The sequence below is a fragment of the Candidatus Tenderia electrophaga genome (assembly GCA_001447805.1).
GTDB classification, from domain to species: Bacteria; Pseudomonadota; Gammaproteobacteria; order Tenderiales; family Tenderiaceae; genus Tenderia; species Tenderia electrophaga.
Genome location: CP013099.1, coordinates 3,224,373 through 3,451,946 on the forward strand (window position 1 = coordinate 3,224,373; position 227,574 = coordinate 3,451,946).

Annotated in this window: 226 protein-coding genes, 4 tRNA genes and 5 pseudogenes (2 of these 235 running past the window's edge); 139 read left to right on the top strand and 96 right to left on the bottom strand. The window is 60.8% G+C overall.

Translation table 11 applies throughout. The features are described from left to right. A protein-coding gene (locus Tel_14625; GenBank protein ID ALP54279.1) for a hypothetical protein crosses the window boundary here: on the top strand, positions 1 to 913 show its 3' portion. 35 nt of this gene lie to the left of the window's left edge; the window shows 913 of its 948 coding nt (coding positions 36-948); the start codon falls outside the window, past its left edge; it ends in the stop codon at positions 911 to 913. 33 nt (positions 914 to 946) lie between these two features. Here the strand turns inward: Tel_14625 and Tel_14630 are convergent, their stop codons facing one another. Beyond that, positions 947 to 1,873 (bottom strand): hypothetical protein, encoded by a 927-nt coding sequence (locus Tel_14630; GenBank protein ALP54280.1) that lies wholly within the window; start codon positions 1,871 to 1,873, stop codon positions 947 to 949. A gap of 119 nt (positions 1,874 to 1,992) precedes the next feature. Here Tel_14630 and Tel_14635 point away from each other — a divergent pair, with 119 nt between their 5' ends. Next, the gene (locus Tel_14635; protein ALP54281.1) at positions 1,993 to 2,442 is read left to right on the top strand and encodes a hypothetical protein; all 450 of its coding nucleotides are present in this window, start codon (positions 1,993 to 1,995) and stop codon (positions 2,440 to 2,442) included. Between the two features lie 70 nt (positions 2,443 to 2,512). Continuing rightward, positions 2,513 to 3,016, top strand: a complete 504-nt coding sequence (locus tag Tel_14640; GenBank protein ALP54282.1) for a transcription elongation factor GreB — start codon at positions 2,513 to 2,515, stop codon at positions 3,014 to 3,016. On the opposite strand, the gene Tel_14645 is transcribed toward Tel_14640, so the two are convergent. Next, positions 3,002 to 5,182 carry a hypothetical protein gene (locus Tel_14645; protein ALP54283.1) on the bottom strand — a complete coding sequence of 727 codons (2,181 nt, stop codon included), beginning with the start codon at positions 5,180 to 5,182 and terminating at the stop codon, positions 3,002 to 3,004. The genes Tel_14640 and Tel_14645 overlap by 15 nt on opposite strands. A 54-nt stretch (positions 5,183 to 5,236) precedes the next feature. Here Tel_14645 and Tel_14650 point away from each other — a divergent pair, with 54 nt between their 5' ends. The 4 genes from Tel_14650 (at position 5,237) to Tel_14665 (ending at position 10,994) form a co-directional block, all read left to right on the top strand. Continuing rightward, complete coding sequence (locus Tel_14650) at positions 5,237 to 6,736, top strand: radical SAM protein (GenBank protein ID ALP54888.1); 1,500 nt, start codon at positions 5,237 to 5,239, stop codon at positions 6,734 to 6,736. A 161-nt stretch (positions 6,737 to 6,897) separates the two neighbouring features. Continuing rightward, positions 6,898 to 7,134, top strand: a complete 237-nt coding sequence (locus Tel_14655; GenBank protein ALP54284.1) for a hypothetical protein — start codon at positions 6,898 to 6,900, stop codon at positions 7,132 to 7,134. Positions 7,135 to 7,266: 132 nt separating this feature from the next. Further along, on the top strand, positions 7,267 to 7,806 hold the full coding sequence (locus Tel_14660) for a hypothetical protein (protein ID ALP54285.1): 540 nt from the start codon (positions 7,267 to 7,269) through the stop codon (positions 7,804 to 7,806). Between the two features lie 308 nt (positions 7,807 to 8,114). Beyond that, the gene (locus Tel_14665) at positions 8,115 to 10,994 is read left to right on the top strand and encodes a hypothetical protein (protein ALP54286.1); all 2,880 of its coding nucleotides are present in this window, start codon (positions 8,115 to 8,117) and stop codon (positions 10,992 to 10,994) included. 195 nt (positions 10,995 to 11,189) lie between these two features. On the opposite strand, the gene Tel_14670 is transcribed toward Tel_14665, so the two are convergent. Then, complete coding sequence (locus Tel_14670; GenBank protein ID ALP54287.1) at positions 11,190 to 14,978, bottom strand: hypothetical protein; 3,789 nt, start codon at positions 14,976 to 14,978, stop codon at positions 11,190 to 11,192. Between the two features lie 156 nt (positions 14,979 to 15,134). Here Tel_14670 and Tel_14675 point away from each other — a divergent pair, with 156 nt between their 5' ends. Together Tel_14675 and Tel_14680 are read left to right on the top strand one after the other, a co-directional pair. After that, entirely contained in the window at positions 15,135 to 16,226 is a 1,092-nt protein-coding gene (locus Tel_14675) for a transcriptional regulator (GenBank protein ID ALP54288.1), read from the top strand. 33 nt (positions 16,227 to 16,259) lie between these two features. Next, on the top strand, positions 16,260 to 17,642 hold the full coding sequence (locus tag Tel_14680) for a hypothetical protein (GenBank protein ID ALP54289.1): 1,383 nt from the start codon (positions 16,260 to 16,262) through the stop codon (positions 17,640 to 17,642). On the opposite strand, the gene Tel_14685 is transcribed toward Tel_14680, so the two are convergent. Together Tel_14685 and Tel_14690 are read right to left on the bottom strand one after the other, a co-directional pair. Then, a complete protein-coding gene (locus tag Tel_14685) occupies positions 17,639 to 19,186 on the bottom strand; it encodes a glutamate synthase (protein ALP54290.1) in 1,548 nt (515 codons plus the stop codon). The genes Tel_14680 and Tel_14685 overlap by 4 nt on opposite strands. Before the next feature lie 116 nt (positions 19,187 to 19,302). After that, entirely contained in the window at positions 19,303 to 20,472 is a 1,170-nt protein-coding gene (locus Tel_14690; protein ID ALP54291.1) for a hypothetical protein, read from the bottom strand. A gap of 68 nt (positions 20,473 to 20,540) precedes the next feature. Here Tel_14690 and Tel_14695 point away from each other — a divergent pair, with 68 nt between their 5' ends. Then, positions 20,541 to 21,239, top strand: coding sequence for a hypothetical protein (locus Tel_14695; GenBank protein ALP54292.1), 699 nt, complete (start codon positions 20,541 to 20,543; stop codon positions 21,237 to 21,239). 515 nt (positions 21,240 to 21,754) lie between these two features. On the opposite strand, the gene Tel_14700 is transcribed toward Tel_14695, so the two are convergent. The 3 genes from Tel_14700 to Tel_14710 all read right to left on the bottom strand — a co-directional run bounded on the left by Tel_14700 (position 21,755) and on the right by Tel_14710 (position 24,829). Continuing rightward, on the bottom strand, positions 21,755 to 22,492 hold the full coding sequence (locus Tel_14700) for an endonuclease (GenBank protein ID ALP54889.1): 738 nt from the start codon (positions 22,490 to 22,492) through the stop codon (positions 21,755 to 21,757). A 73-nt stretch (positions 22,493 to 22,565) separates the two neighbouring features. Then, entirely contained in the window at positions 22,566 to 24,197 is a 1,632-nt protein-coding gene (locus Tel_14705) for an acetolactate synthase (protein ID ALP54293.1), read from the bottom strand. An 8-nt stretch (positions 24,198 to 24,205) separates the two neighbouring features. Then, positions 24,206 to 24,829: a hypothetical protein gene (locus Tel_14710; GenBank protein ID ALP54294.1), complete on the bottom strand. Its 624-nt coding sequence runs from the start codon at positions 24,827 to 24,829 to the stop codon at positions 24,206 to 24,208. Between the two features lie 197 nt (positions 24,830 to 25,026). Here Tel_14710 and Tel_14715 point away from each other — a divergent pair, with 197 nt between their 5' ends. Further along, positions 25,027 to 25,515 (top strand): cyclic nucleotide-binding protein, encoded by a 489-nt coding sequence (locus Tel_14715; protein ID ALP54295.1) that lies wholly within the window; start codon positions 25,027 to 25,029, stop codon positions 25,513 to 25,515. 5 nt (positions 25,516 to 25,520) lie between these two features. Then, positions 25,521 to 26,162: a GTP-binding protein gene (locus tag Tel_14720; protein ID ALP54296.1), complete on the top strand. Its 642-nt coding sequence runs from the start codon at positions 25,521 to 25,523 to the stop codon at positions 26,160 to 26,162. Between the two features lie 529 nt (positions 26,163 to 26,691). On the opposite strand, the gene Tel_14725 is transcribed toward Tel_14720, so the two are convergent. Next, on the bottom strand, positions 26,692 to 29,400 hold the full coding sequence (locus tag Tel_14725) for a DNA polymerase I (GenBank protein ALP54297.1): 2,709 nt from the start codon (positions 29,398 to 29,400) through the stop codon (positions 26,692 to 26,694). A gap of 108 nt (positions 29,401 to 29,508) precedes the next feature. Between Tel_14725 and Tel_14730 the strand changes: the two genes are divergently transcribed. From Tel_14730 to Tel_14805, 16 genes and pseudogenes are all read left to right on the top strand, one after another. After that, positions 29,509 to 30,234, top strand: a complete 726-nt coding sequence (locus tag Tel_14730; GenBank protein ID ALP54298.1) for a decarboxylase — start codon at positions 29,509 to 29,511, stop codon at positions 30,232 to 30,234. 19 nt (positions 30,235 to 30,253) lie between these two features. Beyond that, on the top strand, positions 30,254 to 30,562 hold the full coding sequence (locus Tel_14735; protein ID ALP54299.1) for a hypothetical protein: 309 nt from the start codon (positions 30,254 to 30,256) through the stop codon (positions 30,560 to 30,562). Positions 30,563 to 31,006: 444 nt separating this feature from the next. Beyond that, a complete protein-coding gene (locus Tel_14740; GenBank protein ID ALP54300.1) occupies positions 31,007 to 31,909 on the top strand; it encodes a hypothetical protein in 903 nt (300 codons plus the stop codon). A gap of 428 nt (positions 31,910 to 32,337) precedes the next feature. Continuing rightward, positions 32,338 to 33,879 (top strand): annotated as a pseudogene (locus tag Tel_14745) (type II secretion system protein GspD). A 64-nt stretch (positions 33,880 to 33,943) separates the two neighbouring features. Beyond that, entirely contained in the window at positions 33,944 to 35,464 is a 1,521-nt protein-coding gene (locus tag Tel_14750; protein ID ALP54301.1) for a type II secretion system protein GspE, read from the top strand. Between the two features lie 17 nt (positions 35,465 to 35,481). Next, positions 35,482 to 36,699 (top strand): type II secretion system protein GspF, encoded by a 1,218-nt coding sequence (locus tag Tel_14755; protein ID ALP54302.1) that lies wholly within the window; start codon positions 35,482 to 35,484, stop codon positions 36,697 to 36,699. Between the two features lie 8 nt (positions 36,700 to 36,707). Beyond that, positions 36,708 to 37,142, top strand: coding sequence for a type II secretion system protein GspG (locus Tel_14760; protein ID ALP54303.1), 435 nt, complete (start codon positions 36,708 to 36,710; stop codon positions 37,140 to 37,142). A 6-nt stretch (positions 37,143 to 37,148) separates the two neighbouring features. Then, positions 37,149 to 37,670 (top strand): hypothetical protein, encoded by a 522-nt coding sequence (locus Tel_14765; GenBank protein ALP54304.1) that lies wholly within the window; start codon positions 37,149 to 37,151, stop codon positions 37,668 to 37,670. Then, on the top strand, positions 37,667 to 38,032 hold the full coding sequence (locus Tel_14770; GenBank protein ALP54305.1) for a hypothetical protein: 366 nt from the start codon (positions 37,667 to 37,669) through the stop codon (positions 38,030 to 38,032). The genes Tel_14765 and Tel_14770 overlap by 4 nt, the downstream gene beginning before the upstream one ends. Further along, positions 38,029 to 38,643, top strand: coding sequence for a hypothetical protein (locus Tel_14775; protein ID ALP54306.1), 615 nt, complete (start codon positions 38,029 to 38,031; stop codon positions 38,641 to 38,643). The genes Tel_14770 and Tel_14775 overlap by 4 nt, the downstream gene beginning before the upstream one ends. Further along, positions 38,643 to 39,578 carry a hypothetical protein gene (locus Tel_14780; protein ALP54307.1) on the top strand — a complete coding sequence of 312 codons (936 nt, stop codon included), beginning with the start codon at positions 38,643 to 38,645 and terminating at the stop codon, positions 39,576 to 39,578. The genes Tel_14775 and Tel_14780 overlap by 1 nt, the downstream gene beginning before the upstream one ends. After that, positions 39,578 to 40,798, top strand: a complete 1,221-nt coding sequence (locus Tel_14785) for a hypothetical protein (GenBank protein ALP54308.1) — start codon at positions 39,578 to 39,580, stop codon at positions 40,796 to 40,798. The genes Tel_14780 and Tel_14785 overlap by 1 nt, the downstream gene beginning before the upstream one ends. After that, positions 40,795 to 41,289: a hypothetical protein gene (locus Tel_14790; GenBank protein ALP54309.1), complete on the top strand. Its 495-nt coding sequence runs from the start codon at positions 40,795 to 40,797 to the stop codon at positions 41,287 to 41,289. Before Tel_14785 ends, Tel_14790 begins: the two co-directional genes overlap by 4 nt. After that, positions 41,286 to 42,032, top strand: a complete 747-nt coding sequence (locus Tel_14795) for a hypothetical protein (protein ID ALP54310.1) — start codon at positions 41,286 to 41,288, stop codon at positions 42,030 to 42,032. The genes Tel_14790 and Tel_14795 overlap by 4 nt, the downstream gene beginning before the upstream one ends. 236 nt (positions 42,033 to 42,268) lie before the next feature. After that, positions 42,269 to 42,817, top strand: coding sequence for a C4-dicarboxylate ABC transporter permease (locus Tel_14800; GenBank protein ID ALP54890.1), 549 nt, complete (start codon positions 42,269 to 42,271; stop codon positions 42,815 to 42,817). A 5-nt stretch (positions 42,818 to 42,822) separates the two neighbouring features. Next, entirely contained in the window at positions 42,823 to 44,139 is a 1,317-nt protein-coding gene (locus tag Tel_14805; protein ID ALP54891.1) for a C4-dicarboxylate ABC transporter, read from the top strand. Here the strand turns inward: Tel_14805 and Tel_14810 are convergent. Both Tel_14810 and Tel_14815 read right to left on the bottom strand, forming a co-directional pair. Beyond that, positions 44,133 to 44,642, bottom strand: coding sequence for a hypothetical protein (locus Tel_14810; protein ID ALP54311.1), 510 nt, complete (start codon positions 44,640 to 44,642; stop codon positions 44,133 to 44,135). The two genes, Tel_14805 and Tel_14810, sit on opposite strands and share 7 nt — an antisense overlap. 228 nt (positions 44,643 to 44,870) lie before the next feature. Further along, positions 44,871 to 45,953 carry an ABC transporter substrate-binding protein gene (locus Tel_14815; protein ID ALP54312.1) on the bottom strand — a complete coding sequence of 361 codons (1,083 nt, stop codon included), beginning with the start codon at positions 45,951 to 45,953 and terminating at the stop codon, positions 44,871 to 44,873. Positions 45,954 to 46,288: 335 nt separating this feature from the next. Between Tel_14815 and Tel_14820 the strand changes: the two genes are divergently transcribed. The 4 genes from Tel_14820 (at position 46,289) to Tel_14835 (ending at position 50,802) form a co-directional block, all read left to right on the top strand. After that, on the top strand, positions 46,289 to 46,672 hold the full coding sequence (locus Tel_14820; protein ID ALP54313.1) for a hypothetical protein: 384 nt from the start codon (positions 46,289 to 46,291) through the stop codon (positions 46,670 to 46,672). Positions 46,673 to 46,840: 168 nt separating this feature from the next. Next, positions 46,841 to 47,386, top strand: a complete 546-nt coding sequence (locus tag Tel_14825) for a hypothetical protein (GenBank protein ID ALP54314.1) — start codon at positions 46,841 to 46,843, stop codon at positions 47,384 to 47,386. Between the two features lie 28 nt (positions 47,387 to 47,414). After that, positions 47,415 to 49,538, top strand: coding sequence for a hypothetical protein (locus Tel_14830; protein ALP54315.1), 2,124 nt, complete (start codon positions 47,415 to 47,417; stop codon positions 49,536 to 49,538). Between the two features lie 22 nt (positions 49,539 to 49,560). Continuing rightward, positions 49,561 to 50,802 carry a hypothetical protein gene (locus Tel_14835; protein ID ALP54316.1) on the top strand — a complete coding sequence of 414 codons (1,242 nt, stop codon included), beginning with the start codon at positions 49,561 to 49,563 and terminating at the stop codon, positions 50,800 to 50,802. A gap of 9 nt (positions 50,803 to 50,811) precedes the next feature. On the opposite strand, the gene uvrD is transcribed toward Tel_14835, so the two are convergent. From uvrD to Tel_14850, 3 genes are all read right to left on the bottom strand, one after another. Then, positions 50,812 to 52,983 (bottom strand): DNA helicase II, encoded by a 2,172-nt coding sequence (uvrD, locus tag Tel_14840; GenBank protein ID ALP54317.1) that lies wholly within the window; start codon positions 52,981 to 52,983, stop codon positions 50,812 to 50,814. A gap of 154 nt (positions 52,984 to 53,137) precedes the next feature. Further along, positions 53,138 to 53,371: a hypothetical protein gene (locus Tel_14845; GenBank protein ALP54318.1), complete on the bottom strand. Its 234-nt coding sequence runs from the start codon at positions 53,369 to 53,371 to the stop codon at positions 53,138 to 53,140. A 495-nt stretch (positions 53,372 to 53,866) separates the two neighbouring features. After that, positions 53,867 to 54,088 carry a hypothetical protein gene (locus Tel_14850; protein ID ALP54319.1) on the bottom strand — a complete coding sequence of 74 codons (222 nt, stop codon included), beginning with the start codon at positions 54,086 to 54,088 and terminating at the stop codon, positions 53,867 to 53,869. Between the two features lie 145 nt (positions 54,089 to 54,233). Between Tel_14850 and Tel_14855 the strand changes: the two genes are divergently transcribed. Then, positions 54,234 to 54,728, top strand: a complete 495-nt coding sequence (locus Tel_14855; protein ALP54320.1) for a hypothetical protein — start codon at positions 54,234 to 54,236, stop codon at positions 54,726 to 54,728. On the opposite strand, the gene Tel_14860 is transcribed toward Tel_14855, so the two are convergent. Next, entirely contained in the window at positions 54,725 to 55,504 is a 780-nt protein-coding gene (locus tag Tel_14860; protein ID ALP54321.1) for a hypothetical protein, read from the bottom strand. The two genes, Tel_14855 and Tel_14860, sit on opposite strands and share 4 nt — an antisense overlap. 134 nt (positions 55,505 to 55,638) lie before the next feature. On the opposite strand from Tel_14860, the gene cysB reads away from it, so the two are divergent. Further along, entirely contained in the window at positions 55,639 to 56,586 is a 948-nt protein-coding gene (gene cysB, locus Tel_14865) for a LysR family transcriptional regulator (protein ALP54322.1), read from the top strand. A gap of 7 nt (positions 56,587 to 56,593) precedes the next feature. On the opposite strand, the gene Tel_14870 is transcribed toward cysB, so the two are convergent. The 4 genes from Tel_14870 to Tel_14885 form a co-directional block, all read right to left on the bottom strand. Continuing rightward, complete coding sequence (locus Tel_14870) at positions 56,594 to 58,897, bottom strand: DNA topoisomerase I (GenBank protein ALP54323.1); 2,304 nt, start codon at positions 58,895 to 58,897, stop codon at positions 56,594 to 56,596. Positions 58,898 to 59,013: 116 nt separating this feature from the next. Beyond that, a complete protein-coding gene (locus tag Tel_14875; GenBank protein ALP54324.1) occupies positions 59,014 to 59,490 on the bottom strand; it encodes a hypothetical protein in 477 nt (158 codons plus the stop codon). Beyond that, entirely contained in the window at positions 59,487 to 60,644 is a 1,158-nt protein-coding gene (locus tag Tel_14880; protein ALP54325.1) for a hypothetical protein, read from the bottom strand. Before Tel_14880 ends, Tel_14875 begins: the two co-directional genes overlap by 4 nt. A gap of 21 nt (positions 60,645 to 60,665) precedes the next feature. Continuing rightward, positions 60,666 to 61,706, bottom strand: a complete 1,041-nt coding sequence (locus Tel_14885; protein ALP54326.1) for a hypothetical protein — start codon at positions 61,704 to 61,706, stop codon at positions 60,666 to 60,668. Positions 61,707 to 61,863: 157 nt separating this feature from the next. On the opposite strand from Tel_14885, the gene Tel_14890 reads away from it, so the two are divergent. Genes Tel_14890 through Tel_14930 form a run of 9 tightly spaced genes read left to right on the top strand, consistent with a single transcriptional unit; the run spans position 61,864 to position 72,329 of the window. After that, on the top strand, positions 61,864 to 62,367 hold the full coding sequence (locus tag Tel_14890) for a peptide deformylase (protein ID ALP54327.1): 504 nt from the start codon (positions 61,864 to 61,866) through the stop codon (positions 62,365 to 62,367). A 23-nt stretch (positions 62,368 to 62,390) separates the two neighbouring features. Then, positions 62,391 to 63,350 (top strand): methionyl-tRNA formyltransferase, encoded by a 960-nt coding sequence (gene fmt / locus Tel_14895; GenBank protein ALP54328.1) that lies wholly within the window; start codon positions 62,391 to 62,393, stop codon positions 63,348 to 63,350. A 10-nt stretch (positions 63,351 to 63,360) separates the two neighbouring features. Beyond that, positions 63,361 to 64,668 (top strand): 16S rRNA methyltransferase, encoded by a 1,308-nt coding sequence (locus tag Tel_14900; GenBank protein ID ALP54329.1) that lies wholly within the window; start codon positions 63,361 to 63,363, stop codon positions 64,666 to 64,668. A gap of 6 nt (positions 64,669 to 64,674) precedes the next feature. After that, on the top strand, positions 64,675 to 65,259 hold the full coding sequence (locus Tel_14905) for a hypothetical protein (protein ALP54330.1): 585 nt from the start codon (positions 64,675 to 64,677) through the stop codon (positions 65,257 to 65,259). Further along, positions 65,241 to 67,463, top strand: a complete 2,223-nt coding sequence (locus tag Tel_14910) for a hypothetical protein (GenBank protein ALP54331.1) — start codon at positions 65,241 to 65,243, stop codon at positions 67,461 to 67,463. The genes Tel_14905 and Tel_14910 overlap by 19 nt, the downstream gene beginning before the upstream one ends. Next, positions 67,460 to 68,827, top strand: coding sequence for a transcriptional regulator (locus tag Tel_14915; GenBank protein ALP54332.1), 1,368 nt, complete (start codon positions 67,460 to 67,462; stop codon positions 68,825 to 68,827). The genes Tel_14910 and Tel_14915 overlap by 4 nt, the downstream gene beginning before the upstream one ends. 41 nt (positions 68,828 to 68,868) lie before the next feature. Beyond that, entirely contained in the window at positions 68,869 to 70,242 is a 1,374-nt protein-coding gene (gene trkA, locus Tel_14920) for a potassium transporter peripheral membrane component (protein ALP54333.1), read from the top strand. A 27-nt stretch (positions 70,243 to 70,269) separates the two neighbouring features. Continuing rightward, positions 70,270 to 71,727: a potassium transporter gene (locus Tel_14925; GenBank protein ID ALP54334.1), complete on the top strand. Its 1,458-nt coding sequence runs from the start codon at positions 70,270 to 70,272 to the stop codon at positions 71,725 to 71,727. Between the two features lie 17 nt (positions 71,728 to 71,744). Then, complete coding sequence (locus Tel_14930; protein ALP54335.1) at positions 71,745 to 72,329, top strand: hypothetical protein; 585 nt, start codon at positions 71,745 to 71,747, stop codon at positions 72,327 to 72,329. A 45-nt stretch (positions 72,330 to 72,374) separates the two neighbouring features. On the opposite strand, the gene Tel_14935 is transcribed toward Tel_14930, so the two are convergent. Continuing rightward, positions 72,375 to 73,259: a hypothetical protein gene (locus Tel_14935; protein ID ALP54336.1), complete on the bottom strand. Its 885-nt coding sequence runs from the start codon at positions 73,257 to 73,259 to the stop codon at positions 72,375 to 72,377. Between the two features lie 11 nt (positions 73,260 to 73,270). Continuing rightward, a complete protein-coding gene (locus Tel_14940; protein ID ALP54337.1) occupies positions 73,271 to 73,504 on the bottom strand; it encodes a hypothetical protein in 234 nt (77 codons plus the stop codon). A gap of 83 nt (positions 73,505 to 73,587) precedes the next feature. Here Tel_14940 and Tel_14945 point away from each other — a divergent pair, with 83 nt between their 5' ends. After that, the gene (locus Tel_14945; protein ALP54338.1) at positions 73,588 to 74,037 is read left to right on the top strand and encodes a hypothetical protein; all 450 of its coding nucleotides are present in this window, start codon (positions 73,588 to 73,590) and stop codon (positions 74,035 to 74,037) included. A gap of 10 nt (positions 74,038 to 74,047) precedes the next feature. Here Tel_14945 and Tel_14950 read toward each other — a convergent pair whose 3' ends face one another. Further along, on the bottom strand, positions 74,048 to 74,632 hold the full coding sequence (locus Tel_14950) for an acyl-phosphate glycerol 3-phosphate acyltransferase (protein ID ALP54339.1): 585 nt from the start codon (positions 74,630 to 74,632) through the stop codon (positions 74,048 to 74,050). 93 nt (positions 74,633 to 74,725) lie between these two features. Here Tel_14950 and Tel_14955 point away from each other — a divergent pair, with 93 nt between their 5' ends. Beyond that, positions 74,726 to 75,082, top strand: a complete 357-nt coding sequence (locus tag Tel_14955) for a dihydroneopterin aldolase (GenBank protein ID ALP54340.1) — start codon at positions 74,726 to 74,728, stop codon at positions 75,080 to 75,082. A gap of 2 nt (positions 75,083 to 75,084) precedes the next feature. Next, positions 75,085 to 75,576: a 2-amino-4-hydroxy-6-hydroxymethyldihydropteridine pyrophosphokinase gene (locus tag Tel_14960; GenBank protein ALP54341.1), complete on the top strand. Its 492-nt coding sequence runs from the start codon at positions 75,085 to 75,087 to the stop codon at positions 75,574 to 75,576. A 6-nt stretch (positions 75,577 to 75,582) separates the two neighbouring features. Here the strand turns inward: Tel_14960 and Tel_14965 are convergent, their stop codons facing one another. Beyond that, the gene (locus Tel_14965) at positions 75,583 to 76,335 is read right to left on the bottom strand and encodes a pteridine reductase (GenBank protein ALP54342.1); all 753 of its coding nucleotides are present in this window, start codon (positions 76,333 to 76,335) and stop codon (positions 75,583 to 75,585) included. Positions 76,336 to 76,402: 67 nt separating this feature from the next. On the opposite strand from Tel_14965, the gene Tel_14970 reads away from it, so the two are divergent. Together Tel_14970 and Tel_14975 are read left to right on the top strand one after the other, a co-directional pair. Then, positions 76,403 to 77,590, top strand: a complete 1,188-nt coding sequence (locus Tel_14970) for a hypothetical protein (protein ID ALP54343.1) — start codon at positions 76,403 to 76,405, stop codon at positions 77,588 to 77,590. Between the two features lie 106 nt (positions 77,591 to 77,696). Further along, a complete protein-coding gene (locus tag Tel_14975) occupies positions 77,697 to 79,865 on the top strand; it encodes a hypothetical protein (protein ALP54344.1) in 2,169 nt (722 codons plus the stop codon). Positions 79,866 to 79,940: 75 nt separating this feature from the next. Here Tel_14975 and Tel_14980 read toward each other — a convergent pair whose 3' ends face one another. Next, on the bottom strand, positions 79,941 to 81,104 hold the full coding sequence (locus tag Tel_14980; protein ALP54345.1) for a hypothetical protein: 1,164 nt from the start codon (positions 81,102 to 81,104) through the stop codon (positions 79,941 to 79,943). A gap of 117 nt (positions 81,105 to 81,221) precedes the next feature. Then, a complete protein-coding gene (locus tag Tel_14985) occupies positions 81,222 to 82,196 on the bottom strand; it encodes a hypothetical protein (protein ID ALP54346.1) in 975 nt (324 codons plus the stop codon). Between the two features lie 229 nt (positions 82,197 to 82,425). Between Tel_14985 and Tel_14990 the strand changes: the two genes are divergently transcribed. The 3 genes from Tel_14990 (at position 82,426) to Tel_15000 (ending at position 84,629) form a co-directional block, all read left to right on the top strand. Continuing rightward, the gene (locus tag Tel_14990) at positions 82,426 to 82,917 is read left to right on the top strand and encodes a hypothetical protein (GenBank protein ALP54347.1); all 492 of its coding nucleotides are present in this window, start codon (positions 82,426 to 82,428) and stop codon (positions 82,915 to 82,917) included. A 148-nt stretch (positions 82,918 to 83,065) separates the two neighbouring features. Then, positions 83,066 to 83,749: a hypothetical protein gene (locus tag Tel_14995; GenBank protein ID ALP54348.1), complete on the top strand. Its 684-nt coding sequence runs from the start codon at positions 83,066 to 83,068 to the stop codon at positions 83,747 to 83,749. Between the two features lie 514 nt (positions 83,750 to 84,263). After that, a complete protein-coding gene (locus tag Tel_15000; GenBank protein ID ALP54349.1) occupies positions 84,264 to 84,629 on the top strand; it encodes a hypothetical protein in 366 nt (121 codons plus the stop codon). Positions 84,630 to 84,747: 118 nt separating this feature from the next. Here Tel_15000 and Tel_15005 read toward each other — a convergent pair whose 3' ends face one another. Together Tel_15005 and Tel_15010 are read right to left on the bottom strand one after the other, a co-directional pair. Further along, positions 84,748 to 85,008: an RNA-binding protein gene (locus Tel_15005; GenBank protein ALP54350.1), complete on the bottom strand. Its 261-nt coding sequence runs from the start codon at positions 85,006 to 85,008 to the stop codon at positions 84,748 to 84,750. A 109-nt stretch (positions 85,009 to 85,117) separates the two neighbouring features. Next, positions 85,118 to 85,324 (bottom strand): cold-shock protein, encoded by a 207-nt coding sequence (locus Tel_15010; protein ID ALP54351.1) that lies wholly within the window; start codon positions 85,322 to 85,324, stop codon positions 85,118 to 85,120. 527 nt (positions 85,325 to 85,851) lie between these two features. On the opposite strand from Tel_15010, the gene Tel_15015 reads away from it, so the two are divergent. Further along, positions 85,852 to 86,190, top strand: a complete 339-nt coding sequence (locus Tel_15015) for a hypothetical protein (GenBank protein ID ALP54352.1) — start codon at positions 85,852 to 85,854, stop codon at positions 86,188 to 86,190. 103 nt (positions 86,191 to 86,293) lie between these two features. On the opposite strand, the gene Tel_15020 is transcribed toward Tel_15015, so the two are convergent. After that, positions 86,294 to 87,370, bottom strand: a complete 1,077-nt coding sequence (locus Tel_15020; protein ALP54353.1) for a hypothetical protein — start codon at positions 87,368 to 87,370, stop codon at positions 86,294 to 86,296. Positions 87,371 to 87,812: 442 nt separating this feature from the next. Between Tel_15020 and Tel_15025 the strand changes: the two genes are divergently transcribed. Next, positions 87,813 to 88,289: a hypothetical protein gene (locus Tel_15025; GenBank protein ID ALP54354.1), complete on the top strand. Its 477-nt coding sequence runs from the start codon at positions 87,813 to 87,815 to the stop codon at positions 88,287 to 88,289. Between the two features lie 4 nt (positions 88,290 to 88,293). On the opposite strand, the gene Tel_15030 is transcribed toward Tel_15025, so the two are convergent. Then, positions 88,294 to 88,827 (bottom strand): hypothetical protein, encoded by a 534-nt coding sequence (locus Tel_15030; GenBank protein ID ALP54355.1) that lies wholly within the window; start codon positions 88,825 to 88,827, stop codon positions 88,294 to 88,296. Between the two features lie 75 nt (positions 88,828 to 88,902). After that, positions 88,903 to 89,838: a hypothetical protein gene (locus Tel_15035; protein ID ALP54356.1), complete on the bottom strand. Its 936-nt coding sequence runs from the start codon at positions 89,836 to 89,838 to the stop codon at positions 88,903 to 88,905. A 184-nt stretch (positions 89,839 to 90,022) separates the two neighbouring features. Between Tel_15035 and Tel_15040 the strand changes: the two genes are divergently transcribed. After that, positions 90,023 to 90,436, top strand: coding sequence for a hypothetical protein (locus Tel_15040; GenBank protein ALP54892.1), 414 nt, complete (start codon positions 90,023 to 90,025; stop codon positions 90,434 to 90,436). 202 nt (positions 90,437 to 90,638) lie between these two features. Here the strand turns inward: Tel_15040 and Tel_15045 are convergent, their stop codons facing one another. Together Tel_15045 and Tel_15050 are read right to left on the bottom strand one after the other, a co-directional pair. After that, positions 90,639 to 91,025, bottom strand: coding sequence for a hypothetical protein (locus tag Tel_15045; GenBank protein ALP54357.1), 387 nt, complete (start codon positions 91,023 to 91,025; stop codon positions 90,639 to 90,641). 110 nt (positions 91,026 to 91,135) lie between these two features. Beyond that, complete coding sequence (locus Tel_15050) at positions 91,136 to 93,448, bottom strand: RNA-binding transcriptional accessory protein (GenBank protein ALP54358.1); 2,313 nt, start codon at positions 93,446 to 93,448, stop codon at positions 91,136 to 91,138. 137 nt (positions 93,449 to 93,585) lie between these two features. Here Tel_15050 and Tel_15055 point away from each other — a divergent pair, with 137 nt between their 5' ends. From Tel_15055 to Tel_15070, 4 genes and pseudogenes are all read left to right on the top strand, one after another. Then, the gene (locus Tel_15055) at positions 93,586 to 94,383 is read left to right on the top strand and encodes a UDP pyrophosphate phosphatase (GenBank protein ID ALP54359.1); all 798 of its coding nucleotides are present in this window, start codon (positions 93,586 to 93,588) and stop codon (positions 94,381 to 94,383) included. Between the two features lie 274 nt (positions 94,384 to 94,657). After that, a complete protein-coding gene (locus tag Tel_15060; protein ID ALP54360.1) occupies positions 94,658 to 95,170 on the top strand; it encodes a ubiquinol-cytochrome c reductase iron-sulfur subunit in 513 nt (170 codons plus the stop codon). 12 nt (positions 95,171 to 95,182) lie between these two features. Next, a pseudogene (locus Tel_15065) lies at positions 95,183 to 96,334 on the top strand (ubiquinol cytochrome C oxidoreductase). Positions 96,335 to 96,486: 152 nt separating this feature from the next. Then, complete coding sequence (locus tag Tel_15070; protein ID ALP54361.1) at positions 96,487 to 97,152, top strand: hypothetical protein; 666 nt, start codon at positions 96,487 to 96,489, stop codon at positions 97,150 to 97,152. 364 nt (positions 97,153 to 97,516) lie between these two features. Here Tel_15070 and Tel_15075 read toward each other — a convergent pair whose 3' ends face one another. The 12 genes from Tel_15075 to Tel_15130 form a co-directional block, all read right to left on the bottom strand. After that, complete coding sequence (locus tag Tel_15075) at positions 97,517 to 98,485, bottom strand: lipoyl synthase (GenBank protein ALP54362.1); 969 nt, start codon at positions 98,483 to 98,485, stop codon at positions 97,517 to 97,519. Positions 98,486 to 98,492: 7 nt separating this feature from the next. Next, positions 98,493 to 99,125 (bottom strand): hypothetical protein, encoded by a 633-nt coding sequence (locus Tel_15080; protein ID ALP54363.1) that lies wholly within the window; start codon positions 99,123 to 99,125, stop codon positions 98,493 to 98,495. Next, complete coding sequence (locus Tel_15085) at positions 99,125 to 99,394, bottom strand: transcriptional regulator (protein ALP54364.1); 270 nt, start codon at positions 99,392 to 99,394, stop codon at positions 99,125 to 99,127. The genes Tel_15080 and Tel_15085 overlap by 1 nt, the downstream gene beginning before the upstream one ends. Then, a complete protein-coding gene (locus Tel_15090; protein ALP54365.1) occupies positions 99,391 to 100,260 on the bottom strand; it encodes a cytochrome C in 870 nt (289 codons plus the stop codon). The genes Tel_15085 and Tel_15090 overlap by 4 nt, the downstream gene beginning before the upstream one ends. A 7-nt stretch (positions 100,261 to 100,267) precedes the next feature. Next, positions 100,268 to 101,440, bottom strand: coding sequence for a D-alanyl-D-alanine carboxypeptidase (locus Tel_15095; GenBank protein ALP54366.1), 1,173 nt, complete (start codon positions 101,438 to 101,440; stop codon positions 100,268 to 100,270). 103 nt (positions 101,441 to 101,543) lie between these two features. Next, positions 101,544 to 102,398: a hypothetical protein gene (locus Tel_15100; GenBank protein ID ALP54367.1), complete on the bottom strand. Its 855-nt coding sequence runs from the start codon at positions 102,396 to 102,398 to the stop codon at positions 101,544 to 101,546. Next, entirely contained in the window at positions 102,395 to 103,381 is a 987-nt protein-coding gene (locus Tel_15105) for a hypothetical protein (protein ALP54893.1), read from the bottom strand. Before Tel_15105 ends, Tel_15100 begins: the two co-directional genes overlap by 4 nt. A gap of 29 nt (positions 103,382 to 103,410) precedes the next feature. Then, entirely contained in the window at positions 103,411 to 104,475 is a 1,065-nt protein-coding gene (locus tag Tel_15110) for a rod shape-determining protein RodA (protein ALP54894.1), read from the bottom strand. A 71-nt stretch (positions 104,476 to 104,546) separates the two neighbouring features. Then, positions 104,547 to 106,394 carry a penicillin-binding protein 2 gene (locus Tel_15115; protein ID ALP54368.1) on the bottom strand — a complete coding sequence of 616 codons (1,848 nt, stop codon included), beginning with the start codon at positions 106,392 to 106,394 and terminating at the stop codon, positions 104,547 to 104,549. Between the two features lie 9 nt (positions 106,395 to 106,403). Then, positions 106,404 to 106,895 carry a rod shape-determining protein MreD gene (locus Tel_15120; protein ID ALP54369.1) on the bottom strand — a complete coding sequence of 164 codons (492 nt, stop codon included), beginning with the start codon at positions 106,893 to 106,895 and terminating at the stop codon, positions 106,404 to 106,406. Further along, positions 106,895 to 107,758 (bottom strand): rod shape-determining protein MreC, encoded by an 864-nt coding sequence (locus Tel_15125; protein ALP54370.1) that lies wholly within the window; start codon positions 107,756 to 107,758, stop codon positions 106,895 to 106,897. The genes Tel_15120 and Tel_15125 overlap by 1 nt, the downstream gene beginning before the upstream one ends. A gap of 73 nt (positions 107,759 to 107,831) precedes the next feature. Further along, a complete protein-coding gene (locus tag Tel_15130; protein ID ALP54371.1) occupies positions 107,832 to 108,881 on the bottom strand; it encodes a rod shape-determining protein MreB in 1,050 nt (349 codons plus the stop codon). Positions 108,882 to 109,052: 171 nt separating this feature from the next. Here Tel_15130 and Tel_15135 point away from each other — a divergent pair, with 171 nt between their 5' ends. From Tel_15135 to Tel_15150, 4 genes are all read left to right on the top strand, one after another. Further along, entirely contained in the window at positions 109,053 to 109,340 is a 288-nt protein-coding gene (locus Tel_15135) for a hypothetical protein (protein ID ALP54372.1), read from the top strand. Positions 109,341 to 109,379: 39 nt separating this feature from the next. Then, positions 109,380 to 110,834: a glutamyl-tRNA amidotransferase gene (locus Tel_15140; GenBank protein ALP54373.1), complete on the top strand. Its 1,455-nt coding sequence runs from the start codon at positions 109,380 to 109,382 to the stop codon at positions 110,832 to 110,834. Between the two features lie 107 nt (positions 110,835 to 110,941). After that, positions 110,942 to 112,390: a glutamyl-tRNA amidotransferase gene (gene gatB, locus Tel_15145; GenBank protein ID ALP54374.1), complete on the top strand. Its 1,449-nt coding sequence runs from the start codon at positions 110,942 to 110,944 to the stop codon at positions 112,388 to 112,390. A gap of 153 nt (positions 112,391 to 112,543) precedes the next feature. Further along, complete coding sequence (locus Tel_15150; GenBank protein ID ALP54375.1) at positions 112,544 to 112,948, top strand: hypothetical protein; 405 nt, start codon at positions 112,544 to 112,546, stop codon at positions 112,946 to 112,948. An 18-nt stretch (positions 112,949 to 112,966) separates the two neighbouring features. Here Tel_15150 and Tel_15155 read toward each other — a convergent pair whose 3' ends face one another. Genes Tel_15155 through Tel_15175 form a run of 5 tightly spaced genes read right to left on the bottom strand, consistent with a single transcriptional unit; the run spans position 112,967 to position 117,339 of the window. After that, positions 112,967 to 113,719 (bottom strand): hypothetical protein, encoded by a 753-nt coding sequence (locus Tel_15155; protein ID ALP54376.1) that lies wholly within the window; start codon positions 113,717 to 113,719, stop codon positions 112,967 to 112,969. Between the two features lie 13 nt (positions 113,720 to 113,732). Further along, positions 113,733 to 114,140, bottom strand: coding sequence for a hypothetical protein (locus Tel_15160; protein ID ALP54377.1), 408 nt, complete (start codon positions 114,138 to 114,140; stop codon positions 113,733 to 113,735). Positions 114,141 to 114,160: 20 nt separating this feature from the next. Next, complete coding sequence (locus Tel_15165; protein ID ALP54378.1) at positions 114,161 to 114,988, bottom strand: hypothetical protein; 828 nt, start codon at positions 114,986 to 114,988, stop codon at positions 114,161 to 114,163. Between the two features lie 4 nt (positions 114,989 to 114,992). Further along, positions 114,993 to 116,072 (bottom strand): peptide chain release factor 1, encoded by a 1,080-nt coding sequence (gene prfA / locus Tel_15170; protein ID ALP54379.1) that lies wholly within the window; start codon positions 116,070 to 116,072, stop codon positions 114,993 to 114,995. A 4-nt stretch (positions 116,073 to 116,076) separates the two neighbouring features. After that, a complete protein-coding gene (locus tag Tel_15175; protein ALP54380.1) occupies positions 116,077 to 117,339 on the bottom strand; it encodes a glutamyl-tRNA reductase in 1,263 nt (420 codons plus the stop codon). 272 nt (positions 117,340 to 117,611) lie between these two features. On the opposite strand from Tel_15175, the gene Tel_15180 reads away from it, so the two are divergent. The 13 genes from Tel_15180 to Tel_15240 all read left to right on the top strand — a co-directional run bounded on the left by Tel_15180 (position 117,612) and on the right by Tel_15240 (position 128,382). Then, the gene (locus Tel_15180; GenBank protein ALP54381.1) at positions 117,612 to 119,225 is read left to right on the top strand and encodes a hypothetical protein; all 1,614 of its coding nucleotides are present in this window, start codon (positions 117,612 to 117,614) and stop codon (positions 119,223 to 119,225) included. Further along, entirely contained in the window at positions 119,225 to 119,893 is a 669-nt protein-coding gene (locus tag Tel_15185) for a hypothetical protein (protein ID ALP54382.1), read from the top strand. Before Tel_15180 ends, Tel_15185 begins: the two co-directional genes overlap by 1 nt. Continuing rightward, positions 119,883 to 120,749: a 4-(cytidine 5'-diphospho)-2-C-methyl-D-erythritol kinase gene (locus tag Tel_15190; GenBank protein ID ALP54383.1), complete on the top strand. Its 867-nt coding sequence runs from the start codon at positions 119,883 to 119,885 to the stop codon at positions 120,747 to 120,749. The genes Tel_15185 and Tel_15190 overlap by 11 nt, the downstream gene beginning before the upstream one ends. A 4-nt stretch (positions 120,750 to 120,753) precedes the next feature. Continuing rightward, positions 120,754 to 120,828: transfer RNA gene (locus tag Tel_15195), tRNA-Gln, on the top strand. Positions 120,829 to 120,885: 57 nt separating this feature from the next. Further along, positions 120,886 to 121,827 carry a ribose-phosphate pyrophosphokinase gene (locus Tel_15200; GenBank protein ID ALP54384.1) on the top strand — a complete coding sequence of 314 codons (942 nt, stop codon included), beginning with the start codon at positions 120,886 to 120,888 and terminating at the stop codon, positions 121,825 to 121,827. Between the two features lie 173 nt (positions 121,828 to 122,000). Continuing rightward, complete coding sequence (locus Tel_15205; protein ID ALP54385.1) at positions 122,001 to 122,648, top strand: 50S ribosomal protein L25; 648 nt, start codon at positions 122,001 to 122,003, stop codon at positions 122,646 to 122,648. A gap of 34 nt (positions 122,649 to 122,682) precedes the next feature. After that, on the top strand, positions 122,683 to 123,264 hold the full coding sequence (locus Tel_15210; protein ALP54386.1) for a peptidyl-tRNA hydrolase: 582 nt from the start codon (positions 122,683 to 122,685) through the stop codon (positions 123,262 to 123,264). 14 nt (positions 123,265 to 123,278) lie between these two features. After that, positions 123,279 to 124,370 (top strand): GTP-binding protein, encoded by a 1,092-nt coding sequence (ychF, locus tag Tel_15215; protein ALP54387.1) that lies wholly within the window; start codon positions 123,279 to 123,281, stop codon positions 124,368 to 124,370. An 85-nt stretch (positions 124,371 to 124,455) separates the two neighbouring features. Then, a tRNA-Met gene (locus tag Tel_15220) sits at positions 124,456 to 124,532 on the top strand. A gap of 187 nt (positions 124,533 to 124,719) precedes the next feature. Continuing rightward, positions 124,720 to 124,977 (top strand): hypothetical protein, encoded by a 258-nt coding sequence (locus Tel_15225; GenBank protein ALP54388.1) that lies wholly within the window; start codon positions 124,720 to 124,722, stop codon positions 124,975 to 124,977. Positions 124,978 to 125,117: 140 nt separating this feature from the next. Next, entirely contained in the window at positions 125,118 to 125,423 is a 306-nt protein-coding gene (locus tag Tel_15230; GenBank protein ID ALP54389.1) for a hypothetical protein, read from the top strand. Positions 125,424 to 125,585: 162 nt separating this feature from the next. Then, a complete protein-coding gene (locus Tel_15235) occupies positions 125,586 to 126,014 on the top strand; it encodes a hypothetical protein (protein ID ALP54390.1) in 429 nt (142 codons plus the stop codon). A 37-nt stretch (positions 126,015 to 126,051) separates the two neighbouring features. Continuing rightward, entirely contained in the window at positions 126,052 to 128,382 is a 2,331-nt protein-coding gene (locus Tel_15240) for a hypothetical protein (protein ID ALP54391.1), read from the top strand. Positions 128,383 to 128,385: 3 nt separating this feature from the next. Here the strand turns inward: Tel_15240 and Tel_15245 are convergent, their stop codons facing one another. Together Tel_15245 and Tel_15250 are read right to left on the bottom strand one after the other, a co-directional pair. Next, on the bottom strand, positions 128,386 to 129,897 hold the full coding sequence (locus Tel_15245; protein ALP54392.1) for an ATP-dependent protease: 1,512 nt from the start codon (positions 129,895 to 129,897) through the stop codon (positions 128,386 to 128,388). 74 nt (positions 129,898 to 129,971) lie between these two features. Then, a complete protein-coding gene (locus Tel_15250; protein ID ALP54393.1) occupies positions 129,972 to 130,238 on the bottom strand; it encodes a hypothetical protein in 267 nt (88 codons plus the stop codon). A gap of 283 nt (positions 130,239 to 130,521) precedes the next feature. Here Tel_15250 and Tel_15255 point away from each other — a divergent pair, with 283 nt between their 5' ends. The 7 genes from Tel_15255 to Tel_15285 all read left to right on the top strand — a co-directional run bounded on the left by Tel_15255 (position 130,522) and on the right by Tel_15285 (position 136,325). Continuing rightward, positions 130,522 to 130,860: a transcriptional regulator gene (locus Tel_15255; protein ALP54394.1), complete on the top strand. Its 339-nt coding sequence runs from the start codon at positions 130,522 to 130,524 to the stop codon at positions 130,858 to 130,860. A gap of 25 nt (positions 130,861 to 130,885) precedes the next feature. Next, positions 130,886 to 132,154, top strand: coding sequence for an ammonium transporter (locus Tel_15260; GenBank protein ID ALP54395.1), 1,269 nt, complete (start codon positions 130,886 to 130,888; stop codon positions 132,152 to 132,154). A 94-nt stretch (positions 132,155 to 132,248) separates the two neighbouring features. Continuing rightward, the gene (locus tag Tel_15265) at positions 132,249 to 132,854 is read left to right on the top strand and encodes a hypothetical protein (GenBank protein ALP54396.1); all 606 of its coding nucleotides are present in this window, start codon (positions 132,249 to 132,251) and stop codon (positions 132,852 to 132,854) included. Then, complete coding sequence (locus tag Tel_15270; GenBank protein ID ALP54397.1) at positions 132,851 to 133,651, top strand: ABC transporter permease; 801 nt, start codon at positions 132,851 to 132,853, stop codon at positions 133,649 to 133,651. The genes Tel_15265 and Tel_15270 overlap by 4 nt, the downstream gene beginning before the upstream one ends. 61 nt (positions 133,652 to 133,712) lie before the next feature. Further along, entirely contained in the window at positions 133,713 to 134,696 is a 984-nt protein-coding gene (locus tag Tel_15275) for a hypothetical protein (protein ID ALP54398.1), read from the top strand. Between the two features lie 57 nt (positions 134,697 to 134,753). Beyond that, positions 134,754 to 135,107 carry a hypothetical protein gene (locus tag Tel_15280; GenBank protein ID ALP54399.1) on the top strand — a complete coding sequence of 118 codons (354 nt, stop codon included), beginning with the start codon at positions 134,754 to 134,756 and terminating at the stop codon, positions 135,105 to 135,107. Between the two features lie 21 nt (positions 135,108 to 135,128). Then, complete coding sequence (locus Tel_15285; protein ALP54400.1) at positions 135,129 to 136,325, top strand: NnrS family protein; 1,197 nt, start codon at positions 135,129 to 135,131, stop codon at positions 136,323 to 136,325. Positions 136,326 to 136,331: 6 nt separating this feature from the next. Here the strand turns inward: Tel_15285 and Tel_15290 are convergent, their stop codons facing one another. The 3 genes from Tel_15290 to Tel_15300 form a co-directional block, all read right to left on the bottom strand. Continuing rightward, a complete protein-coding gene (locus Tel_15290; GenBank protein ID ALP54401.1) occupies positions 136,332 to 136,625 on the bottom strand; it encodes an endonuclease in 294 nt (97 codons plus the stop codon). A gap of 13 nt (positions 136,626 to 136,638) precedes the next feature. After that, positions 136,639 to 137,343: a hypothetical protein gene (locus Tel_15295; GenBank protein ID ALP54402.1), complete on the bottom strand. Its 705-nt coding sequence runs from the start codon at positions 137,341 to 137,343 to the stop codon at positions 136,639 to 136,641. 167 nt (positions 137,344 to 137,510) lie between these two features. Continuing rightward, positions 137,511 to 138,167, bottom strand: a complete 657-nt coding sequence (locus Tel_15300; GenBank protein ID ALP54403.1) for a hypothetical protein — start codon at positions 138,165 to 138,167, stop codon at positions 137,511 to 137,513. A 120-nt stretch (positions 138,168 to 138,287) separates the two neighbouring features. On the opposite strand from Tel_15300, the pseudogene Tel_15305 reads away from it, so the two are divergent. From Tel_15305 to Tel_15315, 3 genes and pseudogenes are all read left to right on the top strand, one after another. Further along, a pseudogene (locus Tel_15305) lies at positions 138,288 to 141,164 on the top strand (RNA polymerase-associated protein RapA). 15 nt (positions 141,165 to 141,179) lie between these two features. After that, the gene (locus tag Tel_15310) at positions 141,180 to 141,467 is read left to right on the top strand and encodes a hypothetical protein (GenBank protein ALP54404.1); all 288 of its coding nucleotides are present in this window, start codon (positions 141,180 to 141,182) and stop codon (positions 141,465 to 141,467) included. Positions 141,468 to 141,533: 66 nt separating this feature from the next. Then, positions 141,534 to 142,595 (top strand): hypothetical protein, encoded by a 1,062-nt coding sequence (locus Tel_15315; GenBank protein ALP54405.1) that lies wholly within the window; start codon positions 141,534 to 141,536, stop codon positions 142,593 to 142,595. 24 nt (positions 142,596 to 142,619) lie between these two features. Here the strand turns inward: Tel_15315 and Tel_15320 are convergent, their stop codons facing one another. Together Tel_15320 and Tel_15325 are read right to left on the bottom strand one after the other, a co-directional pair. After that, positions 142,620 to 142,928 (bottom strand): hypothetical protein, encoded by a 309-nt coding sequence (locus tag Tel_15320; protein ALP54406.1) that lies wholly within the window; start codon positions 142,926 to 142,928, stop codon positions 142,620 to 142,622. A 71-nt stretch (positions 142,929 to 142,999) separates the two neighbouring features. Then, positions 143,000 to 143,431, bottom strand: a complete 432-nt coding sequence (locus Tel_15325) for a hypothetical protein (protein ID ALP54895.1) — start codon at positions 143,429 to 143,431, stop codon at positions 143,000 to 143,002. 335 nt (positions 143,432 to 143,766) lie between these two features. Between Tel_15325 and Tel_15330 the strand changes: the two genes are divergently transcribed. Then, positions 143,767 to 144,501, top strand: coding sequence for a hypothetical protein (locus Tel_15330; protein ALP54407.1), 735 nt, complete (start codon positions 143,767 to 143,769; stop codon positions 144,499 to 144,501). Between the two features lie 74 nt (positions 144,502 to 144,575). Here Tel_15330 and Tel_15335 read toward each other — a convergent pair whose 3' ends face one another. Further along, positions 144,576 to 144,983, bottom strand: coding sequence for a hypothetical protein (locus Tel_15335; protein ALP54408.1), 408 nt, complete (start codon positions 144,981 to 144,983; stop codon positions 144,576 to 144,578). A 60-nt stretch (positions 144,984 to 145,043) separates the two neighbouring features. Then, a complete protein-coding gene (locus Tel_15340) occupies positions 145,044 to 146,543 on the bottom strand; it encodes a phosphomannomutase (protein ALP54409.1) in 1,500 nt (499 codons plus the stop codon). Between the two features lie 102 nt (positions 146,544 to 146,645). Here Tel_15340 and Tel_15345 point away from each other — a divergent pair, with 102 nt between their 5' ends. Continuing rightward, positions 146,646 to 147,353, top strand: a complete 708-nt coding sequence (locus tag Tel_15345) for a hypothetical protein (GenBank protein ALP54410.1) — start codon at positions 146,646 to 146,648, stop codon at positions 147,351 to 147,353. Between the two features lie 2 nt (positions 147,354 to 147,355). Here the strand turns inward: Tel_15345 and Tel_15350 are convergent, their stop codons facing one another. After that, positions 147,356 to 147,880, bottom strand: a complete 525-nt coding sequence (locus tag Tel_15350) for a hypothetical protein (GenBank protein ALP54411.1) — start codon at positions 147,878 to 147,880, stop codon at positions 147,356 to 147,358. Between the two features lie 120 nt (positions 147,881 to 148,000). Between Tel_15350 and Tel_15355 the strand changes: the two genes are divergently transcribed. After that, positions 148,001 to 149,476, top strand: a complete 1,476-nt coding sequence (locus Tel_15355) for a hypothetical protein (GenBank protein ALP54412.1) — start codon at positions 148,001 to 148,003, stop codon at positions 149,474 to 149,476. Between the two features lie 14 nt (positions 149,477 to 149,490). Here Tel_15355 and Tel_15360 read toward each other — a convergent pair whose 3' ends face one another. Together Tel_15360 and Tel_15365 are read right to left on the bottom strand one after the other, a co-directional pair. Continuing rightward, entirely contained in the window at positions 149,491 to 149,880 is a 390-nt protein-coding gene (locus Tel_15360) for a hypothetical protein (protein ID ALP54413.1), read from the bottom strand. Positions 149,881 to 149,883: 3 nt separating this feature from the next. Further along, positions 149,884 to 150,483: a methylase gene (locus tag Tel_15365; protein ID ALP54896.1), complete on the bottom strand. Its 600-nt coding sequence runs from the start codon at positions 150,481 to 150,483 to the stop codon at positions 149,884 to 149,886. A 45-nt stretch (positions 150,484 to 150,528) separates the two neighbouring features. On the opposite strand from Tel_15365, the gene Tel_15370 reads away from it, so the two are divergent. Beyond that, entirely contained in the window at positions 150,529 to 150,780 is a 252-nt protein-coding gene (locus Tel_15370) for a hypothetical protein (GenBank protein ID ALP54414.1), read from the top strand. Here Tel_15370 and Tel_15375 read toward each other — a convergent pair. Together Tel_15375 and Tel_15380 are read right to left on the bottom strand one after the other, a co-directional pair. After that, entirely contained in the window at positions 150,752 to 151,453 is a 702-nt protein-coding gene (locus Tel_15375) for a hypothetical protein (GenBank protein ALP54415.1), read from the bottom strand. The two genes, Tel_15370 and Tel_15375, sit on opposite strands and share 29 nt — an antisense overlap. Continuing rightward, positions 151,450 to 152,268 carry a hypothetical protein gene (locus Tel_15380; protein ALP54416.1) on the bottom strand — a complete coding sequence of 273 codons (819 nt, stop codon included), beginning with the start codon at positions 152,266 to 152,268 and terminating at the stop codon, positions 151,450 to 151,452. Before Tel_15380 ends, Tel_15375 begins: the two co-directional genes overlap by 4 nt. Positions 152,269 to 152,429: 161 nt before the next feature. Here Tel_15380 and Tel_15385 point away from each other — a divergent pair. Both Tel_15385 and Tel_15390 read left to right on the top strand, forming a co-directional pair. Continuing rightward, positions 152,430 to 152,506, top strand: a tRNA-Asp gene (locus Tel_15385). 52 nt (positions 152,507 to 152,558) lie between these two features. Then, positions 152,559 to 153,011 carry a hypothetical protein gene (locus tag Tel_15390; protein ALP54417.1) on the top strand — a complete coding sequence of 151 codons (453 nt, stop codon included), beginning with the start codon at positions 152,559 to 152,561 and terminating at the stop codon, positions 153,009 to 153,011. Here the strand turns inward: Tel_15390 and Tel_15395 are convergent. The 4 genes from Tel_15395 to Tel_15410 all read right to left on the bottom strand — a co-directional run bounded on the left by Tel_15395 (position 153,008) and on the right by Tel_15410 (position 155,641). Further along, positions 153,008 to 153,427 carry a hypothetical protein gene (locus Tel_15395; GenBank protein ALP54418.1) on the bottom strand — a complete coding sequence of 140 codons (420 nt, stop codon included), beginning with the start codon at positions 153,425 to 153,427 and terminating at the stop codon, positions 153,008 to 153,010. The genes Tel_15390 and Tel_15395 overlap by 4 nt on opposite strands. Before the next feature lie 6 nt (positions 153,428 to 153,433). Next, entirely contained in the window at positions 153,434 to 154,309 is an 876-nt protein-coding gene (locus Tel_15400; protein ID ALP54419.1) for a hypothetical protein, read from the bottom strand. 63 nt (positions 154,310 to 154,372) lie between these two features. Next, a complete protein-coding gene (locus Tel_15405) occupies positions 154,373 to 154,672 on the bottom strand; it encodes a hypothetical protein (protein ID ALP54420.1) in 300 nt (99 codons plus the stop codon). 120 nt (positions 154,673 to 154,792) lie between these two features. Further along, the gene (locus Tel_15410) at positions 154,793 to 155,641 is read right to left on the bottom strand and encodes a hypothetical protein (protein ALP54421.1); all 849 of its coding nucleotides are present in this window, start codon (positions 155,639 to 155,641) and stop codon (positions 154,793 to 154,795) included. A 359-nt stretch (positions 155,642 to 156,000) separates the two neighbouring features. On the opposite strand from Tel_15410, the gene Tel_15415 reads away from it, so the two are divergent. Beyond that, entirely contained in the window at positions 156,001 to 156,390 is a 390-nt protein-coding gene (locus Tel_15415) for a hypothetical protein (GenBank protein ID ALP54422.1), read from the top strand. Positions 156,391 to 156,455: 65 nt separating this feature from the next. Here Tel_15415 and Tel_15420 read toward each other — a convergent pair whose 3' ends face one another. Together Tel_15420 and Tel_15425 are read right to left on the bottom strand one after the other, a co-directional pair. Beyond that, positions 156,456 to 157,943 carry a hypothetical protein gene (locus Tel_15420; GenBank protein ID ALP54423.1) on the bottom strand — a complete coding sequence of 496 codons (1,488 nt, stop codon included), beginning with the start codon at positions 157,941 to 157,943 and terminating at the stop codon, positions 156,456 to 156,458. Positions 157,944 to 158,690: 747 nt separating this feature from the next. After that, a tRNA-Arg gene (locus Tel_15425) sits at positions 158,691 to 158,767 on the bottom strand. 880 nt (positions 158,768 to 159,647) lie between these two features. Here Tel_15425 and Tel_15430 point away from each other — a divergent pair. Next, a complete protein-coding gene (locus Tel_15430) occupies positions 159,648 to 160,553 on the top strand; it encodes a hypothetical protein (GenBank protein ALP54424.1) in 906 nt (301 codons plus the stop codon). 26 nt (positions 160,554 to 160,579) lie between these two features. On the opposite strand, the gene Tel_15435 is transcribed toward Tel_15430, so the two are convergent. Further along, positions 160,580 to 162,697: a hypothetical protein gene (locus Tel_15435; GenBank protein ID ALP54425.1), complete on the bottom strand. Its 2,118-nt coding sequence runs from the start codon at positions 162,695 to 162,697 to the stop codon at positions 160,580 to 160,582. 175 nt (positions 162,698 to 162,872) lie between these two features. Between Tel_15435 and Tel_15440 the strand changes: the two genes are divergently transcribed. The 9 genes from Tel_15440 to Tel_15480 all read left to right on the top strand — a co-directional run bounded on the left by Tel_15440 (position 162,873) and on the right by Tel_15480 (position 168,974). After that, a complete protein-coding gene (locus tag Tel_15440) occupies positions 162,873 to 163,487 on the top strand; it encodes a hypothetical protein (GenBank protein ALP54426.1) in 615 nt (204 codons plus the stop codon). A 112-nt stretch (positions 163,488 to 163,599) separates the two neighbouring features. Then, on the top strand, positions 163,600 to 163,794 hold the full coding sequence (locus Tel_15445; GenBank protein ALP54427.1) for a hypothetical protein: 195 nt from the start codon (positions 163,600 to 163,602) through the stop codon (positions 163,792 to 163,794). A gap of 395 nt (positions 163,795 to 164,189) precedes the next feature. Then, entirely contained in the window at positions 164,190 to 165,200 is a 1,011-nt protein-coding gene (locus tag Tel_15450) for a copper oxidase (GenBank protein ALP54428.1), read from the top strand. Between the two features lie 2 nt (positions 165,201 to 165,202). Further along, positions 165,203 to 165,919: a hypothetical protein gene (locus Tel_15455; GenBank protein ID ALP54429.1), complete on the top strand. Its 717-nt coding sequence runs from the start codon at positions 165,203 to 165,205 to the stop codon at positions 165,917 to 165,919. Then, complete coding sequence (locus Tel_15460; GenBank protein ID ALP54430.1) at positions 165,916 to 166,263, top strand: hypothetical protein; 348 nt, start codon at positions 165,916 to 165,918, stop codon at positions 166,261 to 166,263. The genes Tel_15455 and Tel_15460 overlap by 4 nt, the downstream gene beginning before the upstream one ends. A gap of 87 nt (positions 166,264 to 166,350) precedes the next feature. Next, positions 166,351 to 167,313: a nitrite reductase gene (locus Tel_15465; GenBank protein ID ALP54431.1), complete on the top strand. Its 963-nt coding sequence runs from the start codon at positions 166,351 to 166,353 to the stop codon at positions 167,311 to 167,313. A gap of 379 nt (positions 167,314 to 167,692) precedes the next feature. Further along, on the top strand, positions 167,693 to 168,100 hold the full coding sequence (locus Tel_15470) for a hypothetical protein (protein ALP54432.1): 408 nt from the start codon (positions 167,693 to 167,695) through the stop codon (positions 168,098 to 168,100). A gap of 77 nt (positions 168,101 to 168,177) precedes the next feature. Further along, on the top strand, positions 168,178 to 168,399 hold the full coding sequence (locus Tel_15475; GenBank protein ID ALP54433.1) for a hypothetical protein: 222 nt from the start codon (positions 168,178 to 168,180) through the stop codon (positions 168,397 to 168,399). Between the two features lie 140 nt (positions 168,400 to 168,539). After that, a complete protein-coding gene (locus tag Tel_15480; protein ALP54434.1) occupies positions 168,540 to 168,974 on the top strand; it encodes a magnesium transporter MgtC in 435 nt (144 codons plus the stop codon). Positions 168,975 to 169,189: 215 nt separating this feature from the next. Here Tel_15480 and Tel_15485 read toward each other — a convergent pair whose 3' ends face one another. After that, positions 169,190 to 170,047: a spermidine synthase gene (locus tag Tel_15485; protein ID ALP54435.1), complete on the bottom strand. Its 858-nt coding sequence runs from the start codon at positions 170,045 to 170,047 to the stop codon at positions 169,190 to 169,192. Between the two features lie 95 nt (positions 170,048 to 170,142). Here Tel_15485 and Tel_15490 point away from each other — a divergent pair, with 95 nt between their 5' ends. The 3 genes from Tel_15490 to Tel_15500 all read left to right on the top strand — a co-directional run bounded on the left by Tel_15490 (position 170,143) and on the right by Tel_15500 (position 173,062). Further along, positions 170,143 to 172,023: an arginine decarboxylase gene (locus Tel_15490; protein ID ALP54436.1), complete on the top strand. Its 1,881-nt coding sequence runs from the start codon at positions 170,143 to 170,145 to the stop codon at positions 172,021 to 172,023. Positions 172,024 to 172,097: 74 nt separating this feature from the next. Further along, positions 172,098 to 172,718 carry a hypothetical protein gene (locus Tel_15495; protein ALP54437.1) on the top strand — a complete coding sequence of 207 codons (621 nt, stop codon included), beginning with the start codon at positions 172,098 to 172,100 and terminating at the stop codon, positions 172,716 to 172,718. Positions 172,719 to 172,789: 71 nt separating this feature from the next. Beyond that, on the top strand, positions 172,790 to 173,062 hold the full coding sequence (locus Tel_15500; GenBank protein ALP54438.1) for a cupin: 273 nt from the start codon (positions 172,790 to 172,792) through the stop codon (positions 173,060 to 173,062). Between the two features lie 259 nt (positions 173,063 to 173,321). Here the strand turns inward: Tel_15500 and Tel_15505 are convergent, their stop codons facing one another. Continuing rightward, entirely contained in the window at positions 173,322 to 173,744 is a 423-nt protein-coding gene (locus Tel_15505) for a hypothetical protein (GenBank protein ALP54439.1), read from the bottom strand. Further along, positions 173,701 to 174,768 carry a hypothetical protein gene (locus Tel_15510; protein ID ALP54440.1) on the bottom strand — a complete coding sequence of 356 codons (1,068 nt, stop codon included), beginning with the start codon at positions 174,766 to 174,768 and terminating at the stop codon, positions 173,701 to 173,703. Before Tel_15510 ends, Tel_15505 begins: the two co-directional genes overlap by 44 nt. A gap of 216 nt (positions 174,769 to 174,984) precedes the next feature. Between Tel_15510 and Tel_15515 the strand changes: the two genes are divergently transcribed. The 5 genes from Tel_15515 to Tel_15535 all read left to right on the top strand — a co-directional run bounded on the left by Tel_15515 (position 174,985) and on the right by Tel_15535 (position 179,030). Next, a complete protein-coding gene (locus Tel_15515) occupies positions 174,985 to 176,361 on the top strand; it encodes a serine dehydratase (GenBank protein ALP54441.1) in 1,377 nt (458 codons plus the stop codon). Between the two features lie 116 nt (positions 176,362 to 176,477). After that, the gene (locus Tel_15520) at positions 176,478 to 177,113 is read left to right on the top strand and encodes a hypothetical protein (protein ALP54442.1); all 636 of its coding nucleotides are present in this window, start codon (positions 176,478 to 176,480) and stop codon (positions 177,111 to 177,113) included. Positions 177,114 to 177,362: 249 nt separating this feature from the next. Next, positions 177,363 to 177,650 (top strand): pterin-4-alpha-carbinolamine dehydratase, encoded by a 288-nt coding sequence (locus Tel_15525; protein ALP54443.1) that lies wholly within the window; start codon positions 177,363 to 177,365, stop codon positions 177,648 to 177,650. A 94-nt stretch (positions 177,651 to 177,744) separates the two neighbouring features. Next, a complete protein-coding gene (locus Tel_15530; GenBank protein ALP54444.1) occupies positions 177,745 to 177,984 on the top strand; it encodes a hypothetical protein in 240 nt (79 codons plus the stop codon). Beyond that, positions 177,981 to 179,030: an MBL fold metallo-hydrolase gene (locus Tel_15535; protein ALP54445.1), complete on the top strand. Its 1,050-nt coding sequence runs from the start codon at positions 177,981 to 177,983 to the stop codon at positions 179,028 to 179,030. Before Tel_15530 ends, Tel_15535 begins: the two co-directional genes overlap by 4 nt. On the opposite strand, the gene Tel_15540 is transcribed toward Tel_15535, so the two are convergent. Further along, positions 179,027 to 181,045 (bottom strand): hypothetical protein, encoded by a 2,019-nt coding sequence (locus tag Tel_15540; GenBank protein ALP54446.1) that lies wholly within the window; start codon positions 181,043 to 181,045, stop codon positions 179,027 to 179,029. The two genes, Tel_15535 and Tel_15540, sit on opposite strands and share 4 nt — an antisense overlap. Before the next feature lie 59 nt (positions 181,046 to 181,104). After that, positions 181,105 to 182,082 carry a hypothetical protein gene (locus tag Tel_15545; GenBank protein ID ALP54447.1) on the bottom strand — a complete coding sequence of 326 codons (978 nt, stop codon included), beginning with the start codon at positions 182,080 to 182,082 and terminating at the stop codon, positions 181,105 to 181,107. Between the two features lie 316 nt (positions 182,083 to 182,398). Here Tel_15545 and Tel_15550 point away from each other — a divergent pair, with 316 nt between their 5' ends. Then, on the top strand, positions 182,399 to 183,529 hold the full coding sequence (locus Tel_15550) for a hypothetical protein (protein ALP54448.1): 1,131 nt from the start codon (positions 182,399 to 182,401) through the stop codon (positions 183,527 to 183,529). On the opposite strand, the gene Tel_15555 is transcribed toward Tel_15550, so the two are convergent. From Tel_15555 to Tel_15565, 3 genes are read right to left on the bottom strand one after another with little or no spacing between them, the layout of a single operon-like run. Continuing rightward, entirely contained in the window at positions 183,516 to 183,887 is a 372-nt protein-coding gene (locus Tel_15555; protein ALP54449.1) for a hypothetical protein, read from the bottom strand. The genes Tel_15550 and Tel_15555 overlap by 14 nt on opposite strands. Continuing rightward, the gene (locus tag Tel_15560) at positions 183,884 to 184,762 is read right to left on the bottom strand and encodes a hypothetical protein (protein ALP54450.1); all 879 of its coding nucleotides are present in this window, start codon (positions 184,760 to 184,762) and stop codon (positions 183,884 to 183,886) included. The genes Tel_15555 and Tel_15560 overlap by 4 nt, the downstream gene beginning before the upstream one ends. Before the next feature lie 6 nt (positions 184,763 to 184,768). Next, positions 184,769 to 185,068, bottom strand: coding sequence for a hypothetical protein (locus tag Tel_15565; protein ID ALP54451.1), 300 nt, complete (start codon positions 185,066 to 185,068; stop codon positions 184,769 to 184,771). Positions 185,069 to 185,185: 117 nt separating this feature from the next. Between Tel_15565 and Tel_15570 the strand changes: the two genes are divergently transcribed. Together Tel_15570 and Tel_15575 are read left to right on the top strand one after the other, a co-directional pair. Continuing rightward, positions 185,186 to 185,722: a hypothetical protein gene (locus Tel_15570; GenBank protein ID ALP54452.1), complete on the top strand. Its 537-nt coding sequence runs from the start codon at positions 185,186 to 185,188 to the stop codon at positions 185,720 to 185,722. A gap of 5 nt (positions 185,723 to 185,727) precedes the next feature. Continuing rightward, positions 185,728 to 186,150 (top strand): hypothetical protein, encoded by a 423-nt coding sequence (locus Tel_15575; GenBank protein ID ALP54453.1) that lies wholly within the window; start codon positions 185,728 to 185,730, stop codon positions 186,148 to 186,150. Positions 186,151 to 186,173: 23 nt separating this feature from the next. Here Tel_15575 and Tel_15580 read toward each other — a convergent pair whose 3' ends face one another. Next, complete coding sequence (locus tag Tel_15580; protein ID ALP54454.1) at positions 186,174 to 186,581, bottom strand: hypothetical protein; 408 nt, start codon at positions 186,579 to 186,581, stop codon at positions 186,174 to 186,176. Continuing rightward, on the bottom strand, positions 186,578 to 186,931 hold the full coding sequence (locus tag Tel_15585) for a hypothetical protein (GenBank protein ALP54455.1): 354 nt from the start codon (positions 186,929 to 186,931) through the stop codon (positions 186,578 to 186,580). The genes Tel_15580 and Tel_15585 overlap by 4 nt, the downstream gene beginning before the upstream one ends. Positions 186,932 to 186,978: 47 nt before the next feature. On the opposite strand from Tel_15585, the gene Tel_15590 reads away from it, so the two are divergent. The 3 genes from Tel_15590 to Tel_15600 all read left to right on the top strand — a co-directional run bounded on the left by Tel_15590 (position 186,979) and on the right by Tel_15600 (position 190,964). Continuing rightward, on the top strand, positions 186,979 to 187,932 hold the full coding sequence (locus Tel_15590; protein ALP54456.1) for a hypothetical protein: 954 nt from the start codon (positions 186,979 to 186,981) through the stop codon (positions 187,930 to 187,932). 69 nt (positions 187,933 to 188,001) lie between these two features. Beyond that, on the top strand, positions 188,002 to 189,174 hold the full coding sequence (locus tag Tel_15595) for a molybdopterin biosynthesis protein MoeB (GenBank protein ID ALP54457.1): 1,173 nt from the start codon (positions 188,002 to 188,004) through the stop codon (positions 189,172 to 189,174). Positions 189,175 to 189,575: 401 nt separating this feature from the next. Beyond that, a complete protein-coding gene (locus tag Tel_15600) occupies positions 189,576 to 190,964 on the top strand; it encodes a hypothetical protein (GenBank protein ID ALP54458.1) in 1,389 nt (462 codons plus the stop codon). Here Tel_15600 and Tel_15605 read toward each other — a convergent pair whose 3' ends face one another. Continuing rightward, positions 190,965 to 191,606: a hypothetical protein gene (locus Tel_15605; protein ALP54459.1), complete on the bottom strand. Its 642-nt coding sequence runs from the start codon at positions 191,604 to 191,606 to the stop codon at positions 190,965 to 190,967. 150 nt (positions 191,607 to 191,756) lie between these two features. On the opposite strand from Tel_15605, the gene Tel_15610 reads away from it, so the two are divergent. The 4 genes from Tel_15610 to Tel_15625 all read left to right on the top strand — a co-directional run bounded on the left by Tel_15610 (position 191,757) and on the right by Tel_15625 (position 195,673). After that, on the top strand, positions 191,757 to 192,614 hold the full coding sequence (locus Tel_15610) for a hypothetical protein (GenBank protein ALP54460.1): 858 nt from the start codon (positions 191,757 to 191,759) through the stop codon (positions 192,612 to 192,614). Continuing rightward, positions 192,592 to 193,794 (top strand): ornithine--oxo-acid aminotransferase, encoded by a 1,203-nt coding sequence (gene rocD / locus Tel_15615; GenBank protein ID ALP54461.1) that lies wholly within the window; start codon positions 192,592 to 192,594, stop codon positions 193,792 to 193,794. Before Tel_15610 ends, rocD begins: the two co-directional genes overlap by 23 nt. A 236-nt stretch (positions 193,795 to 194,030) precedes the next feature. Beyond that, a complete protein-coding gene (locus Tel_15620) occupies positions 194,031 to 194,360 on the top strand; it encodes a hypothetical protein (protein ID ALP54462.1) in 330 nt (109 codons plus the stop codon). A 146-nt stretch (positions 194,361 to 194,506) separates the two neighbouring features. Then, on the top strand, positions 194,507 to 195,673 hold the full coding sequence (locus Tel_15625; GenBank protein ALP54463.1) for a Patatin: 1,167 nt from the start codon (positions 194,507 to 194,509) through the stop codon (positions 195,671 to 195,673). A gap of 10 nt (positions 195,674 to 195,683) precedes the next feature. Here Tel_15625 and Tel_15630 read toward each other — a convergent pair whose 3' ends face one another. Then, positions 195,684 to 196,064 carry a hypothetical protein gene (locus tag Tel_15630; GenBank protein ALP54464.1) on the bottom strand — a complete coding sequence of 127 codons (381 nt, stop codon included), beginning with the start codon at positions 196,062 to 196,064 and terminating at the stop codon, positions 195,684 to 195,686. Positions 196,065 to 196,174: 110 nt separating this feature from the next. Next, positions 196,175 to 197,647, bottom strand: coding sequence for a hypothetical protein (locus Tel_15635; GenBank protein ALP54465.1), 1,473 nt, complete (start codon positions 197,645 to 197,647; stop codon positions 196,175 to 196,177). A gap of 152 nt (positions 197,648 to 197,799) precedes the next feature. Here Tel_15635 and Tel_15640 point away from each other — a divergent pair, with 152 nt between their 5' ends. The 11 genes and pseudogenes from Tel_15640 (at position 197,800) to Tel_15690 (ending at position 212,471) form a co-directional block, all read left to right on the top strand. Next, positions 197,800 to 198,654, top strand: a complete 855-nt coding sequence (locus Tel_15640; protein ALP54466.1) for a flagellar motor stator protein MotA — start codon at positions 197,800 to 197,802, stop codon at positions 198,652 to 198,654. Then, positions 198,651 to 199,535 (top strand): annotated as a pseudogene (locus Tel_15645) (hypothetical protein). The gene Tel_15640 and the pseudogene Tel_15645 overlap by 4 nt, the downstream one beginning before the upstream one ends. A 301-nt stretch (positions 199,536 to 199,836) precedes the next feature. Beyond that, a pseudogene (locus tag Tel_15650) lies at positions 199,837 to 200,613 on the top strand (hypothetical protein). A gap of 115 nt (positions 200,614 to 200,728) precedes the next feature. Further along, positions 200,729 to 203,155, top strand: coding sequence for an acyl-CoA dehydrogenase (fadE, locus tag Tel_15655; GenBank protein ALP54467.1), 2,427 nt, complete (start codon positions 200,729 to 200,731; stop codon positions 203,153 to 203,155). 1 nt (position 203,156) lies between these two features. Then, the gene (locus Tel_15660) at positions 203,157 to 204,452 is read left to right on the top strand and encodes an acetyl-CoA acetyltransferase (protein ALP54468.1); all 1,296 of its coding nucleotides are present in this window, start codon (positions 203,157 to 203,159) and stop codon (positions 204,450 to 204,452) included. A 4-nt stretch (positions 204,453 to 204,456) separates the two neighbouring features. After that, a complete protein-coding gene (locus Tel_15665; GenBank protein ALP54469.1) occupies positions 204,457 to 206,496 on the top strand; it encodes a hypothetical protein in 2,040 nt (679 codons plus the stop codon). Continuing rightward, the gene (locus tag Tel_15670; protein ID ALP54470.1) at positions 206,497 to 208,242 is read left to right on the top strand and encodes an AMP-dependent synthetase; all 1,746 of its coding nucleotides are present in this window, start codon (positions 206,497 to 206,499) and stop codon (positions 208,240 to 208,242) included. Then, entirely contained in the window at positions 208,239 to 208,625 is a 387-nt protein-coding gene (locus Tel_15675) for an acyl-CoA thioesterase (protein ALP54471.1), read from the top strand. Before Tel_15670 ends, Tel_15675 begins: the two co-directional genes overlap by 4 nt. Positions 208,626 to 208,631: 6 nt before the next feature. Further along, entirely contained in the window at positions 208,632 to 210,431 is a 1,800-nt protein-coding gene (locus tag Tel_15680; GenBank protein ID ALP54472.1) for a hypothetical protein, read from the top strand. After that, on the top strand, positions 210,418 to 210,852 hold the full coding sequence (locus Tel_15685) for a hypothetical protein (GenBank protein ID ALP54473.1): 435 nt from the start codon (positions 210,418 to 210,420) through the stop codon (positions 210,850 to 210,852). The genes Tel_15680 and Tel_15685 overlap by 14 nt, the downstream gene beginning before the upstream one ends. A gap of 404 nt (positions 210,853 to 211,256) precedes the next feature. Continuing rightward, a complete protein-coding gene (locus tag Tel_15690; GenBank protein ID ALP54897.1) occupies positions 211,257 to 212,471 on the top strand; it encodes a conjugal transfer protein TraB in 1,215 nt (404 codons plus the stop codon). Positions 212,472 to 212,501: 30 nt separating this feature from the next. Here Tel_15690 and Tel_15695 read toward each other — a convergent pair whose 3' ends face one another. The 4 genes from Tel_15695 to Tel_15710 all read right to left on the bottom strand — a co-directional run bounded on the left by Tel_15695 (position 212,502) and on the right by Tel_15710 (position 214,983). Beyond that, the gene (locus Tel_15695) at positions 212,502 to 213,227 is read right to left on the bottom strand and encodes a hypothetical protein (GenBank protein ID ALP54474.1); all 726 of its coding nucleotides are present in this window, start codon (positions 213,225 to 213,227) and stop codon (positions 212,502 to 212,504) included. 33 nt (positions 213,228 to 213,260) lie between these two features. Beyond that, the gene (locus Tel_15700; protein ID ALP54475.1) at positions 213,261 to 213,497 is read right to left on the bottom strand and encodes a hypothetical protein; all 237 of its coding nucleotides are present in this window, start codon (positions 213,495 to 213,497) and stop codon (positions 213,261 to 213,263) included. Further along, positions 213,494 to 214,498 (bottom strand): glutathionyl-hydroquinone reductase YqjG, encoded by a 1,005-nt coding sequence (locus Tel_15705; protein ALP54476.1) that lies wholly within the window; start codon positions 214,496 to 214,498, stop codon positions 213,494 to 213,496. The genes Tel_15700 and Tel_15705 overlap by 4 nt, the downstream gene beginning before the upstream one ends. A 68-nt stretch (positions 214,499 to 214,566) precedes the next feature. Next, entirely contained in the window at positions 214,567 to 214,983 is a 417-nt protein-coding gene (locus tag Tel_15710) for a DoxX family protein (GenBank protein ID ALP54477.1), read from the bottom strand. A gap of 113 nt (positions 214,984 to 215,096) precedes the next feature. Between Tel_15710 and Tel_15715 the strand changes: the two genes are divergently transcribed. The 5 genes from Tel_15715 to Tel_15735 all read left to right on the top strand — a co-directional run bounded on the left by Tel_15715 (position 215,097) and on the right by Tel_15735 (position 217,645). Further along, positions 215,097 to 215,987 carry a LysR family transcriptional regulator gene (locus Tel_15715; GenBank protein ALP54478.1) on the top strand — a complete coding sequence of 297 codons (891 nt, stop codon included), beginning with the start codon at positions 215,097 to 215,099 and terminating at the stop codon, positions 215,985 to 215,987. Further along, positions 215,980 to 216,450 (top strand): hypothetical protein, encoded by a 471-nt coding sequence (locus Tel_15720; protein ALP54479.1) that lies wholly within the window; start codon positions 215,980 to 215,982, stop codon positions 216,448 to 216,450. The genes Tel_15715 and Tel_15720 overlap by 8 nt, the downstream gene beginning before the upstream one ends. A 27-nt stretch (positions 216,451 to 216,477) precedes the next feature. Then, positions 216,478 to 216,690, top strand: coding sequence for a hypothetical protein (locus Tel_15725; GenBank protein ID ALP54480.1), 213 nt, complete (start codon positions 216,478 to 216,480; stop codon positions 216,688 to 216,690). 13 nt (positions 216,691 to 216,703) lie between these two features. Next, positions 216,704 to 217,102: a hypothetical protein gene (locus Tel_15730; protein ID ALP54481.1), complete on the top strand. Its 399-nt coding sequence runs from the start codon at positions 216,704 to 216,706 to the stop codon at positions 217,100 to 217,102. Positions 217,103 to 217,312: 210 nt separating this feature from the next. Further along, the gene (locus Tel_15735) at positions 217,313 to 217,645 is read left to right on the top strand and encodes a hypothetical protein (protein ID ALP54898.1); all 333 of its coding nucleotides are present in this window, start codon (positions 217,313 to 217,315) and stop codon (positions 217,643 to 217,645) included. A gap of 1 nt (position 217,646) precedes the next feature. On the opposite strand, the gene Tel_15740 is transcribed toward Tel_15735, so the two are convergent. Both Tel_15740 and Tel_15745 read right to left on the bottom strand, forming a co-directional pair. Further along, positions 217,647 to 218,339: a hypothetical protein gene (locus Tel_15740; protein ALP54482.1), complete on the bottom strand. Its 693-nt coding sequence runs from the start codon at positions 218,337 to 218,339 to the stop codon at positions 217,647 to 217,649. Continuing rightward, positions 218,336 to 219,139 (bottom strand): chemotaxis protein MotA, encoded by an 804-nt coding sequence (locus Tel_15745; GenBank protein ID ALP54483.1) that lies wholly within the window; start codon positions 219,137 to 219,139, stop codon positions 218,336 to 218,338. Before Tel_15745 ends, Tel_15740 begins: the two co-directional genes overlap by 4 nt. Positions 219,140 to 219,408: 269 nt before the next feature. Here Tel_15745 and Tel_15750 point away from each other — a divergent pair, with 269 nt between their 5' ends. Then, entirely contained in the window at positions 219,409 to 220,590 is a 1,182-nt protein-coding gene (locus Tel_15750; GenBank protein ID ALP54484.1) for a hypothetical protein, read from the top strand. Positions 220,591 to 220,615: 25 nt separating this feature from the next. Next, positions 220,616 to 221,029: a hypothetical protein gene (locus Tel_15755; protein ALP54485.1), complete on the top strand. Its 414-nt coding sequence runs from the start codon at positions 220,616 to 220,618 to the stop codon at positions 221,027 to 221,029. A gap of 17 nt (positions 221,030 to 221,046) precedes the next feature. On the opposite strand, the gene Tel_15760 is transcribed toward Tel_15755, so the two are convergent. From Tel_15760 to Tel_15775, 4 genes are all read right to left on the bottom strand, one after another. Next, the gene (locus Tel_15760) at positions 221,047 to 222,120 is read right to left on the bottom strand and encodes a DNA repair photolyase (protein ALP54486.1); all 1,074 of its coding nucleotides are present in this window, start codon (positions 222,118 to 222,120) and stop codon (positions 221,047 to 221,049) included. A 68-nt stretch (positions 222,121 to 222,188) separates the two neighbouring features. Continuing rightward, entirely contained in the window at positions 222,189 to 222,884 is a 696-nt protein-coding gene (locus tag Tel_15765; GenBank protein ID ALP54487.1) for a hypothetical protein, read from the bottom strand. An 85-nt stretch (positions 222,885 to 222,969) separates the two neighbouring features. Next, a complete protein-coding gene (locus Tel_15770) occupies positions 222,970 to 223,944 on the bottom strand; it encodes a tRNA (mo5U34)-methyltransferase (GenBank protein ID ALP54488.1) in 975 nt (324 codons plus the stop codon). Beyond that, positions 223,941 to 224,678: a tRNA (cmo5U34)-methyltransferase gene (locus Tel_15775; protein ID ALP54489.1), complete on the bottom strand. Its 738-nt coding sequence runs from the start codon at positions 224,676 to 224,678 to the stop codon at positions 223,941 to 223,943. The genes Tel_15770 and Tel_15775 overlap by 4 nt, the downstream gene beginning before the upstream one ends. 84 nt (positions 224,679 to 224,762) lie before the next feature. On the opposite strand from Tel_15775, the gene Tel_15780 reads away from it, so the two are divergent. Beyond that, positions 224,763 to 225,536: a hypothetical protein gene (locus Tel_15780; GenBank protein ID ALP54490.1), complete on the top strand. Its 774-nt coding sequence runs from the start codon at positions 224,763 to 224,765 to the stop codon at positions 225,534 to 225,536. A 53-nt stretch (positions 225,537 to 225,589) separates the two neighbouring features. On the opposite strand, the gene Tel_15785 is transcribed toward Tel_15780, so the two are convergent. The 3 genes from Tel_15785 to Tel_15795 form a co-directional block, all read right to left on the bottom strand. Then, on the bottom strand, positions 225,590 to 226,378 hold the full coding sequence (locus tag Tel_15785; protein ID ALP54491.1) for a methyltransferase type 11: 789 nt from the start codon (positions 226,376 to 226,378) through the stop codon (positions 225,590 to 225,592). A gap of 19 nt (positions 226,379 to 226,397) precedes the next feature. Beyond that, positions 226,398 to 227,171 carry a hypothetical protein gene (locus Tel_15790; GenBank protein ID ALP54492.1) on the bottom strand — a complete coding sequence of 258 codons (774 nt, stop codon included), beginning with the start codon at positions 227,169 to 227,171 and terminating at the stop codon, positions 226,398 to 226,400. A 115-nt stretch (positions 227,172 to 227,286) separates the two neighbouring features. Next, positions 227,287 to 227,574, bottom strand: partial view of a hypothetical protein gene (locus tag Tel_15795; GenBank protein ALP54493.1) — the 3' end only. The gene runs 2,178 nt beyond the window's last position; the window shows 288 of its 2,466 coding nt (coding positions 2,179-2,466); its start codon lies off the right edge, out of view — the gene reads right to left on this strand; the stop codon is at positions 227,287 to 227,289.

Consider the following 227,574-nt stretch of genomic DNA (forward strand, 5'->3'; position numbering starts at 1 on the left):
CGGCCTTATCGCCCTGGTGGCCTTCGTGCTGCTGATGATCGCCGGCTTCAAGCGCAGCCTGTGGTGGGGATTGGCCCTCCTGTTTCTGCCCTTTACCACGCTCATCTACGCCATCAAATATTGGCAGGAAGTGAAGAAGCCATTCCTCGTCTATGTCGGCAGCAATACACTCAGCATTGCCATCGTTGGCTTTGTATTCACGCAGCTGGGCGGGATGCAGGCCGTGCAAATGGCGCAGGACCTGAATGCGGGCAGCTTGACCGATGCGCAAGCCGCCCAGTTTATGCTGGCCAATATGGAAGGTATGGAACGCCTGGGTGTCGGCGGCAAGGACGAGATGCTGGCCGAAGTGCGCGCCGATCCCCATCTGACTGATGATGATGTTAAGCAGGTCGAGCAGATGCTGGGCCAGATCGATGCGCTTGCCCAGGGTGACAAGGCGTCATTCCAGGACGGGGGGCAGGAACAAGGCAGCGCTATCCCGCTGCAGCCGGCCATGGCCGCGGAGATACCTGAGGCAGTGGATGACATCGAGGATAAGATCGCCAGCATGGAGGCCCAGATGGCCGAGCTGGACACCACGGAAAACACATCGGCCGATAACACCACCATCGACCAAGACACCTCCGCACACGTCAGCGCCCTGGGCGTGCCGTTGCCCGAGTATGTGGAGTCGCCTGTCGCAGAAACCCCGCAAGCTGTTGAGCGAAAGCAATCAGGCCCCGTGAGCTTGGCCGAGGCCGATCGCTACTTGGGCGACATATTCATTGTCACGACCCAAGAAGGGGTCACGCGCCGCGCCACCTTAAAAGACGTGCACGGCACCAACCTGGAATTTCAGCGCCGTGCCTTCGGCGGTTCCATCACGTATACCATCGCCAAGGCCGAGATAAAGTCGCTGGTGCTGGACTAAAAGCGGTGTTGATTCCCCATCCCCGCTAGAATACTACCCCTCGACTTGCTGAATACCGTCCAGCAACCAGCTTGTTTGACGCGTATTGGCTTTGACGAAGTGCCATACCTCGTCCACCGCTTGGCGTTTGTCACCCTCTTTCAGCTCGGCGTGGAACAGCACAATGACTTCCTGCTTGGACCCCGAGTCAGTCGCGCTCAGCAATTCCGCCTCCAAAGAGACGATCTCGGTACGTTCCTGGCTGCCGCTGGCGCGGTATTGTTCCTGGATCTCGCCAAACACATGATCAGTGGTGAACTGGCGGATATCGCTCAAGTCACCTTCATCCCAGGCCTGCTGCAGGCGGGCGAAACAGCTGCGTGCCCCGGCGACGAAAGCCGATCGGTCAAAGTCGCGCGGGGCACCGTTGCGCAACATGTCCAGCGAGTCGCTGCCGCCGTTGTCATTCAGCGCCGCTTCGTAATGCTGATAGCCGTCATCCCGCCCGAAGGGGGTATTCCCGTAAGCGGTGGCTGTTTGCTCACGGCGCGTCATAAGTTTGAACAATAGAAAAATAATCATCCCGAATATGACTGCGTCCATGAAGTTGACGCCCTCGAAGGCGCCGCCGAAAAACAGCGCGCCCAACAGGCCGCCCACGGCCAGGGCCCCCAGCACGCCCATGAAGCCGCCACGCTGGGCCAGCTGCTGCTTGCGTTCGGCATTGCGTTGCTGCGCCGGCGAGGCCTTTTGAGCCGGTGCGGCATTACCTTTCTTTAAAGACTGGTTGTGGCTAAACTTGCCGCCGAAGGACTGACCCCCGCCGAAGCGTTTCGCCTCGGCAACGCCCATGTCGGTGACCAGCAGCGCGCCGCCGGCCAATAGGATTGCGAATAAATTGAATACGATCTTCATGATGCTCCCCAACGAATAAATCAATTGCGCCGCGTATTCTACCCAAAAGCACCCGACAATGCCCAATTGAAAAGCGGATATTCATAGTGGCTAATCTGATAAAGGTGGGAATTGACCCCGCAACAAAGGGTTGCGATAGTAAATAAACCGTTTCCAGGAAAAGGGCACGATTCGATATGACAACAATGCAAACCGTGATGTTGGCAATCGGGCTGTTGCTGCTGAGCCTGATGGTGGCGTTGTTGACATTTGTCTGGGTCAGACAGCGCAGCCGCCGTCTGCAACGGCGCATGCTGGAAAATTGCCGCGCCGCGGATGAGCGTATCGTCCTCGGGCCGCAGGCCGCCCTCTACCGCGGCGCGGATCGAGGCGTGAGCAATAATAAAGGCAACGGCGTGATGTGTTTGACCGAAAAGCGGCTCATCTTCGAAAAGCTGACCGGGCCGCGCATCGTCGTCGACCGCGCCGAACTCAAGGATGCGTCCTTGGAGCGCGGCTTTAAGGGCGAGACCGTGCTGGGCACGGGCATTCAGCAGCATCTGCTAGTACATACCAAAGACGGCAACCGCATCGGGTTTTTGATAAACCAGCCGCAACGCTGGCACGATGCCATCAAGCGCGTTGTTGCGAAATAATCTTCCGCGCGTCTTTGACAAGGAATATTTGATTCTTTCATGCCTGAATCCTAGTCACTGAATTATTATCATGGCCCGCTATCACCCACCCCAACCGAAGTCATCGCCTTATATCACCGTAGACGGTTACCAGGCGCTGCAGGATGAACTGGAGGCTTTATGGAGGCGCCGCCACCACGTCACCCAGGCGCTGGCCGCGGCGGCGGCCGAGGGCGATCGCTCGGAAAACGCCGAATACATTTATCGTAAGAAGGAACTGCGCGAAATTGATCGGCGTCTGCGTTATTTACAAAAGCGCTTACCGGACCTGAACGTGGTCCGTCAGTTGCCCGGCGATCAGGCGGCGGTGTTTTTCGGCGCCTGGGTGCGGCTCGAGGACGCGGCGGGTAAGGAATCCGTGTATCGCATTGTCGGTCCCGATGAGTTTGATGTCGGCAAAGGCTATATCAGTATGGATGCGCCCATGGCCCGGGCGCTGATGAAAAGGCGTGTCGATGACGCGGTGACGGTGCACACGCCCAAGGGCGACAAAGTCTATTGCATTGTGGAAATCGCCTATTCAAAGATCGAGTGACTGACGTATCGACTCACGCAAGGCTTGGGGACAGTCGCGCGCCACAAAAAGCTGTGCGATGTGCCGTAAGGCTTGCAACGCCGCCGCGCGCCCTGACACACCGCTTTGCTTGACCGCCTCGGGCCAAGACCGTTTCTGCATTACCTTACCGATCAACAAGGCGCGTTGTTGCGCGTCCAGCTGGGCCATAAAGGCCGGATCGGTGGCCGCCGGAACGAGCGCCTTGAACAAGGCGGTCATGCACGATTCATAGCCACGGTTGCCGTAGGCAAAGCTGAAAATGTCCTGCCAGTCTGAGGCGTCGAGTTCCGCGTCGACGGGCTTGCACGCTTGCATCAAGCGCCGCGCCAGCTCGGCATCGAAATCGCGCAACGGATCGGACAGCAGATCGGGCAGTTGCGCCTGCATGCGCCCATGGGCCTGCGCGCTGATGCGTGTCCCCTTCGGCGAGAGCGGTCGCAGCATGATCAATGAATGGCAGCCGCTGCTGTGCTCCCGGGTCAACCCCAGGCGCGCCGGAACAAAGCCCAGGCGCTGCCAAAAGCCTAACAACTCGGTGCTCAAGCCGAAGCTGGTCCCTACGCAGTCATAGTCTTGATGCGCCAGCCCGGTGATGATTTCGTTCACCAAGTGTGTGCCCAGGCCGCGCCCCTGCAACGCGGGATGCACGGCGATGCGCATCAGGCGCAGATAGCGCAATTGCGGCGCATCAAGCAGGCCGGCGTGAAACGCCAGCGATTGCGGCAGCAAATGGCCTGACGGACGCCGCCGGCCGAGATAGATCTGTTTGGCGAGCGCCGCATCCAAGTCGCCCTCTTGCAGCAGCAATGCCACGGCGACTACGTGTTGGGCATGGCGCAGCACATACACCTGCAGGCCGGGGCTGTCGAGCAATTGACGCAGATCGTTGGGCCGGGTGCGATAGTGGGCCAGTACCAGTAGCCCGAATGTCTGCGACAGGAGCTGTTCGTCGCGTAACAATTGGTCGCGATGAATGCGTTCGACGCGGCAATCCTCGGGCGCAAGCGCGCCAAGTTGCGTTTCGTCGGCAATAACTGCATCGAGCAACAAGGCATCGAAGACAAAGCTTTCCAGCGGATCATTGTCGGCCCAGCGAATCGCCTGGTGCAGGCGCACCTGTTGCCAGCCTGGTGTGCGCCTATCCAACACCTTGTTAAAGCGTAAGGAAAAACCGCGCCCGGTGCCCTCGTAGCCATGCACCGTAGTGGCAAAGGCGATACGGGCGTATCGGCTCAGCAGTTCACTCAACATGGGGGTGGGGATGGCGGCGGCCTCGTCCACCAGCAGCAGCTCGGTCTCGGGACCGTGCGCGATCAATTCATCCGGCGGCATGAAAACCAGTCTGCCGGTGTCCGTTTCGAACAGGCCGCGCGTCGCTTTGCCCTCGGGCAGCAGGCGATGGGCGTGCTCAAATACCGGCGCCACCGCATCCAAGCGGGGCCCGGTTACGGTGATGTGCTTGATGCCTTGTTGCAGTAACTGTGCGGCGGCGATGCCGAGGGCGGAGGATTTGCCGCGGCCGCGATCGGCGATCAGCACCGCCGGACGGCGGCGGTGGCCGCGCGCGACCTTAATAATCGCGGCGACCGCCTCAGCCTGATCCGCGCTGCCGAAGGAATCGGTGCTCGCGGCGGCTGAGACAGGCGGCACGGTCTCCACTGTCGCCGGCGCAACGTCATCGCCCTCATTCACAATCACCACGCCGTGCGCCTGTTGGGCGATCGCTATAAAGCGGCGGATAAATCGACTGGCACCGCCGTCGCCGGAAAAAAAACGCTCCGCCGCCGGGTCGCGCAGCTCGGGCCACTGCGTTAAGGGGGGGGTCAGTAACACCATTAACCCCCCTCCTCGCACAACTCCGCTGACGGCGCCGAAGGCGTCTGCGTCGAAGCCGTCATGGGCATCGTAAATCAGCAGGTCTTTCTCGCCGCCGAGATATTTACGCGCATGGGTTTCAGCGTTCAGCCAGAGACTTTGTGCTTGGGCGAGCTGCGCCGTGATGCCGACGGCTCGCGCCCGGCACCATGACGCGCTGCCGCTCAACAGCAAGGCGCGGCGCTGGCGACTCGCCAAGGCCGACTGGCGCAGTGACATGGCCAAGGCCGAAATGCAATCGGATTGTGCGGCGCGTGTGGGCATAACCATAGTTTATTGGATTGCGGCCATGCTGGACAGGCGCCAATGCAGTAGAATATGGCCATGGCTGCCATCGTTCTCACCACCCTGAATGCCCGCTATATCCACGCCGCGTTCGGCCTGCGCTACCTCAAGGCCAATCTGGATGAGCTGGAACGTGATTGCACGATTATCGAGTTCACCATTCACGAACGGCCCATCGATATCGCCGAGCGTTTGCTGCACGGCAAGCCGAGGATTATCGGCTTTGGTGTTTACATCTGGAACGTGGAGGAAATCACTAAAACCATCGCCCTGATCAAGCAGGTCAGTCCGGCGACAACTATCGTGGTCGGTGGCCCGGAGGTCAGCTACGAGCAGGAACAGCAGGCCGTGTGCAGGCTTAGTGACTATGTCATCGCCGGTCCGGCCGACCTCGCATTTCGCGACCTGTGCCGGCAATTATTCGCCGGGCCGACACCACCGGGTAAATTTCTCCCGCAGCACATACCCCAGCCCGAGGAGCTGAAATTTCCGTATAGCCTATATAGTGACGAGGACGTGGCCCATCGCGTGATCTATGTGGAGGCATCGCGCGGCTGCCCCTTTAAATGTGAATTCTGTCTGTCGGCCTTGGATAGAAGCGCGTCGCCCTTCGAGCTTGATCGATTTCTTGCGGAACTGGATCGGCTCTATCGTCGCGGCGTGCGTCATTTCAAATTCGTCGATCGCACCTTCAATCTTAAAATCGATAATAGCATTCGCATTCTCGAGTTTTTTCTGGCGCGCATGGATGACGGCCTGTTCCTTCATTTTGAATTGATCCCGGACCACCTGCCCGAACGTCTAAAGCAAGTCATCAAGCGTTTTCCAGCCAAGAGCCTGCAATTTGAAATCGGTATCCAAACGTTCAATCCGGACACGCAGCGATTGATCAGTCGCAGACAGGACGCGCAAAAAACGGAAGCCAACCTGGTGTGGATAAGAAACGAAACGCATGCCCATATCCACGCCGATCTGATCATCGGGCTGCCGGGCGAAAGCGTGGCAAGTTTCGCCGCGGGCTTAAACCGCCTCGTGCAGCTGGATCCTCACGAGATCCAGGTGGGTATTCTCAAACGCTTACGCGGCGCGCCATTGGTGCGCCATGTGGATGAACACGAAATGCGTTTTAATCCCCTACCGCCTTACAACATTCTCAGCAATAACTTGATCGACTTTGGCGTCATGCAGCGCCTGAATCGTTTCGCCCGTTATTGGGATATGATTATCAATTCCGGACGTTTCAAACACAGCAAGTCGATCATCCTGGCGGACGACCCGTTTCATCGTTTTATGCGCTTGAGTGATTGGTTGTATGAGGTGACGGGTCAAACACATCGAATTGCGCTGAAGCGTTTGTTTGAACTGGTGCATCAAGGTCTGGTGCGGCAATTGGATGGCGATCTAAATGAAACGTCCAGGCATGTGGCGCTCGATTACCGCGCCTCCGGCCTCAAGGGAATACCCTCGTTTGATCAGGGTAATTGTACGCCGCCGGCGTCTGTCAAGCACGCCTCCAAGCGGCGGCAGCTACGCCACTGAATATTTATTTTGGGTCAATATTTCGCGCTAACTTATTGAAGGTTCAGGAGCGCTGAGCGCGTCTCAAGACCATCGATTAAATCATATTCTGTAATTTGGGTTTGCTGCTATAGTTAACAAGCTTGATATATCCGCAACAATGCTCTTGTCGGCCGTTGAGCATGCACGAGGATGGCAACCGCTTGATAGCTCTGGAGAGAACCGCTATGAAAGATTCGTTTAACTACGCCGGCTTTGCGAATACCCTGGTTGTCCGCAAGGGGGGGCGTAAACTGAAGCAGAAGCGCAGTGTAATTATCGAAGCTGACGAGTTAAGTTTGTCTCAGGAATATCAGATCAGACATTATCCGCCTTATCTATGGCAGGACATGGTTGGTAAAAGCCATTGTAAGAAATAACCTGTTCTATATTCATGTTAATGCGCCGCGTTCTCGCGGCTTTTTTTTGCTTGTTATCCGAGCGCGGCGCGCGGCTGCACGGAGCCGCGAAGCACTTTATAATGACCATTGGCCCATCATCAATAAGTAGTTATGAATCAAACACGTCACCCCCATGTCATTATCAGCCAATCGGTCGCTATTCTGGTAGACGGCAACAACATAGAGCGGAGTATCCATAGCGAAACCGGCGATACCCAAACCATGCTCAACTTCGATACGCTGGTGCCGCGCCTGCTGGATAATCGCGGCCTGAACCGCTTGGTTTATTTTCGCGAAGGTCACACCATTTCCGCCAAGCTGCAGGAGCGGCTGCATACAAATTTTCACGGTTCGGTGCGCCCCTGTCACAAGTCGGCCGATATTCCCATTACCATCAAGGCCACCCAGCTGGCCAGCAAGGTCGACACCATCATCATTATTTCGGGTGATTCGGATTATGTCGAGTTGGTGCGTTATCTCAGATCGGAAGGTGTGCGCGTCGAGATTGCCGCGGTACCCGCGACTACTTCCCAGCTGTTGCGTGAAGAGGCCGACTACTATCACGAGATCACCGCAGTGGACTGGTTTACATTGCAGCCTAAAAAACCGTTAAGTCGTAGTGTCAACAACCACGACAGGCCGCTTGTTTGAAGCGGGGACGGGCAGTAACTGGCTTATGCTGTATACGACAACGTTCTGTTTTAGTGTCCTGGCCGCCGCGTGTCCATTGCTGCAAACGGCACAAGCGTCTAGATCTCGATGTTGATCCAGGCAGTAGTGTTATCTCGGCCTTGTGACGGGATCGGCAGGCACGCCCATGGGTGATACACTGGCAAGCTAAGTCTGCCTGTTTGTGGGTGCCCGAAAACCGAGAGCCAGGCTGCAACAGTGGCACAGCCGTCTGATAAGAGATGGGCATCGCCAAAGGCAAGAATACGACATGCTTAGCAACATATTCCATGAAACATTCAGACTATCCTGCCGGTAAGCTCCGCCCCCTGGTTTCTTCCTCGGCGGTAGAGACGATCGCCGACCAACAGTATTTTCAACGCATCGTGCGCATTGCCGCACAGCATTTCGATGTGCCGTTTGCCTGGATCGGGCTGCTGGACACGGACGGTTTTTCGCTCGCGGCCGCGCAAGGTGTGGCCCTGCGGCGTGTCGACACAGACCAATCCCTGTGTCGCCGAATCATCGAGTCAAGCGAAGACATTGATATCGCCGATACCCACAAAGATCCGCGTTGGGCGCAGCATCCGATGGTGATCGGTGCCCCCTATGTGCGTAGCTTCGCCGCTGCGCGGTTGCGTTCACCCGAGGGCATTGTGATCGGCGCCTTGATCGTGGCCGACAAGCGGCCGCACGGATTTTCGCCGCGGCGTTTGGACATGCTGCGCGACTTGGCCGATTGTGTTGAGCCGCAGTTTGTCAACCTGGGTCGGGCGCGGATGACGCCGGCTATTGATGAGGCCACCCAGGCCGAACTGCGCAAGCTGGCCTTGGTTGCCAGTCGTACCGAGGATGCGGTTATTATTACCGACGCCGACGGCGTGATTGAATGGGTCAACAAGGGCTTTACGCGTATCAGTGGGTTCCAGCTGGGTGAAGTCGTCGGTAAAAAACCGGGCGAAATACTGCAAGGTCCGGAGACGGATCCTGCCACGGTGCAGTTCATGCGCGAACGGCTACGTGCCGGCGAGGGCTTCCGCACCGAGATCATCAACTACGGCAAACAGGGCGAGAAATACTGGCTCGCCTTGGAAGTGCAGCCGGTGCGCGACAACAGCGGGCGGATCATCAACTTTATCGCCATCGAACGGGATATCACCCAGCGCAAACGCGCCACTGAGGAATTGCGCCGCGTCAACTACACCCTCGATAACACCCACGATATGATCTTCATGTTCGAGGCCGAAAGCCTGCGTTTTGTCTATCTCAACAAGGGCGCCGTGGCGTCCATGGGCTACAGTCGGGAAGAGCTTTTGCAGATGACGCCCTATCAGATCAAGCCGCACATTCCCGAATCGCGCTTTCGCGAGATGATCGAGCCGCTATTAAATGGTGAAAAGGACGCGCTTCATTTTGAAACAGTTCATCGCCATAAAAACGGTCACGACTTTGCGGTCGAGGTCTTTTTGCAGTTGGTGCGCGATGAAGAAAGCGGCGAGGCCCGCTTCGTCGCCATTGTTCGCAATATCAGCGAGCGCAAGCGCGCCGAGCAGGAGATGCGGCAGTACACGGCGTCGTTGGAAAAACTGCATGCCATTACCACCGATCCCAAGCTCGATCTGGATGGCAAGATTCAGGCGCTGTTGGCGCTGGGACGTGAGGTATTTGGTCTACCACTGGCCATCGTCAGTCATATAGTGGAAGACCGCTATTGTGTCGAATATAGCGCCGGTCCTCCGCAAGCGCCGCCACCCGGCGCCCAGTTTCCGCTGGATGAGACGTATTGTAGTCATACACTGCATGCCAATCATCCCATCGGCTTTCATCATGTCGGCAATAGTAAAATCAGAAACCATCCCTGTTATCGCCAGTTTGGGTTGGAGTCCTACATCGGTACCCCCCTGTTGGTGGGGCACGAGCGTTACGGCACGCTCAATTTTTCAGGCCCCGAGCGGCGGCCCACGCCCTTTAGCCATTTTCATTATTCATTGATACGCCTGTTTGCCCAGTGGGTGGGCAGTCAATTGGAACAACACATCACCACTCAAGCCCTGTATCGGGAGACGGCCCTGCGCCAGGCCATCCTCGATAGTGCCAATCTGTCCATCATCTCCACCGAGGTGGATGGCACCATTACCAGCTTCAATAAAGGCGCCGAGCGCCTGCTCGGTTATGCCGCCGATGAAGTCATTGGCAAGATGACCCCGGGGGTCATTCATGACAAGGACGAGATAAGCAGACGGGCCGACGTATTGACGCACGAACTGGGCAGGTCCGTCGCTCCCGGTTTCGAGGTCTTCGTCGCCAAGGCGAAGCAGGGACAGATCGATGAGCGGGAGTGGACCTATATCCGCAAGGATGGCAGCCGGTTTCCAGTGCTGTTGTCTATCACCGCCGTGTATGACAGCGACGGCAAAGTCAACGGCTTTCTCGGCATTGCCAGCGACATTACCGAACGCAAGAAGATCGAGCAAATGAAGCGCGAATTCGTCTCCACTGTGAGTCACGAACTGCGCACGCCGTTGACGTCTATTCGCGGCGCGCTGGGCTTGCTGCTCGGCGGTGCCGCCGGTCCGATGCGCGATGAAGGCCGCGCCATGCTTGATGTGGCGCAGCGCAACTCTAAGCGTCTGACGTTATTGATCAATGATCTGCTGGATTTGGAAAAGATTGAATCCGGACGCCTGGAATTCAATGTTAAGCCGTTGGACCTGGTCGCGTTGGCGCACAGTGCGCTTGAGGCCAACGAGGCTTATGCCCGCCAGCATAACGTCTCACTGCGACTGACGTGCGCGCCTGAGCAGGCCATGGTGCAGGGCGATGAAAACCGCCTGTTGCAGGTCTTCGCCAATCTCATCTCCAATGCGGTGAAATATTCGCCTGAAAGGGAAACGGTGCGATTGACCATCGAGCGCAAGGCGGAGTTCTACCGGGTCGCGGTGATCGACCAGGGCCCGGGCATTCCCGAGGAATTTCGTGCCCGCATCTTCGAGCGTTTTGCCCAGGCCGACAGTTCGGACACCCGTGAAAAAGGCGGTACCGGTTTGGGTTTGAGCATCAGTAAAGTCATTGTCGAGCGCCATGGCGGGCGCATCGGTTTTGACAGCGAAGTCGGTAAGGGTGCCTGCTTCTATTTCGATTTACCCCCGTATCAACATTTTGGATCATAGCCAGCGTATTCCACGCCGCACAGCCGGGCCTTGGACTGATGCGCTGGTGTCAAGGTAAGTCATGACTCATGAGGGTTATCACAGACTCAAGCAGCGTTTGGCGCCGCGCCAACCGGATCTCACCGTATTGCTGAAAGGGTGCCAAACCCCATAACCTGACCGCCGTCATGCGCCGCTGCGATGCGCTGGACGTGCTCATCCCGGGTCGGTTTCCATCTCCTGGGCCAAGCCGGCCAGAACGGCGTCGACATGGTGGATACCATGGCGGTGATAGCGTTCTGCCAGTGCGTCGACGCTGAACGCCTGGGCGTCGGCGTGCCCCCGGCTTGCCGCCAGTCGGCCCAGCGTCATAATCAGCTCGGCCCAAGGCAGGGGCTCGGCCGCGGTGTAGTGCCCCAAGGCCTCGGCATAGCGGCCTGCCTGGTCCCAGTCCTGCTGTTGAATACAGCTGTAGATCGCATTTTCGTAAAAGTGGATGTGATTGTGACCCACGGCGCCGGCCGACAGGATGCGCTGGGCCTCCGCCAAGGCCCAACGGCGCTTATCCCCATCCGGGGTATAGCGGGCCATCTGGCCCAGAAACCAGGCCCCCATGTAGGCCAGGTCGTCACCGCTGAGACGCAGGGCCCGTTGGATCAGCCGCAAGGCATGATCCGGACGCCCCTGGGCCGCGGCGATGTCCGCCAGAACACCGAAGCAATCCGCCTCGAAGCGGCGCGCGCCCAGCTGTTGGGCCAGGGCCAGGCCACGTTCTAGTTGGTCTTGGGCCGCCGCCAGCGCCCCCTGGAAATAGAGCATCATGCCGAGGATCTCGCGGGCGCTGAGCTCGGCGCGACGATTGCCGATCTGCTGCGCCAGCTCGATACAGCGGCGATTGTCCTCCATACCCTGTTCCAGGCGATTGAGATACATGGCCGTCAGGCCGCGCATGGAGAGGTTGTTCACCTCGATCTGCTTAAGATCGTGTTGGCGGGCGAGATCGACACAGCGACGGAACAGCTCATGGGCGGTCTGCATGCGCCCGCGCAGGTAGTGGGCGTCGGCCAAGCCGCTCAGGGCGTGGGCCTCCAACGCCAGTGAGCCGCACTGCCGGGCGCCGTCCAAGGCCTGCTGGTGGGAGGCCATGCACTCATCCAGGCGTCCCAGGGGGAACAGCACATTGCCGCGTAAATAGGCGATGCGCGCGCGCTCGGCGACGGCGTCCTGGCGGCGGGTCAAAGCCTCGGCCTGGGCCAGGGTGGTCAAGGCTGCTTGATATTCGTCGTGCAGATGCAGACAGGCGGCCCTGCCCATCAGGGCGCGGCAGCGTTGCAGGGGGTGCTGGGCGGCGGCCTCGGCGCGCGCAAAGGCGGCGATGGCGGCATCGATATGGCCGGTCTCGCGTGACAGCTCGCCCAGCAGCAGGGCCAGCTCGAAGCCGTCATCCCCGGTGCGGGACAGCCCGCGCCGTAACAGCTGGCGGGCGTGGGGCAGGCGATACTGGGCCGCCAAGCGCCGGGCCGCCGCCAGCAGGGCCGCGGCCGCGGCGGGATGATCGGCCCGATCCAGGTGTTCGGCATGCAGGACCGCGTCGCGCTGCGCATACCACTGGGCGGCGCGCTGATGCAGGGCCGCCGCCTCGCGCCCGAGCATTGAGGTATAGACACTCTCCTGGATCAGGGCATGGTGGAAGATCAGCACCTCGCCCTGGGGTCGCAGCATACCCGCCTGCGCCAGTGCAGCGCCGTCATAGGCGTCGTCCGCCAGCAGATGGCGCAGCGCGGCCAGGGGGCTGTGCTGACCCAGTACCGCCGCGGCCTGGGCCGCCTGTCTGTCGCGCGCTGCCAGGCGGTCCAGTTGGGCCTGGACCAGGACCTGAATCGAGTCGGGAAGGCGGGCGTCCGTGTCACCGACCCCTTGCAACAGCTGCAGCAGGAAGAAGGGATTGCCGGCGGCTCGTTCGATGCAACGCTGGGCCAGGCCCGAGTCGGCTTCCTGGGTCCGGGCCAAGGCCTGCATCTCCTCCGGCGCTAGTACGCCCAGGTCCAGGGTGGTCAGGCTGGCCCCCAGCATGGCCCCGCGCCAGGCGGGATCCAAGGGCTCTCCCGCCACCCGTGAGGTCATCGCCAGCAGCAGCGGCAGACGACTGGCACTTTGCACCAGGGCGGCCAGATGGGACAGGGTGTCGGCATCGGCCCAGTGGATATCCTCCACCAGCAGCAGCAACGGTCGCTGCGCCGCCGCGGCCTGCAGTAACCGTGTCAGGACAGCCTGCCGGCCCTGCTGGCGCGCCGCGTCCTCCATGGCGGCGAACATGCTCGCCGCGTCCGGCGCCTGGCCCAACAGGTCGTGCAGCAGGGGGCGTTGACCGGATTCGATGACACCGCGCTTGACCAAGGCCTCCACCTGGCCCTGGGCCAGCCGACCTACCAGGCCCTGGACCAGGGTCTGTATGACGCTGGGGGCGGAGTCGCCGACGTCCCGGCATTGCATCACCTGGGCCTCGAATCCTTGGGCGCAGGCCCGTTCGACCCAGGCCTCCATGAGGCGGCTCTTGCCGATACCCGCCGCGCCGCGCACGTAAAATGCCTCGCCGCGTTCGTTGGACCGGCACTCCTGCAGGGCTGCACTCAACAGGCGCATCTCCCGCTGGCGCCCGATAAACCCGGGTCTGTGGATGGCCTGGGGATGCAAGGCATGGATCTGCCAGCCTTGGACCGAGGTCAGCGGGCGCGCCTCCAGCTGTTGGGCATGTTGGCGATAACAGGCCTCGCTGACCAACACTTGACCGCCCGCCGCGGCCCGTGCCAGCCGCTCCGCGCTGCTCAGGGGGCTGCCCACCACGCCGTATTCCTGGAACTGGGGGCTGCCCAGGTCGCCGGCCAGCAGCTGGCCGCTGGCCAGCCCCAGCTGGGCTGTCAGCCCCTCGCGTCTGAAGGCCGCGCCCACCGCTCGACGCAGCGCAACGGCGGCCTGCAGGGCCCGCCAGCTGTCATCGTCATGGGTCAGTGGCACCCCGAACAGGACCATCACCAGATCGTCCAGCCGTTTGACGACGTTGCCGCCGCGCCGGCCTACTTCGGCATCGACCAAGGCGTAATAGCGGCTCAGGTGTCGATGCAGGGCCTCCGCCCCGAGGGTCTCCGCCCACGTGGCAAAGCCCTCGAGACGCAGGCACAGTACCGTGGCTTGGCGCAGTTGCGCGCGGGCTGCCGTCGTCGGGGCGGGGGGCGGTGCCTCGTCCTGGGCGGCATCGCCGGGACGGCGGCGTCGGGCCAGGATCTGTTGCTGTAGTTGTTCGGTCTCGGCCTCGGGGGCGACCCCGAGCTCGCGCTGCAATAGGCGTCGGCACTGGTCATACTGCTTCAGGGCCGCGGTGAAATGGCCGCGCCGAGCATGAAGCTGCATGATCACGCGATGGGTGGCCTCGCGCAGGGGGTCCAGGGACAACAGCCTCAAGGCCAGGTCGAGGGCCTGTCCCGGGTGTTCGTCTTCCAGATGGCGCGTCAGTAAACGCTCCATCAGCACCAAGGCCTGGTGCTGCAGCTGGGCGCGTTCGCTCAACAGCCACTCCTCAAATACCTCGGCGCGTGGATTGAGTCCCTCCAGCAATTCCCCCTGGTACAGGTCCAGCGCGCGCACCAGGTTCTCGCTGGAGCCCGCCTCCCCCAGGCGCCGAAACTCGTTGACGTCGCAGCTCAGCCGGGCCGCGTCGATCCACAGCTGGTCGTCGACGGCACCGATGACGTTGGCGGGCAGGGCCTTGCGCAGCCCGGCCAGGGCCTGGCGCAGGCTTTGGCGCGCCTGTTCATCGCTCCCTTCCCCCCATAGCAGGGCGGCCAGTTTTTCGCGCGTCTGGGCCTGGCCGGGCTGCAGGGCGAGATAGGCCAGCAGTGCCTTCGCCTTTTTCGCTGCGACGATGCGCTCCGTGCCGGCGGCGTCGCGCAGCTGGAAGCCACCCAACAGGGTGAGCCTTGCCGCGGGGGAGGTGGGATGCGCGTTCATGATCAGCGATTGTGGTCCCGGCGCGGGCAGGATGCAAAAAAATTATGTTTTGACGCACTTTTCACGCCGCGCTTGACGCCGGCTTGACGGCGGCGGGCTAGCTTGATTGGGGAAGGGAGAGGTATTTCATTTATCGCAACCGAGGAGGAGATTGCCATGTGTCTGAATCATCAACTTGCCCAGTTTTCCAGCGCCAAGGCCGACGCCTTTGCCGAGCGTCTGGTGGACAGCCTCAACCAGGGGGCCGTCTGTTTGATGACCTCGATCGGTCACCGCACCGGCCTGTTCGATCGCCTGGCCGAGATCGGTCCCGCCGACAGCGCCCGGCTGGCCCGCAGCGCCGGGCTTAACGAACGCTATGTGCGCGAATGGCTCAATGCCCTGACTGTCGCCGCTGTGGTGGAGTACGACCCGCACAACGGGGTATATACCCTGCCCGCCGAGCACGCGGCCTATTTGACCCGCGCCGCGGCGGCGGACAACATCGCCGTGTTTGCCCAATACATCCCCGTGTTGGCCACGGTGGAGGACGCCATTATCGATTGTTTCCATGAGGGGGGCGGTGTGCCCTATGAAAGGTTCGACCGCTTCCATGAGGTGATGGCCGAAGACAGCGGCCAGTCCGTGTTGTCTTCCCTGTTCGATCATATCCTGCCGCTGGTCCCCGGGCTTAAGGAACGCCTGGCGGCGGGTATCGAGGTCTTGGATCTGGGCTGTGGCCGGGGCCGGGCCCTGCAGCTATTGGCTCAGCACTATCCGCGCAGTCAGTTCGTCGGTATTGATTTGTCCCAAGAGGCCATCGACTATGCCCGTGCACAGGCTGAGCAGAGCGGACTGGACAACCTCCATTTCCTGCAACAGGACCTGACCCACTTCGATGAGGATGCGCTGGCCGATCAGTTTGATCTGATCACCACTTTTGATGCCATTCACGACCAGGCCAAACCCCGGGCGGTGTTGAAAGGGATCCACACGGCACTCAGGGATGACGGTGTCTATTTGATGCAGGACATCCATGGCTCCAGTCGGGTGGAGAACAATCTCGATCACCCCATCGGGCCCCTGCTTTACACCCTCTCCACCATGCACTGCATGACGGTGTCCTTGGCCCAGGGGGGTGATGGCCTGGGCACCCTGTGGGGCCGCGAGACGGCCAGCGCACTGCTCCGGGAGGCTGGTTTCCGCGACATCGACATCCACCGGCTGGCGCATGACTTTCAGAACGACTATTATATCATCCGCAAGTAGGCTAAGGGGGCGGCCGCACCGCCCCCTGCTTCCATGCAAGCTCAACGCACACCGTCAGAGACCCTGCCCCTGCTCCGCATCGCCTGGCCCCTGGTCATGGCGTCCCTGCTCAGTATGGGAATCTCCATCACCGATGTGGTCATGAGCGCTTGGCTGGGCCCGCTGCAACTGGCCGCGGGGGCGGCCATGAGTGATTTCTATTCCGTGGTCTATTACCTGGCCCTGGGGGTGATTGCCGCCTTGTCGCCCATCATCGGCCAGGCCCTGGGGGCGGGCGATCGGCGCACCGTGCGCCGTGCCACCCAACAGGCCTTCTGGGTGGTGGCGCTGTTGTGTCTGCCGGGTGTCCTGATCATCGGGCACAGCGCCTGGTTCCTGTCCCTGTTGCAGGTCAAGGCGGAGATCATCCAGGCCGGTATTCCCTACGCACGCATGATGGCGCTCTATTTCTGTTTCATGTTGCTGGCCATGGTGTGGCACTACTTTCTCTCGGCGCATAAGCAGACAGCGGTCATCTTCCGCGCCATGCTCGCCATCCTGCCCCTCAATGCCCTGTGCAATTACCTGTTCATGTATGGCTTCTGGGGCGTGCCGGCCTTGGGCCTGGCCGGGATAGGGTTCGCCTCGGTGGTCTGCGCCACCACCTTGTTTGCGGCCTTGACTGTCTATGTGCTCAGGCACAGGCAATATCATCGTTATCGCCTCGACAAGGGCCTGTTGCGCTTCGACGGCACGCAGTTCGCTGCCCTGTTCCGCATCGGCCTGCCCATCGGCATGATCAATCTGGCCGAGCTGGGGGTATTTCTGCTCGCCACGGTGATCATGGGGGCCATCAGTGTGGAGGTGCTGGCGGCCCACACCATTGCCATCCGCATGGCCGGGGTGATCTATGCATTGCCGCTGGGGCTGGCCCAGGCGGCGGCGGTGCGGGTGGCTTGGTCGGTGGGGGCCAAGGATGCCCCGGCCGTGTGGGCGGCGGGGCGCAGCGCCTGTGCTCTAGCCTTGGGGCTGGGACTGGCGTATCTGATCCTGTTGACGCTGTTCAGCGAGGCCATCGCGGGTCTGTTTCTCCAGGGCCAAGGGGGCATGGATGAGACGCTGGCCCTGGCCCAGCGTTTTCTCATTTTGCTGGCCCTGGCCCAGCCCTTGGCCTGTCTCGGGACGGTCGCCGGCGGCCTCCTGCGCGGCTGCAAGGATACCCGCGTCCCCATGGTCATCACCCTGGTCTGTTATTGGGGCTTGGGCTTCGCCACGGCCATGGTGCTGGCCTTCGGCCTGGGCTATGGCGGCACCGGCATCTGGATCGGCCTGGCGCTGGGCGACGCCCTGGTGGGGATCATGCTGAGCCTGCGACTGAATCGCTACCGGCGCCAACTCAAGCTGCCGGATGCCGGCGCGCTGGTCTTGAAGGGCTAACGCTTCAGGTCATAGCCGCCATATTCCACCCCGGTGAGCTGGGCCATGTCCGTCTTAAAGGTGGTCAGGTCGTCCTTGTTGAACTGGTGCAGATGATCATGACCGCAGGCGCGCGCCATCACCTGCATCAGGGAGACCGAGGCATTGAGGAAATTGGCCAGGCGCCGGGCACTTTCATCGACCTTGATGCGTTGGCGTAGCGTTGGGTCCTGGGTGGCCACCCCCGAGGGGCAGTTATTGGTGTGGCAGATGCGCGCTGCCACACAGCCCACCGCCTGGATGGCGCTGTTGGCCAAAGCGATGCCGTCGGCGCCCAGGGCCAGGGCTTTAATGAAGTCGCTGGGCAGGCGCAGCCCGCCGGTGACCATGAGCGTGACCTTGCCGCTGGCGCCCTGGTTGTCCAGGTAATGGCGTGCCCGCGCCAGGGCCGGAATGGTGGGCACGCCGATGTGATCACGGAATAACAAGGGGGCGGCCCCGGTGCCGCCGCCGCGGCCGTCCAGAATGATGTAATCGGCCCCGGCCTGCAGGGCGAACTCGAGGTCGCGCTCGATATGATTGGCGCTCATCTTGAAGCCCACCGGGATACCGCCCGTGATCTCGCGCACCCGGTCGGCGAATTGTTTGAATTCCTTGGGCGTGGTGAGATCCGCGAAGGCGGCCGGGGAGAGCGCCGGGGTGCCCGCCTTCAGGCCCCGGATCTGGGCGATCTTGCCCACATTCTTGGCGCCGGGCAGGTGGCCGCCGGCGCCGGTCTTGGCCGCCTGGCCCACCTTGAAATGAAAGGCCTGGACCTTGCTCAGGAGCGCCTCCGTGTAGCCGAAGCGGGCACTGGCCAGTTCATACAGATAGCGGCGGTTGGCCTGCTGCTCCTCCGGCAGCATGCCGCCCTCGCCGGAGCAGATACCGGTGCCGGCCAGTTCGGCCCCCTGGGCCAGGGCCAGCTTGGCCTCTTCGGACAGGGCGCCGAAACTCATGTCCGACACCAACAGGGGTATCTTGAGCTCCAGGGGCTTTTTGCTCTGCGGACCGATGACCAACTCGGTGCCCACCGCCACGTCCTCCATCAGCGGTTTGGTATCCAGTTGGGCGACCATGAGTTGCAGATCGTCCCAGTCGGGCAGTTTATAGCGCGGTACCCCCATGGCGGCCATGGGCCCATGCGGGCCCAGTTGATCCAGACCCTCCTGGGCCAGCTGATGGATCAGCTCGACGCTGGGTTCCTCGGCGGTCGCCTTGGGGCTGGGCGCACCCGCCGTGTCCACAGCGTCATCCGCCGGGGCCGCTTTACCCACCTGCTCGTCACTGAACTGCTGATGGGTGCCGTCGCAATAGGGGGCATTACGTGTCTGTTTACAGCGACACAGCCAGGCATCGGTGTCTTCTTCCACCTGAAACGGCAAGGGCTCGATGCCGGTGCCCTGGTGGGAGCCGTCGCAAAAGGGCTGATTATCGGAGCGGCCGCAGCGACAAAAATAGTACTCCTGGCCTTCCTTGAGCTGGACATTGATGGGTTGATTGTTCGCGATGATGGGTCTGTTCAAGCCGTGTTCTCCCTGGCGTCGGGCCTAAGCCGCGTGATCTTGTTACCCGACTTATCTTAGAAAAGATCCGTCGGGAATGACACAGCCGCCCTCGGCGGCTGTGTCAACGGGGCCGCTCAAGCGGTGGACCGGACCGCGAAGGAGAGCGACTCCCCCGGGAAATCGTCCAGGCAGAACACCGTATGCCAGGCGCAGGCGTTCAGGTCCTGTTGCGGCAGCAGGATGATATCGCCGGGGTGGAGGATATAGCCATAGCCCTTGTCCATGAGTTGGCGACAGAACTCGGGGCAGCGGTTGAGCAGTAATTCCAGGGCTTCGTGGTCCCGTTCGTCCAGCCCGCGATTCAACTGTTCGCGGTGGTTGGCCGTGTCGTTGAGTTGTCGCCGCACGGCGTCATCCGGCAACAGCCTGTCCAAAACGGCCTGGTGGCGCGGCTGGTTGATAAAGGCCTGGATCTCGTCCATCAATTGGGTCTTGGCGCAGGCCAGCCAGGCGGTGCGGCCATGCAGCTGGGCGAAGACCACGCCCAGGTGACCGCGCTCTATATCCTGATGAAATTGGGCGCCGCCGTTGGGGGCGTTGAAATAGATGATGCGTTCCACATAGGCCAGCTGCGTTGTGCCCAGCACCCTGCCCATAAACGCCTCCAGGGCCGGGTTGGCGCTGATGATCGCCGACTCTGGGAACAGGGCCTCGGTTAGGCGCGCGGCATAGTCTTGTCTGACCGGATCGGCGGCCACGTCTTCATAGCCCACCATGCCGAAGGAGAAGCGAAAGCGCAGCGAGGCGTCATCCTCTTCGAAGGACAGCCAGGAGGCCTTGCACCAGAGGTTTTCAGCCACCACCTCGTCGCCCGCGACGGCGTCGTATTCGATGGTTTCGATTTCCTGGTCGTCGCCCTCGTCCTGACAGGCGGCGAGCATTTCGAATTGCGCCGCGGTGCGTTCGCGGTAGGGGGGCTGTTCGAATAGCTCGGCCACCTCTGCGCCGGCCGCCACCCGCTCAAACAAACGCAGCGAGGCCTCAATGTGGCCCTGTTGTGAGTCGAGCTGCGCGCGCACGAAACCCGGCAGCACATAGGCGCCTGCGTCGGCCCAGGCGGCGGCGGCCTCATGGGCGTCGATCGCGGGTGCCGCGTGACCTGCGGCAATCCAACCTAGCGCGGTGCCGCGTCGTTTAAGCAGCATGGGCGGGTTGAGTCCCTGTTGCTGTGCCATGAGAGTGGCCTGGTCTGCGCTGGTGCCAGGGCCGGCGAGATAGGTGACATGTGACTGCTGCATGCGCATTCCGTAATCCGATTCAAGTGGGCCAATACTGATAGTTTACATTGAGTTGCAGCGCGGATTTGGTCACAATGGCGCCCATGTCCACGCCGCCTTATTCTATCCGCGTCAGCACGCGCGCCAAACGCCTGCAGCTCAAGGTGCTGCCGCCGGGCAAGGTGGAGGTGGTGGTGCCCAAGCGGGTCAGCTTGAAACACGTGCCGGGTTTCGTCGCCGAACACCAACACTGGCTGCGCGCGCAAGTGCAGCGCATGACGACCATTTACGCCGCCGAGCCGCTATTGCCCGATATCATCCGCTTACCCGCTGTCGCCGAACAGTGGCAGGTCGATCATACGCGCGCCGAGCGCAATCGGCTGCGGCAATCGGGCGAGTGCCGGCTGCAGCTCAGCTGCGCGGACCAGCATCATGCCTGTGGGTTACTGCAGCAGTGGCTGCAACACCATGCCCGCCGGCTGTTGCCGCCGCGCCTGGCGCAGCTCAGCGACGCGCTGGGCCTGCCCTTCAATCGCGTTACGGTGCGGGCGCAGAAAAGCCGGTGGGGCAGCTGCTCGGCGCGCAACAACATCAATCTCAATCGCGCCCTGCTGTTCGTCTCGCCGGGGGCGCTGCGTTACCTCATGCTTCATGAGCTGTGTCATACCGTGCATCTGAACCATTCGCCACGCTATTGGAATCTGGTGGCGAGCCTGATGCCGGATTACCGGACCTATGAAGCCGAATTGCGTCAGGCCATGCGGGTGGTCCCGCGCTGGGCTTTGCCCGGCTAGAGGCCGTTTCGTTATACTGGCGCGTCCAACTCACCTATCGAAAATGCCGGTCCAGTGCGACGGCCGGGGCCTGGGAGACATAATGAAGTGGATCATTCTGGAAATCACCCTGCTGGTGCTGGCGGTGGCGTTTGTGGTGTTTCTGGCGCTGGACGATCGCAAGAATCGCCGCCTGCGCGCCGAAGAGGATCGGCACAAGGAGCAACAGCAAGACCGTGAAAAGAGCGACTAGCCCGCATTTCTCACCACTGTTCGTTGCGAGAGCGCCAAGGCGCTGATTTGACGGGGTGCTCGGAGCGGAAGACGGTGCAGGCGTAGTCGACACTACGTCAAGCTGGCTGGAGTGAGAACGCCCTGTCAAATCAGATGGATTGGTGTTCGCAGTAGGAGAGTGGTGAGAAATGCGGGCTAGCGCGCCTGTCTCACCATTGTGCGTAGGGACACGGTTCAAGGCGGCGGTAGGGCGTGCCATTGGATTGGGCCTGCCCCGGTAGCAGGGGGCTGAGACAGGCGGATTAGTCGGCCCCAGGTGCTTGCGGCAGGCAGATCTCCATGGCGATGGGCAAGTGGTCTGACAGCGCCTGATTCACTACTTTGACCTCGTTGACCTGCACCGCCGACGTCGTCAGGATGTGGTCAATATTGCGCGCCGGGCGCCAGCTGGGAAAGGTCAGGTGGGTCTCTTCCGGTGCGCACAAATCGGTGTTGGCGAACAGCCTGCGCATCTCTTCACTGTCCAAACTGCAGTTGAAATCCCCCATGACACAGGCATGTGAGTAGTCGCTCACCAGTTCGCCGACGAAGTCCAGTTGATATTGGCGTGCCCGTTTGCCCAGTGCCAGGTGTACCAGGAATAGGGTCAGGCTGTGATCGTGGGAGCCGAAGCGCGCCATCAGGGCGCCGCGCCCCGGCATCATGCCGGGCAGCTTGTATTCGGTGACCTCGGAGGGCTTGAAGCGGCTCAGGATGCCATTGCTGTGCTGGGCGAACTTGCCCAGGTTGCGGTTGGTCTGGTTGTACCAGAACGGGAAACTGCCGTGCTGGGCCAGATATTCCACCTGGTTGATGAAATGGCTGCGCAGGCTGCCGCCGTCCACCTCCTGCAGGCCGACGATGTCGTAATCGCCCACCACCTGGGCGATGCGGTCGAGATTGTCCAGGCACTGGGAGTGCGGCAGGATGTGCTTCCAGCTGTGCGTCAGGTAATGGCGCGTGCGGGTGGAGGCGATGGCCACCTGGATATTGAAGCTCATCAGCCGGATCTTGCGGCCGCCGTCGGCGGCGTCGGCGGGCGCGTTGTTGACGCAGTCGGCGGTTTGCATTGTGTTATAGATGTATGATGGTCTCACCCAGTTTGGCGGTCAGTTTCAGGTTTTCTGAATAGTCCACCGGGCAGTCGATAATGCTGACCGTGTCGTCGGCCAAGGCCTGCTTCAGGGTCGGCAGCAGATCTTCGGTCTTGTCAATGCGATAGCCCTTGGCGCCGAAGGCCTCGGCGTATTTGACGAAATCCGGGTTGTCAAAATCCACGTGGCTCTTGCGGCCGTAATGGCTCATCTGTTTCCACTCGATCAGGCCGTAGCCGCTGTCATTCCATATCAGGATCACAATCGGCGTCTTGAGGCGCATGGCGGTTTCGATCTCCTGGCTGTTCATGAGAAAGCCGGCATCGCCGGTGACGGCGACGATCTTTTTATCAGGATAGGCCAGTTTGGCGGCGATGGCGCCCGGTACTGCGATGCCCATGCTGGCGAAGCCGTTGGAGATGAGACAGGTATTGGGCCGCTCGCAGCGGAACATGCGCGCCATCCACATCTTGTGGGCGCCGACGTCGCAGATGGCGATGTCGGACAGCTTCATGGCGGTGCGCAGGTCCCAGATCAGCTTTTGCGGTTGCACTGGGAAGGCGCGGCTTTCGGCGTGTTCGTTCATGTCCTTGATCAGCGCTTGGCGCAGCGCGCGCATGGGTTCCCCCTGGTGCGGGGTGGCCCGTTCGGCGATGCGTTGCAGACTGAGCTTGATGTCCCCCACCACGCCCATGCTGACACCGTAATGGGCGTCCACCTCGGCCGGTTCCACGTCGATGTGGATGATGCTGCGGTCCTTGGTGGGGTGCCAGAGGTAGGGGTGGTATTCCACCAGGTCGTAACCGACGCAAATGATGACATCGGCCTTGTCGAAGCCGATGCCCACATAGTCCTTGGCCTGCAGCCCGGCGCTGCCCAGGTTCATGGGGTGCTTGAAGGGCACCACGCCCTTGGCCATGAAGGTATTGCAGACCGGAATGTTGAGCCGGTCGGCGAAGTCGGCCAATTCCTTCGCGGCCCCGGCGCGTATGACGCCGTGACCGGCCAGGATAATGGGGTGCTTGGCCGCCGAGATGGCTTGGGCGGCCGACTCCACCCGTAGTTCGGAAGGCGCGGGCATGACCGGTTGCTTCGACCACAGCGGCTCATCCTCGATTGCCATGTCGGCGATGTTTTCCGGGAACTCGATAAAGCAGGCGCCGCTCTTTTCGGCCTGGGCCAGCTTGAAGGCCTTGCGCACCACCTCGGTGATGATGTTGGGGCTGAGCAATCGCGCCGAATATTTGGTGATGGGGCGGAACATCTCTTCCAGATCGAGCACCTGGTGCGATTCCTTGTGCAGCCGGTTGGTGCCGGCCTGACCGGCGATGGCCACCAGCGGGGCGTGGTCCATGTTGGCATCGGCCACGCCGGTAATCAGATTGGTGGCGCCGGGACCCAGGGTGGAGAGACACACCCCGGCGCGGCCGGTGAGGCGGCCGTAGACATCGGCCATGAAGGCGGCGCCCTGCTCGTGGCGCACGGTGACGAAGCGGATGCTGGAGTCCAGCAAGGCGTCCATCACCGCCAGGTTCTCCTCGCCCGGGATGCCGAAGATGTACTCGACACCTTCGTTCTCCAGGCAGCGAACGAACAGTTCAGCCGCGTTCATAAGGTGATTTAACCCTCTTTTTCGACCAGGGCGTTGACCGTCTCGATCATGCCGCGAAAGCCGTTGGTCTTGCCCGGATCGGTGATGTACTTGCCGTTCACCACCATGGACGGGGTGGCGCGCACGCCGTAGCGCTTGCCCAGTTCGGCGGCGCGGCGCACCTTGGCCTCCACCGCGAAGGAGCGGAAGGCCTTGTCGAATTTGTCGCGGTCGACACCGTGCTCGACGAATAACTGAGCGATTTCCTCTTCGCTATTCATGCGCCGTTTCTGCAGGTGGATGGCCTCGAAGAAGGGTTGGTGGATCTGATCCAGCACACCCAGGGCCTCGGCGGCATAGAAGGCGCGCGCGTAGAGGGCCAGGGTGCTGTTAAAAATGGCGGGCAGGCGCACAAATTCCACATTGTCCGGCTTATTCTTCAGCCAGCGCTCCAGCATGGGCTCGAAGCGGTGACAGTGGGAGCAGCCATAAGAAAAGATTTCCACCACCTCAATCTTGCCTTCGTCGGTGGAGGTGGGTTGGGCCGGTACGATGGCCACATGGGTCACGCCCTCTTGCAATGGCGCGGCATGGGCGCCTGACATGGCGAAAAACGGAATCAGCGTCAGCAGGGCGAGTTTGAACAGTTTCATCATGCAATATCCTTAAATTGTTAATGACTCTCGGTGTGACTGTGGAGATCAAGTGCGCAAATTGTATCTGATTGTCGGCGGCTTGTGGGTGAGGCGCGCACATCAGCGCGTGGGCTGTTGCCGCGCTAGAACATGAGACCGTTTTGTTGGTAATATCGTTCTGAATTTTTTCACAATTTTTTAGGAGCAGGCGCGCCATGTCGGGTAAAGGGATAGATCTGAAGGCCTTCATGAACCAGCAATACTTGTGCGAATCCTTGACCATGAGCGAGGTTGAGAAACTGCTGGAATATACCGAGCTGGTGTCATTCAAGAAGAATGAGACCATCGCCCCGGCGGGCTCGGTGGGCGATGCACTGTATTTCGTGGTGCGCGGCGAGGCGGCGCTGCTGTTCGATGACAGCGGCCGCGAGGTGGAGGTGGGGGCCATGAAAGAGGGCGAATTGATGGGTGAAATGTCTTTCTTCGACCGCAAACCGCGCATGCTGCAGATGCGTGCCACCAGCGCCCATACCGAGCTGCTTAAATTGCCGCGCCCCATGTACGACCGGCTCAGGATCGAACACCCCTACATCGCCGTGAATCTGCTGGAGCACGCCATTATCAGCCTCGATCACCTGGTGCGGCGACTGAGCACGGAAGAGATCAACCTGTCGCGTTACATCTACGGACCGGGCAAAAGATAGTCCCGATGCATCCCCTCTATCAACGCGCGAGCTTCGTCACCGGCGCCCACAACCTGTCGCAACTGCCGCCCGACACAGGCACGGAAGTCGCCTTCGCCGGGCGTTCCAATTCCGGCAAGTCCAGCGCCATCAATCGCATCACCGGGCAAAAGTCGCTGGCCCGCACCAGCAAAACCCCCGGCCGCACCCAGCAGATCAATTATTTCGCCCTGGATGAGCAGCGCCATATCGTCGACCTGCCCGGCTATGGCTACGCCAAGGTGTCGGAAAAGGTGAAACTGCATTGGCAGCACACCCTGGAAGCCTATCTGCAGCAGCGCCAGGCGCTGCGCGGCTTGGTATTGATGATGGATATCCGCCATCCGCTCAATGAATTCGATCGCCAGATGATCCTCTGGTGCCAGCACAGCGCCATGCCATTGCACATCCTGCTCACCAAGGCCGACAAGCTCGGCCGCGGCGCCGCTGGCAATGTGCTGCAACAGGTGCGCCAGGTGCTGGCCAACGACTATGGTGTGGAACGTGAGCGGCCCTGGGCCACGGTGCAGTTGTTTTCAGCCTTGAAGGGCCTGGGGACCGAGGAGGTATGGACGGTGCTGGATGCCTGGTTCGAGCGGGCGGCGGAAAAAGAAAGAGCCCCGAATTAACCACGGTTCGGGGCTCAAATTACCACCCAGGGGTTAGGTGGGAGTCTGCCATTAACTGAGGAGGAGAAGGCAGATTGTTGCGTTCGAAAATTTGACAGCGGTGCTGAAATTAAAGTTCAATAGCGGGGCCTTAAAAAAAATACCCCGGCCAATTGGGGGGACCGGGGCGAAGGCTCTGCCGGATATTGGGGGAATGTCCGGCAGTCGTGTCCGCTGAGGGAGGAATTCCAACGGACCCATAACTTCCGTAATTATACAACAATCTTAGAATCAGTCAAAATAATCGCCTTAGTTTGTGTGTATACGGGTATAAAAAAAGCCCCGGAAACTTGGAGGGAGTCCGGGGCATCAAGTCTAAGCCCGGCTTGGGGAAACCGGGTAGAGGGGGCCCCGCTCAGGGAGGGGAGCGGGATTAAGCGCAAAGGGTAGCGCTTACCTATGTAGATCGGCCCGGAATTTAAAAGTTCAAGGGCCGATCTTCTTTTTTTAAGGTAATTTTTTTGGCTTAATCCGCATTTCTCGCCCGCGCTTAATGGGCCTCGTCCCAGTTGGCCCCCACACCGATATCCACCACTAAGGGCACATCCAGTTCGGCGGCGCCGGCCATACAGCGGCGGATGCCGTCCTTGGCTTCCTCTATCTGGCCTGTTTTCACCTCGAACACCAGCTCGTCGTGTACCTGCATGATCATGCGTGCCTCGACCTTGCTGTCGGCCAGCCAGGCGTAGGTCTCGATCATAGAGCGTTTGATGATGTCGGCCGCGCTGCCCTGCATGGGGGCGTTGATGGCGGCGCGCTCGGCGTACTGACGGCGCTGGCCGTTGCGGGAATTGATGTCGGGCAGGTAGAGGCGGCGGCCGAACAGGGTCTCCACGTAGCCCTGGTCGTGGGCTTGGGCACGCATGCGGTCCATAAAGGCCTTCACCCCCGGATAGCGCTCGAAATAGAGATTCACATATTCCTGGGCCGCGCCGCGCGCGATGCCCAGCTGTTTGGCCAGGCCGAAGGCCGACATGCCGTAGATCAGGCCGAAGTTGATGGCCTTGGCGCTGCGGCGCTGGTTGGGCTCCACTTTATCCAGCGGCAGGTTGAAGATCTCGGCGGCGGTGGCGCTGTGGATGTCCTTGTCTTCCTGAAACGCCTTGACCAGCCCTGCGTCGCCGGAGAGGTGGGCCATGATGCGCAGCTCGATCTGGGAATAGTCCGCCGCCAGCAGTTGGCAGCCCTCCGGAGCGATGAAGGCCTGACGGATGCGCCGGCCCTCCTCGCTTCTGATGGGGATATTCTGCAGGTTGGGATCCGAAGAGGACAGCCGCCCGGTGGCCGCCACCGCCTGATGATAGGAGGTATGCACCCGGCCGGTGTCGGGATTGATCTGCAGCGGCAGTTTATCGGTATAGGTGGACTTGAGTTTGCTCATGCCGCGGTGTTCCAGGATCAGACGCGGCAGCTCAAAGTCCAGCGCCAGCTCCTGCAGTACCGCCTCAGCGGTGGAGGGCGCCCCCTTGGGGGTCTTTTGCAGCACCGGCAGTTCCAGTTTGTCGTAGAGAATGGCCTGGATCTGCTTGGGGGAGCCCAGGTTGAAGCGTTCTCCCGCCGCCGTGTGGGCCTGCTGCTCGATCTCGTCCATGCGCCGGGCCAGGGTCTTGCTCTGCTTGGCCAGCATGCCGGTGTCGATGAGCACGCCGCGGCGTTCGATGTCCGACAGTATGGGCACCAGCGGCATTTCGATGGTCTCGAACACCTGTTTCAGGCCGGGCTCTTGTTCCAGCCGTGGCCACAGGGTCTCATGCAGGCGCAGGGTGATGTCGGCATCCTCGGCGGCATAGGGGGCGGCCTGCTCCACGGCGATCTGGTTGAAGGTCAGTTGTTTGGCGCCCTTGCCGGCGATCTGTTCGAAGTGGATGGTCTGATGGCCTAGATAGGCTAAGGCGAGGGAGTCCATGTCGTGGCGCGAGGCGGTGCTGTTGTAGACATAGGATTCCAGCATGGTGTCAAACTGCACGCCGCGCAGGGTGATGCCGTGGTTGGCCAGCACGCTCATGTCGTATTTCAGATTCTGGCCGACTTTTTTCTTGCCGTCGTCTTCCAGCAGCGGTTTGAGTTGATCCAATACCTCATCGCGATCGAGTTGCTCGGGGGCGCCGGGATAGTCGTGGGCCAGGGGTACGTACGCCGCTGTGCCGCTGTTGATGGCGAACGACACGCCGACGATGCGGGCGGCCATGTAGGCCAGATCGGTGGTCTCGGTGTCGAAGGCGAACAGTTCGGCCTTGGCGAGTTTGTTCAGCCATTGATCCAGCTGTTTTTGTGTCAGGAGGGTCTGGTAGTCGGTCACCACGGCGGCGCTTTCGGGCTCGCCTATGCCCTCTGCCTCCGGCGCCCCTTCGTCCAACTGGCGCAGCCAGGTCTTGAACTCCAGCTTCGTATACAGCCGGCGCAAAGCCTTCGTGTCCGGGGTTTGCAGTTTCAGTTGCTCCGGTGTCTGCGCCAACTCTACATCGCATTTGATGGTGGCGAGCTGGCGCGATAAGCGCAGCTGCTCCAGGTTGTCGCGCAGGCTCTCGCCCACCTTGCCCTTGATCTCATCGGCCCGCTCGATGATCGCATCCAGGGAGCCGTACGCCTTGAGCCACTTTACCGCCGTCTTGGGGCCGACCTTGGGCACACCCGGGATGTTGTCCGAGCTGTCGCCCACCAAGGCGAGATAATCGATGATGCACTCCGGCGGGATGCCGAATTTGTCGATCACCCCGTCGTGGTCCAGGCGCGTATTGGTCATGGTGTTGATGAGGCTAATCTTGCGGTCCACCAGCTGGGCCATGTCCTTGTCGCCGGTGGAAATAACGGTATCCAGGCCGTGCGCGGTGGCCTGGCGTGCCAGGGTGCCGATGACGTCGTCCGCCTCCACCCCGTCGATGATCAGCATGGGAATGCCCATGGCCCGCACCAGTTCGTGCAGCGGTTCGATTTGGCTGCGCATGTCGTCCGGCATGGGTGGCCGGTGTGCCTTGTACTGCTCGAATAGCTCGTCGCGGAAGGTTTTGCCCTTGGCGTCGAACACCACTGCCATCAAGTCGGGCTCGTAGTCCTTCAGCAGACGGCGCAGCATATTGGCCACGCCGTAGGCCGCGCCGGTGGGCTGGCCGTCGGCAGTGGTCAGCGGCGGCAGGGCGAAAAAGGCACGATACAGGTAGGAGGATCCGTCGACGAGGATGAGCGGTTTGGGTGTGGTCATAATGAATGCCGGATTTGTCTTCTAAACTGATAGTGAGGTGGGGCAACATTATGCAACACTTCGTCCATCGAGGTGAGAACCCCATTCAGTGACAGCAGGAGGGCCGCAGTGGACGAGCAACAAAAATCCAGTCATCCCGGCATGGCGCAACCCAACGATTCCATGCTGACGCGCGAATCGTGGAAGATTTTTCAGATCATGGCCGAGTTCGTCGAGGGTTTCGAACGCCTGGCGCAGATCAAGCCTTCGGTGAGCATTTTCGGGTCGGCCCGCACGCCGCCCGATCACCCCTATTATACGTTGGGCGAGGAGATCGCCATGGCCCTGTCCGAAGCCGGCTTCAGCGTGGTCAGCGGCGGCGGCCCCGGCATCATGGAGGCGGCCAACAAGGGCGCCTTCGCCGGTAAGTCCCCCAGCATCGGCCTGAATATCGCGTTACCATTTGAACAGATCGCCAATCCCTATCAGGACATCTCGCTCAATTTCCGCCATTTCTTTTCGCGCAAGGTGATGTTCGTCAAATACGCCTCGGCCTATGTGGTGCTGCCCGGCGGCTTCGGCACCCTGGACGAACTGGCCGAGATCCTGACCCTGGTGCAGACCAAGAAGACACGCCGCATTCCCATCATCCTGGTGCACAAACCTTTTTGGCAGGGCTTGTTGCAATGGTTCGAGCACACCCTGGTCAAGGAGAAGGTGATTGCGGCGAAGGACATGCAGTTGATACAACTGGTGGATTCGCCTAACGAGGTGGTAGATGCTATCTTTAGCCACTACGAAACGCGCAGGTTCGAGCCGTCGCCGGAGGAAAAAGAACGGCTGATGGATCTGTAAGGACGAGACGAACGGATTGATGCAAACCCGATATTTATTGGCCCTGTGGACGTTATTGTCGGCCCCCGCGCTGCTGGCCCAAGCGCCGCAAGAGGGCGCGTCGCCCCTGGATCAGGCCATGGAGCCGGAGGTGGTCATCACCCCCACGGAACAGGGCCGGGTCAAGGAATATCGCGTCAATGGCCAGCTCTACATGATCGAAATCGTGCCCACCAAGGGCGCCCCCTATTATCTGATCGATACGGACGGTGACGGACTGCTGGACAACCGCCAGAATCACCTTGAACCCGATCTGACCATTCCGCGCTGGCCCGTCTTGCGCTGGTAGACGTTTCGCTTCACCGTTGATGCCACCGAGCCGGGCGCTATTCCGGTATCGGTGCGGCATTGTTGATGGTGACAAAAACAAACAGAATAATCCTTGCTTAGACGTCTTTTTGTAAAGAATTGCCAATAAAATGCGCTAACCTATTGTTGGCGCTGGGTTGTTTTTCAGTTATGCACAAAATCTGTGGATAAGTGTGTGGAAAGTTTGTCATAAACAGAGATAGATGCCGCCATAAGGGCGCCATCCCAGGATTGGTCAAAATGTGCCCAGGCGTTTATAGATATAAAAATCAATGAGTTGTGGAGTTCAATCAAACGCCGTGGACGATCAGGGTAACCGTTTAACAGGCAATCGCTGTAGCCGTTCGATGGTGTGCATAAGTGATGCCGCACGCCTGTGCGCAGCGCCGCCCGGGCTGGCCGACAAAAAAGGATTGTTGTAATCGTGGTCGCCATCAGCGGGAAGGATTTGCTCATGTTGTGCCGCCAGCCGGGTGCGCGCCTGCGCGTCCTGGTGCATGTGCTGCTGATCCTGATGTTGTGCTACAGCCTGGCCCAGCTGACCTGGCGCCTCTGGCCCGAACCGCAATTGCCGGCCTTGTTGCCGACGCCGGGGCAGAGTGTCGCCGTTGCCGGCGGCGCTAGCGACAGCGGGCTGGCGCGTCAGATTCCCCAGTGGCACCTGTTCGGCGAGGTGGCGCGTGAGGTGGTGGCGCCCAAGCCGGTGGATTTGCCGGAGACCAATCTCAAACTTACCCTGCGGGGTCTGATTGCCTCCACCGATCCGCGCGAGGCGCGCGCCATCGTCGCCGACGCGTCCGGTAAAGAGAATTTTTACCGCATCGGCGACCAGCTGCCGGGCAATGCCGAGCTGGATGAGATCCATGTCGACCGCATCGTGATCAAGCGCGGCGGGCGCTATGAAACCCTCAAGCTGCCCAAAGAGTCATTGAACATGGGTGTCACAGCGCCGGCCCGGGCGGCGGACCCTGCCGCCGGTGTCGGTGGCAGGACGCCGGCCGTGGCGCCGCGGCGTTCATACTCGCTGCGTGAGTACCGTGATACTTTATTAAATGATCCCCAGCAGGTGGCCGATCTGGTGCGTATCAACCCGGCCTATGACAACGGCAAGTTTGCCGGCTACAAACTACAAGCCGGCCGTGACGCCAGTTTTCTGGCCCGTTACGGTCTGCGGCCGGGAGATGTGGTGACCGCGGTAAACGGCGTGGCGCTGGACAGTCCCGCCAAGGGCTTCGGTTTAATGAAGGATTTGGCCAACGCTGATACCCTCGACCTGGTGGTGGAGCGCGACGGCATTAAGCAACGCTTCGCCCTGCCAATGAATTAGGGGCGAGTAGGAAAATAATGGAATCAAGTCAAATGAATTGCAGGCCAAACGCCACGCATGTCCGGCACCGCGGGTGGTGGCTGGCGGCCTTGTTGGTATTCAGCAGCCTGTGGCTGGGCGCCGCCCAGGCCCAGCAGTCCAGCATCACCTTTAATCTCAAGGATGCCGAGCTGGAAACCGTCATCGCCACCGTGGCCGAGTTCACCGGCAGGAATTTCATTATCGATCCGCGCGTCAAGGGCAAGGTCACGGTCATTTCATCCAAGCCCATGAATGCCAATGAGGTGTATCAGACCTTCCTCTCCCTGCTCGAAGTCCATAACTTCTCCGCCGTGCCGGTGGGCAACGTGATCAAGATCGTGCCCTCGGTGAACGCCAAGCAGATGGGCGGCGCCGAGCGGCTGCGCGGCCAGGCCGAGGGCGACGAAATCGTCACCCGCGTCATCGATGTGAAAAATGTCTCCGCCGCCCAGCTGGTGCCCATCCTGCGGCCCTTGGTGCCCCAGCACGGCCACATGGCCGCCTATGCCCCCACCAACGTGCTCATCGTCTCCGACGCCGCCGCCAACGTCGACCGCCTGCTGAGCATCATCAACCGCATCGATGTGGCCAGCGCCTCCGATCTGGAGGTGATGGCGCTCAAGCACGCCTCGGCCACCGAGGTGGTGCGCATTCTGGAAAACCTGCGTCAGCAGGGTAAGCGTACGGATCCCAATCAGCAGTCCGGCGCCGCCGTGCTGGTGGCCGACGAGCGCACCAACAGTATCCTCATCAGCGGTGATAAGTCGGAGCGGCTCAACATCCGCGCCATTATCAGCCATCTGGACACGCCGTTGGAGACCACCGGCAACACCCATGTCATCTATCTGCGTTACGCCAAGGCCAAGGATCTGGTGCCGGTGCTGACCGGCCTGGGCGAGAGCTTCGAGAAGGAGCAGCAGGGCGGCGGTAAGGCGCCGGCGCCGACAATGCGTTCGCCCATTACCATCCAAGCCCACGAATCCACCAACGCCCTGGTGATCACCGCGCCGCCGGACCTGCTGCGCTCGCTCAAGGGGGTCATCAAGCAGCTCGACGTGCGTCGCGCCCAGGTGCTGGTGGAGGCGGTCATTGCCGAGGTCACCGAGAACAAGACCGCCGAATTGGGGGTGAGCTGGTTTGTCGACGGTTCGGGAGACGGCAAGGGACCCATCGCCGGCACCAGCTTCACCGAATTCAATGCCACCGCGGTCGGGCTTGGACTGCGCAGCGGCAACATCACCTCGCCGACCCCGCCACTGAGTTTTCTCGGGGTGGGGCGAATCAACAGCGGCAGCACCGATTTCGTCGGTTTGATCAAGGCCTTGCAGGGCGATAGCCGCGCCAACGTGTTGTCCAAGCCCACCATCCTGACCCTGGATAATGAGGAGGCCGAGATCGTGGTGGGCCAGAATGTCCCCTTTCGTACCGGCAGCTACACCAGCACCGGTGACGGCAGCACGCCCAACAATCCCTTCACCACCATCGAGCGCAAGGACGTGGGCGTGACCCTCAAGGTCAAACCCCAGATCAATGAGGGCGATGCGGTCAAGCTCGACATCGAACAGAATGTGGACAGTGTCGCCCCGTCGACCGAGGGCGCCTCCGACCTCATCACCAATAAACGCTCCATCCGCACCTCGGTGCTGGTGGATGACGGCGGTACCATCGTCCTTGGCGGCCTGGTTCAGGACGACGTCAACGAGTCGGAACAAAAGGTGCCCCTGCTCGGCGACATCCCCTTCCTGGGGGCCCTGTTCCGCAATAAGTCTTCGGAAAAGGTGAAGAACAACCTGCTGGTGTTCATCCGTCCCACCATCGTGCGTGACGCCGCCGTGGCCGGCAATATCACCTCCAGCAAATACGACTACGTACGCGCCGAGCAGCTCAAGTTTCAGCGCCAGGGCGTGATGATGTTGGACGAGAGCGAGGTGCCGGTGTTGCCCGAATTCCTGGAACTGCCGCCGGCCTACGAGCCCCTTCCGGCCGGCACCGAAAGCGGTCGATTGAACGACGATGCTGACTGACACCCAGCCTGCCGACACCCCCGCCGATGCCGCAACGCCGCGCAAACGACTCAGCTTCGGGTTTGCCAAGCGCCACGGTGCCCTGCTCAAGGCCCTGACGCCGGACGCCGCCCAACTGCAATGCCGCGCCACGATCGCCAGCCGCAGCCTGGCCGAGTTGCGGCGCTATTTCGGCGTGCCCCTGCAATTGGAGGTGATGCCCCCGGAGCAGTTCGAGCGCCTGCTGCAGCAGAGCTATGAAGGCGGCTCCGGCGAGGCCTTCGACATGATGGGCACAATGGGCGAGGAGGACGACCTGTCCAGCATCGCCCAAGAGCTGGACGAGCCCGAAGACCTGCTGGAAAGCGAGGACGACGCCCCCATCATCCGCCTGCTCAACGCCCTGCTCACCCAGGCCATCAAGGAAGGCGCCTCCGATATCCATCTCGATACCTTCGAGGGCCGCATGGCGGTGCGCTTCCGCGTCGACGGCGTGTTGCGCGAGGTGCTGGAGCCCAACCGCCACCTGGCGCCGCTGCTGGTGTCGCGCATCAAGGTCATGGCGCGGCTCGACATCGCCGAAAAGCGCCTGCCGCAAGACGGCCGTATTTCACTGCGTATCGCCGGCCGGCCGGTGGACGTGCGTGTCTCCACCCTGCCGGTGGGCCAGGGTGGCGAGCGTGTGGTGCTGCGCCTGCTCGACAAACAGGCCGGACGCCTGGACCTGGAACACCTGGGCATGGAACAAAACGCCATGCGCCAGCTGGACAAGCTGATCCACCGCCCCCACGGCATCATCCTGGTCACCGGCCCCACCGGCTCGGGCAAGACCACCACCCTGTACGCGGGGCTGGCCCGGCTCAACGACAATCAGCGCAACATCATGACCGTGGAAGACCCTATCGAATACTATATCGACGGCATCTCCCAGACCGCCGTCAACACCAAGGTGAAGATGTCCTTCGCGCGTGGCCTGCGCGCCATCCTGCGCCAGGATCCGGACGTGGTCATGGTGGGCGAGATCCGCGACCTGGAGACCGCCGAGATTGCGGTGCAGGCCTCCCTCACCGGCCACCTGGTGCTCTCCACCCTGCACACCAACACCGCCGTCGGCGCCATGACCCGCTTGCGCGACATGGGGGTGGAGCCCTTCCTGCTCTCCTCCAGCCTGATCGGGGTGCTGGCCCAGCGCTTGGTGCGCCTGCTCTGCCCCCACTGCAAGCAAGCCCACCCGGCCAGCGCCAGCGAATGCGAAAGCTTCGGCTGGGATGCGGCCAATCCGCCCACGCTCTATCGCGCCCAGGGCTGTCCCGAGTGCAAGCAGGTGGGCTATATCGGCCGCACCGGCATCTACGAACTGGTGATCGTCGATGAGCCACTGCAGACCATGATCCACGACGGCGCCAGCGAACAGCAGATGGAGCGCCACGCGCGCCAGACCACCGCCGGCATTCGCGACGACGGCCTGCGCCGCGTGCTGGCCGGCGCGACCTCGCTGGAGGAAGTACTGCGCGTCACCAAAGAAAACTAGGCGCAAGGACACACTAAATGCCCGCCTTCGAATACAAGGCCCTGGACGCCGCCGGCAAGCAGCACAAGGGTGTGCTTGAGGCCGACACCGCGCGCCAGATTCGCCAACAACTGCGCGACAAGGGTTGGATGCCCCTGGGCGTGGACGAGGTGCGCCAGCGTGAGACCCGCCAGCGCCAGTCCTTGACCCTGCTCAGGCGCGGCCTCAACCCCGCCGATCTGGCCCTGATTACGCGTCAGCTTGCCACCCTGGTACGCGCCGGCACCCCCATCGATACGGCCTTGCAGGCGGTGTCGCGCCAGACCGAAAAGCCGCGTTTGAGCAATATGCTGCTGGCGGTGCGCTCCAAGGTGAAAGAAGGCCATCCCCTGGCCGTGGCGTTGGCCGACTTCCCCCATGCCTTTTCCGATCTCTATCGCGCCACCGTCGATGCCGGTGAGCAGTCCGGTCATCTGGACGGCGTGTTGGAGCGCCTGGCCGACTATACCGAGACGCGTCACGCCCTGCGCCAGAAATTCCAGCTGGCGCTGATCTACCCGGTACTCATCGCCGCAGTGGCGGTGATGGTGGTGGTGGGGCTGGTGGCCTATGTGGTGCCCAAAGTGGTGGAGGTGTTTGAGGGTATCGGCCAGGAACTGCCCCTGCTCACGCGCGGTCTTATCGCCCTGAGTGATTTTTTGCAGAACAACGGGTTCCTGCTGCTTGGCAGCCTGGTGACTGCCATAGCGGTCGGCGCCTGGTTGCTGCGCCGCGAGGGACCGAAGCGCCAGTTCCATAAACTGCTGCTGCGGCTACCGCTGATCGCGCGCCTGGTGCGCGGCATGAACACCGCCCGCTTCGCCCGCACCTTCAGCATCCTGGCCAGCAGCGGCGTGCCGGTGCTGGACGCCATGCGCATCTCCGCCGAGGTGGTCACCAACCTGCCCATGAAGAGCGCGGTGGAAGAGGCGGCGCGGCGGGTGCGCGAGGGCACGGCCATCAACAAGGCGCTGGAGCACAGCGGCTATTTTCCGCCCATGACCGTCCATCTCATCGCCAGTGGTGAGGCCAGTGGTAATCTGGACGAGATGCTGGAGCGCTCGGCCTCCGCCCAGGAGCGTGAAATGGAGACCCTGCTCGGGATACTGCTGGGCCTCTTCGAGCCCTTTATGATTCTGTTTATGGGGGGCACAGTGCTGGTGATCGTACTGGCCATCCTGCTACCGATTTTTGATCTCAACCAACTGGTGAAATAGGAACGTTAATGAAACAGAGACGCAAGCAACCGCAACAGCGCGGCTTCACCCTCATCGAGGTGATGGTGGTGGTGGTCATCCTCGGCATCCTGGCGGCCTTCATCGTGCCGCGCCTGATGGACCGCCCCGACGCCGCGCGCATCGCCAAGGCAAAATCTGATATTCGTGCCATCGAGAGCGCCCTGGCGCTCTACCGCCTCGACAACCACAGCTATCCCAGCACCGACCAGGGGCTGGAGGCGCTGGTGGACAAGCCGGCCGATGCCCCGGCCTGGAAGGAAGGCGGCTACCTGGACCGCCTGCCCAAGGATCCCTGGGGCAATGACTACCAGTATCTCAACCCCGGCATCCACGGCACTATCGATGTGTTCACCTACGGCGCCGACCAGGCCGAGGGCGGTGAAGGGCCCAATGCCGACGTCGGTAACTGGACCATCGAATAAGGCCTGATGAGCTCGGGTCGCCGCCAGTGTGATGCGCAACGGGGCTTCACCATCCTCGAATTGCTGGTGGTATTGCTGATCATCGGCATCGTCGTCAGCCTGGCCACCCTGTCGGTGGGCGGCAACGAGACGCGCGTGTTGCGCGACGAGGCCCAGCGCCTCAGCGCGTTGCTGGAGCTGGCGGCGCAGGATGCCATCCTCAACGCCCGCGAACTGGCCCTGGAGGTGGATGAAGAGGCCTATCGCTTCGTGCAATATAACGTCGAGGACGAAACATGGCAGACGCTGGCGGACGATGTCTTCCGGCCGCGCGAACTGCCGCCGGGGATCGAGCTTAACGCCGTCGTCGAAGGCCAGCAGCCGGAAGCGGGCAAGTTCGGCGAGACCGAGGCCACGCGCATTTTTATCCTCTCCAGCGGCGAGATGACCCCGTTTACCCTCACCCTAAAACGTGTAGACGGTCCGAGTTATGAATTGGCAGGCGATATGCTCGGCGGCTTGATATTGGAGGGCCCCCGGGAATCATGAAACAACGTGGTTTCACCTTGCTGGAAGTGCTCATCGCCCTGGCCATTCTGGCCGTGGCCCTGGCAGCGGCCATCAAGGGCATCAGCAGTCATGTGGGCAATATCAGTTATCTGAAGGAGCGCAGCCTGGCCCACTGGGTGGGCATGAACGCCCTCACCGAGTTGCGCGTCAGCGGCCGTTACCCCAGCGCCGGCGAGATCAAGGGCGACGAATCCATGGCCGGGCGCGAATTCAGTTGGGTCATCAAGGTCACCGAGGTGGAGGGCGGCGATGTACGCCGCCTCGACGTGCGCGTGGTGCCGGAGAATGACCCGGAGCGCCCGCTGACCAGCCTTATCGCCTACATCGGCAAGCCGGCATGAGCGTGAATCGGCAACAGGGCTTTACTCTGCTGGAACTGGTGATCGCCATCGGCATTTTCGCCCTCATGTCGGCCATGGCCTACGGCGGCCTCAACAGCGCCCTCAACACCCGCCAGCACGCCGACGCCCAGGCCGACCGCCTGGCCCGGTTGCAAAAGGCCATGCTGATCATGTCTCGCGATGTCGAGCAGGCCATCGGGCGCGAGGTGCGCAATAACTACGGCGACCCGGAGCCACCCCTCAGGGGGGGCGGCTACGGCAGCCTGATCCTGGAATTCAGCCGCAGCGGGCGCGCCAATCCCATGGGGCAACAGCGCAGTCACCTGCAGCGCATCGCTTACCTGGTGGCGGAAGACCGCCTGCTGCGGCAGATGTGGCCGGTGCTGGACCGCGCCGTTGATACGACGCCCTATGAAGGGGTGTTGTTGGAGGAGGTGGAGCAGATGGACATCCGTTTTATGGATGACAATCATGAGTGGCAGCCCCAATGGCCGCCGGCTAGCAGCATTGCTTCCCCGCCTAGTCACCCTGAAATGCCGCGCGCGCTGGAAATCACCATCGACCTGGAAGACTGGGGCCGGGTGCGGCGCGTCTTTGAGGTTACAGGCTGATGCGGCGACAACAGCAAGGCGTCGCCCTGATCACCGCCGTGCTCATCGTCGCCCTGGTGACCGCGGCGGCGGTGGCCATGGCCGCGCGTCAGCAGGTGGACATCCGTCGTTCGGCCAATATTTTCAGCAATGACCAGGCCTACCTGTTCGCCCTGGGGGGGGAAGATTACGCCCGCAACGTATTGCAGTTTGACGCAGACCCCAATAAGGGTGATCCCAATGTGGATCACCTGGGGGAGTTCTGGGCCCAGCCCGCCTCATTTCCCGTGGAGGGGGCCACGCTCAGCGGTTCGGTGAAGGATATGCAGGGGCGCTTCAATCTCAATGCCCTGGTGGACAGTGGCGGTAGGGTAAGTACGGTGAGGCTGGAACAGTTCATACGGCTGTTACAGTTGTTGGATCTGAATCAGGACCTTGCCGACGGAGTGGTGGACTGGATCGACAGCGACAGCACCCCTCAGTTCGGTCCCTTGGGCGCCGAGGATGACTATTACATGCTGCAGGATCCGCCCTATCGCGCCGCCAACACGCTCATGAAAAGCGCCAGCGAGCTGCGCCTGATTCGCGGCGTGGATGACGAGACCTATCAGAAATTGATCCCCCTGGTGACCGCCCTGCCCGTCGCCGACACCGCCATCAACGTTAATACTGCGCCGGCCGAGGTGCTGGCCGCGTTGGTAGGCAGAGGCAGTGTATCGCTTGCCGACGGGGCGGGCATTGTAGAAGAGCGTGAGGGTAAGGAGTTTGCTAGTATTGCGGATTTTAACCATCGAACTGGTAATTCTGTTGATATTAGTATTGCCGATGTTAAAAGCAGTTACTTCCGGGTCGACGCCGTGGCCGAATTCGACCAGACCCGCGCCCGCCTGCACAGCTTGCTGCGGCGCGATGGCGCCAAGGTCGAGGTCTTGATGCGCAGCCGGGGATCGTACTGATGGCCCTATTTATCTATCTCGAATCCGCCGAGCACAGCAGCTGGGTCAAGCTGGGGGCGGACGGGTCTATCGCGGCCAAGGGCCAGGCGCCCCTGGCCGAGATTCCCAGCGGCGGCGAGCGCGTCATCGTGCTGGTGCCCGGCGAGGAGGTACTGCTCACTCAGACCGAAGTGCCGGGCCACAGCCGCCGCCTGCTGGCCCAGGCCGTGCCCTACGCCCTTGAGGAACAGCTGGTCGAAGACGTGGATGATCTGCACTTCGCCCTCGGCGCGGTCGCTGGCGATCGGGTCCAGGTGGCGGTGGTGAGCCGGGCACGCATGGATGCCTGGCTGGGCGAGTTGCATCAGGCCGGTATCGAGGCCGAACGCATGGTCCCCGATGTCCTGGCCCTGCCCCTGCACGACGATGCCTGGCATGTGCTGCGACTCAAGCAGCGGCTGCTGCTGCGCAGCGGTCCCCAGAGCGGCATGGTAATGGATGCTGACAACGCCGCCTTCTGGTTGGCCGCCGTGCTCAAGGAGGCCGAACCTAAGCCCGCTGCCCTGCGCATCCAGGACTTTTCCGACAGCGCAGAACCCCTGTCTGAGTTGGGGGCCGAGTTGGAGCCCGCGTTGGAGGTAGAGCGGCTCGAAGAGCCCGCCGCCGGCCTGCCGGTGGCGGTGCTGGCCAGTGGTTTCGATGCGCAGCAGGCCATCAATCTGCTCCAGGGCCCCTACAGCCGGCGTGAGCGCGTCAGTCGCTACTGGCGCCCCTGGCGCGCCGCGGCGGCGTTGCTGGCGGGCTTTATCGTGGTCCAATTTGCAGCCGGCGTGGTGGAGCGGCAGCAACTCGAAGCGCAACAACAGGCCCTGGATGCCGAGATCGAACAGATCTATCGCCAGGCCTTTCCCGAGGCGCGCAAGGTGGTCAACGCCCGGGTACAGATGGAACGCGCCCTCGCCTCGCTGCGCGGCGGCGGTTCAGCCGAGGGGGGCGGTTTCGCCGAGCTGTTGGCCCAGGCCGGGCGGCAGTTCAACGCCGCGGCCGGCCTCGCCCTGCAGCGCCTCAGTTATAAAGGCGGCCAGCTCGATGTGGCCCTGCTGATCGGCGACCTGCAGCAGCTGGATCAATTGAAACAGCGCCTGGTGGACGAGGCCGGGCTGGAGGTGGAGATCCAATCCGCCAGCGCCCGCGACAATCTGGTTGAGGCGCGCCTGAAAATCAAGGAGGGTGCCTCATGAAGGCCTGGTGGGCGCGTTTGCAGGCCAACGAGCGGCGCATCATGATTGCCGGCGCCGTGGTGCTGGCCCTGGTGGTGCCCTATTTCGGCGTTTGGCTGCCGCTGCAGGACGATATCGCCGCCCTGGAAGAGCAGGTGCGGGAACAGCAGGCGGTGAAACGCTGGATGCAGCAGGCCGCCGCCGAGGTGAAGCAGCTTAGCGCTTCCGGCAGCGCTCCCGCTGAGCGCCCACGCGACGGCCGCTCCTTGCTGGCGGTGGTGGATCAGACCGCCAAGCGCAGCGGCCTGGGCCCGGGATTGAGACGGCTGGAGCCCGAGGGCCAGGCAGCGGTGCGGGTGTGGCTGGAGCAGGTCGCCTTCGATGATATGGCGGCCTGGCTCACCGGCCTGGAGCAGCAAAACGGTCTGGTGGTGGACACCATCACCATCGATCGTCAGGACCTGCCCGGCCAGGTCAACGCCCGCATCACCCTGGCGGCACCGGGCGTATGATGCGCGTCGTCGGCTACATCATGCTGGGCCTGCTGGCCTATGCCGCCTTTCTGGTGGCCACCTTCCCCGCGACTCAGGCCGTCGCCCTGTTGCAGCAACAGCTGCCCAATGTGCGCGCGGCGGGTGTGAGCGGCAGCGCCTGGTCGGGCGAGGCGGCTGTGCTGCAACTCGCGGGGCAGAATCTGAAGCGGGTCGAGTGGCGGGTCAAACCCTGGCGCGTGCTGCTGGGCGAGCTGGAAATCGACCTGCAACTGGACGATGCCGACCTGTCCGGACACGCCGGCATCGCACTGCAACCGGACGGCGGCGTGCGTCTCCATGATGTGGACCTGCGCCTGGCCGCGCCAGAGGTCGCCCGCCTGTTCAATGTTCCGGTGGGGCTCGGCGGGCAGTTCGACCTGCAATTGCAAAGCGCCGTACTCCAGGGCCGGACAATCCAGTCCGCCGAGGGCGTGCTGCGCTGGCAGCGTGCCGCCATCACCGCCCCGCTGCTGCAGCCGCTGGGGGAGTACGTGGCCCGGCTGAACACCACCGCACAGGGCATCCAGGCCCAGATCAAGGATGACGGCGGTCCGCTGCAGCTCGACGGCACGGCGCTGTTGAGCCCGGCCGGGGCCTACAACTTTAACGGCGCCGTGGCGGTACGCGACCCGCAGCAGCAGATGCTGGTGCAGGGCGTGCGCGCCCTGGGGCGGCCCGGCGCCGATGGCCGGGTGGCGTTGCGCTATGCCGGCAGGCTCTAGCCCGCATTTCTCACCACTGTTCGTTGCGAGAGCGCCAAGGCGCTGATTTGACGGGGTGCTCGGAGCGGAAGACGGTGCAGGCGTAGTCGACACTACGTCAAGCTGGCTGGAGTGAGAACGCCCCGTCAAATTAGATGGATTGGCGTTCGCAGTAGGAGAGTGGTGAGAAATGCGGGCTAGGCGGGCGACCTTAATAATTCCCCTGCCCACCCCAAGCCGGTACAATGCCCGGCGTCATGAACCCCCTACTGCAAACCCTGGATAGATTGGCTGCCGCCATCGATTGCCTCAATGAATGGATCGGTCGATTCACTGCCTGGCTGGTGGTGGCGCTGGTGTTGCTGGTTTGTTACGACGTGGCGATGCGCTATCTGTTCCAGGCCGGTTCGGTGGCGCTGCAGGAGTTGGAATGGCATCTGTTCGCCCTGATTTTTCTGCTCGGCGCCGCCTATACCCTCAAGCACGACGCGCATGTGCGCGTCGATGTGCTCTACCAGGCCAATTGGATGACGCCGCGCCGTCGGGCGCTGGTGAATCTGTTCGGCTGTTTGTTCCTGTTGCTGCCGTTTTGCGTCTTGATGGTGCTCAGCTCAGTTCCGTTTGTGGAGCAGTCCTACGGCTGGGGCGAGGCTTCGCCCGATCCCGGCGGCCTGCCTTATCGCTGGTTGCTCAAGGCCATGATCCCTACCGGTTTTGTGTTGCTCGGCTTGCAGGGGTTGGCGCTCGCCATCCGCAGTCTGCAGGCCTTGGCGGCGCCCCCCGACCCTGATTCGGAGCCGCGCTGATGGCGATGGAATATTGGGCCATCGTGATGTTCGCGGTGGCGGTCGTGCTGCTGCTGATCGGCTTTCCGGTGGCCTTCACCCTGGGGGCGGTGGCGATGGGCTTCGGCGGCTATTTCCTCGGTTGGCAGGAATTTCAGTTGCTGCCCATGCGGGTCTGGGGCGTAATGACCAATTTCACCCTGCTGGCCGTGCCCCTGTTCGTCTATATGGGGGTGATGCTGGAACGCTCGGGCCTGGCCGAGGAATTATTGGAGACCATGGGCCAGCTATTCGGCCGTATCCGCGGCGGGCTGGCGGTGTCCATCGTGGCGGTGGGCGCCCTGCTGGCGGCCACCACCGGGGTGGTGGGTGCCACCGTGGTGACCATGGGCATCATCGCCCTGCCCGCCATGCTTAAGCGCGGCTACGACGTGCGCCTGGCCTCGGGCACCATCGCCGCCTCGGGCACCCTGGGCCAGATCATCCCGCCCAGCATTATCTTGATCCTGCTGGGCGATGTCATGGGCGTGCCGGTAGGCGAGCTGTTTGCCGCCGCCGTGGTGCCGGGGCTGCTGTTGGTGGGCGCCTTTATGATTTACATCCTGGTGATCGCCTTTATGCGTCCCAGGCTGGCGCCGTCGGTGGCGCGCGCGGCGGATGGCGCCGGGCTGGGACGCAAGGTGGTGAAGAGTCTGGTGCCGCCGCTGGTGCTGGTGATCGCGGTACTGGGCTCGATCTTTTTCGGCATTGCCTCGCCCACCGAATCGGCGGCGGTGGGGGCGCTCGGCGCCATGATCCTGGCGGCTCTGCACAAGCGTCTGAGTCTGCTAAACCTGCGCCAGGCGGCGCAGCAGACGGCGCGCCTGACGAGCATGGTGTTCCTGATTCTGATCGGCGCCACGGCCTTCGGGCTGGTGTTCCGCTCCATGGGCGGTGATTTCGTGGTGGAGGATTTCATGACAACGCTGCCCGGCGGCGAGTGGGGCTTTATCGCTGTCAGCATGCTGGTGATTTTCGTGCTGGGCTTTTTCCTCGACTTTCTCGAGATCTGCTTCATCGTGGTGCCGATCCTGGCACCCATCGCCGAGCTGATGGGGATCGACCTGTTGTGGTTCGCGGTGCTCATCGCCATGAACCTGCAGACCTCGTTTTTGACCCCACCCTTCGGCTTTTCCCTGTTTTATCTCAAGGCGGCGGCGCCGCCCGAGGTGCGCATCCAGCACATCTACCGCGGCGTGATCCCCTTCGTGCTGATTCAGATTGCGGTATTGGCGGTGTTGCTGCTGTTTCCCGAATCGGTGCGCTGGCTGCCGGATCTGATGAACCAGCTGCAGGGTTACTGAATCACAAAACTGGTGAACAACACATCTTGAATGCCGGTGGGGTATTTATTGCCGTCCGAGTCTTTGGCCTTGGCGTCTGATTTTATGTCGGCGTATTGCAGCAGTGCCGCGCGGATTCGCTCCAGCGCTTGCTGACGTAGTTCGTTACGTTGCTGCAGGCCCAGGACCTCGGACAGATCGCGATGCGCGAACAGCATCAGCAGTGAGTGACGGATGGGTGCGCGGTGATCCTGGATGGCCTCGATGGCGGCGCTGTCCATGGATACCACATCCACCTCCACCTGCATGAAGCGCAGGGCCTGGCCGTCGATGATGTTCACCACAAAGGCGGGCTCGAGAGTGAAGTAATTGGTCTTGCCGTCCGCAATGCTGGCCTCGCCGCCCCCGCCCCCCGCTGCGGCTTGGGCGCCGCCGGCCAGAAGGAGCAATAGCAGAAACGGATACATTGTGGCGCTGAAACGGATTGTGCCCGGCTGCGGGCGCTGGGGGCCGAAAAACTGCATCTGCCGATCTCTCCTGCTTGGACTGCGTGCTGCCGGGCGCTGATAGTCATCGGTATAGGGGACCCGGTGGGGACGTGTATTTCTTAAAGCAATATCGGGGTGCTCAAGCGAGTCTTTAATAGAGATTTTCTATGTAGCTGATGGTCTGATTCGATCCCATCGGCCGATCCGGGTTGCAGGAAGGAACTCAGCGCCGCCGCGCGCCCAGCGCAGCGACGCTTTGGGGCCTTACAGTTTCAAGGCACGGGCGTAGGCCGATTCCGAAATATCGTTCCAGGCGCCGTTGCTCTGGCTGAAGGCCTTATAGGCCTGATAGACCTGGCGGAACTGTTGGTCTTTCTTCGCCTCATCCTCCAGCGCCTCGCCGGCCAGGCGTTTCAGCGCCCGGATCACCTCGGGCGGGAATTCCAGCACCTGGACCTTGTGTTTATTTTTGAGTTCTTGCAAGGCGCGCAGATTCTTGGCCTCGAACTCGGCCAGCATCCAGGCATTGGCGGCGGCTGCGGCGGTTTCGATCATGATCTGATAGTCCTCCGGCAGTTCATTCCAAGCCTTGAGATTGCAGGTCAATTCCAAGACCGGGCCGGGCTCCTGCCAGCCGGGGTAGTAGTAGTATTTGGCGGCGCGATACAGACCCAGGCGCTCATCGTGATAAGGGCCGACCCACTCGGTGGCGTCGATGGTGCCGCGCTCCAGGGCGGTATAGATCTCGCCGCCGGGCAGCAGTACCGGATTGGCGCCGGCCTTGGCCATGACCTTGCCGCCCAGGCCGGGGATGCGCATCTTGAGCCCCTTCAGGTCGTCCATGGTATTGATCTGTTTGCGAAACCAGCCGCCCATCTGCACCCCGGTGTTGCCCATGGGAAACGGCATCAGATTGAAGGGTCGGTAGATGTCACGCCACAGCTTCAAGCCGGCGCCGTCGTAGAGCCAGGCGTTCATGCCCTGGGCGTTCATACCGAAAGGGACGGCGGTGAAGAACTGCGCCGCCGGCACCTTGCCGGCCCAGTAATAGGCCGCGCCGTGGCCCATCTGCACCGTGCCCTGGGATACCGCGTCGAAGGTCTGCAACGGCGGCACCAGTTCGCCGCCGGCGTAGACGCTGATGCGCAGGCGGCGATCGCTCATCAGTTCCAGGTCACGGGCGAATTTTTCCACCCCTTCCTGAAAGATGGGGAAATTGGGCGGCCAGGTGGTCACCAGTTTCCAGTTAAAGCGTTTGCGTGCGGCGATCGCGGGGGCGGCGCCGGCTGTGCCGGCAGCCAACAAGGCGCCGCCGGCGGCCTTTTTGATAAAGTCACGGCGTTTCATGATTTTGGGTTCGCCCTTTTATATGTTTTGCTGGGAAGTCAGGGCGATGGTAGCCCAGCTTCGCGCAAGGGCGCAAATGAGGCGTCGCCGCTGCCAAGGATGGTTGAGCCGCAAACATGCGTCCGGCCCGGTCTTAGCCTTTGTATTTTCGTAAATCTCATATGTATAGCGGCGCGCTCGCTGGCTTCGGCGGCGCCGCACCGGCGGTGTTGTGATGCCTATATCAAGTCAGGCCGATTGAAGACGATACTTATAAGAGCGCCGGCTGCCAAAGGGTGAGGTCACCCTGTGGACAGGCAGCGGCTATGGATGCGTGACAGTTGGAGACATGGGCAATGACAAGCAGTAAACCAAATATCTTAATCGTTGATGACGAGCAGTTCCTGGCCAAGGGCATCTCTGTGGTGATCAACAAAAAGCTAAGCTGCAATGAGTTGGTCGCCGTTGACGGTGAGCAGGCTTGGGAGATGTTGCAGAACGAGGATGTAGACATCGTCATTTCGGATTGGAACATGCCCAAGAAAAACGGCGCCGAACTGTTGCGCGACATGAAGGCCAATCCGCGCACGCGACACATCCCCTTTTTGATGCTGTCCGGTCGCAACGATGTGGACAGTATCAAGTCGGCCGAGACGTCCGGTGCGGTGGATTACATCGTCAAGCCATTCAATGGCGACGAGTTGGTCAAGAAGATCAAGCAGCTGTTGGGCTGTAGGTAAGCCCTCGGGTACGTCCTTGGCCGACAGGACAGTCCTGTCTGGCTTTTGTGACACCACGTCTGTCAACGCCCGGCGTGTACCACAGTTCACCATAAAGGGAGATGCGTGAAAATAATATGTGCATGCTTGCTGCTGGTGCTAGGCTGCGGCGCAGTACACGCCGCTGAGATGGCCCCTGGCGCGCTGATCAAATTGATTCAACAGGGCGGCTACGTCATCTACTTTCGTCATGCGGCGACCGATCATGATCAGTTCGACCTTGATCGTTCCATGCTGGATGATTGCTCGACCCAGCGCAATCTGGATGCGTTGGGAAGGCGCCAGGCAGAGGCCATCGGTGAGGGTTTCAAGCGCCTGAGAATTCCCGTGGGTAAAATCCTGGCCAGTCCCTGGTGCCGTGCCAAGGATACCGCGATGATGGCATTCGGCCGCGTCGAAACCACAGAGGATCTCAGCTTTTCCATCTCCAAGGGCAAACAGGAAACCGACCGTTTGGCGCATGCCTTAAGGAAAATGTTGCGCGAGACGCCCAGCCCGCGAAGCAATACCGTGCTGATCGCCCATACCTCGAATCTGAAGGAGGCCACCGGTATCTGGCCCAAACCCGAGGGAGCGATGGCGGTGTTCAAACCAGATCCTGATGCAGACACCGGCTACGAATACTTGGGCATGCTAGGGCCAGGTTACTGGCTCGGTGGGATTGCCGGTGAATAATGCCGGCTAAGGCCTTGGGGTAAGTGATTTGTTTCCGATCGCCAAACGCGTACTGAACGGGACCTCCCTGCGCGCCAAGTTTATGGTGGCGCCCGTGACCGCGCTGATCGCGCTGATCGTGCTGTCGGCTGTGTTCATGCAGGAGATGTCGACGCTCACCGAACACCGCGAAGCGATGCAGAAGAATGATCTGGTGATCATCTCCGGACTGACCGAGTTCTCGGTCGATATATCGCGCTTTCACTCGAAAATCTACGACATCCTATTGATGGCTCAGGACGGTGCGGATGAAGAGCGTATTTATGAGTATGGCAAACCCGTTCTCGAGGGGCTTGTCGCCCTTGAAAGACATCTGGCCGAAGCGCATGAGCTTTCATCCGGTCCCGGGATGGAGCAGAAGATGCCCGCTTGGCAGAAGTTCTCACAGATCAGTGAAAGCTACGCAAGCTACAAGAACACGGCCATCACGGCCATTGAGATGTCGACGGTCAACAGCGCCGGCGCCAAAGAGCAATTGTTCAAGGCGGATGACATATACAACCGGTTGATCCTGGCTGTTCAGGAAGGGCTTGGTACGGTCGGCAAAACTATTGCCAGCGACTTTGATAAACAGCAAGCCTTGATGGATGCGACCTCACAGGTGATGATGTCGGTGGCGATTGTCGCGATCATGATTACGTTTTTGTCAGGCCTGTATTTGTCCGGCGCCTTGGGTAGTGAGTTGGACGCCTTGATCAAGACTATGACTGAGCTTTCAGGCGGTGATACGGATGTGGATATCCCCAGGATTTCCACCGGCAAGGAATTGGTCGCCCTGGCCAATGGGGTAGGCATATTCCGCGACAGCCTGAAAAAGAATTTCGAAAATAAAATCGAGCTCGAGCAAAACAATATTCTCTTGAAATGGGAGATCGACGGACACCGCAAGACCGAAGCCGATTTGCGTGAAACCCGCTCCCGCTTCCAGTATTTGTTGGATCACAGCCCTGCCATGATTTACTCCGCGGTGCCGTCGGATGACGGAATTAAAGTGACCTACATCAGCGAGAATGCCCAAAAGATACTGGGCCAAGATGTGAGTGGCTTGTTGTGCGACCGGCGCTTATGGGTCAAGCGCTTGGGCGTCGATGATGGTGCGCCGTTCTTCAGCGAACTGAGTACGCTTTACAAGCAAGGGCAGTTGACGTGTGAGTACCATATTAAGACCAAGGAAGGCAAATCCATCTGGATACATGATGAACTCAAGGTGAGCCGCTATGATCGCGGCGTGCCAGTGGAAATGCTCGGATCGCTGAGCAATGTCACCGAATTGAAGAAGGCGGAACAAAAGCTTCAGGCCATGAACTACGAATTGTTAAATTTGGCCTCCAGCCTGGAGGATAAGGTTGCGCTACGTACTGCGGATCTGGAAAAGGCGAATCAGGAACTGCGCCGTTTGAGCGAAGCGAAATCGGAGTTCGTCTCCATCGTCTCGCATGATTTGAGAACGCCCTTGACCGGGGTCAAGCTGTTTACCGACATCATGCTCGACGGTATCGACGATATCGATAAGGAAACGCAAGTTGAATATTTATCGATCATCAGCTCGGAGACAGACCGGCTAAGTCGTTTGATTACCAATATCTTGGACTTCCAAAAAATATCCGCGGGCAAGATGCAATGGAACGATGCCTTGGTGGACGTCGTCGAGGTAATCGATGAGTGTGTTCGGCCGTTCAAGGTTTCCTTTGAGTCGAAGGGTATAGCGTTTGGGTTTAACTGTGACTTGGAAAAACTGGAGACGGTCATCGACGGTGATCGTTTGGCTCAAGTGGTCTACAACCTGCTGTCAAACGCCTTGAAGTTTACCGATGAAGGCAGTGTGCAGGTTGATCTTAAGTTAAATGAGACAGTCGACGGCGACAGGATCTCGCTCACTGTCTCCGATACCGGCCCGGGGATGCCACAGGATCAGCTTAAGAAAGTATTTGAGCCGTTCGAGCAATATGATGGTGTGCCTAACCTTGGTAAAGGCACCGGGCTCGGCTTGTACATTACCAGTTGTGTGGTGGATAGGTATCATGGCCGCGCCTGGGCCGAGAGTGTGGAAAACGAAGGCACAAGCTTTCATGTCGAATTGCCGGTGCGATTGCCTGAGGCGTATGTGATATAGGTAGGTCATAATGAGTGAATCCTTGAAAATATTGATAGCCGAAGACGAGGTGCATATCGCCCGGGCGGTGATGACGATACTGAAAAAGTCCTTGTCCGGGTGTAACACTGATCATGCCAAAAACGGTGAAGAGGCGGTGAGGATGGCCGCCGCGAATGACTACGATTTGATTATCTCGGACTGGAATATGCCGAAGAAAAACGGCGATCAGGTGTTGAGAGAGCTTAAGGAGAATGAGCGCACGATGAATGTCCCCTTCGTTATGCTCACTGCCCGCGGCGACCGCGATAGCGTCATGGAGGCACTTAAGGACGGGGCCAATGAATATGTCGTCAAGCCGTTTAAGACGCCTGAATTTATTGCCAAGATACAGGGGGTGTTGAATAGCACCTCCCCCGACAAACGACGCTCAGCTGTCGACAATAGCAAAGAAGTCAGCTTGGTGGATTTGATTGTCGACAAATTCAAGAAGGGCGAGGTGGCCTTGCCTGTGTTGCCGGGCGTGGTAACGCGGGTGAATACCTTGTTTGAGTCTGAGGAGGTGGACGTCGAGGCCTTGGCGAAAGTGATCGAGTCGGATGCAGCCATCGCCGCAAAATTGATTACCGTCGCCAATAGCCCGTTGGTACGGGGTTCCTCCAAGTGTGTCTCCGTGGAGCAGGCCATCACCCGGCTAGGTCTGCAGCAGACCAAGAATTATGTCTTTGCCGCAGCGAACAAGGCCGACTTCGTTGCGGACAATAAGCTGTTAAAAGGTGTTGTGGAGGATCTCTGGGAGCACTCTCTGGCGACGGCCTATTGCGCCAAGGCCTTGGCCCAAGAGCTAAAGTGCACTGATATCGATACGCTATTCATCATGGGGCTGTTGCACGATATCGGAAAACTACTGCTGATCAGTATTATTCAGGAGCTGGCGAAGGTGCGCGAGGGATTTGATGAGGATGCTGTGCTCGATATTCTGACCAAGCTTCATTGTGAATTCGGCGCGGCCTTGTTAAAGAGCTGGCACTACGATGCGGGGTTCCAGGATGTGGCCCGTTATCACCATGCGGCGTTCAATTCCGAGCAGGTGTCATGCGAATTGTTGATTGTGTATCTGGCCAATCTGATGGTACGAGAGATCGGCCTCGGTGGCGATGGCGCGGGCTTCGGCGAGGCGCTGGATTCCGAGGCGGCCAGAAAACTCAATGTTTCGGCCGAGTGTGCCGCCACGGTGTTGATGCACACCGAGCAAAGCCTGGCGGCGGCCAAGCAGGCCCTTTGATCTAAGCTGTCAGCAGGGGTGTAAATTGGCGTAGGCGATCACCAACCATTTGCTGCCGGCGTCATCGAAGTTCACCTGCACCCGCGCGCTGCTCCCCTGCCCTTCGTAATTGAGCAACACGCCTTGGCCAAACTTTTGATGAAACACCCGTTGTCCCACATGAAAACCGTCCGGGGCGTCCTGGTTGTAGTCAAAATCGTCGTCGAAACCGGATGCCGTGGCGCGATGGGCGCGGGCCTTGGGTCGTACGGTGTGGATGAACTCGTCCGGGATCTCGGTGACGAAACGCGAGGGTAGCGAGTAATGCTCCTGGCCGTGCAGGCGGCGCACTTCGGCGTGGGTGATGTAGAGCGCCAGCCGTGCGCGCGTGATGCCGACGTAGCACAGGCGGCGTTCCTCTTCCAGGCGGCCCGGTTCCTCCAGGGACATCTGATGGGGAAACAGTCCCTCCTCCATGCCGCACAAAAACACCAACGGAAATTCCAGGCCCTTGGCCGAGTGCAGGGTCATGAGTTGGACGCAATCCTCCCAGGGGTCGCCCTGCCCCTCGCCGGCTTCAAGCGCGGCATGGGCAAGGAAGGCGGTAAGCATGTCCATGCCCTCCTCGCCCTCTTCGTCGTATTCAAATTCACGCGCGGCACTCACCAGTTCTTCAAGGTTTTCTACCCGTGCCTGGCCCTTTTCGCCCTTCTCTTTTTGGTAATGCTCGATCAGGCCGCTGCGGCTGAGCATGTGGTCGGTCTGCTCGGCCAATTCCATGGCTTGAGAGTCATCGGCGATGGCATCGATAAGGTTTAAAAACCCCTGGATGGCGTTGTTGGCGCGCGCCGCTAGGCGCTTTTCAGCGACGAGGGTCTCGGCCGCGCTCCACAGACTGAGGACCCGTTCACGCGCCAGGTCGCGCACGGCGCTGATGCTGCGCTCGCCGATGCCGCGCGTCGGCGTATTGACCACGCGCTCGAAGGAGCCGTCGTCGTGACGGTTGGCGATCAGGCGCAGATAGGCCATGGCGTCCTTGATCTCCTGGCGTTCGAAGAAGCGCTGGCCGCCGTAGATGCGATAGGGAATGCCGTGATGCAGCAGCTCGGCTTCGAGCACGCGCGACTGGGCGTTGGAGCGATACAGGATGGCCGCCTCGCGCCGGGCGTGGCCGTCGTGAATCCAGTGCTGAATGCGTTCGACGATGAAGCGCGCCTCGTCCAGGTCATTGAAGGCGGTGTAGAGCTGGATTGGTTCGCCTTCCTCGCCGTCGGTCCATAATTCTTTTCCCAGCCGGTCGGCATTGTGATCGATCAGGGCATTCGCCGCCTTGAGGATGGTGGCGGTGGAGCGGTAATTCTGTTCCAGGCGAATGGTCTGTGCGCCGGGATAGTCCTGGCTGAAACGGTGGATGTTTTCGATCTTGGCGCCGCGCCAGCCGTAGATGGATTGGTCGTCGTCACCGACGATGAACAGGTTGCCGCCCTCCCCGGCCAGCAGCCTGAGCCAGGCGTACTGGATGGTGTTGGTGTCCTGGAACTCATCCACCAGCACGAAGCGAAACCGTTCCCGGTAATGATGCAGGATATCGGCGCGGTCGCGCAGCAGCTCGTGGGCGCGCAGCAGGAGTTCGGCGAAATCCACCAGTCCGGCCTTATTACAGTGATCCTCATAGGCCTGATAGATGCGCAGCATCTGTTTGCTGTAGGGATCGCCGTAGTGGTCTACATGTGCCGGACGTTGGCCTTCATCCTTGCGCGTGTTGATGAACCACTGCACCTGGCGCGGCGGCCATTTGGCCTCGTCCAGCTCCAGAGTCTTGAGCAGGCGGCGGATCAGACGGTACTGGTCATCGGAATCCAGGATCTGGAACGCCTGGGGCAGACCGGCGTCCTGCCAGTGGGCGCGCAGAAAACGGTGCGCCAGGCTGTGGAAAGTGCCTACCCACATGCCGCCGACGGGCTGGCCGAGTAACGCCTCGATGCGGTGCTTCATCTCGGCGGCGGCCTTGTTGGTGAAGGTTACCGCCAGGATGTTATAGGGCGAGACGTGCTCCACCGCCATGATCCAGGCGATACGGTGCACCAGTACCCGGGTCTTGCCGCTGCCGGCGCCGGCCAGGACCAATTGCTGCCCCTGGGGGGCCGTGACGGCATCGCGCTGCGGATCGTTGAGGGGATCGATAATGTGGGTAACATCCATGGTGCAGGGATTTTAGCAAATTCAGCCGCCGCCGGGGGGATGACGCGGTTACCCAATGTATGACGTTAAGTTATTGATTTAAAATAGAACCGGAATGCGCCGTAGCAATCGCCCAGCGGCCGCTGGGCGATCAATGGTGAAACGAAGGCCGTGCTCAGCTGGCGATGGCGTGAGTGCGATTGGGCAGCCAGGCCACGTGGGGATGGAGGGCGTCTGCCGAGATCACGATTTCCATGCGTAAGCGGCGGGTGATTTGGTCGAAATCCTCCACCCGGCTGAATTCGCCCTGCCAGTGGCGGAATTGCTCCGGATTGAGGTAGAGCATGTTGGGCCAGTAGCCGTGTTGACGTTCAAATTTGACGGCAAGGCGAAAGATAAAACTCAGCATGGTGGCACCTCCTGGCTCGCTGTGTGAAGCGATTGACTCAATATATTGTGTTGTGCTTATCGCACTCATACAATATATCGGGATCCCAAGGCGCGACTTTAGTATTATTACAAAATTATTACTGTCTTATAAACGCAACCGCCCCAGCCGGGGCGGTCTAGTTTGGCGCGTGTTAAGGGTGTCCTAAGGGATGCCGGCGTACGAGGTAACAAAATTGGCGCAAAAAACGGCAAAGGTTGCGACAACCGGAATTCCACAGATGACGAAAGCGACGTCCTTGATTGGATACAGTTCCTTTTTCTTGTCCAGTTTGGTGCTCATGATGGGCTCTCCCGAATCTATTAATGCAACTATTGGGTTAACTGCTCAATAGATCGCGCCACCGTTGCTTCAGGTGATCGCAGGATAAAGAGTAGAACAATAAATCCGAGTTTCAAGCTCAGGTAAGCATTGCGGGTGACACCGCTTGTGCCCCGGACGGATCAATAGGGGACGTCAGCAGCTCTGGCGAATCTGCCAGCCGAAGTCATCATCCTTGTTGAGTTTCACCTGGTCCGCGGTGCCCCACGAGATCTCGATACAATCGATTTCGTCCTCATCCTTAACGCCTGCTTCCTCAATCAAGCGGCGGATTTCGCGCCAGGTAAACTTGCTGTTGCGTGCCGTTGTCGGCTTGTCGGATAACATGGTGGCCCCTCCGCGAATGCCCGTGATCAATCAGTATAGCAACACAATTTTTATTTGTATTTTTGAGCATTTTACTTGGTTAATCAGTGGCTTGCTGGCTCGACACCGGCCGGCGTGAAGCTTGGCGACGGGGCCAATGCTGTTGCCGCCGAGCAGGGGTGCTAGAATCATGAACATGATTCCCGTGCCGAAACTCATGCTCTTGTCGCTGGCCGTTTTGTGTTGTGCCCAGGCCGTGGCGGCGGAAAAAGTCTATAAATGGCGTAACGAGGAGGGCACCGTGATCTTTTCCGATACGCCGCCGCCGGGACGGGAGGTAGAGGAAATCAACTTGCCCGAGTTGTCCGGTACAACCTTGGAAACGCCCCCGCAGGAACGGCGCCAGCTGCTGCGCAAGTCGGACCAGATCGGTGAAGCCATCGAACTGCGGCAGGAAACGCGCCAAGCGCTGCAGCAGGAGTTGGAGCAGACTCGCGAGAAGCTGGAACAGGCGCGTCGGGCGCTGGAGCAGGGTAAGGAACCCAAGCCCGACGAGCGCCGCGGCCTGGTCGGCGGAGGCACACGCCTGCTGCCCAGTTATTTCAATCGCATCGAGCGCCAAAAACAGGAAATCCAACGCCTGGAACAGCGTATCGCCGAGTTGGAACAGCAGCTCGGCTCGCTGCGTTAATGCAGAACGAATTTCATTCCGATAAGCAGCAACAGGGTGGCCAGCAACGGCCGCATGATGCGTTCTGGAAAGACGCTGCTCAAGTGGCTGCCCAGGTAGATGCCGGGCAGGGAGCCCAGCAATAGCACCAGCAGCAGTCCCGGGTCCACCGTACCCAGGTGCAGATGACCCAGCCCGGCGAGCAGGGTGAGTGGCACGGCATGGGCGATGTCGGTGCCGACGATACGCTTGGTGGGCAGGGATGGATACAAGAACATCAGCATGGCGGCCCCCAAGGCGCCGGCCCCCACCGAGGTAATCGGCACCAGCAGGCCGAGCAATACTCCACCGGCCACCGTGGCATAGGGCCGCTGGCGGTGCCAGCGCGGAAAGCGCCGTTTCACCCGCGCGGCGCAGCGGTGCATCTGGCGCCGCAGCACGATGGCGGCGGCGGTGAGGATCAGGGCGACCCCGAGTGTGATGGTGATGAGGGCGTCCAGGTGCCCGTTCTGGTCCAACAATCCCTTTACCAACCAAAGGCTTAACAGCGCGGTCGGGAGGCTGCCGAGGGCCATCAGAGCGACGATGTGCCAATCGATTTGGCGTTTGCGGCTGTGGCTCCAAATGCCGCCGGCCTTGGTGGCGGCGGCGAACAGCAGGTCGGTGCCGACGGCGATGGCGGGGTTAACATGGAAGGCGAAGATGAGCAGGGGCGTCATCAGCGAACCGCCACCGACGCCGGTCAGCCCCACCAGCAGGCCCACTAGAAAGCCGGCAATTGTGTATCCCCATTCCATTTGTTTACATCTGTGCCAATATTGATTAAGGCCCGCGACGTCGGCCCGAGAGGGCAATATATCAATCTGTCTTTATTGCGAATAATAATATGGTGTTCTAGTATTATTCATTAAATCGATATGAATTGGCGCTCATGAAGCTACAACAACTCAACTATATTCGTGAAGTGGCGCGCCGCGGTCTGAACGTCTCGGCCGCCGCCGATGCCCTGCACACGGCTCAACCCGGTGTCAGTAGTCAGATCCGTTTGCTGGAGGACGAGCTGAACGTGCAGATCTTCGAGCGCAACGGCAAGCGTCTGGTGGGGATTACCGAGCCGGGGCGCCAGATCCTAGATATCGTTGAACGGGTGCTGCAGGAGGTCGACAACATCAAGAAGGTGAGTGGGGAATATTCCGACGAGGCCAGCGGCCGCCTCGCCATCGCCACCACCCACACTCAGGCGCGTTACGCCCTGCCGCCGGTCGTCACAATATTTAAGCAAAAATACCCCGACGTGCGCCTGGAGCTGCATCAAGGCAGTCCCAGTCAGGCGGCGGACCAGGCCGCCAGAGGGGAGGTGGACATCGCCATCGCCACCGAGGCCATATCCGATTATCCGGACTTGGTGATGATGCCCTGCTATGAATGGAATCGTTGCGTGGTGTGTCCGCCGGGCCACCCGCTACTGGATGAGGCGCCGCTGAGCTTGGCGGCCTTGGCGCGCTATCCCATCATTACCTATGACTTCGCCGTGGCCGGCCGCACCAAGATCAACAAGGCCTTCGACGCGGCCGGGCTGGAACCCAACGTTGTGCTCACCGCCATCGACTCGGACGTCATCAAGACCTATGTGGAGCTCGGCCTGGGAGTGGGCGTGTTGGCCAAGATGGCGTTTAATCCGGCGCGTGACATCAACCTGCGCGCCGTCGACGCGGCGCATTTATTCGAGCCTAGCACGACTCGCGTCGGCATCCGCCGCGGCGCGTTTTTACGACGCTATGTGTATGATTTTATAGAGATGTTCGCCTCTCATCTGACGCGCGCGGTCATCGACGAGGCCATGGTCGGTCGCGCCAAGGGCCGTGAGGCGGACGGGTGACAAGCCTTCAGGAGGCCTCGTCCTGGTCACTTTCGACCGGTTCCGAATAACCGCACTCCTTCTGCGGACAGACCTTTTCCGTGCCGCGCCGTTTGGTGGTCTTGAGGGTCAGGATGGGCCAGTCGCAATTGGGACAGGGCTCGGCAATGGGCTCGTTCCAGACCGCGTATTTGCAGTCCGGATAGCGCGAACAGGAGTAGAACAGTTTGCCGTAGCGCGATTTGCGCGACACCATGCTGCCTTGTTTGCACTCCGGGCATTCCACCCCGGTGTCCTTGGGCTTTTCCAGCGGTTCGATGTGTTTGCAGTCGGGATAGGCCGAGCAGCCGATGAACTTGCCGTAGCGCCCGGTGCGGATAATCAGTTCGGAGCCGCATTTGGGACAGCTGCGACCTTCCACCACTTCCGGTTCCGCCGCCGACTCCGCATCCTCGTCCAGGCTGCGGGTGTAGTCGCACTCGGGAAATCCGGTGCAGCCAATGAAACGCCCGCGCCGACCCAGGCGGATGGAGAGCGGTTTGCCGCACTTGGGGCAGTCCTCGTCCATGGCCTCGTGGGTCACGTCCTGGCGGCTGACATTGGCCTCGGTCTCATCGATCTGGTGTTTGAAGGGCGACCAGAACGAGCTCAACAGGGGCAGCCAGTCCTCTTCGCCGCGGGAGATGGCGTCCAGCTCGTCCTCCAGCTTGGCGGTGAATTCATAGTCTACATACTGGGAGAAATACTCGGTCAGGAATTTGTTAACGATGCGACCCACGTCGGTGGGGCGGAAGCGCTTTTTCTCCAGATTGACATACTCGCGTGCCTGCAAGGTGGAGATGATGGAGGCATAGGTCGACGGCCGGCCGATGCCGTGCTCCTCCAAGGTCTTCACCAGGCTGGCTTCGCTGAAGCGCGGCGGCGGTTCGGTAAAGTGCTGCTCGGTGCGGATCTGCAGCAGTTTGATTTCATCGCCTTCTTCCAGCGGCGGCAGCATTTTTTCGTCATCACTGGCCTTGGCGTCGTCCACGTCCTCCTGATAGACGGCGATGAAGCCGGGGGTATGGATGGAGGAGCCGTTGGCGCGGAACAGGTTGTCCTCACTGCCGGCGGCCAGGTCCACCGCCATGGTGTTGATGGTGGCGTGGATCATCTGACAGGCCACGGTGCGCTTCCAGATCAGCTCGTAGAGCTTGAACTGATCCTTGCTCAGGTGTTGTTTGATCGCGCCCGGTTCGGTGGCGACGGAGGTGGGGCGGATCGCCTCATGCGCCTCTTGGGCGTTCTTGGATTTGGTCTTGTAGATATTGGGCGAGTCCGGCAGGTTGTCCTTGCCGTAACGCTGTTCGATAAAGGCGCGCATTTCGTCCAGCGCCTCTTGCGCCAGATTGACTGAGTCGGTACGCATGTAGGTAATCAGGCCGATGGCGCCGCTGCCGGTGTCGATCCCTTCGTACAGCTGCTGGGCGGTGCGCATGGTGCGCTGGGCGGTGAAACCGAGCTTGCGCGAGGCCTCCTGCTGCAGGGTGGAGGTGATGAAGGGCGGCGCCGGATTGCGCTTGCGCTTGCGCTTATCCACCTTGATCACCTTGAGCTGGCCATTGGCGGCCTGGCTCAGGGTCTGTTCGGTGCTGTGAGCCTGGCGTTCGTTATCAATGCTGAACTGGGTCAGCTTGTCGCCCTGGAATTGGGTCAGTTTGCCGCTGAACTGGGTGCTGCGCTCCTTTTTCAGATCGGCCTCGATGGTCCAGTATTCCTGCGGCTGGAATTTTTCAATCTCCTGCTCGCGCTCCACGATCATGCGCAGGGCGGGGCTTTGTACCCGGCCGGCGGAGAGGCCGCGGCGAATCTTCTTCCACAGCAGCGGCGACAGGTTAAAGCCCACCAAGTAGTCCAGGGCGCGGCGCGCCTGCTGGGCGTTGACCAGATCCTCGGCCAGGCCGCGGGGGTGCTCCATGGCCTCCTGGATGGCGCGTTTGGTGATCTCGTGGAACACCACCCGGTGGACCGCTTTGTCCTTGAGCAGCTTTTTCTGTTTCAGGTATTCGCAAATGTGCCAGGAGATGGCTTCGCCCTCGCGATCCGGGTCAGTGGCCAGGTACAGGGCGTCGGCCTTCCTCATGGCCTTGGCGATGGCGTCGATGTGCTTTTGATTCTTCTCGATGGTCTGGTATTTCATGGCGAAGTCATTGGCCGGATCGACGGCCCCTTCCTTGGGCAACAGATCGCGCACGTGGCCATAGGAGGCCATCACCTCGTAGTCCTTACCGAGGTATTTCTTGATGGTCTTGGCCTTGGCCGGCGACTCTACGATGACTAAATTTGTGCTCATGTATCCAAATGACTTATTGGTCTGATCGTTGTTGGGGTAGCGGTCGAAACAACACAGAGTTTAGGGGGTTGCGACGGATGTCGAGACGGCTGTCAGAATTCGATGGATTGTCGGTGCTAGTGGAGGTGGTCGGAGATCTCGTCGAAGATCAGATCCTCCATCCAGGCATAGGCCGCTTCGTGGCCGGGCTGGTTGAACAGGACCATCAGGATCACCCACTTCAGTTGCGGCAGGTCGATCTCCTCGGTCTCCAGGGCCATGGCGCGGTCGATGACCAGCTCCCGGGCCTCCGGATCGAGCACGCCGGCCTGCTCCAAAAACATGATGAAACCGCGGCACTCGGCATCCATCTTGGCGACTTCCTGACTGCCGTAGACGCGGATCGAGCGGCCTGACACCGGCCTGCTGAAGCCGCTTTCGCGGGCATTGCTCAGGTCTTCCAGCCAATTGAAGGCCTTGTCCACTTCCTGATTGTGAAAGCCGGCGCTGTCCAGATGGTCGCGCAGGGCCTTTTCGTCCGGCATCGCCCCGTTGTCACTGTCGAGGCAGTGTTCAAACAGGTACATCAGGATGTCGAGTACGTTTTCTTTCATGGGTGATCGTATGCCTTTATATAGAGTCCACCTGCGGGGCAGGATACCATCCCCTGTAATTCCAATACCAGCAGAATCGAGGCGACCGCCTCGGCGGGCAGCCCGCTACGCTCTATCAGGGTGTCCATGCTGACCGGGTCGTGGCCCATTAATTCCAGGAGTTTCAAGGCGCTGGGGTCAAGCTCGGGACGCTGTGCAAGATTAGACTGCGGCGCCGTCGCGGGGTTCGGCAGGCCCAGTTCGGTGATGATGTCGTCGATAGTTTCCACCAGCTTGGCGCCCTGACGGATCAGGTTGTGGCAACCACGCGCCAGCGGATTGTGGATGGAACCGGGGATGGCGAATACCTCGCGGCCCTGCTCGCTGGCCAGGCGGGCGGTGATCAGGGAGCCGCTCTTGGGCGCAGCTTCCACGACCAGAATTCCCAGGCTCAGGCCGCTGATGATGCGGTTGCGGCGCGGAAAGTGATCGGCCATGGGCAGGCTGCCGAGGGGGAATTCGGACACCAGCGCGCCGTGCGCGGCGATGTCGTGGGCCAGTTTGCGATGTCGGGCGGGGTAGACCCGATCCAGCCCGGTGCCGGCGACGGCGAGCGTTCGGCCGCTGCCCGCCAGGGCGCCCTCGTGGGCCGCGGCGTCGATGCCCAGCGCCAGACCGCTGGTGACGGTCAGGCCGGCATGGCTCAGGCTTTGGGCGAAATTGAAGGCGTTGTCGCGGCCACCGGCGCTGGGATTGCGGCTGCCGACGATGCCCAGCTGGGGCGTCGCCAGCAATTCCACCCGGCCCTTGACGAACAGCAGCGGCGGGGCGCTGTCGATCTGTTTCAGGCGCTCGGGGTAGCCGGGGTCATGCAGGGTGAGGATATGGTGATCAGGACTCTGACGGTGCCAGTCCAGATCGGCCGCCACCCGCTCCCAGTCCGGCTGTTTGAGCCAGTCCTTGCTTTCGCGCGGCAACTCCAGGCGGTTGATCTCGCCGGCGCCGGCGTCCAGCAGGTGTTCGGGGTGTTGGTAGTAATCTAATAGAATTTGGTAGCGCCGCGGGCCGATGCCGGGGCAATGGAGCAGGGCCAGCCAGGCGGCGAGGGTTTTGTCTTGAGATCGCCCCCGGCCGGGCTCGTCGGCATTGACCGGATCGGCGCTGATGGCATCCATGCCATCAGACTACCACTTTAGCTAGGGTTTGGTAACGGGATCGCCGATGCGAATGTCCTTCACCGCGCTCATCACCAGGGCGTAACTGACCCGGTCGAAGACATTCACCACCATCAGCAGGCCGGAGCGTTCGTCGGGCAGCTGGACCTGGGGTTTGAAGAAGTCTTCCGATTGTTCGTCGGTTACCTTGATCCCTTTCTTGCGCACCGCCAGCACATGGCCCAGCTCCATGCCGTCCATCTTGCCCAGGTTGAGCACCACCGTCTGGTATTGGCCGGCGCGCGACATGCCATCGAAGATGGAGATGATGCGGCCGTTGCTCAGATTGCCCGGCGCATGGGGCGTGAAACTGTTGTCGATGGCCTCTTCGTCGGAGGCCATGACCTTGTCGCCCAGCAGGGTCTCACGATAACTCTCGACGATGCGCAGGGTGGCGGGCTCGCCCTCGCGGATCAAACGGGCATCGGAGACGTGGATGGCCTCGTAGCCGAGGATGTCATTCTTGTCATCCGGGTTGCGATAGACATTGCCAATGCGGTAGATGCTGTAATCCTTGCTGTCGTCCTGCTGCAGGTCGGCGACATAGATCTTGCCGCCTTCGCCGCTGATCAGGTGATCCTCTTCGGCGTAGCTGATGTAGCCGGCCTGATTGATCTCCGCCTGGGTGAGAATGCGCGGCCGTTTCAGAAACTGGGCCACGGCGCTGGACGGAATGGTGGTGATGGCGCTTTCCAAGCGGCTGGTACGCGCGGTGGGCGATAGTTTAATGGTGGGGCGGCCGCGGGTCAGCTCCAGTACCGGTTTGCCGTCGCGAAATACCAGGCTGATGACATCACCGGGATAGATCAGGTGCGGATTTTTGATTTCCGGATTGATATGCCAGATTTCGGGCCAGCGCCAGGGGTCGCGCAGGAATTTGGAGGAGATATCCCAGAGTGTGTCGCCCTTGACCACCACATAACGTTGCGGATGGTCCGGATTGAGCGCCAGGGTGTCGGCGAACACGGCCGTGTTCAGGCAGAGGCTGGCGATGAGGGCGAGCAGTGCATTCCTGATTGACATAGGGGCTTCCTTAAATAGCATTCCAAATTACATCGAGTGTAGCGAATAACAAGGTCCGGGCGAACCAAACCGGAAAAATGGGGTCCCCCATTAACGGTGATATCATTTCAGTTCAGCAGTATAATCGGCAGTTCGAGTAAATATTTAATCTTTTGTTATGTCAATCAGACCCATATTGCACTTTCCCGATGAGCGCTTGAGACAGCCGTCACAGCCGGTGGCAGCTGTGGACGATGATATTCGCCAGCTCGTCGACGATATGTTCGAGACCATGTACGAGGCGCCCGGCATCGGCTTGGCCGCGCCCCAGGTGAATGTCTTCCAGCGCGTTATTGTGATCGATATCTCGGAAGACAAAAGCGCGCCTCAGGCCTTCATCAATCCCGAGCTGTTGGAAATCCGCGGCATCGAGCAGATGGAGGAGGGCTGTCTGTCCGTCCCCGGTATTTACGAAACGGTGGAGCGCGCCGACTGGATCCGTGTGCGCGCCCTGGATCGCAACGGCGAGATATTCGAAAGAGAGATGGACGGTCTGGAAGCGGTCTGCATTCAGCACGAGATCGACCACCTGGACGGCAAATTGTTCGTCGATTATCTCTCCCCCCTAAAGCGCCAGCGCATTCGCAAGAAGATGGAAAAACAGCGTCGCCAGACGTTGTGATCTTGGCCAGATAATTTTTCTTGATGTCAGCCCCCCTGAAAGTCATTTTCGCCGGCACGCCCGAGTTCGCCGCCGTCGCCCTGCGGGCATTGCTGGATTCACATCATGATGTCATCGCCGTGTATACCCAGCCCGACCGCCCTGCCGGTCGCGGCCGCAAGCTGACGCCCAGCCCGGTCAAAGGACTGGCCCGGGAACACGACATCGTGGTCTGCCAGCCCGTCACCCTCAAGGATGCCGAGGCCCAGCGGCAATTGGCCGACCTCAACGCCGATGTCATGGTGGTGGTGGCCTACGGCCTGTTGCTGCCGCCGGCGGTCATCGAGATACCGCGCTTGGGTTGTGTCAACATCCACGCCTCGTTGCTGCCGCGCTGGCGCGGCGCGGCGCCGATTCAGCGGGCCATTTTGGCGGGCGACAGCGAGACCGGCGTCACCATTATGCAGATGGACGCGGGTTTGGATACCGGCGCCATGCTGCTCAAACGCAACACCCCCATCGGCCGCGAGGACAGTGCCCAGACCCTGCACGATCGCTTGGCTGAAATCGGCGCCGCGGCGGCCGTCGAGGTGTTGGATCAATTGAGTGAGGGAAGGCTCGAGCCCGAGGCACAGGACGACAGCCAGGCCTGTTATGCCGCCAAGCTGAGCAAGGCCGAGGCGCTGATCGACTGGCATCAGCCGGCGCTCGACATCGAACGCCGGGTGCGCGCCTTCAACCCCTGGCCGGTGGCCCAGACCCGCCTCGGCGAGGACGTGCTGCGTGTTTGGCAGGCCCAGGCGCTGGACGACGTGATGACCCAGGCCCAGCCCGGCAGTGTCATCCGGGCGGGCAAGACCGGCATCGACGTGGCCACGGGCAAGGGGGTATTGCGCATCGTGTCGGCCCAGTTGCCGGGCAAACGGGCCATGGCCGCCGCAGATTTGCTCAATGCGCGCAAAGAACTGAAGCAGCCGGGACACCGGTTGGGTTCGGCCGGGTAGCGCCTTATTTATGGATGCCCGGATCGCCGCCGCCAAGGCGCTGGATGAGGTGATCCGTCAGGGCCGCTCCCTGAACTCCGCATTGCCACGCTGGCAGGACAAGGTCAGCCTGCGTGACCGTGCCCTGTTGCAGGAGCTGTGTTTCGGTAGCCTGCGCTGGTACTGGCGCCTCGACGCCATCGCCAAACAGCTGTTGCGCAAACCCTTCAAGGCCAAGGACACCGATGTCCAAGCCCTCATCCTGGTGGGTCTGTACCAGTTGGAATATCTGCGCGTACCCGATCACGCCGCCGTCGGCGCGACCGTGGCGGCCACCCAGGGTCTCAATAAACCTTGGGCGCGGGGGCTGGTGAACGCGGTGCTGCGTAATTTTCAGCGCGGCCGGGAAAACATTCTGACCCGCCTGCAGCGCGACCCGGTGGCGTTATACGCGCACCCCGCCTGGCTGATCGAACGTCTGCAGGCGGCCTATCCGCAGCACTGGCAGGCCGTGCTCGAGGCCAACAACCAACACCCGCCCATGACCCTGAGGGTGAATGCCTGTCGCAGCGCCCGCGATGATTATCTTGCCGCATTGGCCGCCGCCGGCTATCAGGCCCGTGCCTTTCCCTACTCAGATTCAGGTGTCGTCTTAGAGAGCGCTGTCGATGTCGACCTGTTGCCCGGTTTCGCCGCCGGTGATGTGTCGGTGCAGGACGGCGCGGCGCAGCTGGCGGCGCTGTTGTTGGATGCACAGCCCGGTGAACGCATTCTGGATGCCTGCGCCGCGCCCGGCGGTAAGGCCGCCCACGTGCTCGAGCGTCAGCCCCGCTTGGCCGAGCTGGTGGCCGTGGATCAGGATGGCCAGCGCCTGGAGCGGGTCGGGCAAACGCTGGCGCGTCTGAATCTATGCGCCACCTTGGTGTGTGCCGATGCCGCCCGGCCTGAGGTGTGGTGGGACGGCCGCGTCTTCGATCGCATTCTGCTCGACGCGCCCTGCTCGGCCAGCGGCGTGATGCGCCGTCATCCCGACATCAAACTGCTGCGCCGTGACAGTGACATTGCCGCGCTGGCGCAACTGCAGGGGCGCATCCTGCGCGCCCTGTGGCCCTTGTTAAGGCCAGGCGGTATGCTGGTGTACGTCACCTGCTCGGTGCTGCCGCAGGAGAATGTGCAGCAGGTACAGCGCTTTTGTGCCGAACAAGAGGATGCCGAGCCGGTGCCGATAGCAGCGCAATGGGGCAGGGAGCAGGTCTTGGGGCGCCAGATTCTGCCGGGACAGCAAGGGATGGACGGCTTTTATTATGCATGTCTGCGTAAACGGGCGATGACGGAATAATCTTTGATGCAGCGGCTGCTCACATTCAGGCGCTGGCTGGCGGGCATGGCGCTGGGCTTGGTCGTGGCGCCGGCCTGGGGGCAAGAGCCGCCCGCCGTGACGCCCGGTTTCGAGGTGATCTCGGTGAGTTCGCGTCTGGCGGACCAGGTGCTGCGTCTGGATGCATTGTTCGAATTGCGCGTCAGCCAGCAGTTGGTGGAGGCGCTGCAAAACGGTGTGGCGCTGAATCTGCTCATCGAAATCGAGGTCAGCAAGGAGCGCGATTATCTCTGGTCTGCCAGCGTGGCCAGCCTCACTCAGCGCTATCAAATTTCCTATCAGCCGCTGACCACGCACTATGTGCTGGAAAATCTCAACAGCGGGGTGGAATTCCAGTTTCCCAGTCTGGAATCCTTGCTGGCGGTGGCCTCGGTATTGAGCGATTTTCCCCTGCTCGACAGCAGCCTGCTGGAAGAGGACGCCCGCTATTACGGCGAGATCCGCATCTCCATCGATCGCGACAGTTTTCCCGTGCCCTTGCGCTTGATGTCCTACGTCACCGATGACTGGTATCTGGCCAGCGAGTGGTTTGCATGGCCGTTGCTGCCCTGAGGCGCTTTTTCTCCAGCCAGGTGCCGGTGATCCTGCTGGTGGTGCTGCTGCTCGGTTCGCTCTACCTGATGAGCAGCGCCACGCAAAACTCGGAACAGTTCAGCCGCCTCTACATCCCCCTGCTGGTGATCAACGTAGTGGAGTTGCTGATCCTGGCCGGGCTGATCGCCGTCAACTTGGGGCGGCTGGTGCGCCAGTATCGCAACCACGCCACCGGTTCGCGCCTCACGGCGCGCCTGGTGGTGCTGTTCGTGGTGCTGGCGGTGGGGCCGGTGTCAGTCCTCTATTATTTCTCCCTCGGCTTCGTGCGCCACGGCATCGACAGTTGGTTCGATGTGCGCGTCGACCAGGCCCTCAACGACGCGCTCAACCTGAGTCGCACGGCCCTGGACTGGCGTATGCGCGACATGATGCGCCAGGCCGAATACGTGGCCGACAGTATCAGTGACGTGCCGCCCGACGAGCTGATCCTGTCGCTTAACGAAATGCGGCGCCAGATCGGTGCCCTGGAAGTGGCCCTGTTCAGCGTCAAGGGCGAGGTGATCGCCTTCAGCAGTGACGACGCCGGCAAACTGGCGCCGGAAACGGTGGACAAGATCATCCTATCGCAACTGGAGGGCGGTCTGGCCTACGTCGGCATCGACCCCATCAAGGACGGTCTGTACGCGCGCCTGGTGGTGAATGTGCCCGCCAGCCAGGCCACCTTCGAAGCGCGCGCGCTGCAGGCCCTGTATCCGGTGCCCGAGGGTATCAACCAGCTGGTCGACAGTGTCCAGGCCGCCTATGCCCAGCATGAACGCCTGGTGTTTTTGAGCGGGCCGCTGAAATTCAGCTTCACCCTGACCCTGTCCATCATCCTGTTGCTGAGTATCTTCACCGCGGTGTGGGCCGCCTTCTTTCTGGCGCGGCGGCTGGTGGCGCCGATCCGTATCCTGGCCATCGGCACGCGCGCCGTGGCCCAGGGGGATTATCATCGCCGCCTGCCGTTGGCGGCCACGCCCGGCGACGAATTGGGTTTTTTGGTTAAGTCGTTCAACACCATGATGGGGCGTATCGCCCGTGCCCAGGAGGAGGCCCGCATCAGTCAACAACGCCTGGAAGACCAGAAACTGTATCTGGAAACCGTGTTGGGCCACCTCTCCTCCGGCGTCATGACCTTGAACCAGGATGGCGTGCTGCGCACCGTCAACACCACCGCCGAGCTGATCCTGGGCAGCGATATCGCCGCCTGTATCGGCATGGGCTTGGTCGACATCGCCGCGCGCTATCCCCATATGGAGGAATTCATCGCCATGCTCGCCAGTCATATGGAGCAACAAAGCGGCAGCTGGCAGGAGCAGGTCACCGTGTTCGGCGCCGAGGGGCGTCAGCTGCTGATGTGTCGCGGTGTGCCCTTGCCGGACCCGGACGCCGGCCACGTGGTGGTATTCGACGACGTCACCACCCTGGTTCAGGCCCAGCGCGACGCCGCCTGGGGCGAGGTGGCACGGCGTCTGGCGCACGAGATCAAGAACCCGCTGACCCCCATCCAGTTGTCGGCCGAGCGCCTGCGGCACAAGTATCTGGCCATGATGCCCGAAGATGAACGCCGTGTGCTGGACCGCTCCACCCACACGATTATCCAGCAGGTGGAGACCATGAAGGAGATGGTCAAGGCCTTTTCCGATTACGCCCGCTCGCCGCGGCTGCAATTATCGGCCCTCGATTTCAACGAGTTGGTCAATGAGGTGCTGGAGTTGTATCGGGATGACAAGCAGCCGTTGCGCATCGATACCGACTTCGATGCGCGTATCGGCCAGGTGGATGTGGACAGCGGCCGACTGCGTCAGTTGCTGCACAACCTGATCAAGAACGCCATCGAGGCCCAGGCCGGTCAGGACGACGCCTGGATCCGCGTCCAGACGCGTCTGCTGGACAACAGTGGCGGCCGGTCGCTGGAGCTGGAGGTGGCGGACAATGGCGCCGGCATTCCGGATGCTATGATGGCCGATCTGTTCGAGCCCTATATCAGCTCCAAGACCAAGGGCAGCGGCCTGGGGCTGGCGATTGTGAAAAAGATCGTCGAAGAACATAACGGCGTGATCTGGGCCGAAAACAGCGCTGCAGGCGGGGCTCGGTTCACGATCCGTTTGCCGTTAAAATCGATGCCCAAGACTGATCGCCGGGCGGCGGGCCGGCCCGGCGCAAGCGAGGACGAAGCATGAGTGTCTCTCACATTCTAGTGGTGGACGATGAACCGGATATCCGCGAGCTGGTCAAGGAGATCCTGGAAGACGAGCACTACCGGGTGTCGGTGGCGGCCGACGGTGCCGCGGCGCGCCAGGCGCGCATGGAGCGCCGCCCGGACCTGATCCTGCTGGATATCTGGATGCCCGATATCGATGGCATCAGTCTGCTCAAGGAGTGGCAGCAAAGCGACGAACCGGCGCCGCCGGTGGTGGTGATGTCGGGTCACGGCACGGTGGAGACCGCGGTCGAGGCCACCCGCCTGGGGGCCTATGATTTTCTGGAAAAGCCCCTGTCCATGGCCAAGCTGCTGCTCACCATTCGCCATGCCCTGGACGACTACAACCTGCGGCGCGAAAACCTGGGCCTGCGCCGCCACCTGCGTCCGCTCAGCCGGCCGCTGGGGCGCAGTCAGGCCATGGCGACCCTGCGCGATCAGGCCGAGAAGGTCGCCCAAACCGACGCCTGGGTGTTGCTCAGCGGTGAGCCCGGTGTCGGCAAGCGTCTGCTGGCGCGCCTCATCCACAATCTCAGCCCGCGTCGCGAGGGCGATTTCGTCGAGGTGGGCGTGGCCACCATCGTGCCCGCCAATGCGGTGATGGAGCTGTTCGGTGAGGAGAGCGGCGATAAGGTGCGCTACGGCCTGCTGGAGCAGGCCAGCGGCGGCACCCTGTTTTTGAATGAGGTCGCCGACATGGACCTGGATCTGCAGGCGCGCCTGGCCAGTGCCCTGCAGGGGCAGTCCTTTGTCCGCCTGGGCGGCTCACGCGCGGTACAGATCGATATCCGCGTCATTGCCTCCAGTCACAAAGATCTGCTCGAAGAGGTGCGCCGCGGCCGCTTCCGCGAAGACTTGTATTACCTGCTCAACGTGGTGCCCATCACTGTGCCGCCGCTGCGGCAGCATCGTGAAGACATCACCGATTTATTGTCCTATTACGTCGATTTTTTCGTCGACAGCGATGCCTTACCCTACCGCGCCTTTTCCGTGGCGGCGCAAAACAAGTTGCGTAATTACGACTGGCCGGGCAATGTGCGCGAGTTGAAGAGTATTGTGCATCGCCTGTTGATCCTCGGCGCGGGTGAGAGCATCGACATCGACGAGGTCGACGCCGTGCTCGGCACCCAGCCGCCGGCCACGCTCCAGACGGCTGGATTCAACTTTGAGCTGCCGCTGCGCCAGGCGCGCGAACAGTTCGAAAAGGCCTATATCGAACATCAGCTGCGCAATGCCGACGGCAATGTGTCCCAGGTGGCCAAAGCGGCGGGCATTGAGCGCACTCATCTGTACCGTAAAATGAAGGCGCTGGGCATCAATCCGAAGGAGGGCGGGCAGGCGTGAAGGGCGGGCATGACAACCATAAAGCGCTGGATGGATAGTCTATGAAAATCATTATTCTCGGGGCGGGGCAGGTGGGTTCTTCGGTGGCCGCCAATCTGGCCAGTGAGGCCAACGACATCACCATGGTGGACGTGGACGCCAAACTGTTGCGCGACCTGCAGGACCGCCTCGACATCCGCACCGTCAACGGCCATGCCTCCTACCCTGACGTGTTGCGCCGCGCCGGCGCCGAGGACGCTGACATGATCCTGGCGGTGACCAACAGCGACGAGACCAACATGATCGCCTGCCAGGTGGCCTACAGTCTGTTCCGCACCCCCACCAAGGTGGCGCGCATCCGCTCGCGCGAATATCTCGGCTACAGCAAACTGTTCGGCAACGAGGCGGTGCCGGTGGATGTGATGATCAGCCCGGAGCAGGTGATCATCGATTACGTGCAAAAGCTGATCGCCCACCCCGGCGCCCTGCAAGTGCTCGACTTCGCCGACGGCCTGGCACAGCTGGTGGCGGTGAAGGCCTACTACGGCGGTCCGCTGGTGGGCCAGGAGCTGCGCAAGCTGAGGGATCACATGCCTACCGTAGACACGCGCGTGGCCGCTATCTTCCGCCGCGGCACGCCCATCATCCCCGAGGGTGATACGGTGATCGAGGCCGACGACGAGGTCTTCTTCATCGCCGCGCGCAAGGATATCCGCACCGTCATGGGCGAGCTGCGTCGCATCGACCGGCCCAATAAGCGCATCATCATCGCCGGCGGCGGCAACATCGGCAAGGGCCTGGCCCAGACCTTGGAGAACGATTACAACGTCAAGCTCATCGACCACAATCCGCGCCGCTCGCGCCAGATCTCCGAGGAGTTGGATAAAACCATCGTGCTGCAGGCCGACGCCGCCGACGAGGAGCTGCTGCTGGAGGAAAACATCACCAGCACCGACGTCTTCTGCGCCGTCACCAACGACGACGAAGCCAACATCCTCTCGGCCATGCTGGCCAAGCGCCTGGGGGCGCGCAAAGTGCTGGCCCTGATCAATCGCGCCTCTTATGTAGACCTGGTAGAGTCGGGCGATATCGATATCGCCATCTCGCCGCACCAGGCCATGATCGGCAGCCTGTTGGCCCACGTGCGGCGCGGCGACGTGGCGGCGGTGCATTCCCTGCGCCGCGGCGCCGCCGAGGCCATCGAGGCGGTGGCTCACGGCGATGCGCGTTCCTCCAAGGTGGTGGGCCGCGCCATCGAAGAGATCCGCCTGCCGCCGGGCGCCAACATCGGCGCCATTGTCAGGGGCGAGGACGTCATCATCGCCCATCACGATACGGTCATCGAGGCCGAGGACCACGTCATCCTGTTCCTGGTGGACAAGCGCCGCGTGCGCGACGTGGAAAAGCTGTTCCAGGTCGGCGTGACCTTTCTATAACTCCAATTATCCGGGTGAATTAGACGCATGCAGTTGTTTGTCATCCAGCGCATCCTCGGCCTGTTGCTGATGTTGTTCAGCATCACCATACTGACGCCGGTGCCGGTTTCGATCTTCTATCAGGACGGCGCCATGATGCCTTTCCTGGTGGCCTTTCTGGTCACTCTCGTCACCGGCGCGGTGTTTTGGTTTCCGGTGCGCGGGCATCGCTCCGATCTGCGCGTGCGCGACGGCTTCGTGGTGGTGGTGATGTTCTGGACGGTGCTGGGCGTATTCGGTGCACTGCCGTTTCTGCTGTCGGGTCAGCCGAGCATTTCGATAACGGACTCCATCTTTGAGTCCATGTCCGGCCTTACCACCACCGGCGCGACGGTGATCTCGGGGCTGGATACCCTGCCGCGCTCCATCCTGTTCTATCGCCAACAGCTGCAGTGGCTGGGAGGCATGGGGATTATCGTATTGGCGGTGGCGGTATTGCCCATGCTCGGCATCGGCGGCATGCAGCTGTATCGCGCCGAGACCCCGGGCCCGATGAAGGACAACAAGCTGACGCCGCGCATCACCGAGACCGCCAAGGCGCTGTGGTACATCTATCTGACCCTGACCATCGCCTGCGGCCTGGCGTACTGGGCGGCGGGCATGAATGCTTTCGACGCCGTGGCCCATGCCTTTTCCACCGTGGCCATCGGCGGCTTCTCCACCCACGATCTGAGCATGGGCTACTTTTTCGCCGAGGCACCGCTGGTGGAGGTGGTGGCGATCGTGTTCATGTTTTTGTCGGGGATCAATTTTGCGCTGCATTTTCTGGCCTGGCGTCGTCACGGCCCGCGCGCCTATTTCGTCGACACCGAATTCAAGGTCTATGCCGCCATTCTCCTGATCGCCGCCATCGTGACCAGCGCTTATCTCTATTGGACCGCCACCTTCGAGTCGCCGGGTGAGGCGGCGCTGCGCGGTGTGTTTCAGGCCGTCTCCATCGGCACCACTACCGGTTTCACCGTGGCCGAGTATCACACCTGGCCCGGCATCCTGCCCATCATGCTGCTGATGATGAGCTTCATCGGCGGCTGCGCCGGCTCCACCGGAGGCGGTATGAAGGTGATTCGGGTGGTGATGCTGATTAAGCAGGGCGCGCGCGAGATCCTGCGCCTGGTCCATCCCAGCGCCCACATTCCGGTCAAGGTGGGCAACAAGGCCTTGACAGACCGGGTCATGGAGGCGGTGTGGGGCTTCTTCTCGCTCTATGTCGTGTGTTTTTGCATCATGTCCCTGATCCTGGTGGCCACCGGGCTCGACTTCGTGACGGCCTTTTCCGCCGTGGCGGCCTGCATGAATAATCTGGGTCCGGGGCTGGGCGACGTGGGGTCCAACTACACCAGCGTCAATGATGTCGCCAAGTGGGTGCTGTGTTTCGCCATGTTGCTCGGCCGCCTGGAGATCTTTACCCTGTTGGTATTGTTGACCCCCGCCTTCTGGCGTAAATAGCATAAGGAACAGCTGTGATGAGCGACCCGACCCAGGAAAAATGGGATCGTATTTATAGTCAAACCCGCGAGCAGGCCGTGCCCGCCATGGCGGTGGTGCGCGATAACCTGCACCTGGTGCCGGAAGCGGGCGCGGGTCTGGAACTGGCCTGCGGCCTGGCGGCCAACAGCTTCGCCCTGGCCGAGGCGGGCCTGGAAATGGATGCCTGGGATATTTCGCCGGTGGCGGTGGAACAGATCAACCGCCGTGCCGCCGACAGCGGCTTGCCGGTCCGGGGCGAGGCGCGCGACGTGGTCAGCCGTCCGCCCGCGAGTGGCCGCTACGATGTGGTGGTGGTGAGCCACTTTCTCGACCGTTCCATCATCCCCGCCATTCAAGACTGTCTCAAACCGGGGGGGCTGGTGTTCTATCAGACCTTTACCCAGACGCGCGTCAGCGAGGGCGGTCCCACCAATTTGGACTTTCGTCTGGCCGACAATGAGCTGTTGCAGCTGTTTAAAGGCTTCAAGGTGCTGGTCTATCGTGAAGAGGGGCGCCAGGGGGACACCACCCAGGGCTTTCGCAACGAGGCCCTGCTGGTGGCACAGAAGCCTGCCGTCTAAGCCGCATTCCTCGGCGCCCTTGAGCCGTCCGCACGGGGTGAACCTTTACCTGTCATAAATATCCGCTTCGCCCGCCGGCCGGGTGCGGAAGCGTTTATACCCCCATTGATACTGCGTCGGCAGGCGGCGCACCGCCTGTTCCACCATTTGGTTGAGCGCCGTGAGCGATGTTTCCAGATCCTTAGCATAGAGTGCATCGGGCGCCGGCGCGAAGTGAATGGCGAAGCCGCGGGCGCGCGGCAGGCGTTCGGCATAACAGCACAACACCGTGGCCCCGGACTTGCCGGCCAAGCGCGATAGCAGGGTCATGGTGTTGGCCTGAATGCCGAAGAAGGGGGCGAACTGGCCGCCGCTATCGCGCGGGTCCTGGTCCGGCAGGATGGCCACCACTTCGTTGTGCGCCAGGGCCTGATAAAGCGCACGCACGCCCTTGGCCGTGGTGGGCACCAGCTTGGCGCCGAAGTGCTCCCGTGCCCGGCGGATCAACGCATCCAGCGCCGCCTGCCGCGGCGGGCGATATAGGCTGGTCATGGGATAGTGTGACGAGCAGTATAGTCCGATGACTTCCCAGTTGCCCAGGTGGGGGATGGCCAGGATCACGCCCTTGCTTTGCGCCAGGGCATGCTGCAAATGTTGGCCGCCGTGAACCGTTGCAACCAGCTCGGCAAAGCGTTGTTGATTGCCCAGCCACAGGCGTCCGCTTTCAAAAAAGGCCTTGCCGGTTTCGGCCAGGTTTTGGCGCAGCAGTCGCTGTCGCTGCGCCGGGTTCAGTTCGGGAAAACACACGTTCAGGTTGGTCTGGGCAACGCGCTTTAGTTCATTGTCGCCGAGCATGAGCCATCGGCCCAGCAGGGCGCCGCAGAGATGATTGAAGCGCAAGGGCAGGCGCGCGCTGAGGTGCAGCAGCGCACGGATCAGGTTAGCGCGCATGTCTCACCGGGTTAGTTTTCGGCATCGATTTGATCAGAGTCGTCGCGCGCCAGGATGCGGCGCGCCTGTTCGGCTTGCGGCGGCACCTGCAGTTTGATGCCGCCCACGGCGATGCTGTAGAGCCAGTCGGTTTGCACTAGGTGTTCGTCGGCCAGATGGGCGTCCAGGCCTTCGGCCAGCAGGCGGCCCATGGCGATATGGGCCTCAGGCGAGGTATCGAAACTGGCGACGGTAACAAAGTCCATGGCGCTGGAAAACCTGATCGGGGTTATACTTTATGGGTTTCGATCATTTTAACAGGAGTGGCCGCTCCGGCGGTCATAGGCTTATGGATTATATTGCGCAATTCGGTTTTCATTGGTTCTGGTTCGGCACCGCCACCCTGTTGCTGGCCATTGAGGCGGTGCACGGCAAATTCATGTTTATGGCCGCCAGTCTGGCGGCGGTAGCGTTAGGGATTCTGAGTCATTTTTATCCCGGCATTGCTTTCCCCATACAGATCCTGTTTTTCGGCGTCATCGCCGCGGTCTTTATCTGGGTGGCCCGATCCTCTCTAGAGACGCGCATGGAGCGCATCCGGCGGCAGCAGGAGATCGTGCAACAGCGCAGTTATGTGGGTCAGGTGCTGACCCTGGTCAGCCCCATCGAAAACGGCCGGGCCCACCAGAACCTGGACGGCACGGTCTGGACCCTGCAGGGGCCGGATGCCCCCGCCGGTGCGCAGGTCAGGGTGGTGGACATGGGGGCGGGCTGGCTCCGGGTTGAAGCGTTGGATTGAACCGCTGTGATCATTGACTGATTTTGCCTTCCGCGCCGTTCATCAGGCGCTGAATGTTGCTGCGATGGCGCCACAGCAGCAGCAGCGACATCACCAGGCTGAGGATGATATAGATGCGGTTTGGCAGCAGTACCCAGGTATACACCGGCGCCAGCACTGTCGCCGTCAGGGCTGCGAGCGAAGACACCTTGAACAGCTTGGCGGTGACCAACCAGGTGGCCAGCAGCGCCAATGCCAGCGGCCAGGACAGGCCCAGAAAGACGCCCATGGCGGTGGCCACGCCCTTGCCGCCGTGAAAGCCGAAAAAGACCGGATACAAATGGCCGAGAAAGGCGGCCATGGCCGCGGCCGCCACCACGCTGTCAGCGACGCCGGCCAGCTGCGCCAGCAGCACCGGCAGCAGGCCCTTGAGCATATCGCCGAACAGGGTGACGGCGGCCGCCTTTTTGCCGCCGTAGCGCAGTACGTTGGTGGCGCCGGGGTTGCGCGAGCCCTCGGAACGGGGATCGGGCAGGCCCATCAGTTTGCAGGTGATGATGGCCGCCGACAGCGAACCGAGTAGATAGGCGAACACAACCAGGGCGATATCAAGCATAATATTTCACATTGATGAACACGGGAACGGGGCGTAATGATACGGTAAATCGGGCCGCATTGCCCACTCTTCAAAGCAACGACAAGCAGACAGATGGATATTATTTACTTAAGTGATTTGCGTATTCAGACCGTGATCGGCGTGTTCGACTGGGAGCGGGAGATCAAACAAGAGGTGGTGATCGATCTGGAGATGGCCAGCGACATCCGCCGCGCCGCCGAGACCGATGCGCTGGAAGACACCCTGGACTACAAATCGGTGGCCAAGCGCGTCATCGGCTTCGTCGAGGCGAGCGAGTTTCAGTTGGTGGAGACCCTGGCCGAACGCGTCGCCGCCGTCGTGCGTCAGGAATTCGGCGTGCCCTGGCTGCGGCTGCGGCTGAACAAGCAGGGCGCGCTGCGCGGCGCCCGCGACGTGGGGGTGATTATCGAACGCGGCACAAAGGAATAGGTATGGCCCAGGTCTATGTCAGCGTCGGCAGCAACATCGAGCCGACCGCCAATATCCGCTCCGCCATGCGTGAATTGCGCCGTCATTATCCGCAACTGCTGCTGTCCTCGGTCTACGAGAGCGAGGCGGTGGGGTTTGCCGGCGACAACTTCTACAACCTGGTGGTGGGCTTCGAGACCGATGATGACGTCTACCGCGTCGCCGCGGTGCTGAACAGCCTTGAGGCGAGCCATGCCCGCGACCGGCGCGCGCCCAAGTTCAGCTCACGTACCATTGATCTGGATCTGCTGTTGTATGACGATGCCGTCATTCATCAAAACGGCCTCAACATTCCCCGCGACGAGATCACCAAAAACGCCTTCGTGCTCTGGCCTCTGGCCGAGATCGCCGGCGATCTGACGCATCCCCAGACCGGACGCAGCTATGCCGAGATGTGGCGCGATTACGATAAGAATCGCCAGTCGCTCTGGCCTATCCCCTTTGGCTGGGATTGATGCGGATCAGAAGCCCAGCGTCCGCCCGCCGTCCACATTGATGATCTGGCCGCTGATGTAGTCGGCGTCGCGGATCAGAAACAGCACCGTCTTGGCGATATCCGCCGGCGCGCCCTGGCGTTTCAGGGCCGTGCGGTTGATGATCTGTTCTTTCGTCTTGGGTTTGAGCGCCCGTTCCGGCCAGAGGATGGCGCCGGGGGCGACGCCGTTGACGCGCAGCTCCGGCCCCAGCTCGCGCGCCAGCGCCATGGTGAGCATGGCCAGCCCGGCCTTGGCAGCGCTGTAGATGGGATAGTCTTTCATGGGGCGCTGGGCGTGGATGTCGACGATGTTGATGATGCAGCCCTGCCGTTTTTTCAGCTCGGGCGCCGCCGCCTGAGACAGAAAAAACGGCGCCTTCAGGTTGCTGCCGATGAGATCATCCCAGTCCGCCTCGCTGGCGCTGTCCATGGGGGTGGGATAAAAGGTCGAGGCGTTGTTGATCAGCACGTCCAGGCGTTGCCAGGGCTGACACGCGGCGGCAATGACGGCGGGCAGTCGCGCGGTGTCCAATAGGTCGGCCTGCAGCGGCACCACCGAGTCGGGCCGTATCGCATTCAGCTGCGCCGCCAGGGCCTCGGCTTGCGCGCTGGAATGGCGATAGTGCAGGGCGATGTTCATGCCGGCGCCGTGCAGCCGGCGCGCCAGTTCGGCGCCGATGCGGTGGGCCGCGCCCGTGATCAGGGCGACCTTATTGTCCAGCTTGGCAGGGTCGTTCATCGTGTTTCGGACCGGTTTCGGATAGACTGTCGCACTTTACCCCATCGAGCCGTAAACAGGAATTCAGATGTCAGACACAGGCGCAGAGCTGCCGCCGCCGGACCCGATCGCTGCGCAGCACAGCGCACGACTGCAGGCCGCCATGCGCAGCGAGATCGACGCCGCCGGCGGCGCCATCCGCTTCGCCCGTTTCATGCAGATGGCGCTGTACCAGCCCGGGCTGGGCTATTACAGCGCCGGGGCGCGCAAGTTCGGCGCGGCGGGGGATTTCGTCACCGCGCCGGAGCTATCGCCGCTGTTCTCGCGCTGCCTGGCGCGCCAGTGCCGCCAGATATTGGCTGAGATCGGCGGCGGCGATATCCTGGAGTTCGGTGCCGGCACCGGGGTGATGGCCGCTGAGCTGTTGCTGGAACTGGAACGCCTCGACACGCTGCCGGGACAGTATTTGATTCTCGAACTCAGTCCCGACCTGCGCCAGCGCCAGCGCCATACCCTGGCCCGTCGCGCCCCCCATTTGCTGGAGCGCGTCAGCTGGCTGGACGCGCTGCCCCACGCCGGTTTGCAGGGGGTGATTCTGGCCAATGAAGTGGTGGATGCCATGCCGGTGCACTTGGTGCGCTTTCTTGAGGACGGCGTGGCCGAGCGCTTCGTCGCCTGGAACGGTCGCGCCTTCGAATGGCGGGAACATGCGCCGCAGGCCGATCTGCAACAGGCCGTTGACTTGTTGCTCGACGAACTCGGTACTGAGGTGTTCTGTCCCGGCTATCTCAGCGAGATCAATCTGGCGCAACGCGGCTGGATCAACAGCTTGGCCGGTGTGCTGCAAAAAGGCGCCGCCCTGATCATCGACTACGGCTTTCCGCGCCACGAGTATTACCACCCCGACCGCACCGCCGGCACCTTGATGTGCCACTACCGTCACCGCGCCCACGGCGACCCGTTGATTCTGGCGGGATTACAGGATATCACCGCCCACGTGGATTTCACCGCCCTGGCCACGGCGGCCCAACAGGCCGGGCTGGATGTGCTGGGCTATACCAGTCAGGCCCAGTTCCTGCTCGCGACCGGCCTGACCGAGATGGTGGCGCAGCTCGACCCGGACGATACACGCCACTACTTACAGTTTACTCAACAGGTCAAAAAGCTTACTCTGCCTAATGAAATGGGCGAGTTGTTCAAAGTGTTGGCCTTGGGTCGCGGTCTGTCCGAAAGGCTGCAAGGCTTTGTTTTGCAGGACCGACGGCAGCGGCTCTAAGTTTTCCCCATAAAAAGTCGATATTTCAATAATCCCATTCTAGATATAAGGGAAGGGGCTTGTGCGCGCAGCGGCGGCGTTTAGGCGATATTGCCAAATTGCTTTATTGATCATCGGGTTGATGCTCGATGGTGGCGCCGTCGCGGCCGAAGCCAATGCCGCGTGGATCAGGATTGGTGTACTGACCAAGGGCAATGAGCCGCTGACCTTGCAGCGCTGGTCATCTACCGCTGACTATCTGCACCAGCACATTGCCGCCCGGCATTTTCGTATCGTGCCTTTGGATTTCAGTCAGATCGAGGCCGCCGTCAGCGGCGCCGAGATCGATTTCTTGCTCGCCAATCCCGCCATTTTCGCCGAGATGGAGACCGCCTACGGCGCCGCCGCCATGCTCACGCTTAAGCGCCGCGTGCTTGCCGAACGCTCCGCCGCTGTGTTTGCCGGGGCCATCGTCGTCAAGGCTGGGCGCCACGACCTACGTGGTATCGAACACCTAAAAAACATGCGCTTTGCAGCGGTGGATCCAACCTCCTTCGGCGGCTGGGCAATGGCCTGGCGCCAGATGAAGCTTAACGCTATCGACCCCTTTGTCGATCTTGCCGGGATTAAATTTCTCGGTTCCCACGAGGCGGTGGTGCAGGCCGTGCTCGACGGCACTGTGGATGCCGGCACGGTAAGGACAGGCGTACTGGAACAGATGGCCAGCACTGGCCGACTCGATCTGGACCAAGTACATGTCATGATGGAGCAAGGCGGCGCACTGGGCCACCCGAGCTTTGAGCTTTCGCTGTTGCATAGTACGGCGTATTACCCAGAGTGGCCGTTGGCCAGTCTGCCCCATACCGATAGCCAATTAGTGAAACAGGTGGCGCTGGCCCTGCTGGCGATGAATGCCGGTGATCCAGCCGCCCGGGCGGCTGGCATTGCCGGGTGGCAGCCGCCGGCCAATTACCTGCCGGTGCACGATTTGATGCGTGATCTGAAGCTGGCCCAATACCAGCATTTCGGCGAAGTCGAATTGCTCGATGCAGCGCGCCAGCACTGGCGCTGGGCGGCCTTGATCGTGCTGGCCCTGCTGCTGCTCACGGCGCTGGTGGTCTATGTCTTGCGGCTCAATCGGCACAATGCCGGTATTAATCGTCGCCTGCGCACCAAGAACCAACGGATTCAAGAAAGTGAACAGCGTTTGGCGGCGATCCTGGACAATGTCCTCGAAGCGGTGGTGACCATCGACTTTGCCGGCAACATCCAGACCTTCAATCGCGCCGCCGAGATGATTTTCGGTTACCGCCAACATGAGGTCGTCGGGTGCAATGTCAGCATGCTCATGCCGGCCCCGGTCGCGGCCGGCCATGACCAATTCATTGGCAACTACATCCGCACAGGCGAGGCCACGATCATCGGTATCGGGCGTGAAAGCGAAGGCTTGCGCAAGAATGGTGAAGTGTTCCCCCTCGAACTGGCGGTCAGCGAGGTGGCGCTGCGCGGCGAACGCATGTTTGTCGGCATCCTGCGCGACCTGAGCGAGAAGAAGGCCCATGAAGAGCGCCGTCGGCAGATGGAAAGACTGGAAGCACTATCCAAAATGGCCGGCGGTTTCGCCCACGAATTCAATAACCTGTTGTCCAGCATTGTCGGTTATACCGATATGTTGCTACTCGAGCTGGGCGACGCTCCCGAGCGCACTGCGGATCTAAGGCAGGTGATGGATGCGGCGCTGCGCGCCAAGTTGTTGGTCAAGCAATTACTCGACGTCAGTCGCAGCGATTATGAAGCGGCCTTGGTGCTGATGCCGCAGAAGATCGTCACCGAGGTCGTGGAGCTGTTGCAGAGTCTGTTACCCGACGGTGCCGAGATTCACAGCGATCTGCAGTGCCAGGCGTGCCAGGTCCTCATGTCGCCGCTGAATTTCCAGCAGATTGTCATGAACTTGGGTATGAACGCCATCGAGGCGCTGGCCGAGGGCGGCCGGATCGACATCAGTTTGGAATGCGGCCCACTGGACGAGCGCGTGGCGGCGGACATGGACGACCTGGCCGCCGGCGAGTATGCCGTGCTCACGGTGTCCGATGACGGCCGTGGTATAGCGGCGGAACGGTTGGCGCATATCTTCGAGCCCGTCTTTACAAATCATGACGTAGTCAAGGATCAGGTGGTCGGCCTGGCGGCCATTAAGGAGATCATCCACCGTCATCACGGCGCCGTCGAAGTACACAGCGCGCCCGGCACGGGCACCTGTTTCAAGGTCTATCTGCCCTGCACTCGGGCCGGTTAAGGCTGCTTTGAAATGAGTGTGGTCCGAGTGAGCGTGTTTGTGCTCGGATCGCGAGCGCCGCTTGAAAGGCGGGTGTCAGGCCGGGTCGGGCGCGACCTCGGGTTGCAACAAGGATACGATTTGGTCGCGGTTGAGGACGCCGACCAGCTTGGCCTTGTCATTGACGATGGGCAGGTGGCGAATGTGTTTTTCATCCAGCAGAGGCAGCAGTTCGGCGATGTGCGAGTTTTCCGGTGCGGTGATCACGGGATGGCTCATGATCTGGCCGACGACCTCCGGTTTGTCCGAGTCGGGCCCGGGTGTCGGTTTGATCAATGCCTGAATGCGTTGTTCCAGTGCGGCTTGGGGATAATCCCGGGCATGCCTGATGAAATCCTCCAGCGTGACGATGCCGATCACGTGCTGGGCGCAGTTGATGACCGGGATGGCGCTGGTGCGGTGCCGGCCCAGCCACGCCCAGGCCTCGTCCAGCGGGGTGGCGAACTCAGCCGCCAACGGGCTGGGGATCATCACATCGGAACAGCGCAGGTCGCCGAGATGGCGGCGGTGGTAATGGTGGCCGGCCTCCTGGTAGAGGCGCATCAGGTCATTCCGGTTGACGTCGATGAAGGTGTCGAAATGCTGTAGGGCATGATCCAGGTCCTGATCCTCAAAGGGCGGTTTCAGGTTCAGTTGCCGGGGTTCCTCGTCCCGCCGCAGCAGGGGTGATTCGAACCCGTCCTGACGCGGGCGACGCTGTAGCAGGATGGCCATGCCCCGTACCGCGCCATAAAGAATGACGGCATTCAGCAGTACCGGGGTGAAGACGAACAGATAGCCCAGCTGGGTGACGTCGGGGCCGGCCAGCACGGTGAGCATGGCCGTGGCGCCGCCGGGCGGATGCAGGCAGCGTAAATACTGCATGGCGAGCACGGCGCCGGTCACCGCCAGCGGGATGGCGAGCAATGGGTTGGGGATGTAAAGCGCGCATGTGACGCCGATGCCGGCACAGATCAAATGGCTGCCGAGCAGCGGCCAGGCCCGGTTCATGGGGCTTGAGGGGATGGCGACCAGCAAGACAGTGGAGGCGCCCATGGAGGCGACGATGAAGGGTGCCGTGCCGGGGGAGAGAAAGCGGTAGCTGATCCAGGTCACCACGCCCATGGCGATCAGCGCGGCGAGTGAGCTGAGCAGCATGTCGCGGTGGCTGAGATCCTGTTGGCCGGCCAGTCTGTGGAAAAGTGTACGCAAAAAGGCCACAGCGGTAATATCCTGAAAATAAAGGTGTTTTTATTATACATCTTTTTGTGCCAGGTCGGCACCCGTCACACAGGCCCTGCCGGGGGCGGCGGCTCGCCGTTCAAGGCTTGGGCTGAATCAGCGCTTGTAGCCCGTGACCATGATAAAGGGGCTGGGCGGCGCCATTTGGCGCGATTCGATGTCGACAAAGCCCACTTCGCGCAGCATCGCCTCCATCTCGGCGGTGGAATAGGAGCTGCCGCCGACGGTGTTGATGATCTGGTTGACGCCGATCAGGGCGGCCAGTTGCGGGCCTTTTTTGTCGGCGTGCAGCAGCTGTTCCTGGATCATGATGACGCCGTCTTTGTTCATGGACTCATAGCATTTCCGCAACAGCTTTTTGATGTTCTCAGGCGATTCCTGGTTGGTCATGGAGGACAGCAGCATGGCGTCGTTGCCGGAACCCAGCGAGTCGGTGTTGTAGTCGCCCGCACGCAGTTCGACCCGGTCTTGCATGCCGTACTGGTCAACGATCTCTTTGGCGATCTCGAGGTTTTGTTCGCGGTCCATGGCCACGGCCTTAAGGCCATCATACTTTTCACAGAACTTGACCGCGAAGGTGGCCGGGCCACAGCCCACGTCCATGAGTTGGGTCTTGCCGGACAGGTCAATCATGTCAGTAAGCACGTCGGACTGGGATAGGGCACGGTTGTGCATGCCCATCATATAGTTGCGCGTTTCCTCGTCGCTGTAGGCCTGGTGCATCAGAGCCGACGGTGTACCGGTCTTGACTGTGTTATAGAGTCCGCCCCAGGCCTCGTACCAGTTCTCGAACATGTAGACGATGCCGCCCTGGTAGAACTTGCTCGATTGGGTGAGAAAGGTCTGGCTGAAGTCGTTATTGCGGAAGGTGTCGCCGTCGCGGTCGAGAAAATCCATCGACACCAGGGCGCTGAGCAGGGCGCCGAGGCAGCGGCGGTCCGACTCGGTCTCCCGGGTCAGGGTGTCCAGGTCCTTGGCCTGGCCGTCCAGCAGATTGAAAACATCCAAGCGGTTGGCGGCGTGCAAGGCACAGGACTGCCAGTAGGCCGAGGCCACCTGCATCACCCGCATCGGGTCCATTCCATCGGGGAGTCCCCAGCCCGTGTTGTCGTTTTTATCCCATGACTCAGACATTCAAACCTCACATATTCCATATAAAGCAAAATAAACACAGCACAGCAATATGAATCATAGGGAATTTTTTGTCCAGCCGAGGGGCGCATGGGGTTACACTGAAGACGCCCCGCCGGATTGCAGGCGTGTTCGACGGGGGTTGATTAAGCATTTGATATAAAGAGGAATAGCTGTGGTGCTGAAATGCGGCGAGCTGGCGCCGCCCGAATTGCAGGCGTTGCTGGGGCGCTATGACATGGCGCTGGCGTGGGTGGCGGACGAGGCAGCGATTCCCGGCAGCTATTGGGGCGACAGCGAAGCGGGGCTGATCGCCAATCGTCTGCTGGTGCGTAACGATACGCCGCTGCACTCGGCCTTGCATGAGGCCTGTCATTACATCTGCATGGACGGTCGGCGTCGCGCCGGCCTGCATACCGACGCCGGCGGTGGCTACGACGAGGAAAACGGTGTCAACTATTTGCAAATCCTGTTATCGGACTATATCCCTGAGTGCGGCCGGGAGCGCATGTGCGCCGACATGGACGCCTGGGGCTACTGTTTTCGTTTGGGTTCGGCGCGCGCGTGGTTTGAGCAGGATGCCGAGGACGCTCGGCAGTGGTTATTGACCCACGGCGTCATTGATGTGGCGGACCGGCCGCGCTGGCGTCTGCGGGCATAATGCGCATGTAAACATGTAAATAATTGTATCCTGAGCCGACCTGCCCGTTGAATTGACGCGTATATTGGCCATAGAATTGCAGCGACGAAAACAATAACGATACGACATAAACTAAGGGGTAGACATGAAGAAAGCAGCTGTGCTTGTTTTGGGCGTTTTGGCGGCGGGTGCGGCCGCAGCGCAGGATGGCGGCGCTGTATGGAGCGGCGAGGCGGAGTTGGGCATTGTCGCCACCGAGGGGAATACCGAAACTCAGACCATCAACGCCAAGGCCAAGGCCGTCAACGAGCGTGACAAGTGGAAGCACCAAGCCAGTGTCGACGCGCTCAATACCGAAGACAATGATACCACCACGGCCGAGCGTTACACGCTGACCGGCAAGACCAGCTACAAGCTCTCCGTGCGTGATTATCTGTTCGGTATTGTGACTTACGAAGACGATCGTTTCAGCGGCTACGACTGGCGCGCCAGCGAGGCGGTGGGTTACGGCCGGCGCGTGATTGCGCAGGAGGATTTGGAGCTGGACTTAGAAGCCGGTGTCGGTGCGCGCCAAAGCAAACTGGATAACGGCACCGAAGAGGACGAGGGCCTGATTCGCCTCTACGGTTTGTTGGCCTGGGACGTCAGCGATACATCGAAATTCACTCAAGAGCTGAGTTCGGAAATCGGTGAGGATACCACCATCTCCAAATCGGTGACCGGCCTCAAATCGCAGATCAACGGTAGCTTGGCGATGAAGCTCACTTACAGTGTCAAGCACGTCTCTGACGTGCCGCCCGGCATTGAAAAGGTGGATCGCGAAACCGCCGTGACCCTGGTCTACAGCTTCTAGCGCTATACGGAGACGAACTAAAAAACAACGTAGCACTCGCCCATGACGGCGATGGCGTTGGCCTATGAAGGCGATAACAGCGAGCTGGATGAACGTTTTCGCGAGGCGGAACGCGTTTCATTTTTTGCCGCGCCCATCCCCGTTGTCATATATCAACCCGAGTAACAACGGGACCCGAGGGTCGCCGTCCTGCGCCGGCCCCAGGCACTCCTTCATGGCAGCGGCGTCACTAGCGTTGTTATAGGCCCTAGTGCCGTCTGCCAGATCGGCCTGTGTCGCGATAGGCAGCGGGCCGAATGCGCATATCGCGGCGCACACAGGCTGCGGTGTTGCATGGTGTCCTCTGATATCGCTGGGGTCGGTCCCTTTGTCGAAAATCTGATCGTGGCAGCGCACGGGAGTTCAGACTATTATCAAATAGTCCCATCTGCTTAAGAGCTCGGTGCGCTTTTCTTCCGGGCGTGATCTAACCAAACTGTCTGAGCGCATTGCTTGTGTACGGAGAAGCTCGAACGTGAAAAATCTTCTGCTTCCGCTGTTGATTAGTCTGCTGCCGGCCTGCGGCGATTCCATCGGTCATCACGAGCGTATCTTGCGTGATGATCTGGTGCAGGTGAAATATTCGGATGGGATTTCGCTATTGGAGGCGAAATATATCGCCGATGCCTATCTATATCTGCACGGTGGGCGCATCGGCAAGGCACCGCATGTCAAGGTGCGAGACGGCGGCGCGGTTTGGTTGTGTGATATTTATGGCGGGCGCGCCATTAGTCCGGAACGTGCCGACAGTCCGCCGGTAACGGTGGACAAAAAGACCGGTCACGTCAATTGGGCTGAAGGCCCCGAGTTGAGTCGGGTCGAACTACCCTTGATCCGGTGAGGGCTTGGTCTTTTTTTATGGACGGCCCGCTTGCTATTCATGCTACCGTGACCTCCAAGCGCGCATCCTGGATGTCCGGGCGCGGACTTGGAGTGGTGGGTTAAGAGGGCAATTGGGTTTATCTGCGTCGCCGCGATTTCTTCGGGCTTTCAAAATTTACACGCAGCGGCCGGCCGCTGAAATCCTTACCATCGAGTCCGGCGATGGCGGCGCGGGCTTCATGGCCTTCCATCTCGATAAAACCGAAGCCTTTGCACTGGGCGGAAAACACATCAGTGGCCAGTTTCAGAGAACGCACCGTGCCGAACTGGGAGAATAACTCGTGCACCTCTTTGTCGGTGGTGCTGGATGGCAGGTTGCCGACGAATAATTTTTTCACGTCAATTCTCCTTAGTGACTGACTGAGTGAGGGGGCGCTTGGACGGGCGCGGAAAAAAAGACCCCCGCTGTGACAGCGGGGGTCTGCTTATCTGATGGCTAATGGCCAATCAAACTTGCGGCTGAACTTGCGCAGCTTGCAGGCCTTTGGGGCCTTTTTCCACTTCGTAGTTGACAGTCTGGCCTTCGGCCAAGGTCTTGAAGCCATTGCCGGTAATGGCGCTGAAGTGTACGAACACGTCGTCGCTGCCGTCGCTTGGAGAGATAAAGCCGAAACCCTTGGCCTCGTTAAACCATTTAACAGTACCTGTATTCATTTTGAAATCCTCAAAAGCATAATTGTGTAGAGTGTTGCATGCAGGTGACGCAGAGGATTCAGAGAGGTGCCGAGAAGAAGGGTGTTCAGGGTGTTCTAAGAAAGCCAGCTTGAGTCAGTGCAAGCGGAATTCACTATAACCCAGTTTGCAACAGAAAGCTTGTGTTTTTTATCCTGAGCGTGCACGCGGGTGGACGGCCTCCCGACGCGTATTTCGCCGATGTCCTGCTGTTGTAAACGGATCCCCGCGGATACCCCACGGTGCCGCGCCGCGGCGGCTGGGCGGCGCGATGGGCGTGCAACGGTCGGGCATTGCTCTTCGGCCGCGCCATGCATCAGCCTAATGTGTTAATTAAATCAATGCCTTGAAGTGGTGTTGCCGGGGCGGGCTGTTTCATCGGAAAAAACGATAAGCATGTTCGTAATAATCAATTTCCTATATTTATTAAGCTGGATTAAACTTCTTTCAAAGGATAGAAAAGAAGTAATTAGCACTCGTTTTAAATTTATTATAAAGAGGATACGACCATGAAAATGAAGCATATCAATATGGCGATGGGGTTGGCAGCGACACTGGCCGTAACTTCAGTACAGGCGGGCGCATACTCGCCACTGGCGGCGGATCGCTACGGTGCATCCCCTTTCGTCAGCCAGGTATTGGTGGCTGAGAAAGAGACTCAAGTCTCAGCGATTCATATAGAAGCCCGCGAGCCGCAGCGCAGCTACCAAGCGTTTGCCGCCAACAGCTACAAGGCCTCACCCTTTAAGTTTCGCGCCGCGCGTGAACCCCTGGATACGGACGTTCAGGTCGGCCAGTTCGAAGGTACCGGCTTCAAGCTCTTCAGCGCCGACCGCTACTACAAGTAAGGCCTGTTGATGCGCCGCTCCGTTCTCCGCTGCGCAAGAGATGATTAAATGATGACGGCCACCCGCAGGTGGCCGTCGTTTTTTTTGCTGACGCCCGTCAGGCCTATTTGTGGGTCCAGGCGAAGTTATAGCGAATACCCGCCGACACCACATTGCTGTCGTTACCCAGGGCGGCGATGGCGGTGTTGTTGTTGGACGTGGTGTGCGGCGCGCTGATGTAGGTATAGCCGCCATTGGTGTCGTTATCGATGGCGGAGTAGAGCGCAAACACCTCGAGATCGTTGTTCAGCATGTGTGATACGCCCAGGGCGTAATAGGTCGCACCGCTATCCGTGCTGTTGTCGATGTCGTCTGCCATGGCAAAGGCCAATTTCACGGTGGTGTTATTGATGCGATGGCCGACGCCGAAGTAATAGGCGTTGCGCGAATTGTCGCTGGCATCGGTGACCGTGTCATACATGCCGGTCAACACAGTCTTGTCCTTGAGTGTATAAGTCAGCGCCAGTTTGGTGGCCGAGATATCGTTGCCAGTGGCCTGCCCATCCACGTCGTAAGACAGTGAGGCGTACAGGGCATCACGGCTGTAGTTAAACTGTCCGCCGAAATCGTTGCTGCCGTCGTCGCTTTCATCGGCGCCGTACTGCAGATGCCAGCTGAAACCGTTGATGTTGGGACCGAAGTAGATCAGGCTGCTGCCGATGCCGCCGTCGAAATAGATGTCGCTGGTGCCGTCCAAGTTTCTATCCCCGGTGGTGCCCATGATGGCGCTGTAATCGGCGGCGGTGCTGCCGAACATGTCCAGGTGATTGGTAGAGGTCTTCCAGGGGCGGCCCTGAAAACCGAGTGCGACGATGCCCCAGTCGTCATTGGACAGACCGGCCCAACCGTCGCGGCCGCCGCCGAACAGGCTGCTGTCACCCGCCCCGCCGCCGGCGTCCATACCGACGAAGCTGTCGAACAGATACACAGCAGTCAGGTTTTCATCGATACTTTTGGTGCCCTTAATGCCAAAGGCGGAGTGATTGTTGCTGATGGCGGTGGTGCTGGCCGTGGTGTTGTCCAGTGCCTCAATCGACAAACCGACTGAACCATAAATCGTCAATTCGTCGGCGGCTGCCGTGGTGCTCAGACCCAGGGCCAGGGCGACGGCTGTGACGCATTTTTTTTTGTGGGTGAACATGTGGTGTGTTCCTCTCTAGAGTTTGAATTGAAAAAAGACTTTGTTGTGCAGGCCGGCATTTCGCGTCATTGCTGAGCGCTTTGCCCGGCGCTGAAAAGGCTTTTCAAACCCGCATTAGGGGATATCCCTGATTTGGCGTGTGTCAAAAGCATCTCCTGCGTAAGGCGGCCGGTAGACGGATGCATGCTTAAACCTGTGGACCCCACTGGCATCTTTTTCGTCCAAATCCTTAATATCTTTAGCGGTTTAGGTGGGTTTCCCTAGGTTAGGCGTGAAGACGACGGGGTGCTTGATGCCGATCTGGAATTGGACCAAATCCCAATTCAACGCCAGCTAGTTAAGAGGGCGCCGATAATTTGCCGCGCCAAATATTTTTGCCCAGCGGCGGTCATAACAGCGACAATAGAAAATATTTTTTATTGGTTTAGGAAAGCTGACGACAATGGCGAAGCAAGGCGTGCAAGCAATCGGTCAAGCCCGTCCCTGCGGCGAGTGTTCCTTGTGTTGCGACGGCTGGGTCAAGACCGAGGTGTTGGGCCAGCGGGTGGATGTGGGCCAACCCTGTCCGTATAGCTCGGGCCATCATTGCACCATCCATGAAACTCGGCCGGAAGATCCCTGCCGCATCTTCTTTTGCGGTTGGGCCGAGCCCGGCAGCCGCCTGCCGGAGTGGATGAAGCCCAGCGAGTGTGGGGTGATTGTCATCACCGGCAGGTCCAGCTGGCACGGCCGGCCGGTGGATGTCCTGGTGGCTGCAGGCGGCGAGATCGAGCCGCGTGTGCTGGAATGGTTTCAGGCCCATGCGCTCAAGGAGCGGCGCCCCTTCGTGTTCCAGAGCAACGAGCAATGGTTCGGTTTTGGGCCGCCCGAGTTTCAGCAGGCGGTGAAAGAACAGGGGCGGTTGCTGTTTGAGCGCTGAGTGCTCAAACGGTGTAATGAATGATCTGGCAGTTGTCGACCTCGATGTCGCGCAAGCGCTCGTCTGATATGTTGCCCGCGAAATGGGCGATGACCACCCGCAGGGTCTCTTCGTGGGCCACGACCAGAATGGCAGCGTTGGGCTGTCGTTTCAGCCACTCGATAAAGCCGCTGACGCGCTGTTTGTGATCCAGCAGTGATTCGCCGCCGTTGGCGCGAACATGCAGCGGGTCGTGCCCGGTGGCGGCGAAATAATCCGTCACCGGGCGGCCGTCGAAGCCTGAGCGAATGTCATTGATATCGGGGTGTTCTTCAATCGGGATATGGTGATAACGGTTGATAATCTCAGCCGTCTGTCGTGTGCGCGGCAAGGGGGAGACGATGATGCGCTCCAGCCCGGCGTGACGCAGTGCCTCGGCGGCGTGCTGCGCCTGTTTGACGCCCGTTTCAGTCAGGTGTACATCCCGGCTAGGATCATCGTTGCAGAGTCCCAGGTCGTTATAGTTGGTGCGTCCGTGACGGGTGAAATAGAGTTCCACGGCGGTCTTTGCGGCAGATGTGGCGGAGGGGAAATGGTGGCACGGATTGCGCCGTCGGGAAAGATGCGCTGCGCCTTAGCGGCGTGGGTTGCCGTTTTTCTGTTTGAGCTTTTTCCAGGTTTCCGAGTCCGGGGTGGTGGCCCACTCCCACACGCGTCTGAACAAACCCTTTTTTCGCGTCGGCAACTCGGCGGCGGGCGGGGGCGGGGCTTCGAAGCTCGAGCTGAACAGGGTTTGTTTCTGAATCTCGGGTAACTCCTCGGCGTGCGGGTCGGCCTGCTCTGCGGCTGGATGGGTGTCGAACGTGGAGATCTCATGCTCGCTCATCTCCACCATTTCCATGGCCACCGGCATGGCGCTGATGCTGTTGCCGCTGTCGAGATGGTTTAGGTTATCCTGCAGATCCTGGTGGGAGGCGGTGAGGAATTGCTGCATAGCGTGCGACAGCTCCGGTTTGGCCAGCATGCGCTCGGTCTCGGTCATCATGGTGACGATCTCGGTGCGGATGACCTTGCGATAGGCGCGCTCCTTTTGTTTGACCGTCGAGAGCCGGGCGCGAATCTGCTCGGCGGGGATATACAGCTCAGAGGGCTCGGTGGCCTCGCCGCGGCTGTGCAGCAGCACGCGCAGGGCGATCGCCGTCTGGGACTGTTTCTGGTAGTCCTTGAGCAGGGCTTCGATCTTGCCCGCTTCGGGGCCGACCAGGACCTCATCGTCCAGCTCCGAGATCTTGAGAATGCGCCCCAGGTTGGTCCTGACCACCCGCTCCAGGGTCGCCAGGCTTTGCATCAAGGTCGCGCTGGGCTGAGACTTGGTGGAATCCTGCAGCCGGGTGTAGGTGAGCACCACCTCTTTGGGAATATCGGAGCTGGGCTGGCCCAGCAGCAGTGAGGCCTCGAGACTATCGTGCAGACGCTCGATATTGACGGCGATCTTGACCGCCTTTTCCAGCGCCTCGCGCTTTTCCTCGAGGGCTCTGATTTCCTTGCCGGGATCCCGCTTCGCTACCACTACCTGCTCCTGTCGTGCCGCTGTGGGCCGATCATGGGTTTGCCGTTCACTAATCGGTCGGCATACTCTGTTTTATGATAGCGTCCGCCGGCGCGCTTTGTTGAGCACCGCTAGTCGCTGCCGGTCTCCGTGCGATACCCGGGGTTTATGTCTAACTTAATGAACGGTGGTGAAATTTTTGTCAGTGCTGCGGATTTCCAATAAACTCGCCATTGCGCTGCGGGAGGTCGAGCTCAATTTTATCCGCGCCCAGGGCGCTGGCGGCCAGAACGTCAACAAGCTCGCCACAGCGGCGCATTTGCGTTTTGATATCAGGGCTTCATCCCTGCCCGAGATCTACAAGGAACGATTGCTGGCGTTTAAAGACCAACGCATCAGTCGCGACGGGGTGGTCGTCATTAAGGCTCAGCGCTATCGCAGTCAGGAGAAAAATCGCGACGACGCTTTGGCGCGTCTGGCCGATTTGCTGCGCAAGGCCACCCAGACGCGCAAAAAACGCAAGGCCACCAAACCGAGCCGGGCGGCGCAGCGGCGGCGTCTGGAGGGCAAGATAAAGCGCGGCCGCCAGAAAGACCTGCGGCGCAAGCCCGAGGTGTAGCGCTTATTCGGAGGTGCGGCGGCGGGCCGCGCATTTTTGCAGAATGCTGAGGCGTTGGCCGCGGTCGGCGGCGGCCCATGCGCTGATCTCCGCCAAGCTTCTGAAACAGCCCAGGCAGATATCGTTTGGGTCCAGGCAGCAGCGCCGTACGCAGGGTGAGGCGATATCCCTTGGCCGCTCGTCATCCATCGGCAGGCTGAGCCTATTGAGCGCCGGCGGCGTGGGTCTCGTGCAGCAGCTCAGCGGCGGCAACGATGATGCAGTCGCCCTCTTTGTCCGGGCATACCGCTGGCAACAGCTCATCCCGCTCCATGCCCGGCAGCCATTTGTCCAGCCAATCAGTCAGGGGGATGGCTTGTGGCTGGCAATCGGCGAACTCACCGCTGGCCCAGGCCGCGGCCATCTCCCGGTGCGGCCAGACCGGTAGGTGCTCTTCGCCCGCTTCCGTCAGAATCACCCAGCCTTCGTCCCCGGCCAAGCCCCAGACCTGCTTCAGTTCGACTGTCTTACGGATGAAATAGTCATAACGCTGCTCGGCGGGCATGCGCTCGATGGCGTCGAGTTCGGTGGTGCTCAGTGGCTTGCTCATGGGGATACCTTTAATGGGTGGCGCAGGTGCGAATGGGGGCGCCATTATAGGGCGCCGCGGCGGGTCCGGCAAACCGCGTCATGGCACCGCCGTGCACAGCGGTTTGGGTGTCAGCGCTTGAGATCGGCAAACGCCGCCGCCATGGCGCCCTGGGGTTGCTGTTCCTGACGCGGTTTCTGTTTGCGTTTGCCGCCGCGCGGCATGTCGGCGGTGCGTTCTTCCTTGATGCGTTCGCCACCGTCGGACTGTTTTTTCATGGAAAGGGCGACGCGTTTGCGTTTCAGGTCCACGTCGAGCACGCGCACCTTGACCACGTCGCCGGCCTTGACCACGTCGCGCGGATCGCTGACGTATTTGTCGGCCAGCTCGGAGATGTGCACCAAGCCGTCCTGGTGCACGCCGATGTCGACGAAGGCGCCGAAGTTGGTGACGTTGGTGACCACGCCTTCCAGCAGCATCGCCTCTTTCAGGTCCTTCAGCTGTTCCACGCCCTCCTTGAAGCGGGCGGTGGTGAATTCGGGGCGCGGGTCGCGGCCGGGTTTGTCCAGTTCGCTCAAGATATCGCGCACCGTGGGTTCGCCGAACTGCGCGTCGGTGAACTGTTTCGGGTCGAGTTTTTTCAGGTAGCCGCTGTCGCCGATGAGCTGACGGATATCTTTGCTGGACGATTGGGCGATGCGTTGCACCACCGGGTAGGCCTCGGGGTGGACGGCGGAGGCGTCGAGGGGGTTGTCGCCGTCCATGATACGCAGGAAGCCGGCGGCCTGTTCGAAGGCCTTGGGGCCGAGGCGGGTCACCTTGAGCAGCGCCTGACGGTTCTTGAAGGCGCCGTGGGCGTTGCGGTAGTCGACGATGTTCTGCGCCAGGGTGGTGTTGAGCCCGGCGATCTGGGTCAGCAGGGCGGCGGAGGCGGTGTTCACATCCACGCCGACGGCGTTGACGCAGTCTTCCACCACCGCTTCCAGCATGCGGGCCAGTTGGGATTGATTGACATCGTGCTGGTACTGGCCCACGCCGATGGCCTTGGGTTCGATCTTGACCAGCTCGGCCAGCGGATCCTGCAGGCGGCGGGCGATGGAGGCGGCGCCGCGCAGCGAGACGTCCAAATCGGGGAATTCGCGCGCCGCCAGTTCGGAGGCGGAGTAGACCGAGGCACCGGCCTCGGACACCATGATCTTGGTCAATTTCAATTCGGGGTGACGCTTGATGAGATCGGCGGCCAGTTTGTCGGTCTCGCGCGAGGCGGTGCCGTTGCCGATGCTCACCAGGTCGGCGTGATGCTTCTTGGCCAGCTCGGCCAGGATGTGGATGGATGGGTCCCATTGGTTCCTGGGTTGATGGGGGTAGATCGTGGCGGTATCCACCAGCTTGCCGGTGTTGTCGACCACGGCCACTTTGACGCCGGTGCGCAGGCCGGGATCGAGGCCGATGGTGGCGCGCGGCCCGGCGGGGGCGGCCAGCAGCAGGTCTTTCAGATTGGAGGCGAACACCTTGATGGCCTCCAGCTCGGCCTGTTCGCGCAGCTGTCTTTTCAGCTCCATGTCGATGTGCATGGCGAGCTTGACGCGCCAGGTCCAGCGCACTGTGTCGGCCAGCCATTTGTCCGCCGGGCGGCCTTCGTTACGAATCTCGAAGCGTTTGGCAATCATGCTCTCGCCCTCGGTGGGGGTGCGGTTGGCGGCGGCCTCCGCGTCGCCGGGCAGTTCCAGCGATATATTTAAAAAGCCTTCGCTGCGGCCGCGGAACATGGCCAGGGCGCGGTGTGAAGGCACGGCCTTGATGGCCTCACTCTTGTCGAAATAGTCGGCAAATTTGGCCGCCTCATTTTCTTTGCCCTCGATCACTTGGGAGCGCAGCAGGCCGTGTTCCCAGCCGTAGTCGCGCAGTTGGCCCAGTAGTTCGGCGTCTTCGGCAAATCTCTCCATCAGGATCTGGCGCGCGCCGTCCAGGGCCGCGGCGGTGTCCTTGATCTCATGGTCGGGGTTGAGATAGTTCGCCGCCTCGGTTTCGGGGTCGAGGCTCGGGTCGTTGAACAGGGCGTTGGCCAGTGGCTCCAGCCCCGCCTCGCGCGCGATCTGGGCCTTGGTGCGGCGCTTGGGTTTATACGGCAGGTAGAGGTCTTCCAGGCGCGTCTTGGTGTCGGCGTCGAGAATGGCCGTCTTGAGCGACGCGGTCATTTTGCCCTGCTCCTCGATGGATTTGATCACCGTGGTGCGGCGCTCCTCCAGCTCGCGCAGATAACCGAGACGCTCCTCCAGCAGGCGCAGCTGGGTGTCGTCCAGGCCGCCGGTCACCTCTTTGCGGTAGCGGGCGATGAAGGGCACGGTGGCGCTTTCGTCCAGCAGCGCGATGGCGGCGATGACCTGGGCCTCGCGGGCGTTCAATTCCTGGGCGATGCGCTGTTCGATGGTGGGCAATGACATGGGGTGCGGTCCTTTCTTAACTGCATAAATCCGAAATCGACGCGGCCATTATACGGAGACGCCTGATGTCGTGCACCGGACAAGACGCGAGGGTGTTTGCCGGGTAGAATAGCCGCACTTTTTGCCGGAGCAAGGTGATGGATTTCATACAGATTCTGGTGTTGGCGGTGTTGCAGGGGCTGACTGAGTTCCTGCCCATCTCCAGCTCCGCGCACCTGATCCTGGTGCCGGTGATCGCCGGCTGGCAGGACCAGGGCCTGGCCTTCGATGTGGCGGTGCACTTGGGTACCCTGGCGGCGGTGGTGTTCTATTTTCGTCATGAGTTGCAGCTCATGACGCGGGACTGGGCCACCTCCCTGGCGCGGCGTCAGACTGTGGGTGACAGCCGTCTGGCTTGGGCGGTGCTGTTCGGCACGATCCCCGTGGGGCTGGCAGGCTTGCTGTTCGAAGGGATCATCGAGACCCATCTGCGCTCCACTCTGGTGATCGCCGCCACCACCATCCTGTTCGGTCTGTTGCTGGGCTGGAGCGACTGGCGCGGCCGCAGCAGCCGTGACGAACACAGCATCACCTGGCGGGATATCCTCATCATCGGCTGCGCCCAGGCCTTGGCCCTGATCCCCGGCACCTCACGTTCCGGCATCACCATGACCGCCGGCCTGATGCTGGGGCTGACGCGCGCGGCCGCGGCGCGCTTCTCCTTCCTGCTGTCCATCCCGGTGATCCTGTTGGCCGGCGGGCTCAAGACCCTCGAGCTGATCGGTGCCGGCCTGCCGGTGGACTGGACCGCCCTGGTGCTGGGGGCCGCGGTGTCGGGGCTGAGCGCCTATCTCTGCATCCATGTTTTTCTCAAGCTGTTGGAGCGCATCGGCATGATGCCGTTCGTGATCTATCGCCTAATCCTGGGCGGGATATTATTGTTGCTGGCGTTGTGATGCGCGGCCAAACCGATGCTTGAACGGATTGATCTATCGGCTATTTTTGTCAAAATCGACCAGCTTTTGCTGGACCGTTGTCCTTACGTATTGTAGGATTAAAAGACCGCGATATTTGTCAGGGTATTAACGTGATTACCGGCAGGGTAATTCAAAAAAGTCTAGGGTTTGGTAATACCAATTTCAGAGCGGCATTGCCGCCCAAACACGAACTACCGCTTTGAGTCAGTAAGGCATCCAAGAACACGCAAACCAATTTAGAGGTCGTTTAGAGATGGCGAGTGATAAAGAACTGGACAATCCCGAACGTCGGGACTTTCTCGGTGCCGCAACTGTGGCGGTGGGCGCAGTCGGTGTCGCCGGGGCCTGTTATCCATTCATTAGCAGCATGAACCCAAGTAAGGACGTCAAGGCCCAGGCGACGTCCACGGTCGATCTGGCCTCCATCCCCGTGGGCAAGACCCACACGGTGGAATGGCAGGGCAAACCGGTATTCGTGGTGCATCGTACCGACGAAATGATCAGCGCCATGCAGCAGAGCAACACCGACCTCGACCCGGAGCCCGACAGTGAACGCGTCAAGCAGCCCCAGTGGCTGGTGGTGCTGGGTATCTGCACCCATCTCGGCTGTGTGCCCAACCGCACTGAGAAAGGCTGGAATTGCCCCTGCCACGGCAGCGTCTACGACAACAGCGGCCGCGTGTTGCGCGGCCCGGCGCCGCGCAACCTCATCGTACCGCACTATGCATTCGTCGATGAGCGCACCATCATCATCGGCAAGGCCTAAGGGGAAAGCGAAATGTTCAAGAAAGCATATGCCTGGGTGGACGAGCGTTTCCCCCTCACTGAGGTCATCAAGCACGAACTGACCGAGTATCCGGTGCCGCGCAATCTCAATTACATGTGGAGTTTCGGCTTCCTGGCGTTGTTTGTGTTGGTAGTGCAGATCGTCAGCGGCATTTTTCTGGCCATGCACTACAAGGCCGACGTCAACATGGCCTTCGACTCTATTCAGCACATTATGCGCGACGTGAACTACGGCTGGCTGATCCGCTATCTGCATTCCACCGGGGCCTCGGCCTTTTTTGTGCTCATCTTCCTGCACATCGGCCGAACGCTGTACTACGGTTCGTATCGGCGCCCGCGCGAATTTTTGTGGTGGACAGGCTTGTTGCTGTTGATGTTGCTGATGGCAACCGCCTTCATGGGCTACCTGCTGCCGTGGGGACAGATGTCCTACTGGGGTGCCCAGGTGATTACCAGTCTGTTCGGCACGACGCCGGTGTATGGCGAAGACATCGTGCGTTGGCTGCGCGGTGATTTCGTCGTCGGCGACGCCACCCTGACGCGCTTTTTCGCTTTGCACTATCTATTTCCCTTCATTATCGCCGTGGCGGTGGTGATTCACCTGGTGGCGCTGCACTGGGTCAAGAGCAGCAATCCCTCGGGTATCACCTTGCATGCCAAGGACAACATCCCGTTCCATCCCTACTTCACCATCAAGGACTTATTCGGCCTGGGCGTATTCCTCATCGTGTTCTTGGGCTTTGTCTTTTTTAATCCTGAATTTTGGATAGAGGCGGACAACAATATCGCCGCCGATCCCATGCAGACGCCGGCCCACATCGTGCCGGAGTGGTACTTCCTGCCCTTCTACGCCATCCTGCGTTCCATTCCCGACGCCTTGGGCGGCGTGATCGCCATGTTCATGGCCATTCTGATTTTCGCCGCCATGCCCTGGCTGGATCGCTCCAAGGTGCCGGGTGGGGCGCTGTATCGCCCTGGTTACCGCGTTATGGTGTATGTCTTCTTTCTCGATGTGTTGGTGCTCGCCTACATCGGCGCCCAGCCCGCGGAAGGGGCCTATATCACCATCGGTCGCATCGCCACCTTCATCTACTTCGGTCTGTTCCTGTTGTTGCCTTTCGTCTCAGCACGTGAGGAGCGGCGCTCGCGCGAAGCAGGGCTGCCGCGTGAGGCGGAGAAACTGATTCGCGAGGAGCAGGAGGAGCTGCTGAGAAACGAGCACTATCTGCGCCGCAAAGAGGACGAGCTCCAGTTGAAGCAGATTCGCAAGCGCCTGAAGGATGAGGAGCAATAACAATGAAAAAGCTTTTGGCAATACTCGGCGCCGTGACCTTGCTGGCGGGCACGGATATGGTACTGGCGGCCGCCACCGGTACGCTGACGCATATCGATGTGGACGAGTCCAATGAGGCGCGCCAACGGGGGGCCGAAACCGTCATCAGCACCTGTCTGCTGTGTCACAGCCTAAAGTACGTCAAGTTTATCAACCTCACCGAAATCGGCATGGCCAAAGAGGACATCGAATTTCTGTTGATGGACCAGGGTATCAGCGACCGCATGATGAGCCTGTCGCCGGTGGAGGTGCGCGAGGAGTCCTACGGCAAGGTGCCGCCGGACCTGTCGCTGATGGCGATCGCGCGCAAAAACGGTCCGGACTACCTCTACACCTTATTGACCGAGTACTACTACACCGAAGAGGGTGAAACGGATAATCATCTGTTTCCCGGCATCAAAATGCCCGATGTGTTGGCCTACGCCGATACCGAGCCGGGTTCGGCCGAGCGCGCCGAGGCCGAGGCCCAGGCACGCGATGTGGCCTCGTTTCTGAAGTGGACCGCCGATCCGAACGCGGACACGCGCGAAAGTATCGGCGTGTATGTGATGATCTACCTGGTCATTCTCACCGCACTGTTGTATCTGCTGAAACGCCGCGTCTGGCGTGGGGTGCACAAAACCGAATAACGCAGCCGCGCTGCCGGTCTCCTACCTGTCTAAGCCCCGCAGGTCGCCCCCAGGCATTTTGTGATCTATGTCACAGAAAACGGCGCGCGTGTGGTCTTTACTGATAGTGAGGACGAAATAAAGTCCCCGTCAAGATGATAGGAGGTGCGTCATGACCCTAGGTGCAATGAGTTTCGGAATCATTTTACTGGCATGCTTAGTGCCCACCATAGTCGCCGTATTGGCAACCGAACTTGATGAAGAAGTCGCCATGCGCGGCGGTTCTCACAAGATCCACCACTAACGTAAAAAAGTGCGTTAGGAAGCGCAAGGCTCCGTCCGCAGAGGGTGGGGCCTTTCCTTTTTTCGGGGTGGGCAATTCGGTTTAAGAGACCTGCTGTCCCGCCGCCTGCAGGTCGGCATGATAAGAGGAACGCACCATGGGTCCGCTGGCCACATTGCTGAATCCCAGTTGTTTGGCTGTCTGGGCCAGGCGCTCGAAGCTCTCCGGCGTGACGTAGCGCTCCACCGGCAGATGGTGACGGCTGGGTTGCAGGTACTGGCCCAGGGTCAGCATGTCCACATCATGGGCGCGCAGGTCGTGCATCACCTCGATGATCTCCGCATCGCTTTCACCCAAGCCCAGCATCAGGCCCGACTTGGTCGGAATGCCGGGATGGGTGCGCTTGAAGCGCTGCAACAAGGTCAAGGACCATTGGTAGTCTGCGCCGGGACGGGCCTGCCGGTAGAGCCGCGGCACGGTCTCCAGATTGTGGTTAAACACATCCGGCGGGGCAGTGCCCAGTTCGGTCAAGGCGACGTCCATTCGGCCGCGGAAATCGGGCACCAATATCTCGATGGTGAGTTGCGGCGAGCGCCGGCGCGCCGCTCGGATGCAGGCGGCGAAGTGGCCCGCGCCGCCGTCGCGCAGGTCGTCGCGATCCACGGAGGTGATTACTACATAGCGCAAACCCATGGCCCGGATGGTCTCGGCCAGGTGCTGCGCTTCGTCTGGATCAAGGGCTTTGGGGCGACCGTGGGCGACGTCGCAAAAGGGGCAGCGCCGGGTGCAAATGCCCCCCATGATCATGAAGGTAGCGGTGCCGTGATCGAAACACTCGCCCAGGTTGGGGCATTGCGCCTCCTCGCACACGGTGAATAATCTTTGTTCCCTGAGTATGCCCTTGAGCCGCGCCACTTCCGGACTGGTGGGCGCCTTGGCCTTGATCCAGCGCGGTTTTTTCAGCGGCTCGTCCTTGGGCACCACCTTGATGGGGATGCGCGCGGTCTTGGCGGCGCCCTTAAGCGGGGCCAGGGATTCGATGCGTTCGCGTTCCAGGGATTTGTCCGACATGTGTCATTCAACCTTGTACGTATTCGGGGTCAGTATACCCCAGCTGTCGAGCCAGCTTGGTGCACAGCGCCGGGGTGACGCTGGCGATGCTGTCCGGCCCGCCCAGATCGACCAGCTGGGTCACCTGCATGCCGTGGTGGCCGCAGGGGTTGATGCGGCTAAAGGGACTCAGGTCCATATTCACATTCAATGCCAGCCCGTGATAGCTGCAGCCACGCCGCACGCGCAGGCCGAGGGCAGCGATCTTGCGCTTACCGACATAGACGCCGGGGGCGTCGCGCCGACCGTGGGCTTGGATATCGTAATCCGCCAACAGTGCGATAACGGCCTGTTCGATGCGTTCCACCAGTGCCCGCACGCCCAGCTTGCGCCGTTTCAGGTCGATGAGCAGATAGGCCACCAGCTGCCCCGGGCCGTGATAGGTCACCTGGCCGCCGCGGTCGATCTTGATCACCGGGATATCGCCGGGGCTGAGCAGATGTTCGGTTTTGCCGTTCATGCCTTGGGTGAACACCGCGTTGTGCTCCAGTAGCCAGATCTCATCGACTGTGGTGTGGTCGCGGTGGTCAGTGAATTGCTGCATGCGGCGCCACACCGGCTGGTATGGCTGACGCCCGAGTTGGCGGATCAGGGGGGGCATCAGAGTGCCATCAAGACCCGTTCGTGGGCGCTGAGGCTGCGGTAGATTGCGTCCAGCTGCTCGCGGCTCTCGGCCTCGAAGGTGATGGTGATCGACACATATTTACCCGCCGCGCTGGGCTGGCTGCTGACCGCGCCCTCACTCAGATCGGCCACGTGTTGGCGCACCAGGGAGACCACCAGGGCATCGAAATCGTCCTGCGCCAGTCCCATGGCCTTGATGCTGAAACGGCAGGGAAATTCCATTAAGGGAGCGTCGTGGCGGCTCATGTCGTTTCCACCGCGCCGGCGATCAGGGCGCGTTTGTAGTTTTGATAGAGCCTGTGCATTTGCCGCCAGATCGGGCCGGGGCGGCCCGCGCCCACGGCTTGGTCGTCGAGCCGGGTGACGGGCAGCAACTCCTTGGTGGAACTGGACAGCCAGATCTCCTCCGCCCGCTGCAGTTCCTCGGGGCCGAATTCGCACTCCTGTTGTGCCAAGCCCTGGGCGGCCGCCAGCTCCAGCACCAGGTCGCGGGTGATGCCCGGCAACAGGAAGGGACCCTTGGGCGGCGTTTTGATGACACCGTCCGTCACGATGAAGACGTTGCTGGCCGCGCCCTCGGTGACCACACCGTCGCGCACCAGGATGGCTTCCTGGGCGCCGGCGTCGATGGCCTGCTGGCGCAGCAGGATATTGGGCAGCAGGGCGATGGCCTTGATATGGCAATACTTCCAGCGGATATCGTCCAGGGTGATGGCGGCGACACCGTCGTGCAGCAGCTCGCTGGCCACTGGTTTCAGCGGGCTGCTGGCTATGAACACGGTCGGCTCGGTGTCGAGCGGAAAGGCATGATCACGCGGCGCGTGGCCGCGGGTGATTTGCAAATAGATCGATTGTTCGCCACCGCCGTTCGCCTGCGCCAGGCGTTGCAGAATCTCGGTCCATTCGGCATTGGACATAGGATTGGCCAAGCGGATGCCGTCCAGGCTGTGCTGCAGCCGCTGCAGGTGTTCGTCGACGCGAAACAGACGTCCGCCGTAGACCGGAATCACCTCATAGACGCCGTCGCCGAACACGAAGCCGCGGTCCATGACCGGAACGAAGGCTTGGTCTTGCGGCAGAAAACGGCCGTTGAGAAAGACGATATCCGACATGGAAGGATTATTCGAACAGCAACAAGGCTTCGTCCACCAGGCGGCTGAACAGCCCGCCTTCGGGAATGTCCTGCAGCGCCACTAGGGCTTGGCGCGCCAGCACCTCACCGTCGAGAGAGACTTCCAGCATGCCGTATTGCTTGCCTTTCTCGATCGGCGCCGTGAGCGTGGGTGAGATCTTCATGTTGGCGTTGAGATCGTCGTATTGGCCGCGCGGAATGGTGACATACATCTCCGCGGCGAGCCCCAAGGGCAGTTGTTCGCTCGCGCCCTTCCAGACGCGCGCCTCGGTGAGTTTCTCCAAGGGCGCGTAGAGGCGGTGGGTCTCGTAAAAACGAAAGCCGTAGCTGAGCAGTTTCTGGCTTTCACGGGCGCGGGCGTTTTCGCTCTTGGCGCCCAGTACCACCGATATCAGCCGCATGTCGTCGCGCTTGGCGGAGGACACCAGGCAGTAGCCGGCGGCCTCGGTGTGACCGGTCTTGATGCCGTCCACACTGTCGTCCTGCCATAACAATTTGTTGCGGTTGTACTGGGTAATGCCGTTGTAGGTAAATTGCTTAATCGAGTACCAGGAATAGTGTTCGGGAAAGTCGCGGATCAGGGCGCGCGCCAGGGCGGCCATGTCGCGGGCGTTGGTGTAATGATCGTCGTGCGGCAGGCCGGTGCTGTTGACGAAGTGGCTGGCCGTCATGCCCAGTTCCTCAGCGGTGCGGTTCATCAGATTGGCGAACACCTCTTCGCCGCCGGCCACGTATTCGGCCAGGGCCACTGTGGCATCGTTGCCGGATTGCACGATCATGCCCTTGAGCAGGGTCTCCACCGGGACCTTTTTGCCCACCTCGACAAAGGTGCGTGAACCCGGCATGCGCCAAGCCTTTTCGCTGATCAAGACCTCGTCATCCAGCTTGATCTTGTCCATCTGCAGCTCGTTGAGCACGATGTAGGCGGTCATCATCTTGGTCAAGCTGGCCGGTTCCAGGCGTTCCTCGGCCTTTTCCTCGGCGATGATTCGGCCGCTGTCGAAGTCCATCAACACGAAACTGCGCGCGCCGATATCGGGCGGCGGCGGTGCGTCGAGAGCGGCGCCTGCAGCGCTGCCGAACAGGGTGAGGAGGGTGGCGCAAAGAAGACTGACAAAGCGCGTGAAATGGGACGAAAAGGCTAGGCTGGCAGTGATCATATTTCCTGAATGGGGCGGCAGAGTGAAAAAACTAAAATGGAATGGTAATCAATGGACGCTAGTTTACCGGGAATGTTCCGGAAAATGTAATTGTCGTCTTGATTTAGTCAATGACCACGCTGGTATTGGTAATGCCCTGATGCACCAGGCGCGAGGCCAGCTGCTGCGCCTCTTGGTCGCTCGCCAGCGGGCCGATGCGTACCCGATAGACCGGCTGGGTCGGGTCGCTGCCGGGAAAGATATGCACCGGGCTGCCAGCCATCTGCGCCAGGCGGCGGCGCAGGTTTTCGGCATTCAGGCGTGAATTGAAGGCGCCCACCTGCAGATACAGGTGCTGGTCAGATGCGGCGTCTGGCGCCGTTTTGACAGCATCTGCCGGGGCGGTTGGCTGTACCCGTTGCTGCGCCAGACGGTGGGCCTGGGGCCGGGACGGGTCGATGGCGCGGATCTCCACCCGGCCGGTGCCGTGCGTGTTAATGCCCAACTTGATGGCTGCGGCGTAGGAGAGGTCGATAATGCGGCCGTCGTGAAACGGGCCGCGGTCATTCACCTTGACGATGACGCGGCGACCGTTGTCCAGATTGGTGACCTCCACATAGGTGGGCAGGGGCAGGGTCTTGTGCGCCGCGGTCATGGCGTACATGTTATAGGTCTCGCCGCTGGAGGTGCGCCGGCCGTGGAACTTGGTGCCGTACCAGGAGGCGATGCCGCGCTCGATAAACCCTTGGCTGCTGTTCAAGGTCGTATAACTCTTGCCATGCACTATGTACGTGGGCGGATTGCCGTATTTGCTCAGTGGTTCGTGGCGCGGCACGGCGTCGGGAATGGCGTCCACGTTGACATGCCCGCTGGGGGCGCCGTCACCACGCTGAAACGGACCCGAGGCACAGCCGCCCAGCAGGGCCAGCAGGGCCAGGGCGGGGGTGAAACGGTGCATGCGTTGCAGCGAGGAGGTCATTGGTCAATATTAGCCTGTGCCTGGAGTTGGCGCTTGATGCCCTGGCTCAGTTGGTAGACCGCCATGGCATACAGTTCGCTGTGATTGTAGCGTGTGATAGCGTAGAAATTCCGCAGTCCGAGCCAGTATTCCGGCCCGGTTTTGCTTTGCAGCACGATCAGATCGGCCTCCCATTGCTCGGAGACGCTGTGCTCGGGCGTATAGCCGCGTTGGCGCCACTGTTGAATCGCGGTGTCGGGTTTTTTTAAACGCCCGTTTTCAGTCGGCGCGCCGGCGCCGGGCAGCACCGGTACGGCCACCGGCTGGTTACGCTGCCAGCCATGGCGGGCCAGATAATTGGCCACGCTGCCGATGGCGTCGGCGCTGTTGTCGAGCAGGTCGCGAATGCCATCGCCGTCGAAGTCCACGGCGTAGTGGCGATAGCTGCTGGAGATGAATTGCGGCTTGCCCATGGCGCCGGCATAGGAGCCGGTCACCGCCAGCGGATCGAAACGTTCTTCGCGGCTGAGCAGCAGAAACGCCTCCAGCTCCTTGAGGAAAAACGTGCTGCGGCGCGGATAGTCGAAGCCCAGGGTGGCCAGCGCGTCGGCCACCCGATACTTGCCGCGATACCGGCCGTAGCGCGTCTCCACGCCGAGGATGGCGGTGATGATCTCGGCCGGCACGCCGTATTTGCTCTCGGCCCGTTGCAGCACGCTGTGGTGCTGGCGCAGGAATTCGGCACCTTCATCCATGCGCGCCTGGGTGACGAAGAGGGGGCGGTACTGATGCCAGGGTTTGGCCTCGTAGGGTCGGTTCATGGCGTCGATGATTTCGGGCCGAATCTCCACCTGTTCAAACACGCGCTGCAATTCGCCGCGCTCGAATTTGTGGGTGTCGGCGATACGTTCGATAAAGGCCTGTACATCCTGGCGCGCGGCGGTGTTGGCGCCGACCGTCAGCGGTAGGGTCAGAAGGCCGCATAGCAGCGTGTTGAGCAACAGTCCGTGTCCGAGTTTTTGCATGATGTGAATTACCCGCTGGTGAGTAGTTTGCGATGTGTCTGGATCGACATCAGGATGCCAAAGGCCGCCATCAGTGTCACCATCGAGGTGCCGCCGTAGCTCACCAGCGGCAGGGGCAGCCCCACCACCGGCAGCATGCCCGAGACCATACCTATGTTGACGACCAGATAGACGAAAAAGGTAAGTGTCAGGGCGCCCGCCAGCAGGCGCGTGAAGCTGTCCTGGGCCTGGACGGCGATATACAGGCCGCGGGCGATGATGAACAGATAGATGGCGAGCAGGATCAGGATGCCGAAAAAGCCGAACTCCTCGGCGAACACGGCGAAGATGAAATCGGTGGAGCGCTCCGGGAGAAACTCGAGTTGCGATTGGGTGCCGTTGAGCCAGCCCTTGCCGTACAGCCCCCCCGAGCCGATGGCGATCTTGGACTGAATGATATGGTAGCCGGAACCGAGCGGATCGCTTTCCGGATTGAGAAAGGTCAACACCCGCTGGCGTTGGTAATCGTGCATGCCGAAGAACCACAGCAGCGGCGCGCAGGCCGCGGCCAGGATGGCGCAGCCGCCCACCAGACGCCAGGAGATGCCGGCCAGCAGCACGGTGAAGATGCCGGCCATGGCGATCAACAACGAGGTGCCCAGGTCCGGTTGTTTGACGATCATAGCCACCGGCACCAGGATGATCACGGCGGTGACGACAATGGCGCGACGCGACGGCGGCAGGGTATTTTCGGCCAGATACCAGGCGATCATCATGGGCACCGCCAGCTTCATGATCTCGGAGGGTTGGAAGCGGAACAGGCCCAGGTCGAGCCAGCGCTGCGCCCCCTTGCCCACATCGCCGATGACGAGCACTGCCACCAGCATCAGCACCCCGGCGCCATACACCCAGGGCGCCCAGCGTTCGATGTGATGCGGCGCGATCTGGGCGAAGAAAAACATTACCCCGAAGGCGATGCCGAGACGGATGCATTGACGCCACACCAGCCCGATGTCCTGGCCGCCGGAGCTGTAGAGCACCACCAGGCCGACCGCCGACAGGGCCACCAGTCCAAGCAGCAGGGGCCAGTCCATGTGCAGGGTGCGACTGCCGAAGCCGCCCTTATTGCGCCGGTCGATCCAGTGGCCGTAGTTGCGCGCCTGATTCATGGTTTCGCTCCCAGATATTGATCGATTACCGCCCCGGCGATGGGGGCCGCCACTGCGCCGCCGCTGCCGCCGTTCTCCACGATGACTGCCACGGCGATGCGCGGCACGTCGGCGGGGGCGAAGGCGATGAATAGGGCGTGGTCGCGCAGGTGACTGGCGACATCCTCTTCCACGTATTCCTCGTCCTGTTCGATGCCGAATACTTGGGCGGTGCCGGTCTTGCCGGCGATCTTGTAAGGCTGGCCGCGATTGAGTCGGCGCGCCGTGCCGTGCTGGCCGTAGATGACGTTTTCCATGGCGCTGATCACCGTGTCCCAGTGCTCGGGTTTGATCTTGGCGATGAGGCTGTCCGGATCGGTGCTGGCAATCGCCTGTTGTGCGTTTGCGGATTGCAGTACGTGATCAAGCAGACGGGGTCGGACGGCACTCCCCCGGCCGGCCAGAATGGCGGTGGCGCGTGCCAATTGCAAAGGCGTGGAGAGGGTATAGCCCTGGCCGATACCGGCGATCAGGGTCTCGCCCAGATACCAGGGCTCGCCGCGCACGCGCCGCTTCCACGCGGTGGAGGGCAGGATGCCGCTGGCCTCGCCGGCGATGTCGATGCCGGTCTTGCGGCCGAAGCCGAAGGGGGCGAGAAAGTCGTGGATCAGGTCGATACCCATGGTCTGGGCCAGATCGTAATAATAGACATCGCAGGACTCGGTAATGGCCTTCCTCAGATCGGTCATGCCGTGGCCCTGTTTTTTCCAATCGCGGTATTTGCGTTCATCGTCCTTGATGGTGTGCCAGCCGCGGCAGAAGATGCGCGTCTGCGGCGTAACGGTGTCCGACTCCAGGCCGGCCAGGCCGACAAACGGCTTGATGGTTGAGCCGGGCGGGTACTGGCCCAGCAGGGCGCGGTTGAACAGCGGCTTGGCGCGCGAGGTCTGCAAGGCGTTATAGGTCTTGTGGTCGATGCCGTTGACGAACAGATTGGGATCGTAGTCACCCAGACTGGCCATCACCAGCACATCGCCGTTGCGCGGATCGATGGCCACCACCGCGCCGCGTTCCCCTGCCATGGCCTGCTTGGCGCTGCGTTGCAGCTCGGTATCCAGGGTCAGCACGACATCCTTGCCCGGCACCGGCGGGCTGCGGTCCAGCACGCGCAGGGTGCGGCCCAGCACATTGGTCTCGACGCGTTGAAAGCCGACCGTGCCGTGGAGCAGTTCCTCATAGGCCTTTTCGATGCCCAGCTTGCCGATATGGCTGCTGGCGGCGTAGTTGGAGGCATTGATGCGCTGCAGCTCCTGTTCATTGATGCGGCCCACGTAACCCACGGCATGTACAGCGAGATTCTTTTGCGGATAATCGCGCGTCAGCCGCGCGGCGATCTCCACGCCGGGAAAGCGGTGGCGGTTCACTGCCAGGCGTGCCACCTCCTCGTCGCTGAGGCGGTGGCGCAGGGCGATGGGCTGGAAGCGGCGCGATTGTTGGCGGCGTTCATGAAAGCGTTCGATATCTGTTGGGCTGATGGCGACGATCTCGGCCAGTTCGGCAATGGTGGCGTCCAGGTCGTCGACCCGTTCCGGCACCACCTCCAAGGCGTAGGTGGGCAGATTCTGGGCCAGGATGACGCCGTTGCGGTCGAAGATCAGGCCGCGCGTCGGCGCCAGCGGCTGAAGGCTGACGCGATTGTTCTGCGATAAGGTGGTGTAGTGCTCGTGGCCGATGATTTGCAAATAGGCCATGCGCGCGACAATGGCCAGCAAGATCAATAGGATCCCGATAAAGGCGATCACGGCGCGCGAGGTAAACAGCTGGGTTTCGCGGAAGTGGTCCTTGATGGCGATGCGGTGGGCCATGGGTAACGACTACTTAATACCGAAGTGGCGACGGATATCTCGCAGAATCAGATAGATCCAGGGCCACAACAGGGTGGAGCTGACGGCGGGCAGCCAGTCGCTCCAGCTGCTGCTCTTGAGGTCGGTGATGCCATTGACCCACATCACCAGCACTTGATACAGAATCAGCAGACCCATGATACTGAGCGCCTGTTGCCACATGGGAAAGATGCGAATCTGTTGATATACCTTCTGGGTAAGATAAACGACAACCACCAGCGCCAGGGCGTGCTGACCCAAGAGGGCCCCTTTTAATACATCCAACATCAGGCCCAGGCCAAAAGCGGTGAAGATGCCGATGCGGTGCGGCAGGGCCATGCACCAATAGATCAGCACCAGCGCCAGCCACTCCGGGCGGAAGGCCGCCATCCATTGAGGCAGGGGGATGAGGGTCAAGATCAGCGCCGCCACATAGGTCAGGCCGATGATGATCATGCCGCCGCCGCGGGTGACCTGGGCCATTAGTTCTGCGCCTCCGTGGCCCGCGGCGCGGGTTCAGTCTCGGGTATGGTGGGCCATACCAGCAACACCTCGCGGCTGCGCTGCAGTTCCGCCGCCGGGCGGGCGCTGACCCGGGCGAAGGGCTGACCCGGGTCGATATCGATGGCGCTGATGGTGGCCACCGGATAGCCCTGCGGAAAACGGCCCCCCAGGCCGCTGCTCACCAGCAGGTCGCCCACCTGGATGTCGGCGTTGTTGGGGAAGTGGGGGATGTCTAATTCCTCCGGATTACCGGTGCCGATGGCGATGGCGCGCAGGCCGTTGCGGTTTACCGCCACCGGGATAGCATGATTGGGGTCGCTGATTAACATGGCGGTACTGGTGAGCGGGCCGACACGGGTGATCTGGCCCATGATGCCGTGGGCGTCGAGCACCGGCTGGCCGGGGTAGAGTTCGTCGCCGCCGCCCTTGTTGACCACGATCTGGCTGGAGAAGGGTTCCATATCCACCGCCAACAGCTCAGCAATCAGCACCCGCTCGCCCACCTTAAACGAGGAATCGAGCAGCTGGCGCAGGCGCATGTTTTCGCTCTCCAGCGCGGCCATCTTCTGCAGTCGCACATCGTAGAGCAGTTGCTGGGTCTGGAGGGTGGTGACCTCGGCCATCAGGGCTTCGCGCGTGGCAAAGCTTTCACCCATCCATGCGCCCGCGGTGACGGGCAGGTTGACCAGGGTCTGGATAGGGTAGACCACCACCGAGACCGCGGCGCGCACCTCTTTCAGGTATTGGAAGCGGTGATCCAGCACCATCAGCAGGACACACGCGAGGGCGCACGCCACAAAGCGTACGTTGGCGGATGAACCGTGTACGAATAGAGGTTTTATGACGCTCTCTCCAGCCCCTTCCCGGGGCTGTTGACTGCCAATTCAGCCGTCCGTTCAAGGGCCGGCGGCAGGATTACTCCACAGAAAACAGCTCAGTGCCGCCCTCGTCGATCATCTCCAGGGCGCGGCCGCCGCCGCGGGCAACACAGGTGAGCGGGTCTTCCGCCACGATCACCGGCAGCCCCGTCTCTTCCATCAGCAGCCGGTCCAGGTCGCGCAGCAGACCGCCGCCGCCGGTGAGCACCATGCCGCGTTCGGCGATGTCGGACCCCAGGTCCGGCGGCGTCTGTTCCAAGGCCGTTTTCACCGCGCTGACAATGCCGGTGAGCGGCTCCTGCAGGGATTCCAGGATCTCGTTACTGTTGAGGGTGAAGCTGCGCGGCACGCCCTCGGACAGGTTGCGGCCCTTCACTTCGATCTCCAGGACTTCCTTGCCCGGATAGGCGGAACCGATTTCGTGCTTGATGCGCTCCGCCGTGCTTTCACCGATCAGGGTGCCGTAGTTGCGGCGCACGTAGTTGATGATGGCCTCGTCGAAGCGATCGCCGCCGATACGCACCGAAGCCGAGTAGACGATGCCGTTGAGCGATAGCACGGCGATCTCGCTGGTGCCGCCGCCGATATCCAACACCATGGAACCGCGTGCCTCGCCTACCGGCATGCCGGCGCCGATGGCGGCGGCCATGGGTTCTTCGATCAGATACACGTCACGGGCGCCGGCGCCGGCGGCCGATTCCTTGATGGCGCGGCGCTCCACCTGGGTTGAGCCACAGGGGACGCAGATCAATACCCGCGGACTGGGACGAAAAAACTTGTTTTCATGCACTTTGCGGATAAAGTGCTGCAGCATCTTCTCGGTCACGGTAAAGTCGGCGATGACGCCGTCTTTGAGCGGCCGGATGGCAACGATGCTGCCCGGCGTGCGGCCGATCATGCGCTTGGCCTCCATGCCCACCGCGGCGATGCTCTTGGGGCCGCCGGGACCGCGGTCCTGACGCACGGCCACCACCGAGGGTTCGTTGAGCACGATGCCCTGGCCGCGGACATAGATCAAGGTATTGGCGGTACCGAGGTCAATGGACAGATCATTGGAGAAGATACCGCGAAAGCGCTTGAAGACCATTTGGATGAGTTACCTGTTAAAAAATAGAGACTGAATAGAGTTACGGCCAAAACCTGCGGTAATTTAGCAATTTGTCAGGGCTTTGGGCAAGCGCGCAATTGTGCTAACTTTGCCTGCCTTGCGTCGGCTCAGGCCGGCATAACGCGAATATCCAAGCAGCGGAGTGAACAAATGAGTCTTGAGCGGAGTGATGTGGACAAGATCGCCCACTTGGCGCGTCTTGAGATTGCGGCCCCGGATGTTCCGGAAATGGCCGCTACCCTATCCAAGATTCTCGATCTGGTGGCGCAGATGGACGCCGTGGATACCAGCGCTGTCGCGCCCATGGCCCACCCCCTGGAGATGGCCCAGCGTCTGCGCGAGGATGCGGTCACCGAGACCGATCAGCGCGAGCGCTTTCAAGCCCTCGCGCCGCAGACCGAAAACGGGCTGTACCTGGTGCCCAAGGTGATTGAGTGAACTCTGCTTCCAGCCCGGACACTTAAAACGATTTAGACTATGCACACAAAAACCATTGCCCAGCTGTCGGCGGGCCTGAAGGCCGGCGCATTTTCCAGCGAGGAACTCACCCGCGCCTATCTCGACCGCATCGAACAGCTGGATGCCCAGGTCAACGGCTATATTACCGTCACCCGGGACGCGGCCATGGCCGCCGCCCGGGCCGCCGACGCCGACATCAAGGCCGGCGGCGCCGCGCCGCTGACCGGCATCCCCATCGCCCAGAAAGACATCTTCTGCACCGAGGGCGTGAAGACCAGTTGCGCGTCCAAGATGCTGGACAACTTTATCTCGCCCTACGACGCCACCGTGATCGAGCGATTCAAACAGGCGGGCGCGGTGATGTTGGGCAAGACCAACATGGACGAGTTCGCCATGGGCTCCTCCAACGAGACCAGTTTCTACGGCGTGGTGAAAAACCCCTGGGACCTGGACGCCGTGCCCGGCGGCTCCTCCGGCGGTTCGGCCGCGGTGGTGGCGGCGCGTCTGGCGCCGGCGGCCACCGGCACCGATACCGGCGGCTCCATCCGCCAGCCGGCGGCGCTGTGCGGCATCACCGGCCTCAAGCCCACCTACGGCCGCGTCTCGCGCTACGGCATGATCGCCTTCGCCTCCAGTCTGGATCAGGCCGGCCCCATGGCGCGCAGCGCCGAGGACTGTGCTCTGATGATGAATGTCATGGCCGGTTTCGACGCGCGCGACTCCACCAGCGCCGATCAGCCCGTACCCGATTACACGGCGGATTTGAACCAGTCGCTGAACGGGCTGAAGATCGGCCTGCCCAAGGAGTATTTTGCCGCAGGTCTGGACAATAACGTGGCCGCTGCGGTGCAGGCGGCCATCGAGGACTACACAAAGCTGGGCGCTGAGGTGGTGGATATCAGCCTGCCCAATACCGGCCTGTCGGTGCCGGCCTATTACGTGGTCGCCCCGGCCGAGTGCTCCTCCAACCTGTCGCGTTTCGACGGTGTGCGCTTCGGCCATCGCTGTGACGCTCCCAACGACCTGATGGATCTCTACAAGCGTTCGCGCGGCGAGGGCTTCGGCCCCGAGGTCAAGCGCCGCATCATGATCGGCACCTACGCCCTGTCGGCCGGTTATTACGATGCCTATTATTTGAAGGCGCAAAAAGTGCGTCAGCTCATCAGTCAGGATTTCAAGCAGGCCTTCACAAAGGTGGATGTGATCATGGGGCCCACCTCGCCCACGGTGGCCTTCAACCTGGGCGAACGCACCGACGACCCGGTCACCATGTATCTTTCAGACGCCTACACCATCGCCACCAACCTGGCCGGTCTGCCGGGGATATCGGTGCCCTGCGGTTTCGTCGGCAAGCGCCCGGTGGGGCTGCAGATCATTGGCAACTACTTCGACGAGGCGCGCCTGCTCAATGTGGCGCATCAATACCAGCAGGTGAGCGACTGGCACAACCGGGCGCCGGAGGGCTTTCAATAATCCTTACCGCGAAGGACGCAAAGGGTCGCAAAGTTAAAACCGAACTATCCTTGGCGTTACTTCGCGTCCGTTGCGGTTAACATATTAGATTTAAGAGGAATTCAGCAATGCAATGGGAAGTCGTCATCGGTCTGGAGATTCACGCCCAGCTTGCCACCAAGAGCAAGATCTTTTCCGGCGCCTCCACCGCCTATGGTGCCGCGCCCAACACCCAGGCCTGCGCCGTCGACCTGGGGTTGCCCGGGGTGTTGCCGGTGTTGAACAAGGAGGCGGTGCGCATGGCGGTGAAGTTCGGCCTGGCGACCAATTGCGAGATCACCCGCCGCTCGGTTTTTGCGCGTAAGAATTATTTCTATCCCGATCTGCCCAAGGGGTACCAGATCAGCCAGTACGAACTGCCCATTGTCGCCAACGGCCATCTGGACATCGAGCTGGAGGACGGTGCCACCAAGACCATCGGCATCACCCGCGCCCACCTGGAAGAGGATGCGGGCAAGTCGCTGCACGAGGACTTTCACGGCATGACCGGCATTGACCTGAACCGTGCCGGCACCCCATTGCTGGAGATCGTCTCCGAGCCCGACCTGCGCAACGCCAAGGAGGCGGTGGCCTATATGCGCAAGGTTCATTCGCTCGTACAGTATCTGGAGATCTGCGACGGCAACATGCAGGAAGGCTCGTTCCGCTGCGACGCCAACGTCTCGGTGCGGATTAAAGGCGAGTCGAAATTCGGCACCCGCGCCGAGCTGAAGAACCTCAACTCTTTCCGTTTCATCGAGCGCGCCATCAATTATGAAGTGGAGCGCCAGATCGAAATCATCGAAGGCGGCGGCGAGGTGGTGCAGGAGACCCGCCTCTATGACGCCGATAAACATGAGACCCGTTCCATGCGCGCCAAGGAAGAGGCCTTCGACTATCGCTATTTTCCCGATCCCGACCTATTGCCGGTGGCGGTGGAGGCGTCCTTCATCGAGGCGGTGCGCGCCACCCTGCCGGAACTGCCCGCGGCCAAGAAGCAGCGTTTTATTGACGACTACGGCATCAAGGCCGAAGACGCCGTCATTCTCACCGGCAGCCGCGAATTGGCCGACTTTTTTGAGGCTGCGGTGCAGGCCGGCGCCGACGCCAAACTGGCGGCAAATTGGATCATCGTCGAGCTGCTCGGCGCGCTCAACCGTGAGGGCAAGGGACTGGCCGGCAGTCCGGTCTCGGCCGAGATGCTCGCCGGCATGATCAAGCGCATCCAAGACAACACCATTTCCGGCAAGATCGCCAAGCAGGTGTTCACGGCCATGTGGGCGGGCGAGGGCGAGGCCGATGCCATTATCGAGGCCAAAGGCCTGAAACAGGTCACCGACAGCGGCGCCATCGAAAAGATCATCGATGAGGTGTTGGCCCGCAATCCCAAACAGATCGAGGAATACAAGGCCGGCAAGGAAAAAATGCTCGGCTTTTTTGTCGGTCAGGTGATGAAGGCCTCGCAGGGCAAGGCCAATCCGGCGCAGGTGAATCAGTTACTTAAGCAAAAGCTGCAGGACCAAACACCCTCGAATTAGCGCGAAGCCGCCGCCCTTGCGGCTTTTCCGTGGCACAGGAACGACCAAAGTGCAGCCCTAAATATTCCCCTTGTGTAGTCCGATAGCATTTCTTGACAGTAACATTTTGTAGGCACGCCCCGTTTGAGCTGGGGAGGTAAGGAGGCATGGGAAATGGACGAAGCCGTCGTCAACGCAGTCAAACAGAGCTATGGTCGCAGCCTGGGAAACCATGATTTGATGAATGAATTCTACGACAGGCTCATGGCGAGTCATGCCGATATTGCCCGCATGTTCAGTGGCATCGATATGCGCAAACAGCAGGCGGTACTCAAGCAGTCACTCTCCATGGCTATCTTGTACCCGCGCGACAACCTGATTGCGACCCACGCCATGGAGCGGGTGCGTAAAAGCCATGCCCGCGACCGGCTCAACATTCGTCCCGAACTCTATAAATATTGGCTGGATACCCTGATGGGCGTGGTGGCGGAGTCCGACCCCGAGTTCACGCCGGAGCTGGAACAGCAATGGCGCGCCGTGCTCAGTCATACCATCTCGTTTATCGCCGAGGGCTACTGAGCGGGCGCGCCCGCGTCTTCACTTCCCGCTCTGTACGACGAATTCAACCAGTGTATTGGCGCCGTAAGTAATGCCGCCGAAATCGCCGCTGGCCGGCGCCGTGTCGGCCGTGTTTGAGATACCCTCTTGCCCCGGTTTTGCCGGCGCCATGCGTTGCAGCTGCGGGGTGCGCGCGAAGACCTGCGGGGTGCTGACGCGGATCGGCTGCAGCGTCACGCCCAATTGTCCTTCGTAAAGCGCCCGTTTGTCCTGAACCATGGTAAGCGCCTTTTCCAACACCTTCAGCGTGTTCGTCGCGGCGGCCGAATCCTCAAACGTCATGGTGCCGAGGAAGATTTCCTTGTGGCTGTCCACCAGACGGGCGATGGTCTGCAGCTGTGCTTCGTTGCGAATGGAGATTTTGACTTCGTTGCTGACTTCGTAGCTGCTGGGCTTGTCACCGAACCAACCGTAGTCGGGGGTGGAAGAAAAATTGGAGGCCCGGATGGCCTCGGCGTCGATGCCCGCCTGCTGCAGTTGTTGCCGCAGGGTGTGTCTGAGGGCCTCGTTTTTCTGCAAGGCGTCCTGGAGTTTGTTTTCCTTGGTGCGCACGGCGATGCTTACCACAGCGCGGTCCGCCTCCACCTTTTCCTCGGCCTCGCCCTCGATGGCAATGATTTTCTTTTGATCCAGCAAGTACTGCGACAGCTCGTGGGGTGTGCCGCTCAACTCGGGGGCGGCGTTGGCCAGCAAGGGCAGGGCGTAAAGCAATGTGGCGGCGATCTTGTGCATGACATCCTCCGGATTAGGCAAGTTGTAGGGCGATCTCCTCGGCCCGGCGATCTTTAATGCGAAAGGCGGCCATTTCCAACACGCCGATGGTATTGAGGGAGACGATCAGGTAGACCGCCTCGGGATAACTGGCCTCGCTCAAATCGGTGACCGAGGGCAGCGCCGGGGCGCGCGGATGGGAATGGTAAATGGCGATCAGCGCCTCGCCCTTGTCGCGCATATGGCGCATGGTCTCGATTTGTGCGCGCGGGTCCATTTGAAAGCGGCGCGTCCGATCCAGGGCGGCATTGTCGATGGGATAACAGTGTTCGGCGCGGCCATCGCGGCCGCCGATAAGGCCACAGATTTCCTTGTCGGGGGATTGCTGCGCCTGATTCAGAATAGTGTTGACCAGCGGGCGGGGCAGAGTAAATGTGTCCATATCCGTGTCCGTGATTCGGTTTATGCCGGCCGGCGACCCGCCGTGATGCGTTCATTATCGCCCCAATCACGCCGGCTGTTCACCTCGGTATAGCCATGCCGGGCCAGCAGGGCGCGCACCGCCTCGCCTTGATCATAGCCGTGCTCCAGCAACAGCCAGCCGGGCGCACGTAAGTGGTGGCCTACTTGTGCCACGATGATGCGCATGGCCGCCAGGCCGTCGACACCGGGGCTCAAGGCCTGCAAGGGTTCATAGGGCAGGCCGTCGTCCTGCAGGTGGCGATCATGCGCCTCGACGTAGGGTGGATTGCTGGCGATGAGCTGAAAGCGTTCCGTTGCATGCAGTGCTGCGTGCCAGTCGCCTTGGCGGAATTCGACGTTATCGATGCCCAGGCGGTGGGCATTGGCCTGGGCGATGTGCAGGGCCTGGGGGCAGATGTCGGTGGCGACGACGCGACAGCGGCGGCGCTCGTTGGCAATGGCCAGGGCGATGGCGCCGGCGCCGGTGCCGAGGTCGGCGATGCGCCAGTCGGCGTGCGGCGGAATCAATTGCAGCGCCTGTTCCACCAATACTTCGGTGTCGGGTCGCGGGATCAGCGTGGCGGGGCTGACCTGCAGCCGCAGGGACCAGAATTCACGCCAGCCGGTAAGGTAGGCCAGGGGTTCACCGCGGTCACGGCGCGCCACCAAGTTCCGGAACTCGCTGAGTGGCGTTGCCGCCACGTCGCGCTCGGGCCAGGCGCGCAAGTAACTGCGCTCCTTGTCCAAAACGTGGGCCAGCAGCGCCTCGGCATCTAGCGTATCAATGCGGGTCTTGGCCTCGGCCAGTACCTGGGCGATGCTGGGCACAAACCTATCCGTCGCTCATGGCCGCCAGCAAATCGGCCTGATATTCGCTGGTCAGCGGTTCGACCACCGGGCCCAGATTGCCCTGCATGATGTCGTCGAGCTTGTAGAGCGTCAGGTTGATGCGGTGATCGGTGACCCGCCCCTGGGGATAATTATAGGTGCGGATGCGTTCGGAGCGATCGCCGCTGCCCACCAGCTGACGCCGGGTGCTGGCCTGTTCGGCGGCCTGCTTCTCCTGCTGCATGGTGTAGAGTTTGGCCTGCAGCAGGGACATGGCGCGGGCGCGGTTCTTGTGCTGCGAGCGTTCGTCCTGGCACTCCACCACGATGCCGCTGGGCAGGTGGGTGAGGCGGATGGCCGAGTCGGTCTTGTTGACGTGCTGGCCGCCGGCGCCGGAGGCGCGATAGGTGTCCACCTTGAGGTCCGCGGGGTTGATGTCGATCTGTTCCAGCGCGTCGGCCTCGGGCATTACCGCCACGGTGCAGGCTGAGGTGTGAATACGGCCCTGGGACTCGGTCTCGGGCACGCGCTGCACGCGGTGGGCGCCCGACTCGAATTTGAGTTTGGAGTAGGCGCCGCGGCCGATGACGCGCGAAATGATCTCTTTATAACCGCCGTGCTCACCCAGGCTCTCGCTCAGCACTTCGACCTGCCAGCCCTGTTGCTCGGCGTAGCGCGCATACATTTTGAACAGATCGCCGGCGAAGATGGCGGCCTCGTCGCCGCCGGTGCCGGCGCGGATTTCCAGATAGGTGTTCTTGTCGTCGTTAGGGTCCTTGGGCAGCAGCAGTTTCTGCAGCTCGGCCTCCAAGGCTTCCTGTTTCTCGCGCGCGTCTTTGAGTTCGTCCTCGGCCATGTCGCGCATGTCCGGGTCGGCCAGCATTTCCTCGGCGGTCTCCATGTCCTCCACGGTCTGACGGTACTGTGTAAAACAGGCGATCACCGGATTCAGCTCGGCATATTCTTGTGACAAGACGCGGAATTTTTTTTGGTCGGCGATCGTATCCGGGTCGGCCAGGAGTGCATTGATCTCCTGCAGCCGCTCGGAGAGATTCTCCAGTTTGCTGCGTATGGATGGTTTCACGGGTTTAACGTTGGGTCTTTTTGAGTTGGAACAGCAGGCGCGCCGCGTCCAGGATTTCGTCTCGGCCGTCGAAGCCGGCCTGGCGCAGTTGGGCGCTGGGGGCGTGGGTGAGTTTGTTAGTCAGGTTGTGGGCCAGCTTTTGCAATACCTGTTCGGCATCCGCGCCGTTGGCCAGCCGTTGCATGGCCTTGGCCACTTCGGCTTCGCGGATGCCCATGGCGTGGTCGCGAAATTGGCAGATGGTGTCCACGGCGCTTAAGGATTGCAGCCAGCCCATGAAATGGGCCACTTGGGTGTCGATGATCTCTTCGGCCTGTTCGGCGGCCTCCTGGCGTGATTTCAGGCCTTCTTCGATGATCTCCTGCAGGTCGTCGACAGTGTAGAGATAGATGTCCTCCATGGCGCCCACCTCCGGCTCAATATCGCGCGGCACGGCGATGTCGATCATCAGCATGGGACGGTGTTTGCGCGCCTTAATGGCGCGTTCCGTCGCGCCCTTGCCCAGGATGGGCAGCTGGCTGGCGGTGGAGGAGATGACGATGTCGGCCTCGGCCAGGTGATGCGGGATCTCGCCCAGGGCGATGGCGTAGGCATCGAATTCCTGGGCCAGGGTATGGGCCTTTTCCACTGTGCGGTTGGCAATGATCATGCGCCCGATGCCGCTGGCATGCAGGTGGCGGGCGGCCAGCTCGATGGTCTCGCCGGCGCCGATCAGCAACGCGGTGTGTTCCTCCATGCCGCTGAAAATCTGCTTTGCCAGGCTGACGGCGGCGAAGGCCACCGAGACCGGACTGGAGCCGATGGCGGTGTCGGTGCGTACCTGTTTGGCCACCGAGAAGGTGTGTTGGAACAGGCGGCTGAGCAGTTTGCCGACGGTGCCGGCCTGCTGTGCCTTGCTGTAGGCGTCCTTGATCTGACCCAGGATCTGGGGCTCGCCCAGGATCAGGGAATCGAGCCCGCTGGCCACCCGCAAGACATGGCGCACCGCCAATTGATCCGGATGCACGTACAAATAGGGGCGCACCTCGGCATCGCTGAGTTTATGATAATGCTCGAACCAGTCGATAACGGTGTTGCCGTCGCGTTGATTGCTGCAGCACACCAGCTCGGTGCGGTTGCATGTCGACAAAATGGCGGCCTCGCTCACCTCCTGGGTGGAGGTTAGTTCATGGAGCGCATCGGCAAGGCGCTCGGGGGCGAAGGATACGCGTTCCCGAATTTCGACCGGAGCGGTTTTATGGTTGATGCCGACGGCGAGCAGGCTCATTGAAACTTTTCAGCCACTTAGGTAATCCAATTAGACGAGGAATTCTGCTGTATATGCCCGATAATGGCAAGTAGAGCAACCAATTAGACGCAACATTTTGGGGCTGAGTTCCCCCTAGGGTAGACTAGCCGAACTGACATCGATCCAGTCTCGCGGAGGGCAGGATGAAGCCTTATTCATTAATATTCGGACCTTTCCTTTTAATATCAATGCTTTCAGCCTGTGCTACAGCGCCTCAGCCGGGTGTTCAGGCGCCCGAGGAGCAGGCTGAGATGCGCGCCAGCGGCCCCGAGCTGCCGGATGTCGAACTCACCCCCGAGCTGCTCAACGACCTGTTCGTGGCCGAGGTGGCGTTACAGCGCGGCGAATACGAAACGGCGGTGGAATACTATACCCGCCTGGCCAAACAGACCGCCGACCCCCGACTGGTGGAGCGCGCCACCCGCATCGCCCTGTTTACCCGCGAATATCAGGCCGCATTGGAGTTGGGTCGGCAGTGGATCGAGTTGGACCCGACCAATGCCGATGCCGGCCAGATCCTCACCATGCTGCAGGTCAAAGCCGGCGACTACAGCGCCGCGCTGGAATCGCTGGAACTGGTGGCGGCCACCGCCGAGGACGATGCCAGCCGCTATCTCATGATGATTCGCCTGCTCGGCCGCGAGCAGGATAAGGACGCGGCCTTGGAAGTGATGCAACGTTATCTCGAGCGGCATCCGGACGATAACGCCGCCCTGTTCGCTCATGCCCAGTTGTCCCTGCGCGCCGGCAAGCTGCAACAGGCGGAGACCACCATCGATCGACTGTTGGTGTTGGATCCCGACTGGACCCAGGCGGTCATTCTGCGCGCGCGTATTCTGCAGGCCGACAATCGCGAAGCGGCCGCCTTGGATTATCTCGGCCAGAGGGTGCGCCGCAACGGCGACGATATGGAGCTGCGGGTGCAGTACGGCCGCATGTTGGTCGACGTGGATCGTCCCAACGAGGCACTGGAGCAGTTTCGCAAGGTGCTCAAGGCCCAGCCCGAAAACGATGACATCCTGTTTGCCGCCGGCTTGGTGGCGCTGCGTGTCGAGCTGATCGACGAGGCGCGCGACTATTTTCTGCGCCTCAACGACCGCGCCGTGCGCGTCGACGAGACCGGCTATTACCTCGGCCGTATCGAGGAGATCAAGGAAAACTATGACCGTGCCATTCGCTGGTACAGCAGCGTCAGCCGTGGCGAAAACTATCTCAATGCCCAAGTGCGCAGCGCCTTGCTGCACGCGCGCCAGGGCGACGTGGACGCGGCCCGCGCCCTGCTGCATGCGGCCCAGGCGCGTACGCCCGGGCAGCAGTTGCGCCTGTATCTGGCCGAAGGTGAGATCCTGCGCGATGTAGGGCATTATCAGGCGGCCCTGGATGTCTACGATCACGCCCTGCAAGGGGCGCCGGGCAACACTGAGCTGCTGTATGCCCGCGCTATGGTGGCGGAAAAGCTGGGCCGCATTGACCAGCTCGAGCGCGACCTGCTGGCCATTCTGGAACGCGAACCCGACCACGTCGACGCCCTCAATTCCCTCGGCTATACCCTGGCCGATCGCACCGATCGCATCGACGAGGCCTATACCTACGTCAAGCGCGCCCTGGAATTGGAGCCGGACAGCTTTTATATACTGGATAGCATGGGCTGGGTGTTATACCGCCAGGGCAAATTGGATCAGGCCCTGGAGTATTTGCAGCGGGCCATGAACAAGAATGCAGACGCCGAAGTCGCCGCCCACCTGGGTGAGGTGCTGTGGGTCAAGGGCGACCACGACGGCGCCCGCAGCATCTGGCAGCAGGCCCTGGAGACCAGCCCCGAAAGCACTGCCGTGCGCAATACCATCAAACGATTCGAAAAATAATGCCGCATCATTCCAACCGCACCCGGTGCCCGCGCGCCCTGGGTGTTTTTTTTGTTCTGCTGAGTGGGCTTTTGCTATCGGCCTGCGCCACGCGGCCCGCCATCTCGCCACCCGTCTCAATCGAGCAGCGCGCCGCCGAATGGCAGGCCCAGCGCCGGGCGCTGGCGCAATTGGAACGTTGGTCTTTCAGCGGCCGCGTCGCCGTCAAAGACAAGCAGTCGGACAGCTGGAGCGCCGCACTGGCCTGGCAGCAGCGCGGCGACAGTTACGACATCCGTCTGAGCGGCGCCTTCGGGCGGCAGGCGGCACGACTGTTCGGCCGGCCGGGTTATGCCGTCATCGAGACCGGCGCGCAAGCCGCCCTGTCGGCCAGCTCGGTGGAAATGCTGATGCAGGAGCAATTGGGTTGGTCGGTACCGGTACAGGGCTTCAAACACTGGCTGGTCGGCGCCCCGGCCCCCGGCATGATCGACCGCTATGCCTTGGATGCGGCCGGGCGTCTGGCTGAGTTGCAGCAGTCCGGCTGGCAGATCCGCTACAGCCGTTATCAACGCGTCGCCGATCTTGACCTGCCGCGTAAGCTGGAGCTGGAAAACCCGCGTCTGCGTATCCGGCTGGTGATCGATGACTGGGACCTGGCTCGGGGCGACGCCGACGATGTGGTCTGAACATTGGCCGGCGCCGGCCAAGCTCAATCTGTTTTTACACATCACCGGCCGCCGCGCCGACGGTTATCACCTGTTGCAGAGTGTGTTCCAGTTTCTCGATTATGCCGATGAATTGAGTTTCGCCCTGCGCCAAGACGGCCGGGTGCGCCGCGTCGACGCCCTGGCCGGCGTGGCCGAGCTCGATGATCTCACCGTGCGCGCCGCGCGTGCGCTACAGCAGTTCAGCGGCACCGCTCAAGGGGTGGATATCCGCCTCCACAAACGCCTGCCCATGGGCGGCGGCCTGGGCGGTGGCAGTTCCGACGCCGCCACCACCCTGGTGGCGCTGAACCGGCTTTGGGGGCTCGGGCTCAGCGTCGATCAGCTGGCCGCGCTGGGCCTGGCGTTGGGCGCCGACGTGCCGGTGTTCGTGCACGGCCAGGCTGCCTGGGCCGAAGGCGTGGGCGAGCGGCTCACCCCCATCGATCTGCCCGAGCCCTGGTTCGTAGTGATTATCCCGCCCTGCCAGGTGTCGACGGCCGAGATCTTCGCCGCGCCGGAATTGACACGCGCGGCGCAAAGCATCAAAATACCCGCCTTTCTCGACGGGCAGGCTAGCAACGTCTGCGAAGCGGTGGTGCGCAAGCGCTACCCGGACGTAGATAAGGCTTTGAATTGGTTGGCCCGATACAGCCAGTCCCGCATGAGTGGCACGGGTGCCTGTGTCTTCGCCCCGTTTGCCGAAGAGGCGGATGCGCGACGTGTTTTGCAACAGCTGCCGGGCCCCTGGCATGGCGTTGTTGCCAAGGGTTTGAACCGGTCCCCGCTGTTGGATCGCCTGACCCAAACGTCCCATTCAGACGCGAGAACAGTTTAATTATTGGGGTGTCGCCAAGCGGTAAGGCACAGGGTTTTGATCCCTGCATACCCAGGTTCGAATCCTGGCACCCCAGCCATATTTTTGTCCGGTGAATAGAAAAGCGAGAGAGGTTCGAGTCGTGGCTGACAGCAGGATGATGGTGTTCACTGGTAACGCCAACCCCCAGCTCGCCCAGGCGGTGGTCAAATACCTCGATACCTCTCTGGGCAAGGCGGTGGTGGGCCGTTTCAGCGACGGCGAGATCATGGTCGAGGTCATGGAGAATATCCGCGGCCGCGATGTCTTCATCGTCCAGTCCACCTGCGCCCCCACCAACGACAATCTGATGGAGCTGTGCGTCATGATGGACGCCATGCGCCGTGCCTCGGCCGGCCGCATCACCGCCGTCATCCCCTATTTCGGCTACTCGCGTCAGGACCGCCGGCCGCGCTCCGTGCGCGTGCCCATCACCGCGCGCGTGGTGGCCGACATGCTCACCGTCAGCGGCGCCGATCGCATCATGACCGTCGACCTGCACGCCGACCAGATTCAGGGCTTTTTCGACCTGCCGGTGGACAATATCTACGCCTCACCGATTTTGCTGGGCGATATCTGGCGCCACAAGATCGGCGACGACATCGTCGTCGTCTCGCCCGACGTGGGCGGTGTCGTCCGTGCCCGGGCCTTAGCCAAACGTCTCGACGATGCCGACCTGGCCATTATCGACAAACGCCGCCCCAAGCCCAATGTGGCGCGGGTCATGAATATCATCGGCGATGTCGAGGACCGCACCTGTATCCTGATCGACGACCTGGTGGACACCGCCGGCACCCTGTGCACCGCCGCCGGGGCTTTGAAAGAGCACGGTGCGCAGAAGGTGGTGGCCTACTGTACCCATCCGGTGTTGTCCGGTCCGGCGGTGAGCAATATCGAGAATTCCAAGCTGGACGAGTTGGTGGTGACCGATTCCATTCCGCTTTCGCCTGAGGCCCAGGCCTGCAGCCAGATCCGCCAGCTCAGTATCGCCGAGCTGCTGGGCGAGACCATTCGCCGCATCAGCAACGAAGAATCGGTCAGCTCGCTGTTTGTTGAGTAAGGGAAAGGGGCGGCTGGCGCCCCTTTTCGAATTCCAAGCGCTAAAGTGAGCGCTCACGGCGGCCGGGGCTTACAAGAATTTGTGCGTTCAGTGTGTTGACTGACGGCGCAAGCCATGCCGACCCTGGTCGCGGGGGAGGCGAAACATTAACTCTAATATAGAGAGACAGAAAAATGAGTGTTGAAGCGTTTATCGTAGATGCAGAGCTGCGTAACGACGAGGGGAAAGGTGCGAGCCGCCGCCTGCGTCGTGAAGGCAAAGTGCCCGCCGTGATCTACGGCGGTAACAGAGACCCCCAGAGCATCAGCATGGCCAAGAATATCATCTGGCAGCAGATCGAAAATGAGGCGTTTTTTTCCCACATTGTCACGGTCAACGTGGCCGGTGAGGCGCAAAAGGCGGTGGTCAAGGACCTGCAGATGCATCCCTTCAAGCAGGCCATCGTGCACATGGATTTTCTGCGCGTTGACGAGGCCTCGATGATCAAGGTCTCCGTGCCCCTGCATTTCATCGGTGAAGATATCGCCCCCGGCGCCAAGGCCGGCGGTGTGGTGACGCATCAGATGACCAGCGTCGAAGTCAGCTGTCCGGCGGGCAAGCTGCCGGAATACCTGGAAGCGGATGTGTCCGCGATGGACATCGGCGACTCGCTCCATCTTTCCGAGCTGAAACTGCCGGAAGGCGTCGAGATCGTCGAGCTGAGCCACGGCGAAGAGCATGACCTGCCCGTGGTGAGTATTGTGGCCAGCCGTGCCGGCAGCGTCGAGGAAGAGGTGGAAGCCGCGCCTGAGGCGGGCGAAGACGAAGCCGCCCCGGAATAAGTCCTACGCCTGTAGGGCTTGAAGGAGACCGGTGTTGTCTGCCGTGGTTGCCTTGATTGTCGGTCTGGGAAATCCCGGCCCGCAGTACGAAGCGACTCGGCACAACGCCGGTTTTTGGTTTGTCGAGCAGGTGGCACGCCAACACGGCGCCCAGTTCCGCTTCGAGGCCAAGTTTCATGGCGAGCTAGCCAAGCTCAGCATCGCTGAGCGGGATGTGTGGCTGCTTAAACCCCAGACCTTCATGAACCGTTCCGGCCAGTCCGTGGCGGCCGTGGCGCGTTTTTACAAGATACCGCTGGAACACATTCTGGTGGTGCATGATGAGCTGGACCTGCCGCCGGGGACGGCGCGCTTGAAGCGGGGCGGCGGTCATGGCGGCCACAACGGTCTGCGCGATATCGTCGCCCAGATGGGCGGCCGGGATTTCATGCGCCTGCGCATCGGCATCGGCCATCCCGGCCACAGTAAACAGGTCAGCCACTATGTGCTCAGCCGCGCCGCTGCCGAGGATCAAGGCCTGATCGAGGCATCAATCGACGCGGCCCTGGCGGTGCTCCCCCAGGTGGTGGGCGGTGAGTTCCAGAAGGCCATGAATACACTGCACTCGGACAACTAACAGGAAACCGAATTATGGGAATCAAATGCGGCATTGTCGGTCTGCCCAATGTGGGTAAATCGACCCTGTTCAACGCCCTCACCAAGGCGGGTATCGAGGCGGCCAATTACCCCTTCTGTACCATCGAGCCCAACGTCGGCGTCGTGCCCATCCCCGATCCGCGCCAGGATGCCTTGGCCGAGATCGTCAAGCCCGAGCGTGTGGTGCCCACCACCATGGAGTTCGTCGACATCGCCGGCCTGGTGGCGGGTGCCTCCAAGGGCGAGGGCCTGGGCAACAAGTTTCTCGCCAACATCCGCGAGACCGACGCCATCGCCCATGTGGTGCGCTGTTTCGAGGACGGTAACGTGGTCCACGTGGCGGGCCGCATCAATCCGCTCGACGATATCGAGGTCATCAACACCGAACTCTGTCTGGCCGATCTGGAGACCGTCGACAAGGCCATTCAGCGCCTTTCGCGTGTGGCCAAGAGCGGTGATAAAGAGGCCCACGCCCAGTTGCGCTTGTGTGAACACCTCAAGGGACAGCTGAATGCCGGCGTGCCGGCGCGCGCCGTGGGTCTGGAGGCGGAGCAGCTGAAACTGGTTCGCGATCTGCACCTGCTCACTATCAAGCCCACTATGTACATCGCCAACGTCGCCGAGGGCGGCTTCGACAACAATCCCCATCTGGATAAGGTGCGCGAGCTGGCCGAGTCCGAGGGCGCAGTGGTGGTGCCGGTGTGCGCCGCCATCGAGTCCGAACTGGTGGACCTGGAAGACGATGAAAAAGAGATCTTCCTGGCCGAAATGGGTCTGGAGGAACCGGGCCTGAACCGTGTCATCCGCGCCGGTTATAAACTGCTGGGGCTGCAGACCTATTTCACCGCCGGCGTCAAAGAGGTGCGCGCCTGGACGGTCAAAGTAGGCGCCACCGCGCCCCAGGCCGCCGGCGTCATTCACACCGATTTCGAGAAGGGCTTCATCCGCGCCGAGGTGGTGGCCTACGACGACTTCATCAGAGGTCATGGCGAGCAAGGCGCCAAGGAGGCGGGCAAGTGGCGCCTCGAAGGCAAGGACTACATCGTCCAGGACGGCGATGTGATCCACTTTCGTTTTAACGTGTAGTGGCTTATTGCCCTTTGCCTTGACAAGCACAGGTTAAAACCGGAAAATTCGCAATCCTGTCCGGGCCCGGCGCCCGATACGCAATGGCTACGTAGCTCAGCTGGTTAGAGCACATCACTCATAATGATGGGGTCCCCTGTTCGAATCAGGGCGTAGCCACCATATTTCCCCTGGCCCCGGCGAGATTTGTCCTCTCCTTTTTCGCCCGCCTCAATAGTTTCCTTAACCGGACGATAACCAACGCGAGGCAAGCCTCACGTACCACAGCGACCGGCTGGTGTTGGCCTGGCAACAGCCAGGCCGTGCGTGGCGCGCCGTGTGTTCCACCCTATTAGCGTTGGTCAAGTGTATGTTCTATGAATTCATTGCCCGTGGTTTACGGGAAACCCCCTGGCTGAGTCTGCTTGAGGACATTGCCGCGATCTGCCTGGTATTGATGGTTCCCACATTGATCGAGGGCGTATGCCGGCTCGCGGGGGTGACGCAATCGATGTATGCCTTCCTGTTGTCCCTCTATTTGCTCAGCTCCGTTGTGGCCGTCGCCTTCACCGCGATTTTGCTCCATCGCTTGTGGGGGCGGGGGCGTCAAGTAGAGACCGACACATAAGTCTCAGAGCCGCGCAGGATCACCGTCATTTCCAGTCTGCTGTCCTGAGACACTGCTGCGCTACCATGCGCCGCCTAGCTGCAGCAAATTTCGCCAGATCTGGGTATCCTGGGGCTGAATGAGAACGACAAGGTACTGTCATGGCAAACAAAGTATTGGTTAAAGAGAGTGGTATCCACGGCCTGGGGTTGTTCGCCAAGCAGAAGATCCGTAAGGGTGAAGTGATCGGCGCCATCAAACCCAAGCGCGCCAAGAGAAACGGTCCGCACGTCCTGTGGGTGTCCGACACCGAGGGCCATAAGGTCGAGGGGCCGTTGCGGTACATCAATCACAGCCCTGCGCCCAATGCCTGTTATTGCGATGATTTGACCGTCATCGCCCTTAAAGACATCCAGCCGGGTGACGAAATCACCCATAATTACGGCACCGACTGGCACCAGGAGTAGTCCTTTCCCGGGCTTGGCGCGTCGTCATTTGAGGGCCTCAAGCTCCATAGCTTTATTCAACATTTTTACCCATCTGCCGATGCTTAACTAGACGTTGCCGTAGCAGCACGAAGTTTAGTGGGAGAGAGGTGAGTGTTTATGCAGGCCAGGGGGGCTTTATGCATGCCCGGAGTGGTGATTTTTGCCGCCGTTTTTAGCGGTGCGCTGTCGCCCGTTTCCGCCTGGAGTGAGGAAGGATCTGCCCCCGCCGCCATCGAGGGCGCCGTTTTGCTCAGCGCCGAGGAGCTGGTTGCGACTTTCGAGCACCATCCCCGATTGGTCATGATCGATGCCCGTCTGACGGGGGATCGGCGCCAAGGCTATATCGAAGGCTCGGTCAGTTTACCCAACACCGAGACCGACTGTGACAGCCTGGCGCGAGTGCTTCCCGGCTTCGACCATCCGGTTGTGTTTTACTGCAACGGTCCCAAATGTCGTCGCAGTTACGTGGCGGTCAAGCGCGCCCGGCGCTGTGGTTATACCCGGATCTACTGGTTTCGCGGCGGCTTCGCCGAGTGGAAGGCCAAGGGTTATCCGTATCTGAATGAATAGGTCGATTGTGTCTGTCTTGTCTCCCAATCATTGGTCCATGCGCACCAGTCTGGTTGCCACCATCCTGGCGATGGCCGTCATCGGAGTCGTATTGGTGGTGGTGGCCGGCGAGTTCTATCGCGATCTCGCCCTGGATAACCAGCGCAAACTGCTCACCGAAATCATCGAGATGGAAGTCCATGAACAACTCGAAGGCGCACAGCAACGTGCCATTGAGGTGGGCACGTCGATACGCGCGGACGTGAGCTTTCGTCAGGCCTTGGAACAGCATCAGTCTCCCCGCTTGGAAGCGGCGCTGGTGCGCTATATCGAGCGCCATGCCCCCATGTTTGCCCGGCTCAATATCAAACGCACGGTGGTCTTGGATAAGGACTTTCGCGCGCTGGTGAACCTGGAGCTGAGCCCGTCCGTGTCCTCGAGTGACGTATTGCCTTGCCACGCCCAGATAGAGCGACTCAAGCACGGCCCGGGAAATGGTCGGACCGCGCATTCCTTATTGTGCCCGGTGGACGGCAGAGTCTACCTGGGCACGTTGATGCCCATCGGCTCGGATCCGGTACAGGGGTATCTGCAGATCAACACCGACGCGGCCTTGGATATCAAGAAACTGGAAAAGCTTCTGAACACGCCTTTGCTGATCAACTTTACCGACGGCGTTGAGGCCTATCGATCGCCGCAGTGGGTGGAGCGTTCCGCGGCCGGCGCGACGCTGCGCATCGATCATACCTTGAGAGACGCACGCGGCGACGCCTATCTACTCATCAGCCTGATATTCGATGTGGCCGCGTTTCAGCAGAAGCTGAAACAGACCGAGGGCTTGATCTTGATGGGGGCCGCCTTGATCACTCTGGTCGCCGTGCTGATTGCCCTGCTGCTGCTGCAGAAGACCACGCTGCAACCGTTGGGCGCACTGACTCAGCAGCTGCGCCTGGTAGGTGAAAACCAGGACCATTTGGGCGAACAGGTGCGGGTCAGCGGCAACAAGGAGCTGTGCCAGCTTGCCACCCACTTCAATGCCGTGTCCACCGAGCTGCGTGAACTCTATCAGAAACTGGAAAAGCTGGCCTTCACCGACGCCTTGACCGGCTTGCCCAATCGCGAATTATTTTATGATCGCCTCACCCAGCTGATACTGCTGGCGCGCCGTGTCCCGGGCCAGTTTTCCCTGTTCGTCATGGATCTGGATCGTTTCAAATACATCAACGACACCCTGGGGCATCAGGTGGGCGACGAGCTGCTGCGCCAGGCCGGCGCCCGACTTCACGACGTGGTGCGCGAGACCGATACCATCGCCCGCCTCGGCGGCGACGAGTTCGCCGCCCTGCTACCCAAGGTGGTGGATACCCAGGGGGCGATCATCGTTGCCGAGCGTATGCACGCGGCCCTGGCCGAGCCTTTCATCATCGACGGCCACCAGCTCAATAGCGGCATCAGCATCGGCGTGGTGATGCATCCTTATCACGGCGAAAATCAGCATGAGTTGATGCAGCGCGCCGACGTGGCTATGTACCACGCCAAGCAGAATCAGATGGGGTATGCCTTTTACGAAACCGAAATTGATAAGCACAACGTGCTCGAACTGACCTTGGAGACCGAGCTCAAACACGCCATTAATAACGATTCGCTCAAGCTGTTTTACCAGCCCAAGATCATCGTCGATAGCGGCGAGGTGTACGGCGCTGAAGCCCTGCTGCGCTGGATTCATCCTGAGCGCGGTTTTATTCCGCCCGATGCGTTCATCCCCATGGCGGAACAGACCGGGTTGATTCATCCGCTCACCAAGTGGGTGCTCAAGACCGCCGTGCGCCAGGCCAAGCAGTGGCATGAGCGCGGCATGATGCTGAATGTGGCTATCAACCTATCGGCCCAGAGTCTGCGCGACCCGGGTCTCATCGAGACTATCGAGTCCACCCTGCGGGAGGTCGACATGGCGCCCCATTATCTGACCCTGGAGCTGACCGAAACGGCGGTCATGTCCGACCCGCGCCGGGCCCTGGATATCCTCACCGAGCTTGACCAGAAAGGGGTCATGTTGTCCATTGATGACTTCGGTACGGGATATTCCTCGTTGGCCTATCTGAAGCAGCTGCCCATGGACGAGCTCAAAATCGACCGCTCGTTTGTCATGGAGATGGACAAAGACAAGAATGATGCCGTCATCGTCCACTCCACTATTGATCTGGCCCATAACATGGGGCTCAAGGTGGTGGCCGAGGGCGTGGAAACCGACCAGGCCTGGCATACCCTCAAGGCCTTGGGCTGCGACATGGGACAAGGCTATTTCATGTGTAAACCGGTGGATGCGGACACCTTCATGGAATGGCTGGACAGCTCGGCCTGGCATCCGCCCAAACAACAGCAGGTTTAGGCGTTAATGCCTGTCGCGATCCAGGCGGCGGTAGGAGATCGCCTCGCTTAAATGGGCCGTGCCAATGGCCTCACTCCCGTCCAGATCGGCAATGCTGCGCGCCACCCGCAGGATGCGATGGCTGGCTCGCGCCGACAAGCCCAGGCGTTCCGTGGCCTGTTCCAATAGACCCCGATTGTCGGCACTTAGCCGGCAATACTGATCGATTTCGCGGCTGCCGAGGCGGTGATTGGCCTTGCCGGCACGTTGCTGTTGAAGCGCGCGGGCCTGTTCCACCCGCCTGCGCACCGTGGCGCTGTCCTCGCTGTCTCCGGCGCGGTCGCTGTAGAGCATCTCCCTGGGCAGGGGCGGCACCTCGATGTGCATGTCGATGCGGTCCAGGATCGGACCCGAGATGCGGGCGCGATAACGCTGCACCTGATCGGCAGTGCAGCGGCAACGACCGCCGGCATCGCCCAGATAGCCGCAGGGGCAGGGGTTCATGGCGGCGATGAGCTGAAACCGGGCCGGGAACTCGGCCTGTCGTGCCGCTCTGGAGATGGTCACCTTGCCCGATTCCAGCGGCTCGCGCAGCACTTCCAGCACGCGCCGGTCGTACTCGGGCAATTCATCCAGAAACATCACCCCGTTGTGGGCCAGGGAGATCTCCCCCGGGCGCGGGTTGCCGCCGCCGCCCACCAGGGCCACGCCCGAGGCGGTATGGTGCGGGGCACGGAAGGGGCGCTGTCTCCAGTTGGCGGGGTCGAAGCCGCCCTGGCTGATGGACTGGATGGCGGCCGTCTCCAAGGCCTCCTGCTCGGTCATGGTGGGCAGGAGGCCGGGCAGGCGGCTGGCGAGCATGGTCTTGCCGGTGCCGGGCGGTCCCATCATGAGCAGGGAGTGGCCGCCGGCAGCGGCGATCTCCAAGGCACGCTTGGCGTGGTGCTGACCGCGCACATCGCTGATGTCGGCATGCTGCGTCGGCTGGGCGGGCACGTCGACGCGTGGCAGCGGCGCCAACACCTCGTTGCCGTTGAGATGGGCGCAGACCTTCAGCAGATGATCGGTGGCCAGGATAATGGTGTCGCCCGCCAGGGTGGCCTCGGCGCCGTTGTCCGCGGGCAGCAGCAGCGCCCGTCCGGCGCGGCCGCAATGGGCCGCCACCGGCAACACGCCGCGAATGGCGCGCAGTTCGCCGCTCAGCGCCAGTTCACCGACGAATTCGTAATCGCTGAGTCTGTCCTTGGGGATCTGGCCGGAAGCCGCCAGGATGCCCAAGGCGATGGGCAGATCGAAACGGCCGCCCTCCTTGGGCAGGTCGGCGGGCGCCAGGTTGATGGTGATGCGGCGGGCGGGGAAGTCGAACTGGCTGGTGAGCAGGGCGCCGCGCACCCGGTCCTTGCTCTCCTTCACCGCCGCCTCGGGCAGGCCGACGATGTTCAGACTGGGCAGGCCGTTGGCCAGATGCACTTCCACCGTCACTAATGGCGCATCGATGCCGGCACCGGCACGGCTGTAGACAACGGCAAGCGACATTGACCCCCCCTTCAGATAGGCCGGTTTATCAAGGCTCGATTATGGCCAAGCGCTGTCGCACTGGCAAACCGTGGTTACAGGCTGTTGGATTGGTCTTCCTTGAGCTGTTGTTCCAGGTGTTCCACTTGATTCTGCAGGGCGTCCAATTTGGCGCGGGTGCGCGCCAGCAGGGCCGATTGCACCTCGAATTCCTCGCGCGTCACCAAGTCCAGCTTGTTGAAGGTGGATTGCAGGGTGGCGTGGAAGTTTTTCTCCAGATCCTGCTGCAGTTCGCGCACCCCGGCAGGGACTGAGTTGGCCAGCTTCTTGGCCATGTCGTCGAGCATTTTCGGGTCGATCATGTCGCGTTCCTCGCTTGAAAGTAGCCCTAAGTGTACGTCAAAACCGTGCCTCGCTACATGCCCCAAAATGGCGCACCAGGGTGGTGCGTCAGCCGTCTGCGCCTTGTTCGAATTGGTGCGCGCGCACTGGGCAGGTTCGCGTTCTGTTTTATAAGCAAATGAAATGCAATGACTTTCAAGATTGGCACGGCATGTGCTCAAGGCCTTACACAGCTGAAAGATGAACGCAGGTGTTTGGGCTTGTAAGGCTCCAATGTGAATTTCCAAGTGTAAGGAGAGAGCAATGAAACTGGTGACAGCAATTATTAAACCGTTCAAGTTGGACGACGTCCGCGAAGCGCTCTCAGATATCGGTGTCCAGGGGATTACCGTAACTGAGGTGAAGGGGTTCGGCCGCCAGAAAGGCCATACCGAACTGTATCGCGGCGCCGAGTATGTGGTGGATTTTCTTCCCAAGGTGAAGATCGATGTGGCGATTGCAGAGGACCTGCTCGATCAAGTGATCGAGGCCATTGGCAAGGCGGCGAACACCGGCAAGATCGGCGACGGCAAGATCTTCGTCTCCAGCCTGGAGCAGGTAGTTCGAATTCGTACCGGTGAATCCGGCACAGAAGCCCTTTAATAAAGCAATCTGGAGGTTATGAAAGATGGAAAATAATATTTTTCAACTGCAATACGCCATGGACACCTTTTACTTTTTGGTGTGTGGCGCCTTGGTCATGTGGATGGCGGCTGGCTTCGCCATGCTGGAGGCGGGTATGGTGCGCTCCAAGAACACCACTGAGATCCTCACCAAAAATATCGCGCTGTTCGCCATTGCCTGCACCATGTACCTGATCTGCGGTTATCAGATCATGTACGGCGGTGGCTGGTTCCTGTCCGGCATTGCCGGCGGTGACTCACTGGTGGCCGATGCCCTGTCGGCATCCGCCGAGGAAGGCTTTGAAGGCGGTTCGGTGTATTCCGGCGCGTCCGACTTCTTCTTTCAGGTGGTGTTCGTCGCCACCGCCATGTCCATCGTCTCCGGTGCCGTGGCCGAGCGCATGAAGCTGTGGGCCTTTCTGGCCTTTGCTGTGGTCATGACCGCCTTCATCTATCCCATGGAAGGTGCCTGGACCTGGGGCGGCAGCGAAGTCTTCGGTATGTACAACCTGGGTGACCTGGGCTTCTCCGACTTCGCCGGCTCGGGCATTGTGCATATGGCCGGCGCGGCCGCGGCCCTGGCCGGTGTGCTGGTGCTGGGTGCCCGTAAAGGCAAGTACGGTCCCGACGGTCAGATCAACGCCATTCCCGGTACCAACATGCCGCTGGTGACGCTGGGCACCTTCATCCTGTGGATGGGCTGGTTCGGCTTCAACGGTGGGTCTGTACTGAAGCTGGGCGATATCGCCAATGCCAATTCCGTCGCCATGGTGTTCCTCAATACCAATGCGGCGGCGGCCGGTGGTGTCATCGCTGCGCTGATCCTCGCCCGCCTCATGTTCGGCAAGGCCGATCTGACCATGGCCTGCAACGGCGCCTTGGCCGGTCTGGTGGCCATCACCGCCGAGCCGTCGACCCCCAGCCCGTTAATGGCGACCATCATCGGTGCCATCGGCGGCCTGATCGTGGTCTTCGCCATCGTGGGTCTGGATAAGATCAAGATCGACGATCCGGTCGGTGCCATTTCCGTGCATGGTGTGGTGGGCATCTGGGGGCTGTTGGCGGTTCCGTTGACCAATGACGGTGCCAGCTTCAGCGGCCAGATCATCGGTGGCCTCACCATCTTCGTCTGGGTCTTCGTCGTCAGCCTGATTGTCTGGCTTGGCCTCAAGGCGATCATGGGCGTGCGCGTCTCGGAAGAGGTGGAGTACGACGGCGTCGACGTTGCCGAGTGTGGCCTGGAGGCCTATCCGGAGTTCACCACGGGCAAGTAACACCAACCTCCCTAAAGCTGGTGTGGCGCCCGGGTGTAAAAACCCGGGCGTTTTTTTGTGTAAGCTAGACGGCAAACACAAGAAGATAGCCGCATTGCCCCGACTGAGACTGCAACAACTGACCTGTAAGCGACTGGAGTCGCTCGACCTCGATATCGGTGCGGCGCAGATCGTCTGCCTCTCCGGCGCCTCGGGCTCGGGCAAATCCACCTTACTGCGCGCCATTGCCGATCTCGATCCTCATCAAGGTCAGGTCTGGCTCGACGACCGGGAACAAAACAGCGTAGCGCCGCCCCAGTGGCGCAGTTGGATCGGTATGCTGGCGGCGGAAAGTCTGTGGTGGTTTGACAGTGTCAAGCCTCACTTCGCCAGGTTGGAGCAGGAATGGTTGGAGATGCTCGGCTTCGAATTGCGTGTGCTGGACTGGCAAGTGAGTCGCCTGTCCAGCGGCGAACGCCAGCGCTTGGCCCTGTTGCGCCTGCTCTCCCATACCCCCAGGGCGCTGCTGTTGGACGAGCCCAGCGCCAACCTCGACGCCGAGAACACTAAACGCATCGAAGCCTTGATCCAACACTATGCTGATTATTACCAGGCGCCGGTACTGTGGATCAGTCATGATGCCGACCAGATTGCGCGTGTCGCGCAACGCCATTATCGACTCGAAGCCGGGCGCCTGGTGCGCCAGGAGATGTCGCTATGACCATGATCACTTTGTCGTGGTGGGACGTGGCCATCGCTGCGTTGTTGGTACTGCTGTTGGCCGGACTGTCGGTCTGGCAGCGCTTGGCCTTGCACAAACAGATTCTCATTGCCGGCGTGCGCACCGTTGTGCAACTGGCGCTGGTGGGCTTGATCCTTGAGCTGATCTTCGCCGATGCGCGCTTGCTGTGGGTGGTGCTCATGGCCGTAGTTATGCTTGCTGTGGCCGGTTATGAAACCATGGCGCGGCAAACGCGCCGTCTCGGCGGCGGCTGGGCCTACGGCATCGGCACCGTATCCTTGTTCACCTCATCGTTCACCGTGGCGCTGTTCGCCCTATTGGTGATCATCGGCAACGAACCCTGGTATCAGCCCCAGTACGCCATCCCGCTGCTGGGCATGATGCTGGGCAACACCATGAACGGTATCGCCCTGAGCCTGGACAGGTTGATGAGCATGGCCTGGCAGCAGCGCGCGGTGATCGAGCAACGTCTCATGCTCGGCCAGCATTGGCAGGAGGCCATCAGCGAACTGCGTGTAGAGGCCATGCGCGCCGGGATGATTCCCACCATTAACGCCATGGCGGCGGTGGGCGTGGTGAGTTTGCCGGGTATGATGACCGGGCAGATACTCTCGGGCACTGCGCCCATCGAGGCGGTGAAATATCAGATCATGATCATGTTTATGGTGGCGGCAGGGGCCGGATTCGGCACGGTGGTGGCCTTGCACTTGGGCGCCAGGCGCCTGTTTGACGAGCGCCAGCGCTTGCGCTTGGAGCGCCTGCATGCGGTTAAATAATATAGCTTGCCGTATACTCACTGCCGCTTAAGACAGCAGCCCTATATATGGAATCAATACAATGAAATATATCGAAGTGATCGCCGACGACGGCAGTTCGGCCACCGTCGCGGCGATCGCCGCCAAGGTCAAGGCGCTGGACTTTCGTTTCGGCATGCGCGATGACGCCGGCATGCGCCAGATGCGCATGTTGGTGAGTGATAACCAACTGCAGGCGGCCTTGGACACCCTGCAGAATGTCCTGGGGGCCCAGCCCAGCGCCCGCATCGTGGTGTTGCCGGTGGAGACATCCCTGCCCAAGGCGGATGAAAGCGAGCGCAAGCAGGCGCGTTCGGCCACGGCGGCGCGCGAATCACTCTATGAGCAGGTGGAGAAGAACGGACGCCTGGATAGTAATTATCTGATATTGGTAGGGCTGTCCACCATCGTCGCCGCCATCGGCCTGATCGAAAACAATATCGCGGTGGTGATCGGCGCCATGGTGATCGCCCCCCTGCTGGGGCCCAACCTGGCATTGAGCCTTGGCACCGCCCTGGGCGATGTGGCCTTGATGCGCAAGTCGGCGAAGACCCTGTTTGCCGGTGTGCTGTTGGCAGTGGCACTGGCGGCGTTGTTGGGCGCGTTCTGGCCCGGTGATCTGAGCAGTCCTGAGCTCACCTTGCGCACTGTGGCCGAGTACGACTCCATTGTTCTGGCACTGGCCTCCGGTGCGGCGGCGGCCCTTTCACTGACCACGGGGCTGTCGAGCGTCTTGGTCGGGGTGATGGTGGCCGTGGCGCTGTTGCCGCCGGCGGCAACGCTGGGCTTGATGCTGGGGGCGGGCAATACGACCCCGGCCATGGGGGCGGCGCTGCTGCTGGCCGTGAATATTGTCTGCGTCAATCTGTCGAGTAAATTGGTGTTCTTTCTCAAGGGTATCCGTCCGCGCACCTGGTTGGAGAAGGAGACCGCCACGCGGGCCATGCGCGTCTATATTCTGGGATGGCTGGTGACCCTGGCGGTATTGATTGTCATTATCTACGTCCAGGGCAGTTTGCCGGTCTGAGTAGGCGCACCATCAACGCTGTATCGTGGTAGCGCCTCCATGGACTATGCTCTAACTATGCTCACAGCAAGCCAAAAAGCGCACTATCGGCAACGTCTCCTGACCCTCTTGGATGAGCTGTCGCAACAGGATGAAAACGCCAAAGAGTCATCCCGGACCGTGGAGCTGGACCAGACCCGTGTCGGGCGCCTGTCGCGCATGGACGCCATGCAGGCCCAGGCCATGTCGCAAGCCTCTGAGCGGCGCCGCCAACAGCAGGTGCGAAAAATCAAAATGGCCTTGCAACGGCTCGCAGCTGACGACTACGGTGAATGCCTGGAATGCGGCGCAGCCATCGATCCCAAACGCCTGGAATTCGACCCCGCCACGCCCCTGTGTATCCAATGCGCCGGCAAGGCGGACCCATCCTGACGCAGTGCTGGGTGATCGGCCATGATTGACATCGACGATCCAAAACAAGGTGGACGGTTTGCCCTGTTCAATCTGGGGTTTCGGCCCTTTTTCCTCGGTGCGGCCGGCTATGCCGTGGTATCGGTGGCCGTGTGGATGGTGATCTATCTCACGGACTGGAGCGTTCAACCCTATGGCCTGCCGGCCAGCATGTGGCATGCCCATGAAATGATTTTCGGCTATGCCATGGCCGTGATCGCCGGCTTCCTGCTGACGGCGGTGCGCAACTGGACCAACATCCCGACCCTGAACGGCACGCCACTGCTGTTGTTGTGTCTGCTCTGGTTGGTCGGCCGCATTGTACCGTTCTTGTCTGATGTCTTGCTGATCGGTGTGGTGGCGCTGGCCGATTGCTTATTCACCCTGCTGTTGATCTTCGCGCTGAGCGTGCCCATTGTGAAGGCCAGGACATGGAACAACCTCGCCATTATCTCCGTCCTCGCGCTCATGCTGCTGGCCCAACTGTCGTTTTATCTGGGGGTAGCCGGCGTGGTGGAGGGGGGTGTCTATTACGGTCTCTATTCCGGCCTGTATCTGATTGTGGCGCTGATCTTTATTATGGGGCGCCGGGTGATCCCCTTCTTTATCGAAAAGGGCGTGGGGTATGCGGTACAACTTACCAATCGCCGGTGGTTGGATGTCGCCTCCCTGGTGTTGTTCCTGTGCTTCTGGGTGAGTGATCTGCTCTGGCCCAACGCGCCGGTGGCGGCCGCACTGGCGGCGCTATTGTTCGTCCTGCACGCGCTGCGCTTGGCCGGTTGGCATACGTCGGGCATATGGGGTAAACCGCTGTTGTGGGTGTTGTATCTTGCTTACGCCTGGATGGTGCTGGCCTTTGCACTCAAGGCGGCCGTCTACATTTTTGATTTTTCGGCATCGCTTGCCCTGCATGCCTTTGCCTATGGCGGGATCGGCATGATGACCATGGGGATGATGGCGCGCGTTTCACTGGGACACACCGGCCGCAATATCGCCGCACCGCCCCCCTGGTTGGCCTGGGCTTTTGCGCTGCTGTTTATCGGTGCGCTGGTGCGAGTGATACTGCCCTTGCTCGACCCATCGCACTATGCCTGGTGGATCGGTCTGTCGCAGGGCCTATGGCTGGCGGCGTTTGCCCTCTTTTTCGTTATCTATTTGCCGATTCTGACACGGCCGCGGATAGACGGCCGTGTCGGCTAGCCTGCCTTACACCGAGATTTGTGTTGGCAGCGTCAGCGTATGGAGGCGGTTCAAATCGGATTTGAGCAGACACAGCTTTGCGCCGCGGTTTAGTTTTTTGATCTCGGCCTCGCGTTGACTGGCCGAGCTGCGGTCATGGCCGTTTTCAATGTAGACCAGCTGTTTAGGCGCGCGCCCGCGAAAATATTTCGCACCTTGCTGCGCGGCATGTTGTTGCATGCGGCGCTCGATATTATTGGTGATGCCGGTGTACAACGTGCCGTCGCTGCAGAGAATGATGTAGACCAACCAATCCGCCATTAAGCCGCCCTGATTAGCACCAGCTGGCCTGGGCCGCGGGTTGATGCAGCACTTCCTGGACATTGGCGGCGATCACCTTGTATCCCACATTGCCATAAAGCTTTTGTCGCCCTTCGTTGAGCACATAGGTGGGACTGCCGCCCACGCCGTATTCTTTGCACAGTTCGATATCGCGGCACAGGGCGGCCATGGCGCTGCCGTCCTGCAGCAATGCCGTGATCCTGTCGGTGGGCAGCCCCATCTCCTCGGCCAGCGCCAGCTGACATTCCCGTCGCGAGATGTTGCGATTGTCGCGAAAGAAGGCTTGCCTCAGGCGCCAAGCGGTCTCTTCGAATAGGCTGTGACCGTCAAATTCAGCCCGGGCCTGCGAATCGATCTCGCCGTTTTGTTCCAATACCTGGACGGCCTTGAGAAACAGATGGGCATTAGCGGACGACTTGGGGATGTCGCCCCGCCAAACATCGCCGTTGATGCGCACGTGTTCGAATTTTTCACAAACTTCAAGCACGTGTTCACCGAAGCCGGCATACCCGCCCCGGTCGTGCCAGCCCTCGCCGATGCGTTTTTCCGTCACCGCAAACAGGGGAATGAAGTGGTAATGCAGGTGCACCTGCTGGCCGAACTTGCGCTGCAGTTCGTCCACCCGAATCTGAGCCACATAGGCCCACACGCACAACACATCGGAAAAATGGTCAATAACAACCGCTCTGGTGCTCATGAAAGACTCCCTGGCGCGTATTGATTCCCGCCCGCGCTGCGGATGAAGGGCCGCCGGCCGTCCTGCGGCGGGCGTTTGTTTCGATTAACCCGGCAATGTTGAAGGCCAAATTGATACCTTAGCAGCTGCATAGCGACGGTTAAACTCAAGCGCAGGCCTGGCCGTGGTCATGTTTGGCCGAGTTGACGTTTCAGCGCGTCCAGCTCGCGGCGCAGCGCCGCGACGCTGTGCTCCAGCTGTTCCAGGCGCGCATGCTCGGACGCCGCCACTGGCTGCGCCGCCGTCACCGCCGCGCCGGTCTCGGCGCCCTCCACCGGGCCGCAAAACAGCTGGGCATAGCGCGCTTCGCGGCGCCCGGGCTCGCGCGGCAGGCGCGCGATGAAGGGGCCCTCCGGGTGGTGCATCAATGCGTTGAGGGCCTGCTCCACTTCGCTGACCTCGGTGAACTTGCACAATCTCGCCGTGCGGCTGCGCAGCTCGCCGGGTGTTTGCGGGCCGCGCAGCATCAGCTCGCAGACCACGGCCATCTGCTGGGGCGTGAAGCGGGTGCCGCCGAATTCGCTGTTGAAAAAGCGGTGTTGATATTTGACTACGCGGCTGCCGAAACCGCTCTTTTCGCTCACCCAATGTTTTTTGATCAGCGCGTCCAGGGTTTGCTGCACCTCGCTTTCGTCCAGCTTCATCACCGGCTCGCGGTTGCTCTTTTGATTGCAGGCATTGGTGAGGGCGTTTAGCGACAGCGGATAGTGTTCCGGCGTGGACGCCTCCTTCTCGATCAAACAGCCGATCACGCGCGCCTGCAGCGGGCTTAGCTCCATATCCATTTTCTTGGCCTGTCATGTTTTAATAGTGGCATAGCATAGCGCCAAACGGCGGCCGGTCGGACAAGATTTTTTTGTCCGGATCGACTACCATACGCAGCCTTTTGCAAGGAAAAATGCGCCGTGACTGAGTTTAATCCGGGACAACGTTGGATCAGCGAAGCCGAACTGCAGCTGGGGCTGGGCACCGTCCTGGCGCTGGACGGGCGCTCGGTGAGCGTGTTGTTCCTGGCCAGCGGTGAAAAACGCATCTATGCGCGCAATACCGCGCCTTTGAGCCGGGTCCGGTTCGCCGAGGGGGATACGGTGCGCTCCCACGAGGGTTGGAGCATGACGGTGGCGGCGGTGCGCGAAGCGGACGGGCTGATCACCTATCTCGGCCGCCGCGAGGACGGCACTGAGGCGCAACTGCCGGAGGCCCAGCTGGATCATCTGATTCAGCTCAATCGCCCCACCGAGCGTCTGTTCAGCGCTCAGATCGATCAACCCAAGTGGTTTGAGCTGCGGCGTCAGACCTTGAATCACCGCGAGCGGCTGTGGCGTTCCGATCTGCGCGGTCTGGCCGGCGCCCGCACCAGTCTGATCCCGCACCAGCTCTACATCGCCCACGAAGTGGCCAACCGCTACGCGCCGCGGGTGCTGCTGGCCGATGAGGTCGGGCTGGGCAAGACCATCGAGGCGGGGCTGATCCTGCATCAACAATTGCTCGCTGAGCTGGCGCAGCGGGTGTTGATCGTGGTGCCGGACAGTCTGGTGCATCAATGGCTGGTGGAGATGCTGCGCCGCTTCAATCTGCAGTTCAGTATTTTCGACGAGGAGCGCTGCCAGGCCATCGAGGAGAGCAGCGGCCAGGACAATCCTTTCCACACCGGGCAATTGGCCCTGTGCAGTCTGGAGTTCCTGCGCAACGATCCGCTGCGCTTCGAGCAGGCCCTGGCCGGCAACTGGGACTTGCTGGTGGTGGACGAGGCCCACCACTTGCAGTGGTCGCCCGACGCGCCCAGTTTGGAATACCAGTGCATCGAACAACTGGCGGCTGAGACCAAGGGCGTGTTGCTGCTCACCGCCACGCCTGAGCAGCTGGGCAAGGCCAGCCACTTCGCCCGCCTGCGCCTGCTCGACCCGGACCGTTTTCCCGATTTCGATACCTTTGTGGCGGAAGAACAGCAATACGCCCCCATCGCGGCGGCGGTGGAGGCCTTGTTGTCCGATGCGCCGCCGGCGGGCGAGGCGCTGCGCGCCGTGGCCGACACCCTGGGCGAGGCGGATAGCCAGGTCTTGCTGGAACGCCTGCAAGATCCCCAAGCGCGCAGCGAGTTGGTGGAACACCTGCTCGACCGCCACGGCACCGGCCGCGTGTTGTTCCGCAACACCCGTGCCGCGGTGCAGGGCTTTCCCCGGCGCCGCCTGCACAGTTATGCCTTGGAATTGCCGCAGGATTACGGCGCGGCGCTGGCGTTGATGCGCGACAGCGGTGTCACCGATGCGAGCCTGTTGCTGTGTCCCGAGCTGGCCTATCAGGCCGCTGATCCCGCCGGCGCGCGCGATTGGACGGGTGTCGACCCGCGTGTCCCCTGGCTGGCCGGCCTGCTCAAGCAACTACGCCCGGCCAAGGTGCTGGTAATTGCCGCCAGCGCCGACAGCGCCATCGAGCTGGCCACCGCCTTGCGCGTTCATCACGGCATGCACGCCGCCGTGTTTCACGAGGACATGAGTATTGTCGAGCGTGACCGCGCCGCCGCCTTTTTCGCCGATCCGGACGACGGCAGCCAGGTGCTGATCTGCTCCGAGATCGGCAGCGAGGGGCGTAACTTCCAGTTCGCCCATCACCTGGTGATGTTTGACCTGCCCCTCAACCCGGATTTATTGGAACAGCGCATCGGTCGCCTCGACCGCATCGGCCAGAGCGAGACCGTCCAGCTGCACGTGCCCTATCTCAAAGGCTCGGCCCAGGAGCTGATGTTCCAGTGGTATCACCAGGGCCTGTCCGCCTTCGAGCACACCTGTCCCGCCGGGCATAGCATCTTCGTCCAGGTGAGAGAGACCCTGGTGGAGGCCATGCACCAACTCGATACCGACAGCGCCGACATGATGGACCTGATCGCCACTACCCAGGTCTTGCTCAATGAGATGAACCAAGCCCTGCAGGGCGGCCGCGACCGGCTGTTGGAATACAACTCCTGCCGTCCCCGCGTGGCCGAGGCGCTGCGTCAGCGGGCCGAGGCCGAAGAGGCCCCGGCGCAACTGCTCGATTATCTCGAGCGCCTGTTCGACTGCTACGGCGTCGACATGGAAGAGCACACCCGGCAGAGCTATTTGATACGGCCGGGGGAAAAGATGCAGGGCGGTTTTCCGGGGCTGCTGGACGAGGGCATGATCATCACCTGCGAGCGCCGCGTCGCGCTGGCCAACGAAGATATGCATTACGTCACCTGGGAGCACCCGCTCAGCGTCGGCGCTATGGACATGGTGCTCAGCAGCGAGGCCGGCAATACCGCCATGGTGGCGGTGAAACTGAAAGGTGTGCCCGCCGGTACCCTGTTGCTGGAATGTCTGTACGTGCTGGAAAGCAGCGCCCGCGTCCAGTTGCAGTCCAGTCGCCACCTGCCGCCCAGCACGCTGCGCGTCTTGGTGGACAGCCAGGGTCGAAACTACCAGGACAAGATCGACAGTGAGGCGCTGGGGCGCGTCGCTCAGCCGGTAAACAAGGCCACCGCCGGCAAGGTGATGCGGGCCTACGGCGAGCAGCTGCGTGATATGGTGAAGCGGGCCGCGGCGGCGGCTGATGCCCAGGTGCCCGAGCGTCTGGCCGCCGCCCAGCAACATGGCCGCTAGACCCTGGGGCGGGAGATCGACCGCCTCAAGGCGCTGCAGCACCACAACCCCAATGTGCGCGATGAAGAGATTCACTTTTTCGAGCAACAGCTGCAGGCCCTGGGTGAGGCTCTGGAACACAGCAGTCCGCGCCTCGACGCCGTGCGGGTCATCATTACTACATAGCAGAGGAGCCGAGCCATGCGTTTAGTCCTAATCGCCGTTGTCGCCTTCACCGTGATGCTGCTGGGCGGTTGTTCCGAAGAGCAGCAGAACAAGCTCACCCGTCTGGGGGTGAGCTGGCTGGAAGGGGACTACACCGTTACCTTCGTCGAGGGCAGCCATGTGCGCAGCTGGAAGGTGCTGGACGGCAAGGTCACCAGCGACCCGGCCAAGGGCTATTATTATTTTTGGGCGCGCGATACCAACGGCAAGAAGTATTACGTGCAGACGCCTATCATTCGCACCTACATCGAAGAGATTCACTAGACGCCTGATCCCCGCGGTTACGACGAGTCGCTCCGCCATATGCGCGCACTCGGGCTGACAGCATTATTGGCCGTGACAAGCTTGGCCGGCGCCCAGCCGCCCTCGCTTACGCAAGATTCCCTCGGGATTCCGTTTCGGGTGCGCGACTATACCTTCCCTGCCTTTCTGGTGCTGGGGTTTGCGCCGGCGCCGGCCACGCCGCTGGGGCGGGACAATTGGGCTGTTGAGTTGCACTACTCCATTGTCAACAATTTCCAGGCCAGTCAAGCCGTGGAAGACTATTTGCAGCGCAGCCGCGGCAATGGCAGGCGGGCGCTGGATGAGGCCGATGTCGCCTATATTCTCGGATTGCCGCAGGGCGAGGCCTTTTACATCGACGGTGAATTCAGCATGTTGGAGTTTGCCTTTCATTGGGGGGTCAGCCGGCGCATCGATGTGGGCCTGGGGATTCACTACATCCGTTACGGCGGGCGGCTGCTGGACGATGTCATCTATGGCTTTCATGACGCGGTCGGTGTCGGCCAGTCGGGTCGGCAATACGTGCCCGACGATTACGTCCAGGTGGTGCTGGGCCGCGACGGTGACCAGGACGTGGTGCTGCTTGAGCGGCCGTCGCAGGGGGGCTTCGGCGATCCCGGTCTATATGTGCGTTATACCCTGCCGCAGCTGCTGCCCGATTGGCGCGGCAGTCTGGAGCTGGGGCTGAAAGTGCCGCTGATGAATGAAACGGACTTTCTTTCCACCGGCAGCTGGGATCTGGGTTATCAGGTCACTATCGAAAGGCGTTTCAGCCGCGATGCCTGGATGCTGAACTTCGGCGCGGTGTTCCCCGGCAAGTTCAAGCAGACCAATTTCCGGCCACCCAATTTGCCCTTCGTCAATATCACTTGGATCCACCGTTTTCAGCGCTGGACCCATACGCGCTCGTTCGTGCAGGCGCTGCTGGCGGAACATCCGTATCGCGCCATCGTCGACTCGGAGCTGAGCGACTTGCAGTTCCAGCTGACCGGGGGATTTAAGTGGGAGACGGGCGTCGGTGTGGTAGGGGTCGGCTTGACCGAGAATGTCTTGAACTTCGATAACACCCCGGATATCGGCTTGCACTTTACTTGGGAGCTGGTGCGCTAAGCCCGACAAATGCCTGGGGACGACTTAGGTCTGAATGTTATCCAGATCCGAGATGCGCATGCCCTGCAAGGCGCTGCGGTACTTGGCCTTGAAACCCAGGATCAACTTGGTAAGAAAAAACGCCAGCCGCTTGAGATAGATCAGCCCGAAGACGAACAGCACGCTAGTGATGATCTGAAACCACAAAGCCCCGCTGGCATCGCGGTCGATGATCATGCCAAACGTGAAGAAGTAAGTACTCAGTGCTACGCCCATGACTACGCCGGCGCTGATGGCGATGCGTTCGTGGGTTTTTTTGATGGTTTGCAGGATGTCTTCACTGTGTTGAGTCATGGCTACTATCGCTGGTTTAGTCGACTGCCGATTCTAACAGAGTAGGGCAGACCAGGGCAGATCAAGGCAGATCAAGGCAGATCAAGGGCGAAGCTGAACTCATCGCCCAGGGCACCCCTCAATTTTTCGATCACCTGTATCAGGCCGTAGTCGTCATAGGGGATGGCCGGCAGCCGGCCCCACACCGGCGCCGGCCAGGCGGGGTCGGTGTCATAGCGCACGATGTGGTGAAGGTGCAGTTGCGGGACCAGGTTGCCGAGTGCGGCGATATTCAGCTTGTCGGGTGTAAAGGCCCGCTCCAGGGCGCGTGACAGGCCGACGGATTCGCGCAGCAGTTGTTGTTGATCCGCGACGCTGAGTTCATGGATTTCGCGGATGTCGTCGCGGTCCGGCACCAGAATGAACCACGGATAATGGGCGTCGCGCATCAGCAGCAGGTGACACAGGGAAAAACGCCCCAGGGTGAGGCAGTCCTGCGCCAGCTGCGGGTGTAGTTCGGCCATGCGGTGATCCTTGTTGATGTGCGTTGAGGCGGCAGTTTGGCACAAGCCGCCGTCCGCACCAAGCGCCCCGATGCCCCAGCGATTATCCGTGCCGCTGCGCCGCACCGCCATGTAACAATGCGGCGTTATGATGCACCAAGGCTGTGCGCGGCGCCTCCCGCGAATCCCGGCTGGCGCCGCTTTTGGCGCCTAGTCGGCTGAAATAATTGAAAATATTGATTCTGGCACGGCCCGTGCAATGGGTGTTAGGGGAACACGTCATCAACCTTGAAAGACAGTGGTGATGTGGAATTGTGTATTTAAATGTATCAAGAATTCTAAACGGGAGAGCGTAAATGAAAAAATCGACTGCCAAATTGTTCAGCAAACCCCTGGTTGCAATTGCGGCGCTGAGCGGTGGTGCGGCCATGACTGCGCCGGTCACGGCACAGGCTGAAATCAGCGGTAACATCGGTGTCGTATCGGAATATCTGTTCCGCGGTGGCTATGAAAACAACGGCACCGCGGTGCAGGGCGGTATCGACTACAGCCATGACAGCGGTCTGTACGTAGGCTATTGGGGATCCAATCTGGATTACGGCACGGCCCCCGCCACGACCGGCTTCGAGAACGATGTCTATGTAGGTTACGGCGCTATGGCGGGCGACTTCAGCTATGATGTTTCGCTCCTGTATTTCTACTATACCGGCGTCGACGATGCCGATACGCCGGAATTCGGCGCCTCCATCGGCTACGGTCCGGTCAGCCTGGGAATGGCTTATCTGATCGATGACGTCACCTGGGGTAACGAGGGTGATATCTATTGGAGTCTCGCTTATGAGACCGCGCTGCCCAGCGATTTCGGCTTCAGCGCCACGCTCGGTTATTACACCTATGAAGACCAGGGTGAGTTCGAAAGCGGTCTGGGGACCACGGAGAGTTCCGGCCTGAAGCACGTCGACCTGAGCCTGTCGCATCCGCTCGGCGCCACCGGTGCCGATATGAGTATCACCTACATGATCGGCGGCACCGACCGTACTGATACGGATGTGGAAGACACGGTCATTTTGGGTGTGTCTTTCGGTTTCTAAACACCGGCTTATCCGGCGCGCACGGACGCGCTGCCGGCCCACGCAAGAACCCCGCCCTTCCCGGCGGGGTTTTTTTATTTAATCTTGGCCATCACCTTGTCCAGGGCGTCGGCCTGCACCGGTTTGACCAAGAACCCGGCCGCCCCTAGCCGTAACACTTCACTCAACATTTCCTTGGTCACGGCGCTGCTCAGCACTACGATGGTGAAGTCGGGAAAGGCCTTTTTGATACTGGGCACCAGTTCGTTGAGTTTGACCCCGGGCAGGTCGGCATCCAGAAACAAGATGCCCAGCTTATGGCTGCGCACCAGTTCCAGGGCGCTGCGAATGTCATGCGCCAGCCCGGCGAATTTGTAACCCTTGCTGCGCAGGCTGTCTTTCAATAGCTCGGCATCGGTGTCGTCGCCCAGCGCCAGGATGGCCTGTTTGCGCTTGGGGTCCAGCACCTTGCCGCTGGCAAAATCGAATTCCTGTACCGACACGACTTGGACCTTATTATCTTGCGAATGTAACTATTTGTATCGGTGTTTTGACGCTTTTCTTTATCTGCGCCAGTCCGCCATGATCTGCAGACACTGGGCGTTCATCTCGGCGGCGCGCGCCGGCGACGCCGCTTCGTTGTAGCAGCGCAGTTCCGGGGCGTTGCCGGAAGGGCGCAGGTGCACCACCTCGTCGCTGTCGAAGGTGATGCGCAGGCCGTCGGTACGATCGATGGTCTGGACCCGGCCGAATTGGCCGAAGGCCGTCTCGATAGCCTGCTTGTCGGCACTCTCGTCGCCCGTATCGAAGGCGGCGAGGCGGGTTTGGCTGAGCTCGGTAGGGAATTCCTTCAAGCGATCGCTGTAGGTGTAGCGCTGCGGCAACTGTTGTAACAGCTCGGCGATGCTCAGGCGCTGTTGTCGCGCCAGCATCAATACCGCCAGGGGGACGATCAGCGCGTCGCGAGTGGGCAGGGCGGGCAGCATGCGACCGTTGAGGCGGATATCCGTGGCGCTCAAGAATCCGCCGTTGGCCTCATAGCCCACCACCGGGGCCGTGGCGCGGGCCAGTTCGGTCATGGCGGCGATCACATAGGGCGAGCCGATGCGGGTGCGCTCGACGCGCTCGAACCAGCCGCTCTTTTCCAGCGCGGAGTTGCTGCTCACCGGCGTGGCCACGGCGCGGGCGCCGAGATAGCGCGCGGTGAGGATGCCGGCCACGTCGCCGCGCAGCCAGTGGCCCCCTGCGTCGCTCACCAGGGGGCGGTCGCCGTCGCCGTCGGCGGAGACGAGACAGTCGAAATGGTGTTCCTCGGCCCATTGCTTGGCCAGGGCGACGTCCTCGGGGCGTACCGCCTCGGTGTCGACGGGGATGAAGGTGTCAGAATATCCAAGCTTGATCACCTCCGCGCCCAGGGCGGCGAAGATGCCGCCCAAGGCCCGGCGGGCGACGCTGGAGTGTTCGTAGACGCCGATCCGCAGCCCGGCCAGGCAGGCGGGTGGGAAAAAATCCAGATAACGCTGCACATAGGCCCGGTAGGCGCTGTCATCTTCGACTGGCAGGGAGCAGGGGTCGAGGCTGCGGCCCTGCTCGTCGAAGCGCCCGGCGGGGATACTGACCTCGGCGGCGCTGATGCCCTGTTCATCCCGTTTGAGAATCTCGCCGGCGGGCGTGTTGAACTTGATGCCGTTACGATCGTCCGGGATGTGGCTGCCGGTGACCATCAGGCTGGCGATGCGGTTTTGAATGCCATAGAGGGCGACAGCGGGCGTGGGGATGAAGCCGCAGTTGAGCGGTTCGCAGCCGGCGTCGCGGATAGCCAATATGGCGGCGGCCATGATGCGCGGCGAACTGGGGCGATAATCGCCGGCGACGGCGACGCGGTCGCCTTGCTGGATATCGCCGCTTGCCATCAGGTAACGCAGAAAGGCCAGTGTATAGGCATAACAGACTTGGTCGGTCATGTCCTTGCTCAGGCCGCGGGCGCCGCTGGTGCCGAATTTGACACCGCTTTGTTGCATGAGCTCGGCGATGCGGAGGGTGGTGCTGGATTGTGCGGACATGGGCGGACCTTGTGGTGGGTTTTGTCGCATTATAAACCAGCCCGGCGCGGGGCAAAGTCTGCTACCATACGCCGTTATAAATCAGGTAAGTCGGTATAACAGATGCGTCTAGAAGACTATTTTTCCCGCCGGGATAACCGAATCCTGGTCAGCCGCCGCCAGGCCAGCAGCTTCGCCAAAAAGATCGCCGGTGATTTCAATCCCATCCACGATGAAGACGCCAAACGCTTTTGTGTTCCGGGCGATCTGTTGTTTGCCCTGGGCCTGCATCATTACGGTTTGAGTCAGCGCATGTGCATCAACTTCGGCGGCATGGTGTCGGACAGCGTGCCGCTGTTGTTTAGCGAATCCGACGGCGATGACATCAGCATCTGCGATGAAAACGGCAAGGAATATCTGAACATCAGCCGTTCGGGCCAACGCAGCGGCGACGAAGCGTTGATCAGCGAATTGACCCAGCGCTATGTGGAATTCTCGGGCCAGACCTTCCCTCATATCCTGGTGCCCTTGATGAAGGAAAAGCAGCTCATGATCAATACCGACCGGCCGCTGGTGATCTACGAACGCATGGTGATTAATCTTGATGACCTGGACATCCGCGGGCCGCGCTTGGAGTTGAGCAGCTCAAACCTGGATGTGGAAGGCAAGCGCGGTAATGTCAGTGTAAGGTTCGTCGTTAAAGACGCGGAGCGGACCGTGGGCCACGGCGAAAAGCACATCGTGCTCAGCGGTCTGCGTGAATACGATCAGGCCAAGATCGATCAGCTGGTGACGGATTACAATGCCCGTAAGGAATCGTACCAGGGCTAGCGTTAGTGCCAATAATCGTAAAGGCCGCTGACCGAACCGGGCAGTAGGCTCACCCAGCCGGCGTACTCCTCGTCATCCATATCCAGCTCGTCCTCGCGCAGCAGCGCCAGGGTGGCGATGGGCTCCAGCAGTGATTGTTGCTCCTTGGGCAGTTCCCGCCACACCTCTTCGTAATCCGAAAGCGCCAGCATGAAACCGAAGCACCAACCGTCATAGACCTCAAAACTGTCGCCGTCCTCGTCTTCTTCTTCGATCACCATGGGCTCGAAGGGCTCGGCCGATTCCAGCTCGATGGCGATGTCCTGATACATGCGCAGCAAAAGTTCATTGATCTGCGCCGTCGCCTCGGCTTCGCCCAGCACCGCCTCCAGGATGGCGGACTCGTCGTCATCGGCGCGGCTGACGATCAGGGCGGTGAGATAGCCGTGGGCCTCGTCGATGGCCAGGCACTCCTCATGGGTGAGCAGGAACTCATCCAGTTCGGCCAGCTCAGAGTCTGACAAGTCGGTGTCGGCTACGGTATTCATGGTGTGTCCTGTCCCTGTGTAAAAGTGCTGCCATCATACACCAGCGCGCTCAACTATATGCGGTTGGACAGCGGCCTGGCGGGCGCATAGAATAGTTGAGTTCGCTACTAGGTTATTTCCATGAAGCATAGTCCCCGCAGCCTCCCCCTGAGCAACTCCTTCGCCGCCCTGCCCGATGACTTTTATTCACGGGTGGCGCCCACGCCGTTTCAGAGCGAGGCGGCGCTGATCCATGTCAATCGCGCCGCCGTCGAGCTGCTCGAGCTCGATCCGGCGTGTGCGCAGGACGAGGACTTTGTCCACATCTTCAGCGGTCGCCGGCGGCTGGAGCAGGGCGCCCCCATCGCCATGCGTTATGCCGGGCATCAGTTCGGCCATTTCGTACCCCAGTTGGGTGACGGGCGCGCCATCATGCTGGGGGAAACCACTAATAGCAAAGGGGAAAAATGGGAGATTCAGCTCAAGGGTTCGGGCATGACGCCCTATTCGCGTATGGGCGACGGCCGTGCCGTGCTGCGCTCCACCCTTCGCGAATATCTGTGCAGCGAGGCCATGCACGGCCTGGGCATCCCCACCACCCGCGCCCTGTGCATTATCGGCAGCGACGACAAGGTCTATCGCGAACAGATCGAGCGCGGCGCCGTGCTGACGCGTTTGGCCCCCAGCCATGTGCGTTTCGGATCTTTAGAGTATTTTTACTACCGCAACAAGCATGAGCAACTCAAGCAGCTGATCGACTATGTCATCGAACAGCACTTTCCCGCGCTGGCCGATGCCGAGCAGCCGGTACTGGCGCTGCTGCACGAGGTGATCAGCCGCACCGCCCGGCTCATGGCCCAGTGGCAGGCGGTGGGTTTTTGCCACGGGGTAATGAACAGCGACAACATGTCCATTCTCGGCCTGACCCTGGACTACGGCCCCTTCGGTTTCCTCGAGGGGTACAATCCGCGCCATGTCTGCAATCATTCCGATCATCAGGGTCGCTACGCCTATGACCAGCAACCCGAAATCGGCCTGTGGAACCTGGCCTGCCTGGCCCAGACGCTGTTGCCCTTCATGAGCGAGGAGCAGGCCAAGGACGCGCTGAATCAGTACGCCGGGCAGTACGGCCGGCATTACCGCCAATTGATGGCGGCCAAGCTGGGCTTCGAAATCGGCGATGAAACGATTCACACCCTGGTCGAACGGCTGTTGCAGCACATGCAGTTGGCGCAGACCGATTTCACCCGCCTGTTCCGCGAACTCTGCAATGTTGAGCGCGACAGCGACGCGCCGCATGACACGCTGCGTAACATGTTTGTCGACCGTGAGGGCTTCGATGCCTGGCTCAGCGACTATCGCGCCGCCTTGCGACAGTCCGCCAAGCCGGACGCCGAGCGCCAAGCGCTGATGAAACGCACCAATCCCAAATACGTGCTGCGCAACTACATGGCCCAGATCGCCATCGACAAGGCGGAGCGAGAACGGGACTACAGCGAGATCGATACGCTCATGCAGATCATGCAACGGCCCTTCGACGAGTGGCCGCAGCTCGAGCACTACGCCGACCCGCCGCCGGATTGGGCGGGCGAGATCGAGGTCAGCTGTTCCTCGTGATGTGATTCGGGACGCTACTGATTGCGCATGAAGTCCGCGGTCTTGAACAGGGAATGGAGCAGGTGTTGCTTCAATAACGGATCTTCGATGTCCATGTCCTCCAGCGCCTGGGTCATGCACAGCATCCAGGCGTCGCGGGCCGCTTCATCCACCGCGAAGGGCAGGTGCCGGGCGCGCAGGCGCGGATGGCCGAATTCCTCCATATAAAGCGGCGGGCCGCCCAGCCAGCCGGAAAGAAACTTGAACAGCTTGTCGCGCGAACCGCTGAGATCCTGCGGATGCATGGCGCGGATGGCCCGGGCCTCGGGCAGGGTGTCCATTAATTCATAAAAACGGTCCACCAGTGTGCGCAGCGCCGTTTCGCCGCCGAGTTTCTGATAGGGGCTGAGGTCTTCGTTCACCATGGGTCAGGGCTTCTTCCAGAGCAAGATACGGTTGTTGGCCGGCAGGGGATAATCCTGTTCAAATATCAGACCGGCCTGTCGCGCCAGCTTATCCAGTTCGTCAAATTCGCGCACGCCCATGCCCGGGTCGCTCTGTTTGAGGCGCAGATCGAAACGGGCGTTGCTTGCGCTGGTGTGGCGGCCGCCGAAACTGAAGGGGCCGTAAAGCATGAATAGCCCGTCCGGCGGCAGCAATTCACCGACGCCGGCGAAAAACGCGACCACGTCTTGCCAGTGCATGATGTGGGCGGTGTTGGCGGAGAACACGGCGTCCACGTCCAGCGTCGGCCAGTCACCACTCAGCACATCCAGTTCAATGGGGCCGTGGACATTGTCCAGCGCCGCTTCGTTCAACCACTGTTGGATGGCGGCATGGTTTTGCAGACGATCGCTGGTATGCCAGGTCAAGTGGGGCAACTTGGCGGCGAAGTACGCGGCATGCTGGCCGGTGCCGCTGCCCACTTCCAGTACCGCGCGTTTGTTCGCCAGCAGCGGCCCGATCACGGCAAGGATAGGATCCCGGTTGCGGTCGCAGGCGTCAGAATACGGTTTGTTCATGCTCATCTCGTAATGGTTCATCGCCGGCCACTAAGGTAACATCCCGGGCCTATGGATAACACAGACGCGCTTTGGGGTGATCCGGCACTGCTGCTGAAGCTGGCCGCCTATCGCATGCCCTTCGGCAAATACACCGGTCGGCTGCTCATTGATTTGCCCGAACCCTATGTGGTGTGGTTTGCCAACAAGGGATTTCCCAAAGGCGAACTCGGCGATCTGCTGCGCATCGTGCATGAGATTAAGGTCAACGGTTTGGAATACTTGTTCGATCCGTTCAGGCAGGAGCCACCTCGGTCACCGTGATGTGTGCCGGGTCGAGGATTTTAACGCGCAGGGTCAGGTCGTAAAGCGGCAGGGTGAATATCCTACGGCCGGCGTTACGCAGTTCCGGCGGCCGCGGGTCGTGTTGCAGGACTTCGATGATCAGCTGTCGTAAGTCGCGATAGTTCTCTTCCAAGCCGGTGAGTCGTTGCTCGACTTGGGGGCTGAACACGACTTCAAATTGCGGCTCTGGGGTTTGCGGCAAAAAGGCGCTGCGGGCATCCGGAATGGCATCAACATAGGGTAGGTAGGGCTTGACATCGATCACGGGGGTGCCCTCGATTAGGTCGATGCCTTTTACGTGCAGCCGTACTTTGCCTTTGTCTGTTTCCATACCTTCAAGCGTCACCAGAGATTGGCCGATGCCGCTGGGGCGATTGGGTGAGCGGCTTGCCCACAGGCCGTAGGTCGCGCCGTCTGCGTGTGGCGGCTGGACTGACAGCTGCACCTCTTTGTCCAGATTTTCGTGAAATAGAAACAGCACCCAGAGGTGCGAGAAGCCGTCCAGTCCCACAAAGGCCTCTGCACGATCATAGGGCGGGTAGAATTCGATCCAGCCGCGCGCCGCCGGGGCGCGGCGTGCCTGTTTGGGCGTGCCGAAACGCTGCTTGAAACAGGAGTGCATGACACCGATGGCTTGGAGTTCAAATTTCATCCCTCGCCCCCCTTGCGGCTTTTTATCTGGCCGCGACGGCCCGGCCGAAAATAGTGTGTGTTTCGGTAATAGCGTTCGCAGCCGTTGTCTTTATCCCAGCCCGGCATGCCGAGAATCGGGAAGGGGTGCAGGTCTTTGGGCTGAGTCAGCACCTCGCCGGCGCAGAATAGGGCGGCCAGTTTTTGGTCCAGCCAGGCCAGTTGTTCGGAATTTGTGCGGTCAAAAAAAGAGGCGTCGGTCTCAATCAATAGGGTGTTGGCGGTCATGCCCAGGTAAGGGGCCAAGCCCTTCTCATACAGGGCGTGGCCGAAGCTGATACAGGCCAGTTTGCCTCCGAGTTCGTCACGGCATTGCCAGAACAGCTCGTGCCAACGGAATTCGCGGATCATTTGCAGCAGCCTGGCATCTGCAGAGACGATTACCGCACCGCCTTCGTCGAACAGGGACAGCATGTTTTCCAAGGGCGAGCGGCGTCCCCGTTCGCCCCTTAGCTCAAGCCGCCGCCGCGCTTGGGGAAGGTGGGCGGCGTTGATCGCCGCCTTGGTGGCCGGAAACATGAGCCAGCTCAGGAATTGAAAAAAGTCATGCCAGTTGTGGCGCCGCGTCTGCAGTTCACCGCTGCGGTAGATGCGCGGCGCGTAGTGGTCCTCGAAACGATCCGGCGTGTCATCCTGGGCCACGACAGTGAGCGCTTTGCCCGCCAGAGTGCGAATAGGCTCGGCCCGTTCATCCAGCATGGCCTGGTAATCGGCCAGCTGCGGCCAGTGGTCGAAGCCGGCGAATCGGGCGGCCAGGTGGCGCAGCGGGGCGTACATCGGCGAGGTCGATGCAAAATCCGGCGTCCAGCCCGGCAGTGAGTGGCAATGACGCAAACCTATCCGCCTCTGTATGTCCTCCATCGGGGCCAATAGTATAACGGTGCGGGCGCCGCGCTTGTATTTCGATTGCGCTTGCGGCAAGATGCGCGCTGTTTAACGGAGCGGTAGTTCAGTTGGTTAGAATACCGGCCTGTCACGCCGGGGGTCGCGGGTTCGAGTCCCGTCCGCTCCGCCATGTTTCCCGTTCGGGTATAGTGTCGTTTTTTAGCCTCGAATACGGAAACGCTATGCACATCTGGGTCGATGCCGACGCCTGTCCCGCCGTCATCAAAGAGATTCTCTACCGCGCTGCCGAGCGCGTCCACATCCCCTTGACCCTAGTGGCCAATCAGCCGCTGCGCACACCGCCGTCGCGCTATATCAAGACCGTCCAGGTGTCCCCCGGTTTCGATGTCGCCGACAACCTGATTGTCAAACGCGTGGTGGCCGGCGACCTGGTGATTACCGCTGATATACCCCTGGCCGCCGAGGTGATCGAGAAGGGCGGCCACGCCCTCAATCCGCGCGGTGAGTTTTACAGTCGGGAGAATATCCGCGAGCGCCTGGCCATGCGCGACTTCATGGAGACCCTGCGCAGCAGCGGGGTGCAGACCGGCGGCCCCAACGCCCTGCATCAGCGTGACCGGCAGAGCTTCGCTAACCAGTTGGATCGTTTTCTGGCGCGTCTCGACACCCTTTAAAACGCCGGTTGCGCGCTAACCAGCATGGAAATTTCGCGCAACAGCAACAACAGGCCCACGGCCATCATCACCATGCCGATCATGCGCGCCCGTGGCCCTTCGATGAGCACCACCGTAATCGGCAGGCGCATGCTTTTGGGGGGCAGGCGCGCGGCCTGCATGATCAGCAGGCCGAACCAGGCGAAGGTTAAAATGGGCAGGCTGCGCATGACGCCGAAGGCGATGCTGGCGACATAGGCCTTTTTCTGATTCAGGGCCACGATGGCCTCGTGGGAGCGGTCCAGCGGCATCTGCATGAGGAAAAAATCGATTATCGGCTCCAGCCACAACAGGATAAGGATGTAGAGCGCGATCAGGATGAGCCAGGTCTTGCGCATCTGTTTGTCAGCGGGGATGATTTCGTTTTTGCGTTTCATAGGGGCCTATTGTGAAGCAACTGCGCGGCGATTACACCAGTCTTGGATGGCCAGGCGCGCCTCGTCCGGTCGTTCGGTGAGCATCCAGTGATCGGCGTCGATGATCTTGAACTCGGTGTTCGGCAGCCGGGCCAGACGGGCTTGGGTCTGGGACAGGTCGGTCAGCTTCACTCCCCGGGATAGCAAGACCAACACCGGCGCCTGGAGGTCCGCCAGCGGTGGCAGCGGGGCGGTGGCCGCGTAGAGGTCCTGCAGATAATTGGCCGTGGGCAGATATTTGAGATCGCTTAGCGGCCGGGCATAGATCTTATCGATACGGGTGTCGGGTTGGTGGCGCAGCAATTCTCGCGTGCGGCGATCCAGTTGTTGCAGATCCAGCGTCGGGAAGTGTCTGCGTTTGATCCCCGCCGCATTCAACAGCCGGAGTATGGTGATCAGGGGCGGTAGCAAACCGCGCAGCCGCGCCACGCGGGCCAGCGTGCCCTGCAGGCATTGCGGTACCACAGGGTCGATGAGGATCAAGCCGGCCGTCATGTGGGGGTGGCCGTGGGCGTAATGCAGGGCCAGTTGCGCGCCCAGGCTGTGGCCCAGCAGCACGACACGGCGATAGCCCGCTTGGGCCAGTATGCCGTGCAGATCCTCACACCAAACGGCATGGCCGATGCGGCCGCGCACCAGGGAACCGCCGTGGCCGCGCAGGTCCAGGCGCAGCAGGTCCCAGGGCGGGTCGAGGGTGAGGGTGTCCACCAGCTCCGACCAGCGGCTCGAATTGCTGGCCAGGCCGTGCAGCATCACCAGGGCGGTGCCGCTATGGTCGCGGCGCCGCAGGCGGTAAGCGATCCGGGCGCCGTCATCGCTGCAATAATAGTGCTGCGTCTCCATCTCTCCATAACAGAAAAGCCCGCGCGGGGCGGGCTTTTCATGCGTTTGGTGTGTGACTGGCGTTCAATTCTGCAGGGCGGGCTGCAGCGTCTCTTTTTTGAGCCGCGCTTCCAGGACAAAGCAGCCGAAGGGCAGCATCCCCGCCAGCATGACGGCCAGGATGAAGCGGTCCGACCACCCGTGGCGCTGGGCCGCCAGCAGGGCCAGGCCGACATAGGCGATAAATAACATGCCGTGGGTCATGCCCACTACGGAGACCGCCTCCGGATGGCCCCAGTAGTACTTCAGCGGCATGGCGATAAACAATAAAACCAGGAACGACAACCCTTCGATCAGGCTGATAAGTCTGAAGCTATTCAACATGGCGCATTCTCTTCGTGTAGTAAACCGAAAGCCGCTTTGAGTTTTTTTGTGATTGCGGCGTTTAATTATTGTCCGGTCATGGTACCCCAGGCGCGTCCCGCCTGCCAGTGCGCGCCTTGCTCAGCCCCGCGGCGTCTTGGACGTGCTCAATAAGCCTTTGATTTCTTTGATCTCGTCACGCATGGCGCGCAACTCCCCTTGCAAGAATTCAGTATCCGCATCCACTTTGGCGGTGATGTGTTGGCTGGTCTGCTCCAGTTCGCTGTGCTGTACCTCCTGCACCGCGTTAACGATCACCGCCATCAGCAGGTTGAGTACGGTGAAGGTGGCGATGAGGATGAAGGGCAGGAAGAACAGCCAGGCGTGGGGATAGACCTCCATCACCGGGCGCACGATACCCATGGACCAGGACTCCAGGGTCATGATCTGGAACAGGGTATAGGCGCTGGCGCCCAGGCTGCCGAACCACTCGGGAAAGCGCTCGCCGAACAGGTTGGTGGCCATCACCGCGGCGACATAGAAGATGATGCACATGATGGCGCCCACAGACCCCAGTCCGGGGATGGCCCTGAGCATGCCCGCCACCACCTTGCGCATGGAGGGCACCATAGTGAGCAGGCGCAGCACCCGCAACACCCGCAGGGCGCGTAATACCTCGAAGGGCCCGGTGGCCGGCACCAGGGCGATGGCCACCACGAGAAAATCGAATACGCTCCAGGGGTCGCGGAAAAAGGCCAGGCGGTGCACCAACAGGCGTAGCGTGATTTCCACCACGAAGACCGCCAGGATGACGGCGTCCAAGCCATGCAGCAGTTCGCCCCAAGCGGCCACGATGTCGGCGTCGGTCAGCAGGCCGAGGACGGCGGCATTGATCAGGATCAGGGTGATGATGAATCGTTGAAACCGCTGGTCGTCGATAAAGGTCTTGAGTTTCAGACGCCAGCTCGGCCAGTGGGTTGGGGTGTTCATGCTTTATTCTTCAAGTAATGACAAGCGCCTAGGGAGACGGGCCCTCATCTTACACGTTCAACTTGAGCGCGCACAGGGAGCGCACGCTGTGATAATATCGCTTCCGCGTGAGTGGCGGCTTGATGAGCGAGTGAAGCGCCGCGAGCGAATGAAGCGCGTAACAGACGAGAGACGCGCGGAGTGTGGCGCAGGCCCCGCCGATGGCGAGAGAGGGCGGGGTCGTGTGCCTTTAATCCCACCTTGAACCCCTTCCTTATGGCTGCGCGGGCGGATCTGAAACCGGGCCAATTTTGACTTGGGATACGATTTAGCGTTAGTTTCTATCACTCTGAATCGGAGCGTTGTCGAGGGGAAATACCATGAAAACCAAACCGCTATCTTTAGCCGTCCTGTTGGCCGCCGCTCTGGCCGCCCAGCCGGCCGCGCAGGCCGCCGATACCACCCTGGCCATGGAGCAGATGGCCCGTATCGTGCTCAATCTTGAAGAAAAGCCGAGTGAGGACGCCCGGCTGACGCTGGACGATATCGCCGAGGACAGCGCCTCAACCTACAATGAGCGCATTCTGGCCAGCAGCATCAAAAATCTTGACAAGAAGATTCGCCCGGATGACAAGGCCACCGTGCTGAAAGTCTGGACCAGCCCGGCAGCTTCGGAAACTGAGCGCGAAATGGCCAAAATCCTGCTGCGTTTCAATGAAAAACCGACTGCTGAGGCCAGGGGTGCTTTGAGTCAGTGGGTCGAGCGATAAACGGGGTCTACACGACGACAAAAAAGCCCGCGTCACGCGGGCTTTTTCCCTATCCGGCAACCCTCTTATTGAGTGCCTTGTTTGAGCAGTGCGGAACGAATCAAGGCGATCATTATCCCGAGCATCAGGCCCAAGATAGCGGCCAGCGCCAGTTGTAACCCCAGTCGGGGCGATATGACACCGCCCGAACGGAGTATCTGAGGGCTGGCGACGATTTCATACAGATCGGCCTGGACCCCCAGATAGCGGTTGCTGGCCACTTCTACCATCTGCAGTACGTCGCTTTGCAATTGGTTGATGCGCGCGCCCGCCATCGGCAGCTGCTGTTCCACGTAGGCCTTGAGCGTCGCGCTGGTGTTTTTGGAACCGGCTGCACCCGAGTTGTTAAACGACCCGGAAATGATCTGGTACTCCTGTCGCAGCCGCGACAATTCCTCGACGGCGTCGAGGCGTTTCTGCAAAATGGTCTTGCGCATTTCCAGGTCGCCCAGCTGACCGCCCAGTTTGAGCATCTGATTCAGAAAGCCCTGATCCAGCGAGGGTGACAGGTTGTTGGCCCCTTCCCCGGTGAGGCTGGCGCCGCCGGGCGGGTTCAATACCGCCAGTGAATCGTCATAGGATCGGATCAGCTTCTCCTTGGTCTGGATCTGGACGCTGAGGATCTTGAGCCGACTGTTCATTTGCATCTCGGTGGAGAAGTCCTGTGAGGCGAACACGGCGTAGTTGTCGTAGATCAGGCTGCGCAGCGGTGAGATCAGGGCCTCGTCCAGCAGGCGGCTTTGCGCCGCCAGGTCGCTCAGGGTCTGGCCGTCCAGGCGCAGGGAGTCGGCGCCGGCGAGTTCGCGCAAATCCGTTAATACCTGGTCGATTTGGCGATGCAGTTCTTTCAGGGAATCGGCGTTGGTGGCGACGCCCAGCGTGGGGTCAAGGGTGAAGGGTTTGGTGGGCATGGAGACATCGGTGATCAACACCCCATATTGGCGTGACGCCTGTTCCGCCCAGACCTCCAATAAGCCGGTCAGCAGACGTTCGGCATCGGCCTGTGATAGGCCCAGCTTATCGATTTCCAGTCTCAGGGTGGCGGTTTTGTTGGCCATGGACTCGAGTTCCCGCAGTGCGTCTTCGGCGGCCGCCACCAGGGTTTCAGGCGCTGACGACTTATTGGCGATTTGTTCCGCACGCTGTGTAATCGTCGTGACCGCGGGTATGGACGGTGTGATCAACAGTGCCGCGGTGACGTCTTCGCCCGCCGCATCTATATTGGCTCGTTGTAGTGCCTTAGTGATCACGGCGTTGGAGGTGATATCGCGTAGCACGAATGGAGAGCCGTCGGGATATTTGCCTTGCTCCGCCCCGTTGAAGGTAAAGCTCACCGCCATTTCCACTTGCGTATCCTGAGGCAGCACAGTTTGAGACAGATTGAAGACGCCCACCACCAAGATACAGACCAGGGTCACCCCCGTGATTAAACCGCGTTGGTTCCAAACGGCGCGAATTAATCGAGTTAGATCAATCTCATCTTCGTATTGCGGATACTGTTCCATCTTATTCATTGTCGATCCCAAAACCGTTCCTTGATTATCGTGAATGACGCCGGGTGCAAGCATAAAGCAGATTCCACACTAGGTGTCTGGCGAGCTTAGGAAAATTCGGGCCATTCTGCCGTTCCCGCTACGGTACCCCTAAACCCGGCAGACGCCTGGACGCGTCAATACTTGCGCCCGGTAACATGACTCAGCGGCGACTGACTTCAGGGCCGGATTCGTCACGGCAAGTATGTGAATCCTAGCACGACTATAGTTAGAAGTTTGTCTTAGCCTGGCAAGATTATGAACGGGAGTGAATGGCGCGCCCGAGAGGGTGAGGCGCAGGGTTTTTGCGAAGCGTAGCTTCGCCTGAGCCGAACGCCCGGAAGGGCTGGAAATCCGAAGAGTGGGTGGGACATGAACGGGAGTGAATGGCGCGCCCGAGAGGGTGAGGCGCAGGGTTTTTGCGAAGCGTAGCTTCGCCTGAGCCGAACGCCCGGAAGGGCTGGAAATCCGAAGAGTGGGTGGGACATGAACGGGAGTGAATGGCGCGCCCGAGAGGGTGAGGCGCAGGGTTTTTGCGAAGCCCAGCTTCGCCTGAGCCGAACGCCCGGAAGGGCTGGAAATCCGAAGAGTGGGTGGGACATGAACGGGAGTGAATGGCGCGCCCGAGAGGGTGAGGCGCAGGGTTTTTGCGAAGCCCAGCTTCGCCTGAGCCGAACGCCCGGAAGGGCTGGAAATCCGAAGAGTGGGTGGGACATGAACGGGAGTGAATGGCGCGCCCGAGAGGATTCGAACCTCTGACCTCCGCCTCCGGAGGGCGGCGCTCTATCCAGCTGAGCTACGGGCGCAAAAAACAAGCGTTACTGCTATTAAGATACAAAGCGCCACCCTCACCGGGCAACGCCCCCGCCGCAAACTGCGCGGCTTCCCCAGCCCAAAATCACAGATTTCGGGCGTTCGCCTCGCGCGAAGCGGTGCTTCGCGGACTGCACTCGACTCACCCAGCTGAGCTACGGGCGCAAAAAACAAGCGTTACTGCTATTAAGATACAAAGCGCCACCCTCACCGGGCAACGCCCCCGCCGCAAACTGCGCGGCTTCCCCAGCCCAAAATCACAGATTTCGGGCGTTCGCCTCGCGCGAAGCGGTGCTTCGCGGACTGCACTCGGTTCACCCAGCTGGGCTATGGGCGCAAGAACACGCTGTACTGTAATCAAGGCTAGGCGCTTGATTATCAGGCGATTTTTCGAGGATATCGCGCTTGTCCGCGAAAGGGAATATGTTCTAACTCGATGCATCCCTTGTCGCTCGCCGTCCCAGAGCCGTGCGCGGGCTGAAAGAATACAGATTGCCGGCCGACACGTCTATAGCCTTGCCATTTTTTGGCGCGCGGAACGGAGGATTAGACGCATCTCTTTGAATGACCGTCAAAATCCCCGCGCAGGGCACTCAAGCCGCGGCGCATGCGGGACCCGGGAGCCTCGTTTGGGCGGGCGAAGGATCGCTTGAGAGCGCAATTCATTACTGCGAGCATGCTATAATTCCAAACCAAATAAAATTAACGCATGTTAATGGGCTTGGATTCACGCCCCAGCCGAAGTTAAGTGGTACGGTTGGCGACATGAAATGCCGTTTCAGGTCTTGCTAGATAATCTAGGTAGGGTTTCTGATGGCTGGAATGAATAAGTATGCGCTTCTGGCATTACTGCCACTAACGTCCCTTGCGCTCATGTTGGATGTGCCGCTTACACAGGCCGAGTTCGAGCTCAACTTCCAACCTCGCAGTGGTGACGGCGACTTGGGTGACGGCGGCCGTGGCGGCTGGGGCGGCGGCGGCAGTCGAGGGGGGCGTGGTCAGGATTGGGAATTCCGCGACGAAGACATGATCCAGGAGATGGTCTTCGAGGACGGTCAGGAGTACTACCACGTCATCATCAAAGATGATCATCAGGATTTCGCCTTGGATTTTTATATCAAGACAGCCAGTCCCGACGGCTTCTATGAATCCGACGGCGGTCGAGGTGGCCGCGGCGGCGGCGATGACACCGGCCCCGCCTCGTCCAGTGCCGGAGACGGCGGCCCCGATCTGGAAGACTTCGAAGACCCGTTCCAACGCGAAGCCGGCAACGGTTCCGCCAATCCGAGCCGGGTTTATATGCGCATGCGTGTGCGGGACCATGACATGGAACAGGAATTCTTGAAAGCCACGCTGTCGCAAAAACCCATTATTACCCAGGTCATCGATGATAAGCGAGGTTTCCGCGACGAGACCACCATTGATATGACAAACTCGGATTATTCCCAGATGAATGTCCCCGGTATCGTCGAAATCGAGACCAGGATCACCGACCCCCAGTTTCAGAGCGGGGTAAGCGAATTTCTGCTCAGTCGTGACGGCGACGATGTGAACGTGACCGCCGGGCAATTCACGTATTCGCCCGGGGACAAGGACCCCGGAGCCTCCAGCACCACTCCAGGAGGATCCGGCGGGACATACACGTATGTCGAAGGCGGTTTCGATGTCTACGCGGTGGATTGGCTTGAATTCTGCGACCCCGATCAGAATTCGCGTCACGATTGTCGCTTCGACGGCAGTAATCGAGGTAGTCGCGGCGGTCGTGGCGGCGGTTGGTAGCTTTCCCGCCTCGGCTGGCGCGGTCGTCAAAGGGCATCCGAGACACCACCTTTTCTCTCCTGTGCAGCGGCAGCCTGTGACTTGGCCAGGTTGTCTTCGGCGGACTTCAAGTCGGGCTTGATGCGCAACGCCTCGCGGAAGTGCTCGATGGCCTGATTAAACGCCCCTTTTTTGGCTAACAATACGCCCGTCATGTTGTGGGCTTGTGCCTGGTGCTGGTCTTTTTCAAGCATCTTCTGTACCCAGTCCATGGCCTCTTCATCGCGCCCGGCTTTGACCAGAAACGCAGTGAAATTAAACAGTGTGGTGCCGTCATCGGGGGCGAGACGTAGAGTCTCTGCGAAGTGTTCATGGGCGGCGTCAAAATCACCCCGGGAAGCCAATAATATACCGAGTTCCTCATGTGCGGTGTAATTGTCATTGTCGATTTGCGCTGCCGCCGAAAAGTGTTCGATGGCTTCGTCATAGTCGCCTTGCTGCTTTAACAGCTTGCCGAGCATGACCTGAACCCAGGCTACCTCGGGATTTAGACTCACGGACTTGCGTAGCTGCTCGATGGCCTGATCATCCATGCCTGCGCGATGGGCGGTTTTACCCAGCATGGCATAGGTAAAGGCGTGCGGGCCGAACAGTTCCAGACTCATGTTGAACAGGCTGTAGGCTTCATCGAATTTGCCCGCCCAGTCCAGTACCCGGCCCAATTTTGTCAGCGCGATACGCTGATCATCCTTATCGATTTGCGCGTAGACCTGTTGCGTGATTTGCGCCAGTCGTTCATCAGTCAAGGGGCGTGTCGGCGCGACGATGTCCCGGTCAATGAGTGTGTCCAGCAAGGCCAGCCCCAGCAGGCGATATCCCATGATGGTCAAATGCACGTGATCGAGAAAATACTCCTTGCCGAAAACGCTGTGGTCATACTTTTCCCGATAGGCGTTTTTGATAATGGTTTCATAGTCGATCAACGGAACCTCGTGCCACTCGGCAAGCTCGGACACCACTTGACGCATTTCACTCAAGATACGCAGCGGCGCGATGTCTTCATCAATGGCACGCCAGAAGGATCTTTCCGCCGCCTCATATTCACCCAGGGCAAACTGTGCCCGCCCGAGGCGAAAATGGAGTTCGGCATAGCGGTCGTCGATCCGTGTTGCCTGGTCGTATGAATCCACGGCTTTGCGGTAGCGGCCTGCGAGGAAGGCCTGATTGCCTTGCTGATATAAGGCCTCCCATCTTGATCGCTCCGCGTCCGTCAGCTGTTGCTTGTGCTCACTTTTGAAGGGCGACATGTCTTTGAGATTGGCGATTGGATTAATAAAGATAATGTCGGCATCTGCGTCGTCGGCGATCTGGGTCATGCGTGCCAGGTTGAGACGGTAATGCTCGATGATCTGGCGTTTCAGTTCATCATCGCGATGGTAGCTTGTGGGGCCACGCGTGTGTTTGAGGATCTCGTCGACTTCGCTGCCCAACTGATGCGCTGGCGCTGCGGTCGGGTCGGGCCCGTCGGCACTGATTGCATCCATCACGTTTTTCACCGCGGTGTAGGTGCGTGTCTTGCTCAGCAGGGAATCCGTATAAATAAGCCAATAAGGGATCTTTTTAAGATCGCCATAGGACCGTTCCTCAAGAAATTCGTTCTGCCCCGAATAGACGATGAACAAGTCGGGCTGGTATTGAACCAGTTCACGCATCAGTCGGGCAACGCGGTAGCTGGCGTAACTCACGCCGCCGGCGTTGATCACCTCCCAATTTCGCTCAGGCTGTACGGCCTGCAAAAATGCACGCAACCAACCGCAGAACGAGGTGCTGTCTTTATAGGGCCGCCCGACGGTGGTGGAGCCGCCCATACAGAATATACGATAGCTACCGCGCGGCTTGTGTTTGGGAAATGACTGGGCGTTGAACAGGTCGAGTTTGTTGTCCGCGGTTTGCATAATCACCTGTCCGTCCGGGCTGCTTGTCTCGACAAACAAGGGGATGTTGCCCGAAAACCCCACTAAGGGGTCCTCGGTGGCGACAAGCGGCCGTACGCCGATGAGCGCCAAGACAAGTTCCAGCCCGGCAAAGAATGCCGCGACGATGACGATGACAAAGCCCAATTGCTTGGTGAATGTTTTCAAACGCTGCCCGGTGGGTCCGGCCACGCGTTATTCCACATTTAAATGTTTATCATGCATAGGACGATTTTATCAGCTCCATGAGTGGTTGAGGGTGGGCCAAATTCTGAGCCTGTTGCACGCGATGTGCGCATTCCCCAACCATATTCGGTTGCTATAGTTGTGCTTGGCAGTGCGTAAAGGAGATCATGGGGGATAGCGGATGCCAACGGCGGAACAGATTTTGGTGAGCCTTGGCGACATCACCAGCCAGTGGCACGGTGTCGCGGTGGGCTGGCATGTCTATTTCGCTGTCGTGGCACTGATAATAGTCGCGGGGATGCGTCCGTCGCGGCGGCTGATGGGGCTGTTGCTAAGCCTGCCCATGTTCTCGGTCAGCGCCTTGGCCTGGCACGCCGCTAATCCGTTTAATACTCTTGTGTTCGCATTGGCGGGTGCGGCGCTCATCGCCGTCGCACTATGGCGCCTCTTCGGAGTGCTGCGCCTCAGCCGCGGCTGGCCGGCCGTCGCCGGGGCACTGCTGTTCGCCTTCGGTTGGGTATATCCACACTTTCTCGACGGCGCGTCTTGGTATACCTATCTCTACGCCGCGCCGGTCGGCCTGGTTCCCTGTCCCACCTTATCGATGATCATCGGATTGAGTTTGCTGCTTGAGGGCTTGGCGTCGCGCGCTTGGATGTGGCTTCTGGCCCTCATCGGGGGGTTTTACGGCGTATTCGGCGCGTTGCATCTGCAGGTGGTCCTCGACTGGGTATTGTTGGCCGGGGCGACCGCGTTGCTGCTATACGCAAAATCGGCGCCGCGCCCTAGGTTCTGATCCGCAGGCCATATTGTGTGCCTCGCCGGATCCCACGACCTATCGACCAGCCGGATGATGTACAATGGCAGGCCTGCTTGATAAGGGCAAAGCAATTCTGAGGATTTTTACGATGAAAGAGCTCGTCCGTTTCGTCGCTTACACCACGGCCACGCTGGCCATGATCTTTCTGGTGATCGGCATCGCCAAGGCCGGGGTCTCCCCCGAGGTATTGGCTTACTCCGCCATTTTCGTGGTGGTTGTACTGCCGGTCATCATCGGCATATTGATGGCGCGGCGCGAAAAACGAAGTACCGCCAAGCAATAGCGCCTGCCGGCTGCGGCGGTAGCGTTTGCCGTCCGATTCCACCCTCACTAATTAATACATTCCCAGGTCCACCGTTCATCGATGCCCGCAAGGCAAATGACCGCACTCGATTGGTGCACTATATCTTATTGATATAAAATATATTTTTGTCGATCGCGCCCGTTTGGACGAGATTTTGTCTTGACAGCGCAGGATCTGCCTTCTAATCTTGGCCTTAAGATGTTTATTGGATGCATCTTTTTTTAGCCATAAAAAGGTGTATTTAGAATCTATCTAAAATGCGGGCGCCGCCGCTGCGGTGCCGCAGAGCAATCGACCGTGGGAGAGCACTTATGAGAAGAAAGTTTGACGGTAGGTATCTGCCTGCAGGACCAAGCGGCATCTGGCTCGGCGCCATGCTCGTGGCGCTCTGGGCCATGCAGGCTTGGGGTGCCGAGCGCGAATTCGATATGACCATCGACGAAGTCACCATCAAGGTGGCGCCGACACTGGACTACAAGGTGTTCGGATTTAACGCCCAGGTGCCGGGTCCTCTGCTCCATGTCCAGGAAGGCGACGAGGTCATCGTCAATGTCATGAACAACACCTCGCTGCCCCATACCATCCATTGGCACGGCGTCCATCAAAAGGGCAGCTGGCGCAGCGACGGCGTGCCCGGCGTGACGCAAAAGCCTATCGAGGCAGGCGAAAGCTTCACCTATCGCTTCAAGGCGGACCGCATCGGTACGCTGTGGTACCACTGCCACGTCAATGTCAACGAGCATGTCGGCATCCGCGGCATGTGGGGACCACTGATCGTGGATCCCAAACACCCTCTGCCCATCGAAAAGCGCGTCACCAAGGATGTCATCATGATGATGAGCACCTGGGAGTCCTCAGCTGCCGACAAATACGGCGAAGGCGGCACCCCTATGGACGTGGCGGACTATTTTTCCGTCAACGGCAAATCTTTCCCCCTCACCCAGCCGCTAAGGGTCAAACAGGGCGACGTGGTGCGGATACGTTTCTTCGGCGCTGGCGGCGCCACCCACGCCATGCATAGCCATGGCCACGACATGTTGGTGACTCACAAGGATGGTCTGCCGCTGGAGCAGCCTTACTACGCTGACACTGTGTTGCTCGGTCCCGGCGAACGCTATGACGTGATTATCGAGGCCGACAATCCGGGCCGGTTTATTTTCCATGACCATGTGGATACCCACGTCACCGCGGGTGGCAAGTTCCCGGGCGGCCCCATCACCGTGATGGAGTACGACGGCGTGGAAATGGACGATTGGTACGTCTGGAAGGACAAAGACTACGACCCCAATTTCTTTTACAGCGAATCGCTCAAAAAAGGCTATGGCATGTTTGACCACGCCGGGTTCAAAGGCCAGGCCGAATCGACTGGACTGCGTAGGAGGTAGGCATGATGACGACAGCATGGCGCAAGCCCCTGGGCGTTGTGGTCGGTGTAGCGGCCCTGGTGGCCATTGGTTATACAACGACGGCGTCGGCAGCAGACGGCGAGCAAATTCTGCGCAGCCAGTGCGCAGAGTGTCACGAACTGGATGAGGCTGGTCCCGACAGCTTAAAAGCATTGTGGGCCCAGAAGGGGCCCAACTTTTCCCATGCCGGTAACAAGTACAAGCAGGACTGGATGGCCCAATGGCTGACGGCTCCGACACGCATCCGCCCCGCCGGCATGTTCTACGGCAATCACATCGAGCCGGCGGCCGATCATGACCAGGTCATCGAAGCCAGCCTGGTGGACCATGTCGCCTTATCGGCGGATGAGGCCAAGGCGGTGGCGGCGGCGCTTATGCAATACCAAGGCAAGCGCGAGCTCATCGAACAGGGCGCGTATCAACCGGGCACGATCTCGCTCAGTATGGGGGATCTGATGTTCATTAAGTTCAAAGGCTGTGCCAGTTGCCATCGCGTGGCGCCGGATTATGGCGGTATCAGCGCTCCGGAAGTCTACACCGTGGCTAAGCGCCTGCAGGAGGATTACATCATCAGTTTTATGAAGAATCCCCAGGCCTGGTCGCCCCTGACCTTCATGCCCCAATACCACTTAAAAGAGGCTGATCTACAAAAGTTCGTGCATTACTTCCGTGCGCTGGCAAAGGAGGAAACGCAATGAAGCCGTCACTGACAACCACATTTATTTTCGTAGCCTTGGTGTCGCTCTCGGCGGCGCAAGCCGGCGAAAAGCCCGCCGATGTCTACAAGACCTATTGCTGGCAATGTCACGGCATGCAGGCGGACGGCATGGGCATCAACATCCCGGATATGTCGGTGCAGCCGCGCGATCACACCGATGCCAAGGAAATGTCGGCGCGCTCTGATGCCGAGTTGTTCACGGCCATCAAAGAGGGGGGGCGTGCGGTGGATAAATCTTTGCTCATGCCCGCTTGGCAAGATGTGCTGAGCGACGAAGATATCAACGGATTAGTGCGTTATCTCAGAGAGCTGTGCCAGTGCTAATAATCTAATCAATAAACGGCTCATGAGGCTGTGCTAATGGTAACCCGCCTATGGGGAGGGTTGTGTCAATCAACTGGAGAAATGGTTATGAAAAGAGAGTTACTGAAAAAAGCGAAAACAGGTAGCGTCGTCGCGGTCGCCGCGGTACTGATGTTGTCAGGCACGGCCGCGCTCGCCAAGACCGTGCATGTAAAAATGGTCGCCAAGGAGAACAGCCTCGCTATCGACAACAAAGGTACCCAATATCCAGCCTGGACCTTCGATGGCGCCATTCCGGGGCAGCTGGTGCGCGTCACTGAAGGCGATACCGTGGACTTTGAGCTGGTTAATCCTAAGGAAAACAAAAACTCCCACTCCATGGACTTTCACGCCGCCGAAGTGGATGTGCTGGACGAGTTCGCGCCGGTGAAGCCGGGCCAAACCAAACACTTCAAATTCGAGGCCAAACGCGCCGGCGTATGGATGTATCACTGTGGCGCCAATCCGATGGCGCAGCATATCGCCCGGGGCATGTATGGTGTGATTATCGTTGATCCCAAAGAGGGTTACAGCGAAGACTTCCCCAAACCCGATCGTGAATATGTCTTGGTGCAGGGGCAGTACTTTCCCGATGCCGACGATTACAAGGGTATGATCGCCAACGAAGGCTCGGCCGGTTCCCTGATCAACGGCAAGATGTTTCACTATGACCCGGTGCACGATCCCGACGCATCCATGGTGCTGCAGTCCAAGCCAGGCGAGCGCGTGCGTATCTACTTCGTCAACGCCAACATCAACGAGCCGGTCGCCTTTCATCCCATCGCCGGTATTTGGGACCGGGTGTATATCAACGGTAATCCGGAAAACGAGTTGCAGGATATGGCCACCTACAATGTCGCCGTGTCCGAAGCCGGTATCTTCGACATAGTGTCACCCGCCGACAAGGCGACCAATAACGCCATTGTCGATCACACCATGAAGGCGGCGCTGCGCGGCGCCATCACCGTGCTGATGAACAAGCCCGACGCCGATCCCAAGGCCGGCAAGGGCGACAACCTGATTCTGCGCTAGCAACAAACAGACGCGACTGTCGTAAGCAGCGGGGCGCCTGTGAGGGAGCCCCGTTTTTTGTTTTCTGCCGCCTTGTTTATTTATTCCCCGGCAGCGGACCTTGGGTTTGCACATAGCCCGCCCCCCAAAAAATTGTCCGGCCATTGATTTATCGCAATGCAAGATTATATCTCTACGATGCATGATTCTCTGCATCAGCGTTGACCAGAACCAATGAGTCGGACAGATTCCCTGGGCTGTATGCGTCAATCGGGCAAGATGTTGATTGACGTTGTTGAGGTATCTAAGGAGTATGGGTATGCAGAAGAGAATAGTAACCGGTGTATTATTGTTTATGATTTGCGCGACGTCTCAGCTCAACGCTGCCGAAGGGTTCGGGATGGGCGTGATCATCGGCGAGCCCACCGGTGTCAGTATCAAGAACTGGGTCGGCGATCGCCACGCCATCGATGCCGCGGCGGCCTGGTCGTTTTCGGAAAATGATTCCTTTCAGCTGCACGCCGATTATCTGATTCACGACTTTTCCCTGTTGCGCCCTGAGGGCTTATCCGGGCGCATGCCCGTGTATGTCGGGCTGGGTGCGCGTGTCAAGCTAGAGGAAAACGACAACGCCGGGGGGCGTAATGTGAACAATGATCTTGTCGGGTTGCGTATCCCCGTTGGCATCTCCTACCTGTTCGATGAAGCGGCGGTTGATCTATTCGCCGAGCTGGTCCCCATCCTCGATGTGGCGCCGGACTCGGATTTCGATATCAACGCCGCCATTGGGGCGCGCTTGTATTTTTGATGTAAGTGTTGTTTTGAGCATAAGGTCGGTACAGCCATCCTGTCCGGCCCCTTTACTAAAACCAAACGGAGACAGTCATGAAGAAGACAAATCAGATTCTGGCATTGACGGGCGCATCGCTGATGATGCTGTTAGTCGCTTGTGATCAACAAGGGCCGGCGGAGCAGGCCGGCGAAAATATTGACGAGGCGGCCGAAGCGGCCGGCGAATCCATGGAGCAGGCCGGGGAAAATATCGAAGACGCCGCCGGAGATGTCGCCGATGAGGCTGATGAGACCGTGGATGATATGAGCAACTGAGCGTCGGCTGAGGCGTAAGCGCCATGTTGCATGGGTCGCTGGCCGTGGCGCTCATTGCGTTGCTGGCCACCCGACGGCGGCGCGCCTGATCCGGGCTTGGCCTTCACGGCTGATGGCGTGAGGGCGGGACGGTCGTGAATATGAGTATTTCCGTTGACTGGCAGCAGATCTTGTTTCATCTGTATCAGTTGGGAATCGCCTTTGTATTGGCGTTGCCGGTGGCGTGGAACCGCGAGTATCAGTCCCGCGGCGCGGGTTTGCGCACCTTTCCCCTGGTCTCGATCGCCGCCTGTGCCTACATGCTGGTGGGGATGCAGGTATATGAGGGCTCGGATGCCGAGGCGCGGGTGATGTACGGCATTATCACCGGCATGGGATTCATCGGCGGCGGCGCCATTCTCAAAGGCAAGGGCCATGTGGTCGGCACTGCCACGGCGGCCAGCATCTGGAACACCGGTGCCATCGGCATATCTGTCGCCTACAATCGCTACGAGATTGCCATCGTGCTGTCGCTGATCAATTTCCTTATTCTCCAGTTCGCCGCGCCCTTAAAGCGTGACGGCGAGGCCTCTTGAGCGTGCAAGAAAAAGCCCGCCGGGAGGCGGGCTAAGGGAGGGAGGGGCTTGGGGAGGCCCCTGCTGAGGAGAGCGGTATGAATGTGTTCAATGACTACAAGGTATCGCAAATAAGAATCATTTGCAAATAATTTTTGTGGCGTCGTTGTGCCCCCGTTTCCGCGCCATAAAAAAGGCCGCTCAAGGCGGCCCGCTCCATGCCGACTTGCGCGCGTTTACCCCAAACCGGCCTCGCGGCAGAACTCCGGCTGTGTCAGCGCGGCCTTGTGAATACCGGCATTGTAATAGCGCGTCTTGAAGGTTTTATTACGCACATCGTCTGCGCGAAAACCGTCCAGGCCGGTGGTTTCCTTGCTGGCCATGGTGGCGCTCCACCAACCGCTGGGATAGCAGGGCTGGGGGAAATGCAGCGTCTTTGACTCGCGAAAACCGGCGTCGCGCATGCTCGAGTGCATGTCCTTGAGCAGATCCAGGTGCAGCAGCGGCGACTCGCTTTGCTGAATCAAGATGCCGTCGCTGTGCAGGGCGCGCTGGCATTGGCGGTAAAAGCTTGCGCCGAACAGACCTTCGGCCGGGCCCACCGGATCGGTACTGTCGACGATGATGACGTCGATGCTGGCGTCCTCGGCGTTCTCGATCCACTTGATGCCATCCTCGAACAGCAGACGGGCGCGGATGTCGCCGTTGGATTCGCACAACTCGGGAAGGTATTTTTCCGACAGCCGAGTGACCGCCTCGTCGATGTCCACCTGCCAGACACGTTCCACGTCCTGATGTTTCAGCACCTCACGCAAGGTGCCGCAGTCGCCGCCGCCGATAATCAACACTCGCTTAGGATCGGGATGGGTGAACAGTGCCGGGTGGGTCATCATTTCGTGATACAGGAAATTGTCGCGGCCGGTGACCATGTAGCAGCCGTCGATGACCATTAGCCTGCCGAAGGTCTCGGTGTCGAAAATCTCGATATATTGGAAGGGGGTCTGCTCCTCGTGCAGCTTCTCGGTAATCTTGAGCGAGAAGGCGGAGCCTGCGCCGGCATGTATTTCGCTGAACCAGCTTTCGTCCAGTGTCATCGAGCGTCTCCTTAGAATTAAACGGTGCCATCGGCGGTTGGGGCTTTATAATGGGCACGATTGTATATCACCCGCAAAGGGATGTAGAGGTAATAATGGGCTGGAACCTGGATCAAGCGCGCGCCACCTACAATGTCAGCCATTGGGGCGGCGGTTATTTCGATATCAACCCGCAAGGCCGCCTGACGGTGCGGCCGCGGCGCGCTCCGAACACGACTGCAATTGATGTATACGAGCTCGCCCGCGAAGTGCGCGAGATGGGACTGGGTTGGCCGGTGCTGGTGCGCTTCAGCGACATTCTGCATGACCGCGTCGACACCCTGTGCAGTGCCTTCGCCACCGCCATGCAGCGCGAGGGCTACGGCGGCGGTTACACCGCCGTGTATCCCATCAAGGTCAACCAGCAACGCACCGTGGTGGAGCAGATCCGCAACCACGGCGGCGAGCGCGTCGGCCTGGAGGCGGGTAGCAAGCCGGAGTTGATGGCGGTGCTGGGCATGAGCCGCCCGGGCGGCGTGATCGTCTGTAACGGCTATAAAGACCGCGAATACATGCGTCTGGCCCTGATCGGCCGGCGCCTCGGCCACCGCATTTTCATCGTGGTGGAAAAACTCTCCGAGTTGAACCTGGTGCTGGACGAGGCGGCCAAACTGGGCATCGATCCCCTGCTGGGCATCCGCGTGCGGCTGTCCTCCATCGGCGCCGGCAAGTGGCAGAACTCGGGCGGCGAAAAGGCCAAATTCGGCCTTACCGCCAGCCAACTGCTGGAGGCGGTGGAAAGGCTGCGCGCCGAAGACCGGCTCGACTGCCTGCAGCTGATCCATTTTCATCTGGGGTCCCAGCTGGCCAATATCCGCGACATCCAGCGCGGCCTGCGCGAGGCGGCGCGCTACTACGCCGAGCTGTCGCGCCTGGGCGCGGCCATCGAGGTGGTGGACGTGGGCGGCGGCCTGGGGGTGGATTATGAAGGCGCGCGCTCACGCAGTTTTTGTTCTATGAACTACAGCGTGCAGGAATATGCCAACAACATCGTCTACACGCTCAAAGAAGTCTGCACCGAGCAGGGCTTGCCCCATCCCATGATCATCTCCGAATCGGGCCGCGCCCTCACCGCCCATCACGCCATGCTCATCACCAACGTCATCGACGTGGACAGCGTGCCCGAGGGTGACCCGCTGAGTGCGCCTGCCACCGGTGAACCCGCCGTGATCCAGAATCTCTGGTATCTGCTGCAGCACGTCGACACCCGCGCCATCCTCGAGGCCTATCACGATGCGGTACATTGGTTGGGCGAGGCGCAGGAGATGTATACCCACGGCGTCATCAACATCGAGCAGCGCGCCACCGCCGAGCAGCTTTACTACGCCATCTGCCACAAGGTGCGCGACCTGCTCAATCCCGCCAGCCGCGCCCAGCGCGAGGTGCTGGACGAACTCAACGAAAAGCTGGCCGATAAGTACTTCTGCAACTTTTCCCTGTTTCAATCCCTGCCCGACGTCTGGGCCATCGACCAGATCTTTCCCGTCATGCCCTTGCACCGCCTCCATGAAGCGCCGCGGCGCCGCGTCATGATCGAAGATCTCACCTGTGACTCCGACGGCCGTATCGACTTATATGTGGACGGCGAGGGCATCGAATCCACACTGCCCCTGCATGAATTGAAACCAGGCGAGCCTTACCTCATCGGCATGATGCTGGTGGGCGCCTACCAGGAGATCCTGGGCGACATGCACAACCTGTTCGGCGATACCGATTCAGTCGACGTGGAGCTCACCGGTTCAGGGTATCAGTTAGTGCGCCCCGAACACGGCGACAAAGTGGACGAACTGCTGAGCTACGTCCACTTCGAACCGCAAGCGCTGCTGGCCGTCTATGCAGACAAGATCAAGGCCGCCGAGTTAACCAGCGCCGAAGCCGAACAGTATCTTAACGAGCTCAAGGCGGGGTTAAACGGATATACCTATCTGGAAGATTAGCAGAATCTGAATGGAAATCGCTTTGAAAGCAAGTTAATATTGCGAGCTCAATACTAATTAATTAAGTAGGACTGTTGGGGGTAGATGTGAATAATAAATTTGCCAAGCTTAGTTTGGCTTCAGTTTTTTTGTTGTCTGGATTTTTTCAAACCGCTTTCGCAGACAGTGCCTATGTGGCTGTAAGTTTGGGTAAGACAAGCGGTAGTATTGATGAGCAAGGCATTCAGGCCATATCGGGACCTAATATATCATCCGATACAACTGCGTCTTCTTTTAAGGTGCAATTAGGAATGATGCCAAAGCGAGGGCTTGGTTTTGAAGTCGGTTATATCGACTTCGGTACATTGAGTGCCATGGAGACCACGCTTGGAATTATCGATACTTATGATTTTGACGTAACTGGAAATACCATAGCGGGTATCGTGTCGGTGCCGTCAGGCCGCCACTCCACCGTATATGGAAAGATTGGTGTGGTGATGTGGGAGTCTGAGGCTACCGTTTGTCTGCCTTGGTTGGGCGGATGTGGCGCTTCTAGTACAGATGGTAACGACCCATTTTTTGGAATAGGTATGGAATATCGTATTGCTGCGAATATGGGGCTTCGGGCTGAATTTGAAAGGTATGACGTGCCCGTTACCGATGCAGGGGCAGGAGATTTTAACAACTTCTCAGTGAGTGCTGCTTATCGGTTCTAAAATCGATTTACACAATAGCGCAATATATGCACCCCGATTTAGGGGGCGCTCTGCATTATAGGAGTATAATGATGAGCATTAAAATCGAAAGACAGGTTAATCGCAATCAAGTGGAGTCTGAAGGCGTATACGAATGGCCCGTTTGGGAAAAAGAGATCTCTAGCTTTCCGTGGACCTACGACGCCAGCGAAACCTGCTACTTCCTCGAAGGCGATGTGATCGTTACCCCCGACGGCGGCGAGCCGGCGCAGATGGGCAAGGGTGACCTGGTGACCTTTCCGGCCGACATGTCCTGCACCTGGGAAATCCGGCAGCCGGTGCGCAAACATTACACATTCGATTGAGCAGCGCGCCAACGCGATGTGAGAGACGGGTTTCGCCTATCACTCTATCGACTGATCCCGTCCGCATAGCCGTTGCTTCCTGACCAGAACGTACGCTTCAGGGCGCCTCGCGACCGAGGTGATGCCCTCGACAACTTAAGCGCGCCCCTCTTATAGAGATGAGCGAATGCGTGAAAAAATTGGCGCATTGGCGTCGCTGTGGCGTTGAACCAGCAGTTTTTACGCCCCATGGGTTGTGGCCGAATGCTGCGCAGGACGCTCAATGCGGCTCAACTTCCACGCGATTACGGCCGTTGCGCTTTGCGCGATACAGGAGAGTGTCCGCGCTATTAAACCAGTCTTTGATGGTTTCATTTGGATGGTGATATTGGGCGACGCCCAAGCTGATTGTGACCCTGATTTGCTGGCGCTCCACAGCGAGGACGCAGTGCTCAAGCCGCTGGCGCAGTCGCTCGGCGATCTGGCCGGCCTCTTCCAGATCGGTATCGGGTAACAGCACGGCGAATTCTTCACCGCCTGTGCGGCTCAGCAGGTCGCTGGGGCGCAGGAGCTTTTGCACGAGGTGAACAAACTCTTTGAGTACCGCATCCCCGACTTGATGGTTGTATTGGTCATTGATCGCTTTGAAGTGATCGAGGTCAATGGCTATCAGGGACAGGGGGGGCGTGGTTACGTACTGCACGTGCCGCTTCCTGTTCCGCGCGCTGCATCAGTTCGCGGCGGTTGGCGGCGCCGGTCAAGGGGTCGGTGGCGGCCAGGCGTTCTAATTTCGCGTTGGCACGTTGCAATTCGACCATCGTCTCCTCGGCGCGCTGCTTTTGGGCCAGCACCTCTTCCAGCAACTCGGCTTGACTGTAGACGCGAGCGAAGGAGCGCGTCGATAGATAGGCTTGGATCACGCCGTAGCTCAAGAGAAAAAAGCCCCCGGCGAAGATCACATGCGCCAGCCACCATTGATGGCTCCAGGCCGTATCCAAGCTGAAGGCCAGAGACGATTGCGCGAACCACGCCATCGAAACCGCATACATGACCATTAGTGGATTGCGGATGCGCTGTGTGATGAGCCAGGCGATCACGATGACGAACAGACCGATGGCGGTGTATTCCATAGACAATCGCAGCCAGGCGGCCGCGCGCAAGGGCGATATGGCCAACAGGCCGATGACTAGATCAATGCCGATGAAGATCGCGATGGCGATCAGCCAGGTGCGGGGGCGCCAACGCTTCGAAGGCGCGTCGGCTGCGGCGTAATGGAACATGGCGGTCAGAAAACAGGCCGCCATGACGACCCGCGAGGCCGGTCCGTACAGCAGAAACAGCCATGGGTTTTGATGCGCGAGAGGCGTAAACAGCCCATGCGGCGCATAAATGAGCGTGAAACCGAGGAACCCCAAGGTCAACCATCGTAGAAACGGTTCACCGCTATCGGCATAGCAGCGCCATGTGACAAAGGTGATGAAGGCGCCGATCGCGATGGCGATGGAAATGGCGATGATATGGAAGCCGTGATGCTCATAGAGCAGTCCGGGTTGCCGGTTGATCTCCAGGTAGGTGAGTGCCAGCATGGGCGCGCTGCCGAACAGGCCAAGCAAGAGATAGGTATAACCGGAAAGAATGCGGGTAAATAGAGGTTTTTCAAAGGCTGCCATGTAATTCCCGGTGTGGCGGAGCCAAGTCAGCGCTCGCCCCAGAGGCTTGATATTCAATAATAAGACCGCGCCATTTTTTCATGGTCGAAGATTCGCTGGCGAATTCCCGCATTGGCGCTGCGCGTTCCACGGTGATGACTATTATCATCCTTAGATCAATGAACTGATTATATGCCATTGTTGTGTGGCGTGGCTTGCCGGCCGATGTAAAATCGGTCTTTGCGGGGGGTGAATTGAGTATCCTTGCGATGTTGGGCCCTCGGGAGAAAACGTATGTTTATCAGCATCCTTGACGTGTTTAAGCTGGGTATCGGGCCCTCCAGTTCCCATACCATGGGGCCGATGCTGGCGGCCGCCGATTTTATCGTGCGTGCGCGCCAGCGGCTGGCGCAGGCAGCGCGGCTGGATGATGTCGGCATTCGCTGCACCCTGAAGGGATCGCTGGCCTTTACCGGCAAAGGCCATGGTACCGATCGCGCCATAGCGCTCGGCCTGCACGGCTATACCCCTGCTGATGTTGCCGCTGAGGATGTGGATGCGTTGGTAGAAAGTATTTGGAATAGCGGTCTGGCAGGCTCGCCGCCGACGATTCGATTCGAGCCGGACAAGGATATCCGCTTCGACAAGGGCCCGGCCCTGCCCGAGCATCCCAACGGCATGATTTTCGAACTGGTCGACCGATCCGCTGACAAGGTCTTGCTCAAAGAAACCTATTTCTCCATTGGCGGCGGGTTTATCAGTACCCGGGCGGAGATCAAGCAACTGGTGGCTCCGCTCAAGATGGAGTCGGCGGCCGATTGCCCTTATCCCTTCGATTCGGCCCGCGCCATGCTGCAAATGTGCGACGCGAGTCAGCTCACCATCGCCGCCATGAAGCATGCGAACGAACTGGAACATATAAGCGAACCGGCCTTACTTGATGGCATGGAGGCCATCTGGCGGGCCATGCGACGTTGTGTCGAACTGGGGTTGGCCGCCGAGGGTATCCTGCCCGGCGGGCTGGCACTGCCGCGCCGCGCCAAACATTTGTATGAGCAGCTGCGGCAAGACCCGCAAGCGGCCAGTGTCAACGACTGGTTGTGTGCCTATGCCATGGCAGTGAATGAGGAAAACGCGGCCGGACACATGGTGGTGACGGCGCCGACCAACGGCGCCGCCGGCGTCATTCCGGCGGTGTTGTACTACTTCGTGACGCATGAAGGCGGCCGTCAGGAACAGCTGCGCGAGTTTCTGCTTACCGCCAGCGCCATCGGCGGCATTATCAAGCATCGCAGCTCCATCTCCGGCGCCGAGGTGGGTTGCCAGGGGGAGGTCGGCTCCGCCGCTGCCATGGCGGCCGCCGGTTTGTGTGCGGCGCGTGGCGGTACGCCGCGGCAAATCGAAAATGCGGCGGAGATCGCCCTTGAGCACCATCTAGGTATGACCTGCGACCCGGTCAAAGGCCTGGTCCAGGTGCCCTGCATCGAGCGCAACGGTTTTGGCGCCATCAAGGCCTATACCGCCACCTCGCTGGCCTTGCGTGGCACGGGCCAGCATTTTATGCCCCTGGACAACTGCATCGCCGCCATGAAGCAGACCGGTCTGGAGATGTCGGAGAAATACAAGGAGACGTCCCTGGGCGGTCTGGCGGTAAGCATTACCGAATGTTAGTGAGCGGGGTATTTGGCGCGGTTTACTGGCGCGGTGGTAGTCGTATTACAATGCCCCATCAAGCCATCCCGTGTTGGCCGCCGGGCGACGCGCAATAACCGTAAAGTCGATCAATCATGGACACCCAGTTCTTAAAAATATTTACGCTCATCTTCGTGTTGCTGAATCCGTTTTTGATGAGCATTTATCTGCTCGATCTGATACGCAATCTGTCTTTGCCCGAATTTTTTAACGTATTGCGGCGCGCGTCTATTATCAGTGCCACGGTGTTCCTGGTATTCGCCTGGGGCGGGGAGCAGATCTTTTCAGAGGTGTTACAGGTGCGCTTTGCCGCCTTCTTGATCTTCGGCGGCATCATCTTTATCGTCATCGCATTGCGTTTCGTGTTCCAGGGCAGCGACGCCATCGCGCAAATGCGCGGCCCGGCGGAGTATGTCGCCGGGGCCGTGGCCATGCCGTTTATTATTGGCCCGGGCACCATCAGTGCCAGCGTGCTGGCGGGGGTCAGCCTGCCTCTTCTGCAGGCCGCCATGGCGATCATCAGTGCCCTGGCGGCCTCCATGGTGGCGCTGATCGTGATTAAATATCTGCACGATTATGTAAAGCAGCGCAATGTGAAATTGATCGACAGCTATGTGGATATCGTCGGTCGCATCTCGGCCTTGCTCATCGGTGCCATCGCCATCGAGATGGTATTGCAGGGCCTGGATGCCTGGCTCGAGCCCCTGCTGCAAGTCGAGTTGCCGGCATAAACGCGGCGTTCCGTCGACGGTAAAAAAACGAGCGTTTCGCTCGCCATCCTGCGTCCACAACGTCAATGATGCGCGTTGGCACGAAGACCACAGTACGAACGCGATCCGGCCGTCCCTGTCTGCATGATGAGATGACGACGGCAATCAATCGTGAATGAATCCTTGTTTATGCTGTTGTTGAAGAGGGCGCCCGACCATCCTAGGCTGTAGTTCCCAACGATGTTCAGACGCTAGTACTAAGGAGGCGACATGGCGACAAAGGCATCCGACAATGACATCCAGGCATTCCTGAGCGAGTTGAGCGATTGGCGCGTGGAAGACGGCAAACTGCATCGCGAATACCAGTTCAAGAACTTCGTCGAGGCCTTTGGTTTTATGACGCAGGCGGCGCTGGCGGCGGAGAAGGCCGATCATCATCCTGAGTGGTTTAATGTCTATAAGAAGGTGGTCGTCGATCTCACTACCCACGAGGCCGACGGCATTAGCGCAAAGGATTTCGATCTGGCACGTCAGATGGAGGCTGCCGCCAAGTGCTGACGCGGGGGCCTGGAGCCGCCGACGTATCGTAATCACGGTCGGGCCGGTTCGGCACCGCATTTGACGCTGTGCGCCGAGTTCTGAATAATCATCTCTGTTCGATACAGAGTCAGGACAACCCGTGCTCGAAGCCCATCGTTGCCCTTTGTGCGGCAAACCCAATCAGTGTGTCATGGCGCAGTCCGGCGCGGCTGAAGATCAACCGTGTTGGTGTCGCAGCGAGACCTTTCCCCAAGCCTTGATCGACCGGCTGCCGCCGGCGGCGCGGCACAAGGCCTGTATCTGCCGGGCCTGTGTCAGGGCCTATCATCAAAGCATGCAGGAACAACAATGAGTATAGAACTCGCTACGCCGCGTTTGTTGTTGCGCCAGTTGATGGATCGCGATACCTGGACCTATACCTATCTGCTGGTCGATCCCGACACCCAACAGGGCGTGTTGATCGACCCGGTGCGCGAGCAGCTGGAGCGCGATCTGGCATTGGTTCGGGAGCTGGGTGTGGAGTTGCTGTACGTGCTGGAGACCCATGTCCATGCCGATCACGTCACCGCGGCCGGCATGATCCGCCAGCAGACCGGCGCCCGCATCGTCTACAGCGAGGCGGCCCAGGTGAAGGCGATCGATCGGGCGGTGAACCACGGCGACAGCATCGCGTTCGGTAACTTCACCGTCCGGGTGCTGGCCACGCCGGGCCATACCAACGGCTGTGTCAGTTACTACGTCGACGGCATGGTGTTCAGCGGCGACGCCTTGCTCATCCACGGCTGCGGGCGTACCGATTTTCAACAGGGCGATGCCGCCACCCTGTATCGCAGCGTGACCCAAAAACTGTTTACCCTGCCCGACGCCACCCTGGTGTATCCGGCCCACGACTATAAAGGCCGCACCGTGTCCAGCATCGGCGAGGAGAAGCGCTGGAACCCGCGCCTGGGCAATCAGCGCAGCGAGGCCGAATTCGTCGAGCTCATGAGCAATCTCAATCTCGACCTGCCGAAAAAGATCAATGAGGCGGTGCCGGCCAATCTGGAAACCGGCATCAGCTTCGACCCCAAGCGTTATCTACACGAGGCGTTTTCCATGGCGGATCTGCATACGGCCTGGCAGTCCCTGCCCGAGGATGAGCTGATCGTCGATACGCGTTCGCCGCAGGAGTATGACAGCGGCCACGTGCCGGGGGCGGTGAACATTCCCTTCGGCGAGGAGGACCGGCACGTCGACGCGCTAAAGGAGTACAAGAAGATCTATCTCTATTGCCGTTCCGGCCGCCGCGCCCAGACCGTGCTCGCCGATCTGTCCATCCTGGGTCTGGACAACCTGGCCTGTGTCGGTCATTCGGGCATGCCCGAGTGGCAGCGGGCGGGCTATCCCGTCGCGACCTAAGGTTCGGTCTGCTCCGACCACATCAGTAACACCTCGCCGTTCCATACGTCATCATCGTCATTGTCGATCTTGCGGCGATAGCCCAGGCGCCAGTTGAGCAGGGCGACGAAGGGCTTGAATTGTTGCATGGGGGTGTCGAAGTCCGGGCTCAGGGTGGGGATGGTGACCAGCGGCAGCTCGGTCAGCTGCAGTCTGGCCACATAGCCCAGCCACAGCGGTTTGTCACCGGGGGTCAGCGCATAATCCGCCGGCCACAATTTGATGATCAGTTTTTGTTCCACCAGTTCCAGGGTCAGGCTGGCGTGGCGGCCGTCATGGACATGGGGCAGGGGTACCAGCTCTGCCAGAGAAGGCTCCGGTTTGAGCCAGTGCAGTGCGCCGCTGACAGTGAGCGGCGCCGGGCGTTGCCAGCCCAGGTCGAGCAGATGCTGTTGCAAATCGTCCAACGCCCCGGCCCACTGCAGATTGAGCGGCTGGCCCTGGGTGCCCAGGGTGTCGATGCGATAGGCGGGCAGAGTGCGCCAAGCCTGGGCGCGCCAGTCGTCAAAGGCCATCTGCTCGATCTGCATGTGCCGCGCGTAGCGCTGTAGGTTTTCCTGATGGGTATTGACCACATGCCAACTGCCGACGCTGAGCAGCACCAGCAGTGGCAGGATAAGCAGCGGCGCGGGTTTGAGCGGCGGGGCGATATGGCGGCGATAGGCCACCCCCAGGGCCAGCACCCAGGCCAGCCCCAGCAGCAATCCGCCGGCGATATCGGAGAACCAGTGGGCGCCCAGATACAGCCGTGAAAAGGCGATGCTGAGGATCATCAACATCGCCACGGCATAGCACAGCACGCGCCATTGCGGCCGCAATTCGCGTGCAATCAGCACCGCCAAAAAACCGTAGATACAGCTGGCATAGACCGTATGGGCGCTGGGAAAACTGAAGCTCATGGCGCCTTGATACATGTCGCTGGGGCGCGGCACCTCCAAGGCGTGTTTCAGCAACCAGGTCATCACCATGGCGAACAAGGCCGCCGCCAGCCAGTGGCCGGCCGCCAGATAACGTTTTCTGAACAACAGCCACAGCAGCAGGGTGATGACCAGCGCCGTGTGCACTATGCCGTCGCCGAGCTGTGATATGGCGGTCATGAGGTGGTCACCCCAGGGGGTGCGCAGGCCCTGCAGCAGGTGGTACAGACTGCCGTCCAGGCGCGCCAGTCCCGGTGCGATGGGGAACTGTTGGAACAGGGCGAACATTACTAGCGCCACCAGCAACAGGGCGACGGCAACCAGACTCAGGCCCTTCAGCTCCGGCTGTTGCGGATCGACCAGGGCGGCGCTGATCTGCCCCAGGCGTCGATGGCCGCGGCTCCAGGCGATCAGGCGATCGGCCAGCTCCTCGGCGCGCGGCGCCAGCAGGCGATAGCTGCGCCTGACCAGCCACACGCCCAGCCACAGCAGGGCCAGCAGCATTACCACCATGACGGCCAGGCGCGAGGCCACCGCCGCCGCCAATCCCAGCGAGGCGCCGAACACTATGCCCGGTAGCAGGTAGGCCGGCGCCCAGGCCAGCGCCGAGAGCACGTTAACGAACAGGAATTTCCAGGGCGGCATGCCCAGCATGCCCGCGGTGGCGGGGATGATGGGCCGCACCGGGCCGACGAAGCGACCGAACAGGATGCTCTTGCCGCCGTGACGATGAAAAAACCCTTCGCCCTTTTCGAACAGGGCGGGGTAACGCTTGAAGGGCCAGACCGTGCGCAATTGATCCTTGAAATAATGCCCCAGCCAGAAACTGATGCCGTCACCGGCGACCGCGCCGGCCACCGCCAGCCAAAAGGTGGGCCAGAAGTCGATGGTGCCCAGCGCCACCAGGGTGCCGATGGCGAACATCAGCACCACGCCGGGCATGAACAGTCCGACCACCGCCAGCGATTCGCTGAAGGCCACCAGGAACACGAAGGCGCCCGCCCAGGCGGGATGTGCGGCGATCCAATCGAGCAGGGGCTGAAGAAAGTCGAGGTTCATGGGGGCGCATTATGCGGCAAAATGTGTCTCAGCCACAGTGGGGGCGGTACGCGAAAACCTTACAAGCGCCAGCCCCAATACTCGAGAAAATCAGCGAAGAAATACATGTTGGACGCCTCCCTCGCCCAAGGCTTGAGGCTGGTGTAGAACACCGTGCCGGTCGCGGCGGGATCGCCCAGTTGCTTGTCACGGCCGATGTTCAGATCCAGTGCCCACCAGCTCATGAGCAGCAGTTCCCAGGGTTTGAAGGAATCCTTTACATAGCCTTCGAGCCAGCCGGAGGAATGAAAAAAAGAGGTGTGGCCGTCGCCCAGGGGCAGGCGTTGCAGGGATTGCATGGGCTGCAGCTCAACCGTCTGCCGCGCTGCGTGAATGTGATCCAGGCGTTTCAAACGCACGTCCATCACCCGGTGGGTGGCGCTGCGCAGGTGAAGCACCATGCGCCATTGCGTATCGGCGTCGCTCGCATAGTCCGGGGGATAGTCCAGCCGCGCCGGCAGGGTCTCGCCGAAAACGCTCTGTTTGTCCTGCGGCCAGTCCTCCGGCATGGCCGAGGTCGGCAGATGGCTGGTAGGCACGAAGGCCAGATAGCAGCCGCAGGTATGCACCGTGGTGATCAGCACTGGCTGTTGTCGCTCATTCAGCGTGACCACCACGAACAGGCCGCCGTTGGCGCCGGCGGTGAGGTGGGGGTGGGGCACGCGCGGAAAATGAAAGCGATAGATGAGGTTGTGATAGCGCCGGCCGTTTAGCGCGGTGAAGGGCTGTTGGCGGGTATAGAACACCGCGTGCTCAAGGTCGATATAAATCTCCTCCTCACCCGCTTCATCCAGCCGGGCGGCGGCATGGCCGATTTGGTTGTAGGCAAGCGCGCTCTCGCCGGCGACCACCACGGGGGCATGGCGTTCCAGCAAGTCCGCATCCTGCGCCACGAGGTAGCGACGATCCGTCGCGCCGGGGCCCGGCGTGGCACAGCCCAGCAGCAGGCCGCAGAGCAGCAGCGCGCACGCGAACTGAATGGTTTTGCTGTATGTCATAGCAATACCATAGCAGTGCGGCGGCGATCTGACAGGGACAGCCAACTCCCTACTTTGTTTAGGGCTAAAGCTCCGGCCCCGGCGCCCGTTAATAAGGGGCAAGAGCGATTAAATTATAAAGACCACGTCCAGTAGCACCGAACACAGGGGTGAACCAGAATCAGCATAGGGATATCACTGATTTGTGTAGAAAATACCATCTAGGTGGCGCGCATCGATCGATCTTCAGGCTGACACTGATGTTTTTCAAGATATGGGAACAGGTATGGCAGCATCCTCAAGTTTACCCGCCGGTGTCGGCGCCAGTGCCCCGGGCATGAGCAAAGATCAGCACGCCCATAACCGCCTGCTTAAACAGCGCTTGGCGGATTTCATGGATGAGGCGCGTCATAACGAGCGTAAGTTGCGGCGTTTTCAATCCCTGGAACTGAAGTTGATCGGCCTCAATTCCATCCTGGAATTGATCGAGGCCATCCTGCGCCCCGACCCCGGCGCGGTCAACTGGGACATGGTGAGCTTGTTGCTGTTCGACCCGGAATACGAATTGCAACGCATTCTGCAGGATGAGGGCGTCAAGCTCGAGGGCATGCCGGGTCTGATGTTCGTCGCCGGGATGGAGGAAGTGGAGCAACTCTATTCCGCCTCTCTGTTCCCCAGCCTGGGCGGCTATCGTTCCAGCAAGCACTCCAAGCTGTTTCGTCATGCCGGCAAAAAACCGGCCAGCGTCGCCCTGTTGCCGCTGGTGCGTTACGGCCGGCTGATCGGCAGTCTCAACATCGGCAGTCACGATGCGGACAAGTTTGTGCGCGGCGTGCGTACCGATTTTCTGGAACACTTCGCCGCGGTGGTGGCGATCTGCGTGGAAAACGGCGTCAACCTGGAGCGTCTCAAGCGCCAGGGTCTGACCGATACCCTGACCGCCATCAACAACCGCCGTTTTTTCGATCAGCGCCTCAAGGAAGAGACCGAGGCCGCCGGCCGTTCCGGCAAGCCGCTGTCCTGCATGTTGCTGGACGTGGATCATTTCAAGCGCGTCAATGATACCTATGGCCATCAGGTGGGCGATCTGGTGCTGCGTGAGGTGGCCTCCATTATCCGCGCCCAGCTGCGCGGCAGCGATGTATTATCGCGTTACGGTGGCGAGGAGTTCAGCGCCCTGCTGGCCAATACCGACACCGAGGAGGCGGAGGAGGTGGCCGAACGTATCCGTCGCTGCATCGAGGAGCGGGTCTTCAATCCGCCCGACTACGAGCCCTTTAACATCACCATCTCCATCGGCGTGAGCACGCTCAAGGCCGCCCCCGACACCAAGCTGGCCAAGGGGGTCGGCGACCATCTCATCGGCCAGGCCGACCGAGTATTGTACGATGCCAAGGCCGGCGGCCGCAATCAGGTGCAGTGCGCACCGGCCTCCTGCGCGCTGGGCGAGAGCCTCAGCCCCGCTTAACCGGGATATCCAGCGGCAATTGGGCGGGATCGGCGCCGCCGGCCTTGAGGGCTTGGCGCTGCGCACGATTCAGCTTCACGCCGGTCAAGACGACGCCTGCGGCCTGCACCCCGTCCAGGCGGCAACCGCTCAGTTCCACATCGCTCAGATCGGCGCCGCGCAGATCGGCGCCGTCCAGATTGGCCAGGCGCAGGTCCGCGCCGGCGAGCGTGCTGCCGCGCAGATCGGCGCCGCGCAAATCCATCTCCACCAGGTTGGCATTGCCCAGCTGGCGGCCGCTGAGATCGGCGCCCTGCAGGGTGGTGGCCTCGAGGGTGACGAGGCGGTCGAAGCCCTTGCGGTCGAATATCTCTATCATTTCTGAGCGCCCTGGTTGATAAAATCCAGCCCCTGGTAACCGCACTTGCGACCGGCCAGACGGCAGGCCTGCGCCAAGGCCGTGCCCAAGTCCTGGCGTTGCAGCAGGGCGTCAATGAGGCCGGCGTTGAAGGTATCCCCCGCCCCCAGGGTATCCACCGGTCGCGGCGGTGCAAAGGCGGGGCTGTGGTGTTCCCCGTGGCGGTCCAGGGCCCAGGCGCCGGCCGCGCCCCAGGCGCACACCAGCGTGGCCGCGGGGTATCGGGGGTGCAGCGCGCGCAGCAGGGACAGGGCCTCGTCATGGCCGCGGCCGCGGGCGAAGGGACGTGAAAACAGCAGCACATCGGCGAGCGGGAACAGCGCGTCGATGCCGTCGCGCTCCTTTTCGATTTCCAACGAACGCGTCACGCCGGGGGCCTGCGCGGCGGCCCATGCCAGCATTTGCCGCGTCTCGGCCACATTGCGGCCCTCGAAGTGGAGCCAATGGAAACGGCCCAAGGCCAGTTTCTTGAACTCGGCGAAGGGGTACTCGGGCAGGTCGCGGTAGTGAATGATGGTGCGCGAGCCGTTCGCCAGGTTGTGGGTGATATAGGAGGTCGGCACCTTGCCTTGTGCCAGACGCAGCACGGCGCTGCGATCGATACGGTGTCTTTCCAGATCGGCCTCGATATGCCGGCCGTCGGGTTCCTCGACCATGACGCCGGCCCAGTGGCCGCGGTGCCCCAGCTGACTCAGCACGGTCAGGGTGTTGGTGGCGTTGCCGCCGCGACAGACGCGCTGATCGATGGCGCGTACCTCATCGTCCTCGGCCGGATAGGCGGCGACGCTGTTGATGATATCGAGGGTGGCGATGCCCACTGCCAGGATGTTCGCCATAAGCGCTCAGCTCTGGGGCGGGCGTTCGAGCCGGCATAGCGGCATGAAGTAGATGTTGATCAGGTCCAGCAGCACCCAGCAGATCGCCAAATAGAGCAGATAATGATAGCTGTGATTAAAATTGATCAGGCCCACCCACCACATCAGGTTCCAGACATAGAGCATGGTCATGATCAGCAGCGTCCAGGGAAACGCGGCGATGCGTCCGCCGCAGTTGGGACAGCTAACGGTCATCCACCAGCCGAGCTTGTATTTATCCTTCAGCGACACGCTCTGTGCGCGGCAGTGGGGGCATTTGAAGGCCATGGGGGACTCCTGAAAAAGCGTGACCGGATTATAGCATTAGTGTCGCGGCGCCTCAGGGGTTAGAATACCCGGTTTGTAATCAACCCGGGAAATGGCATGAGAGGTTTTTACAAGACGATGGCGTTGCTGGCCGTGTGCGGCGGCTTGCTGGCCTGCGACAACAACACCCCTTTGATGGACAAGGTGGTGGATGAAGATACCGCCGCGGTCGAGTCCATGCTGGCCCAGGGCAATGACATTCATGCGCGCAACAGCTACGGCTGGACCGCGCTGATGCATGCCGCCCGCCAAGGCCACGCGGAGCTGGTCAAATTGTTGCTCGCCAACGGCGCCAAGGTGGATGCCGAAGATGGCAGCGGCTGGACACCCATGATGCGCGCGGCCATGAAGGGCCACGCCGACGTGGTGAAGCTGTTGCTGGCCGAGGGTGCCAATGTCCATCATGCCGACCCGTCCGGTTGGACCGCCCTGCACTGGGCGGCGCAGCGCGATCACGAAGCGGTGGTCCGGGTGCTGGTGGAGGCCGGCGGCGATCTCAATGCCGAGACCGAAGACGGTTGGACGCCGCGTATGGTGGCGCAGAAGGAGGGCCACAATGAATTGGCCAATCTCATCAGCCGCTTCATGCGGCAGCAGGAGGGACAGCCGCGGTGAATGTTATGAAACGGATGCGCGCCGCCGTCGCGCTGGCGGCGTTAATGTGGCTGTCGGCGTGCAGCAATGAACCGGCCGAATTGAGCGCCGCGCCGCTGGGGCAGCGGCCGGTGCTGGAATCCTTGGCCGAGGCCTATACCGCGGTCTCCAGCGAAAACCTGTCCACCAGTCCCAAGAGCCTGCCCGGCGAAGAGCGCAAGCGCTTCGTCGAGAGGGTATTCGAGCGTGCCGGCTACAGTTACAGCAAGACCCTGCATCAGATGGCCGGCGCGGCCTTCGATCCCGCCAACCAGCTGCACGTGGACATGGCCGAGTTGGTGCTCATGCCGCACCGCAATCCGCGCTTTGCACTGGAGCTGACCGATGTCTATTCGAGCCAGGAACTGCAGGACGTGGCGGTGGTGGAGCGCCAACTCAACCGGCGCTAAGCGCGCCCGTCCTTCTCGCCGGGCTATTCCGCGATGTGCATCACGAGTGAACGTCGTCCACCGTGGCGGCGGTGTTCCCACAGATAAACGCCCTGCCAGGTGCCCAGCGCCAGGCGCCCCTGATCGATGGGGATGCCCAGGCTGGTGGCGGTGAGCGCGGCCTTGATGTGGGCCGGCATGTCGTCCGGGCCCTCGGTGGTGTGGGTGTAGAGCGGATCGTCCTCCTTGACCAGGCGGTTGAGCCAGTTCTCCAGATCGTGGCGCGCCGAGGGGTCGGCGTTTTCCTGGATGATGAGACTGGCCGAAGTGTGCTGCACGAACAGGGTGCACAGCCCCTGGCGCACGCCGCTATCGCGCACTACGGGCTCGATTGCGTCAGTGATCATGAACAGGCCTTGGCGCGGGGCATTGATCTCGAGGCTGCGGATCATTCGCCCACCCAGTCATAGGCCCGTACCACACCCCGATCGTCGAACTGCACTTCCAGGGTCTTCATGCGCGCATTGCCCATGTCGCCGAGCTTGCCCTTGCCGTAGTAGTACACCCAGCGCTGCAGCTGTTCGCCGTCGCGATTCACCACCACGCCGGTACTCTGCGGTGCGCCCAGCCATTGCTTGACCTGATTCTGGGTGGTGACGCCGTGTTCCACCTTGGCGGCGAACTGGGTGAGCTTGAAGTCGTTGCCGAATTGAAAGCTGGCGCAGCCGCCCAGCAGCATCAGGCCGCAGGCGGTGCTTAGGAGTTTAGTGCTTGGCATAATGAAATCCCGGTTGGTAGGCATTGTCCAAATTCTATACCATGAACGGATTTTCGACAGAGGGACGTGGCATGGCGCAGCGGATCATCGGCGCGACGGGCGTATTATGGGCAGTTCTGGCAGGCGAGGTGCTCCTGGCGGCCGAGCCACCGCAGGACATGGTGCGGATCCCGGGCGGCCCATTCATCATGGGCAGCGAGCCGCGCGACGACGACGGCAAGGCCCAGGAGTACGGCTCCAACAAGCCCTGGTACCTGGATGAAGCCCCCCAGCACCGGCGCACGGTCGACGCCTTCTGGCTCGACCAATACGAGGTCACCAACGACCAGTACCGCGATTTCGTCGTCGCCAATAATTACTTCGTCCCCAACGGCTGGAAGGAGAATGGTTATTTATTGTCGCGTGACATCCTGGGCTTCGCCGACCTGCCCACCCTGCGCAAATTGGCGGCGGACACCTTTCGCCTGGATATGGACACGACCCAGATGGGATACGATGAGTTATTGGACGCCATCGTCGCCCATCAGGCCCAATTCGATGATCTGCCGGTGACCGGCGTGACCTGGTTGCAGGCGCGCGATTACTGCCGTGCCCAGGGCAAGCGCCTGCCCAGCGAGGCGGAGTGGGAGAAGGCCGCGCGCGGCAGTGACGGGCGTGAATATCCCTGGGGCGACGACTGGGACGAGACGCGCCTCAATATCGGCGCCGGCGACGGTTGGCAGTACGGCGTGGCGCCGGTGGGTTCCTACCCCGAGGGTGTCTCACCCTACGGTGTCCACGACATGGCCGGCAACGTGATGGAGTGGACCGCCGACTGGTACCAGCCCTATCCCGGCGCCGAGTATGAAAGCGAGGACTTCGGCGAGAAGATGCGCGTGGTGCGCGGCGGTGGCTGGGGCGGCTTGGGGCATTACGTCATTAACCATTTTTACCGCAGCGCCTATCGCTTCAACCTGCGGCCCACCTATACCTTTGTCGATCTGGGGTTTCGCTGCGCCCGTGATGCGCAGCCGCCGGCTGAATAGCCACGCCCCACTAAACTTGGCAGAATGGGCCGTCGATATAGTCAACGTATTACTTAGAGGGTTGCAGTAATGAAAGGAATGGAACGTCGCTTGGCGGAACTCAAGTCCGTCATTCCGGAGGTCGAGCCGAGCGAGGCCGATAGCCTGCTCAAGCAGGGCGCCCTGCTGGTGGATGTGCGCGAGGCGGACGAGATCGCCAACGGCTCCCCTAACGCTGCGCTGCGCATGGGGCGCGGTTATCTGGAGCTGCGTATCGAGGAGCGCGTGCCCGACAAGGACAAGACCCTGGTGGTGATGTGCGCCGGCGGGGTGCGCTCCCTGTTCGCCGCCGAGGCCCTGCAACAGCTGGGCTACAGCGATGTACGCTCCCTGGCCGGCGGCTTCAATCGCTGGAAGAATCAGGGCTTGGATTTCGAGATTCCGCGCGCCCTCTCGGCCGAGGCTAAGGAACGCTATTCGCGACATTTATTGTTGCCCGAGGTGGGCGAGGCCGGCCAGCTCAAGCTGCTCGATAGCAAGGTGCTGTTGATCGGCGCCGGCGGCCTGGGTTCGCCGGCGGCCTATTATCTGGCCGCGGCCGGGGTGGGCACCCTGGGGCTGGTGGACCATGACGTGGTGGACCGCAGCAATCTGCAGCGCCAGATCATCCACACCGAGGCGCGCGTCGGCACCCCCAAGGTGGCCTCGGCGCGCGAGGCCATCGAACAGCTCAATCCGGACGTCAAGGTGGTGGGCTACGAGACCCATCTGGACAGCGGCAACGTGGAGGAGATCTTCTCCGCCTATGACGTCATTGTCGACGGCACCGACAACCTGCCCACCCGCTATCTGGTCAACGACGCCTGCGTCAAGTTGGGCAAGCCCAACGTCCATGCCGCGGTGTACCGCTTCGAGGGCCAGCTCACCGTATTCTGGCCCGGCCATCCCGACAACCCCAGCGGCTGTTACCGCTGCATGTTCCCCAATCCGCCCGCACCGGGCTCCGCGCCCTCCTGCTCCGAGATCGGCGTGCTCGGCATCCTGCCCGGCGTGATGGGCCTGCTGCAGGCCACCGAAGTGCTCAAGATCCTGCTCGACATGGGCCAGCCGCTGCTGGGCCGGATGCTCTACTACGACGCCCTGCGCAGCAGCTTCTCCGAGTTCAAGCTCAAAAAAAACCCCGCCTGCCGCTATTGCGGTGAGCAGGGGGATTTCCCCGGTTACGAGGATTACGCCCAGGTCTGCGCCGCACCGGATCGATAGTCACAATGCGTCGGCCATGATGTGCGTCACGGCCGGCCGCTCCCCGCCTCGCAAAAATTTTCCGGCTGCTCTCAAGGGCGTCTCTCAATCGTTCTGAGTGCCGCAGATTGGGCGCTCACATTGCACCTAATGCAGGTGCGAAGATTTGCACCGCCAAGAGCGCGCATATAAACGTTCAAGATACGTGCTCACGACTATTCGGAGCTGTCCTAAAGTTCCCATCCTTGCGGTCGAAGCATCTGTTGGGGGTAATAAAAAACAAACACTTGTCGTCACCATTTCATCTGATAGCCTTATAATGGTCTGCAAGTAGTATGATTGACGGGTGGCGCTGGTCACGGATGGTCCAGCACCTATAATCTAGAGAGATGTTGCGCCTCATGGGAGCGAGAACAGCCAACATGGCCATAGCGAAAACCATAAAGCAGTACCTAGACGGCAAACACATCATCTATACAATCTTGGAAGTGCCGCATTTCGAGTCCCCCCGTGAGGCGGCCAGCTTGGCGAATATTCCACCGCGGTCACTCTATTATCCGGTGGTGATGCGTGATACCTACGGCCTGATGATGGCGGTGATGCCGGCCTCGCACAAGCTCAATTACGAGCGCTTGTCCAAGCTGCTGCATCGCAATGTCAGTCCTGCCTACCAGACCCAGTTGTCATCCGTGTTCGCCGATTGTCAGCCCGGCAATATCCCGCCGGTGGGGGTGGCCTACGGGCTGCGCACGGTGATCGATGCCGCCCTCTCCACACCGGAAGAGGTGTATATCGTCGCCGGTGACCACAGTCGGCTGATCAAGATGTCGCGCAAGAATTTCATGCTGCTGCAGACCAACGCCCTGCTCGCCAGCGACTTTGCCGAAGCGCTGGAGGAGGCCGAGACGCAGGGCGGTGGGGAGGTTGCCAATCTGGCCTGGAGTCAGGACCTGGGCGCCAAGATTCGCCAACGTGTGGAGCAGGCCACCGAACTGCCGCCCATGCCCGAAATGGCGCTGCGTATCTTCGAAATGCGCGCCGACCCCAACGTGGAGGTCAAGCACCTGACCGCCCTGATCGAACGCGACCCGAGCCTGGCGGCCCAGGTGATGCGTTATGCCAATTCACCCTATTTCGGTTATCAGGGGCGGGTGGATACTATCCAGGTGGCCATCGCCCGCGTGCTGGGCTTCGATATGGTCATGAATCTGGCCCTGGGGCTGGCGCTGGCCACGCCCTTCAAGATTCCGCGTCACGGACCTTTCGGGCTGGATTATTACTGGCGCCATGCCGTGTACAGCGCCACCCTGATGCAGTTGTTGAGCAAGGAAATTCCCCAGGAGCGCCGCCCGCGGCCGGGCACCTGTTACCTGATCGGGCTGTTGCACGACTTCGGTTATCTGGTGCTGGGGCATTTGTTTCGCAACGAATTCGAGGGCTTGACCAAGCTGGTCGAGGAGCAGGGACGCGACCGCCTGAGTCGTTTGGAAAAGGATTATCTGGGCGTCACCCACGGCGAGCTGGGCTATTGGCTGATGAAAGCCTGGGGCATGCCGCAGGAATTGGTGCTGGCCACCCGCGAACACCATAATGAGCAGTATGCCGGTCCCTATTCGGTGTATGTCAACATGGCGCAATTGAGCGATCATCTACTGGCGGCCTATGAGGCCGGCGAGGTGTTGGATGACCGCCTGCCCGCGCATCTGTTGCAGGCCTTGGGGCTGGAGCCCAAGCAGGTGATTCACGTCATGACCCAGCTCATCGAGAGCGACACCAATCTCAACGAAATGGTGCGTCGCTTGGCGGCCTGATTAGCGCGGTCGGGCCTGGCGTGCCAGGCGCTCCGTCACGGCCCGGCGCAGCTCCACCAAGCGGCCGTGAAAAAAGTGGCCGGCCGCTTCGAAATAGACCGTTTGCGGTGGTGTCTCCAGCTTATCGATCCAGGCCCGCACTTCTTCGAAGGGCACGATCTCGTCCGCCGTGCCCTGCAGCAACAGCCATGGGCAGGCGGGCGGCGCGAGTCCCTGAAAACGCAACAGATGGACCGCCGGCGCGACGGTGATCAGCTGGTCTACGGGACGCTGAGAGCTGGCGCGCATGGCCACATAGGCGCCGAACGAAAAACCGGCCAGCCACACTGTCGGCGGCTGAGCGGTCTCGTCCAACCAATCTATCACCGCCAGCAGGTCATCGGTTTCGCCCTCGCCCTCGGCATAACTGCCGCCGCTCTTGCCCACGCCGCGATAGTTGAAGCGCAGCGTCGCCAGGCCCAGTTCGTGACCGGCGCGGCTGAGGGTATGGACCACTTTATTATTCATGGTGCCGCCGTGCTGGGGATGGGGGTGACAGACCACCAAGACGCCGTTGTCGAGGTGGTCGAAATTCTCCGCCAGCGCCTCCAGGGCGCCGGCGGGACCGTCGATGAACAGGGGGTTGGCGGCATGGGCGGACATGGTACGGTGCGATCCTGATGCTTTGGCAGGTCCCGCATTTTACCAGTTCCCGCTGACCAAGCCCCTGTTTTTAAAGCGGGCATGGATAATGTGTCGGTCGTTACCGGTCGATATACCCATATGGCCGGGCCAATGACTAAGGTAATTCCTATGACAGATTTAACTACGCCCCTGAGCATCATCGGCGCCGCCTCCGGGCTGGGGGCGCCGGACGACCGTTGTGCCGCGGGGCCGCAGGCCTTGCAGGCAGCGCTGCAACACGCCCCGGAGCCGGCCCTGGTCTGGCAGCAGACCGTCAATGCCGAGAGTCACGGCGGCGCGGCCGCCCTGGACGATTTTCTCACGCGTCTCAGCGACAGCTGCGCCGCCGTGTTGCGGGATCAGCCGCGCATCGCCGTCATCGGCGGCGATCACGCCTGTGCCATGGGGACGTGGCGCGGGGTGCGTCGCACGCTCGGTCCGGTCGGCTTGGTCTGGGTCGACGCCCATCTGGACGCCCACACGCCCCAGACCAGCCCCAGCGGTTATCGCCACGGCATGCCCCTGGCCGACTTGCTGGGCCAGTTGGGCAGCGCCGCGGTGATCGATGCGCGCCGTCTCTGCCTGGTGGGGGTGCGCAGCTACGAAGGCGCTGAGCGCGAGTTGCTGCAGCGCCTCGGGGTACGGGTGATCACCATGGACGAGGTCGGTCGGCTCGGCCTCGGTGCCGCCATGGACGAGGCGGTAAGTATCGCCGCCGCGGGCGACCAGGTCTATGGCGTCTCCATCGATCTGGACGCCCTGGATCTGGCCGACGCCCCGGCAGTGGGCTCGCCGGTGGTGGGCGGCATTCGCGCCGCCGACCTGTTGGCCTGGCTGGCGACGCGTGCCAGTGATCCCCGGCTACGGGCATTGGAGGTGGCCGAATTCAATCCGGCCATCGACGTGCAGCAACGCACCTTGAAGCTGTTGGTGCAAATCTTAAAGACAGCTAGCGGAGCAGCACATGAACCCGACCATCGAACTTGAAGAAGAGTATTGCGCCCACAACTACCTGCCCTTGCCGGTGGTGTTGGTCAGGGGCGCGGGCGTCTATGTCTGGGACGACGCGGGCAAGCGCTATCTGGACATGATGAGCGCCTATTCCGCCGTCAGCCACGGCCATTGTCACCCGCGTCTGGTGCAGGCCTTGACTCAGCAAGCGGGCCGACTGGCCATCGTCTCACGCGCCTTTTACAGCGACAAGCTGGCGCCGTTGCTGGAACAGGCCTGCCGCATGACCGGCCAGGACATGGCCCTGCCCATGAATACCGGCGCCGAGGCGGTGGAGACGGCGCTCAAGGCGGCGCGCAAATGGGCCTACACGGTCAAGGGTGTGCCCGCCGATCAGGCCGAGATCATTGTCTGCGACGGCAACTTTCACGGCCGTACCATCAGCATTGTGGGCTTTTCCAGCGAAGATCAGTACAAGGCCGGCTTTGGGCCCTTTCCGCCGGGGTTTACCTCAGTGCCCTTCGGCGATGTGGATGCCTTGGAGGCGGCCATCGGCCCCAACACCGCTGCCTTTCTGGTAGAACCTATCCAGGGCGAGGGCGGTATCATCGTGCCGCCGCCCGGCTATTTGAGCAAAGTGGCCAAGGTGTGTGCCGACAATGACGTGCTGCTGATCTGCGACGAAATCCAAACCGGCCTGGGGCGCACCGGCGCCTTGCTGGCCAGCACTCATGACGCCGTCAAACCGGACGGCCTGATCCTGGGCAAGGCCCTGGGCGGCGGCCTGCTGCCGGTGTCCATGTTTCTGGCCCGGCGTGAGGTGATGGAGATGTTCCAGCCTGGCGATCACGGCAGCACCTTTGGCGGCAATCCCTTGTCCTCGGCGGTGGCCCTGGAGGGCCTGAGGGTCTTGGAAGACGAGGGCATGATCGAGGCGGCGGCCGAAATGGGGGCCTATTTCATGGCGGCCTTGGGCGAGATCAAAAGCCCGCTGATTCAGCAGGTGCGCGGCAAGGGGCTGTTGATTGGCGTCGAGTTTTATGCCGACAAGGTGGCGGCGCGCACGATCTGCGAACGGCTTATGGACAAGGGGATTCTCAGCAAGGAGACCCATGACACCGTGGTGCGCCTGGCCCCGCCCCTGATCATCACCCGTGAGCAGATCGACGCGACGGTCGAGGCGCTGCGTCAAGTGCTCAGCGAGCTGGAAGGCTAGCCCGCGTCGTCCCCGAACATTTCAAATGCGCGCCGCGGCCGTGGCGGCAGTCCGAGGCGCCGCAAGTGGGGATGAGCACTGGGTCACGCGCGGCGTCTTTCATAAGCCTTTGAAGCTAATAAATAAATAGTTTTGTATTCAAGTTTGCCCCGGACTCGACAGCCGTCCCGCGGCAAAATCATATATAATCGATCACACGGGTAGGATATAAATGTTGTAAAAAAGAGGTGATCCTGATGTCCGGAATCAGTAATCGTAGCTTCGTCTTCGATGAATGGAAGAAGTTGGCCGAAACCAATCCCAAAGCCTTTGAATTCACCCGCCGGAAAGTGATCGACGATCTCATCAACGAGGCCAGGGCATCCGAGCGCTTGAAATGCCTGCAATGGCGTATCGATGTGGAACGCGAGCGTGCCGCCAGCCCCCTGTCCGCCTGTGTGCGGCTGTCCAATATGATGTTGAATTCCCTTTATGGCGACGGCGGCCTGGCCAAAACCCTCAATGGCACCCCGCGCAGCAAGGCCTCTGCCGAGGTGGTCAGTCTGAAAAAACAGCGCACGGAATAATCTAAGGGCGCCCTGTCAACCCATCTAGGGTGCCCTAAGCCCGCAGTTGCCAGCATTCTCACGCCGGGCTCATAGTATGGTGAGCAGCGGCCGTTAAAATAAGTGCATATACCTGCAGTTATGAAGAGGAGGCCCAATCGGGAGCCATGGCTTGGCGAGTTGGTAGTCAGCAAGCGCAGCCCCGCGTCGGCCTCATCCTGGCCGGGGGCGGTGCCCGCGCCGCCTATCAGGTGGGGGTGCTGAAGGCGATTGCGCGCATGCGCGCGCCCGCGGCGGTCAACCCCTTCCCGGTGTTATGCGGCACCTCGGCCGGGGCCATCAATGCCGCGGCGCTGGCCATTTATTCCGCCGATTTCCAAAACGCCGTATCGCGCCTGGTGAGCGTATGGGGCAACTTCACTGTCGACAAGGTATTCCGCAGCGATTTTTGGGGCATTGCCAGTTCGGGGGCGCACTGGTTCGCGGCGCTGATGCTGGGGGGCGTGATGGGCCGCTACAACCCGTCCTCACTGTTCGACCGCACGCCGCTGCAGCAATTGCTGAGCCGCTACATGCCCTTTGAGCAGATCGGGACCGCCATCGAGGCGGGCCATGTCCACGCCTTGAGCATCACCGCGTCCGGCTACACCACCGGCCAGTCGGTCACCTTTTATCAAAGCGCCGAGCCGATCGAGCCTTGGGATCGGGCCATTCGCGTCGGCTGTCCGGCGCAGATCGGTATCGAGCATCTGATGGCGTCCTCGGCGATACCTTTTTTGTTCGAGGCTATCAAGATCAACCGCGAGTATTTCGGTGACGGCTCTATGCGCCAGATTGCCCCCATCAGCCCAGCGCTGCATCTGGGCGCCGGCAAGCTGCTGGTGATCGGGGTGCGCGGCAGTGACGATGACGGCATCGACCGCGAAAAAATCATCGAATATCCCTCCATGGCCCAGATTGCCGGCCATGCCCTGAACAGCATATTTCTCGACAGCATGGAGGTCGACCTGGAACGTTTGCAACGTATTAACCGCACCTTGGAGACGGTGCCGAAGAAATATGTGGCGGATGGTACCGTGTCGCTGAAACCGGTGGAGACGCTGGTGATCTCCCCCAGCCGCGATATCAGCAAGATCGCCCAGCAACATTCCCATCACCTGCCACGCACGGTGCGCTATTTCCTGCGCGGCCTGGGGGCCTTGAACCGGGACGGCACCAGCCTGCTGAGCTATCTGCTGTTCGAAAAGGCCTTTTGCCGCGAATTGATCGCGCTGGGATATGCCGACACCATCAAGCGCCGTGAGGAAATCACGACCTTTCTTGACGCCCAGTGAGCAATGCGGCTTAGGTCTGTTTCTTTTCGCTGTTGGCGATGAAGTCGCGCAAGGTCATGAAGAACACGGCGCAGTTGCGGTCCTTGGGATCGAATTGAATGCCGGTGCGAAAGGCCGGTTCGGGCGGAGCGGGTTCCAGGCCCAGGGGAATGGGGTCGCACCACACGGTGGTGCCGTTGACGCTGACACTGCGCTGGGCGTTTCTGAACACCAGCTTCACCGGGGTGCCGGGTTCGATTTCATTGGGGATCTGAATGCCGGTGCCGGAGATGGATACGTCATGGATGCGGTTTAGCACATAACGCCGGTCATAGACCTCGACATGAAAGCATTCCTCGGTATCTTCGTAGTCGAGCTGGGTGCGTTGATGCTTGCGGTCTTCGAGCGTCATGAGGATCCCCTTACCAATCTGCGGGCCAGTTATCGATTAGCATAGCGCAAATATGCAGTCCTAATCATAACGACTAAAGGATTTATATATATAAAACACGCCTAATATAGTTATCCGCCCAGACGCTCGAAACCTTTAGCCAGCAAGCGGCACAATTGGCATAGTTTTTCGTAGTCGGTCTGGTCCAGGCCGTAGTCATTGCCGTAGCGGTCGGCGTAGACAATTCCCAGCGCCCGGCCCTTGGCGCAGATGGTCATGAGGAAAAACTGGTCCGTGTCCATGAGCCGATAAAACTCAGTGGGCAACAGGGCGGTGACTTTCTGACGATTGTCGTCCTGGCAGCGCAGGGCCTGCGGTTTTTCCAGCAGCCGCTGAAACAGATTGTGATCCCGGAGCGGGATACGCAGATTGCGCAGCCCCGCCGGATTGCCGAACATGAAGCGGCTGACCAAATATTTGCGCTCGTTGTCGAGCATGGCGAAGAAGACGCGGTTGAGTTTCATGCCGTCGACAAAACCGCGTTTTATTTCGGCTATAAAGTGCGCCAGGTTGAAATCCCCGCCCAGCTGGGCCTTGGCGTTGTCAATGACCTGGTCCACGATGGCGTGATGCAGCGGCGAGAAGGGATGCTCCGGTGCCAGGCTGGCCGGCGGCGGCTGCGCCGGGCCCCGCAAAATCGGCTTGACCGGTACCGCGGTGCCCTCGATAAAGCTGTTGCGTAGCGCTTCATCCAGGCCGGGCAGGCTGGCGGCGGCTGGCACCACGCCGTAAAAGAGGGTCTCCTCGGCGGAGTGAATGGCGTTGTCGCGCACCTCCAGCATGGCCTCCTCCGGGTCGCGATGCAGGTGTCGGGCGATCTTTTCGATCAGGGCCCCCATGGCCGGCGTATCCCAGCCCCGCTGGGCAGTGACGCTCAGTTCGTGAGCCAAATGAATCTCGTACAGGCGCGGATTGATGGCCGTCTCGCCGTCATAGGCTTGCAGGCTCTGCACAATAAAGCTGGACAGTTGCCAAGCCTGCGCCAGGGCGTGTGACAGCTCCAGCAGGGTGAATCCTAGTTTGCGCCGCTGTTCCGCTTCATCATCGAGGTTGTCGAAATCCAACAGCAGGCCGTCGCCATGGACCAGGAGCAGCAAGGCCGCCAGATCGTGCAACATGGCGGCGGTGAATAACTCCTCCGGCGCCATATCGACGCGCTCGCGCGCCATACCGTAGGCCTGATAGGCGCTGTGATAGGCACGGCTCACCAGTTGCATATAAATCGCCCGAGACTCATCGTCCACGCTGTCTTCGAGGAAGCACATCGCCTCGATGCTCGCTTTCACCCTGCCCGAGCCCAGCTTCATGGCGGCGGCGTCGACGGTATGGATTTCGTCCTGCAGGCGGCTGCGCGGCAGGGCGCAGGCGGCGCGCAATATGGCCAGGGTCAGGCCCGGATCGGTGAGCACGATATTGGAAAATTTAGCCATGGAGATGTTGTCGTAGGACCCGATCTGTTTCAGGTCCCGGCATGATTGCTTGAGCAGTGGCAGCTCACATTGGCTGAGCCGCGCAGTCCATTGCTGTAGTGAATTGTGTGACATGTTGAGCGCCGCTTAAGCCTTTTTTCCCTGTTTAAATTACGGCTGGCCGCCGAGAAAGCTTTAGTTGACGGGAGGTCTGTTTTGCTCAAGCAAACGTGTCATGCGTCGATATGAAGTGACACGAAAAATAAAAGATACGGGACCAGCATTTAATGTTAATCATTATCGGTTTTGTCGTTGTTCTGGCGTGTGTCGCCGGAGGATTCGTCCTGTCCCATGGCAATCTGCTGTCCTTGTGGCAACCCTTCGAGCTGTTGATCATCGGCGGTGCCGCCTTCGGCGCCTTTCTTGCCTCCAATCCGGCCAAGGTGCACAAGGCCGTGCTAAAAAACCTGCTCGGCGCTTTAAAAGGATCGAAATATAAAAAAGCCCTCTACCTGGATTTGCTGTCACTTATGTACGATCTGCTGCAGAAGTCGCGCAAGGAAGGCATGATGGCCATCGAGGCGGATATCGAAGCGCCGAGCGAGAGTGCGCTGTTCAGCAAACACCCTAGCATCCTGGCCGATCACCATGTCGTCGAATTTATCTGCGACTACCTGCGCCTGATGGTGGGCGGCAACATGAACCCGTTTGAACTGGAAAATCTAATGGATATCGAACTGGCCGCCCACCACAAGGAAGCGGCCATGCCGGCCGAGGCGATCACCAAAGTGGCCGACGCCCTGCCCGGTTTCGGTATCGTCGCGGCGGTGCTGGGGATCGTCATTACCATGTCCTATATCGGCGGTGACCCCGCTACCATCGGCAGTCACGTGGCCGCCGCCCTGGTGGGCACCTTTCTCGGCATCCTGCTGGCCTATGGCTTTGTCGCGCCGCTGGCCGTCGCCATGGAGCACAACGCCCGCGAAGAGGCCAAGTTCTATGAGTGCATTAAAATCTGCCTGATGGCAGCGGTGAACGGTTACAACCCCCAGGTGGCGGTGGAGTTCGGGCGCAAGGTGATGTACGCCAGCGATCGGCCCAGCTTCATCGAGCTCGAAGAGCACGTCAAAAACAGCCAATAGTCATGATCGATAAGAAACAGCCGATCATCGTCAAGAAGGTGGCCCATGGCGATCACGGTCATCACGGCGGTTCCTGGAAGGTGGCCTTTGCCGATTTCGCCACAGCAATGATGGCCTTTTTCCTGTTGCTGTGGCTGCTCGGCGGCACCTCGGACGAAGAGAAGGCCGCCTTGTCCGAATATTTCAGTAATCCCAGTGCCAGCGAGGGCGCGGCCATCACACCCGCCCCCAGCTCCATCAACGGGCCGGGGGGCGCCAGCACCGGTTTGATTGATTTCAACCAGATGATGCAGATCCAGCCGCAGGATAGACGCAAAAAAGAAGAGGACCTCAAGCAAACGCCTGAAACAGACAGCGAGCAGGAAAAGCGCGTTCAGGAAGAGCGCGAAGATAAGGAACGTCTCGATGAGTTGATGGAACAGCTCAAAAAGGCCGTTGAACAGAGCCAGGCACTCAAGCCCTTCAAGGATCAGTTGTTGCTCGACATTACCCCGGAAGGCCTGCGCATCCAGATCGTCGACAAGGAAAACCGACCCATGTTCGACAGCGGCAAGGCGCATCTCAAGTACTATACCGTCGACATTCTGTTCGAGCTGGCCAAGTTCATTCGTGCGGTCCCCAACCGCATCAGTATCACGGGTCATACCGATGCCGCGCGCTTTGTCGGTCGTGACGACTACAGCAACTGGGAGCTGTCCGCCGACCGTGCCAATGCCGCGCGCCGCGCCCTGGTGGACGGCGGCATGGCGCGCGCCCAGATCGGTCGCGTGGTAGGCCTGGCGTCGTCGGTGCTGTTCGACAAGGTCAACCCCTATAACCCCATAAATCGGCGTATTTCCGTGATCGTCATGAACCAACAAACCGACGCCGCCATCGAGCGTGGCGAAGGGGTAAGTGATCAATACCTGCGCGATCGAGCGGATGCCAAACGCGGCAAGTTCACTGAACTGCCTATGGATATCCTGGAGTCCGGCAGCGCCGACATCGATCTGGACATGTAATCCGACAGGCGCCTAGGCGCGCCCTGCATTTTCATGTTCTCATGCGGTCTAATTCACTACACTTCAAGAGTCAAAGGATTGTGATTGCCGGCTAGAGAAATCCTGTTTTAACCCGATACTTACCCATGGGGTGCAGTAACCCCGCCGGGACTTGGCTGGAATTAGGGAGCGTTGATTGAAAATGGGTGTGAAGGCGTGGTTGGTCGACAAGCTGGTCGACTGGCTCAACAGCGAGGATGAGCAACGTGATATTCCCCTGTGCGATTTCGATCGCCTGAGCTTCGAGATCAGGCCGTGCGATGTATTGCTGGTGGAGGGGCGCAACCGTATCAGTAACTTTATCAAGACCATTACGCTCAGTTCCTGGACCCATTCGGCGCTGTACATCGGCCGTCTGCACGACATTGAAGATGCAGAGTTGAAGGACATCATCCGGCGTCATTATGACGGCGATCCGACCGACCAGTTGCTGATAGAACCCTTGCTGGGGCAGGGCACGGTGATCTCGCCCTTGTCCAAGTATAAAGACGATCATTTGCGTATTTGCCGCCCGCGCGGCCTGTCGCGCCAAGACGTGCGGCAGGTCGTGAGAGAGGCGGTGGGCTATTTTGGGCGCGAATACGATATTCGTCACCTGTTCGATCTGGCGCGTTTCATCTTTCCCTACGGCATGGTGCCGCGGCGTTGGCGCTCGACCCTGTTCGAACATAATGCCGGCACCCAGGCCAAGACCGTGTGTTCCACCATGATCGCCGAGGTCTTCGCCGCGGTGCACTACCCGGTGCTGCCGGTGATTCATCGTACCGAAGACGGCGGTCTGAAACTGTACAAGCGCAACACGCGCCTGTATACGCCGCGTGATTTTGACTACTCGCCCTATTTCGAGGTCATCAAATACCCGCTCCTGGGTTTCGGTGACGCGGCGGTCTACCGCCAGTTGCCCTGGGATCAGGAGGGGGTGGTCTGTAACGCCGCGGGCGAGTGTTACGCCGCCGACGGCAAACGTGTGCATCACACGGTGATTGAGGTCAGCAAACAGGCTGGTTAACAGCGAGAAGGAAATCGATATGGCAATGGTTTGGTGTCTGGTGGTGGCCGCGGCCATCTGGTTTATGGCCTACATGCGTTTTGCCCTGTGGCAATGGAGTGTGGTGCTGGTAGGCCTGTTATTGGCGGCAACTATGTTGGGCGTGTATTCAACGCCGGTGCTGGTGGCGCATTGGGTCGTGTTGGCGCTTGTCGTCGTTCCCCTGAATATACCGCCGCTGCGCCGCTTCCTGATCAGCAACCGCGTGCTGCCCTTGCTGCGCGACGCCCTGCCACCCATGTCCCAGACCGAGAAGGAGGCGCTGGATGCCGGCACGGTATGGTGGGACGGCGAGCTGTTCAGCGGCCGCCCCGACTGGCACAAGCTGCATGATACGGTGCTGCCCAAGCTCAGTGATGCGGAACAGGCCTTCCTCAACGGCCCGGTGGAAGAGCTGTGTAAGATGCTGGACGACTGGCACATCACTGAGGAGCGCCGCGACCTGTCGCCCGACGTCTGGCAGTACCTCAAGGACGAGCGCTTCTTCGGCATGATCATTCCGAAACAGTACGGCGGGCTGGAGTTTTCCGCCCTGGCCCATTCCAGTGTGGTGATGAAGATCGCCAGCCGTTCGGTGTCAGCGGCGGTGACGGTGATGGTGCCCAATTCCCTCGGTCCGGCCGAGTTGTTGCTGCACTATGGTACGCAAGCCCAAAAGGACCACTATCTGCCGCGTCTGGCCAAGGGCGAAGAGGTGCCGTGTTTTGCCTTGACCGGGCCGGAGTCGGGCTCGGACGCCGCCTCCATCCCCGATCGCGGCGTGGTTTGTCGCGACGAGTTCGAAGGAAAAGAAACCCTAGGCATCCGCCTTGACTGGGATAAGCGCTACATTACCCTGGGCCCGGTGGCGACCGTGCTGGGCCTGGCGTTTCGTCTCTATGACCCGGATCACCTCATCGGCCAGACAGTGGACATCGGCATCACCTGCGCCTTGATCCCCACCGACACCGATGGCGTCAGCATCGGCAACCGCCATGCGCCGCTCAACATGGCCTTCATGAACGGCCCCAACCAGGGTAAGGATGTGTTCATTCCCATGGATTGGGTTATCGGCGGTCAGGAACGGGTCGGGCAGGGCTGGCGTATGTTGATGGAATCCTTGGCGGCGGGGCGCTCCATCTCCCTGCCCGCCTTGAGCGTGGGGGCGGGCAAGCTCACCTCGCGCGCCACCGGCGCTTACTCGCGCATCCGTAAGCAGTTCAACACCCCTATCGGCAAGTTCGAAGGGGTGGAAGAGCCGCTGGCGCGCATCGCCGCCAATACCTATCTCATGGATGCGGCGCGCGTGCTGACCGCCGCCGCGGTGGATCTGGGCGAAAAGCCATCGGTGCTGTCGGCCATCGCCAAGTACAACATGACCGAACGCATGCGCGCGGTGGTCAACGACGCCATGGACGTGCAGGGCGGCAGCGGCATCTGTATGGGACCGCGTAATTACCTGGCACGGGTGTACCAGTCCATCCCCATCAGCATCACCGTGGAGGGGGCCAATATCCTGACCCGCAGCATGATTATCTTCGGTCAGGGCGCAATCCGCTGCCATCCCTATATTCTGAAAGAGATGAATGCGGCGCAGGATCAAGACCCACAGCGCGGCGCGATTGCCTTCGACAAAGCCTTCATCGGTCATGTCGGGTTCACCCTCAGCAACGCAGCGCGCGCCTTCTGGCTGGGGCTGACCGGCGCGCGTTTCCAGATGGCGCCCAAGCGCGGGCCGGAGCGTTATTATTATCAGCAGGCCACACGCATGAGCGCCGCCTTCGCCCTGGTGGCCGATGTGATCATGTTGACCCTGGGCGGGGCGGTGAAACGCAAGGAGAAACTCTCCGGCCGCTTGGCCGATATGCTGAGCCAGTTGTATCTGATCTCGGCCTGTCTCAAACGTTTTCATGACGACGGCAGTCCACGCGAAGACTTGCCATTGCTGCAATGGGCTTGCGATGATGCCCTCTACCAGATGCAAGAAAGCCTGCGCGGCCTGTTGCGCAACCTGCCCATGCGGCCCTTGGCGATGCTGTTGCGCATCATGATCATGCCCTGGGGCAAGAGCTATCACCTGCCGGTGGACCGACTCGGCCATCAGGCCGCCAGTCTGTTGTTGGCACCGTCGCAGACGCGTGATCGTTTGACCCAGGGCATCTTCGTGCCCGCCGGCGAGGACGAGCCGCTGGGCCGTCTGGAGGCGGCACTGCACAAAGTGATCGACGCCGAATCCGTGGAGCGCCTGCTGCGTTCCGCGGTGAGGAGCGGCAAACTGACAAAGACAAGGGAAGACGAGCTGGTCGACCGCGGCCTGGCCGCCGGCGTGATCGAAGCGCAGGAGGCCGAACTGGTGAAGGCCGCCATCGCGGCACGGCGCGAGGTGATCAAGGTCGACGATTTCGCACCTGACTATTGGTACAAGGAGTCATAGCATGGCGACACGCAGCAAGGGGAGACCGGTATTTATCGTGGACGGTGCCCGTACGCCCTTCTTCAAGGCAGTGGGTAAACCGGGGCCGTTTCGGGCCTCCGACCTGGCCGTTGCAGCGGGACGCCCGCTGTTGGCGCGACAGTCGTTCGAACCCGAGAACCTGGACGAGGTGATCCTGGGTTGCGTCATGCCCGGGCCGGACGAGGCCAACATCGGCCGCGTCGTGGCGCTGCGACTGGGCTGCGGCAAATCGGTGCCCGCCTGGACGGTGCAACGCAATTGCGCCTCCGGCATGCAGGCCCTGGACTGCGCCTACAAGAACATCGCCACCGGCCGCGCCAACCTGATCCTGGCCGGCGGGACGGAATCCATGAGTCACGCCCCCGTGCTGCTCAATGAAAAGATGGTGGCCTGGTTGGCCGACTGGTCCAAGGCCAAAAGCTTCGGCCGGAAATTGCAGCTTCTGGGTCAACTGCGTGGCGGTCATCTAAAGCCCGTCATCGGTCTGCTGCGTGGCCTGAGCGATCCTATCGTCGGCCTCTCCATGGGCCAGACGGCCGAGATCCTGGCGCACAAATTCAAGATCGACCGCGACACCATGGACGCCTATGCCGTGGCGAGTCATCACCGCCTGGCCAAGGCCCAGGACGAGGGTTGGCTGGACGAGATCGAGGCTGTTTATGACAGCCGCGGCAAACATCATCTGCACGATACCGGCCTGCGGCGCGACTCCAGCCTGGCCAGCCTGGCCAAGCTGAAACCGGTCTTCGACCGTCAGTTCGGCCGCGTCACCGCCGGCAACAGCGCTCAGGTCACCGACGGCGCCGCCATGCTGATCCTGGCCAGCGAGGAGGCGGTGAAGCAGTATGAGTTGCCGGTACTGGGACGCATCGTCGACAGCGAATGGGCCGGACTGGAACCGAGCCAGATGGGGCTGGGGCCGGTACACGCCATGACCCCTATCATGAAACGCAAACGCTGGAAGCCGGATGGCGTGGACTATTGGGAGATCAACGAGGCCTTCGCCACCCAGGTGCTGGCCTGTCTCGAGGCCTGGAAAGACGAACACTATTGCAGCAGTGCACTGAACATGCGCACGGCCATGGGCGAGATCGACCGCGATCGTTTGAATGTGGACGGCGGCGGCGTCAGTCTGGGGCATCCAGTGGGTGCCAGCGGCGCGCGCATCGTGTTGCATCTGCTGCACGTGCTGGAACGCAACAACGCCAAACGCGGCATGGCCAGTCTGTGCATCGGCGGCGGACAGGGCGGCGCCATGGCCGTGGAAAGGGATTAAAGCGATGACAGAACAGAGCTATCAACACTGGCGCCTGGAGCGCGACGAACACGACATCGCCTGGCTTTATGCCGATAAGGCGAATGCCGGGGCCAATACCCTTTCCAAGGCGGTGCTGGAAGAGCTTTACGACATTCTCAGCCAGTTCAATGAAGACCGGCCCCAGGGCTTGGTGATTCTGTCGGCCAAAGCCAGTGGTTTTATCGCCGGCGCCGACATCAACGAATTCACCACCCTGGGCGGACAGAAAGACGCCGAAGATCTCATCGGCCGCGGCCAGGCGGTGCTGGACCGGCTCGCCGCCCTGGACATGCCCACCGTGGCGCTGATCCACGGCTTTTGCCTGGGCGGCGGTATGGAACTGGCGCTGGCCTGCCGCTATCGCATCGCCGACGACGATCCCAAGACCAAGCTGGGTCTGCCCGAGGTCAACCTGGGCATTCACCCCGGCTTCGGCGGCACCGTGCGCCTGCCGCCGCTGGTGGGGGCGCCCGCCGCCATGGACATGATGTTGGGCGGCCGTTCCTTGAGCGCCCGCGCGGCGCAGCGCATGGGGCTGGTGGACTATGCCGTACCGGCGCGCCACTTCAAGGACGCCGCCCGCGCCACCGTGTTGCGGCCGCCGGCGCGCAAACAGGCGACCGGCTGGAAGGCCTGGACCAATCACAAGCTGGTCCGCCCCCTGCTGGCGCGCTATCTGGAAAAGCAGGTAGCCAAACGGGCGCGCAAGGACCACTATCCCGCCCCCTATGCCTTGATCGAGTTGTGGAAAAATCACATGGACGACCCGCGCCGCATGATGCGCGAGGAAGCGAGTTCTGTCGCACGCCTGGTGATGGGCGAGACCGCTCAGAGCCTGGTGCGCGTGTTTTTCCTGCAGGAACGCATGAAGTCCCTGGGTGACAAGAAAGAGATCGAGGTCAAGCACGTGCATGTCATCGGGGGTGGCGTGATGGGCGGTGATATCGCCGCCTGGTGCGCCATGCGCGGCCTGCACGTCACCCTCCAGGACCGTAGTCACGAGGCCCTGGCGCGGGTGGTGAAGCGCGCCCATGATTTATACCGCAAGCGGCTTAAACAGCCGCGCGTCATCCAGGCCGCCATGGACCGCTTGATGCCCGACATCCAGGGCGTCGGCGTGGCCAAGGCCGATGTGGTGATTGAGGCCATCTTCGAAGACGTGGATGCCAAGCAGGCGCTCTACAAAGAGATCGAACCCAAATTGAAAAAGGATGCCGTGCTGGCCACCAATACCTCCAGTATTCCTTTGGAGACCCTGTGCAAGGCCCTGAGCCGTCCCAGCCGCCTGGTGGGACTGCACTTCTTCAATCCCGTGGCCAAGATGCAGCTGGTGGAAATCGTCAAAGGCACCCAGACCGCGGAGAAGGCGGTGAAACAGGCCGCCGCCTTTTGCCGCCACATCGAGCGTCTGCCCCTGCCGGTGAAGAGCGCGCCGGGCTTTCTGGTCAATCGCGTGCTCATGCCCTATCTGCTGGAAGCGGTGACCCTGGAGGAAGAGGGCGTGCCGGCGACGGTGATCGACAAGGCGGCGCTGGACTTCGGCATGCCCATGGGCCCCATCGAGCTGGCCGACACGGTGGGCCTGGATATCTGCCTTTCCGTGGCGCGCATCCTGTCGCAGCAGCTGGACATGCCGGTACCGGGGCGCCTGGAACAGCTGGTCAATGCCGGCCATCTGGGGCGCAAGAGCGGCACGGGCTTTTACCGCTACCAGAACGGCAAGAAACTGTTCAGCGGTGAGCACAAGGCCTACACCCCGCCGGCCGATATCACCGACCGCATGATGATGCGTTTTCTGAATGAGACGGTGGCCTGCCTGCGCGAGGGTATCGTGGATGAGGGGGACCTGCTCGACGGCGGTGTGATCTTCGGGACCGGCTTCGCCCCCTTCCGCGGCGGTCCCATGCACTACATCCGCAAGACGGGACGCGCGCAGCTGCGCCATCGGCTCGAGACCTTGGAGACGCAACACGGCGCGCGCTTTCGCGTCGATGCCGGCTGGGATCAGGCGGATTTGTTCTAGATGGCCGATGTGATCAGTCCGGAGTGCGCCCGCGTTCTGCCGGGACTGTTTTGCGAGCGCGTCAGGCGCAGTCCGGGCGCGGTGGCCTACACCTTTTACGACGGACCGTCGAACACCTGGATGGATCTGACCTGGTCCGACATGGGGCGCTTGATCGCGCGCTGGCAGGCGGCGCTCAAGACCTTGGATCTGGCGCCCGGTGAGCGCGTCGCCATCATGGCCAACAATTCGCCCGAGTGGGTGATGTTCGAACAGGCCGCCCTGGGCCTGGGGTTGGTGGTGGTGCCGCTGTTCTTCAACGACCGTCCGGACAATGTCGCCTATGTGCTGGGTCATTCCGGTGCGCGCCTGCTGTTGATCGAAAGTCTGGCGCAGTGGCGCGAACTGGAGGCCGTCGCCGGCCAGCTCGATGCGCAGCTGCGTATCTGGAGCATCAACGACTGCGGCGATGCTTGTCCGGTTCAGTATGTGGGAAAACTGCTGGGCAAGGCCGAGCGCAACCAGCCCGAGGTGTTGGTCAGCGACGGTGACAGTCTGGCCACCCTCGTCTACACCTCCGGGACCACCGGCAAACCCAAGGGCGTGATGCTGAGCCACAACAATATCCTTTGGAACGCGCATGCCGGGCTGCAAGTGGTGCCCATCTACCCTGATGATTATTTCCTGTCTTTTCTACCCCTGTCCCATGCGCTGGAGCGCACCGTGGGTTACTACCTGCCCATGATGGCCGGCGCCAGTGTCGCGTATGCGCGCTCCATTCCCCTGTTGGCGGAAGACCTGCAAACCATTAAGCCGACGGTATTGATATCGGTGCCGCGCATCTATGAACGCGTCTATGGCAAGCTGCAGGAGCAATTGCGCAGCGAGTTGAAGCGCAAGTTGTTCAAGCTGGCCGTCGAGGTGGGCTGGCTGCGTTTTCAACATAAACAGGGCCTTGCCAAGTGGCATGCCAAGCTGCTGCTCTGGCCGCTGTTGAACAAACTGGTCGCCAGCAAACTGATGGACAAGCTGGGCGGTCGGCTGCGTATCGCCATCTGCGGCGGTGCGGCCCTGTCGGCCGAGCTGGGCAAGACCTTCGTCGGTCTGGGCTTGAACCTGTTGCAGGGTTACGGCATGACCGAATCCAGTCCGGTGATCTCAGTCAATCAGACCCAGAACAATGACCCCGTCAGTGTCGGCCCGCCGCTGCCCGATGTGGAATTGCGCATCGGTGACAACGAAGAGCTGCTGGCGCGCAGCCCCGGCGTGATGCAGGGTTACTGGAACAATCCCGAGGCCTCGGCCACGACTGTGGATGCCGAGGGCTGGCTGCACACCGGCGACAAGGCCCGCCTCGAGGACGGGCGTGTCTACATCACCGGGCGCATCAAGGACGTGATCGTGCTCGATACCGGTGAGAAGGTCTCCCCCGCGGACATGGAGATGGCTATCAGCGCGGCGCCGATGTTCGAGCAAGTGCTGGTGATCGGTGACGGCCGTCCTTTCCTGGCCGCGCTGGTGGTGATGAGTGACAAGGTTTCCGGCACACACTTCAGCGAGCATCTGCTGCTGGATTCGATCGCACAGCGCATCAAGGAGTTTCCCGGTTATGCCCAGATCCGGCGGGTGCAGGTGATCGACGCGGCCTGGACGGTGGAAAACGGTCTGTTGACGCCAACGCTCAAGCCCAAGCGTGACAAGATCATGCAGGCCTATGCCCGACAAATCGACGAACTCTATCAGCAAACACAAGGAAGTGAGTCATGAGCGATGTGATGCCGGAACACACCCAGCCGACCATTCGCGTCGTGGCCATGCCCGCCGACGCCAATGCCGCCGGCGATATCTTTGGCGGTTGGATCATGTCCCAGGTCGATATCGCCGGGTCGGTGGTGGCGCACCGCCGCGCCAAGGGCCGGGTGGTGACCGTGGCGGTCAATTCCTTCGAATTTCATCAGCCGGTCTTCGTCGGTGATGTGGTCAGCTGCTATGCCGAGGTGGTGCGCGTCGGTAACACCTCGCTGACGCTGGATGTGAAGGTGTTCGCCGAACGCAATCGCGTCGAAACCCCGCTCAAGGTCACCCAGGCGACACTGACCTATGTGGCCGTGGGAGAGGATCGCAAGCCGCGCCGAGTGGACCCATCCTGACACGACATGTCCGCGTCAGACGCAGAACTCGAACACAACAAACAACGCGCCCTCGAGTTGCTCAACAGCAACCGGCTGAACGAGGCACGCCAACGCTACCGGGACATTACCCGTCAGGCGCCGGGGGATGCCGCCGCCTGGTTCATGCTGGGGACCACCGAAGGGCGTCTGGGTAATCTCGCCGCAGCGGAAGCGGCCATGTGCAAATCCCTGGCGGCCGATGCGCAACTGGCCGAGGCCTGGCTGGGACTGGGCCAGGTACTGGAACTGCAGGGGCGGCCGGACGACGCCTGCCAAACTTATCTCAAGGCCCTCAGCTACAAGCCGCAACTGGCCGACGCCCATGCCGCATTGGGGAATATTTATAATGCCAGGGGCGGCTATGAAAGCGCGGCGGAGCATCTGTCGCAGGCCGTGGCGCTGGGTGCCACGCGGCCGCAGGTGATGCTCGCCCTGGGCGATGCCCGGCGCGGCAGTAGCCGTTTCCGCGATGCCCTGAACCTATACCTACAATTGTTGCAGCAATTCCCCGCGGATGCCGGCCTGCATGCCCGGGCCGCCGCGATGCATTATGAATTGACCGAGATCGATCAGGCGCAACAGCATTTTCAACGCGCGCTGCAGCTCAATCCCGTGTTCATCGAGGCGCAGCTGGGCCTGATCAACCTCCACTACCAGCGGCGCGAATCCGCGCAGGCCTTGGCCGCCATTCGCGCCCTGTTTGATAGGCACAAACAGCATTGCGGCGTGGTGCTGCTGTATACCCGCCTGTGCCACCTCGACGGTTCCTGCCGGCGGGTCATGAAGCAGGCCGAGACTTTGCTCGGGCATCCCGACATCAGCGCGGGGGCGCAGTCTCAGCTGTGTTTCGAGCTGGGGCGCCTCTATGATGCGGATAAAAAATATGAGCGGGCCTTCGCCTATTACCGGCGCGCTAATGCCTTCAAGCGCGGCCAATACGATCGTGAGGCGGCGCAGCGCAGCGTCGCGGCCATCCTGTCGCGCTATACCGCCGCGGCCATGGTCAAGACCGGCACGCTGCGCCGGGATCGACATCGTCCCTTGTTTGTCGTCGGCATGCCGCGCTCTGGCACCAGTCTGGTGGAGCAGATTCTGGCCGCCCACCCCCAGGTATACGGCGCCGGCGAACTGACTGATCTGCCCGCCCTGCTGCGTCGCTACCGGGAGGCGGGCGCGCATGACGAGGCCGGCCGTGACGAGGCCGCAGCAATGAGCGTGGACGACATGAATGCCATGGCGGAGCATTATCTGCAGCGCCTGGACAGCGTGGCGACGGGGGATGAACGCTATGTCAGCGACAAGATGCCGAGCAATTTTTTTCGCCTGGGCCTGGTGACCAAGCTGTTCCCCGATGCCAAGATTATCCATGTACGGCGCAATCCCATTGATACCTGTCTGTCCTGCTATTTCCAGGATTTTTCCGGGCCCCACGCCTATAGCTATGATCTGGACGACTTGGTGCACTATTATAAAAACTATCGCCGTGTGATGGCGCATTGGCGTGAGCATCTGCCGCGCCCGATGCTGGAAGTGGATTATGAAACGCTGGTTGGCGATCCTGAGACCGAGGTGCGCCGTATGCTTGATTTTCTCGAGCTCGATTGGGATGATCGCTGTATGCGGTTTTACCAAACCGAGCGCGCGGTGATTACCGCCAGTCACGCCCAGATACAAGTGCCCATCTACAAAGGTTCGGTGTCACGCTGGCGCAATTACGAGCGCTTTGTTGCCCCTCTTATAAAAGGATTCGCGGATGACGCAGGGATACAAAATGATGGTCAATGAGGGAGGGTATCTGAAGACCGGATTGCTTGCCTGCGTGTGTTTGTTGTTCGCGGCCTGTATGGGGTCGCCGGGCGCCGATGCCGGGCGCCAGGTGGCGGAGCGTTACTACCAGACCATGCAGCAGACGGATATCGACGCCGCCTTGAAACTGTTTTCCGACAATCGTGCGCCGGAGTTCTGGCGCTCGCATCTGCACAACATCGCCGAGTCATTGGGGGCGGTAAAGCGCTTTGAATACAAGCGCGAGGAAGTGAATACCGTGTTCAGCGGCCGCTATTATATTTTCGAATACCAGGTTGTTTATGAGTCCGGAAAACAGGCCAAAGAGACCCTGACCCTATTCGACTCAGTCGAAGCCGATGATCACCCCCGAATCGCAGCACATGTGATCGCGGCGGAAGGTTTCAAGCCAAGCTTGTAAGTTCGTCGTTATTGCCGCAGAAGCGCCGTATCAGGGCGTGCGACCACGCCGCGCTGCATGTGCCACGCCTGCATATAACGCTCCAAGACGAAAAAATTCACAGTCGTCGCTGGGTGGCTGGCGGCGTGGCCCGGCGCGCATAGTGACAGCGGCGCTAATAAATTCTGATCCTCTTGCCTGATTTATTTGAATACTCAGGTTTACTTTACTTGAGCGCTTGTGTCAGGATGATTTGACACCAACCCGGGTATGGGCAAGACGGGCTTGGCGAACGCCTCGCTCCCGCCGCTAATAATAAAAGAGAGCGAGTGCATGCAAACGCAGCGGTATTGCGTCGAACATTCAACAACCCAGGGGGATTGTTTGTTATGGAAATTGCGCAAGCTGTGGTCGATGTCAATGCCCTGCCGGAGTCCTCGGCTACGGAACCCTTGATCCGCATCGGACACGACGGTGTCTCCATTACCATCCTGGGCACCGCCCACGTATCGCGCAACAGCGCCGATACGGTCACATCCCTGATTGCCACCGGTCGGTATGACGGCGTAGCCCTGGAGTTATGTGAAAATCGTCTCAACGCCCTGACCGATCCCGATGCCATCAGTCGCATGGATATCATGCAAGTGGTGCGCAAGGGCAAGGGACCTATGGTGATGGCCAGCCTGGCCTTGGGGGCGTTTCAGAAGCGCATCGCCGATCAACTCGACATCGAAGTAGGCGCCGACATGCGCGCCGGCGCCGAGTCCGCCGAGGCCCATAACCTGCCCCTGATGCTGATCGATCGTGATGTCGGTATCACCATGAAGCGTATTTATCGCAATGTGCCCTGGTTCAAACGCGTCAAGGTCTTGGCCGGCCTGTTGGCCAGCGTCATCGCCCGTCGCAGCGTTTCGGCAGAAGAGGTCGAGCGTCTTAAGCGGGGTGACATGCTCGAATCCACGTTCAACCAGTTCGCCGAGCACTCGGCAGAAATCTATAAACCCCTGGTGGACGAGCGTGATCAGTACATGGCTGCACGCCTCATTGAAGAGGCCAGGTTTTCGGGCTGCAAGCATATCCTGGCGGTGGTCGGCGCCGGTCATCTCAAGGGCATCCGCCAGTACCTGGATACAACAGGTGAGCGCTACATCACCGAACCCGAACAATGCCAGCAGCAACTCGATCAGGTGCCGCCGGCGGGCAATCTACTCAAGCTGCTGCCCTGGCTCATCGTGGCGCTGATACTAACCGGCTTCGCTATCGGGTTTTCCCAAAGCAGCAACGTTGGCTGGGGAATGGTGCAACAGTGGGTGGTGATCAACGGCACCCTGGCGGCGATCGGGGCGCTGATCGCCTTGGCCCATCCGCTGACCATCGTCAGCGCCTTTGTGGCGGCGCCGTTAACCTCGCTCAATCCCACCATCTCGGCCGGGGTGGTATCGGCGGCGGTGGAGAGCTTCTTGCGCAAACCCAGGGTGGGTGATTTCAGCCGCTTGCGTGATGACGCCTGTCGTATCGGCGGGTGGTGGAGTAACCGCGTCGCGCATACCTTTGTCGTCTTTTTTCTGACCGGTTTGGGTTCGGTCGTCGGGACCTATATCGCCGGTTACAAGATCTTCGAGGCCATTGCCGTCGTATAGAGACAGCGCGCATTTCTCCTGTCGCGGGCGTTAATCGACAAAGGGCCCGTACTGAATAATCGGTTCGCCATGCGGCTGACCGTAACACAGCATCAGGCGGGTGTGACCGGTGGACTCAATCTTGATTTCGCTCTCATTTTCGAAGAAGGCCGCATCGGCGGCGACGAATGTCTGTCCCTGGATTGTACTCTCGCCCTCGACCACGTAGACAAGCCCGCGCATCGCGCCATCAATGGCTGCCGTATAATGGGCGCCGTCGTGGAGCTGCAGTTCCAGATAGCGCATAGGTGTCAAAATATTGAGCGGTGAGTCCGCGCCGACAATGGTTTTGACCTGGCCGCCGTCGATATCGTCGACGGGGAACTCGTCGTGATTGACTTGTTGATAGCCGGGGTCGGTCTGCTTCAAACGTTGCGGCAGATTAATCCACAACTGAATGCCGCGGGTGGGATTGTCTTCATTCGGCATTTCGGAATGAACCAGTCCGCTGCCCGCGGTAAAGCGTTGGGCGCCGCCACTCTGCACCGTCGAAGCGTTGCCGAGATTGTCTTCGTGGCGAATCGAGCCGCTGAATAGATAAGTGATGGCCTCAAAACCACGGTGGGGGTGTTCCGGAAACCCGTGTCCCGGGGTGACGGTGAAGTCGTCCCACAGCACGAACGGGTCAAAGTTCCGAAACGCGGGAATGGGCATCAGGCGCTTTACCACTACGCCGTCACCTTCGTGCATTTCAGTTGCGCTACGTTTTTTGATCATGGTGCTTGCTCCGGCTGCGGCGCCTTGTAGGCGTCATCCCTGGCTGTGGCTTCCGTCGCAGAAGGGTTTGTTACCGGAGTTGCCGCAACCGCAGACGTATAGAGTCTCATCCTGTGTCGCCTCGTATTCGTAGGGTTGCGCCGGCGGATGATCGATATGGGAGCCGTCACAAAAAGGCGCATTCTTGCTGTGGCCGCATTGGCAAATATAGGCGCTGTCGCCTTGGCCGATTTTGATGGTGTAGGGATTGCCCTGCTCATACATGTTCATGCGAATTTCCTTTTCTTGGTGTTGTCGAGGCGATCGCGGTTATGGGGCGCCATAAAATCCAGTGCCGGTCCGCGCGGCACAATCCGGGTGGGATTCACCGTTGTTTGGCTGTAATAGTAATGCTGCTTGATATGGGTCATGTTGACGGTGTCTTGAATGCCCCCGACTTGGTACAGCTCGCGTAGATAATCGCCAAGATTTTGATAATCGGCGATACGTCTTTGGTTGCATTTGAAATGGCTGTAATACACGGCGTCAAAGCGAACCAGGGTGGTGAATAGACGCCAGTCGGCTTCGGTGAGGCGCGCGCCGACCACATAACGCTGGCGCGCGAGTCTGGCCTCAAGCTCATCGAGCGCGCCGAACAATTGCTCAAAGGCTTCATCATAGGCGCTTTGCTCGGTGGCAAATCCGCAGCGATAGACGCCGTTGTTGATGTTCTCATAAACGAAGGCGTTGATTTCATCGATGTCCCGGCGCAGGGCCTCGGGATAAAAATCGTTGTCCGCATCTGTCAGGCTGCTGAAGGCATCGTTAAACATGCGGATGATCTCCGCAGACTCGTTGTTGACGATGGTGTGTCCTTGCTTATCCCACAGCACCGGCACGGTGACGCGCCCGCTGTAGTCGGGTTGAGTGTGAGTGTAAAGTTGATGCAGATAGTCATGACCGTTGATGTTATCCAGGTCGCTGCCGAGGTTGCCGGTAAAGGCCCAGCCGTGTTCCAGCATGTGCGGGTCCACCACCGTGACGCCGATATGCGGTTCCAGGCGTTTCAGCGTGCGCATGATCAAGGTTCGATGCGCCCAGGGGCAGGCCAGGGAAACATATAAGTGATAACGCCCGGATTCGGCCTTAAAACCGCCTTGGCCGCTGGGGCCGGGGGCACCGTCGCGTGTCACCCAGTTGCGAAACTGTGATTCACTGCGGACGAATTTGCCGCCGGTCTTTTGGGTGTCGTACCACTGGTCGTGCCATTCGCCTTTAATCAATAACCCCATCGAGGACTCCTTGTGGCATAAACAATCATGTGGAAACGCCCCTCCCCCGAGAGGAGAGGGGCACTACTTTACATCGCCGGCGACTGACTGTGCTGTCCATGCCCGTGTTTGTGGGCGCGCCGCGCGTCCAGGCTCCAGGCCCCGGCGCCATAGGCGGCGACATACAGCAGACCGCCGGTCATGGCGATGTTCTTCATGAACATGATCATTTGCGTCTGCTCGGCAAAGTTGGTGTGAAAGAACAACGCGGTGAGGATGGTAAAACCCGCCAGGCCCAAGGCGGCCCAGCGTGTCTGCCAACCCAGGATCAAGGCCAACGCGCCGCCGATTTCCACTAAAATCACCAGTGGCAGCAACATGCCGGGCACGCCCATGGATTCCATATAGCCCTGGGTGCCGGCATAACCAGTGATCTTGGTGGTCCCCGCGATAAGAAAAATATGTGCCAAAAATATTCGGCCGATAAGTGAGGCTGTCTTTTCCATACTCTCCATCTCCTTTTGGTTGAATGCGCTACAAGCTCATTATGGCCAAATATTTTCGATATTAAAGCCTAAATACTTGCTATTTATTATCTAAATATTGGATACTTTTCGCCATGAAGGGCCCCAAAGTCACCCTCGAGCAATGGCGCGCGCTGCAGACCGTGGTGGATCAAGACGGCTTTGCCCAGGCCGCCCAGCACCTGCATCGCAGCCAATCTTCCATCAGCTATACCATCGCCAAGCTGCAGCAGCAGCTCGGCGTACAGTTGCTGCAGATTGAAGGGCGCAAGGCCAAGTTGACGGCCGCCGGCGACGTCCTGTTGCGGCGCTCGCGTGCGCTGCTTGCCGACGCCGCCGAGCTCGAGGCACTGGCCCACAACCTGGAACAGGGTTGGGAGCCCGAGGTACGCCTGGTGGTGGATGCGGCCTTCCCCAGCGGCTATCTCATGCAAGCCTTGAAAGAATTCGTGCCCCTCAGTCGCGGCAGCCGGGTGCAGCTGAACGAAGTGGTGTTGTCGGGGGCGGACGAGGCGCTGCTGGAACGGCGCGCCGACCTGGTCATCGGCGCCCAGGTGCCACAGGGCTATTTGGGCGACCCGTTGCTGGAAGTGGAATTTATCGCCGTGGCCCATCACCAGCACCGCCTGCACCGCCTCAATCGCGAACTCACTCATGAAGATCTGCGCCGCGAACTGCAGGTGGTGATTCGCGACTCCGGACTTTATATCAAGCGCGACACCGGTTGGTTGGGTGCCGAATATCGTTGGAGCGTCACCAGCATTGATAAGGCGGTGGAGGCCCTGCTGACCGAACTCGGTTTCGCCTGGGTGCCCGTGCACGAGGTGCAGGACTACCTGGAACAGGGCCAGCTCAAGCCCCTGCCGCTGCGCGAGGGGCGCCATCGCTTTGTCACGCTGTACCTGATTCCCGGTCATCCCGAGCGCATCGGCCCCGCGACCAGCAAGCTGGCAGATATTTTTCGCCGGACCTGTGCACATGAATGACGTCAATCAAGCCTGTCCTTGTGGGTCCGGCCGGTCATTTGATCAGTGTTGCGGCGCCTGGATAGAGGGTGATGCATACCCGCCCCGCGCCGAGCAACTCATGCGTTCGCGCTATTGCGCATTTGTATTAGGGAATAGCAACTATCTGTTGCAGACCTGGCACGCCGATACCCGCCCCGCGCAGCTGGTGTTGAGCCCTGACGTCAGCTGGTTCGGCCTCGAGATCGTCGCCATCGAGGCCGGCGAGGCGCAGGACAGTGAAGGCCGGGTCGAGTTTATGGCTAAATTTAACGGACACGATCGGCTACAATATTTACACGAGCGTAGCCGTTTCGTGCGTGAGGACGGGCGATGGTTCTACGTCGACGGCGAGAGTGTGCCGCAGGCCAAGGCGCCGAAGATCGGCCGCAACGAACCCTGCCCCTGCGGCAGCGGAAAAAAATATAAGCGTTGCTGTGGTTAAAACGCTGCTCACCTTAACGAGAAGGGTATGAGTCTGAGCGAGGAAGAGATCGAACAGATCAAACAAAAACTGGCGGTGCTTAAGATCGAGCATCGCGATCTGGACACCGCCATCGGCAGTCTGCAGCAACAAGCCTATGTCGATCAGATGCAAATGCGGCGCATGAAAAAGCGAAAACTTTTTTTAAAAGACATGATCCATAGACTGGAAAGCATGTTGATTCCCGACATGCCCGCCTGATTACGGGAGACCTATGAGCAAGAAGATTTCAAAAACCGATGCCGAATGGCAGGCCCAACTGACGCCGGAGCAATATCGTATTGCCCGCCAGGCCGGCACCGAGCTGGCCTTCAGTGGTGAGTACTACGATTTTAAACAGGAAGGTCAGTACCGCTGTGTGTGTTGCGGGACGCCGCTGTTCAGTTCTCAACACAAATATGATTCAGGCAGCGGTTGGCCCAGTTTCTGGCAGCCGGCCGACGCGCAAAACGTCGAAGAGCAGGGCGATACCAGCCACGGTATGCAACGTACCGAAGTGCGCTGTGCCGCTTGCGAGGCACACCTCGGCCATGTTTTCAACGATGGTCCACCGCCCACCGGCTTGCGCTATTGCATCAATTCGGCCGCCCTCACGTTCGCGCCGGACCAATAGTCAGGTCACGAAATTGATCCCCTGCCGCGTCGGCGGCCTCTGGCAAGCGACGCTTTTCACGCCTGCCGCATGTGCGGCCGGCCTATCGAACGCGTATATGCAATAATCTAAATCTCAACAATCATTGTATACCGCGTCATGTCATTGGCCGAACTGAGCGCAAAGGAACTGCTAAGTATTATCACCCACGTCAAACAGTGGGTGGGCAATCTGCGCCGTGCCAAGCAACAACGCAAACAGGAATCGAAACAGGCCTTGCGTGCCGTCATCTCGGCGGTGCGCGAAACCACGGTCTATCTGCGCAGCCTGAAACAGGGCGGCAACAAATCCATCGACAAGGAAGAGCGCTTGTCGCTCAAGTGGACACAGCTGGCCTTCGCGCTGGAAGACCTGGGCCTGCACAAGCTGGCCGGCCGCTGTAGCATGAAGGGGCGTTACTGGGCCAACCCGGCCGACTTCGACACCGATTTTCTGGAGCAGGCCGGCATGCGTCTGAGCGACATCGAGACCCTGGCGCAGACGAGTCTGGCCGAGCTCGAATAGTTTATTGCGCCGCTTTGACCAGCAAGGTGACGCGCCGATTGCGCGCCCGCCCCGCCGGCGAGCTGTTGTCGGCCACCGGTCGGGTATCGGCATAGCCGATGGCGCGCAGGCGTTCGGCGGGGAGGCCCTGGCGGATGAGATGGCGCACCACCTGGGCGGCGCGCGCCCCGGACAATTCCCAGTTGGACGGAAAGCGGGCGGTGGCGATGGGCCGGTTGTCCGTATGGCCTTCCACGGTGACGGCCTGGCCGCTGCGCATCAGGGCGGGGGCCAGTGCGTTCAACACGGCTTCGCCCTGGCCCAGCAAGCGCGCCGTGCCGCTGTCGAACAGGATCTCTTCTTCCAATTGCAGACTGATCCCCGCAGCACTCGCGGAGATGGCGAGCTGGCCCTGTTCTACCAGGCCGGCGAGTTGTTGCTGAAACCGGGCCAACAGCTGATCCTGCGCGCTCACCGTGCCGGTATCCGCCGCCCGGGTGGCCACGGCGTTTTCCTGCCGCGGCGCGGAAAAGCTCAGCATTACCACGAACATCACCACCAGCAGGGTGAACAGGTCGACATAGCTGAGTATCCAGCTGTCATCGTCCTGGCCGCCGGGCTCGGCCGCTTCCAAGGCGATGTCGCGCCGCACTGGCGCCGGCGGCGGATCATTGGCGGCGGCTGCGCCGGTCTGGGGCTCGTCGTCCTGGATCATGAGGACTGTTTTGCCGGCGGCGACGCGCGGTCTTGATTGATCTCGTCGCGGTAGTCGGCGCAGAACGATTCCAGGGTGGCGCGGATATAGGCCGGTGAGCGGTGCTGGCTGATCAGGGTGATGCCCTCAAGCACCATTTGCATCAGCATGACGCGCCGCTCGGTGCGTCGCTCCAACTTGGTGGCGATGGGTTTGAAAATGAGATTGGCCAACAGGATGCCGTAGAAGGTGGTCACCAGGGCCACCGCCATGCTGGCGCCGATAACGGCGAAATCACCGCTTTCCATGGTGCTCATCATATTGATCAACCCGATCAGCGTGCCGGTCATGCCGAAGGCCGGGGCGAACACGGCCATGCTGCGGAATAGCTGGGCCTCGGCGCGCTCTTTGGCCTTGAGGCGGGCGATGCGCCACTGCAGCAGGTCGAGAATATCCTCTAGCGGACTGCCGTCGATGACCAATTGCAGGCCGGTCTTGAGAAAGGGGTTCCTGATCTTATCCAGCTCATCTTCCAGTGCGGCCAGGTTGCCGCTGAAGCTGATGCGCGCCGTCTCCACCAATTCGTCCAGATCCTCGCGTTCGTAGAGACGCTCGTTGCGCAGCACCACGATAAACACGTGCAACACGCGCACTACTTCGTGCAGGGGATAGCTGATCAGGGTGGCGGCGAGGGTGCCGCCGAGCACGATGGCCAGGCCGTGGCCGTTCCAGAACAGCGCCAAATTGGTGCCGTCGCTGAACATGACCACGGCGGCCAGGGCGATACCCAGTAGCATGCCGAGTAAGGTGCTGGGATTCATGAGCTGCTGCCGACCATCCTTGAGAAAGCGTCACGCCGTCGTTAATTGCCTGTTTGCATATCGGCCGTTTCGGTGCCGCACTCCAATCGTCCGCGCCGCCGCCTGTCCGCCCCCCCTGGCCCGTCTCGTGACGCGCGGTGGTGGGAAACGCGCCTGGCGGCGGCTCAATTTTTCCCCATTTCTGCCGTAACTTATTGTAAGAATGTGGATTTTACTGTGGTGAGTGGCTTGCCCGGATGTCGTATAAGCTTCTGAAATCAATCGCTAAATTGACGGCTGTACGCTATTGGCTGGGCGCCGTGCTGCTGTGCGGCGCCGCTCCCGCCGGGGCGGTGACCTATGTGCTGCCCGACACAGACGACGTCATCGGCCAGGTGCAATACGCCCGCGCCCAGGCCTCCGATACCCTGCTCACGCTGGCCCGCCAATACGATGTGGGTTACGCCCAGATCAAGGCGGCCAATCCCGACATCCTCGACCCGACCAGGCTTGAGGCGGGGCGGCGCGTCGTCATCCCGACCCGCTTCGTGCTGCCCGCCGGCGCGCGCCGCGGTATTGTGGTCAATCTCGCCGAGCAGCGCCTGTATCACTATCAATATCCGCCAGAGGGGCCGGCCCTGGTGAGTACCTATCCGGTCAGTGTGGGGCCGGAAGGCGGCGCCCGGCGCGGCAGTTTTGCTATCGATCAGCGGCTGCGCAAACCGAGCTGGGACGTGCCCGCCGCGGCCCGGGCCGCCAATCCATCGCTGCCGGCAGTGGTGCCGCCCGGAGCGACAAATCCCTTGGGTGAATACGCCCTGGTGCTCGACGGCGGCGGCTATATGATTCACGGCACCAACGAAGCCTATAGCATCGGCATGGTGGTCAGCCGCGGCAGTATTCGTCTGTACCCCGAAGACATGGCGGTGCTGGTGCACCGGGCCAATAAGGACACCCCGGTGCGCATCGTCGATGACGCCTTCAAATACGGCTATCGCAACGGCCTGTTGTATTTCGAGATCCACAAACCGGACGGCGTGCGCGGCGGGCTCAATCTGGCCGCCCTGGTGAACAAGGTGAGCGCCATTATCCCCGACATGCTGTGGTCGGCCGACTGGCAGCGTATCCGCATGACCGGCGAACGAGCCGCGGGCATCGCCAGCCCGGTGGCCCGCTTGCGCGGCCAAGTGAGCCAGCCGCGGCGCTGGCAGTTGCAGCTGGCCACCTTCAAGCGCTACGCCAGCGCGCGCAAACTGATGCTGCAATTGGAGGAGCTGGGCGTGCCGGTGAGCAGCGCATGCGCGGGCGATAGGTGCCGGGTCATGGCCGGTCCGTTTCGTGATGTGGCCTATATGAAGGACTTGGCCAATCGCATCAAGTGGATTACCCGCATCAAGAGCATTACACGCCCCTACCAACCCGAAGAGGACGCATTGCCTGCGCTGGCGCAGACCGTGGCCATGTCCGATTAATCCCGGGCGGTGTAAGATGCCCGCTATGCATGTATTCACCTATGGCTCGTTGATGTTCGACCCGGTCTGGGGCGCAGTGGTGGCGGGCGATTACCGCAATGCCGTCGCTGAGGTGCGAGGCTTTGCCCGGCGCTGCATCAAAGGCGAAATCTACCCGGCGCTGGTGGATGCCGATGCGACGGACTCGGTCCGCGGCCGGATCTATTTCCATATCCAAACCGCCGATCTCATACGGCTGGACCGTTTTGAAGGTAATGACTATCGCCGTGCAACGGCCAGCGTCGCGCTACTAGAGGGTGGCGACGTCGAGGCCCAGGTCTATGTCTTTAAAGATCGATATAAAGGTCGGCTGGAGGCGCGTGACTGGGATGTGGCGTGGTTTGAGCGCGAAGGCATGGCCCGGTTCCTGAGCGGTTATCGGGGTTTCACGCGGCGTTAACACGCCCCGGCAGGCGCCTAGAATAGCGACAGCTGCGGTTTGACATCCGCCGCTTGTCGGAACGCCGTCGTATTCAACTCCGGCAGGCCGGCAAAGGCCAGCCGCTTCATGGCCAGGCGATAACGTTTCTTGAGCAGCTCGGCGAACACCCCTTCGCCGCGCATGCGCGTGCCGAATTCGGCCTGATATTCCTGGCCGCCGCGACAGTCGCGGATGCGCTTCATGATGTGCTCGGCCTTGAGCGGCGCGTGTTCGCTCAGCCAGCCCTTAAACAATTCCTTCACCTCGTGGGGCAGGCGCAGCAGCACATAGCCGGCCCAGCCGGCGCCGGCCTGGCGCGCCGCGCTCAGAATATCCTCCAGCTCGTGGTCGGTGAGTACCGGTATCAGCGGCGCCACCATGACACTGGTGGGGATGCCCGCCGCGCTCAGTTTGGCCACGGTCTGCAAGCGCCGTTCGGGGGCGGCGGCGCGCGGTTCCAGCCGCGTCGACAGGCTGCGCTCCAGGGTGGTGATGGAGAGCGCCACCTGGATCAGGCCGTGATCGGCGAGTTCGGTGAGCAGGTCCAGGTCGCGTTCGACGAGGGCGGATTTGGTGACCAGGGTGACCGGGTGGCGGTACTCCAACAGCACCTTGAGCAGTTCACGGGTGAGTCCGAGCTTGCGCTCCACCGGTTGGTAGGCATCGGTATTGATGCCCAGGGCAATGGGCGCGCAGCGGTAATTCTTTTTGTTGAGCTCTGTTCTGAGCAGCGCGGCGGCGTCGGGTTTGTAGAATAGCCGGCTCTCGAAATCCAGGCCGGGCGACAGCCCCAGCCAGGCGTGCGTCGGCCGGGCGAAACAATAGACGCAGCCGTGCTCGCAGCCGCGATAGGGGTTGATGGAGCGGTCGAAGGGCACGTCGGGCGAGCGGTTGTAGCTGATCACCGTCTTGGCGCTGTCCACGGTCAGGGTGGTGCGGATGCGCTCGGGCGGCTGCTCCAGATTATCCCAGCCGTCGTCCACCGACTCGCGGCTGTGGTGCTCGAAACGGTTGTCGGGATTGCCGAGGGCGCCGCGACCCTTGGCGGCTTCGGTCAGTGTCTTGCTCATGATCTTGGCGTCGGGAGTGGGTTTGTCGGGGTCAATTTTACCCCAATCCCGCGGCTAAAAAGCGCCAACTATTTTGGGGGTTCGTCCAGCTTCAGCGTGCCGGTGTCGATCTCGGCGGGTGGTACCTCTGCGTGCTCGGTGACGTCCTCGCCCACCTCGCCCATGCTCAGCGCGCTGGTGTCGATGTCGGCTTGCGGCACCTCTTCGTGCTCGGTGACGTCCTCGCCGACGGCGCCCATACTCAGGTCGCTGATGTCGATATCCGGCTCGGGCACGGCCTGAGGCTCGCTGACATCCTCGCCCAGTTCACCCATGGAGAGGCGGCCGGTGTCGATGTCGGGCTCGGCGGCGGGGGTCTGCTGATCCAGGTCCGTGCCGGCCGCGGCCACGTCCAGGCCGCTGGTATCGATCTCCGGCGCCGACGGCGCTGGGGCCTCGTCCATGATGCTGCCGGCGGCGGCCAGGGAGGCGTCGAAGCCCGACTCGGCAGGGGCCTTTGAGTCGGCCGCCTGCGGCGCCGCGGATGCCGTTGCCATGGGGGCGATGGCCGCCGCCAGTCCGGCCTTGATGATGGCGGACTGGTATTTCTGCGCCGTCTCCCGGTCCAGCCCTTTCTTGACCGCCAGCGTGCGGCCGGAGAACATGGGTGCCACCTTATCGAGCGAGGTCTTGAACAGGGTGGCGATGTTCTGTTTCACCTGTGCCGGCGCGGCCCCCTCAACCAGAGAGCCGTTGACCACGATCTGGAATTGTTGCTCACTCATGTCAGAACCTTAGTGTTTGCGCCACTGGACCTTCATTGTAAGACATCGGCATGTGCGCCGCATTTTGCAGAACGGCGGGCCGGGGCTACGGTCGGGTGGCGGTGAAAATGGCACGTCGCGGGGCGGGATAACCCTCCACGGTGCGGCCGGGGGCCTGCGCATCGAGAAAATCGGCCAGGGATTCGAACTGCATCCAAGACGTGCTGCGTTGCTCCGCCGTGGAGGTGACGTCCACGTTTACCAGCCGGATATCGCGGAAGCCGGCACGCCGCAGCCACAACGCCAGGGTGGCACAGCTGGGGATGAACCAGACGTTGCGCATCTTGGCGTAGCGGCCCTCGGGCATTAGGCTCGCGCCCGCAGCGCCTTCGATGACCAAGGTCTCCAGCACCAGTTCGCCGCCGTGGCGCAGGGCGTCGCGCAGTTCGATCAAATGGTCCAGTGGTGAGCGGCGGTGGTAGAGCACGCCCATGGAGAACACCGTGTCAAAGGCCGCCAGCCGCGCTGGCAGGTGTTCAATCCCCAAGGGCAGCACGAAGGTGCCGTGGGCGCCGAGGAAATGGCTGACGGCCTGATGCTGCATCACGAACAGGGGCGAGGGATCGATACCGATGGTCAGCTCGTCCCCTGCGCCGGCCATGCGCCAGCAGTGGTAACCGCTGCCGCAGCCCACGTCCAGCACGCGGCGGCCGGCCAGGGGCTGGATGTGATCCTTGAGGCGGTCCCATTTCCAGTCCGAGCGCCATTCGGTGTCAATCTCTACGCCGTGGATGGAAAAGGGCCCCTTGCGCCAGGGCATGAGCTGGCGCAGCCCCGCCTCGATCTGTTGGCGCGTGTCGGGCGAAACGCTCGCGGCGTCGCCTACCGTCACGGCGGCGGCATTGAGATCGACGCCGCTGGGTTGGACGCTGGGCAAGCCTTCCAGGGCTGCCAACCAGCGCGGCAGGTCGCCGTGACGCCTGGCGCTGAAGCGTTGTTGCAGCAAGCCGGGCAGGGCCTCGGCGAGTGGCGCCAGCGGCGTGTCGTCCAGTCTTTGGTACAGCGGCGTGAAGTCGATCATTTCACGGCGAGAATTGACGCGAAGTTCATACACTGAAACCAGCTGTGGCTGTGCCGAAAACCCGTTTCCTTTAAGCGTTGGTGATGCTGCGGCAGGGTTTCGGGGACGAGTACGTTTTCCAGCGCCGAGCGTTTCTGGCTGATCTCCAGCGCGCTGTAGCCGTTGGCCTTTTTGAAGGCCAGGTGCAGCCTGTCCAGCAGCTGCGCGTCGCCGGCGTCTGCGAAGGCGATCTTTTCCGACAGCACCAGCGCGCCGCCGGGCAACAGGCCGGCATGGATCTTTTGTAGCAGCGGCGTGCGTTCCCGCGGCGGCAGAAACTGCAAGGTGAAATTGAGCACCACGATCGAGGCGTTCTGGAATTCGATGTCGCGGATGTCGGCGCAGCGCGTCTCCACCTCGATGGGCGAGAGGTCTTCGGCGACATGGCTGCGGCAGCGTTCCACCATGGCCGCCGAGTTGTCCACCGCGATGATGCGGCAATCGTGGTGGGGGATGCGGCGGCGCATGGCCAGGGTAGCCGCGCCCAGTGAACTGCCCAGGTCATAGATGTTACTGCCGGGCCGGGCGTATTCCTCGGCCAGCAGGCCGAGCAGGGTGATCAGGGTGCCGTAGCCGGGCACCGAGCGGCGGATCATGTCCGGAAAGACGCGCGCCACCGCCTCGTTGAATTCGAAATCCACGAGTTGTTCGTGAGGATTGGCGTAGAGGGCGTCGTGTGGTTTTTTGCGATTCATCGGCGTGAAAGCGGCTGTTTGCTGCGGCCGTCATGATACACCAAACCCTGTTGCGCTGGCAGGCGCCGGGCGTAGAATCGAGCCATGGAGATCATCGACAGTCATTGTCACCTGGATGTGGAAGATTTCGACACGGACCGCGAGGCGGTGCTGGCCGCCTGTCGTGAGCAGGGGGTCAACAGCATCGTGGTGCCCGGCATCAGCGCCGCCACCTGGGCGCGCCTGCTGCAGGTGTGTCGTCGGCATGAGGGTCTCTATCCCGCCCTGGGGCTGCATCCCTACTACATCCGGGACCACCGCCAGGCCCATCTCGAGCAGCTGGAACAGCGCCTGGCCGATGAGCCCGACTTGGTGGCGGTGGGGGAGATCGGGCTGGATTTTTATATCGACAATCCGCACCGGGAACGCCAGATCGAACTGTTCGAGGCCCAGTTGGCCATTGCCCAGGCGGCCGCAATGCCGGTGATCGTGCATGTGCGCAAGGCCCACAATGAGGTCCTGAAGGCCTTGAAGGACGGCAAGTTCACGCAGGGTGGCATCATGCACGCCTACAACGGCAGCCTGCAGCAGGCGCAGGAATATATGGATCTGGGTTTCAAGCTGGGCTTCGGCGGCATGATCACCTACGAACGCTCGCGCAAACTGCGTGGACTGGTGGAAGCGTTACCTTTAGAGGCCATGGTGCTGGAGACCGATGCGCCGGATATGTCGGGAGATATCTGTCACGGCCGGCGCAACAGTCCCCAGTATCTGCCCCATTATCTCGAGGTGTTCGCCTCGTTGCGCGAGGAGGATGTAGAACGGGTGGCGCAGGTGACCCGTGCCAATGTGAAGGCCGTGCTTTCGCTTTCAGAATAATTTGTATTTATATTCCCTCCCCCCAGAAAGGGGAGAGGGTTGGGCGGGTAACGCTAAGGCTTGCGGGCGAAGAAGTTGACCGAGTGCACGAACAGGTCCTTGGAGACTTTGTGTTCGGCGCTGGTGCCTTGAAAACAATTGAAGCGGCGTACGATGTGCCCGTCCTCGAACCCCGTCTGCTGCGCCAGTTGCGCCAGCTCCGGCTCCACCAGGGCGCCGCCGATGCAGGCGGCCCAGATGTCCGGATCCTGGCGCGCCGCATCGCTCAGCTCGCGTTGCACGATGACATCGGCCAGGTGCAGGCGGCCGCCCGGTTTGAGGACCCGCTTGATCTCCTGAAAGACCTTGCGCTTGTCCGGCGCCAGGTTGAGCACGCCGTTGGACAGGACCACATCCACCGTCTCATTTTCCAGCGGTAGATTCTCGAACACCCCGGCGCGGATCTCGACGATGTTGCTCAACCCGGCCATCTCCGCCGCCGCGGCGGCGCATTCACGCATGGCCGGGGTCATGTCCACGCCGATGGCCTGGCCGTCGCGACCGACGCGGCGCGCCGCCAGCAGCAGGTCCATGCCGGCGCCGCAGGCGTGGTCCAGCACGGTCTCGCCGGGGTGGATGGGACCGATGGCAATGGGATTGCCCACCCCGGCAAAACGGGCCGTGGACTCCTGCGGCAATTGGTCCAGCTCTTGCGCGTCGTAGCCCAGATAGGTGACGGCGTATTCCGGACCGCGGTGGAAGTGGTACTCGCCCTGGGGGCGACGCGCCACTTGCTCATAGGTCTGTTCCACCTGCTGGCGCAGGGTGTCGGTGTCGAAGTGTTGCGGTGCAACGATGGCCATGATGTGTCTCCTCTGTTAATTATGCGTTGTCGCCGGCGTAGTCGGGCCTGCCCGGCTCAGTGCTCTTGAGGCGCGGCACCAACATGGGCACCCGGCGGCGATAGTCTTCATACTCCACATGGGCCTTGACCAGATCACGCTCTTCGAGGCGGATGGCCACCAGGATGTAGGCCGTGGTCATGAGTGCGAACAACAGATGGGCGGCGGTCATGGTGGGGGTGCACCAGAAGGCCAGCAACCAGCCCACATAGAGCGGATGGCGCACATATTTATAGAGCCAGGGGGTCTTGAAGGCCAGCGGCTGGTACGGTTTACCCACAAGGTATAACCACACCTGGCGCAGCCCGAACAGGTCGAAGTGATTGATGAGGAAGGTGGAGACCAGCACCACCATCCAACCCAACAGGAAACCGCTCAACAACAGGCCGGCGCCGACGGGGTGCTGCACCCGCCAGATCACACCGCCCAGCGGCTGCCACCAGTAAAACAGGGCGATCAGGGCGGCGCTGGAAAACAGCACATAGGTACTGCGCTCCAGCGGCGTGGGCACGATGCGGGTCCAGGCCCGTTTGAAGGCCGGTCGCGCCATGACGCTGTGCTGCACGGCGAACAGGGTCAATAGCAGGATGTTGATGAGCAGGGCATCCGCCAGCGTTTGTCCCGCCGTGCGCGGGGCGTCGATGGAGGTGGGCACGAACAGGTTGCCGACCCAGCCGATGGCGTAGAGAAAGGTAGCGAAGAAGAGGGCGTAACAGACGACGCCATAGGTAAAGTAGGTAATGCGTTTGAACATGGTGATATCTCCCTAATTAAGCGTTATTAGATGTCCTACGCTTATCAGAGTAGCGGGCCGTTGTATCGAGGGGATTTCCCGGGTGTAACCAAGTGTTGCCAGTTTGTTTCAGTGTCTAGCTGGATTCGTGTTGCGTTAGCAGTCGTTTCACCTGGGTGTACAACAGCTCGTCGTCGATGGGCTTTTTGATAAACACATCGATCTTGAGTCGGGACAGTTCGCTGGCGTTGATCTCGTCGCTGTAACCGCTGTAGAGGATGATGGGGGCGGGATAGTCGCGTTCACGCAGCCACTGGGCCAGCGCCAGCCCGGTGAGGCGGGGCATGGTCTGATCGAGGATGATCAGCGCATATGGCTGGTGGGGGGATTGAATCTGTTGTTGGGCCTCAGCGCCATTGGCGAA

Bases quoted from the DNA above. Each gene is read 5' to 3' on its own strand.
- Tel_14635 (ALP54281.1), top strand. From the start codon at position 1,993: ATGCAAACCGTGATGTTGGCAATCGGGCTGTTGCTGCTGAGCCTGATG.
- Tel_14640 (ALP54282.1), top strand. From the start codon at position 2,513: ATGGCCCGCTATCACCCACCCCAACCGAAGTCATCGCCTTATATCACC.
- Tel_14645 (ALP54283.1), bottom strand. From the start codon at position 5,182: ATGGTTATGCCCACACGCGCCGCACAATCCGATTGCATTTCGGCCTTG.
- Tel_14650 (ALP54888.1), top strand. From the start codon at position 5,237: ATGGCTGCCATCGTTCTCACCACCCTGAATGCCCGCTATATCCACGCC.
- Tel_14655 (ALP54284.1), top strand. From the start codon at position 6,898: ATGCACGAGGATGGCAACCGCTTGATAGCTCTGGAGAGAACCGCTATG.
- Tel_14660 (ALP54285.1), top strand. From the start codon at position 7,267: ATGAATCAAACACGTCACCCCCATGTCATTATCAGCCAATCGGTCGCT.
- Tel_14665 (ALP54286.1), top strand. From the start codon at position 8,115: ATGAAACATTCAGACTATCCTGCCGGTAAGCTCCGCCCCCTGGTTTCT.
- Tel_14670 (ALP54287.1), bottom strand. From the start codon at position 14,978: ATGAACGCGCATCCCACCTCCCCCGCGGCAAGGCTCACCCTGTTGGGT.
- Tel_14675 (ALP54288.1), top strand. From the start codon at position 15,135: ATGTGTCTGAATCATCAACTTGCCCAGTTTTCCAGCGCCAAGGCCGAC.
- Tel_14680 (ALP54289.1), top strand. From the start codon at position 16,260: ATGCAAGCTCAACGCACACCGTCAGAGACCCTGCCCCTGCTCCGCATC.
- Tel_14690 (ALP54291.1), bottom strand. From the start codon at position 20,472: ATGCGCATGCAGCAGTCACATGTCACCTATCTCGCCGGCCCTGGCACC.
- Tel_14695 (ALP54292.1), top strand. From the start codon at position 20,541: ATGGCGCCCATGTCCACGCCGCCTTATTCTATCCGCGTCAGCACGCGC.
- Tel_14700 (ALP54889.1), bottom strand. From the start codon at position 22,492: ATGAGCTTCAATATCCAGGTGGCCATCGCCTCCACCCGCACGCGCCAT.
- Tel_14705 (ALP54293.1), bottom strand. From the start codon at position 24,197: ATGAACGCGGCTGAACTGTTCGTTCGCTGCCTGGAGAACGAAGGTGTC.
- Tel_14710 (ALP54294.1), bottom strand. From the start codon at position 24,829: ATGAAACTGTTCAAACTCGCCCTGCTGACGCTGATTCCGTTTTTCGCC.
- Tel_14715 (ALP54295.1), top strand. From the start codon at position 25,027: ATGTCGGGTAAAGGGATAGATCTGAAGGCCTTCATGAACCAGCAATAC.
- Tel_14720 (ALP54296.1), top strand. From the start codon at position 25,521: ATGCATCCCCTCTATCAACGCGCGAGCTTCGTCACCGGCGCCCACAAC.
- Tel_14725 (ALP54297.1), bottom strand. From the start codon at position 29,400: ATGACCACACCCAAACCGCTCATCCTCGTCGACGGATCCTCCTACCTG.
- Tel_14735 (ALP54299.1), top strand. From the start codon at position 30,254: ATGCAAACCCGATATTTATTGGCCCTGTGGACGTTATTGTCGGCCCCC.
- Tel_14750 (ALP54301.1), top strand. From the start codon at position 33,944: ATGCTGACTGACACCCAGCCTGCCGACACCCCCGCCGATGCCGCAACG.
- Tel_14755 (ALP54302.1), top strand. From the start codon at position 35,482: ATGCCCGCCTTCGAATACAAGGCCCTGGACGCCGCCGGCAAGCAGCAC.
- Tel_14760 (ALP54303.1), top strand. From the start codon at position 36,708: ATGAAACAGAGACGCAAGCAACCGCAACAGCGCGGCTTCACCCTCATC.
- Tel_14765 (ALP54304.1), top strand. From the start codon at position 37,149: ATGAGCTCGGGTCGCCGCCAGTGTGATGCGCAACGGGGCTTCACCATC.
- Tel_14770 (ALP54305.1), top strand. From the start codon at position 37,667: ATGAAACAACGTGGTTTCACCTTGCTGGAAGTGCTCATCGCCCTGGCC.
- Tel_14775 (ALP54306.1), top strand. From the start codon at position 38,029: ATGAGCGTGAATCGGCAACAGGGCTTTACTCTGCTGGAACTGGTGATC.
- Tel_14780 (ALP54307.1), top strand. From the start codon at position 38,643: ATGCGGCGACAACAGCAAGGCGTCGCCCTGATCACCGCCGTGCTCATC.
- Tel_14785 (ALP54308.1), top strand. From the start codon at position 39,578: ATGGCCCTATTTATCTATCTCGAATCCGCCGAGCACAGCAGCTGGGTC.
- Tel_14790 (ALP54309.1), top strand. From the start codon at position 40,795: ATGAAGGCCTGGTGGGCGCGTTTGCAGGCCAACGAGCGGCGCATCATG.
- Tel_14795 (ALP54310.1), top strand. From the start codon at position 41,286: ATGATGCGCGTCGTCGGCTACATCATGCTGGGCCTGCTGGCCTATGCC.
- Tel_14800 (ALP54890.1), top strand. From the start codon at position 42,269: ATGAACCCCCTACTGCAAACCCTGGATAGATTGGCTGCCGCCATCGAT.
- Tel_14805 (ALP54891.1), top strand. From the start codon at position 42,823: ATGGAATATTGGGCCATCGTGATGTTCGCGGTGGCGGTCGTGCTGCTG.
- Tel_14810 (ALP54311.1), bottom strand. From the start codon at position 44,642: ATGCAGTTTTTCGGCCCCCAGCGCCCGCAGCCGGGCACAATCCGTTTC.
- Tel_14815 (ALP54312.1), bottom strand. From the start codon at position 45,953: ATGAAACGCCGTGACTTTATCAAAAAGGCCGCCGGCGGCGCCTTGTTG.
- Tel_14820 (ALP54313.1), top strand. From the start codon at position 46,289: ATGACAAGCAGTAAACCAAATATCTTAATCGTTGATGACGAGCAGTTC.
- Tel_14825 (ALP54314.1), top strand. From the start codon at position 46,841: ATGGCCCCTGGCGCGCTGATCAAATTGATTCAACAGGGCGGCTACGTC.
- uvrD (ALP54317.1), bottom strand. From the start codon at position 52,983: ATGGATGTTACCCACATTATCGATCCCCTCAACGATCCGCAGCGCGAT.
- Tel_14845 (ALP54318.1), bottom strand. From the start codon at position 53,371: ATGCTGAGTTTTATCTTTCGCCTTGCCGTCAAATTTGAACGTCAACAC.
- Tel_14855 (ALP54320.1), top strand. From the start codon at position 54,234: ATGATTCCCGTGCCGAAACTCATGCTCTTGTCGCTGGCCGTTTTGTGT.
- Tel_14860 (ALP54321.1), bottom strand. From the start codon at position 55,504: ATGGAATGGGGATACACAATTGCCGGCTTTCTAGTGGGCCTGCTGGTG.
- cysB (ALP54322.1), top strand. From the start codon at position 55,639: ATGAAGCTACAACAACTCAACTATATTCGTGAAGTGGCGCGCCGCGGT.
- Tel_14870 (ALP54323.1), bottom strand. From the start codon at position 58,897: ATGAGCACAAATTTAGTCATCGTAGAGTCGCCGGCCAAGGCCAAGACC.
- Tel_14875 (ALP54324.1), bottom strand. From the start codon at position 59,490: ATGAAAGAAAACGTACTCGACATCCTGATGTACCTGTTTGAACACTGC.
- Tel_14880 (ALP54325.1), bottom strand. From the start codon at position 60,644: ATGGATGCCATCAGCGCCGATCCGGTCAATGCCGACGAGCCCGGCCGG.
- Tel_14885 (ALP54326.1), bottom strand. From the start codon at position 61,706: ATGTCAATCAGGAATGCACTGCTCGCCCTCATCGCCAGCCTCTGCCTG.
- Tel_14890 (ALP54327.1), top strand. From the start codon at position 61,864: ATGTCAATCAGACCCATATTGCACTTTCCCGATGAGCGCTTGAGACAG.
- fmt (ALP54328.1), top strand. From the start codon at position 62,391: ATGTCAGCCCCCCTGAAAGTCATTTTCGCCGGCACGCCCGAGTTCGCC.
- Tel_14900 (ALP54329.1), top strand. From the start codon at position 63,361: ATGGATGCCCGGATCGCCGCCGCCAAGGCGCTGGATGAGGTGATCCGT.
- Tel_14905 (ALP54330.1), top strand. From the start codon at position 64,675: ATGCAGCGGCTGCTCACATTCAGGCGCTGGCTGGCGGGCATGGCGCTG.
- Tel_14910 (ALP54331.1), top strand. From the start codon at position 65,241: ATGGCCGTTGCTGCCCTGAGGCGCTTTTTCTCCAGCCAGGTGCCGGTG.
- Tel_14915 (ALP54332.1), top strand. From the start codon at position 67,460: ATGAGTGTCTCTCACATTCTAGTGGTGGACGATGAACCGGATATCCGC.
- trkA (ALP54333.1), top strand. From the start codon at position 68,869: ATGAAAATCATTATTCTCGGGGCGGGGCAGGTGGGTTCTTCGGTGGCC.
- Tel_14925 (ALP54334.1), top strand. From the start codon at position 70,270: ATGCAGTTGTTTGTCATCCAGCGCATCCTCGGCCTGTTGCTGATGTTG.
- Tel_14930 (ALP54335.1), top strand. From the start codon at position 71,745: ATGAGCGACCCGACCCAGGAAAAATGGGATCGTATTTATAGTCAAACC.
- Tel_14935 (ALP54336.1), bottom strand. From the start codon at position 73,259: ATGCGCGCTAACCTGATCCGTGCGCTGCTGCACCTCAGCGCGCGCCTG.
- Tel_14940 (ALP54337.1), bottom strand. From the start codon at position 73,504: ATGGACTTTGTTACCGTCGCCAGTTTCGATACCTCGCCTGAGGCCCAT.
- Tel_14945 (ALP54338.1), top strand. From the start codon at position 73,588: ATGGATTATATTGCGCAATTCGGTTTTCATTGGTTCTGGTTCGGCACC.
- Tel_14950 (ALP54339.1), bottom strand. From the start codon at position 74,632: ATGCTTGATATCGCCCTGGTTGTGTTCGCCTATCTACTCGGTTCGCTG.
- Tel_14955 (ALP54340.1), top strand. From the start codon at position 74,726: ATGGATATTATTTACTTAAGTGATTTGCGTATTCAGACCGTGATCGGC.
- Tel_14960 (ALP54341.1), top strand. From the start codon at position 75,085: ATGGCCCAGGTCTATGTCAGCGTCGGCAGCAACATCGAGCCGACCGCC.
- Tel_14965 (ALP54342.1), bottom strand. From the start codon at position 76,335: ATGAACGACCCTGCCAAGCTGGACAATAAGGTCGCCCTGATCACGGGC.
- Tel_14970 (ALP54343.1), top strand. From the start codon at position 76,403: ATGTCAGACACAGGCGCAGAGCTGCCGCCGCCGGACCCGATCGCTGCG.
- Tel_14985 (ALP54346.1), bottom strand. From the start codon at position 82,196: ATGCGGGTGATGCAGGTGGCCTCGGCCTACTGGCAGTCCTGTGCCTTG.
- Tel_15010 (ALP54351.1), bottom strand. From the start codon at position 85,324: ATGAATACAGGTACTGTTAAATGGTTTAACGAGGCCAAGGGTTTCGGC.
- Tel_15015 (ALP54352.1), top strand. From the start codon at position 85,852: ATGAAAATGAAGCATATCAATATGGCGATGGGGTTGGCAGCGACACTG.
- Tel_15020 (ALP54353.1), bottom strand. From the start codon at position 87,370: ATGTTCACCCACAAAAAAAAATGCGTCACAGCCGTCGCCCTGGCCCTG.
- Tel_15025 (ALP54354.1), top strand. From the start codon at position 87,813: ATGGCGAAGCAAGGCGTGCAAGCAATCGGTCAAGCCCGTCCCTGCGGC.
- Tel_15045 (ALP54357.1), bottom strand. From the start codon at position 91,025: ATGAGCAAGCCACTGAGCACCACCGAACTCGACGCCATCGAGCGCATG.
- Tel_15050 (ALP54358.1), bottom strand. From the start codon at position 93,448: ATGTCATTGCCCACCATCGAACAGCGCATCGCCCAGGAATTGAACGCC.
- Tel_15055 (ALP54359.1), top strand. From the start codon at position 93,586: ATGGATTTCATACAGATTCTGGTGTTGGCGGTGTTGCAGGGGCTGACT.
- Tel_15060 (ALP54360.1), top strand. From the start codon at position 94,658: ATGGCGAGTGATAAAGAACTGGACAATCCCGAACGTCGGGACTTTCTC.
- Tel_15070 (ALP54361.1), top strand. From the start codon at position 96,487: ATGAAAAAGCTTTTGGCAATACTCGGCGCCGTGACCTTGCTGGCGGGC.
- Tel_15075 (ALP54362.1), bottom strand. From the start codon at position 98,485: ATGTCGGACAAATCCCTGGAACGCGAACGCATCGAATCCCTGGCCCCG.
- Tel_15080 (ALP54363.1), bottom strand. From the start codon at position 99,125: ATGCCCCCCCTGATCCGCCAACTCGGGCGTCAGCCATACCAGCCGGTG.
- Tel_15085 (ALP54364.1), bottom strand. From the start codon at position 99,394: ATGAGCCGCCACGACGCTCCCTTAATGGAATTTCCCTGCCGTTTCAGC.
- Tel_15090 (ALP54365.1), bottom strand. From the start codon at position 100,260: ATGTCGGATATCGTCTTTCTCAACGGCCGTTTTCTGCCGCAAGACCAA.
- Tel_15095 (ALP54366.1), bottom strand. From the start codon at position 101,440: ATGATCACTGCCAGCCTAGCCTTTTCGTCCCATTTCACGCGCTTTGTC.
- Tel_15100 (ALP54367.1), bottom strand. From the start codon at position 102,398: ATGACCTCCTCGCTGCAACGCATGCACCGTTTCACCCCCGCCCTGGCC.
- Tel_15110 (ALP54894.1), bottom strand. From the start codon at position 104,475: ATGGACTGGCCCCTGCTGCTTGGACTGGTGGCCCTGTCGGCGGTCGGC.
- Tel_15115 (ALP54368.1), bottom strand. From the start codon at position 106,394: ATGGCCCACCGCATCGCCATCAAGGACCACTTCCGCGAAACCCAGCTG.
- Tel_15120 (ALP54369.1), bottom strand. From the start codon at position 106,895: ATGGCCCAGGTCACCCGCGGCGGCGGCATGATCATCATCGGCCTGACC.
- Tel_15130 (ALP54371.1), bottom strand. From the start codon at position 108,881: ATGGTCTTCAAGCGCTTTCGCGGTATCTTCTCCAATGATCTGTCCATT.
- Tel_15135 (ALP54372.1), top strand. From the start codon at position 109,053: ATGAGTCTTGAGCGGAGTGATGTGGACAAGATCGCCCACTTGGCGCGT.
- Tel_15140 (ALP54373.1), top strand. From the start codon at position 109,380: ATGCACACAAAAACCATTGCCCAGCTGTCGGCGGGCCTGAAGGCCGGC.
- gatB (ALP54374.1), top strand. From the start codon at position 110,942: ATGCAATGGGAAGTCGTCATCGGTCTGGAGATTCACGCCCAGCTTGCC.
- Tel_15150 (ALP54375.1), top strand. From the start codon at position 112,544: ATGGACGAAGCCGTCGTCAACGCAGTCAAACAGAGCTATGGTCGCAGC.
- Tel_15155 (ALP54376.1), bottom strand. From the start codon at position 113,719: ATGCACAAGATCGCCGCCACATTGCTTTACGCCCTGCCCTTGCTGGCC.
- Tel_15160 (ALP54377.1), bottom strand. From the start codon at position 114,140: ATGGACACATTTACTCTGCCCCGCCCGCTGGTCAACACTATTCTGAAT.
- Tel_15175 (ALP54380.1), bottom strand. From the start codon at position 117,339: ATGAGCCTGCTCGCCGTCGGCATCAACCATAAAACCGCTCCGGTCGAA.
- Tel_15180 (ALP54381.1), top strand. From the start codon at position 117,612: ATGCGCGCCAGCGGCCCCGAGCTGCCGGATGTCGAACTCACCCCCGAG.
- Tel_15185 (ALP54382.1), top strand. From the start codon at position 119,225: ATGCCGCATCATTCCAACCGCACCCGGTGCCCGCGCGCCCTGGGTGTT.
- Tel_15190 (ALP54383.1), top strand. From the start codon at position 119,883: ATGTGGTCTGAACATTGGCCGGCGCCGGCCAAGCTCAATCTGTTTTTA.
- Tel_15200 (ALP54384.1), top strand. From the start codon at position 120,886: ATGATGGTGTTCACTGGTAACGCCAACCCCCAGCTCGCCCAGGCGGTG.
- Tel_15205 (ALP54385.1), top strand. From the start codon at position 122,001: ATGAGTGTTGAAGCGTTTATCGTAGATGCAGAGCTGCGTAACGACGAG.
- ychF (ALP54387.1), top strand. From the start codon at position 123,279: ATGGGAATCAAATGCGGCATTGTCGGTCTGCCCAATGTGGGTAAATCG.
- Tel_15225 (ALP54388.1), top strand. From the start codon at position 124,720: ATGTTCTATGAATTCATTGCCCGTGGTTTACGGGAAACCCCCTGGCTG.
- Tel_15230 (ALP54389.1), top strand. From the start codon at position 125,118: ATGGCAAACAAAGTATTGGTTAAAGAGAGTGGTATCCACGGCCTGGGG.
- Tel_15235 (ALP54390.1), top strand. From the start codon at position 125,586: ATGCCCGGAGTGGTGATTTTTGCCGCCGTTTTTAGCGGTGCGCTGTCG.
- Tel_15240 (ALP54391.1), top strand. From the start codon at position 126,052: ATGCGCACCAGTCTGGTTGCCACCATCCTGGCGATGGCCGTCATCGGA.
- Tel_15245 (ALP54392.1), bottom strand. From the start codon at position 129,897: ATGTCGCTTGCCGTTGTCTACAGCCGTGCCGGTGCCGGCATCGATGCG.
- Tel_15250 (ALP54393.1), bottom strand. From the start codon at position 130,238: ATGATCGACCCGAAAATGCTCGACGACATGGCCAAGAAGCTGGCCAAC.
- Tel_15255 (ALP54394.1), top strand. From the start codon at position 130,522: ATGAAACTGGTGACAGCAATTATTAAACCGTTCAAGTTGGACGACGTC.
- Tel_15260 (ALP54395.1), top strand. From the start codon at position 130,886: ATGGAAAATAATATTTTTCAACTGCAATACGCCATGGACACCTTTTAC.
- Tel_15270 (ALP54397.1), top strand. From the start codon at position 132,851: ATGACCATGATCACTTTGTCGTGGTGGGACGTGGCCATCGCTGCGTTG.
- Tel_15275 (ALP54398.1), top strand. From the start codon at position 133,713: ATGAAATATATCGAAGTGATCGCCGACGACGGCAGTTCGGCCACCGTC.
- Tel_15280 (ALP54399.1), top strand. From the start codon at position 134,754: ATGCTCACAGCAAGCCAAAAAGCGCACTATCGGCAACGTCTCCTGACC.
- Tel_15285 (ALP54400.1), top strand. From the start codon at position 135,129: ATGATTGACATCGACGATCCAAAACAAGGTGGACGGTTTGCCCTGTTC.
- Tel_15290 (ALP54401.1), bottom strand. From the start codon at position 136,625: ATGGCGGATTGGTTGGTCTACATCATTCTCTGCAGCGACGGCACGTTG.
- Tel_15295 (ALP54402.1), bottom strand. From the start codon at position 137,343: ATGAGCACCAGAGCGGTTGTTATTGACCATTTTTCCGATGTGTTGTGC.
- Tel_15300 (ALP54403.1), bottom strand. From the start codon at position 138,167: ATGGATATGGAGCTAAGCCCGCTGCAGGCGCGCGTGATCGGCTGTTTG.
- Tel_15310 (ALP54404.1), top strand. From the start codon at position 141,180: ATGCGTTTAGTCCTAATCGCCGTTGTCGCCTTCACCGTGATGCTGCTG.
- Tel_15320 (ALP54406.1), bottom strand. From the start codon at position 142,928: ATGACTCAACACAGTGAAGACATCCTGCAAACCATCAAAAAAACCCAC.
- Tel_15325 (ALP54895.1), bottom strand. From the start codon at position 143,431: ATGGCCGAACTACACCCGCAGCTGGCGCAGGACTGCCTCACCCTGGGG.
- Tel_15330 (ALP54407.1), top strand. From the start codon at position 143,767: ATGAAAAAATCGACTGCCAAATTGTTCAGCAAACCCCTGGTTGCAATT.
- Tel_15340 (ALP54409.1), bottom strand. From the start codon at position 146,543: ATGTCCGCACAATCCAGCACCACCCTCCGCATCGCCGAGCTCATGCAA.
- Tel_15345 (ALP54410.1), top strand. From the start codon at position 146,646: ATGCGTCTAGAAGACTATTTTTCCCGCCGGGATAACCGAATCCTGGTC.
- Tel_15350 (ALP54411.1), bottom strand. From the start codon at position 147,880: ATGAATACCGTAGCCGACACCGACTTGTCAGACTCTGAGCTGGCCGAA.
- Tel_15355 (ALP54412.1), top strand. From the start codon at position 148,001: ATGAAGCATAGTCCCCGCAGCCTCCCCCTGAGCAACTCCTTCGCCGCC.
- Tel_15360 (ALP54413.1), bottom strand. From the start codon at position 149,880: ATGGTGAACGAAGACCTCAGCCCCTATCAGAAACTCGGCGGCGAAACG.
- Tel_15365 (ALP54896.1), bottom strand. From the start codon at position 150,483: ATGAGCATGAACAAACCGTATTCTGACGCCTGCGACCGCAACCGGGAT.
- Tel_15370 (ALP54414.1), top strand. From the start codon at position 150,529: ATGGATAACACAGACGCGCTTTGGGGTGATCCGGCACTGCTGCTGAAG.
- Tel_15375 (ALP54415.1), bottom strand. From the start codon at position 151,453: ATGAAATTTGAACTCCAAGCCATCGGTGTCATGCACTCCTGTTTCAAG.
- Tel_15380 (ALP54416.1), bottom strand. From the start codon at position 152,268: ATGTACGCCCCGCTGCGCCACCTGGCCGCCCGATTCGCCGGCTTCGAC.
- Tel_15390 (ALP54417.1), top strand. From the start codon at position 152,559: ATGCACATCTGGGTCGATGCCGACGCCTGTCCCGCCGTCATCAAAGAG.
- Tel_15395 (ALP54418.1), bottom strand. From the start codon at position 153,427: ATGAAACGCAAAAACGAAATCATCCCCGCTGACAAACAGATGCGCAAG.
- Tel_15400 (ALP54419.1), bottom strand. From the start codon at position 154,309: ATGGAGACGCAGCACTATTATTGCAGCGATGACGGCGCCCGGATCGCT.
- Tel_15405 (ALP54420.1), bottom strand. From the start codon at position 154,672: ATGTTGAATAGCTTCAGACTTATCAGCCTGATCGAAGGGTTGTCGTTC.
- Tel_15410 (ALP54421.1), bottom strand. From the start codon at position 155,641: ATGAACACCCCAACCCACTGGCCGAGCTGGCGTCTGAAACTCAAGACC.
- Tel_15415 (ALP54422.1), top strand. From the start codon at position 156,001: ATGAAAACCAAACCGCTATCTTTAGCCGTCCTGTTGGCCGCCGCTCTG.
- Tel_15420 (ALP54423.1), bottom strand. From the start codon at position 157,943: ATGAATAAGATGGAACAGTATCCGCAATACGAAGATGAGATTGATCTA.
- Tel_15430 (ALP54424.1), top strand. From the start codon at position 159,648: ATGTTGGATGTGCCGCTTACACAGGCCGAGTTCGAGCTCAACTTCCAA.
- Tel_15440 (ALP54426.1), top strand. From the start codon at position 162,873: ATGCCAACGGCGGAACAGATTTTGGTGAGCCTTGGCGACATCACCAGC.
- Tel_15445 (ALP54427.1), top strand. From the start codon at position 163,600: ATGAAAGAGCTCGTCCGTTTCGTCGCTTACACCACGGCCACGCTGGCC.
- Tel_15450 (ALP54428.1), top strand. From the start codon at position 164,190: ATGCTCGTGGCGCTCTGGGCCATGCAGGCTTGGGGTGCCGAGCGCGAA.
- Tel_15455 (ALP54429.1), top strand. From the start codon at position 165,203: ATGATGACGACAGCATGGCGCAAGCCCCTGGGCGTTGTGGTCGGTGTA.
- Tel_15460 (ALP54430.1), top strand. From the start codon at position 165,916: ATGAAGCCGTCACTGACAACCACATTTATTTTCGTAGCCTTGGTGTCG.
- Tel_15465 (ALP54431.1), top strand. From the start codon at position 166,351: ATGAAAAGAGAGTTACTGAAAAAAGCGAAAACAGGTAGCGTCGTCGCG.
- Tel_15470 (ALP54432.1), top strand. From the start codon at position 167,693: ATGGGCGTGATCATCGGCGAGCCCACCGGTGTCAGTATCAAGAACTGG.
- Tel_15475 (ALP54433.1), top strand. From the start codon at position 168,178: ATGAAGAAGACAAATCAGATTCTGGCATTGACGGGCGCATCGCTGATG.
- Tel_15480 (ALP54434.1), top strand. From the start codon at position 168,540: ATGAGTATTTCCGTTGACTGGCAGCAGATCTTGTTTCATCTGTATCAG.
- Tel_15485 (ALP54435.1), bottom strand. From the start codon at position 170,047: ATGACACTGGACGAAAGCTGGTTCAGCGAAATACATGCCGGCGCAGGC.
- Tel_15490 (ALP54436.1), top strand. From the start codon at position 170,143: ATGGGCTGGAACCTGGATCAAGCGCGCGCCACCTACAATGTCAGCCAT.
- Tel_15500 (ALP54438.1), top strand. From the start codon at position 172,790: ATGAGCATTAAAATCGAAAGACAGGTTAATCGCAATCAAGTGGAGTCT.
- Tel_15515 (ALP54441.1), top strand. From the start codon at position 174,985: ATGTTTATCAGCATCCTTGACGTGTTTAAGCTGGGTATCGGGCCCTCC.
- Tel_15520 (ALP54442.1), top strand. From the start codon at position 176,478: ATGGACACCCAGTTCTTAAAAATATTTACGCTCATCTTCGTGTTGCTG.
- Tel_15525 (ALP54443.1), top strand. From the start codon at position 177,363: ATGGCGACAAAGGCATCCGACAATGACATCCAGGCATTCCTGAGCGAG.
- Tel_15535 (ALP54445.1), top strand. From the start codon at position 177,981: ATGAGTATAGAACTCGCTACGCCGCGTTTGTTGTTGCGCCAGTTGATG.
- Tel_15540 (ALP54446.1), bottom strand. From the start codon at position 181,045: ATGAACCTCGACTTTCTTCAGCCCCTGCTCGATTGGATCGCCGCACAT.
- Tel_15545 (ALP54447.1), bottom strand. From the start codon at position 182,082: ATGACATACAGCAAAACCATTCAGTTCGCGTGCGCGCTGCTGCTCTGC.
- Tel_15550 (ALP54448.1), top strand. From the start codon at position 182,399: ATGAGCAAAGATCAGCACGCCCATAACCGCCTGCTTAAACAGCGCTTG.
- Tel_15555 (ALP54449.1), bottom strand. From the start codon at position 183,887: ATGATAGAGATATTCGACCGCAAGGGCTTCGACCGCCTCGTCACCCTC.
- Tel_15560 (ALP54450.1), bottom strand. From the start codon at position 184,762: ATGGCGAACATCCTGGCAGTGGGCATCGCCACCCTCGATATCATCAAC.
- Tel_15565 (ALP54451.1), bottom strand. From the start codon at position 185,068: ATGGCCTTCAAATGCCCCCACTGCCGCGCACAGAGCGTGTCGCTGAAG.
- Tel_15570 (ALP54452.1), top strand. From the start codon at position 185,186: ATGGCGTTGCTGGCCGTGTGCGGCGGCTTGCTGGCCTGCGACAACAAC.
- Tel_15575 (ALP54453.1), top strand. From the start codon at position 185,728: ATGAAACGGATGCGCGCCGCCGTCGCGCTGGCGGCGTTAATGTGGCTG.
- Tel_15580 (ALP54454.1), bottom strand. From the start codon at position 186,581: ATGATCCGCAGCCTCGAGATCAATGCCCCGCGCCAAGGCCTGTTCATG.
- Tel_15585 (ALP54455.1), bottom strand. From the start codon at position 186,931: ATGCCTACCAACCGGGATTTCATTATGCCAAGCACTAAACTCCTAAGC.
- Tel_15590 (ALP54456.1), top strand. From the start codon at position 186,979: ATGGCGCAGCGGATCATCGGCGCGACGGGCGTATTATGGGCAGTTCTG.
- Tel_15595 (ALP54457.1), top strand. From the start codon at position 188,002: ATGAAAGGAATGGAACGTCGCTTGGCGGAACTCAAGTCCGTCATTCCG.
- Tel_15600 (ALP54458.1), top strand. From the start codon at position 189,576: ATGGCCATAGCGAAAACCATAAAGCAGTACCTAGACGGCAAACACATC.
- Tel_15605 (ALP54459.1), bottom strand. From the start codon at position 191,606: ATGTCCGCCCATGCCGCCAACCCCCTGTTCATCGACGGTCCCGCCGGC.
- Tel_15610 (ALP54460.1), top strand. From the start codon at position 191,757: ATGACAGATTTAACTACGCCCCTGAGCATCATCGGCGCCGCCTCCGGG.
- rocD (ALP54461.1), top strand. From the start codon at position 192,592: ATGAACCCGACCATCGAACTTGAAGAAGAGTATTGCGCCCACAACTAC.
- Tel_15620 (ALP54462.1), top strand. From the start codon at position 194,031: ATGTCCGGAATCAGTAATCGTAGCTTCGTCTTCGATGAATGGAAGAAG.
- Tel_15625 (ALP54463.1), top strand. From the start codon at position 194,507: ATGGCTTGGCGAGTTGGTAGTCAGCAAGCGCAGCCCCGCGTCGGCCTC.
- Tel_15630 (ALP54464.1), bottom strand. From the start codon at position 196,064: ATGACGCTCGAAGACCGCAAGCATCAACGCACCCAGCTCGACTACGAA.
- Tel_15635 (ALP54465.1), bottom strand. From the start codon at position 197,647: ATGTCACACAATTCACTACAGCAATGGACTGCGCGGCTCAGCCAATGT.
- Tel_15640 (ALP54466.1), top strand. From the start codon at position 197,800: ATGTTAATCATTATCGGTTTTGTCGTTGTTCTGGCGTGTGTCGCCGGA.
- fadE (ALP54467.1), top strand. From the start codon at position 200,729: ATGGTTTGGTGTCTGGTGGTGGCCGCGGCCATCTGGTTTATGGCCTAC.
- Tel_15660 (ALP54468.1), top strand. From the start codon at position 203,157: ATGGCGACACGCAGCAAGGGGAGACCGGTATTTATCGTGGACGGTGCC.
- Tel_15665 (ALP54469.1), top strand. From the start codon at position 204,457: ATGACAGAACAGAGCTATCAACACTGGCGCCTGGAGCGCGACGAACAC.
- Tel_15670 (ALP54470.1), top strand. From the start codon at position 206,497: ATGGCCGATGTGATCAGTCCGGAGTGCGCCCGCGTTCTGCCGGGACTG.
- Tel_15675 (ALP54471.1), top strand. From the start codon at position 208,239: ATGAGCGATGTGATGCCGGAACACACCCAGCCGACCATTCGCGTCGTG.
- Tel_15680 (ALP54472.1), top strand. From the start codon at position 208,632: ATGTCCGCGTCAGACGCAGAACTCGAACACAACAAACAACGCGCCCTC.
- Tel_15685 (ALP54473.1), top strand. From the start codon at position 210,418: ATGATGGTCAATGAGGGAGGGTATCTGAAGACCGGATTGCTTGCCTGC.
- Tel_15695 (ALP54474.1), bottom strand. From the start codon at position 213,227: ATGATCAAAAAACGTAGCGCAACTGAAATGCACGAAGGTGACGGCGTA.
- Tel_15700 (ALP54475.1), bottom strand. From the start codon at position 213,497: ATGAACATGTATGAGCAGGGCAATCCCTACACCATCAAAATCGGCCAA.
- Tel_15705 (ALP54476.1), bottom strand. From the start codon at position 214,498: ATGGGGTTATTGATTAAAGGCGAATGGCACGACCAGTGGTACGACACC.
- Tel_15710 (ALP54477.1), bottom strand. From the start codon at position 214,983: ATGGAAAAGACAGCCTCACTTATCGGCCGAATATTTTTGGCACATATT.
- Tel_15715 (ALP54478.1), top strand. From the start codon at position 215,097: ATGAAGGGCCCCAAAGTCACCCTCGAGCAATGGCGCGCGCTGCAGACC.
- Tel_15720 (ALP54479.1), top strand. From the start codon at position 215,980: ATGAATGACGTCAATCAAGCCTGTCCTTGTGGGTCCGGCCGGTCATTT.
- Tel_15725 (ALP54480.1), top strand. From the start codon at position 216,478: ATGAGTCTGAGCGAGGAAGAGATCGAACAGATCAAACAAAAACTGGCG.
- Tel_15730 (ALP54481.1), top strand. From the start codon at position 216,704: ATGAGCAAGAAGATTTCAAAAACCGATGCCGAATGGCAGGCCCAACTG.
- Tel_15740 (ALP54482.1), bottom strand. From the start codon at position 218,339: ATGATCCAGGACGACGAGCCCCAGACCGGCGCAGCCGCCGCCAATGAT.
- Tel_15745 (ALP54483.1), bottom strand. From the start codon at position 219,139: ATGAATCCCAGCACCTTACTCGGCATGCTACTGGGTATCGCCCTGGCC.
- Tel_15755 (ALP54485.1), top strand. From the start codon at position 220,616: ATGCATGTATTCACCTATGGCTCGTTGATGTTCGACCCGGTCTGGGGC.
- Tel_15760 (ALP54486.1), bottom strand. From the start codon at position 222,120: ATGAGCAAGACACTGACCGAAGCCGCCAAGGGTCGCGGCGCCCTCGGC.
- Tel_15765 (ALP54487.1), bottom strand. From the start codon at position 222,884: ATGAGTGAGCAACAATTCCAGATCGTGGTCAACGGCTCTCTGGTTGAG.
- Tel_15770 (ALP54488.1), bottom strand. From the start codon at position 223,944: ATGATCGACTTCACGCCGCTGTACCAAAGACTGGACGACACGCCGCTG.
- Tel_15775 (ALP54489.1), bottom strand. From the start codon at position 224,678: ATGAATCGCAAAAAACCACACGACGCCCTCTACGCCAATCCTCACGAA.
- Tel_15780 (ALP54490.1), top strand. From the start codon at position 224,763: ATGGAGATCATCGACAGTCATTGTCACCTGGATGTGGAAGATTTCGAC.
- Tel_15785 (ALP54491.1), bottom strand. From the start codon at position 226,378: ATGGCCATCGTTGCACCGCAACACTTCGACACCGACACCCTGCGCCAG.
- Tel_15790 (ALP54492.1), bottom strand. From the start codon at position 227,171: ATGTTCAAACGCATTACCTACTTTACCTATGGCGTCGTCTGTTACGCC.